Source organism: Pseudomonas koreensis (assembly GCF_036668835.1).
In the GTDB taxonomy this organism is placed as follows: domain Bacteria; phylum Pseudomonadota; class Gammaproteobacteria; order Pseudomonadales; family Pseudomonadaceae; genus Aquipseudomonas; species Aquipseudomonas koreensis_I.
Window position 1 is genome coordinate 1 of sequence record NZ_JAZEVW010000005.1, and the last position, 228,760, is coordinate 228,760.

The following is a 228,760-nucleotide window of genomic DNA, read 5'->3' on the forward strand; positions in this document are numbered from 1 at the left end:
AGGCGTTGAGCTAACCAATACTAATTGCCCGTGAGGCTTGACCATATAACACCCAAGCAATTTGAGTCGAACAGACCAGATTGCGGTGTATGAAGACGAAACGAACCGAAAGTTCGATGTTCACAAAACACCTGACTGTCACATACCCAATTTGCTGAAGCGAGGCCATCTGGTCACGACTCAGTACCCGAATTTCTTGACGACCATAGAGCGTTGGAACCACCTGATCCCATCCCGAACTCAGCAGTGAAACGATGCATCGCCGATGGTAGTGTGGGGTTTCCCCATGTGAGAGTAGGTCATCGTCAAGATTAAATTCCGAAACCCCAATTGCGAAAGCAGTTGGGGTTTTGTTTTGCCTGCGAGAAAGTTATTTACGCGCTGTACCGAACAAATTTGCACAGTTATTTTCCAATCACAGCACTAGAATAGCCCCACCTTTTTCGGAGCCAGAGCCTGTATGTCAGAGTCGGTTGACGCCTCAGGGCTGTCAGAATTACCGCTGGAAGACCTGGTAGCCTGTCATGAGTGCGACCTGCTGATGCGCAAGCCTCAACTCGCTCATGGCGAGAAGGCCGTCTGCCCGCGTTGTGGTTACGAGTTGTATGCACACCGTCATAACGTGGTGCAGCGCAGCCTTGCTTTGGTCATCGCGGCATTGTTGTTGTACGTCCCGGCAAACTTTTTACCCATCATGCAGCTCAATATCCTCGGTCAGTCTTCGCAGGACACCGTGTGGAGCGGTGTTGTGGGGCTGTTCAACACCGACATGCAGGGCGTTTCGATTGTCGTTTTCTTGTGCAGCATGGCCATACCGCTGCTGAAGCTGTTGTGCCAGTTATTCGTTTTGCTGACGATCCAATTCAATGCAGGCCGCAGTTACGGTTTGCTGCTTTACCGTATTTACCACCACCTCAGAGACTGGGGAATGCTCGAGGTCTACCTCATGGGTGTTCTGGTGGCGATCGTCAAACTGGCTGACATGGCGGCGATTACCGTCGGCCTCGGTTTGGCGTGTTTCATCGGCTTGTTGCTGGTACAGGTCTGGCTGGAAGTGGTGATGTCGCCGCACCAGATCTGGCAAGCGTTATCAGGAGAGGATGCCCATGCGGGCGATTGATGCAGGCATTCTGGTGTGCACCGAGTGCCACGAACTGAACAAGCAGGAAGCCGACACCGATGAGCAGACGTGCACCCGTTGCGGTGCGCTGGTACACGCCCGGCGTCCGAATAGCCTGACCCGCACCTGGGCGCTGCTGATCACCGCTGCGATCATTTACATCCCGGCCAATGTCTTGCCGATCATGACGGTCAGTTCGCTGGGGCAGGGTGATCCAAGCACGATCATGTCCGGGGTGATCCAGTTGGTGCAGCACGGCATGATTCCGATTGCAGCCGTGGTGTTCATCGCCAGCATTCTGGTGCCGACCTTCAAACTGGTCGGCATCGCGTTGCTGCTGTTTTCAGTGCAACGACGTCAACCGTTATCCGCGCGCCAGCGTATCTGGATGTACCGCTTTATCGAATTCATCGGTCGCTGGTCGATGCTAGATATTTTTGTGATCGCCATTCTGGTGGCGGTCGTCAACTTCGGCCGACTCGCCAGCGTCGAAGCCAATCTTGGTGCCATCGCCTTCGCCACTGTGGTGATTCTGACGATGCTCGCCGCAGTAACTTTTGATCCCCGGCTGATCTGGGATAACACGGAGTCGGACGCCGACCATGACTGATTTGCCTGTAGCGAAAACCCGACCGGCCTCGAACTGGTCTGCCATCTGGGTGTTGCCTCTGATCGCGTTGATCATCGGCGGCTGGCTTGGCTGGCGTGCCTACTCCGAAACCGGTATCGAAATCCAGGTTCGCTTTGAAAGCGGCGAGGGCATCCAGGCCAACAAGACAGAAGTGGTCTACAAAGGCATGCCGGTCGGCAAGGTCAAGACGCTCAAGCTCGACGATGAAGGCAACTCCAAAGGCGTGATCGCCACCGTCGAAATGAACAAGGACGTCGAACAGTACCTGAAGACCAGCACGCGGTTCTGGCTGGTCAAGCCGAGCGTGACCCTGGCTGGCATTACCGGCCTGGAAACTCTGGTGTCGGGTAACTACGTCGCTATCAGTCCGGGCGAAGGCGAGCCGACGCGCAAGTTCAAGGCGCTGGCCGAAGAGCCTCCGCTGTCTGACGCCAAGCCCGGTCTGCACCTGACTATCAAGGCTGACCGTCTCGGCTCGCTGAATCGTGGCAGCCCGGTGTTCTACAAACAGATTCAGGTGGGTCAGGTTAAAAGCTATCTGCTGTCGGAGGACCAGAGCACCGTTGAGCTTAAGGTGTTCATCGAGCCGACCTACGCCAAACTGGTGCGCAAACACACACGTTTCTGGAATGCCAGTGGCATCAGCATCGACGCCAACCTGTCCGGGGTAAAAGTGCGTAGCGAATCGCTGGCCAGCATCGTCGCCGGCGGTATCGCCTTCGCCACACCAGAAAACCGCAAGGACAGCCCGCCGACCGATCCAAGCCTGCCGTTCCGTCTCTACGAAGACTTTGATGCGGCCGCAGCGGGTATCCGCGTCAAGGTCAAACTCAGCGATTTCGAAGGCCTGCAGGCCGGTCGTACGCCGGTGATGTACAAAGGCATTCAGGTCGGCAACCTGAAAGCCCTCAAGGTCGATCCGGACCTGAACAGCGCCACTGCCGAGCTGACCCTCGATCCTCTGGCCGAAGATTATCTTGTCGACGGCACACAATTCTGGGTGGTCAAGCCGTCGATTTCTCTGGCGGGTATCACCGGGCTGGAAGCGTTGGTGAAAGGTAACTACATCGCTGTGCGGCCGGGCGACAAAGGCGCGGCGCCGAAGCGTGAATTCGAAGCGCGACCGAAAGCGCCGCCACTCGACCTGCGCTCCCCGGGCCTGCACCTGGTACTGTTTACGGATACCCTCGGTTCGATCGATGTCGGCAGTCCGATTCTGTACAAGCAGGTCAAGGTCGGTTCGGTGCAGAGTTACCAGTTTTCCAAGACCCGCAAGCAATTGATCATCGGTGTGCACATCGAAAAGGAATACGAAAACCTGGTCAACGCCTCGACGCGCTTCTGGAATGTCAGTGGCGTTACGCTGACCGGTGGTTTGACCGGCGGGATTCAGGTCAAGAGCGAGTCGCTGCAGACGCTGATGGCTGGCGGCATCGCCTTCGAGACGCCGCAAGCCAAGGCGCCGTTGCAGAAGCGTATTCCGCGTTTCCGCCTGTTCGCCAGTCACGACGATGCCAACCAAAAGGGCGCCGTGGTCACCATCAAGGTTGATCGCGCTGATGGATTGCGCAGCGGCACCCCAGTGCGCTTCAAAGGGCTGGACGTCGGCAAGATCGAAAGCGTCGACCTGGCCGACGATCTGCAATCGGTCATCCTCACCGCACGCATAACCGAAGTGCCGGAGAAGATTGCCCGGGTCGGCAGTCAGTTCTGGGTGGTCAAACCGGAACTGGGCCTGATCAAGACCGAGAACCTGGAAACCCTGGTCACCGGTAAGTACATCGAAGTACAGCCAGCGGCGAAGAACCTCGGCCCGCAGAAAAACTTTGTCGCCCTGGCAGAGGTTCCGGAAGTGACGAAGCAGGAAGCAGGGTTGAGTCTGGTATTGAGCGCGGCGCGACGTGGCTCGCTGAAGCCTGGTGTGCCGGTCACCTACCGCGAAATTACCGTGGGCAAAGTCACCGGTTATGAGCTCGGGCAGACCGCTGACCGGGTGCTGGTGCACATTCTGATCGAGCCGAAATACGCGCCGTTGGTGCGCAGTGGCAGCCGCTTCTGGAACACCAGTGGCGTCGGCTTCGATTACGGTTTGTTCAAAGGCGTGACGGTGCGCACTGAATCACTGGAAACGCTGATTCAGGGCGGCATTGCTTTCGCCACGCCGGACGGTGAGCGCATGGGTAACCCGGCGCGGGCCGAGCAAACGTTCCCGTTGTTCGACAAATTTGAGGATGAGTGGCTGACCTGGGCGCCGAAGATTTCGCTCGGTAAGTAATTCTGTGGTGTATGAAGTGGCGCCATCGCGAGCAGGCTCCTCCTACAGGGGGAACGCATTCCAACTGTAGGAGTGAGCCTGCTCGCGATAGGGCCCTAAAAACCAGCACAAACCCCAAGCCATAAAAAGGGCCGCGATCCAAACAGATCGCGGCCCTTTTTATTGTGTTCAGTCAAAAACGATCAAACCGCATCCAGCTCCGGCTCGTCTGCCTGAACATTCAACGTGGCCTTCACCACATCATGGCGACGGATGTATTTCCAGTCCGCCTCATCAATGTAGATCCCCGCCGGGCCGCTGCCGCCCTCAAGGTCGATGGCAACACTGGCGCAGACCTGTGGCTTCACACTCGCCAGAATCGGCACGAAGCCCAGTTGCAGACTGGTTTCAAGCAACGCCGCCTGATTCTTCTCGTCAATGTCCGCCGCCTCGTCGAGGTAGTACGGCAGACGCACGCGGCCGGCCAGGTCGCGATCCATCAAGTGCAGCAACAAGTACATGTTGGTCAGCGCCTTGATGGTCATGGTCGTGCCGTTGGACGCCGCGCCGTCGATGTCGGTGTGGATCACCGGTTGGCCGTTGACCTTGGTGATCTCGAAGGCCAGTTCGAACAAGTCCTTGAGGCCGAGCTGGTTGTGGTTCGCCGCCACCAGCCGTGCCAGGTATTCCTTGGCCTCTTCGTTCTTGTTGTCCTGCTCGGCGCTCTGGCTCAGATCGAACACCGACAGGGTTTCGCCTTCTTCGTACTGACCGGCGCTGTGGATGATCTGATCGATGTGCTTGAGCGCTTCCTTGTTCGGCGCAAGAACGATGCGGAAGCTTTGAAGGTTGGAGACCTGACGCTTGTTGATCTCGCGGTTGAACAGCGCCAGTTGATGCTCGAGGCTGTCATAGTCGCTGCGGATGTTGCGCAGGGTCCGCGCGATATCGGTGACCGCCGCGCGGCGTGCCTTGCCCAGGGTCAGTGCTTCATCGGTGCGGTGCGCATAAGCGTTGATCAGCAGCGACAGGCGGCGCTCCATGTCGTCTTCGCTGTCGAACTTGGCCACACCTTTGAGGCGCACCTGCGCATACAGCGCTTCGATCTGGCCATCGGCACGCAGCAGCCCCTGCCAGCTGTCCTGATAGTCGTTGAGCAGCGGCAGCAGGTTGTCCATCGAATCGTCGACCGGGTCCATGAACGGCGTGCCGAACGGCAGATCCGCCGGTAGCAACTGACGGCGGCGCAGGGCGTCGTCGAGCGTGCGTTGCTTGGCTTCCATGTCGGCGATCTGCCGGCCAACCAGTTGCAGCTTGGCCGACAGTTGCTGGACGCGCTCGGTAAAGGCATCGCTGGAGCGCTTGAGTTCGTCCTGTGCGGCTTCCATTTGCGCCAGTTGTTCGAGCTTGTCGCTTTCTTCGGCGCTCAGGGTTTGCGTGCGACGGAAATCCTCCAGCGCTTTCTGCGCGTCCAGCACTTGCTGGTACAGCGCTTCGGTCTGGGTCTTGCTCGCGGCGCGGTCGGCGGCCACGGCTTGCTGGGTTTTCAGCTGCTTGAGTTCTTTTTCCAGACGCTCTTTCTGATCGCGCAACGCGGCTCGGTCGGCCAGTGCTTGCAGGGCCGGTGGCTCGATGTGAGAGATGTCGATCGACAGGCCCGGCACTTCGAAGCGCTCGCCTTTGAAGCCATCGAGAATCAGCTCGACCGATTTCACCCACTCGCCATTCTCATCGAGGGTGATGCCATGTTCGCCCAGCGGCAGGCTGAACAGCGCGCTGTTGAACAGACGCATCAGGCGCTCGACGTCCTGTTGCGAGAACTCTTCGCGCAGACGGGCGTAGCTGTTGTTGTCAGCGTTATCGAGTTGCTGCTTCACCGACTTGAGGCGTTTTTCCAGATCGCGCAGACGTTCTTCGAGATCTTCGGCGCTGAACTGCCGCGACTGCGCCAGCGCACCGGCCAGTTCATCGTGCGCATCTTTGGCGGCGAGCAATTGTTGCTCAAGCACTTTGACGTCATCGACCAGCGCGAAGCGGTTCTTCAGCACCGACAGCTCGCCGAGCCAGCGCTGGATGCCGGAAATCTCCCGCTCCAGACGCATCAGTTCCTGAGTGCCGCCACGCTGATCGTTTTGCAGGTCGTCCTGCTCGCGACGGTAGTGCTCGGCCTGCAGGGTCAGCTCTTCCTTGCGCGCGGTTGCATAGTCAGACCAGGTGCCTAGCAACGAATCGAGCAGCGGCGACAGGCGATGCAGTTTGCCGCGCAGCACGTCACGCTGTTTCACGCCGTTGGCCAGCGCTTCGACCAACGGACCGGCGGCGACCAGCGAGTTGTAGTCCTGCTCCATGCGCCGCACATCGCGGAAGGCTTCTTCGCACGCGGCGATGTAATCGACACTGCCGGAACGCAGGCTGTGCTCGAAGGCATCGAGGAACAACTGCTTGAGCTTGGCTGCGGTGATTTCGCGCATGTGTAGCAGGTTGATGAACAGCGCGCGGAACGTCTTCAGGCTCTGCTCGCTGGTCGAGCGCAGCGGGATCAGCGTCAGGTCGAGCGGGATCGACGTGTGACCGCCGACCAGCAAACGACGCAGTTCGTCAGGCTTGAGTTCGTAGGCTTTCAGGCCTTCTTTCTCGAGGTTGCTGAACAGCTCTTTCTGGCGCAGGCAGGTGTCGTTTTTCTGATAGTGGGCCAGATCGAGTTTGCCGGCGTAGGCGAAGAACTGGTGGCCGAAACCACCGCCCGGGCCACGACCGACCACGCCAATTACATGCGGACCGTGCGGCAGATTGACTTCGACGAGGATGTAGCTGGTGTCGGAGGCGAAGTAGAAGCGCCGCGATTGTTCGAGGCTGTATTTGCCGAAACTCATGTCCGACATGCGCGCCAGAATCGGGAACTGCAAGGCGTTGATCGAGGCCGACTTGCCGAGGTTGTTCGCGCCGTAAACCGACAGCGGTTCTTCCAGCGGGAACAGGCCGAGGCTGTAACCGGCGGTGTTCAAAAGGGCAAAGCGGCGGATGCCGTAGCGTTCCTGGCTCATGCGTCGGACTCCTGTTCTTCGGCAATGGCGCGGGCCAGTGCGTCTTCTTCACTTTCTTCGGCAAACTCACTGAGGTCCAGCGGGTCGTCGGTTTCGAGGAATCTGGCTTCAGCCGCTTCGTCGATCAGCACCGGTGCCGGCAGCGGCAGGACGCTGTGCACGCTGGCCGCCAGGTCGCGGTCCTGCTGAACCGACAGGCACACATCGAGGAAACGGTGCATCGGCGGCAGGAAGCGGTACACGCCGTTTTCTTCGCCGGCGAAACCCAGTTGAGTCATGCGGCGCATGATCTTTTCTTCGAGCTCTTCGACGGTCTGCACTTCGGCCTGAATGAACAGGTCGCGGTACTTGTCGAGCAGCGACGGCAGTTCTTCACGGCCGAGGCTGCCGCCGTCGAGCACGGCGATCGGGTCGCGGCCCTGATCGGCCAGATGCTCAACGAGGATGAAGGTGAACAACGCCAGACGCTGGGCGGTCTTGTTCACCGCAGCGGCGGCCATGTCCGGCACGAAGTAATAGAAACCACGGGTGTCGCAGACCAGTTCAAAGCCCAGCGCCTTGAACAGCGTGCGGTACTGGTCCTGGAAGTTCGACAGCTGGGTGTACAGCTCCGGATCACGGCGGCTGACGTGATAACCCTTGAACAACTCGCGGAAGATCGGCGCCAGTTGCGACAGTTCGGAAAGATCAAGATGCATGGGGGATGCTCGCAGAATCCTCGGCGGCGGTGTCGCTGGCCGAGAGCAGGGCGAAGGAGCGCAGGCTGACCTGATGCTCGTGAGTGTGGTATTCGCGGCGTTCCAGACGCTCGCGCTTGAAGCGTTTTTCCCGCGACAGGCGCGAGAACCAGTAGAGCAATTCGTCGGTGGCGCCGTCCGGTTCCTGCTCCAGCAGCCAGGTCATCAGATCCGGCATCGGCAGCGATTCTTCGCAGCGGTCGACCATCTCGCGCACGGTGCGCGGCGCACGCGGTGCATCGCCAGCCTTCTGGGTCTTGTGCGCCTTGGGGAAGCGCGCCGGTTTCGGCTCGAAACGCGCCAGCGCATAGACGTAGGCTTCGACCTGACTGGCGCTGCCGAGGAAGGTACTTTGCGGGCGGGTGAACAATGGCATCGCCGCTTGCGGCACGGCGTCGATGCCTTTACGCCGGATCGCCGCCAGCGCCAGTGCCGCGCCACGGGTCACGGCGTTGTGCCGGCGTGCTTCTTCACGCAGCGGCAGCAGCAGTTCACGGGCGTGACGCAGGGTTAGCTGGGCGCTGGTCTGCATTTCGAGGATGCGCGCGTGGGTGCGCAGCAACATGTCGTCATCGACCAGATGGCCGAGGCGCTGCTGTTCGCTGAGCATTTTCAGCAACACCGTTTCGACCTTGCGCACGCCTTGTTCGAACGCGCCGTCGGCGTTGACCAGATCGATCATCGGCTCGACGTATTCGTCCCACGTCGCCAGTACTTCGGCGTAGCGCTGACGCAACGGAATCTGCCGGTCGCTGGTCTTGGCGCGTTCGGCCACAGCGACCAGCGCCTGTTCGTCGTTGTCGAGTTTCTTCAGTACGTCGCGCACACGCATGTCGAGCAGGCGCAACTGGCGGGCGAGGTCGTTGCCGTCGCGGACTTCAAAGGCGTCCTGAATGTAACCGGCCAGCCGTTCGAGGTGACGCAGGTAGGCTTCGATTTCCAGGCACAGGCCCAGCCGGTGTTCGCGGCGCAGGTAGGCGAGGAAGTCGTGGATTTGCGCGTTCAGCTCGAAACGGTTCGGGCTTTTCGCCACGGGCACCAGAATGTCGAGGCGAATCCACACGTCGAGCAGGCTGGTGATGTCCTGCGGCGTGCTGTCGAGTTGTTGGGCGGCCAGTTGCGTGCGCAGTTCGTTGAGGCTCAGGGTGCCTTGGTCGAAGTGCTCGCACAGTGGCTCCAGAAGTGCCCAGTGTTCAGCGAGGGCGCGCAAGACGCGCTTGGGTTCGATCATCGGAATGGCCGGCTGGTTGGCGGTTAAAAGCCGCGATTGTACTGCATCGAAGCCGATGCGATTCACTCTCGGGACGGACTGCTGCCTTTCTTTTCAATCAAGTGCATCGATCAACAGCAGGCGATCTTGAGCGAAGGGCGGTAGAATCAGCGCACTTTCAGTTATCCACAAGTGGCCGACCCTTGCTAATCGAGTCCCGCCGCCGCGCCTATTTGAACGCCATGCAGGTGGTCAACTGGCTGCCGCGCACCGAATTGCCCTTCGCCGCGCCGTCCCGTCCCGAATTGCTGGACATGCCCGAGCCCGAGCCTGAAGTGTCCGTCGCGCTTGCGCCCCAGGCCCAGGAGCCGGTGCCGCCGGCGGCCGCGCGTCCAAGCGAGCGAGCAAAAATCGAAGTGCCGCGGCCCTCGCTGACCAGCACTCGCAACGGAGCCAAACCGGTTGAAGAAGTGGATGCTACGCCGGTCGTCGCCAAACCCGCGCCGGTGCCGCCGCCACGTTTTGCCCTGCAATTGCTGCGCGCCGGGCGCTGCCTGCTGCTGGTCGAGTTACCCACAGGCGAAGCGTTCCAGAGCCGCGATCCGGCTTATCTGTTGCTCAAAGACATGCTGCGCGCCGCCGGTCTGCCGGATGCGCCGCAAATCGTCGGTGAGCCGGTGCGCTGGCCGTGGCTCAATCGCGGCACGCTGGACCAAGGCCCGGAAGCAGCGCGCGACTTCGTCCAGGGTTTTCTCTCGGTACAAATGGAGGCGGCACCCTGCGCCTGTCTGTGGCTGATCGGCCTGCCGGCCGTGCGCTTTGCCGGCGAAGCAGACGCCGAGGCGTTCAATCGTGAATTGCAGATCGAAGGTCTGGGCTCGGCCTGGGCGATCCCCGGTCTGGAATTGTTAATGGAAGAGCCGCAGCGCAAAGCCGCTGTGTGGCAAGCCATGCGTCGGCTGATGGCGCGCTGGAAAGAATCTGATGAGTGATGCGGTAACCTTTCGCCCGATGACCGAGGCGGATCTCGACGCTGTCTTGAAGATCGAATACGCCGCCTACAGCCATCCATGGACTCGGGGGATTTTTCTCGACGGCCTCGGCAAATACCAGATCTGGCTGATGTTCGAAGGACAGCAGCAGGTCGGGCATGGTGTGGTGCAGATCATTCTCGACGAGGCGCACCTGCTCAACATCACCGTCAAGCCTGAGAACCAGGGACGTGGGCTGGGGCTGACGTTGCTGGAGCACCTGATGTCGATTGCCTACAAGGCTGACGCTCGGGAATGCTTTCTGGAGGTGCGCGACAGCAATACCGCAGCGTTCAGGTTGTATGAGCGGTATGGCTTCAACGAGATTGGCCGGCGTCGGGATTATTATCCGGCGGTGGGTGGGCGTGAGGATGCCGTGGTGATGGCCTGTACCCTTGTTGACTGAAGCTTAGAAGCATCGCGAGCAGGCTCACTCCTACAGGGGAACGCATTCCAAACTGTGCGAGCGAGCCTGTCAGGCAACGAAGATCAGCGCTTGCCATCCAGCGGATCCAGATCCGCCAGTTCAGCTTCGTCCAGCCCGTCACCGCCGCCGATGTCATTTTCACCGACCTCGCTCAAATCCCAATCCGCCGGATTGCCCTCGCCAATTTCCTCGGCATCGCGGGCGCCGTCGTCGCGAATCAAGGTTTCCGGACTCAGATCGTCGTCAGTCGGCTGATGATCATCGACCGAACCGCCAGTCAGACCTGCCTCACGTACGCGTTCACCGGGCATCAGCTGTTCGCGTTCACGTTCAGGAATCTCATCACCGATCTTCGCGCTGGGCTCTTCGTCGTCGAAATCAAGCTCATGCACCGAACCCATGCGGTCTTCGTTATCATCGATGGGCTCCGGTTGCGCCGCATCGTAAGGGCGTCGTGAATCAGTCATGGCAAATCCTCATACTGTGGGCCTTACTTGGAGTGGACTCATCCGGCGCACGAGAATTCCAACGGAAACACTTTGCCCCACCGGCGTGACTCCGACGGGCGGTCGTCTATCAAACCAGCGCATCTTTCTTGAGGCCTTATCCATGCACGACTTACAAGACCTGATTGATAACAACGAGCGTTGGGCTGACGCGATCACCAAGGAAGACCCGGATTTCTTCGCCAAACTGGCGCGCCAGCAAACCCCCGAATACTTATGGATCGGCTGTTCCGACGCACGGGTGCCGGCCAACGAAATCGTTGGCATGCTGCCTGGCGATCTGTTCGTGCACCGCAACGTCGCCAACGTGGTGCTGCACACCGACCTCAACTGTCTGTCGGTGATCCAGTACGCGGTGGACGTGCTCAAGGTCAAACACATCCTCGTCACCGGCCACTACGGTTGCGGCGGTGTGCGTGCGTCGATGCAGGACCGCCAGTTCGGTCTGATCGATGGCTGGCTGCGTTCGATCCGCGATCTGTACTACGAAAAACGCGAAGAACTGGCCAGGTTGGCGACCGAAGAAGAGCAGGTCGACCGGATGTGCGAACTCAACGTGATCCAGCAAGTGGCCAACGTCGCGCATACCAGCATCGTTCAGAACGCCTGGCATCGCGGGCAGAGCCTGTCGATCCACGGTTGCATCTACGGCATCAAGGATGGCCGCTGGAAAAGTCTCAACACCACCATCAGTGGTTTCGAGCAACTGCCGCCGCAGTATCGCTTGCGCCCGATTGGCCCGGCGTAAAGCCGCTTAGCCTCGGCCCGATTGCCGCCAGCGCTGGAGAAAGTGCAGGCCTTCCAGGCTTGGCGGTTCATCGTGACCGGTGATCCAGCCACGACAACGTGAGGAGCCGCAACCGCAGGCAAACTGGCGCAACAGTTTGTCTTCGGTGGCGGCGTAATCAATACTCAGATGCTCGCCGCGCTGAATGTCCTTGAGCGACCACAGCCACAACTCGGTCATGTCGAGAAACGCGTTCGGGTCGCAGGCATGTTCGAGCAGTCCGCAAAAGCGAGGGTCGTACAGGTGAATGCCGCTGAGCAGTTGGCGGGTCTGTCGGCAGCGATAGGGCAGCAATTGCCCCGACACCCGGCACATCCGATGCGTACCGAGAAAATCCCGGCGCGCGACGATTGCCACAGGGTTGGCGTAAGGGTCACGAATGATTTCGAAGTCGGCACTGGACGGAAATCCAAGACGCACGGGCAGGCCGGAAAAGGGGTAGATGCCTTCGGTATCGTGCGGGACAGAGCCTGCCACGGCGTGGGTATTCATAATCTTCCTTTGTCGCACGGCTATGCGACGTTGCCGGGACGACGTCCTGTCGGCCCTTGTTTACAGCCATGGATCCAATCTAGTGGTTACAGGTATAACCGGTCTACTGTCAGATGTGACAGGCGTGATAGACGTATTCCCGCGTCAGCCAGGGCTGACACGGGATGAGTCGGCAGGTTTACAGGTGCGGAGCAGGAATGGCGGTCGCCGGCAGGGGCGCTTTCAACTGTTGCAGTTGCGCCTTGATAGGCGTGCTAGCGCATTTGCCTGCGGCCTGCTCCGCTGTCAAATCGCGGATCGAGGTGTAGAACAGCTCGCAGGTTTTGACTTTCTGCGTCACCTGCCAGGTTTGCGTGCAAGTGTTGAGCGTAGTCTGCGCGTTGCTGCCCGGTTTGCTGCCCATCCCGGCCTGCCAGCAGGCGGCGCTCAAATCCTGACCCATGACTTTCAGGCCCGCGGCATCGGCCTTGGCCTGCGCATCGTCGCCGGTGTAGCTTTTCGGATCGGCGGCGTACCAGATGTAACTCGGATGGTTGGACCCCAGCACCGGCACCTGCACGCCCTCGCTCGGGCTGATGGTCGCCAGGCCCAATACGCCGACGGTCGGCCCGTATTGCTGTTTGATCCAGTTACGCACCGGCGCACCGAACGCGACCATCGGCAGCGTCGTGCCGCTGGCGGTCTGGCTGAACTGCTTGACCAGCGTGGTCTGGTAGTCCTTGAAATAGTCGTACACGCCTTCCAGGTCGCTACCGGCATTGGACGGCGCGGCGATCGGAGCGATGTCGATGATGGTCTGATAAGCCGGCGTCTGCTCGGCAGGGATGCCGTTGTCAGTCAATAGCGTGGCCCAGCGATCGGTGGTGTTCGAGCGCAAGTAATCCTGCGCCTGAGTCAGCGAGTAATCCGGCGGAAAGTGCAGCAACTCGACACTTTTGCGGTTTTCCAGGGCCATGCCCAGCGGCAGGAACAGATACCAGCTGTAAGCCCATTTGCCATCGGCGTTGAGCTTGCTGGCGCCGCTGTAGGCCAGATCCCCAGCATCAAGCAGTGCGGTCAGCGGTTTGTCATAACCCTGCGGCACACCAGAGATTTCGGCGTAAAGCTGATCGTTGTCGGTTTTCACCAGCACTTTGGCGTTGGCATAGCCATCGCGCTGCACACTTTGGGTCAGGTAATGCGCAACGGTCTGCTCCAGCGTCCAGTTGCGGTAACAGATGACGTGACAATTATTGGGATAAGCGAAGAGGCGCGTGACGCGTTCGGTGCTGCCCAGTTTCAGGTCGACATCGGCGTGGGCGGCGGCGCTCAGCGTCAATGCGGTGAGGGCCAGTGCGGCGGGGGAAAGTCCTGCGAACTTGAACATGCTCAGATCCTTTTCAGCGTGGGGTTCCCCGCAAGTGTCGGGGGCGCTTCATAGTGGATCAGTGACGTTTGACAGAAAAGCGGTTGCTCGTGGATTCTTGCATGAGTGCTGTTTAGTCTGGCAGCACACACGCCCTGTTACGACTGGGACAATCAGTGCGAAGCCCGGCGCGCCTTCGCGCTGCTAGACTGCTGCAACTGTCTTTTCACGAGTGAGCCATGAAACCTTCCACTGCTCTCGATTTGCAAAGATCCGCCGTCCGCGAAGTGATCGGTCGCTTTCGTGTGGCCAACCCGCGCGTGTTTGGCTCGGCATTGTTCGGAACGGACCTGGACGGGAGCGATCTGGACCTGCTGGTGGATCCGCTACCCGGCACCACGCTGTTTGATCTGGGCGGACTTCAGGTTGAACTTGAGGATTTGCTGGGCGTTGCGGTCGAGGTGCTGACTCCCGGAGACCTGCCACCGAAATTTCGCCAGCAGGTGCTTGATCAGGCGCGACCGGTATGAACGAGAATCGGCTGGCTGATTATCTCGAACATATCCGTCAGGCCGCGAGCGATGCGCTTGTCTTCGTTGAGGGATTAAACAAGGAGGAATTCGCCGAGGACAAGCGAACCCAACAAGCCGTAATCATGAGCCTGATCATCATTGGCGAGGCAGCGACCAAAATCATGGATCGTTATCCTGAGTTCACTGTTGAAAACGCTCAGGTGCCATGGCGCAGCATGCGCGGGATGCGCAATCGAATTGCCCACGGCTATTTCGATATCAATCTGGACGTAGTGTGGGAAACCGTCCAGGCTGCTTTGCCTGCACTGCTGGACTCCCTTCCCACCAATCAGGGTTGAATGCACCTGCCCAAGAGCAGGTGCATTCACATCAGCTTACGGCATCACCGGCGGCGTATACGCCAGCGTCGTCCCCAACGCCCACAGCAACAGCAGCACCAGCGGCGTGTGCACCAGCAATTGCACAAAGGAGAAGCCGATCAGATCCCGCGCCTTCAACCCGAGCACACCGAGCAGCGGCAGCATGTAGAAGGGGTTGATCAGGTTCGGCAGCGCTTCAGCGGCGTTGTAGATCTGCACGGCCCAGCCGAGGTGGTACTGCAAGTCGTTGGCGACCTGCATCACGTACGGTGCTTCGATGATCCACTTGCCGCCGCCCGACGGAATGAAAAAGCCAAGAATCGCCGAGTAGACGCCCATCAGCAGCGCATAGGTGTCATGCGAAGCGATGCTGACGAAGAACGTCGAGATGTGATGCGCCAAGGTCTGGGCGTCGGCGCCTTTGACCGTGGTCATCAGCGCAGCGATCGAGCCGTACAGCGGGAACTGGATCAGCACGCCGGTGGTGGTCGGCACGGCGCGGGCCACCGCATCGAGGAAGCTGCGCGGGCGCCAGTGCAGCAGGGCGCCGAGCATGATGAACAGGAAGTTGTAGGTATTGAGCCCGGAAATCGCGGTGATCGCCGGTTTGCTCGAAAATTCATGGAACAGCCAGCCCGCCGCCAGCAACACCAGCACGATGATCAACAGCGGGCTGTGTTCCAGCCATTCGCCCGGTCGTGTGCGCGGTTGCAGCGGTGGCAGGTTGAACGCCGGGTCGATGCCGCAGGCCTTGGCATCGCGCGCCGAGTTCGGGCCGGGTGCGGTGGCGTAAGCGATGATGATCGAGATCACGATCAGCGCCAGCAACATCACGCCCGACTGCCAGAGGAAAATCGTTTCGGTGAACGGAATCACCCCGGTGATCGACAGAATCGATGGCGGCAGGCTGGCGGGGTTGGCCTGCAATTGAGCAGCCGAGGATGACAAACCCAGCGCCCACACCGCGCCAAGGCCCAGATACGCAGCGGCGCCGGCGGCGCGGTAATCCATCTTCAGGTCGGTACGGCGGGCGAGGGCGCGCACCAGCAAACCGCCGAACACCAGCGACAGACCCCAGTTGAGCAAGGACGCGACCATCGAGATCAATGCCACCCAGGCCACGGCGGAGCGGCCGTTTTTCGGGATCCGCGCCAGTCGGTCGATCAGTTTGACCGCAGGCGGCGAGCTGGCGACCACGTAGCCGCCGATCACCACGAAGGCCATCTGCATGGTGAACGGGATCAGGCTCCAGAAGCCGTCGCCGAAGGCCATCGCTGCAGCGGTGGGTTTGGCGCCCATGGCCAGCGTGGCGAGGGCCACGATAATGACGGCCAGCGCAGCGAATACCCAGGAATCGGGAAACCAGCGTTCGGCAAAACTTGAACAGCGCAAGGCAAAGCGCGCAGAGCGGCTATCTTCGATATCAACGGCCACGGGATGTACCTCGGATTTTTTATGGTTATGTAGATCTCTGGCCACAATCTCAACATTGTCAGCGCCCCTTGTGGGAGCGAGCTTGCTCGCGAAGGCGTCAGGTCAGTCAACAGTAATGTTGAATGTACCGGCCTCTTCGCGAGCAAGCTCGCTCCCACAGGGATTGATGGTGGTTTGTAAGCTGTGGCCCAGCAGACAGGCACTCACAGTAAATCAAGCGCCGCACATTTGTTGAGCAGGTTTTCGCAAACCATGACTATGGTCTAACGGGTTGTCCCCCCGTCCATTTGCGTAGACCATGGGCGCCTTGGTTTTTTGCCTGATCCAGAGTTCTTTGCGATGACTGCCCAAACCCCGGCCAGACCTGCGCCGTTCAGCCGCTCCGACTACAAGACCCTTGGCCTTGCGGCCCTTGGCGGGGCGCTGGAAATCTACGATTTCATCATTTTCGTATTTTTCGCCCTGACCCTCAGTCAGTTGTTCTTCCCGCCGGAAATGCCTGAGTGGCTGCGTCTGCTGCAGAGCTTTGGCATCTTCGTCACCGGTTATCTGGCGCGGCCGCTGGGCGGCATCCTGATGGCGCATTTCGCCGACCGTTTGGGCCGCAAGAAGGTTTTCAGCCTGAGCATTCTGATGATGGCGCTGCCGTGCCTGTTGATCGGGATCATGCCGACGTATGCACAAATCGGTTATTTCGCACCGCTGCTGTTGCTGGCGTTGCGCATCCTTCAGGGCGCAGCCGTGGGTGGCGAAGTGCCGAGTGCCTGGGTATTCGTCGCCGAACACGCCCCGTCCGGTCACCGCGGTTACGCCCTTGGCTTTTTGCAGGCCGGGCTGACCTTCGGCTACCTGATCGGCGCATTGACTGCGACATTCCTCGCCCAGGTCTTCACTCCAGCGGAAATTCTCGATTACGCCTGGCGTTATCCATTCTTGCTCGGCGGAGTGTTCGGGGTGGTTGGCGTTTATCTACGCCGCTGGCTGAGCGAAACACCAGTATTCATCGCGATGGAGGCGCAGCGCGAGGCGCGGGTCGAGTTGCCGCTGCGCACCGTGCTGCGCGAGCATCGGTTAGCGATGTTGCCGGCCATGCTGCTGACCTGCGTGCTGACTTCGGCGGTGGTGGTGTTCGTGGTCATCACGCCGACGATGATGCAGAAAACCTTTGGCATGACCGCCAGCCACACCTTCGGCCTCAGTGCGCTGGGCATCGTTTTTCTCAACATCGGTTGCGTGCTTGCCGGTCTGCTGGTGGATCGCATTGGCGCCTGGCGCACGGTCATGCTCTATAGCCTGTTGCTGCCGCTGGGCATCGGCGTGCTGTACGCGAGCCTGATCGCAGGCGGGCAGTGGATTGGCCTGGCCTATGCCGTGGCCGGGCTCGGCTGCGGGGTGGTGGGTGCGGTGCCTTCGGTGATGGTCGGGCTGTTTCCAGCACGCATTCGCGTGTCGGGCATTTCCTTTACCTACAACATTGCCTACGCCGCGTGGGCGAGCATTACGCCATTGTTGCTGATCGGGCTGATGCCCTGGAGCCCTTGGATCTGCGTGATGTTCTGCGCGGTGATGGGCGTGGTAGGCATGCTGACGGCAGCTTATTTCGGCGCGCGCCTGCCTCGCACAGGGCCCTGTCAGGCCGCCGGCGCTGCCTGAGCCGAAACCGCTGAACTATTTTCGACTGACGGGTCTCGCGGCCGCTTCAGAAAAGCGCCGCAAGGCCGATGGCTAGGTTGTACGCCGCGTTCAACCCTGTCATTGGTGCTTTCCCATGTTCAATAAACGCTTGAAGCAAGAGCTGGCCGCTCTCCGTGAAGAACTCTCCAGCCTTGTGCAAGTGAAGGAAAGCCTGGAAAGCGAGATGCTGGCGCTGACCCTTGAGCCCGACGGGCGGATTCGGTCGGTCAACCAGAATTTCCTTGGCGAAATGGCCTATAAAAGCCAGGACCTGATCGGTCGGGCGATCGAAGACATTGTGCCAGCGCACGTCAAAACCAACGAATTCCACCTGCGCTTCAAGAACGCGATGACCCGTGGCGAGCATTTCGCTGGCGCCGTGCGTTTGGTGCGCGGCAATGGTGAGGAAGCGTGGCTGCGCTCGATCGTCCAGCCCGTGCGTGCTTCCGATGGCCGGATCAGACACATTTCGTTCTACGCCAGCGATCTGACCCGCACCATCGAAGCCTCCCGCGAGCATGAAAACCTGATCGGTGCGCTGGTGCGTTCCACCGCCGTGATCGAATTCGATCTCAACGGTAACGTGCTCACCGCCAACGATCGGTTTCTCAACGGCATGGGTTACAGCCTGGCGCAGATCAAGGGCAAACATCACCGCACGTTCTGCGCGCCGGAGGAATACAACAGTGGCGAATATCAGAATTTCTGGCGGCGCTTGAACAATGGTGAGTTCGTCGCGGGTCGTTTCAAGCGTATCGACAGCCATGGCCGCGATGTCTGGCTGGAAGCGTCCTACAACCCGGTGGTTGATGCCAACGACAAACTGTACAAGGTAGTGAAGTTCGCCACGGTCATCACCGATCAGGTCAACCGCGAGCAAGCCGTTGCCGACGCGGCCAGCATTGCCTACAGCACCTCGCAACAAACCGACAGCACGGCGCAACGTGGCACCACCGTGGTCACCGAGGCGGTCAACGTCATGCGTGATCTGTCGCGACACATGCAAGCGGCGGGCGAGGGCATTGAGGCACTGAACGAGCAGTCGCAGGTGATCGGCACCATCGTCAAGACCATCAGCGGCATTGCCGAACAGACCAACCTGCTGGCGCTTAACGCTGCCATTGAGGCGGCGCGCGCCGGTGAGCAGGGCCGTGGTTTTGCCGTGGTGGCCGACGAGGTGCGACAACTGGCCTCGCGCACCAGCCAGGCGACCGAAGAGATCGTCACCGTGGTGCGGCAGAACCAGGAGATGGCGCGCAATGCCGTGGCGCTGATGACCGACGGCAAGCTCCAGGCCGAGCAAGGGCTGGCGCTGGCGGCGGAAGCGGGGACGGTGATTGTCGAGATTCAGGACGGTGCGCAGAAAGTCGTGGACGCGGTGGGGCAGTTCGCCAATCAGCTGTCGCACTGATCAATACTGATCTCCTGTGTGAGCGAGCCTGCTCGCGAAGCGGTGTGTCAGTCACCGGCAGCGTCGGCTGAACGAACGCTTTCGCGAGCAGGCTCGCTCCCACAGGTTTTATGTTTCTTCAGTGGCAGCGCTACAATCGGCTCCTTTTCCGCGGAGCAGACCTCATGAGCGATTCCCACCGCCGCCCGGTGCCCCTGAACAAAGCCTACCGTTTGCTCAATCACGGCCCGACCGTGCTGGTCAGCGCGGCGCACGACGGCCAGCGCAACATCATGGCCGCCGCCTGGGCCATGCCACTGGATTTCGAACCGCCAAAAGTCGCCGTGGTGCTCGATAAATCCACCTGGACCCGCCAGTTGCTCGAAGCCTCCGGCACCTTCGTACTTAACGTCCCGTGTGCCGATCAGGCCGACATCGTGCAAACCGTCGGCAACACGTCGGGCCTGGAAATCACCCAGAGCCAGGGACGAGACAAGTTTCAGGCCTACGGTCTGCAGACCTTTATCGGCGAACAGGTTGCCGCGCCGCTGCTCGATGGCTGCGTCGCCTGGCTCGAATGCCGCCTGCTGCCGGAACCACGCAACCATCAGCAATACGACCTGTTCCTCGCCGAAGTCATCGCGGCCCATGCCGATGAGCGCGTGTTCAGCGAAGGGCGCTGGCATTTCGACGGGCATGACGGCTTGCGCACGCTGCACCATGTGGCTGGCGGGCATTTTCTGAAGATTGGTGATGCGGTGGATGGCAGGACGTTGTCGGTCGATTAGCCGAGCTTGGCGGGCTTGATAAGACTCTCTGCGGGAATTCCGAATAATTCGTGGAGCTTCCATATCATGGGAAGCGTCAACGCACGCTTGCCATTAAGGACTTCATACACTCGGTTCGTCCTGCCAATGGCGGGTGCCAGATCTGCTGCCGAGAGTCCCGATTGTTCCATACGGAACTTGATGGCTTCGATTGCATTAGGTAAGTCAAGGGGAAACTGTTTGGCCTCATAAGCTTCGATAAGGGTGATCATTACGTCGAAGTAATCCCCTTCAGGCGTATCTGGTTCCGGCTCATTGTCAAAAAATGCCGACACCTCTTTGAGTGCTGCACGGTATTCCTCTTCCGTATGAATTGGATGAATGTTCACGGGTTACTCCATTACGACGGTATCAGCGTCGATTGCATCGTATTGCTTGTGGGTGCCGACAAATTTTATGTATATGGCACCGAAGCGATAGGCCACGGCGACGATCAAGCGAAAGTCATTGCCCTTGATGTTGAAGACCACTCTGCGACTTTTCAGAATGCTCGCATAAGCAAAATGTGCCTTGATGTCCGAGGGTGTTGACCATTGTGCTTTTCTCGCTTCATCAAACCACGCCAACAGCGGTTGCTCTGACTCGGGATACTGCTTCCAAAAGTTTTTCAGCTGGCTGACAGCGATGATTCTCATGAAGCGATCCTAGTCCCGTCTTGGGACTGGCGCAAGGTTGTTGGGATTCGTTGGACATACGGTTCGAATATTTGCGTCTTCATAAATGCCAGCCGATTCCGAAAGTTATTGTTCGCTGAACGGTCATTTACTGTATCCGTCTCAGTTGATCTTCGGGGTAGGAAAAAGCGACGGGGCACAGATGAACAGAACCTATCGGTAACAAAAAAGGCCTACCACCCGGTAAGCCTTTTCTCTTCGCATCGTAGCCTCAGTCCCCCAACGCTTCGCCTTCACGCCGTGGATCGGCACCACCCTCCAACGACACTTTCCCCTGCGCATCCTTGACCCGCACGATGGCCTGGGTGCCGCTGGTCATGTCGATTTCGCTCACCGTATGCCCTTTTTCTGTCAGCGCCTGTACCAGCGCCGGGCTGAACTGGCCTTGTTCCAGTTCGGTCGGGCCGTTGCGGCTGCCGAAATTGGGCAGGCTGATCGCGCTTTGTGCATCGAGGTTCCAGTCGAGCAGGCCGAGGGTGGTTTTGGCCACGTATTCGATGATTTGCGAACCGCCGGGTGAGCCGACCGTGGCGACGAATTCGCCGCTTTGGCGATCAAAGATCAGGGTTGGCGCCATCGACGAGCGCGGGCGTTTACCGGGCTCGACGCGGTTGGCGACTTTCTGGCCGTTCTCTTCGGGGATAAAAGAGAAATCGGTCATCTGATTGTTGAGCAGAAAGCCCTGAACCATCAGGTGCGAGCCGAACGCGGCCTCGATGGTGGTAGTCATCGACACCGCACCGCCGAGGTCATCCACCGCCACCACTTGCGAAGTCGAGATGCGCAATGGCGAACGGTCCGGCGCGTACGCCACTTGCACACCCGGCGGGGTGCCCGGTTTGGCAGTGCCCATACTGCGTTCGCCGATCAGGCTGGCGCGGCTGGCCAGGTAACCCGGGTCGACCAGGCCTTTGACCGGCACCGGCACGAAGTCGGTATCCGCGACATATTGCGCGCGGTCGGCGTAGGCCAGCCGTTCGGCTTCGGCGATCAGGTGCACGGCTTGCGGATCCGGTTCCATGCCGGCCGGTTTGTCGGTCTTGACCGGTTTGAGCGGTGTCAGCGACAGGCGCGGATCACGGGTTTCCAGGGCCTGCAACGTGCCGAGAATCTGCGCCACGGCGATCCCGCCCGACGACGGCGGCGGCATGCCGCACACCTGCCAGCGTTTGTAGTCCGTGCACAGCGGCGCACGCTCCTTGGCCTGATAGCGTTGCAGGTCGGTCAGCGACAGGCTGCCGGGGTTGGCGTGACGCTGGACCTTGGCGACGATTTCCTCAGCAATCGGACCTTTGTAAAACGCGTCTGCACCTTCATTGGCGATGCGCTTGAGCACTGCGGCCAGGGCGGGATTCTGCAGGCGCGTGCCGACGGCTTTGACGCTGCCATCGCTGTTCAAAAAGTAGGCGGCCATGTCGGGCGACTGGCGCAGCGCCGAATCAGCGGCAAGCAGCGAATACAGGCGTGGCGAAACCGCGAAACCCTGCTCGGCCAGTTTGATCGCCGGCTCGAACAACCTGGCCCACGGCAGGCGACCGTGTTGCTTATGCGCCAGCTCCAGCGCACGCAACACACCCGGCGTGCCGACCGACCGACCGCCAATCTGCGCCTGCGGGAAAGCCATCGGTTTGCCGTCCGCTTGCAGGAACAGCTTCTCGGTAGCGCCGGCCGGTGCCGTTTCGCGCCCGTCATAGGTGCGCACCTGTTTACCGTCCCACAAGACGATCATCGCGCCGCCGCCGATCCCGGACGACTGCGGCTCAACCAGCGTCAGCACTGCTTGCATCGCAATCGCCGCATCAATCGCCGAACCGCCCTGACGCAGCATCTCGCGACCGGCTTCAGCCGCCAGAGGGTTGGCAGCGGCGGCCATGTGTTGGCTGGCGTGACGGGTTTGCAGATCGGTGCGGTAACCGGAAGCAGCTTCCGGCGCCAGCGGCAACGTCGAGGAGGGCGGGGCGTTGCACGCGGTGAGGGTCAGGGCACTGATAAGCAGTGTAAGAACTGGCAGGCGAAAGCGGCTCAAGGGCTGGGTTGAAAACACGCGGGCTCTCCGTCCGTGGATTAAAAGTCTCAGGGACTTTATCGACCGCTCGGTCGCGACGCAAACCGGGTGAGGTTTGTTTGCTCTATTGATCGCTGTGGTCCTTTTCTACAGATGTGTGGTTGATGCGGATTTTTCGTACGAGCTATTCAGGTAGACAATCGACGCAGGTTTGCCTGAGCATATCCTCTTGGCGATTCCCCAGGATGGGCTTCACAAAAGGACAGTCTGTTGTTCACTCAGCTTGCTTCGAGTCGGCAACGAATATGAGCATCTGAATGCCGTGAGATTGAGGGGCAGAGCGATGACGAATGCCTATAGTGATTGAAATGGGCGGGTGACTATAATCAAGACATGAAAGAGTTAACGCTTTACCTCGACGACCTCACCCCTGACCAGCTTTCCATGAGGCGGCTTGCGGAGTACCTGCGAGCCCTATCTATGCTCTATGGTTGCGAGGAATCGGTTCATTTTGATCGAGTGGAGCCAGGGTCAGCCCAGCTCAGGTCCTTTGTCGAGGAGAAAGCTTACCCTCTGGTACTGAATCAGGTGCGGGAGGTTTCTGGCGGTCTCGGAAAAAAATCAGCTATGGCAGCCTACAAAACCCTTTCGTCATACATGGCCGTCGACGGGACAGGAGCATCAATCAGATCTGATGGCGATCAGATCTTCCAATTCCCACACGTTAAGTTGGAAGCGCCTCCACTCAGAATTATCAAGCCGTCCAGCATCCAGGGCCGACTATATAGCGTAGGGGGGAGGGATGAGACGGTTCCGGTCAGAATTGAAGGTGCAGACAATGAGAGCCTTTTGTGCGAAGCCGACGTAGCTGTTGCAGAGCGACTCGCTCAGCTTCTCTTCAAGCCCGTTCGACTCCATGGTGATGGTGAGTGGGTTCGCTCCGATGACGGTGCATGGAAGCTGGTGAAGCTGAAAATAAGCTCCTTCGTCAAATTGGAAGATATCGGCTTCAAGGAAGCTGTAGCCCGGCTTAAAGCTGCTGGAGGAGTCGAATGGAACGAGATGTCCGGCGCTCATTCCGATATTTTGGAAACCAGGGGTTAGGATTGAAAATCGTCGTTGATACAAACATCCTGGTCCAGATCATGCAAAACGAAGGCGCTAAAGAACTTCGTGATCCTGAGACGGATCAAGCCGTTGATAATGCTTTTATGCGGGCTCAGGCGCTTGTTGAGCGAATAGAGGCAATCAAGGGCGTTGTCGTTATTCCTGCGCCGGTATTGGCCGAGTACTTGATGGGTATCAGCCGTGACAGCTATCAAAAACATCTGGATATCATCAATGGCGTTAAATGCATTGAGGTGTCTTCATTTGATCAATTGGCCGCAATTGAGTGCGCCATGTTGGTTAGCAACAAGGAAATGAAGCAACTCGATCCTGACTCCAAGATGGCTAAGCTAAAATATGATCGGCAGATTTTAGCTATTTCGGTGGCGGCTGGCGCAAAAGAAATCTGGACTCATGATAAGCAGATTTACCGCAGAGCTGGATCAGTCGGCATTCTGGCCAGATCCCTTTTCAATATCGAAGCTAATCCTGAACAGCTCAGTTTTCACAACGATATGCAGTCCACCAGCATTTGAACCGAAGCTCGGCTTAGCGCCGGGCTTTTTGTTCTCACCCGAGCCCACCCTACAACGCCAACCTTCGGGGCCCAATATCAAATCTATTTAGCGATTCCTCGCGGGCCTTATCGAGCCGGGAGCGTAAGCGGGGCAGCTTGGCTGCTTTTTGCCAAGCGCCGATTACTAGCCATTACCGAGGCACGATCGAAACCCATGACTCTGTGAGGACAGAAGCAGGCCGGTTTATCTCGGGCATAAAAAAACGGCCTACCTTTCGGTAAGCCGTTTTTAGTACTTGGTGGCTACACAGGGACTTGAACCCCGGACCCCAGCATTATGAATGCTATGCTCTAACCAACTGAGCTATGTAGCCAAGTGGCGCGCATTATTCCCCTGAAATGGAAAAGCGTCAAGCGTAAATCCAAAATATTTCTTCTTATTTTCAACCGCTTATCCTCCGGCCCCGAAAATCGGGGGCGGGGAGGGTGTCAGCGCAGGCGGAATCTGGCGGTATTGGCGCTCAAGGCTTGGCTGCCCTGGCTCAAGGTGTCCGCCGCAACGTTCACTGCCCGTGCGCCTTCGAGCAAGCGCATTGCCGCCTGATCGACCTGCTGGATATTGCCGCTGACTTCATCGGCGGTACTCGCCTGCTCCTCAACCGCGGTGGCGATCTGCGCCAGGGTGTCGGTGACGCTCTGCACGGCGCTGGCAATTTCGCCCAGGCGTTCGCCGAGGCCGATGACGGCGGCGGCATCCGATTGAGCCTGCCCGCAGGCGGCTTCCATCAGGCTCACCGCTTCGTTGACCGTGGCGCGCAGGCTGTCGACGGTCCCGGCGATCTGTGCGGTGGACGACTGGGTGCGTTGCGACAGGCTGCGCACTTCGTCGGCAACGACGGCAAAGCCACGGCCCTGTTCACCGGCACGTGCGGCTTCGATGGCCGCGTTGAGTGCCAGCAGATTGGTTTGCTCAGCGACGCCACGAATGGTGTCGACGACCAGTTGAATCTGCTGGCCTTGTTCGCTGACCCGGCCCAATGCCGCGGCTGTTTCGTTCAAGCGCTGATTGAGCTGCTGAATGCTCGCCGTGGTGCGCTGGCTGTCGCGGCTGCTGTCGGCAGCGATGCGCCGGGTATGCTGGGCGCTGCCGGAAGCCTGTTCGCAACTCTGCGCCACGCCTTGCGAGGTTGCGGCCAGTTGTGTGGCCGCTGCGGCGATCTGGCTGATCTGCAATTGCTGCGCCTCGACTTCGCTGAGCGCACCGCTGGAATGATCGTTGAGGCTACGCACCGCGTTGCTCAGTTGCGAGGTCTCATGATCGACACCGAGCATGCTGCTGCGCAATTGCACCACGGCCACGTTGAGCGCGGTGCTGATGGCCGCCAGCTCGTCACGGCCAACCACCGGCACTTGCAGGCTCAGGTTACCGTCACGCAGGGCTTCGGCGAGCAGGGTGATGCCGCTGGCACTGTGACGGATCGAGGCTTGCAGGCAGATGAACAGGTACAGCGCGGCCAGCAGCAGGCAACCGAAGATCGCCGCGACCAGGATGAACTGATGGATCGCCGAGCTGTGATACGCGTCGAGCCGTTGATCCAGCGACACCAGCGATTGCTGGCGCAAAGACGCGAGATCGGTCAGCAGAGCGTCGAGGCTGCGCTCGAAGTCTTCCGGTTTCAGATTGATGCTGCCGCCGAACACGCCGTCGTCGAGCACTTTCAAGCCGCTGTCGAGGTGTTTGAGGCTGTCATGGTACTGGCTGGCCCAGCTCTGCTGGTCTGTCGGCAGGCGTGCTTCAAGCAGCGTGGCAGTTTTGACCAGTTGCTCGCGGGCGTCGCCGATGCGGCTGCGCAGGTCGCGCAATTGCAAGCGGCTTTGCAGAGTGAATTGGCCGGAGACGACCGAGGCTTGGCCAACGGCAGCCAGACGGCCTACCCGTTCGATCAGGTCCGGCGCGTGTTGGGTCGAGATCTGCGTCAGCAGATAGGTTTCCAGCCACGGTGCAAGGGTCAGGCGATTGTCCATGACGATCTGCTCGCGCAACGCTTGCAAGGCGCTGAGCGCGTTGGTAAAGCGGTCGTAACCGTCCGGCCACCAACCGACGCTGCTCAGGCTTTTCGAATCCAGGCTGGCGAGGGTGGTTTGCAGTGCTTGATAACGCGTCAGCGTTTCGCCTTCGGCACCTTCGTTTTGCAGCGCGGTGCCCAGATCGGTAGTGGCTTGCAGCACGGCAGGTTGTACCGCGTCGAACGCGGCCATGGCCGCCAGTGTGGCTGGCGTCGGTTGCCGGTTGGTTTCTGTGGCGCGCCACCGGGCGGCACGGTCCCGTTGCGCGGCAAGCAGGTTATCGAGCGCATCCAGCGCCAGCAACTGACGCACGCCGGCGCGTTCGCCGGAGATCAGGTTGAGCTTTTCGCGATAGTCCTGGCCGATCATCAACAGGCTACCGGCCAACGGCAGAATGAACAGCAGAAACAACAATTGGAATTTACGTGCGAAACCGAATCGCCCCAGCAATTTGATTCCCGGCGAAAGAAAAGCCTGCATGCCCCATGACTCCCCTGGACACCACGCACCATTGGCGTGCATCGCGGTCGTTCGACCTGGATGTTGTGCCCTGCTAAAAGGCCTCGAAAGTTCACTCTCGCCCGCTCTGTAGGCCGGCTCTGTAGCGAAACTTCCCATTGTCGGTCGCCTTTGTAAGGCGACCGCGTTCAAGCAGAGAAGCAAGGCAAGATTCAGACCATGGCGTTGCGCTATCACCTTGCAGTCGACGACCCGTCAGTTAGTTAGCTGGCTAAGGGGATAGCGCAGACGCACCGAAAAATGGCACATTGACGCACCTGCCTGCGGGCACCCCTCTGCTGTCCGGAAAATTCCATGGCTATCAGCAACGTTCAGACCGCCGCTGCCTCGGCGACTGCTGCTCCGCAAAGCAGCCCACTGGTGATGCGCATCATCGGCGCGGTGGCGCTGGCGCATTTGATCAACGACCTGATCCAGTCAGTGTTGCCGTCGATCTACCCGATGCTCAAGGCTAATTACGGCCTGACGTTTACCCAGGTCGGCCTGATCACCTTGACCTTCCAGTTGACCGCGTCGCTGTTGCAGCCGTGGGTGGGTTATCACACCGATCGACACCCGAAACCGTGGCTGCTGCCGGCCGGTTCGATTTGCACGCTGATCGGCATTGTGATGATGTCGATGGTCGGCAGCTTTCCGTTGATTCTGCTGGCGGCGGCACTGATCGGCATCGGTTCTTCGACGTTCCATCCAGAGGCGTCGCGGATTGCGCGCCTGGCCTCGGGCGGGCGTTACGGTCTGGCGCAATCGACCTTTCAGGTCGGCGGTAATGCCGGCTCCGCATTTGGCCCGCTGCTGGCGGCGGCGATCATCATTCCGTTCGGTCAGGGCAACGTCGCGTGGTTCGGCCTGTTCGCGGTGTTTGCGCTATTCGTGCTGTACCGCATCAGTCGCTGGTACGCCCATCACTTGAACCTGTTCAAGCTCAAGGCCGGCCAGGCTGCGACGCACGGACTGTCGAAGGGCAAGGTGACCACTGCGCTCGTGGTGCTGGGGCTGTTGGTGTTTTCCAAGTATTTCTACATGGCCAGCCTCACCAGCTATTTCACCTTTTACCTGATCGAGAAATTCGACCTGTCGGTGGCCAGCTCGCAGTTGCACCTGTTCCTGTTTCTCGGCGCGGTAGCGGCGGGGACATTCTTCGGCGGGCCGATCGGCGACAAGATCGGCCGTAAGGCAGTGATCTGGTTTTCGATCCTCGGCGTGGCGCCGTTCACCTTGCTGATGCCTCACGTCGACCTGTTCTGGACCAGCGTGCTCAGCGTGGTGATCGGCTTCATTCTGGCTTCGGCGTTTTCGGCGATCGTGGTGTACGCGCAGGAATTGGTGCCGGGCAATGTCGGGATGATAGCCGGGATTTTCTTCGGCCTGATGTTCGGTTTTGGCGGGATCGGTGCGGCGTTGCTCGGGCATCTGGCGGATATACATGGGATCGAGTACGTGTATTTCCTGTGTTCGTTTTTGCCATTGTTCGGCGTGCTGGCGATCTTCCTGCCGCGCACCAGGAAGGTCTGACTCCACACAGATTCAATTGTAGGAGTGAGCCTGCTCGCGATAGCGGTTTGTCAGTCAGAACATCTGTAGCTGATAAAACGCTTTCGCGAGCAGGCTCACTCCTACAGGGAAATGTGTTGGGCTATAAATTTCAGGCACAAAAAAGCCGCGTATCAAACGCGGCTTTTTCTTGTGCGGGTGTTGCTTAGACGTTGAAGCGGAAGTGCATCACGTCGCCGTCCTTGACGATGTAATCCTTGCCTTCCAAGCGCCATTTGCCAGCTTCTTTGGCGCCGGCTTCGCCCTTGTACTGGATGAAGTCGTTGTAGGCGATGACTTCGGCACGGATGAAGCCTTTTTCGAAGTCTGTGTGGATCACGCCAGCGGCCTGTGGGGCGGTGGCACCGACCTTGACGGTCCAGGCGCGGACTTCTTCGACACCAGCGGTGAAGTAGGTCTGCAGGTGGAGCATTTCGTAGCCGGCGCGGATCACGCGGTTCAGGCCAGGCTCTTCCAGGCCCAAGGCCTCGAGGAACATGTCCTTTTCTTCGCCGTCGTCGAGCTCGGCGATTTCCGCTTCGATCTTGTTGCACACCGGAACGACCATGGCGCCTTCTTCTTCGGCAATGGCCTTGACCACGTCCAGGTGCGGGTTGTTCTCGAAGCCGTCTTCAGCCACGTTGGCGATGTACATGACCGGTTTGGTGGTCAGCAGGTGGAAGCCCTTGATCACGGCTTTCTCATCCGCGCTCATGTTCTTCATCAGGCTGCGTGCCGGCTTGGCTTCGGTGAAGTGCGCGATCAGTTGCTCGAGCAAAGCCTTCTGAACCACGGCGTCCTTGTCACCGCCCTTGGCGTTGCGCGCGACTTTCTGCAGTTGCTTCTCGCAGCTGTCGAGGTCGGCAAAGATCAGTTCCAGGTCGATGATTTCGATGTCGCGTTTCGGGTCGACGCTGTTGGACACGTGGATCACGTTGTCGTCTTCGAAGCAGCGCACCACGTGAGCGATAGCGTCGGTTTCGCGGATGTTGGCCAGGAACTTGTTGCCCAGACCTTCACCTTTCGACGCGCCGGCCACCAGGCCTGCGATGTCGACGAATTCCATGGTGGTCGGCAGGATGCGCTTGGGATTGACGATTTCCGCCAGTGTTTGCAGGCGCGGATCCGGCATCGCCACGATGCCGCTGTTCGGCTCGATGGTGCAGAAGGGGAAGTTTTCGGCCGCGATACCGGATTTGGTCAGGGCGTTGAACAGGGTGGACTTGCCGACGTTAGGCAGGCCGACGATGCCGCAATTGAATCCCATGGTGTTTCCCCTCGGGTAAAAGTCAGGCCTTCTGGCTGTGCAGGTTTTTCATCGCGCGGTTCCATTCTCCGGCGAGGATATCCGGCAGCACGCCGAGGGCAAAGTCGATGCTGGCATCGAGTTTTTCCTGTTCGGCGCGTGGCGCACGACCCAGGACGAAATTTGAAACCATACTGGCAACGCCCGGGTGGCCAATGCCAAGCCGCAGGCGGTAGAACGTATTCTGATTACCCAGTTGCGCAATGATGTCGCGCAACCCGTTGTGACCGCCATGGCCGCCGCCCTGCTTGAGCTTGGCAACGCCCGGAGGCAGGTCGAGTTCGTCGTGCGCCACGAGGATTTCTTCAGGCTTGATGCGGAAGAAACCGGCGAGTGCCGCCACGGCCTGGCCGCTGCGGTTCATGTAGGTCGTGGGGATCAGCAGACGAACATCCTGACCCTGATGCGAATAGCGCCCGGTCAGGCCGAAATATTTGCGATCGGCCACCAGATTCACGTTCTGGGCGTGGGCGATACGCTCAACAAAAAGGGCCCCTGCGTTATGCCGGGTCTGGTCGTATTCAGCGCCTGGATTTCCCAGGCCAACGATCAGTTTGATGGCAGTCACGATAGGGGCCCTTCCTTTGAGTGGTGAATAACATCGCCGCAATCTGTGACAGCGGCGAAAGTGGACGAAAAATGCTCATTTACCATGAATGTAAACTCCGCGTTCTCGCCCGCTTTCTCGCTACGTTCCAGTCCGCGATGTTACTTGCTCACTCAGGCTAGACAGAGTGAATTACTCTGCTGCGCCTTCTTCGGTAGGTTCTGCAGCAACACGTGGAGCGTGGACGTTGGCAACAGCCTTGTCATCGCCGTGTGCCAGAGCAACGAACTCAACACCTTTAGGAGCCTTGAGGTCCGACAGGTGAATGATGGTGCCGATTTCTGCTTTCGACAGGTCGACTTCGATGAACTCAGGCAGGTCTTTCGGCAGGCAGGTCACTTCGATTTCAGCAACAACGTGCGAAACTTCGCCGCCTTTCTTCACTGGCGCTTCTTCGCCAACAAAGTGCACAGGCACGATGGCGGTCAGTTTCTGGCCGGCAACAACGCGTACGAAGTCAGCGTGCATCACGTGGCCTTTGGCCGGGTGACGCTGCAGAGCCTTGATGATGACGTTTTGCTTGGTGCCACCAACGTTCAGCTCGATGATGTGGCTGTAAGCCGCTTCGTTTTCGAGCAGTTTGGCAACTTCTTTGGCCAGCATGCTGATGGATTCAGGGGCTTTGTCGCCACCGTAAACTACAGCTGGAACCAGGCTTGCGAGACGACGCAGGCGGCGGCTCGCACCTTTCCCCAGGTCGGAACGCACTTCAGCATTCAGAGTAAAATCGTTCATTTTGTATCTCCAAAATAGCCATGACCGCGTGGCGTTTGCGACCAGCGCCGAACACGGTATGGGCAAAAAAGCCCCGCCCCGGCAGAGATGCCGGGGCGGGGCGCTTTTCGTCAACGAGACATTTCGCGAAGGGCAGGGCCCTTAACGGAACATCGCGCTGATCGATTCTTCATTGCTGATGCGGCGAACCGCCTCGGCAACAACCGGTGCGATATCCAGTTGACGGATACGCGCACAGGCTTGTGCTGCAGCGGACAGCGGGATGGTGTTGGTCACCACCAGCTCGTCCAGCACGGAATTTTCGATATTCTCGATGGCCCGACCCGACAGCACAGGGTGTGTGCAATAGGCAAAGACCTTGGCTGCGCCATGCTCTTTCAGGGCCTTGGCCGCGTGGCACAGGGTGCCAGCGGTATCGACCATGTCATCAACCAGAATACAGGTACGCCCCTGGACATCACCGATGATATGCATCACTTCAGAGTGATTGGCTTTCTCACGGCGTTTGTCGATGATCCCGAGATCGACACCCAGCGACTTGGCAACAGCCCGTGCACGCACGACGCCACCAATGTCCGGGGACACGATCATCAGGTTTTCGAAGCGCTGATCTTCAATGTCATCCACCAGAACCGGGGAGCCGTAGATATTATCTACCGGAATATCGAAGAAGCCCTGAATCTGGTCAGCATGCAAATCAACCGTGAGAACACGGTCAATGCCGACTACGGTAAGCATGTCAGCGACGACTTTCGCGCTGATAGCTACACGTGCGGAACGCGGACGGCGATCCTGACGGGCATAACCAAAATAAGGAATAACAGCAGTGATACGAGTAGCCGAGGAGCGGCGGAAGGCATCAGCCATCACTACCAGTTCCATCAGGTTATCGTTGGTCGGAGCGCAAGTCGGCTGAATAATGAAGACGTCTTTACCGCGAACGTTTTCATTGATCTCGGCTGTGATTTCGCCGTCGGAAAACTTGCCGACAGAGATGTCACCGAGAGGGATATGCAGCTGACGTACGACACGCCGAGCCAGATCGGGGTTAGCGTTCCCCGTAAAGACCATCATCTTGGACACGCGCAGTACCTAGAGGCTGAGGGTAACCTGGATGAGTAGAGAAAATGGCAGGGGCGGCTGGATTCGAACCAACGCATGGCAGGATCAAAACCTGCTGCCTTACCGCTTGGCGACGCCCCTGTATCTGTTGCATCAAGTGCCGAGCACCTGGTTCCTTTAGAGCAGACTTTGCAGCTTGCGGTGCAACATCGAAACGTTGCTGCCTTTGGCTACAAACCCTGTAAGGGTCTCTGTCAGAAGGGCCGAGACTTTATCAGCTTCAGCTTTGCTTGGGAAGCCCCCAAACACACAACTTCCAGTTCCGGTGAGTTTTGCTTCGGTAAATTTACCTAACAAATTCAATGCGTTACGTACTTCTGGATAACGCCTTGCAACCACCGGCAAGCAGTCATTTCGACTGTTTCCCTCGGGAACGGGGCGCACTTTAATGGGCGGGGTGTTACGTGTCAACAAAGGATCGGAAAAAATTTCTGCCGTACTAACAGAGACTTGCGGCACGAGCACCAGATACCACGGTTCTTCCGGGTCGACCGGGGTGAGTTTCTCGCCCACACCCTCGGCGAACGCCGCGTGGCCACGCACGAAAACCGGCACGTCGGCGCCGAGCGTCAGGCCCAGCGCGGCGAGGCGATCTTCATCCCAGCCCAGCTGCCACAGGTGATTGAGGCCGAGCAATGTTGTGGCCGCATTCGAACTGCCGCCACCTATGCCGCCACCCATGGGCAGCACCTTGTCGATCCAGATGTCGATACCGAGCGTACAGCCGGAGTGTTGCTGGAGCATTTTCGCCGCGCGCACGATCAGGTTGCTGTCGTGCGGCACGCCGGTGAACTCGGTGTGCAGTTGAATCACGCCGTCATCGCGCACGGCGTAAGTGATTTCATCGCCGTAATCGACAAATTGAAACAGCGTCTGCAATTCGTGATAACCGTCGGCGCGGCGACCGAGGATGTGCAGCATCAGGTTGAGTTTGGCCGGCGAGGGCAGGGTCAGGCGTGCAGCGGTCATTGATTACTGCCCCAGCTTGCGCGGTTGCCAGGTCTTGATCACCAGCGTCACGTCGAGGTCCGTGCCGTGCAGCTTGATGCGCTCGGGCAACCAGTAACCATTCTGTTGGGTGTAAGCGGTGTATTCGACTTTCCAGCCATCCTGTTCGAGGCTGGCCAGACGGCTGTCGGCGTCCAGATTCAGGCGGCTTTTGCTTTCGGGAGCCGGCAGGCCACGCACCCACCAAGCCAGGTTCGATACCGGGAGTTTCCAGCCCAGTTGCTCTTCGAGCAGGGCTTCCGGGGACTGCGCTTCGTAGCGGCCCTGATTGGCGACTTCCAGCGAAACCTTGCCCGGGCGCCCGGTCAGGCGTGCCGCGCCACGACCCAGCGGGCCGGACAAGCGGATGTCGTAATAGTCCTGACGCTGAAGCCAGAACAGCGTGCCGCTGCCGGAATCCTTCGGGGCGCGGATGCCGATCTTGCCGTCGATCTGCCAGCCATCGAGGGCGGTCAGTTGTTGTTTGTTGGCGGCCCATTGAGCTGGGCTGCCGTGGCCCTCGACCGATTCGCGAGTACCAAAACCCGAGCAGCCGGCGAGCAGGGCGATGAAGCTGAATACAATGACGTGGCGCAAGAACATGGGTTAAAGAGTCTCGGATCCGGTCAGGCGCTTGATGGTGCTGCGCAGAATGGTGCTGTCGGGCTGGTCCTTGAGGAACTTGCCCCACACTTGTTTGGCTTCGCGTTGATTGCCTTTGGCCCACAACACTTCACCCAGGTGCGCGGCGACTTCGTGATCGGGGAAGCGCTCCAGTGCCTGACGCAGATATTTCTCCGCGTCGTCCAGATTGCCCAGGCGGTAATTCACCCAGCCGAGGCTGTCGAGGACTGCCGGGTCTTCCGGATTGATCTGGTGGGCCTGCTCGATCAGGGTTTTCGCTTCGGTGTAGCGGGTGGTACGGTCGGACAGGGTGTAGCCCAGCGCGTTGAGCGCCATGGCGTTGTCCGGGTCACGCTTGATGATCAGTCGCAGGTCTTTTTCCATTTGCGCCAGATCATTGCGTTTCTCCGCGAGCATCGCGCGGGTATAAAGCAAATTCAGGTCGTCCGGGTATTGCACCAGCGCTTGCTGCAGAACCGTCCAGGCCTTGTCGTCCTGTTTGTTGGCCGACAGGGTTTCCGATTCGATCAGAAACAGCTGGATCGCGTAATCCGGTTGTTCGTCACGTTCAGCGCCGAGTTTTCTCTGTGCTTCAGCGGTCTTGCCGTTGCTCATCAGAATGTCGGCCTGACGCAATTGCGCCGGCAGATAGTCGTTGCCCGGGCCGACCTGGGCGTACTCGATGAGTGCACCTTGGGGGTCGTTGCGTTCTTCGGCGATACGACCGAGGTTCAGATGTGCCGAATCGACGTGGCTTTCACGGGCAATCAGGTCTTCCAGATAACCCTTGGCCTCGTCCCAGGCCTTGGCTTCCAGGCATACCAGCGCCAGCGAATAACGCAGTTCGTCGTCTTCCGGGTATTGCTGGACGAGGCTTGAGAACTCGGCCTTGGCATCGTCCATGCGGTCCTGTTCAACCAGCATGCGCGCGTAAGTCAGGCGCAGGCGCTTGTCGTCCGGGTATTTCTTGATGCTTTTCTGCAACAGCGGCAGCGCTTCGTCGCCACGGTTGAGGATTTGCAACAAGCGTGCACGCAGCAGAATCGGCGCGATCTCGCCGTCTTCCGGCGGATTGTCTTCGAGCAGGGCCAGCGCGCCTTTGTTGTCACCGTCCTGTTGCAGCAGCAAGGCCTTGCCGAAAATCAGCTGGCTGTTGTTCGGATGGCGCTGCAGCAAACGGTCGAAACTTTTCATCAGACCGTTGCGGGTTTCCTGATCGGTGTCGGCGGCCGACAGCGCGAGAAAATCGAAATGGGTGTCGCCCTTGCCCTGCAGGACTTTCTCCATATACACCATGGAGTCGTCATAACGCCCGGCGCGTGCCAGTTGCACGGCGGCGGCGCGTTGTGCTTCGAGATCGTCCGGAGCGTTTCTCGCCCAGATCAGCGCGGTATCGAGGGCCGGTTGATCGGCGCCCAGGTACTCGGCGATGCGAAACGCACGCTCGGAAATGCCCGGATCTTGCGTATTGATGGCCTGGGTCACGTAGTTGTCCAGGGCAATGTCGAAGCGATTGCGCTGGCCGGCGAGTTCGGCGCTCAACAGGCTGAAAACGGTTTCCTCGCTGAACGAGCCGTAGACCTTGGGCTTTTCGGGGGCGGGCGTGGTGTCTTCGACCGACGGCGTGCCGCTCGGCGAAACGGGAGCCAAGGCCTGGCAGCCGCTGAGGAAGACAAAAGCGAGGAGCAACGCGGAAGATCTATTCATATAGGAAGAGGACGGCTAAACCTGCGGTCGGATCATCATGACACAAGCCTTCGGCCAAACATAACCGAGTCTCGATTGTGGCCATTATAGGGGCCGACAATTGGGACAATAGTCAGCGGTAGTTGTTCTGGATCTTTCGAAGTAGGACAATTGCCGGCTTCACGTCACCACCAGCGACCTTGAATGGCCTTCCTTGCACTCGGTATCAACCACAAGACTGCTTCCGTAGACGTCCGCGAGCGCGTGGCCTTTACGCCAGAACAGCTGGTGGAGGCCTTGCAGCAGCTCTGCCGACTGACCGACAGCCGCGAAGCCGCGATCCTCTCCACCTGCAATCGCAGTGAGCTGTATATAGAACAGGATCAGCTGTCGGCGGATATCGTGCTGCGCTGGCTGGCCGATTATCACAAGCTCAGTCTCGATGAGCTGCGCGCCAGTGCTTATGTGCATGAAGACGATGCGGCCGTTCGTCACATGATGCGCGTGGCCTCCGGGCTCGATTCGCTGGTATTGGGCGAGCCGCAGATTCTCGGCCAGATGAAATCGGCTTACGCCGTAGCTCGCGAAGCCGGCACCATCGGCCCGTTGCTGGGGCGGCTGTTTCAAGCCACCTTCAATGCCGCCAAGCAGGTGCGCACCGACACCGCGATCGGCGAAAACCCGGTGTCGGTGGCGTTTGCCGCGGTCAGCCTGGCCAAGCAGATTTTCAGCGACCTGCAGCGCAGCCAGGCCTTGTTGATCGGCGCCGGCGAGACCATCACTTTGGTCGCCCGGCATTTGCATGAGCTTGGCGTCAAGCGCATCGTCGTTGCCAACCGTACGCTGGAACGTGCCAGCCTGTTGGCCGAGCAGTTTGGTGCGCATGCGGTGCTGCTGTCGGATATTCCGGCGGAGCTGGTGCGCAGCGATATCGTTATCAGCTCGACCGCCAGTCAGTTGCCGATCCTCGGCAAAGGCGCGGTCGAAAGTGCGCTGAAGCTGCGCAAGCACAAACCGATCTTCATGGTCGATATCGCCGTTCCGCGCGATATCGAGCCGGAAGTCGGCGAGCTGGACGACGTTTACCTGTACAGCGTCGATGACTTGCACGAAGTCGTCGCCGAAAACCTCAAGAGCCGCCAGGGCGCGGCTCAGGCGGCGGAAGAAATGGTATCGGTCGGCGCCGACGATTTCATGGTGCGCCTGCGTGAACTGGCGGCTGTCGACGTGCTCAAGGCCTATCGTCAACAGAGCGAACGCCTGCGCGACGAAGAACTGCAAAAGGCCCTGCGGCTGCTGGCCAACGGCGGCAACGCCGAAGATGTGCTCGGGCAACTGGCCCGAGGTCTGACCAACAAATTGCTGCATGCACCCAGCGTGCAGTTGAAAAAGCTGTCTGCCGAAGGCCGCCTCGATGCGCTGGCCATGGCCCAGGAACTCTTTGCCCTTGAGGGCTCACCGGATAGTTTTTCGGATAAAAAACCGCAATGAAAGCGTCACTGCTCAACAAGCTGGACACCCTCCAGGACCGTTTCGAGGAACTGACCGCGCTGCTCGGCGACGCCGAAGTCATTTCCGATCAGACGAAGTTTCGCGCCTATTCCAAGGAATACGCCGAACTCGAGCCGGTCGTGCAGGGGTATAAAAAGCTGCTCGGCGTACAAAGCGATCTTGAAGGCGCACAGGCGCTGCTCAAGGACAGCGACCCGGACATGCGCGAAATGGCCGTGGAAGAAGTCCGCGAAGCCAAGGAATTGCTGATTACTCTGGAATCCGACCTGCAGCGCATGTTGCTGCCCAAGGATCCCAACGATGGCCGCAACGTGTTCCTGGAAATTCGCGCCGGCACCGGTGGCGACGAGGCGGCGATCTTCTCCGGCGACCTGTTTCGCATGTACTCGCGTTACGCCGAACGCCGTGGCTGGCGTGTGGAGATCCTCTCGGAGAACGAAGGCGAACACGGCGGCTACAAAGAAGTCATCGCGCGCATTGAAGGCGACAACGTTTACGGCAAGCTGAAGTTCGAGTCCGGCGCGCACCGCGTACAGCGCGTACCCGCCACCGAATCCCAGGGCCGGATTCATACCTCGGCGTGCACCGTGGCGGTATTGCCAGAGCCGGATGAGCGCGAAGCCATCGAAATCAACCCGGCGGATTTGCGCGTCGACACGTACCGCTCCTCCGGGGCCGGTGGTCAGCACGTCAACACCACCGACTCGGCGATCCGCATCACCCACATACCGACCGGCACCGTGGTCGAGTGCCAGGAAGAACGTTCCCAGCACAAGAACCGTGCGCGGGCGATGGCCTGGCTGTCGGCCAAACTCAATGATCAGCAAAACGCCGCGGCGGCCAACGCGATTGCCAGCGAGCGCAAACTGCTGGTCGGTTCCGGCGATCGTTCCGAGCGCATCCGCACCTACAACTATGCGCAGGGCCGGGTCACCGACCATCGCGTCAACCTGACCCTGTATTCGCTGGATGAAATTCTTGCCGGTGGCGTGGAAGCGGTGATCGAGCCGTTGCTGGCCGAATACCAGGCGGACCAGCTCGCGGCGATAGGTGAATAAATGACCATCATCGCCAGCCTGTTGCGCGCCGCTGAACTGCCGGATTCGCCGACGGCGCGTCTGGACGCCGAATTGCTCCTCGCCGCAGCGCTGGGCAAATCGCGCAGCTTTCTGCACACCTGGCCCGAGCGCATCGTCCCGAGCGAGGCGGCGCTGACTTTTGCCGAGTATCTGCAACGCCGCCGTGGCGGCGAGCCGGTGGCCTACATTCTGGGTCAGCAGGGCTTCTGGAAACTCGATCTGGAAGTGGCGCCGCACACGCTGATCCCGCGCCCCGACACTGAATTGCTGGTGGAAGCGGCGCTGGAACTGCTGCCTTCGACCCCGGCAAAAGTGCTCGACCTCGGCACCGGCAGCGGTGCCATCGCCCTGGCCTTGGCCAGCGAACGCCCGGCGTGGCAAGTGACTGCCGTGGATCGCGTACTCGAAGCCGTCGCGCTGGCCGAGCGCAATCGCCAGCGCCTGCACTTGAACAACGCTACGGTGCTGAGCAGCCACTGGTTCAGCGCGCTGGCCGGTCAGCGTTTCCAGTTGATCATCAGCAACCCGCCTTACATTGCGGCGGCCGATCCGCATCTGGTCGAAGGCGATGTACGCTTCGAACCCGCCAGTGCGCTGGTGGCCGGTGAAGACGGTCTCGACGATCTACGTTTGATCGTCGCCCAGGCGCCAGATCATCTCGAGGCTGGTGGCTGGCTGATGCTCGAACATGGCTATGATCAGGCCGAAGCGGTGCGCGATCTGCTGCTGACCCGTGGGTTTACCGAGGTTCACAGCCGCACCGATCTCGGTGGTCATCAACGCATCAGTCTGGGGCGTCTGCCGTGCTGAATGATCAGGAATTGCTGCGCTACAGCCGGCAGATTCTGCTGCAACACATCGACATCGACGGGCAACTGAAGCTCAAGGACAGTCGCGTGCTGATTGTCGGCCTCGGCGGTCTCGGTGCTCCGGTGGCGTTGTATTTGGCCGCCGCCGGTGTCGGTGCATTACATCTGGCGGATTTCGACACCGTCGACCTGACCAATTTGCAACGACAGATCATTCATGACACCGACAGTGTCGGGATGAGCAAGGTCGATTCGGCGCTCAAGCGCTTGGGCGCGATCAATCCCGAGATTCAATTGATTGCCCACCGTCAGGCGCTCGATGAAGACTCTCTGGCAACCGCGGTGACGGCGGTGGATCTGGTGCTCGACTGTTCGGATAACTTTTCCACCCGCGAGTCGGTCAATGCGGCGTGTGTGGCAGCGGGCAAACCGCTGGTCAGCGGCGCGGCGATTCGCCTGGAAGGGCAGTTGTCGGTGTTCGATCCGCGGCGTGCGGAGAGCCCGTGTTATCACTGCCTGTATGGGCATGGCAGCGAAACTGAATTGACTTGCAGCGAAGCGGGCGTGGTCGGGCCTTTGGTCGGTGTGGTCGGCAGCCTGCAAGCACTTGAAGCGTTGAAGATGCTTGTCGGTTTCGGCGAGCCGCTGGTGGGGCGCCTGCTGCTGATCGATGCGCTCGGTTCGCGTTTCCGCGAATTGCGCGTCAAGCGTGATCCGGGCTGCAGCGTCTGTGGGTCGCACCATGCGTGAAGCGCCGATCGGCGTGTTCGATTCCGGTGTCGGCGGCTTGTCGGTACTGGCGGAAATCCAGCGCTTGCTGCCCAATGAATCGCTGCTCTATCTTGGTGATTGCGGGCACATTCCTTACGGTGAGAAAACCCCGGAATTCATCCGCCAGCGCTGCAGTGCGATGGCCGGGTTTTTCCGCGAGCAGGGCGCCAAGGCGTTGGTGCTGGCCTGCAACACCGCGACCGTGGCCGGCGTGGCCGACCTGCGCCGGGATTTCCCCGATTGGCCGATTGTCGGCATGGAACCGGCGGTCAAACCTGCCGCCGCCGCGACCCGCAGCGGTGTGGTCGGCGTACTCGCCACCACGGGCACCTTGCAGAGCGCCAAGTTCGCCGCGCTGCTTGATCGCTTCGCCGCCGACGTGAAAGTCATCACCCAGCCGTGCCCCGGGCTGGTCGAGCTGATTGAAAACGGTGACTTGCACAGCCCGCAATTGCGCGTGTTGCTGCAAGGTTACGTCGCGCCATTATTGGCTCAGGGCTGCGACACAATCATTCTTGGCTGTACGCACTATCCCTTCCTGAAATCGCTGCTCAAGACGATGATCGGCGACGATATCAGCCTGATCGACACCGGCGCGGCGGTGGCCCGGCAACTGCAACGGTTGCTTGGTGAGCGTGATCTGCTTGCTGCAGGCCCAAGCCAGCCTGTGAAGTTCTGGACCAGCGCCGATCCGCTGTCCTTCAGAAAAATCCTGCCGCTGCTGGGCCAACCCGCTGCTGATGTGCAAAACTTCGACTTGTAAAAAAAATGTGAAATAAGTCGAAATAAGCTGAACTTCTGTTCGAGCGCAGATTTCTATAGCGACAGCAGCAACTAAAAACCAAACGATCGTTCCGGAAAAGGAAGTTTCAAAGTGAAGCGACTATTCTGCTTGGCCGCGATTGCGGCCGCACTGATGGGGCAAAGCATTTCTGCACAAGCCGCTGGCGTTGAATTCGCCGTTGGCGGTACCAGCGATTCGACCATGACTTATCGCTTAGGCATGAATTTCGACTGGGACAAGAGCTGGCTGCAGAGCGACGTTGGTCGCCTGACCGGCTACTGGAGCGGCGCTTACACCTATTGGGAAGGTGACAAGACGTCGAGCAACAACAGCCTGTCGTTCTCGCCGGTATTCGTTTACGAATTTGCCGGCCAGTCGGTCAAACCGTACGTTGAAGCGGGTATCGGTGCGGCGTTCTTCTCCAACACCGAATATGAAAGCAACAAACTCGGCGGCTCCTTCCAGTTCGAGGACCGCATCGGTTTCGGCCTGCGTTTCAATGGCGGCCATGAAGTCGGGATTCGCGCGACGCACTATTCCAACGCCGGCCTGTCCAGCGACAACGATGGCGTAGAGAGTTACGCGCTGCATTACACGATGCCGCTGTAACCGCTAGACGCCTGAACCCTTGTGGGAGCGAGCCTGCTCGCGAAAGCGCTATTTCATTCAACATCTTCGTTGAACATGAAACAGCCTCCGCGAGCAGGCTCGCTCCCACATTGGTTTTTGGATGTACCTGAAGTCAGCGGTAGGCGGTGGCGATGCCGCGCCGTTCCTCAATGCACTCCGGTGCACCCATCTCGAATTCGCGGCAGATCAGCGGGCGTTTTTCGTAGATCGTGCACATCATGCTGTCGCGATCCAGCGCCGCGCACCAGCCGTCGTCCAGACGCAGCATCACTTCGCCGCCCCACTCATCGGTATCGATAAAACGCTCAGGCACGCCCGTGTCGGTGATCAGCATGACTTCGAGCTGGCAGCAGCAGGCTGCGCAGGTCGAGCAGGTGACCGCCGGTTCGGCGATTTGTTGGTGAGGAATGGTTTTCATGGCGCCAGTGTAAGGCAGCGGCCGCTGTGCGTGTGAAAGCGCTGACAGACGCTCACTGCGCCAGGCGCCGGCCCATGACATGCAGCAACGGAAATACAAACGCCCAGAGCACACCGATGCCAATCAACGTCGGCCAATCGCCGTAAGGAAATTGCACCCCGGCCAGGCGCCCTCCCGCGTAATACGACAGTGCACCACCGACTGCCCCCAGCGCGCTGGCCAGCCACCACGGCCGAGCGCTCCATTGCAGACAATGGCGCAACGTCGTCGCCAACAATGCCCAGAGCAACATCAGCCACAGCGGAATCAGCGGCGACGGGTCGCTGAACTCGAACACGCTCAGCGCACGCAAAACACTGTCCAGCGCCGTACCGACAATCACCACGCTAAGCACCAGACGGCCCTCGGTCGCCCAACTGCTGAGCCAGCGCAGATGAATCACCAGCACCGCCAATGCCAGCAGCAACCACAGACTGTTGCCGCCTAATACGCAGGTCAGCCAGCCGAGCTGAAACAGCACGGCGTTGGCGACATTTTTAAGCATCGAAGCGTCCAAGCAGCGGCGCGGTGATCGCCGCCGGTTTGGCCAGCAGCAGTTGCGCCGTGCCAATCGCGCGCTCGAGGAAACCGCCCTCGCAGTAGCACAAGTAGAACTCCCACAAGCGCAGGAAATAATCGTCATAGCCCAGCTCGGTCAAACGGCCGTGGGCCTGACGAAAGTTTTCATGCCACAGGCGCAGGGTCCGCGCGTAGTGCAAGCCGAAATCTTCCATGTGCAGCAGGTTCATGTCGGTGTCGCGGCTGACCACGTCGAGCATCTTCTGCACGCTGGGCAAGGCGCCGCCGGGGAAAATGTAGCGCTGGATGAAATCGACGCTACGGCAGGCCTGTTCGTAGCGCTGCTCACGAATGGTGATGGCCTGGATCAGCATCAGCCCGTTGCTCTTGAGCAACTGCGCGCACTGCTTGAAGTAGGTCGGCAGGAAGCGATGGCCGACTGCTTCGATCATCTCGATCGACACCAGTTTGTCGTACTGCCCGGTGAGGTCGCGATAGTCCTGCAACAGCAGGGTGACGCGATCCTGCAAGCCCAATTGTTCGATGCGTTGCGCGGTAAAGGCGTACTGCTCTTTCGACAGGGTCGTGGTGGTCACGCGGCAGCCGTAGTGCTGCGCCGCGTACAGCGCCATGCTGCCCCAACCGGTGCCGATCTCCAGCAAGTGATCGTCGGGTTGCAAGGCAAGCTTCTGGCAGATGCGCTGCAGTTTGTTCAGTTGCGCCTGTTCGAGGCTGTCGTCGGGGCGCAGGAATTGCCCGGCCGAGTACATCATGGTCGGGTCGAGAAACTGCTCGAACAGGTCGTTGCCCAGGTCGTAATGTGCAGCGATGTTCTTCTGCGAACCCTTGCGAGTGTTGCGGTTGAGCCAGTGCAGGCCTTGCACCAACGGCCGACTGATGCGTGCCAGGCCGCCCTCCATTGCATCGAGCACGTCGAGGTTGCTGACGAACACGCGCACCACCGCGGTCAGATCCGGCGAACTCCAATAGCCGTGGATGAACGCTTCGCCAGCGCCAATCGAACCGTTGCCGGCGACCATGCCCCACAGCGCAGGATCGTTGACGTGGATTTCCCCCAGCAGCGTGCTGCCCGGAGTGCCGAACAGCAGGCGTTCGCCATCCTCGATCACCAGCAGTTGTCCGTGTTTAAGCAGGCTCAATTGGCGCAAGACGCCACGGCGCAACAGCGAACCGGTCAAACCGTTGGTGCTGAGCCAACCGGCCGACAGACTAGAGGATTTCATGGCGGTGCTCCTTGGGAGACACAGTGGCGGTTTGAAAGCTGCCGTCGGCAGTCTGATGGGTGAAAATCGGCGCGCGCTTGAGTAACAGGCGCAGCGCCTGCCAATAAATGGCCAAAGCGGTTTTTGCGGTCATCCACGGGAAACGTCGCAGGTAACGGTGCAGGCTGTGGCGATCGAGGCGTTCGCGTTGCAGATTGAGCGTGGCGTCGAACAGTTTCTGCTCGCCCTGCCAGTCGGCCATGTGCACGCCGAGGTTTTGCGCGGCGGGGCTAAAGCTCATGCGGTATTCGACATCGCGTGGCAAAAACGGTGACACATGAAAAGCTTTGGCCACGGCGAAGTGCTGATGAAAATCGTCCAGGCTCAGCGGTGCGCGCGCCGGCAACACGTAGTGATAGCGCTCGCGCCACGGCGTATTGGTGACTTCGCAGACAATCGCCGCCAGTTGCCCGTCCGCCTCATGGCAGTAAAAGAAACTGACCGGATTGAACGACAAGCCCCAGCTGCGCACCTGGGTCAGCAGGCAGATCGAACCCTGCGGCTCATGGCCGATGGCTGCGCCGACCTGCTGGCGCACGGCATCGATCAGGCGCATGCCTTGGCCGGTGAAGGCCTTGAGGTAGTCGGTCTCGCGGAATGAAAACGCTGCAAAGCGACTGCGGCCGGCCAGCGGCGACAGGGCGAGAACCGCGTCCTGCTCGCTCAGGTCGAGGTACAGCAAGCCGATGCGGTAGCGGAATTCATGGCGACGCGGCGAAAAACGCCGGTGGCCGATCCAGCCGCTGTACAGGGCGCTGTTCATAGGGTTTCCCCGAACGCGGCGGCCACGCGCAAACCGCTGACCACTCCGTCCTCGTGAAAACCGTTGGCCCAATACGCGCCGCAATAATGCGTGTGCTGCGCGCCGTCGAGTTCGCCCCAGCGCTGCTGTGCCGCCACCGCGTTGAGGCTGAATTGCGGGTGCGCGTAGGTGTAACGGGCGAGCACTTTGTCCGGGCTGATACCGGCGCTCTGGTTGAGGCTTACGCAAAACGTCGTGTCGCTTTGAATGCCTTGAAGAATGTTCATGTCGTAGGTGACGGCCGCGTGGGTGTGGCCGGCGCCGCTGAGCCGGTAGTTCCAGCTCGCCCACGCCAGTTTGCGTGTCGGCAGCAGGCGCGTGTCGGTGTGCAGCACCACTTCGTTGTCGGCGTACGGCAGGGCGCCGAGGATCGCCCGTTCGGCATCGCTCGGTGTCGCCAGCAGTTTCAGTGCCTGATCGCTGTGGCACGCAAACACCACGCGGTCGAAGTGCTCGATGCCGGCCGGGCTGTGAGTGACCACGCCATGGGTGTCGCGATCGACGCGGGTCACCGGGCAATGGGTGCGAATCCGTTCCTTGAACGAAGCGGTCAGCGGCGCGATGTAGGCGCTCGAACCGCCCTCGATGACCTGCCATTGCGGACGGTCGCTGACCGACAGCAGTCCATGATTTTTGAAAAAGCGCACAAAGAACTGCAGCGGGAAATTGAGCATTTCCGCCATCGACATCGACCAGATCGCCGAGCCCATCGGTACGATGTAATGCAGGATGAAACGCTCACTGTAGCCGCCGGCCTTGAGGTATTCGTCCAGCGTGGTATCGGCGGCGATGCGCAGTTCGAGCAGGTCGCGCTGGGCTTCTTTGTTGAAGCGCAGAATGTCGCGCAACATGCCCCAGAACCCCGGCGACAATAGATTGCTGCGCTGGGCGAAAAGACTGTTGAGATTGTTGCCGTTGTATTCCAGACCGGTGTCGGGATCGCTGACCGAGAAACTCATCTCGGTCGGTTTGAACGCCACGCCCAGTTGCCCGAGCAAGCGGATGAAGTTTGGATACGTCCAGTCGTTAAATACGATGAAACCAGTGTCCAGCGCATAGTCACGCCCGTTCACCGTCACCGGCACGGTATGCGTGTGGCCGCCAACCCAGTCGCTGGCCTCGAACACCGTGATGTCGTGGCGGCGATTGAGCAGGTAGGCGCAGGTCAGCCCGGCGATGCCGCTGCCGATAATGGCGATTTTCATGTCGGGTCCGTCAATGGCGGAGATTTGCGCACCATGCGTTTGCCGATCGCCAGTTGCACACGCGACGGCAGCTTCGACAGAGGCCACAGCGCAGCCATGAACAGCGCCGGAAAGGCGATCTCCAGTGGTCGGTCCTTGAGTTTGGCGAAGATGTGCCGCGCGGCTTTATCCACAGGCCAGCTCAGCGGCATGGGGAAATCGTTTTTCGCGGTCAGCGGCGTATCGACAAAACCAGGGCTGACCACGGTGACTTCGATGCCTTCGTCGGCCAGGTCAATGCGCAGTGATTCGAACAGATAACGCAGGCCGGCCTTCGACGCGCCATAAGCTTCGGCGCGTGGCAGCGGCAGGTAAGTCACCGAACTGGCAACACCGACCAGATGCGGCGCGGTGCCTTTGCGCAGCAGGGGCAGGGCTGCTTCGATGCAGTAGCTGCTGGCGAGCAGATTGGTGCGCACCACGTGCTCGATGATCGATGAGTCGAACTGTTTCGCGTCGACATACTCACAGGTGCCGGCGTTGAGGATCACCGAATCCAGCGAGCCCCAGTCTTCGGCGATCTGCTCGCCGATCTCGCGCACGGTCTGGCTGTTGGTCAGGTCGCCGGGTACCACCAGCACTTGGCCCGGATAGCGTTGCGACAAGACTTTCAGCGGCGCAATCTGCCGCGAACTGACCGCCAAATGCGCGCCGGTTTTCAGAATTTCCTCAGCCAGTGCCGCGCCGATGCCACTGCTGGCACCGGTCAGCCAATAACGCCGTGGAGGTGTACGACTCATCCCATTCTCCTTTTTAGCCAGGCGATGACCCGGCCCAATACGGGTAAATGCTCATACAGCAGCGCCCCGGCATCGAAATAATCCCGATGGCGATAAACCTTGTCGTGCCACAACAGATGCGAGCAGCCGCTGACGCGAATCACTTGCCCGCTCGCCAGACGCGGGTGGCGATAACTCATGACCCAGCGCAAGTAGCCTTCGCCGTCCGCGATCTGGTCGTAACCGTGAAAATCGAAGCGCAGCTCGCTGACGTTGGCGTACAGCTCGTTGAAGTAATCGCGCAACTGTTGCAGGCCCTGCACTTCGTGCAGCGGGTCGGTGAAATGAATGTCGTGGCTGTACAGCTCGCCGAGGCGGTCCAGGTTGTCTTTGTTCAACGTGGAAAATTGCCCGGCGAAGCGGTACAGGAACTCACTCATCACGGCCTCCGGCGGGCAGGCGCGACGGCAGGTTCTTGAACGCGGCCAGAGCACGCTCGCGCGAGGTGCTGAGGTTGACGATCGGCGCTGGATAATCAGCAACGCCAAACAAACCGCCGAGTTTGGCCGGGTTGTGCACGTCTTTCTTGTTCAGGCCGCTCAGCTCCGGCAGCCAGTGCTTGATGAACAGGCCTTCGCTGTCGAATTTTTCCGACTGGCTCAGCGGATTGAAAATCCGGAAGTACGGTGCCGAGTCGGTGCCGGTCGAGGAGCTCCACTGCCAGCCACCGTTGTTCGCCGCCAGATCGCCGTCGATCAGATGCCGCATGAAAAAACGCTCGCCTTCGCGCCAGTCAATCAGCAGGTTTTTGGTCAGAAACATCGCCACGACCATGCGCAGGCGATTGTGCATCCAGCCGGTTTCGAGCAATTGGCGCATGGCTGCGTCGATGATCGGCAGACCGGTGCGCGCCTCTTGCCAGGCGGCCAGTTCGGCCGGCGCGTCACGCCAGGCCAGCGCTTCGGTTTCCGGGCGAAACGCGCGATGGCGCGAGACCCGCGGATAACCGACCAGAATGTGTTTATAGAATTCGCGCCAGAGCAGCTCGTTGATCCAGGTAACTGCGCCGACCTTGCCGCTTTCGAATTCGCCCTGATTGCTGTGCAGCGCGGCATGCAGGCACTGACGCGGCGAGATCACCCCGGCCGCCAGATAAGCAGAAAGCTGGCTGGTGCCAGGTTTCGCCGGGAAGTCGCGCTCGCTCTGGTAATAGTCGATTTGCGCGTCGGTGAAGCTGTCGAGACGGTGCCGGGCTTCGTCTTCACCGGCCGGCCACAGCGCTTGCAGGGTTTCGCTCGGCGTGGCGAACCCCTTGATCGATGCGGGAATCGGATCACTGTCGACGTGCAGCGCGGCTTGTTTGCCGGGTGCCTTGATCAGCGCTGGCAACGAGCGGTGCAGGCGTTCGTAACAGACCTTGCGAAATTGGCTGAACACCTGGAAATAGGTGTCGGTCTTGGTCAGCACGGTGCCGGGTTTGAACAGCAACTGATCGAGGTAGCTATGGAATTCGATGCCTGCGGCTTTCAGGGTTTGGCTGACGGCGGCGTCGCGGCGGCTTTCATGGACACCGTATTCCTCGTTGACGTGGACTGCCTGAATTCCTAGTTCCTTGCACAGTTTCAGCAGTTGCGCGGGCGCCTGATCCCAATGCGTCGCGGTGCGAATCAGCAACGGAATATTCAGCGCGGCGAGGCTTTGGCTCAGGACGGTGAGGTTGCGCAACCAGAAGTCGACCTTGCACGGGGCATCGTCATGTTCCAGCCATTGCTGCGGACTCAGCAGGTACACGGCCACCGTCGGCCCGCGCGCAGCGGCGGCGGCCAAAGCGGTGTTGTCATGTAGGCGCAAGTCGCAGCGCAGCCAGATCAATTGCATGTCGGAACTCACCGCGTCCATTTAAATCAATCCACGCTGAACAAGTGCCTGGTGGGCCAGAAGCACGTCTTCTGCCAGGAGTACATCAGCCATCTCAGAGGTTTTTACGGACAACTCGGCGTGGTGGATGCATACCGTTGGTCCGACGATGATTTTCGGGCAACCGACGCCGTTGAGCAGCTTTGGCAACTGGCCCAGGTTCATGGCTTTGCTGGAATACAGCAGTACGCCACGCGCCTTTAGATGTTCCACCGCCAGGGCCAGTTCGGCGGCGGGTAGCGGCCAGTCGAACACTTGCACCGGGCAATCGGTACTGCTGATCAACCAGGCGCACAGCCACAGATGTGGTTCCAGTGGCAAGTCGGAATGATTGATCAACAGCAGCGGGGCGCCGTGGAACTGGCGGTTGTTGTGGTAGATGCGCGTGCCGAACTTGCTGCGCAGCCAGGAATAGAAGAACACTCGTTCCATCTGCGCGCCGAACTGGCCCTGCCAGCGCTGCTCCAGTTCCGTCAGCAGCGGCATCAGCAACTGCTCGCAGAGGGTGCGCGGCGGATACAGCGCCATGGCCTGATTGATGCTGTCGTCGAGCAAGCGCTCATTGAGCTGGGTGACCGCGCTCATCAGCGTCTGGTGCAATTGCTGCCAATCGTTCTCTACCGTTTCACTGAAGGCCTGCGGCGTGTCGAGCAACGGCTTGACCTGACTGACCGCGACGCCGCGGTTGAGCCAGGTGAGAATCGCCAGAATGCGCTGCACATGTTCCGCCGAATACAGGCGATGGCCTTTGGGCGTACGCTGCGGCACGACCAGCCCGTAGCGGCGCTCCCAGGCGCGCAGGGTGATCGCGTTGACACCGGTCTGCCGCGCCACTTCGCGGATTGGCAGCCAACCCTCGTCGAGGGCCTTTTTAAAGTCGGCGCCGAGATCTTCCTGGGCGCTGCTGTCGGTTTTATCGTTCATTAGATAGCGTTTCGCAGACTGAGGTTTTCCGGGTGCGGTTGCAGGTAAACCTGCTGCGCAATGTACGGATCCGGATGGAGGCGAAAGTGATGCTTGAGCAGGGTCAGCGGCACCACCAGCGGCACGATGCCCTGGCGGTACTGGCCAATGACGTGCTGCATTTCTTTTTTGTCTTCAGCGCTCAGCGATTGTTTCAAATAACCGCTGATGTGCAGCAAGACGTTGCAGTGGGTGCCACGGGTCGCGCATTTCTTCAGGGCGGCCATCAGCTCGCTGAAGTAGCGCGGGCCGAGTTCGGCCGGATCGCTGTCGGCCATGTTGCCGAGCAGTTTGCCGAGGGCTTTGTATTGCAGCGGGTTGTGCGCCATCAGCAGGTATTTGTAGCGCGAGTGAAATTCGGTCAGTACGCGACGGCTCAGGCCTTGTGCGAGCACTTGCTGCCAAGCGCTGTAGGCGAGGACGCGGGTGATGAAGTTTTCGCGCAGGACCGGGTCGTTCAGGCGTCCGGCTTCTTCTACGGGCAGGTCGGGGTGTTTGGCGCAGAAGGCCTGGGCGTAAATGCCGCGACCGCCGCCGTTCACCGGGGCGCCGTTGGCGTGGTAGACCTTGACCCGCTCGAGGCCGCAGGACGGTGATTGCTGCATGAAGATGTAGCCGCAGAGGTCGTTGAGTTCGGCGGCCATCTGCTCACCGTATTCAGCCAGTGGGGCGGTGACGTTGATCGCAGGGTTTACGGTGCCGACGGCTTGCGGGTGTTCGGGATCGCCGACCAGTCGGATCGGTTCGCGGGGGATGCCCATGCCGATGGCGACTTCGGGGCACAGTGGGGTGAAATCAAAGTATTCGGTGAGGGTGCGGCTGCACAGGCGCGATTCCTTGTGTCCGCCGTTGTAGCGCACTTCGGCGCCGAGCAGGCAGGCGCTGATGGCGATTTTTGGCTTGGACGTGGGGGTAGCGGACATGGGCACCTCGCGATCTATACCTGTACAGGGGGTTTTGTCTGTACAACTTTTTGTCAGCATAGATGGGTTGGTGTACAAGTCAAATAGTTTGTACAAGATTTAAGGGTTGGAATGGTGGCTTTTTTTTTATGTGGGAGCGAGCCTGCTCGCGAAGGCTTTCTTTCAGGCGGTGAGTTTTGCGTACATATCCGTTGCTGCGGTAACGGCTGCTTAGGGTTCCGCCCTTACGGCGGGTCACCTTTTTCAAACGCCAAAAAGGTAACCCAAAACGCTTGCTCCTACGTTCGGCCCTCGCAGGCTCGGGTCCCTTCGCTCCGGGATCAATTCCTCCACTCAGCCTTCCGACGTCGCCGGTGACGCAAGATCAAGATCAAGAGCACGCGAGCTAACGCTCATTGTTGAGTGGTGAAGAGCGGGCGGTTGGCTGTTGAGCTGCGGTGTGGCTGCCCCTCACCCCCAGCCCTCTCCCGAGGTAGAGGGGGCCGATCTGCTTTGGTTTTGATATTCGCGTACGACTCGGTATTGCACGTCGGCGTACCTCTCACATCCACCACGGTCAGTCCCCTCTCCCTCCGGGAGAGGGCCAGGGTGAGGGTTGGCTTTTGCTGTGCCTTGGCTGGCAAACCTGATTTGCAGGACGAGCGGGTTATCGTCCATCGCCCGCGAGCTCGCTCTCACAGGATTTATTTCCACCCCAGAATCCACTGTTCGGCATTTTTCAGCACTTGCCAATCCAGCCGTTCGCTGCGTTTGGTCAACACAGCCTGCAGTTCTATTTCCAGCACGGTGCCTTCTTCATCGCGGAACAGTTCGGTGACGAGGAAGTGTTTTTCGCGATGTTGCGGTTGGGCTGCTGTCCATTTCGACAGCAGCAGTTTGCTCGGGTTGAGGCGGTTCATTGCAAGTGTTCGTGCAGGCGGCGGGCGGCTTCCTGGCCGCTGAGCCAGGCGCCTTCGACGCGGCCGGAGAGGCACCAGTCGCCGCAGGCGTAGAGGCCGAGGTCGGCGTCGGCGAGGGTGCCCCACTCGTGGCCGGTGGCCGGGCGGGCGTAGAGCCAGCGGTGGGCGAGGCTGAAGGTGGGGGCAGGCATGGCGCTGTGCAGGAGTTCGGCGAAGGCGCCGTGCAGGTGTTCGATCACCGCTTCCTTGGACAGGTCGATGTGTTGCCGGCTCCAGGCGCTGGTGGCGTGCAGGACCCAGGTGTCGAGCGTGGTGTCGCGTCCGGGTTTGCTGCGGTTGCGGGCCAGCCAGTCGAGTGGGCTGTCTTGCACGAAGCAGCCTTCAATCGGGGTGTCCAACGGGGTTTCGAAGGCCAGAGCGACGGCCCAGGTCGGGTCCATTTTGACCCCGGCGGCGGCCGCAGCGAGTTTCGGTGCGGCGGCGAGCAGGGCGGTGGCTTGTGGCGCTGGTGTAGCAATCACGACGTGGCTGAACGGGCCGTGAGTGAAGCCTTCGGCGTCCTGCAGATGCCAGTGTTGTTCGCCGCGGAAGACTTCGGTGATGCGGCAGGCGAACTGCACGTTCAGGCCGTCGAGCAGGCCGCGGGTGATGGCGCTCATGCGGGGGGCACCGACCCAGCGGGTCTGCTCGTCCGGGGACATGTTCAGTTGCCCGCCCTGATACGAGTAGAGCTGCGGCGCCCATTCGGCGACCCAGCCCTGGCTTTGCCAGCGCTGCACTTCGGTGACGAAGCGGCGGTCGCGGGCGGTGAAGTATTGCGCGCCGAGGTCCAGCGAACCGGCGTCACTGCGTTTGCTCGACATGCGTCCACCGCTGCCGCGGCTTTTGTCGAAGAGTTGCACGGTGTGCCCGGCCTCTGTCAGAGCCTGGGCGGCGGAGAGTCCGGCGATGCCGGTGCCGATGATTGCGATAGGTACAGTCATAGGGGCCTCGTTTACCTTTCTGTACAGACTACGCCGTCGATTAAACCTGTACAATTATGTTTTTTGGTATAACTTCTGCCATTCTCGTTTCGTTAGCTTGGCCTATGGTTAAACAATAGAGCCCGCCCGATGGAAAAGATCCCTGCTTATAAAAATAGACTAGTGATCCGGGTTAAACGCCACGCGAGGAAGATGTCATGCACATATTGCTGACCGGCGGTACTGGTTTGATCGGACGTCAGCTCTGCCGTCATTGGCTGGAGCAGGGCCATCGTCTGACAGTGTGGAGTCGCAGTCCCGATAAAGTTGCGAAGATCTGCGGCGCGTCGGTGCGTGGCATCGCCCGTCTGGAAGACCTCGGCGAGGAGCCGCTCGACGCGATTGTCAATCTGGCCGGCGCGCCGATTGCCGATCGGCCCTGGACGCACCGGCGCAAGGCGTTGCTGTGGAGCAGCCGGATCAAGCTCACCGAAAGCCTGTTGACCTGGCTCGAGACCCGAACGCAAAAACCGGCATTGTTGATTTCAGGCTCGGCCATCGGCTGGTACGGCGACGGCGGGGAGCGCGAGTTGACCGAAGAGTCGCCGCCGGTGATCGACGATTTCGCCAGTCAGTTGTGCATCGCCTGGGAAGAGACGGCCCTGCGTGCGGAAAATCTGGGCATGCGTGTGGTGCTGGTCCGAACTGGTCTGGTGCTGTCGGCCGAGGGCGGCTTTTTGTCGCGCCTGCTGTTGCCGTTCAAGCTCTGTCTGGGCGGGCCGTTGGGCACTGGGCGGCAGTGGATGCCGTGGATTCATATCAACGACCAAATCGCCCTGATTGATTTTCTTCTGCACCGCGAGCTGGCCAGTGGTCCTTATAATGCCTGCGCGCCTAAACCGGTGCGCAATCGCGAATTCGCGCAGACGCTGGGCAGCGTGCTGCACCGTCCGGCGTTCATGCCGATGCCAACGCTGGCGCTGAAAGTCGGCCTCGGTGAGATGTCATTGCTGTTGCTCGGCGGCCAGAAGGCCCTGCCGGTACGCTTGCTGGAAGCGGGCTTCACTTTCCAGTTCACGGATTTACGCGCGGCTCTGGACGATCTTTCCAGCCGCCTCTGAAATAGGACGTTGCATGACCGATCACGCCTTGCTTCTGGTCAACCTGGGTTCCCCGGCCTCGACCTCGGTGGCCGATGTGCGCCGCTACCTCAATCAATTTCTGATGGACCCGTACGTCATCGATCTGCCATGGCCGGTGCGGCGTTTGCTGGTGTCGCTGATCCTGATCAAACGCCCGGAGCAGTCTGCGCATGCCTATGCCTCGATCTGGTGGGAGGAGGGTTCGCCGCTGGTCGTGCTCAGCCAGCGTCTGCAACAGCAGATGAACCAGACCTGGAAGCATGGCCCGGTCGATCTGGCGATGCGTTATGGCGAGCCGTCGATTGAAACCTGCCTGCTACGCCTGGTGAAGGCCGGGCACCGGAAAATCACCCTGGCGCCGCTGTATCCGCAGTTCGCCGACAGCACCACCACCACGGTGATCGAAGAAGCACGACGCGTGCTGCGCGAGCACAAGCTGGATGTGCAGCTGTCGATCCTGCAGCCGTTTTACGACCAGCCGGAATACATCGATGCACTGGTGGCCAGCGCTCGCCCGCATTTGCAGCAGGATTTCGATCACCTGCTGCTGAGTTTCCACGGTTTGCCGGAGCGGCATCTGACCAAGCTCGATCCGAGCGGCAATCATTGCTTGAAAGGCGTCGATTGCTGCCAGACCGCGTCACCGGCGGTGCTGGCGACCTGTTACCGCGCGCAGTGTTTCCGCACCGCCGCCGAGTTCGCCAAGAGCATGGGCCTGGCGGACGGCAAGTGGTCGGTGTCGTTTCAGTCGCGCCTGGGACGGGCGAAGTGGATCGAACCGTACACCGAAGCGCGCCTGGATGAACTGGCGAAAAGCGGCGTGAAGAAGATTCTGGTGATGTGCCCGGCATTCGTTGCTGACTGCATCGAGACGCTGGAAGAAATCGGTGATCGCGGCAAGGAGCAATTCCGCGAAGCAGGTGGCGAGGAACTGGTGCTGGTGCCCTGCCTGAATGACGACCCGCAATGGGCCAAGGCATTGGCAGCACTCTGCGAACGAGCGCCGCTGGCCCTCTAAAGGCCAAGAGCTTCGCGAGCAGGCTCGCTCCCACAAGTTGAAATGCATTCCAAACTGTGGGAGCGAGCCTGCTCGCGAATGCGGTGAGTCAGGCGACGAACATCTATTGGCTTAGATCAGCGGCTCATCCGCTTTCTTCTGCTTCCAGCCATCATTGCCCGGCAGGATCAGGTTCAGCGCAATCGCCACCACCGCGCACAGCGCGATACCTTTGAGGCCGAAGTCGTCAGGGCCGGTGCCGGTGCCGACCAGCACACCGCCAATACCAAATACCAGCGTCACCGAGACGATCACCAGATTGCGCGCTTCGCCCAGGTCGATCTTGTGGCGGATCAGGGTGTTCATCCCCACCGCCGCGATCGAGCCGAACAACAGGCACAGAATCCCGCCCATCACCGGCACCGGAATGCTTTGCAGCAGCGCGCCGAACTTGCCGATGAACGCCAAGGTGATGGCGAAGATCGCCGCCCAGGTCATGATTTTCGGGTTGTAGTTCTTGGTCAGCATCACCGCGCCGGTCACTTCGGCATAGGTGGTGTTGGGTGGGCCGCCGAACAGCCCGGCAGCGGTGGTAGCAATGCCGTCACCGAGCAGGGTGCGATGCAGGCCCGGCTTCTTCAGGTAATCGCGACCGGTCACGCTGCCGACGGCAATCACGCCACCGATGTGCTCGATCGCCGGCGCCAGGGCCACCGGAACGATGAACAGGATCGCCTGCCAGTTGAACTCCGGCGCGGTGAAGTGCGGCAGGGCGAACCAGGGCGCCGCCGCAATCTTCGCGGTGTCGACCACGCCGAAATAGAACGACATGGCAAAACCCACCAGCACCCCGGAAATGATCGGCACCAGACGGAAGATGCCTTTGCCGAACACCGCCACGATCAACGTGGTCAGCAGCGCCGGCATCGAAATCAGCATCGCGGTCTGGTAGGGGATCAATTCAGAACCATCGCCAGCCTTGCCCATCGCCATGTTCGCGGCAATCGGCGCCATGGCCAGGCCGATCGAGATGATCACCGGACCGATCACCACCGGTGGCAGCAGACGGTCAATGAACCCGGTGCCTTTGATCTTCACGGCGAGGCCGAGGAAGGTGTAGACGAAACCGGCCGCCATCACCCCGCCCATGGTCGCGGCGAGGCCGAACTGGCCCTTGGCGAGAATGATCGGGGTAATGAAGGCGAAGCTCGACGCCAGAAACACCGGCACCTGACGCCCGGTGACGATCTGGAACAGGATTGTCCCCAGACCCGCGGTAAACAGTGCCACGTTCGGGTCCAGGCCCGTGATCAGCGGCATCAGCACCAAAGCGCCGAAAGCCACGAACAGCATCTGGGCGCCGGACAGCACCGTGCGCCAGAGCGGATCGTTGAACTCTTGCTGCATGCTTACGCGTCCTTCTGCTTGGTGCCGAAAATCTTGTCACCGGCGTCGCCAAGCCCAGGAATGATGTAGCCATGCTCGTTCAAGCGTTCATCGATGGACGCGGTGTAGATGGTCACGTCCGGGTGCGCCTGCTCTACTGCAGCAATGCCTTCTGGCGCGGCGACCAGGACCATGGCGCGGATGTCGCGGCAACCGGCTTTCTTCAGCAGGTCGATGGTCGCAACCATGGAGCTGCCGGTGGCGAGCATCGGGTCGATGATCATCGCCAGACGTTCGTCGATTTCCGGCACCAGTTTTTCCAGATAGGTGTGCGCTTGCAGGGTTTCTTCGTTGCGCGCAACACCGACAGCCGAAACCTTGGCCCCCGGAATCAGGCTGAGCACGCCTTCGAGCATGCCGATGCCGGCGCGCAGGATCGGTACGACGGTGATTTTCTTGCCGGCGATCTTTTCCACCGACACGGTGCCGCACCAGCCGGCGATGTCGTAGGATTCGAGCGGCAAGTCTTTGGTCGCTTCATAGGTCAACAGGGCGCCGACTTCCTGAGCGAGCTCACGGAAATTCTTGGTGCTGATGTCAGCGCGGCGCATCAGGCCGAGTTTATGGCGGATCAGCGGATGGCGGATCTCGAGAATGGGCATGGAAAAACTCCGGCGGCGGGCAAAAAAACCGGCCTAGATTAATCTATCCGAGGGTGATGTCCTATAGGACATACAGTACGTTAGTCCATAAAGGCTTGATTCAGCCGTTGCGGATGCGTACCTTTGCCCGCTTTTCCGAATCCGAAGCCCCCCTGGAGAGCGCCATGTCCGCTGATCTCGAGCATATCCGTCAAGTCATGCGAGAGGCTGACTGCCTGTACACCGAAGCTGAAGTCGAGGCGGCCATCGCCCGTGTCGGAGCACAAATCAACGAACAACTGGCGGACACCAACCCGGTGGTGTTCTGCGTGATGAACGGCGGCCTGATCTTCTCCGGCAAACTGCTGACGCATCTGCAGTTCCCGCTGGAAGCGTCCTACCTGCACGCCACCCGTTATCGCAATGAAACCAGCGGCGGTGACCTGTTCTGGAAGGCCAAGCCGGAAGTCTCGTTCATTGACCGCGACGTGCTGATCATCGACGACATCCTCGACGAAGGTCACACCCTGGGCGCGATCATCGACTTCTGCAAACACGCCGGCGCCCGCAAAGTGCACACCGCCGTGCTGATCGACAAGGACCACGACCGCAAGGCGCGGCCTGACCTGAAAGCCGATTTCGTCGGCCTGCCGTGCATCGACCGCTACATCTTCGGTTATGGCATGGACTACAAGGGTTACTGGCGCAACGCCAACGGGATTTACGCCGTCAAGGGCATGTAATCCCTGGCATCCCCCAATCCCTGTGGGAGCGAGCCTGCTCGCGAAGGCATAGTGTCAGTCAGCTTTATTGAAACTGACACACCGCTTTCGCGAGCAGGCTCACTCCCACAGTTGTTTTGTGTGTGCTGATCCATCCGTGATACCCATGCTAGAGTGCTCGGCCCCGCCCCCCGGAGCCTGTCATGCGCCTCTTGACCCGCAGCTTTGCCGCGCTGTTGCTGTCCCTCAGCCTGCCGTTGTCCGCCGCGCCGATGCACAGTCAATTCCTGCCGCCCGATGATCTGACCGTGCGCGATGCCGAGCCCGAGCAGCAACAACTGATGCAGGTCAGCGAGTACTCGGTGGTGGTCGGTGCGCAGCGCCAATCCAACCAGCAGCCGATTCCGGTGACCTCGTCGTTGTTGATCCGCCTCAAGGGCAAGTCGCTGAACAAGGGCGCGACCATCAGCCAGGTGCTGGTGAGTTTCGACGCTGAAAGCAAAAGCCTGAAAAAACCGGCCTACGACGACAAGAGCAAAACCCTGACGCTGTTTTATCCGCTCGCTCAGTACCGCGTGGTGATGGATCTGCTGCGCAACGACACCGTGTATGTGCAGTTCCTCGGTTACGCCAATGGCCATATCTGGGCCGATTTGCACACCGGTGCGGTGCGATCGCGTTGAGCAGGGCGGCCGGGCAGGGGTAAACTGCCTGCCCCGTGTCATGTCTGCGAGCTGGAGTCGGCAATGCGTAAAGATAAAAAACAAGTGATTGGTGACGAGATCGGCGATGAGCAGATCAAGCTGTTCCTCGATTTTGAGCCGGTCGACGCCACTTCGCCTTCGCTGCACAAACTGGTCAAGGCGTATCGCGGTCTGCGCATCGATGATTTCGAGCGCTTTCTGGGCTTCTTCGTCGCGGCCGGTTACGACGTTGATGGCAAGGATGCGCAGGGCAAGACCTTCGTTGAGCTGATCGCCGATCAGCGCAATGCCCCGGAATACATCGAGTTGATCGACAAGGCTCGCGGCTGAGGCATTCGATACATTTGCCAAGGCATAAAAAAACGCCCCGCACTCATTGAGTACGGGGCGTTTTTTATGCCGCGGGATCAAGCGTAGCTTGGCGTCTCGCTGTTTTCTTCTACCAGTTCCAGCGCGATGTTGTTCTGCGTGTTGATCTTGCGATACAGCGCAGCATCGGTTTCCAGGACTTTCTCACGGGCCGGGAAGATCTCGGCCAGTTTGCCGGCCCATTCGCCCTTGGCTTTGTCCGCGAAGCACTTCTCGATCAGTTCCAGCATGATCGAAACGGTCACCGACGCGCCTGGCGAAGCGCCGAGCAGGGCGGCGAGGGAGCCGTCCTTCGCGGCGACCAGCTCGGTACCGAATTGCAGGATGCCGCCCTTTTTCGGGTCTTTCTTGATGATCTGTACCCGCTGACCGGCCACTTCCAGGCGCCAGTCTTCAGCTTTCGCCTGCGGGTAGAAACGGCGCAGGGAATCCAGGCGCTGCTCCATCGATTGCATCACTTCGCTGACCAGGTACTTGGTCAGGTCCATGTTGTTTTTCGCCACCGCCAGCATCGGCCCGATGTTGCCGGCACGCACCGACAGCGGCAGGTCCATGAAGGAGCCGTGCTTGAGGAACTTGGTGGTGAAACCGGCGTATGGTCCGAACAGCAGGGATTTCTTGCCGTCGACGACGCGGGTGTCGAGGTGCGGCACCGACATCGGTGGCGAGCCCACGGCCGCCTGGCTGTAGACCTTGGCCTGATGCTGCTTGACCACTTCCGGGTTGTCGCAACGCAGCCACTGGCCACTGATCGGGAAGCCGCCGAAGCCTTTGCTTTCTTCGATGCCCGAAGCCTGCAGCAATGGCAATGCTGCGCCGCCAGCACCGAGGAAAACGAATTTGGCGTCGACTTCGCGTGTGTTGCCGTTGTTGACGTCCTTGATGCTGACAGTCCAGCCGTTGCCGTTACGCTTCAGGCCAGTGACGCGCTTGCAGTATTTGACCTGGGTGTCCGGGGCGCTGGTCAGGTGCTTGAGCAACTGATTGGTCAGGGCGCCGAAGTTGACGTCGGTGCCGTTCATCACGCGGGTCGCGGCGAGGACTTCGTCCGGCGAGCGACCCGGCATCATCAGCGGCATCCACTCGGCCATCTTGCCTTTGTCTTCGGTGTATTCCATGTCGGCGAAGGCGTGGTGCTTGCTCAACACATTGAAACGTTCCTTGAGGAACGACACACCGCCGTCGCCCTGAACGAAACTCAGGTGCGGCACCGGGCTGATGAAGGATTTGCACGAGCCGAAGGTGCCTTTTTTGGTCAGGTACGACCAGAACTGCTTCGACACCTCGAACTGGGTGTTGATGTGCACGGCTTTCTTGATGTCGACGCTGCCATCGGCAGCCTGCGGCGTGTAGTTCAGCTCACACAGACCCGCGTGGCCGGTACCGGCGTTGTTCCAGGGGTTGGAACTCTCGGCGGCACCGGAATCCATCAGCTCGACGACTTCCAGCTTGATTGCGGGGTCGAGCTCTTTTAGCAGTACGGCCAGGGTGGCGCTCATGATGCCGGCCCCTACCAGAACTACGTCGACTGCTTCGTTATGCGCCATTTAACGCGTCTCCAAAATCTGCAGCACCAAATTGTCGGCATGGCTGCCAGGCGTTCCGGGACAGGTCAGTGATGTCCGGGCGATCCGTGGTCAGGTTCGCCATGTCCGAATCTTCGCAATTTTTCGCAACTTTGACGGATGCGTGCGGCCTGGCTTCAAGGGTTCCATGAACTCATTTCTGCGCAAGGCTGGCAATTCGACTTATGGTCGAGACATCCGTTTTGTGCAACCAAATCCGTAGCGGACAGGCTTCAGGCTCCGGTATTCGAGGTATACCCGGTCCTGTGTCGTTGGGCTGTTCCAGACGCTAATGGTGCATGTTCAGACGCAAAACTATTCATTTGCTCGCCACACTCTTGTGAAGTTGTGAAAACCCGTTTTTTTCACGCTCTTTTGAAGACGTGAACCTCAAAAAAGGGCTGCCTTGGCCTGGCACCTGCCCGCAAAGGGCAAAAACACGCGGTGGCCGTGCGTCATGACAGCTCTGCAGATTCGCGAAAAGCGGGTTTTTGCCGAAAGAACAGGCAAGCGCGCCAACTTCACTCGATCTGTGTGGGCGGCTCTCTGTGGGCGATTTTTGATGTCGATGCATGCGCACTGACGCTGTTGCGGGGCCCGATCAGGAGACGTCCTTATAATCGGGGGGAGATTGTAGCGAAGAAACGCGCGCAGTTGCTCGTGTTTAATGACTTTTATTAGGCATCCGGTCAGATGCTCAACATCGCCTGGACCCGTGTGCGAGGCTGCGACGCTATGACGCGGGCACTGGCCGGCAGTGGCTGGTGCAACCAGTTGAGGCGGATTTCTTCGATTTCTACCCAGCCGTCGCCCATCGGTTGCAGGCTGCACTGCTTGAAGGCCTGGCAGTGGCCGTTGCGGTCGAGCAGGGCAAAGCAGCGATGCAGCGGACGCGGGGCGAACAACGAGATCAGATAACGCATGGCGGCGCTCCTTGTTTGAGAACTGATTGCAGCTTGCCGCCGGGCCGTGACGTCGCGGTGTATGCGCGGTGAAGAATCTGTGACAGGAACCGCTTTCGACCGGGTTTGTCAGACATTTCAGTATTCACTGTGCGGCGCTGGTTACCCGCAGTGGCCCACCGCTATACTGCCGGCCTGTTTGTGCCTGATTCTGGAGAGAAGAGCATGTTGCAACGCCTGTTGTTCGGTTTGATCACTGTGGCCGGTTTGACCCTGGCCGGCTGCGCCCACAGCCCGCAACAACTGAATCCGGAGCCGAAGCTGACCACGCAACTGCCAGCGGTCGGCCGTGGCCAGCCGGTGATCGTGCGTGTGGTCGACGGTCGTCCGTCGCCAACCCTCGGCACCCGTGGCGGCCTGTACCCGGAAACCAGCGCCATCACCGTGCAGCGTGAGCAGATCCTGCCCAAGTTGCAGGCTCAGGCCGAAGCCGCCGTGCGTCTGCTCGGCTTCACCCCGACCACCAACGCGCCGAACGCACCGCAGCTGACCGTGACCCTGGCCGAGCTGAAATATCAGTCGCCGAAAGAGGGTATGTACGTGACTGAAGCGACCATCGGCGCGACCTTCCGCTCCGACGTGCAGAACGCCAATCGCCGTTACAGCGGCCGCTACGGCGCTTCGCTGGACCAGCGCTTCGGCATGGCGCCGAACCAGGAAACCAACACCAAACTGGTCAGCGATGTGTTGAGCGATGCGTTGACGCGTCTGTTCAAGGATCCGACGGTGGGGCAGGTGCTCGCTGAGTAAGTTTTTGCGGATGTGAAAAAGCCCGGGGCCAGTGATGGTTTCCGGGCTTTTTTCTGGGACCTGAAATCCTACTCCCTCACCCCAGCCCTCTCCCCCAGGGGGGCGAGGGGGAAAGGGAGCGGATCGGGGGCTTTTCAAAACCGGAGTTCGGCGGGTTATTTCAGGTCGATGCATCTCGACCAAACACCTCGATCAGTCCCCTCTCCCTTCGGGAGAGGGCTAGGGTGAGGGTGCTTTTGCTTTTTCAGGCAGCCTGCGAATAAAAGTCGAGCACACTCACACCTGTCAGCAAATCAGTCTCCGGCAAATCCGCATGCTGATGCCCGCCCAGTGCGCAATACACCAGCCAATGCCGGTCCTGCACATTGAACGCAAGGCTGCCGACCAGACTTTGCTGTTCGTCGTAGGGCGTGATGAGATAAAGGCGATCCTGGTTTTCCGCGTGCAGCATGGTGCAATCCATTGAGGTTTCGAGGCGCGCAGGGTGAAGCATCCACATGACGATGCCGTGACACAGGACAGCCATCGGTCGATTGTCAGGTTATTTGTCGCAAAGGCTGGGGCAGGGCGGTCGGGTTTGGGTAGAATCCGCGCCGCGGTCGTCGGTCTGGCGTCTGCCGAACCGGTCTAGATTGAGGTCTGTGATGTCGCTGCACTTGATGACACTGTTTACCGCCCATCCCGCCAAATTGATCAATCTGCTGGCGCTGCTGCTGGCGTTTCCCGGCAGTTGGCTGTTGCACGCCACTCGTCGCCGTGAACAACGCGCGCAGGCCAGCCTCGCCGCTCAGCGTCAGGCGCAGCCGAATGCCGAGCCGATCCTCGATTGGGCGACCTTGCGCATGAACCGCTTTTTCTATCGTTTCGGTTTTGCCTGCCTGGGCCTGGCCTTGCTGGTGTCGTGGATCAGCACGCGTTTCTGACTCGTTAAGGCATGAAAAACGGCGCCCGCAGGCGCCGTTTTTGTGTCTGGCTCACACCGCTTACAACGGCAATCCAGCCTTGACCCGGTACTGATTGCGCACCGGCGTCGCATATTGCAGCACCAGATACGGACGATGCTCCGCGGGGCAGGCGTCCAGCCGGCTCTGCCATTCTTCCTCGGCCTTGGCCAGTTCGTCAGCCGGGAACACCTCAGCCGCCTGCGGCACGTTCAGTTGCGGGTCGGCATCGGCCCACTGCGCATACGCCAGGTAATGCACGGGAAACAACCGGTAACCGCCGAGAATCTGCTTGTCCATTTCCGTCGCCAATTGCTTGGTGTCTTCGTAGACCTCGGTGATCGGCGCGGCGAAGTTGATGTGCACACGGCCCTTGTAGCCGGTGATGCCCTTGGCAATGCTCACGTCATCTTCGCCCGGCGCCTTGCAGTAGGTGCCGGTGGTGGCGCGGATGTACAGCTCGCGGGCCTTGGCCTGATCGCACGGGTCGTATTCATAGCTGATAGACACTGGCGTGACATTGAGCGAGCGGATCACTTCGCCGAACGGCTCGTCCTTGCGGCTCATGTGGAACATCTTGAGGATCGCCGACTCGGTGCGGTCGTCGCCGTCCTTCGCCCGGCCTTCTGCCTGAGCAATCCAGATCGAGGCGCAATCGTTGCGGATCGAGTGGTTGATGTATGCCGATAGCAGCTGATACGCGGCCATCTTCTCGCGTCGACCGGTGATCGAGCGATGCACGATGAAACTCTTGTTCAAACGCATCAGGTCGCTGACAAAAGGCTTTTGCAGCAGGTTGTCGCCAATCGCGATGCGCGGTGTCGGCAGGCCGGCGTGGTACACGGCGTAGTTGACGAACGCCGGGTCCATCACGATGTCGCGGTGGTTGGCGATGAACAGATAGGCACTGCCGGACTTGAATTGCTCGACCCCGGTGTAGGTCACGCCGTCGGTGGCGCGCTCGATGGTGTGATCGACGTAAGACTCGATCTTGTCTTGCAAAGTCGCCACGGAAACCACGTCGGCGAACTCACGACGCAGCCGATGGGCTATAAGAGGTTTGAGCATCCAGCCGAAGGCACCGGCAAAACGCGGGAAGCGGAAGTGGGTGAGGATATCTAGAAACGCCTTGTCGCCGAGCAGTCTTGCCAGTACCACAGGTACTTCGCTGTCGTCGTAAGGTCGGATGGCATCGAATTCGCCCATCATGCTCTCTTGTTGGAAACGGCTAGGGTAAGTAAAGGGTTTGATCGAAAACCCGCGGGGCACGGTCTGAAAAAGTAGCCAGACACCAATAGCCCTGCAAATAGACCGGCGATTATACGCACAAGTCACTTGGGAGACCGCGATGCTGGAAGATGCAGTGTACGAATGTCCGTATTGCGGTGAAGAAGTCGAAACGACGCTGGATCTGTCCGCTGGCGATCAGACTTACATAGAAGACTGTCAGGTGTGCTGCCGACCGATCACCTTTGTTTTGCAGGTGCATGAAGATGAATGGCACCTGGAAGTCTTCAGCGAAAACGAATGAGGGGCGCGCATGCAGCGAATCTACGAACCGGCCAGCCTGATGGAAGGCGAAATGCTCAAGGGCATGCTCGCCAGCGAAGGCATCGAGGCGCACCTGATCGGCCGCGATCTGCTCGGTGGCACGGGCGAGTTGCCGATGTTCGGGTTGTTGGGGCTGTCGGTGGATAACGATCAGGCCGAATACGCCCGCGAGCTGATCACCGCGTACAATGCCGCGCTGCCGCTGCCCGGCGATGAACCGGAGAGCTATCCCGGTACGCTGGTCTGTTAGGCTGGCGTCGGTTTTTATTCAAGAGTCGTGTTGCCCCATGTGTGGACGTTATGCCCTGTTTCGCTGGAACCGCGACTTCGCGGCCCTGCCAGGTTTTCCCGCCGATCAGCAGGCGCAGTGGAACATTTCCCCCAATGATTCAGTGCTGATGCTGCGCGCCGGTGAAGGCGGTCAGCGCACGCTGGCCCGCGCGCGTTGGGGGCTGACGCCGCGGTGGCTGACCGACCTGTCGAAAACGCCGGCCCACGCCCGCGCGGAAACCGTGGCCGAGCAACCGATGTTCCGCGAAGCGCTGCGCTTGCGCCGCTGCCTGCTGCCGGCCAACGGTTTTTACGAATGGCGCGGGACCCAGCGTAAACGTCCGTTCTGGCTGACGCCGGGGGAGGGTTCATCGCTGTTTTTTGCGGCGGTCTGGGAGGCGTATCCGGTGCAGGAACAGGTCTGGCTGAGCACCGCTGTCATCACCCAACCGGCGGCCAGTCAGCGCCGACCGTTGATTCTCGATGAGGCGGGGCAGGCAGCATGGCTTGATCCCGAAACACCGCTGCATGTTTTGCAGGGATTGCTCGCCAGTGAGCCGGCGGCGCTGCGCGAGCGGGTGCTGGCGAATCTGGTGAATGATCCGAAATTGAATGGGCCGGAGTGTTTGACCCCGGGTTAAGTCTGTAGAGCAAAAGCCCCTCACCCTAGCCCTCTCCCGGAGGGAGAGGGGACTGAATGGGGGATTTTTGAAGATATGCGCCGATTAGCGTGTATTTCGCTGAATCCATAATCGACACGATTTTTCAGGTCGAAGTATGACGGGAGGCAACTCGGTCAGTCCCCTCTCCCTCCGGGAGAGGGCTAGGGTGAGGGGCTCTTGATCTTCAGACCTTGAACTGATTGATCAACCGCCGCTGCTGCTCCGCCAGTTTGGTCAACCCGGCACTCGCCGAACTCGATTCATCCGCACCGCCCGCCACTTCGTTGGCCACCTGACCGATATTGATCACGTTGCGATTGATGTCATCGGCCACCGCACTCTGCTCTTCCGCCGCGCTGGCGATCTGCGTGTTCATGTCGTTGATCACCGACACCGCATGAGTGATGGTCTCCAGCGCCTCGGCCGCTTTCGCCGCGTGTTGCACGCTTTCGTCAGTGCGGTTCTGGCTGTCTTCCATGACCCGCACCACATCGCGAGTGCCTTGTTGCAGTTGCTGGATCATGCTCTGGATTTCTTCGGTGGCTTGCTGGGTTTTCTGTGCCAGGTTGCGCACTTCGTCCGCCACCACCGCAAAGCCACGCCCTTGCTCGCCTGCGCGCGCCGCTTCGATTGCCGCGTTCAGCGCCAGCAGGTTGGTCTGCTCGGCAATCCCGCGAATCGCCGTGAGGATCGCGTTGATGTTCTCGCTGTCCTTGGCCAGCGTTTGCACCACGTCAACCGCTTTGCCGATCTCCTTGGCGAGCACGCCAATCGAATTCGAGGTATCGCGCACGATCTGCATGCCTTGAGTGGCGGCCTGATCGGCGTGGCTCGCGGCCTGCGCCGCCTGCGTCGCATTACGTGCGACGTCCTGCGCCGTGGCGGTCATTTCCTGCACCGCTGTCGCCACCTGATCAATTTCGGCCATTTGTTTCTGGATGCCGATGTTGGTGCGAATGGCGATGTCGGCAGTGTGTTCCGAAGAATCGCTGACGCTCTGCACCGAGGTCACCACCTGAGTGATCATCGCCTGCAACTTGGCGAGGAAGGTGTTGAAGCCCTTGGCGATCGAGCCGAGTTCGTCGCTGCGGTCACTGCTCAGGCGGCGGGTCAGATCACCTTCGCCCTGGGCGATGTCATTGAGCATGGCGACCATTTGCTTCAGCGGTCGGGCAATGCCATGACCGACCAGCCAGATCACCAGCAAACCGAGGCCGGCGATCAGCAAACCGACCATGGCCATGCCAAAGGTGTCGGATTTGCGCTGGGCATCGAGGTCGGCCTGCAGCGTTTGCAGGTCGGCCATCACCGCGTTGAGCGGCAGTTGCAGCATCAGCGTCCAGCGCGCGTCGGTCTGACCGATGCCAAACGGCAGGTACAACTCGATCCGGCCCTTGTCCTTGTTCACCGAGTAGGTCACTTCGCCGCGTTTGAGGTTGGCCATGTTGGCGGTCTGTTCGGCGTCGAGAATGTCGCTGACCTTTTCGCCGAATTTGCTCGGATCCTTGGTGTAGGCAACGATCCGGCCATTGCCGCCGACCAGGGCCATTTCCCCGGCGCCGCTGTAGAGTTTCTGGTTGGCGCCCAGCAGCATCTCTTGAATGAAGTTCACCGACAGATCGGCGCCGACGATGCCCTGGAACGCGCCGTTGAGCATGATCGGTTCGATGAACGAGGCGAGCATGACGACCTTGTCGCCAACCTTGTACGGTGCCGGGTCGATCACGCAGGACTTTTTGCTTTCCTTCGAGCACAGGTAGTACTCGCTGGCGCGCACGCCGGTGGACAGTGTTTTCTGGTCGTCGACGTCGACCAGTTTGTCGAGGCCGAGGGTGCCGTCCTCGTTGCGGAACCACCATGGCAGAAATCGCCCGTTGCTCGCGTCGATCCCGACCACGCTGGTGCCGACATAGGCTGCGTCGTTGTGATCGAGGGCGTTCTTTTCCCAGCCGATGTACGTGCCGAGAATCTTTGGATTCTTTTCGACGTTCTCTTTGATCAGGCTGATCAGTTGCTCGCGGCTGACGCTCAGGCGCGGCTGGCCATCGGCGCCCGGCGTACCCAGCAGGGCGTTGACGCGAACCAATCCGCCGGCAATCAGCAGCGGCGCTTCGAGCTCGCGCTGGATCTGGCTGACCTGGGTTTGCGCCAGCGCGGTCAGGCGCTGCTCGATGACCTGCTCGAACTGCGCCTGGGTGCGTTGTTGCACCATTGCCTGAGTGCGCGCGCCGGCAAACAGCGCATACAGCACCAGCGCCGCGACCACGCTGAGGACAATGGCGCCGGCCAGGGCGGCGACGGAAAACTGGATCGACTTGAACTTCATGGGAGCTCCGCAGGCAAGAGAATATCTGCGAAAGATTTATCGGCGGCGGCTGCTGGGCCATGAGTGGCGCTGGTCGGAATCGGCCTTACATGTCGTAAATCGGCTGCTGCGTGACGCTGCGGCTGTGTGGCTGGCGGGCGCTGGGTTTTTTCGCGACATTACGCTGCGGGAAATGTCTGAAAGTCACTTCAACCTATCCTTTGTATCTGGCATCGATGCAATTACCCGCCTAGGATACGCCACAGGTTTTCAGGGAGCTTTTCAATGAACAAGACATTGGTTGTTAGTGCACTGAGCGCAGCGCTGTTGCTGGCCGGTTGTCAGTCGGTCAACACCACCAGCGGCGGCGCCGTCGGAGTGGAGCGCAAGCAGTACATGTTCAGCATGCTGTCCTCGCAAGAGGTCGACCAGATGTATGCCCAGTCTTATCAGAAAACTGTTGGCGAGGCGTCCAGCAAAGGTGTGCTGGACAAGACCAGCCCCGAGGCCAAGCGAGTGCAGGCGATTGCCAACCGCTTGATCGCCCAGGCGCCGAATTTCCGTCCGGATGCGGCGCAGTGGCAGTGGGAGGTCAATCTGATCAAGAGCGACGAACTCAACGCCAACTGCGGTCCCGGCGGCAAGATCATTTTCTACACCGGGCTGATCGACAGCCTGAAACTCACCGACGACGAAATCGCTGCGGTCATGGGCCATGAAATCGCCCACGCCTTGCGCGAGCACGGTCGCGAAGCGATGTCCAAGGCTTATGGCATCGAGATGGCCAAGCAGGGCGCCGGTGCGTTGTTCGGTCTCGGTCAGGACAGCCTGGCGCTGGCCGACACCGTGGCCAACTACGGCATGACCCTGCCCAACAGCCGCGCCAATGAAAACGAAGCCGACCTGATCGGTCTGGAACTGGCCGCCCGCGCCGGCTACAACCCGAATGCCGCAATCACCCTTTGGGACAAGATGAGCAAGGCTTCGGAAGGTTCGCCGCCGGAATTCATGAGCACCCACCCGGCCTCGTCCAGCCGAATCGCCGCGTTGCAGGCGGCGATTCCGAAGGTCATGCCGCTGTACGAAAAAGCCCCCAAATCCTGAATAAAACAGCGGCAAGCTTCGAGCGGCAAGCTACAAGTCAAAGCAGATTCGCGTGGCTTGCAGCTTTCTCTTGAAGCTTGCAGCTTTTTCTTGAAGCTTGTAGCTAGAAGCTTGCAGCTGCTTCAAATCCAGCCACTGCTCTGCATCGCTTTGTACACCGCGACAATTGCCAGAATGAAAAACGCCGAAGCCGCCAGGCGTCGGATCAAGGTCAGTGGCAACTTGTCCGCTGCAAAATTACCCGCCAATACCACCGGCACGTTGGCAATCAGCATGCCCACGGTGGTGCCGATGATCACCAGCCACAATTCCGGATACTGCGCGGCGAGCATCACCGTGGCGATCTGGGTCTTGTCGCCGATTTCGGCAAGGAAGAATGCAATCAGCGTGGTCAGAAACGGGCCGAACTTGCGCGCGGTGCTGGCTTCGTCGTCATCGAGCTTGTCAGGGACCAGCGTCCACAATGCCGTGGCGGCGAAGCTTGCGGCGAGAATCCAGTGCAGAACGCTGTCGGAGAAGAAACTGCCGAACCAGGCGCCGACCGCACCGGCTGCCGCGTGGTTAGCCAGCGTCGCGGCGACAATCCCGGCGATGATGGGCCAGGGTTTGCGGAAGCGAGCGGCAAGAATCAGCGCGAGCAGTTGCGTCTTGTCGCCGATTTCGGCCAAGGCAACGATTGCGGTGGGAACGAGTAACGAGTCCAGCATCAGGGATTTCCTAAGGGGCGGGTCGACACGGCTATGACACGTACAGCCTTCCCGCCCCGGGTAAGGTGTGCGTGTCATAGGTCTTGTCAAACCCTGCGATCCGTCTGGTGCGGACGCTTGGGTCGCATACGCCATGATCTGAGGATCAAGTATGTTGACGTATGCCGGACGAGCTTGGCGCTCGTGGGAGACTACTCCCCTAGGACGGAGCGGATTCTGCCTAGGCAAATCCGTTTGGGCAAGCGACTTTTTGCAAAGCGCTCTCAGCCGCGCTTGGCCCGATAGATCCGGAAACCATTGCCTTCGGCCTTGATTGCAGAGACGCCCAGGTGCTCTTCGATCAATGGCTGGTATTTCAGGAAGCTGTTCGCGACAAGGCGCAGTTCGCCGCCGTTTTTCAGATGCTTCGCCGCTTTTCGTAGCAAGTTCTCAGTAGCGAAATAATCCGTGTGCACGCCGACATGGAACGGCGGGTTGCTCAGAATCGCGCTCAAACCCATCGGTGCAGCATCAATGCCGTCACCGGTCAGTACTTCGGCTTCCAGGCCATTGGCGGCGAGGGTCAGACGGCTGCTGGCGGCGGCAAATGCATCGACGTCGAGCAATGTCACCTGATTGTGCGGGTAGCGACGTTTGACCGCCGCGCCGAGCACGCCGGCACCGCAACCGAAATCGAGCAGATGGCCGCTTGGCAGCTTGTCCAGATGCTCCAGCAGCAGGGCGCTACCGCGATCGAGGCGACCGTGGCTGAACACCCCTGGCAGGCTGATGACTTTCAACGGGCCTTCGGCCAAGGGCAGTTCGTAGGTCTGCGCCAGGCTTTCCAGCGATTTGGCTTCAGGTGCATTGGCCACGGTGACTTGCCAGAGCTGGCAATGCCGCGCGCTGTCGAGCTTGCGTGGTTTGCCGAACGGGTTGAGCTGTTTCGCCGCACCTTCGATGCCGCTGCGTTTTTCCCCGACCAGAAACACATCTCGACCGGCCAGGCGCGAGGCGACGGCGTTGAGAATGTAATCGGTCAGGTCCTTGGACTTGGGCAGAAACACCACGGCGCTGTCGAATTCACGCGCCGGGATGTTCACGCCAAAATCGCTGCGACCTTCGAAACGGGCCTCCAGTGCGGCTTGATCGCCGGCGTGCCAGCACCAGCCAAAGGCATTCGGCAGGCGCCCAAGCAAGTCGTCGGCGGGCAAACCGGCGAGCAACAGCGAACCTTGAAACCATTCAGGCTGACGAAGCAGTACTTCACTGCGCGGATCCATAACTGCTCCTCGAAAAAAAAGTGCCGCAGTTTATCAACTGACGACCCGCAGCGCCTTAGCGCTGAAGAACGCCTGCGCGTTTTCACTGAGTTGGCCGACGATGCGCTGGCGTGCTTCGCGGCTGCCCCAGGCGTTGTGCGGGGTGACGATCAGGCGCGGAATGTCGTTTGCCAGCAGCGGGTTACCCTGAGCTGGCGGCTCGACGCTCAGTACATCCGTCGCCGCGCCGCCCAGATGCCCGTTGCGCAAGGCATCGGCCAGTGCCTGCTCATCGATCAGGCCACCGCGTGCAGTGTTGACCACGAACGCACCGGGTTTGAGCAAGGTCAGCTCGCGTGCACCGATGAAATGGCGGGTGTGTTCATTGAGCGGGCAGTGCAGGGTCAGGGCGTCGATCTGCGGCAGCAGTTCATCCAGTGGCACGCGGTCGGGGCGGGCAGGGCGCCCGGGAATCTGCCCGAGCAGCACGCGCATGCCGAACGCTTCGGCCAGCCGCGCCACGGCGCCGCCGAGTTCACCGTGACCGAGCAGGCCGAGGGTTTTGCCTTCGAGTTCAACAATTGGATAGTCGAGCAGGCAGAACTGCTTCGCCTGCTGCCAGCGACCTTCGCCGACCGCTTTCTGATAGTCGGCCAGACGTGTGGCGAGGTTGAGCAGCAGCATGATCGTGTGTTGCGCCACGGATGGCGTGCCGTAGCCCTGGCAGTTGCACACCGTGATGCCTTGCGCACGCGCGGCGGCGAGGTCGACGTTATTGGTGCCGGTGGCGCTGATCAGGATCAGTTTCAGCTGTGGGTTGGCCGCCATGGCGGCCGCGTCGATCACGACTTTGTTGGTGATCGCCACGCTGGCGCCGTGCAGACGTTCGGCAACCTGCTGCGGCGTGGTCTGGGCGAACAGCTGCAGATCGCTGAAACAGTCGCGCAGTGGATTGAGGTCGAGGTCGCCGAGATCCAGCGACGGGTGATCGAGGAATACCGCGCGGTGCGTGTTCGTCATCAACTGTACCTTTTGTGCGAAGAGCGTAGGGCGTACTCTGCCGAGCCTACCAGATGAAACAAATTGATACGCCTGGCCGAAAGGAGCCCCCATGTACTGGACCGAGTTCTTGACCGTTGCACTGATCCACCTGCTGGCCGTCGCCAGCCCCGGCCCGGACTTTGCCGTGGTGGTGCGCGAGAGCGTGACCCACGGTCGTCGCGCCGGTACATGGACGGCGCTGGGTGTCGGCACGGCGATTTTCCTGCATGTCGGTTATTCGCTGCTGGGCATCGGCCTGATCGTGTCGCAGTCGATCGTGCTGTTCAACGCCTTGAAATGGGCGGCCGCAGCCTATCTGCTGTACATCGGCTTCAAGGCGTTGCGCGCGCAACCGGCGAAAACCGTGACGGATGATTTGCACAAGGAAGCGGGTGTGCGCACTGCGCGTGGCGCCTTCACTTCGGGGTTCGTGACCAACGGCCTGAACCCGAAAGCCACGTTGTTTTTCCTTTCGCTGTTCACCGTGGTGATCAATCCGCACACCCCTTTGGCGGTGCAGGCCGGTTACGGCGTTTACCTGGCCGTGGCCACCGCGATCTGGTTCTGCCTGGTGGCAATGCTGTTCAGTCAGCAGCGCGTGCGTGCCGGTTTTGCCCGCATGGGCCACTGGTTCGACCGCACCATGGGCGCAGTGCTGATTGCTCTCGGCGTGAAAATCGCGTTTACCGAGATGCATTGAGTGGCGGGTGATTGATTCGAGATTCAAGGCGCTTGGCAGACTGTGGCCCCTCACCCTAGCCCTCTCCCGAGGGAGAGGGGACCGATCGGGGGAAGTTGGAGAAATACGCCGACATGAACGACTTTCTCCGAACCCACAAGCGCCTCGGTCTTTCAGTTCGGCGTTTGGCTCGGCACAACTCGGTCAGTTCCCTCTCCCTCTGGGAGAGGGCTAGAGTGAGGGGCTTTTGGAGCGGTTCAGATTTTGTCTGGCGAAGCAACCTTTCGCTGCTGCTCTCACAGGTTTGCCCGCCCCCCGGTGCGCATGGCCCCTGATTCAGTCATTGGATGCTGGCGCAAAGCTAGCATTTGTACGGCTGTGCAAATCATTCCTTTGGCTGATTTGACTGTCATGCAGGCGCACTAGAGTAAGGATCTCTCCGCCAACACCGTGCAGTCAGAAAAGGGATTCTTATGTTGCAGACTCGCGTCATTCCCCCGGCCGACGGGGCCTACCAGTATCCATTGCTGATCAAACGGCTGCTGATGTCCGGCGCCCGGTACGAGAAAACCCGCGAGATCATCTACCGTGACCAGTTGCGCTACAGCTACCCGACGCTGATCGAGCGCGTCGCACGGCTGGCCAATGTGCTGACGACGGCGGGTGTGAAGGCCGGCGATACGGTGGCGGTGATGGACTGGGACAGCCATCGTTATCTGGAATGCATGTTCGCGATCCCGATGATCGGCGCGGTGATCCACACCATCAACGTGCGCCTGTCGCCGGAGCAGATTCTCTATACGATGAACCACGCCGAGGATCGCTTCGTGCTGGTCAACAGCGAGTTCGTCGGCCTCTATCAAGCGATTGCGCCGCAGTTGACCACGGTCGAGAAAACCCTGCTGCTCACCGATCTGCCGGAGAAAACCGCCGAGTTGCCTAACCTGGTCGGCGAATACGAGCAACTGCTGGCTGCTGCGAGCCCGCAGTACGATTTCCAGGACTTCGACGAAAACTCCGTCGCAACCACGTTCTACACCACCGGCACCACTGGTAATCCCAAGGGCGTGTATTTCACCCATCGGCAACTGGTCCTGCACACCATTGGCGTGTCGACGATCATGGGCTCGATCGACAGCGTGCGTCTGCTTGGCACTAACGATGTGTACATGCCGATCACGCCGATGTTCCACGTTCACGCCTGGGGCTTGCCTTATGTGGCGACCATGCTCGGACTTAAACAGGTTTATCCGGGGCGTTACGATCCGGAGTTTCTCGTCGAGTTGTGGCGCAAGGAAAAAGTCACCTTTTCGCATTGCGTACCGACCATCCTGCAAATGCTTCTCAACGCCAAAGGCGCGCAAGGCGTCGATTTCGGCGGCTGGAAAATCGTCATCGGCGGCAGCGCGCTGAATCGCTCCCTGTACGAAAACGCCAAGGCGCGCGGCATCCAGCTCACTGCTGCGTACGGCATGTCGGAAACCGGGCCGTTGGTCTCGTGCGCACACCTCAATGACGAGCTCATGGCCGGCACGGAAGACGAACGCACCACTTACCGGATCAAGGCTGGGGTACCCGGGCCATTGGTGGAGGCTGCGATCGTCGACGGCGAGGGCAACTTCCTGCCGGCGGATGGTGAAACCCAGGGCGAACTGGTGCTACGCGCGCCGTGGCTCACCGAGGGCTATTTCAACGAGCCACAGAAGGGCGCCGAACTGTGGAGTGGCGGCTGGTTGCACACCGGCGACGTCGCTACGCTCGACAGCATGGGCGTGATCGACATCCGCGACCGGATCAAGGACGTGATCAAGACCGGCGGCGAGTGGATCTCGTCACTCGACCTCGAAGACCTGATCAGCCGTCACGTCGCGGTACGCGAAGTAGCAGTGGTGGGGATTGCCGATCCGCAGTGGGGCGAACGCCCGTTTGCCCTGCTGGTGATTCGCGAAGGCCATGAGATCGGCGCTCGGGAGCTCAAGGAACACCTCAAGCCATTCGTCGAACTGGGGCACTTGAGCAAGTGGGCGATTCCGAGTCAGATCGCCCTTGTTACCGAAATTCCCAAGACCAGTGTCGGCAAGCTCGACAAGAAGCGTATCCGCCTCGACATCAGTGAATGGCAGGCCAGCAACAGCACCTTCCTTTCGACACTTTGAGTGTCCGCTGGCGCGCTGAAACCGGCGCGCCAGACCCACCGAGCAAGCGCTTGGCTTGTGAAATCGAAAAAATCAGCCATCCTTGCCGTGCCGACTTGTGTCGGACTGGCGAAAGGACTGTTCCAGAGTGGTTGGCGACTGCAAATCACACTTTAGAGGGATCAAGCAGTACCCCCTGCTGGCTATAGTCCGCTCAAGGACTTTTTGAAAACGGAGCACACGCACTGATTGGGGCGAGCAACTTTGAAGCGGTTTCGGGCAGCCTTGGCTTCCGGCCCTTCACAGCGTTTTTGAAAGTACTCACTGCCATAACAATAATGCACATGGAGTAGCGTCGATGACCTCAGTAAACCAGTTCTGGCGCCGGGCGAAACTGCCTCTGGCAGTCAGTCTTGCCTCCTCGCTCGCCGGGCCCGCATTCGGCGTCAGTTTCAACGTCGGTGAAATCGAAGGCCAGTTCGACTCGTCCCTGTCGATCGGTGCCAGTTGGTCTACTCAGAGCCCGAACAAGAACCTCATCGGCGTCAACAACGGCGGCCACGGGCTGTCGCAGACTTCCGATGACGGCCACGCCAACTTCAAGAGCGGCGAAACCTTCTCCAAGATCTTCAAGGGCATCCATGACCTTGAATTGAAGTACGGCGACACCGGTGTGTTCGTCCGTGGCAAATACTGGTACGACTTCGAACTCAAGGATGAAAGCCGCGAGTTCAAGGACATCAGCGACAGCAACCGCAAAGAGGGCGCCAAGTCCTCGGGCGGGCAGATCCTCGACGCCTTCGTCTACCACAACTACGCGATCGCCGATCAGCCGGGCTCCGTGCGTCTGGGCAAGCAGGTGGTCAGCTGGGGTGAAAGTACCTTCATCGGCGGCGGCATCAACTCGATCAACCCGATCGACGTGTCCGCATTCCGTCGTCCCGGCGCCGAGATCAAGGAAGGCCTGATTCCGGTCAACATGTTCTACGTCTCGCAGAGCCTGACCGAAAACCTTTCGGCCGAAGCCTTCTATCAACTGGAATGGGATCAGACCGTCGTCGACAACTGCGGCACCTTCTTTTCCCAGCCAGACATCGTGGCCGACGGTTGCGACAGCAACCTGCGCGTGCTGAACAAGCGTTCGCAGATTCCGGCCATTGCCCTGGGCCCGCTTGCCAACGCCGGCGTCGACGTCAACCAGGAGGGCGTACTGGTGCGCCGTGGCCCGGACCGCGATGCCCGCGACAGCGGTCAGTGGGGTGCATCCCTCAAATACATGTTCGAGCCACTCGACACCGAGTTTGGCGCCTACTTCATGAACTACCACAGCCGTGCGCCGATCTTCAGCGCCACCGGTGCACCGCAGTCGGTCTACAACACGGCCGCTGGACTGCCAGGGCCGTTTGCCGCACTCGCACCACTGCTGGTCGCAGGCAACTCGAACTACTTCATCGAATACCCGGAGGACATCCGCCTCTACGGTCTGAGCTTCTCTACCACCCTGCCTACCGGTACGGCGTGGAGCGGTGAGATCAGCTACCGTCCGAACGCACCGGTGCAACTGAACTCCACCGATATTCTGTTCGCTGGCGTACGTCCATTGGGCGGCGCGCTGACCAACGCTTCGCTGCTCACGGGTGTGCCGGGTCAGGATCTGCACGGTTACGAGCGCAAGGAAATCACCCAGATCCAGACGACCTTCACGCACTTCTTCGATCAGGTCATGGGCGCCAGCCGTCTGACCCTCGTCGGCGAAGTCGGCGCGACCTATGTCGGCGGTCTGGAAAGCCGTTCGGAAAAACGTTACGGCCGCGATCCGGTCTACGGTCCGGGTGAATTGCCGGCCACTGGCACCACCAACACCTGCGCAAACATCCTCAACGCCAGCACCATCAACGGCGCAGGCCCGGGTTCGCCACAAAACAACCGCAGCCGCAATTGCGACAACGACGGTTTCACCACCTCGATGTCGTGGGGCTACCGCGGTCGCGCCATCTGGGAATACAACGACGTCTTCGCCGGTGTGAACCTCAAACCAAACGTGGCCTGGTCCCACGACGTCAGCGGTTACTCGCCAGGCCCAGGCGGCAACTTCGAGGAAGGTCGCAAAGCAGTCAGCCTGGGCGTCGATGCCGAGTACCAGAACACTTACACCGCGAGCCTGGCTTACACCAACTTCTTCGACGGCAAGTACACCACCGTGGATGACCGCGACTTCGTTGCGCTCAGCTTCGGCGTGAACTTCTAAGCACTGCATTTCAGGACGAACGAATTTATGAAAATAACAAAGAGTCTGTTCCACGCCGGTGTTCTGGGTCTGTCGCTGTTGGCAACCAGCGTCATGGCCGCCGTGCCTGCCGCTGAAGCCGACAAACTGGGCAAAAGCCTGACGCCGATGGGCGCGGAAATGGCCGGTAACGCCGACGGTTCGATCCCGGCCTGGAAACCACTGCCGAAGAATGCCGGCAGTGTCGACAGCAAGGGCTTCCTGTCCAACCCTTACGCCAGTGAGCAGCCGCTGTTCACCATCACTGCCAAGGATGCCGACAAGTACAAGGACAAGCTTGCGCCGGGCCAGTACGCGATGTTCAAGCGCTACCCGGAAACCTTCAAGATGCCGGTCTACCCGTCCCATCGCGGTGCCACCGTGCCGGATGACGTATTCGCCGCCATCAAGAAAAACGCCACCAGCACCAATCTGGTGTCGGGCGGCAACGGTCTGGAAAACTTCGATACCGCCGTGCCGTTCCCGATTCCGAAAACCGGCGTAGAAGTGATCTGGAACCACATCACCCGCTATCGCGGCGGCAGCGTGACCCGTCTGGTGACCCAAGCCACGCCGCAACCGAACGGCTCGTACAGCCTGGTGTACTTCCAGGACCAGTTCGTGTTTCGCGACAAGATGAAGGACTACGATCCGGCGAACCCGGGCAACATCCTGTTCTACTTCAAGCAGAAAGTGACCGCGCCGGCACGTCTGGCCGGTGGCGTACTGCTGGTGCACGAAACCCTCGATCAGGTCAAAGAGCCGCGTTCGGCGTGGGTCTACAACGCCGGTCAGCGTCGTGTGCGCCGTGCACCGCAAGTGTCCTATGACGGTCCGGGTACCGCGGCGGACGGTCTGCGTACGTCCGACAACCTCGACATGTACAACGGTGCCCCGGATCGCTACGACTGGAAGCTCGAAGGCAAGAAAGAGATGTACATCGCCTCCGACAGTTACAAGCTCGACGATCCGAAACTGAAGTACTCCGACATCATCAAGGCCGGCCACATCAACCAGGACCTGGCGCGTTACGAGTTGCGCCGCGTCTGGCATGTGACTGCGACGCTGAAGGAAGGCCAGCGCCACATTTACGCCAAGCGTGACTTCTACATTGACGAAGACACTTGGCAGGCCGCGGTGATCGACCACTATGACGGTCGTGGCCAACTGTGGCGTGTAGCCGAGGCGCATGCCGAGAACTACTACGACAAGCAAGTGCCGTGGTATGCCCTGGAAACCCTCTACGACCTGCAGTCCGGCCGCTATCTGGCGCTGGGCATGAAGAACGAAGAGAAGAGTGCGTATGACTTCGGCTTCACCGCCACCACCAGCGACTTCACCCCGGCCGCTCTGCGTCAGGATGGTGTCCGCTAAACCACGGTAAACCCGAGGCCGCATCCTCGTGAAAACGCCCCGACCGGTTCGGGGCGTTTTTGTGTCTGTAGTCTTTTTGTAGCCATTTGTAGCAGCAACCTTCATAACCGGTTCGATTAAGGCTAGGCTGCGGACATCTGCAACGCCGCCAACCGCCATTCGAACAAGAGCCGGCCATGACTGATCTGTCCCCGATTCCGGGTCCTGCAAGTGCTGCCGTCACGGCATTGGACGGGCGTTTTTTTCGCCCGCCACTGCCCGACGGCTACGTGCTGCGACCGCGTCTATGCGAGCGCTTGCAAGCGGGGCTCGGCGGGCGCCTGTTGCTGGTCAGCGCTCCAGCGGGGTTCGGCAAGAGTTCGCTGGCGGTGGAGTTCTGTCAGAGTCTGCCGGCGCGCTGGCAAAGCCTGTGGCTCGGATTGAGCGCTCGCGACAGTGATCCCGGGCGCTTTCTAGAGCGTCTGCTCGAAGGTTTGCAAGATTACTTTCCAGCGTTAGGTGCCGGCGCCCTCGGGCTGCTGAAAATGCGTCAGCGCCATCAGCCGTTCGCCTTCGAAGAATGGCTCGACGGGCTGCTCGACGAGCTGGCGCTGCATCTCGACGCAGCCGCACCGTTACTGCTGGTGCTCGACGATTATCATCTCGCCCAAGGTCCGGTGCTCGACCGTTGCCTGCAGTTTTTCCTCAATCATCTGCCCGATGGCCTGTTGGTCATGGTCACCAGTCGCCACCGCCCGGACTGGCATCTGGCGCGCCTGCGCCTGTCGCGGCAGTTGCTGGAGCTGCATGAACAGGATCTGCGCCTGACTCACGACGAGGCGTTGGCTCTGCTCGATCGCCATAGCACTTCACTGCGCGGCGAAGCGCTGGAAAACCTGATCCAGCGCAGCGAAGGCTGGGTCGCCGGTTTGCGTTTCTGGTTGCTGGCCGTGTCCGAGGCGGGCAGCAAGGCGGCATTGCCGCAAGCGCTGAATGGTGGGGAAGGACTGATCCGCGATTATCTGCTGGAAGAAGTCATCGATTGCCTGCCGGCCGAAGTGCAGACATTCCTTTATGACACCGCGCCGCAGGAGCGTTTTTGCAGCGAGTTGTGCGACGCCGTGCGTGAAGCCCATGACAGCGCCGAGATTTTGCGTTTCCTGCTGGCTCATCAGGTTTTTCTGGTGCCGCTCGATGAACACGGGCATTGGTATCGCTATCACCATCTGTTTTCTGATTTGTTGCTCAGTCGTCCTCCGGCGCAGGCGCTGGTGCCGACTGCCACGTTGCACTTGCGCGCCTGTCGCTGGTTCAACGCGCAGGGCCTGCTCGATGAGGCGGTTGAACAGGCACTGCGTGCCGGTCACCTCGATGTGGCGGCAAATCTGGTTCAGAACCTGTCCGAGGAACAACTGCTCGCCGAGCAGAATGTCGGCATGTTGCTGCGCTGGAAAATGGACTTGCCCGACAGCCTGCTGATCAGCACGCCGCGGCTGATCGTTCTGTACAGCTGGGCACTGGGGCTGGCCTGCCAGCTCGATGCCGCCGAAGATCTGTCCAGTCATCTGAGTCGCTTTCTGCCGGCGCCTTCGGCCACTGCCCAGAAATCGATGCTGGCGCAGTGGCTGGCGCTGAGCGGGATCATCGCCCGGGGGCGCGGCCATCGTGAGTTGACGATCAGATATTGCACTGAGGCCCTGGAAAGCTTGCCGGCCAAACGTTACGGGCAACGGCTGATGTGTTTGTCGACCCTGTCCAATCTGGCGATTGCCGACGGTGACCTGTGGCGCGCCCGCGGCCTCAACCGTGAGTCTCTGGAACTGGCGCAGCGCGTGGGCAATCCGCTGTTCGAAGCGCTGGCGCATTACGACCGGGCGCGGGTGCTGCAATCGCGTGGCGAAATCCTCCGTGCGCTGGACGAAGTGCATCAGGGCCTGGAACGCTTGCGCGGTCTGTCGCCGCAACGCCTGTATGCGGTGCGCGCGCGGCTGACGTTGTACGAAGGTTTTCTGCTGGCGATGCGCATGCAGTCCGACGCGGCGCGAGTGCGCCTGCTGGCGGGCCTTGGCGAAGCGCGCGCCTGTCGCGATATCAGCGTGTTGATCGGCCATTGCGTGATTGCGCGTCTGGACGGTAGCCGTGGCGAATTCGCCAAGGCATTCGCCGAACTCGCCGAAGCCGAACGCTTGATGCACATCTGGGACGTACCGCCGATCTATTACCTGGCGATGATCACTCTGGTCAAATGCGAACTGTGGCTGGCACAGGGGCGTACCGATCTCGCCGAGGCCTGGCTCACGCGCTTGAGCCAGACCTATACCGGGGAGCAGGCCGCGGCACCGCCCGAATTCCATCCACAACTGCCACTGCATGTCGAACTGCAGCAGGCGCTGCTTGATGTCATTCAGGGGCGCCCGATGCTCGCCGAGGGGCGTCTGGACGCGTTGCACCAGAACGGTCAGCAAAGCGGACGCCAGTTGCTATGCGTGATGGCGTTGACGCAGAAAGTCGCGCTGCTTCTGACCGGCGCGCGCGAGGCAGAGGCGCGCAAGGTGTTCATTCAAGCGCTGGAAGCCGCTGGCGGTGGTGTCTTGCAGCCATTTGACCGGTTAGTGAAAGACCACGCGGATTGGCTACGTGCGCATGTGCACAACTCGCCAATGCGGGCGGCTCAACAGTTGCTCGCGCAGCTTGCAGCGCCGGCAGCAGCGGGCAGGGACACCAGCGCCGCAGAGCAATTGAGTACCCGAGAGCTGGCGGTATTGCGGCTGATTGCTCAAGGTTGTTCGAATCAGCAGATCAGTGAGCAGTTGTTCATTTCCCTGCATACCGTAAAAACCCATGCCAGCCACATCAATAGCAAGCTGGGAGTAGAGCGGCGCACTCAAGCGGTGGCCAGAGCCAAGGAGCTGGGGCTGTTGGCATAGCGCCATGCAGCGGTTGCAAAAAAAAACGCCCCGAGAGGTTCGGGGCGTTTTTTTCATTAGCGCGTTGCGCGTTGCGTTCAACTCATGTCAATCAAGCCACAAGGTTCTGCTCGGAGAATGCGTTCACACCGACCAGATGAATCTCGAAGTCAGCGCCGGCATTACCGGAGACATTGCCTGACAGTACCTGATCGACAAAGCGCAATTGCCCGGCGCCGGTGAAGTCGCCCGCACCGATAAAGGTGAAGGCGTCGAGGCCGGCAGTGCCCAGATTGGCGTCGAACGCCGAGAAATCGATCTTGTCACCCTGCAGGCTGTTGAAATCATAAATGACGTCGCGCTCGGCGCCTTTGCCCACTTCGCTGATGTCGGTGAACGCAAAGGTATCGGCTCCGCTGCCACCGGTGAGCATGTCAACGCCGCGACCGCCGATCAATGTGTCGTTGCCGGCGCCGCCATTGAGCACGTTGTTGCCATCGTTGCCAGTGAGGACGTTATTGAGTTCGTTGCCATAGCCCAGCAGGTTGGTGCTGCCGGTCAGTTGCAGGTTTTCCAGGTTGGCGCCCAGGGTGTAATTGATCGAGGAGCGCACCGTATCGATTTCGTTGCCCAGCGTACTGGTCTCGACAATCACGTCACCGGCATTGTCGATCACATAGGTATCGTTGCCCAGGCCGCCGATCAAAGTGTCCGCACCCGCCCCCCCATCGAGAACGTTATTGCCGGCATTGCCGGTGATGACGTTGCTGAGGGCATTGCCGGTGCCGTTGATATTGTCGGCGAAACGCAGCGTCATGTTTTCCAGGTTGGCGCTCATGGTGTAATTGGCCAGCGAGGACAGCACGGTATCGATCTCGGTCAGTGAAGTGCCGTTCTCGATGATGACATCACCGACATTGTCGACGAAGTAGGTGTCGTTGCCGGCGCCGCCGTCCATCGTGTCCGCGCCTTCCTGGCCGTTGATGATGTTATTGCCGCTGTTGCCGATCAGGATGTTGTCCAGACCGTTGCCCACCAGGTACAGGTCGCTGCTGCCCAGTAACTGGCCGTCTTCGACGTTCGCGGTCAGGGTATAGCCGACATTGCTCAGCACGCGGTCGTGGCCTTCGCCGAGGCCTTCGATGATCAGGTCACCGGCGTTGTCGATCACGTAAGTATCATCGCCTGTACCACCGGCCAGCGTGTCCGCGCCGAGCGCGCCGTCCAGACGGTCGTTACCGGCACCACCCTGCAGCGTGTCGTTGCCCGCGCCGCCGAGCAGATAGTTGTCCTGGCCGTTGCCTTGCACGATGTAGTTACCGGTACCCATCAGCCACACGTTTTCGACGTGGCTGAGGTTGCCCGGGTTGAGGTTGATCGTGTTATTGGAAGCTGTAGCGTTGTAGTAGATACGCAGGGTATCGGTGCCTTCGCTGGCATTTTCCTGAACCAGCGACAACTCACCTGACTGGTCGAGATAATAGGTGTCGTCACCGGCGCCACCGATCATGGTGTCCAGCCCCGCGCCGCCGTTGAGCACGTTATTGCCGCTGTTGCCGGTCATGACGTTGTTCAGGGTATTGCCGTTGGCATTGAGGTTGGCCGAGCCGGTCAACACGACGTTTTCCAGATTGGCGCCAAGGCTGTAGTTGAACGAGGTACGAACGGTATCGATCTCATTGATCAGGGTGCTGCTTTCGACAATCACGTCGCCGACGTTATCGATCACATAGGTGTCGTTGCCCAGACCGCCGATCAGGGTGTCGGCACCTGCACCGCCATCCAGAATGTTATTGCCGGCGTTGCCCGTGATGACGTTATTCAGCGCGTTACCGGTGCCGTTGATATTGTCGGCGAAGCGCAGCGTCAGATTTTCCAGATTGGTACCGAGCGTGTAGTTGGACATCGAGGACAGCACGGTGTCGATCTCGGTCAGCGAGGTGCCGTTTTCGATGATCACGTCGCCGATGTTGTCGACGAAATAGGTATCGTTGCCCGCACCGCCGTCCATGGTGTCGGCGCCTTCCTGGCCGTTGATGATGTTGCTGCCGGCATTACCGGTCAGGACGTTGTCCAGTCCGTTACCCACCAGGTACAGGTCGCCGGTGCCCAGCAACAGGCCGTCTTCGACGTTGCCAGTCAGCGTATAACCGATGTTGGTAAGGACGCGATCACGGCCTTCGCCACTCAGCTCTACTACCTGGTCACCCGTGTTGTCGATGACGTAGGTATCGTCACCGCTGCCACCGATCAAGGTGTCCGCCCCGGCGGCGCCGTCCAGGCGGTCATCGCCGTTGCCGCCTTGCAAGGTATCCGCCGACGCGCTGCCGAGCAGATAGTTGTTCAGGTTGTTGCCCTGCACCGTGTAGCCCCCAGTGCCCATCAGCCAGACGTTCTCGACGTTGGCCAGATTGCTCAGGCTCAGGTTGACCACGCTGGTCAGCGGCGTGGAGTTGTAATAGATGCGCAGGGTATCGCTGCCTTCGCTGGCGTTTTCCTGAATGAGCGAGAGTTCGCCGCTCTGGTCGAGGTAGTAGGTGTCGTCGCCATTGCCGCCGATCATGGTGTCCAGGCCCGCGCCGCCGTTGAGCACGTTATTGCCGCTGTTACCGGTCATCACGTTGCTCAGGGTATTGCCGTTGGCATTGAGGTTGGCGGTGCCGGTCAGCACGATATTTTCCAGGTTGGCGCCCAGGCTGTAGTTGATCGAAGAGCGCACGGTGTCGATCTCGGTCATCGATGCACTGCTTTCGACTATCACGTCGCTGGCGTTATCGACCACGTAGGTATCGTTGCCCAGGCCACCGATCAGCGTGTCGGCACCGGCGCCGCCGTCGAGAATGTTGTCGCCCGTGTTACCGGTCATGACGTTGTTCAGCGCGTTACCGGTGCCGTTGATGTTGTCGGCAAAACGCAGGGTGAGATTTTCCAGGTTGGCGCCGAGCGTGTAATTGGCGAGGGAGGACAGCACCGTGTCGATCTCGGTCAGCGAGGCACCGGTTTCGATAATGACATCGGCCGCGTTGTCGACGAAATAAGTGTCGTTGCCGGCGCCACCGTCCATGGTGTCGGCGCCTGCCTGGCCATTGATGATGTTGCTGCCGGCATTGCCGATCAGAGTGTTGTCCTCGCTGTTGCCGACCAGATACAGATCACCGTTGCCCAGCAATTGTCCGTCTTCGACGTTGGCGGTCAGGGTGTAACCGATATTGCTCAGTACACGATCACGGCCTTCGCCGCTGCCTTCGATGACAACGTCGCCGGCGTTATCGATCACATAGATGTCGTCACCTGTGCCGCCTGCCAGGGTGTCGGCACCCGCTGCGCCATCCAGCCGGTCATCGCCGGCCCCGCCCTGCAGGTTGTCGCTGCCGGCGCCGCCGAGGAGGTAGTTGGCCAGACTGTTGCCTTGCACGGTGTAGTTGCCGGAACCCATCAACCAGACGTTTTCAACATCAGTGAGGTTGCCTTGATTGAGGTTTACCGTGTTGGTCGAGGCCGTGGCGTTGTAATAGATACGCAGGGTGTCATTACCCTCGCCGCCGTTTTCCTGAATCAGCCCGAGTTCGGCCGACTGGTCCAGATAATAAGTGTCATCGCCAGCACCACCGATCAGGGTGTCCACACCCGCGCCGCCATTGAGTACGTTGTTGCCGCTGTTGCCGGTCATCACGTTGTTGCTGATGTTGCCGTTGGCGTTCAGGTTGGCGGACCCGGTCAACACTATGTTTTCGACGTTGGCACTCAGGCTGTAGCTGACAGAAGAGTTGACAGTGTCGGTGCCGCCACCCACTTCGATGTTTTCAATAACGACGTCGCCAGCGTTGTCGACGAAGTAAGTGTCGTCGCCGCCGCCACCGATCAGCGTGTCCGCGCCGGCACCGCCATCGAGAGTGTTTTGCCCCCAGTTACCGGTGATGCGGTTGTTCAGCGCGTTACCGGTACCGCTGAGGTTACCGGTGCCCATCAACGTCAGCAGTTCGACGTTGGCCCCCAGGGTGTAATCGATGTAGCTGAGCACCGTGTCGATTTCATTCGACAGGTTGCTGGTCTCGATAACGGTGTCGCCGACATTGTCGACAAAATAGGTGTCATTGCCGGTGCCGCCGACCATTGTGTCGGCGCCACCGAGGCCGTTGAGAATATTGTCCAGCGCGTTGCCGGTGAGGCTGTCGTCGTTGCCGCTGCCGACGGCGTTTTCGATCTTCGCACCGTAGGCGATGGCCAGGCCTTCATTGAATGCAGTCAATGTATCGAGATCGAGAAACGCCTTGCCGATCTGACTGAAGGCGCCTTCATTCAAATCGATACGTACGGAATTCAGCTGATTGGAAGCATCGATGGTGTCAGTGCCACCAGCGTCCCAGATGGTTTCGAAAACCGACTGATTGTTCGCCCACGAGTAGGTGGTGTTACCGGCCTGCCAGGCGTTGTTCGCACCATACAGACTCTGGATGGCCAGGATGTCCAGCAGCATCGGCGTCGTGGGCTGGTACGAGTAGTTGTCGTTGTAGCTCATCACGGTAAAGCGCACATCGTCCAGCGAAGCATCCAGCACTGTGGTATTGGCCACACTGGTGGCGAACGGGTGCTTGAGACCGATGGCATGGCCGATTTCGTGCAGGAAGGTCAGGTAATCGTAGGACCCTTTATCCGGCACTGCCTGATTGGTCTCGGGGCCGATCCAGACGTCGCCGGACCTTGGCGCACTGCCGGGCAGATAAGCCCAGGCCACGGTGCCGCTGTCCATCAGCGAATAGCCGCCGAAGCGCAGATCGCCGACATTGAACACATCGTCGGTGGTCTGGCTGAATTTGATATTCGCCACCGAACTCCACGAGCTCAGGGCGCCGAAGACGGCGTTTTGCTGATTGGCGGTGAGGGAAAAAACCGCGTTGTATTCGTTGTTGGCACTGTAATTGGTCGCAAAATATGACGATCCCGCGTTGATGAAACTGAAGGTCAGTTCGGTCGGCGCGCTTTTATCGGTCCATCTGATGCTTTCCCACTGAGAGCCCGAGATCAAGCTGTCTACGGCTTTGTTTCCAGTCAATGCGGAGAAAGTGCTGTCAGTCGATTGAGTCGGGCGAGGCATGTGAATATTCCTGGATGGACCGCGGCCTGTCCAAGATACGGCCGCTGAAAAGTAAGATTTTGCATCAAAAACGCGTCGCGTGACATCATATTGACACTATTTTTTTGACTGGCCGACATGTGGCTGTCAGGAACTCTGTATCGACCAAAAGCGTGGATTACTGAAGAGGGCATACGTATTCTGCGAATTTGCCACGCTAATGGGAGTCATCATGCCTGCCGCCTCGCCAACGCTGATCCGCGAAACCTTCGCGGTCGGCCCGCTCCAGTGCAACTGCACGATCATCGGCGACCCGATCACAAAAAAAGCCATCGTCGTCGACCCTGGCGGCAATCCCGACCTGATCATGGCGCGCCTCGATGCGCATGGCCTGAAGGTCGTCAGCATCATCCACACCCACGCCCATCTCGATCACTTTCTCGCTTCCGGGCAGATGAAAGAAAAAACCGGCGCGACCCTGCATCTGCACAAGGAAGACCAGTTCCTCTGGGACAACCTCGAGATGCAATGCCAGATGTTCGGCGTACCGTACACCCCGGTGCCGTCGCCTGACCGTTGGTTGAGCGATGACGAAGAGCTGGCTTGCGGCTGCGGTGTGGCATTGCACACGCCGGGACATACGCCAGGTTCCATGAGCTTTTGGTTTTCCGAGGCTAAGCTGTTGATAGCCGGCGACACGCTGTTTCGTCGCGGCGTAGGGCGCACGGATTTATGGGGCGGCGATCAGGCGACCATCGTGCGTTCGATCAAGCAGCGGCTGTATACGCTGGATGAAGACGCGACCGTGGTGACCGGCCATGGGCCAGACACTCGCTTGGGTGACGAGATGCGTGAGAACCCGTTCGTGCGTGCCTGAATTTTTTGTAACGGGTGTGCGGCGGAATTTTTAGGCATTGTCATGATCCAACGCCCGCACGGGTCCATTCATCGATGGCCGCTGCACCATAGAATGCAAAAAATGTAGGAGCTCTCCATGTTCACCACGCGTCGTTTGATTATTGTCGCTACTGCCGTGGCCTTGCTGTCCGGCTGCGCCTCGCCCAATCCGTATGACAATCAGGGGCAGGCTGACGGTGGCTCGCAAGGCATGAGCAAAACCGCCAAATACGGTGGTCTCGGCGCCTTGGCCGGCGCGCTCGCCGGTGCCGCCATCGGTCACGACAACCGTGGCAAAGGCGCCTTGATCGGCGCCGCCGTCGTCGGTGCCTCGGCCGCCGGTTATGGTTACTACGCCGACCAGCAGGAGAAGAAACTGCGCGCGAGCATGGCCAACACCGGCGTTGAAGTGCAGCGTCAGGGCGACCAGATCAAGCTGATCATGCCGGGCAACATCACTTTCGCGACTGATTCGGCGAACATCGCTTCGAGCTTCTACCAGCCGTTGAACAACCTGGCCAACTCGTTGAAAGAGTTCAACCAGAACCAGATCGAAATCGTCGGCTACACCGACAGCACCGGTAGCCGCCAGCACAACATGGACCTGTCCCAACGTCGTGCGCAGAGCGTGGCGACCTACCTGACGTCGCAAGGTGTCAGCGGTGCCAACCTGTCGGCCCGTGGCGCGGGTCCGGATAATCCGATTGCCAGCAACGGTGACGTCAATGGCCGGGCGCAGAACCGCCGGGTTGAAGTCAACCTGAAGGCGATTCCAGGTCAGCAATACGGTGGTCAGCAGCAACAGCAGCCAGGTACGGTGCAGCAGTATCCGTAAGCGATTGTCTGAATGAAGAAATGCCCGGTCCTGTGATCGGGCATTTTTTTGTGTGGCCTGTGCCGGCCCCTTCGCGAGCAAGCTCGCTCCCACAGGTATTGGTGGTGTCCCCAAAATCTGTGTTCCACACATAACCCCTGTGGGAGCGGGCTTGCCCGCGAAGAGGTCAGTGTTGTCACCGCAAAATCAGCCGATACAAAAAAGCCCCCGGACCACACACTTGTCCGGGGGCTTTTTTATCAGCGAAGGCTGATTACTTCTTCAGCCCATAATGCTCATCGAGCATGCCCGGCGAGTTCGGGCTCTTTGGCGCGTAGTCGCGCGGCGGCTCTTGATCGCGCGGTGGCGTCAGGCGTTCGCGCGGCGCTTGCGCGGCGTCGGCATGCAGAGCGGCGATCAGGCGCTGGCGGGTCTGTTCGTCGAGGGCCAGACGATTGGCGCCCTCGGCAAGATGGTCCTGCACTTCCTGATAGCTCTGAGTGAGCTTCTTGACCAGCATCGCGGTGCTGTTGAAGTGGGTGACCACCTCGTTTTGATAACTGTCGAAACGCTCCTGGATATCATCCAGTTGACGCTGCGTACGGCTCGGTGCGGCGTTCGGCGCAACGCGCGCGATCAGGAATCCAATGGCGACACCCACAACCAGGGCAAGAGTCGGTAACAACCAAACTAAGAGCGAGTGTTCCACGAGTCCTTCCTCTATAAACGGCTTTGCTTTACGTTAACGGCTCGAACCTGCGCTGTATACCGCGATTCACTCGCAATAGATCGGCACAGACAATTTGCTAGACGAGTCGACCCGATTCGAGGTCACGGAGTTCCTCCCTTGCTGATGCGTGAAACCCCTGTAGTGATTGCCGGCCCGGTGGGTCAATTGGAAAGTCTTTACCTGGACAACGAGCAGCCGCGTGGCATCGCACTGATCTGCCATCCGAACCCGGTGCAGGGCGGCACCATGCTCAACAAGGTCGTCTCGACGCTGCAGCGCACCGCGCGCGACGCCGGCCTGATCACCTTGCGCTTCAACTATCGCGGCGTTGGCGCCAGCGAAGGCACCCACGACATGGGCACCGGTGAAGTCGATGATGCCCAGGCCGCCGCTGCCTGGCTGCGGGAAAAACACCCGGACTTGCCGCTGACCCTGTTCGGTTTTTCCTTTGGCGGATTTGTTGCAGCAAGTCTCGGCGGCCGCCTCGAAGCCGAAGGCGTGCAGCTCGAGCACCTGTTCATGGTTGCGCCGGCGGTGATGCGCCTGAGCGAGCAGGATCAACTGCCACAGCACGGCGAACTGACCGTGATCCAGCCGGAAACCGATGAGGTCATCGATCCGCAACTGGTCTACCAATGGTCCGAACAACTCCAGCGCCCCCATGAGCTGCTGAAAGTGGCAGAATGCGGACACTTTTTTCACGGCAAGCTGACCGATCTCAAGGATCTGATCCTGCCGCGTCTCTCGAATTGATTGCAGTCTGACAAGCGATTACCCATGACCAACCGTACCCGCATCCTCACCGGTATCACCACCACCGGCACGCCGCATCTGGGCAATTACGCCGGCGCGATCCGCCCGGCGATCCTCGCCAGCCGCGACAGCAACGCCGATTCGTTCTACTTCCTGGCTGACTACCACGCCCTGATCAAATGCGATGACCCGCTGCGCATCCAGCGCTCGCGTCTGGAAATCGCCGCGACCTGGCTGGCCGGTGGCCTGGATGTTGACCGCGTGACCTTTTACCGTCAGTCCGACATTCCGGAAATCCCCGAGCTGACCTGGCTGCTGACCTGCGTTGCCGCCAAGGGCCTGCTCAACCGTGCGCACGCCTACAAGGCCTCCGTGGACAAGAACGTCGAAACCGGCGAAGACCCGGATGCCGGTATTACCATGGGCCTCTACAGCTACCCGGTGCTGATGGCGGCGGACATTCTGATGTTCAACGCGCACAAGGTGCCCGTCGGTCGCGATCAGATCCAGCACGTGGAAATGGCCCGGGATATCGGTCAGCGCTTCAACCATCTGTTCGGCCAGGGCAAGGAGTTCTTCACCATGCCCGAAGCGCTGATCGAGGAAAGCGTGGCGACCCTGCCAGGCCTCGACGGTCGCAAGATGTCGAAGAGCTACGACAACACCATCCCGTTGTTCTCCAGCGCCAAGGAAATGAAGGACGCGATCTCGCGGATCGTCACCGATTCCAAGGCCCCTGGCGAAGCCAAGGATCCTGATAACTCGCACCTGTTCACCCTGTTCACGGCGTTCGCTACGCCGGCACAGGCGGAAGAATTCCGCAGCGAACTGCTCGGCGGTCTGGGTTGGGGCGAGGCGAAAAATCGTCTGTTCCAGTTGCTCGACAACGAATTGGGCGAAGCGCGCGACAAGTATCACCAGTTGATCGAGCGCCCGGCGGATCTGGAAGACATTTTGCAGATCGGCGCGAAAAAAGCCCGCGCCGTGGCTACGCCGTTCCTCAATGAGCTGCGTGAAGCGGTGGGACTGCGTTCGTTCGTCAATCAGGTGCAGGTTGCCGCGACCACCAAGAAGAAAGCCGCCAAAGCCGCACGTTTCGTCAGCTTCCGCGAAGACGACGGCAGCTTCCGATTCCGTCTGCTGGCGGCCGATGGTGAGCAATTGCTGTTGTCGCGCAATTTCGCCGATGGCAAAACCGCCGGGCAAGTGACCAAGCAGCTGCAGTCCGGCGAACCGCTGGACGTGCGCAACGATGACTTGAGCTTCAGCGTGTGGCTGCAAGGCGAATGCGTCGGCGACAGCCCGGCGTTCGCCGACGCGGCTGCGCGGGACGCGGCCATCGCCGCACTGCGCGTCGCGCTGACCCCGGCTCAGGACTGATCGGCGGCACGACCCGACCAAGGGCCGATTGCCATTCCTGCGGGCCGTCGCTACAGTGACGGCCCGTTTTTGTTGCCTTGCTAACGAATTATGACGCCCCTAGAACGATATCAAGCAGATCTGAAACGCCCGGACTTCTTCCATGACGCTGCGCAGGAAACGGCTGTGCGTCATTTGCAGCGTCTGTACGACGACCTGATCGCCGCTGACCAGAACAAGCCGGGGTTCCTTGGCAAGCTGTTTGGCAAAAAGGATCAAACGCCGGTCAAGGGCCTGTACTTCTGGGGCGGCGTCGGTCGCGGCAAGACTTACCTGGTCGACACCTTCTTCGAAGCGCTGCCGTTCAAGGAAAAGACCCGCACCCACTTCCACCGCTTCATGAAGCGCGTGCACGAAGAGATGAAAACTCTCGGCGGCGAGAAAAACCCGCTGACCATCATCGCCAAGCGCTTCGCGACCGAGTCGCGGGTGATCTGCTTCGATGAATTCTTCGTCTCCGACATCACCGATGCGATGATTCTCGGCACCTTGATGGAAGAATTGTTCAAGAATGGCGTGACCCTGGTCGCGACTTCGAACATCGTGCCGGACGGTCTGTACAAGGACGGCCTGCAGCGCGCGCGCTTCCTGCCAGCGATTGCGTTGATCAAGCAAAACACCGAGATCGTCAACGTCGACAGCGGCGTCGATTATCGTCTGCGCCACCTCGAACAAGCCGAGCTGTTCCACTATCCGCTCGACGAAGCCGCTCACGAAAGCCTGCGCAAGAGCTTCAAGGCGCTGACACCGGAGTGCACCGCGGCAGTCGAAAACGATGTGCTGATCATCGAAAACCGCGAAATCCGTGCGCTGCGCACGTGCGATGACGTGGCCTGGTTCGATTTCCGCGAACTGTGCGACGGCCCGCGCAGCCAGAACGATTACATCGAACTGGGCAAGATCTTCCACGCCGTGTTGCTCAGCGGTGTCGAGCAGATGAGCGTCACCACCGACGACATCGCCCGACGCTTCATCAACATGGTCGACGAGTTCTATGATCGCAACGTCAAGCTGATCATTTCTGCCGAGGTGGAGCTGAAGGATCTGTACACCGGCGGCCGCCTGACTTTCGAATTCCAGCGCACGCTGAGCCGGTTGCTGGAGATGCAATCCCACGAATTCCTGTCACGGGCGCACAAGCCTTAAACCGTTTTCGGCAAATAAAAAAGGGCCTGCGATTGCAGGCCCTTTTTTGTGCTCGGTTTTCATCAGGCCGGGTCAGGCAGCCTGCTGAAACTGCTGCCGATACTGATTCGGCGACAATTCGGTGTGCTGGCGGAACAGCCGTGCGAAGAAGCTCGCGTCGTCGTAACCGACCTCGTAGCTGATGGTCTTGATGCTTTTGCGGCTGCCCGACAGCAAGCCCTTGGCGGTTTCGATGCGCAGGCGTTGCAGGTAGTGCAGCGGCTTGTCGCCGGTGGCGGTCTGGAAGCGGCGCATGAAGTTGCGGATGCTCATGCCGTGTTCGCGGGCCACGTCTTCGAAGCGGAACTTGTCGGCGAAATGTTCTTCAAGCCAGTGCTGGATCTGCAGGATGATCACGTCCTGATGCAGCTTCTGCCCACCGAAACCAATGCGTCCCGGCGAATAACTGCGCTGCACTTCGTAAAGAATGTCGCGGGCCACGGCTTGCGCCACGTTGGCGCCGCAGAAGCGCTCGATCAGATAAATGTACAAGTCGCAGGCCGACGTTGTACCGCCGGCGCAGTACAGATTGTCGGCATCGGTCAGGTGCTTGTCCTGATTCAGATAGACCTTGGGGAAACGCTCGGCGAAGGCATTGAAAAAACGCCAGTAAGTGGTCGCTTCCTTGCCATTGAGCAAACCCGCTTCGGCCAGCCAGAACACCCCGGTCGCTTCGCCGCATAACACTGCGCCGCGGGCGTGTTGCTCACGCAGCCACGGCAGGACTTGCGGGTAACGGCTGCACAGCGTATCGAAATCATCCCAGAACGCCGGAAGGATAATCACATCGGCGTTTTCCAGGCCGCCATCGACCGGCATCACCACGTCACTGAAACTGTTCACCGGTTTGCCATCGGGGCTGACCAGGCGCGTTTCGAACGCCGGTGTCAGGCCCTGGCCCAGTTGTTTGCCATAACGCAGGCTGGCCAAGTGAAAGAAATCCTTGGCTTGCATGAGAGTGGAAGCGAAAACCCGGTCGATTGCCAGGATGCTGACGCGCCGCAAAGGCGTGGAGACGTGCTTGGACATAATTCAACTTTTGTTTTGTTTTTATAAGGGAAAGTGGTCACCAGACGGCTGGATCGTCTTATTTTTTGTCGGATGTGTCCAGTGTCCCGTGACGCTGGCGGCGCATAGTCTCTGAAGGACGTATCCCTCCAACAAGAAAGACAGGTGCCGCATGATCCCCAGAACCTTGTTCAGCGCAGAGCACGAATTGTTCCGCGACAGCGTACGAACCTTCCTCGAAAAAGAAGCCGTGCCGTTCCACGCGCAATGGGAAAAACAAGGCCACATCGACCGTCAGCTGTGGAACAAGGCGGGGGAGGCGGGGATGCTTTGCTCGCACCTGCCGGAGGAATACGGCGGGCTGGGCGCGGATTTTCTTTACAGCGCGGTAGTCATCGAGGAAGTCGGAAGGCTGGGGTTGACCGGGATCGGTTTCTCCCTGCATTCGGACATCGTCGCGCCTTACATCCTGCATTACGGCAGTGAAGCGCTGAAGCACAAATACCTGCCGAAACTGGTCTCCGGCGAGATGGTCACGGCGATCGCCATGACCGAGCCGGGTGCCGGATCTGATCTGCAGGGCGTAAAAACCACAGCCGTGCTGGACGGCGACGAGTATGTGATCAACGGCTCGAAAACCTTCATCACCAACGGCTTTCTTGCGGACCTGGTGATCGTGGTCGCCAAGACCGATCCGAAGGCCGGCGCCAAGGGCACCAGTCTGTTTCTGGTGGAGGCGAACACCCCGGGCTTCGAAAAGGGCAAGCGTCTGGAAAAGGTCGGCATGAAGGCGCAGGACACGTCGGAGTTGTTCTTCCAGGATGTGCGTGTGCCCAAGGAAAATCTGCTGGGGCAGGCCGGGGCAGGGTTCGCTTACCTGATGCAGGAATTGCCACAGGAGCGCCTGACCGTGGCGATCGGTGGGCTGGCCTCGGCCGAAGCGGCGTTACAGTGGACGCTCGACTACACCCGCGATCGCAAGGCATTCGGCAAGGCGATCGCCGATTTCCAGAATACCCGCTTCAAACTGGCCGAGATGGCCACGGAAATTCAGATCGGCCGAGTGTTCGTTGACCGCTGTCTGGAGCTGCACTTGCAGGGCAAGCTCGACGTGCCGACGGCGGCGATGGCCAAATATTGGGGCACCGACCTGCAGTGCAAGGTGCTCGATGAATGCGTGCAGTTGCACGGCGGCTACGGCTACATGTGGGAGTATCCGGTGGCCCGGGCGTGGGCCGATGCGCGAGTGCAGCGGATCTATGCCGGCACCAATGAAATCATGAAAGAGATTATTGCGCGGTCGCTCTGATGAGCATTCCCACGCGTTGCGTGGGAATGCGCCGGGGACGCTTCGCGTTCCGCTGTGGAGGTGATCTGACTGGCCCCTTCGCGAGCAGGCTCGCTCCCACAAGAGAACACAGTACCTGTGGGGGCGAGCCTGCTCGCGAAGCTTTTAGCGGCAAATCATGGGGCAGGATTCGGATGATCCTTGTGAATCGCCTCGATCCCGGCCAGCACTTCATCGGATAGCTTCAGGTCAAAACTGGCGATGTTGCTATCCAGCTGCTCAAGCGTCGTCGCGCCAATGATGTTGCTGGTGACGAACGTTTGTTGATTGACGAACGCGAGGGCCATCTGCGCTGGATCCAGACCGTGCTCGCGGGCCAGGGCGACGTAACGGCTGCACGCTGCCTCCGACTGCGGGTTGAAATAGCGGCTGAAGCGGCTGTAGAGGCTCAGGCGACCTTTCGCCGGGCGCGCGCCGCCTTCGTATTTGCCCGAGAGGAAGCCAAACGCCAGCGGCGAATAAGCGAGCAGGCCGCACTGTTCACGGATGGCGATTTCCGCCAGGCCCACTTCAAAGCTGCGGTTGAGCAGGTTGTACGGGTTCTGGATCGACACCGCGCGCGGCCAGCCACGCGCTTCAGCCAGCGCAAGAAAGCGCATGGTGCCCCATGGCGTTTCGTTGGACAGGCCGATGTGACGAATCTTGCCAGCCTTCACTTGCTCGTCGAGCGCTTCGAGCGTGTCTTCCAGCGGCGTCAGGTTGGCTTCGATCTTGTGCTGGTAGCCCAGCTGTCCGAAAAAATTGGTGCTGCGTTCCGGCCAGTGCAGTTGATACAGATCGATGTAATCCGTCTGCAGGCGCTTGAGGCTGCCGTCCAGTGCTTCGGTGATGTGCTGGCGATTGTGGCGCAGATTCTTGTCGCGGATGTAATCGATGGTGTTGCCCGGGCCGGCGATCTTGCTGGCGAGGATCCAGTCGGCGCGGTCGCCGCGACTCTTGAAGTAATTGCCGATATAGCGCTCGGTGGTGGCGTAGGTTTCGGCTTTCGGCGGCACCGGGTACATCTCGGCGGTGTCGAGGAAATTGATCCCGGCCTCTTTGGCGCGTTCGATCTGGGCGAAGGCTTCAGCTTCAGTGTTCTGCTCGCCCCAGGTCATGGTGCCGAGGCAGATTGCACTCACATTCAGGTCGGTACGGCCTAGCTGGCGATAGTCCATCGGGTGCTCCTTGGGCAAAACAATCATAAAAGCAGGTTGAAATATTTTTCGCAATCTGCATAATTGCCGACCTCTTTCTGCAGTGGAAGTGATGCGCCGCCGCCGAAGAATCTTGCCGTTGAACGGACGCGCCGACCCGAGCCCCCGAAAGCGTCTGTATCCGGCTGCCTTTGACTTGTCAAAGTACGCACTATTCAGTAAGATCCGCCGTCTTATTTACAGGCGGCCCCTGAGGCTATAAAGAATGAAAACTTTTACTGCTAAACCGGAAACAGTAAAGCGCGACTGGTTTGTCGTCGACGCTGCTGGTCAGACCCTGGGTCGTCTGGCCACCGAAATCGCGAGCCGTCTGCGTGGCAAGCACAAGCCTGAGTACACTCCTCACGTTGACACCGGCGACTACATCGTCGTCATCAACGCCGAGCAGATCCGTGTTACCGGCGCTAAAACCACTGACAAAATGTACTACTCCCACTCCGGTTTCCCGGGCGGCATCAAGTCGATCAACTTTGAAAAGCTGATCGCCAAGGCCCCTGAGCGCGTGATCGAGACCGCGGTTAAAGGCATGCTGCCTAAAAACCCACTGGGTCGCGACATGTACCGTAAGCTGAAAGTCTATGCGGGCGCTGCTCACCCACATACTGCTCAGCAGCCCCAAGAACTGAAGTTTTAACGGAATAGTACATTATGTCGGCGACTCAAAATTACGGCACTGGCCGTCGCAAGACCGCAACCGCACGCGTTTTCCTGCGTCCGGGTACTGGTAACATCTCCATCAACAACCGTTCGCTGGATAACTTCTTCGGCCGCGAAACTGCCCGCATGGTAGTTCGCCAGCCGCTGGAGCTGACCGAGACTGTCGAGAAGTTCGACATCTACGTCACTGTGATCGGCGGTGGTGTAAGTGGTCAGGCTGGCGCAATCCGCCACGGCATCACTCGCGCTCTGATGGACTACGATGAAACCCTGCGTAGCGCTCTGCGCAAAGCTGGCTTCGTTACCCGCGACGCCCGTGAAGTTGAACGTAAGAAAGTGGGTCTGCGTAAAGCGCGTAAGCGTCCGCAGTACTCGAAGCGTTAATACCGCTTCCACGTTCAAAAAAGAACGCCCGATTCCTCACGGAATCGGGCGTTTTTTTATGCCTGCATTTTTTCCAGAAAGAATTGCGCTGTGACAACTTGCCTCATTCGCAGACCCCCTATACTGCAAGGCTTAGGGGTGGACAGCTCCGGGTAATTCCCTTGTCAGAACTGGGGCTTTTCATTACCATTCGGCAAAATTTTTATAAGTAGCACGTGGTTTATTTAGTAGACGCCTGATTTAACAGGCCAAAAAAGCTGATGGGAGAGGACTGAATGAGCAATGACGGCGTGAATGCAGGCCGGCGTCGCTTCCTGGTAGCTGCCACATCCGTGGTGGGTGCTGCAGGAGCGGTGGGGGCTGCGGTCCCGTTCGTAGGGTCATGGTTTCCCAGCGCCAAGGCGAAAGCTGCTGGCGCACCGGTGAAAGTGAATGTCAGCAAAATCGAGCCAGGCCAGCAAATGATTGCTGAATGGCGCGGCCAGCCGGTGTTCATTGTCCGCCGTACCGAGGAAATCCTGGGGAATCTGAAAAAGATCGAGGGCCAGCTCTCCGATCCGACCTCGAAAAACTCTACGCAACCTACCTATGTCGATCCTGAAGTGCGCTCGATCAAGCCGGAAATTCTGCTGCTGATCGGGATCTGCACGCACCTGGGTTGCTCACCGACTTTCCGTCCCGAAGTGGCACCTGCTGATCTGGGCAAAGACTGGGTAGGCGGTTATTTCTGCCCATGCCACGGTTCCCACTACGATCTGGCTGGCCGCGTCTACAAGTCGCAACCTGCGCCTTTGAACCTGCCAGTTCCCCCGCATTCCTATGAAACCGATGACCTGATTGTCATTGGCGTCGATACGGAGAAAGCGTGATGAGCAAGTTCATGGATTGGGTTGATGCGCGCTTTCCTGCAACCAAGATGTGGGAAGACCATCTCAGCAAGTATTACGCTCCGAAAAACTTCAACTTCTTCTATTTCTTCGGCTCCCTGGCGTTGCTGGTGCTGGTCAACCAGATCGTCACCGGTGTCTGGCTGACCATGAGCTACACGCCGTCGGCAGAAGAAGCGTTTGCTTCCGTCGAATACATCATGCGCGACGTCGAGTACGGCTCGATCCTGCGTCTGCTGCACTCGACCGGCGCTTCGGCGTTCTTCATCGTGGTGTACCTGCACATGTTTCGTGGCCTGCTCTACGGTTCGTACCAGAAACCGCGCGAGCTGGTCTGGGTGTTCGGCATGCTGATCTACCTGGCGCTGATGGCCGAAGCGTTCATGGGTTATCTGCTGCCATGGGGCCAGATGTCGTACTGGGGCGCGCAGGTGATCATCTCGCTGTTCGGTGCGATTCCGCTGATCGGCGATGACCTGACCCAGTGGATTCGCGGTGACTATCTGATCTCCGGCATCACCCTGAACCGCTTCTTCGCGTTGCACGTCGTAGCACTGCCAATCGTGATTCTTGGTCTGGTGGTGTTGCACATTCTGGCGCTGCACGAAGTGGGTTCGAACAACCCTGACGGCGTCGATATCAAGAAGCACAAAGACGAAAACGGCATCCCGCTGGACGGCATCGCTTTCCACCCGTACTACACCGTGAAAGACATTGTCGGTGTCGTGGTGTTCCTGTTCATCTTCTGTTTCATTGTGTTCTTCTTCCCGGAAATGGGTGGCTACTTCCTCGAAAAGCCGAACTTCGAGCAGGCGAACCCGTTCAAGACGCCTGAGCATATCGCACCGGTCTGGTACTTCACGCCGTTCTACGCGATCTTGCGCGCGGTGCCGGATAAGCTCCTCGGCGTTATCGCCATGGGGGCGGCGATTGCGGTGTTGTTCGTGCTGCCGTGGCTGGACCGCAGTCCGGTCAAGTCGATGCGCTACAAAGGCTGGCTGAGCAAGATCTGGCTGGTGGTGTTCTGCATTTCGTTCGTGATTCTCGGCATTCTCGGTGTGCTTGCGCCGACGCCGGGCCGGACGTTGCTGTCGCAGGTCTGCACCTTCCTGTATTTCGCCTACTTCATTCTGATGCCGTTCTACACCCGGCTCGAGAAGACCAAACCGGTACCGGAAAGGGTGACTGGCTGATGAAAAAGTTATTGCTTGCTCTGATTTTTGCTGCGCTGCCTTCCCTGACTTTTGCAGCCGAGGGCCATGGTCCGGAACTGGAAAAAGTCGACATCGATGTGTCCGACAAGGCGGCTTTGCAGGATGGCGCACGGACCTTTGCCAACTATTGCATGGGCTGCCACAGCGCCAAATTCCAGCGTTACGAGCGGGTCGCTGATGACCTCGGTATTCCCCACGAATTGATGCTGGAAAAATTGGTGTTCACTGGCGCCAAGATTGGCGACCACATGAACATCGGCATGCAGCCGGCCGACGCCAAGACCTGGTTCGGCGCAGCGCCGCCGGACCTGACCCTGGTGGCCCGCGTGCGCGGCACTGACTGGCTGTACGGTTACCTGAAGTCGTTCTACGAAGATCCGGCGCGTCCATGGGGTGTGAACAACAAGGTGTTCCCGAACGTCGGCATGCCTAACGTACTGGTCGGCCTGCAAGGTCGCCAGGTCGTAGGTTGCAAACAGGTGCAGATCGTCGAAGACGGCAAGAAGCAATATGATCCGCTGACCGGCACGGCTTTGACCCATGAAGCCTGCGATCAACTGACCATCGTGCCCAAATCCGGTGCTCTGAACGAAGAGCAGTTCGATGAGAAGGTCAAGAATCTGGTAACCTTCCTGGCTTACTCGGCTAACCCGGTTAAGCTGCAACATCAGCGCATCGGTACTTATGTCTTGCTGTACCTGGCGTTCTTCTTTGTGTTCGCCTATCTGCTCAAGCGTGAATACTGGAAAGACGTGCACTGATACGCTTCAAGCATTGCTGTTAATCGCGCGCGCCCAAGGGCGCCTCCGATAAAGCAGGGTCTGCTCGGTCAGACTCTGTGGGGGCGCCCTCTGGGCGCGCGCGTTTTTCCGGTTCCGACAATTTCAACAAGCGAGGAGGATCGCCATGGGCGTGACCAATCGGTTGGCCTGTTACTCCGACCCCGCCGACCACTATTCCCACCGAGTGCGCATCGTGCTTGCAGAGAAGGGTGTCAGCGCCGAAATCATTTACGTGGAAGCTGGTCGCCAGCCGCCTAAACTGATTGAGGTGAACCCTTACGGCAGCCTGCCTACGCTGGTCGATCGCGACCTGGCGTTGTGGGAGTCGACCGTGGTCATGGAGTATCTGGACGAGCGTTACCCGCACCCGCCGTTGATGCCGGTTTATCCGGTGGCGCGTGCCAACAGCCGTCTGCTGATTCATCGCATACAGCGTGACTGGTGCGGTCTGGTGGATCTGATTCTTGATCCCAAGGCCAAGGAAGCCGCGCGGGTGGTGGCGCGCAAGGAATTGCGCGAAAGCCTGACGGGCGTGTCGCCGCTGTTTGCCGACAAGCCGTTTTTCCTCAGTGAGGAACAAAGTCTGGTTGATTGCTGCCTATTACCCATACTCTGGCGTTTGCCGATCCTGGGTATCGAACTGCCGCGGCCGGCCAAGCCGCTGCTTGATTATATGGAGCGCCAGTTTGCGCGTGAGGCTTTCCAGGCGAGTCTGTCTGGTGTCGAACGCGACATGCGCTAAGGCTTAAGGAGCCGCTATGAACTCCAGTCGACCTTATCTGGTCCGCGCGCTCTACGAGTGGATTGTGGATAACGATTGCACCCCGCACATGCTGGTCAACGCTGAATACCCAGCAGTGCAGGTGCCGCAAGGTTTCGCCAGCGACGGGCAGATCGTGCTGAACATATCGCCAAGCGCCGTGCGTCATCTGCACATGGACAACGATGTGGTGACATTCGAAGGTCGCTTCGGTGGTGTGCCGCACAGCCTGTACGTGCCGATCAGCGCGATTCTGGGCATCTATGCCCGGGAGAATGGTCAGGGCATGGTGTTCGATCTCGAGTCGCCGCTGGATGACGAAGACGATATCGAGCAGGATGACGACCAGCCGCCACCGGACAGCGAGCCACCGCGCCCCAGCGGCCGGCCAAGCCTGAAAGTGGTGAAGTAATAAAAAAGGCGATCCGGATGGATCGCCTTTTTTTTGTGTCTGCGGTTCGGCGGTCAGTCGATGTACTCGAACAGCTTCACGATCTTCTGCACACCGGAAACGCCCTGAACCAGATTGGTTGCCTGAGTGGCTTCCTGTTTGGTCAGCAGGCCCAGCAGGTAGACGATGCCGTTTTCGGTAATGACTTTGATGCGCGAGCCGGGAATGCTGGCGTCGGTGAGCATCTGCGTCTTGATCTTGGTGGTCAGCCACGCGTCATTCTGGCGGGCCAGCAGGGACGAAGGCTGCAGCACTTGCAGCTCGTTGTGGACTTTCTTGACCCGTTGCACATTGGCAGCAGCCTGTTCGGCCTTGGCCTTGAGGTCTTCGCGCGGGGTCTGGCCGGCGAGCAGTACCACGCCGTTGAAGCTGGTGACGACGATGTGCGAATCGTTGTCCAGGGCCGGGTCAGCCTTGGCGATGTTTACGCCGACCTTGGTTTCGATCAACGAGTCGTCGATTTTGCTGCCGAAGGTGCGCGTGCCGCGGTCGTCTTCGATCGGCGCTTCACGGCTGGCATTCACCACCGAGGTGCAGCCGCTGATGCCGAGGCACAGAGTCAAGGCCAGAAGGCCAAGGCGATTAGGGGTCATTCTTCACTCCCGAACAGTTGGCTGTCGATCAGATCGCAAAGGCAATGGATCGCCAGCAAGTGGACTTCTTGAATACGTGCAGTCACATTGGCCGGTACGCGAATCTCGACGTCCTCAGGCAACAGCAGCGACGCCATGCCGCCGCCATCGCGTCCGGTCAAAGCTACGACAATCATTTCGCGATCATGTGCGGCCTGGATCGCTTGAATAATGTTCGCCGAGTTACCGCTGGTCGAAATCGCCAGCAGCACGTCGCCGGGCTGGCCCAGTGCGCGGATCTGCTTGGAGAACACTTCGTTGTAGCTGTAGTCGTTGGCGATCGAGGTGATCGTCGAGGTGTCGGTGGTCAGCGCGATCGCCGGCAGGCTCGGGCGTTCGCGCTCGAAGCGGTTGAGCAGCTCCGAGGAAAAGTGCTGCGCGTCACCGGCGGAGCCGCCGTTGCCGCACGAGAGCATCTTGCCCTCGTTGAGCAGGGCGTTGACCATGATCTGGCTGGCTTGCTCGATGTGCGGTGCAAGTACGTCCATCGCCTGTTGCTTGGTGTCGATACTGGCCTGGAAAAGCTGGCGAATTCGGGATTGCATGTCCATCTGTGTGACCTTAAGTGGCGCGGCTGTCCGGCACGTGAATGTGCAGCCCGCAAAGCAAAGAGCAAAATGTGTCGGTGGAATTGTCCGGGTCGCAACGCCGGCGATCAACTGTCGAAAGCATTCTGCAACCAGTTCAGCTGATTGGGGTGGCTGTCGATCGCCACCACGTCGAAGCGGCAGGGAGAATTGGCCCAGCGCGATTCTCGCTGAAGAAAATACTGCGCGGCGAAAATCAGTTTCTGCTGCTTGCGCGCATCGATGCTGGCAAGCGCGCCACCCCATTGAGTGTTCTTTCTATAGCGAACTTCGACGAATACTACTGTATCGCCATCAAGCATGACCAGATCAAGCTCGCCGCGTTTGCATAACCAGTTCTGCGCCAGCAGGCGCAGACCCTGGTTCTGCAGATGCTCGAGCGCCTGGCGCTCGGCATCCTTGCCGCTTTGCGAGCGTGACCTGTCGGGCATCAGCGCGGGGTGTCCGGCAGGCGCTGCACCTGACCGCTGACGAACTGCGCCCAAGGCAACTGACGGACGACGCGTTGGGTCTGGGTCATGCCGAGGCTGCCCGACTCGCCGTCGATGCGGCTGTCCGGCAGGGCTTTGAGCTGGCCCAGACGCGGTGCCAGGCGATAGGCGTCCACGCCCATTGCGTACAGACGGCCGAGGCTGCCGGCGGCTTGCGGCCACTGCGCAACCACTTGCTGACGCAGCGGATCGCTGGTGTCCAGCAACCATGGGGTTTCGCAGAAGCGAATGCCGTTCATGTCGTTGTACTGGTTGATGTCACCGCTGGCGCTGTACACGTGCGAAGTCGCGTAGACCGGAACGTCACCGGCGTACTGGAAGTTCAGGGTCGGCTTGATCTGCTGCGCCTGTTGTGGCGTGGCGGCAAGGAAGATGAACTCGATGTCCTGACGACGCGAAGGCTGCGCGGCGACGTTGGTGCCGGCAGCATTCTGCAGGCTCTTGGCGCGGGCCTCACTCTGGCGCAGCTGGAACATGTCGGCGATCTGCTGGGCCAGTTGCACTGGCTGATCAACGCGCTCGGTGGCGACGATGCTGCCACCGTTGGCCTGCCAGTCCTGACTGAACGCACGCAATACGCGGTCGCCCCATTCGCCTTTCGGCACCATGATCGCGGCGCGATGCAAGCCATCGGCGCGGGCACGACGCGACACTTCGCGGGCTTCGTCTTCGGCAGCCAGACCGAACTGGAACAGCTGCGCCGGGCCTTGATCGCCTTCGCTGTAGTTCAGCGCGAGCGTAGTGATCGGCAGTTGCGGGCGGGTGCTCAGTTGCTTGACCAGCGGTTTTTCCAGCGGGCCAACCACCAGTTGCACGCCGTCAGCCTGGGCCTTGCGGTAGAACTCGTCCATCGAGGTCAGCTTCGAGCTGTCGTAGAACTCGATGGCTGGCGGTTTCTGTCCGGCCTGTTGCGCCTGGTAGTGCGCCGCCATGAAGCCTTCACGCAAGGCTTTGCCGACCGCGGCCAGTTGGCCGTCTTGTGGCAGCAGCAGGGCGATCTTGCTCAGAGGCTGGCTGGCCAGTTCCTTGAGTTTGGTCAGCGGCAGCGGCAGGTTGATTGCGGCCGGGTGCTTGGGATTCTGCGCGCGCCAGTTATCGATCGCCGCTTGCTGCTGCTCCAGCGTGCCAGCGGTTTTTACCGCCAGTGCCAGAGCCATCCAGCCGCCGAGGTCATCGGTAGTGTTGGCTTGCAGCTGGTCGGCCGGCAACGAGCCGATCAGGGTCCAGATCGCTTCGTGGTTCTTGCTCGCGGCTTCACCTTCGAGCATCGGCGCGATGAACACGCGTTCGCGCGCAGCAGCCAGAGTCTGGCCATCGGCTTCAAGGGCGCGGGCGTGCACGGTGCCGGTGCGTACTTGCTGTTCTTCCGGCATCTCGCCGAGCTTCTGCAGGCTTGGATGACTCAGGGCGGTCAGCGCCGCTTTCGGCTGATTGCGGGTCATCGCCAGTTCGGCGGAAAGCGTGTTGGCGAAAATCTGCTGGCCGGGCTTGAGTTGCTCGACCGGCACTTGTTGCAGGATTTGCGCGGACTGGCCGGCATTGCCCTGGCGATAGGCAAGGTCGGCGGCGCTCAAGCGCAACAGTGCGGCTTTTTCCGGGGTTTTAGCCTGGGTCGCCTGTTCGAGCAGTTGCTCGATGCTGGCATCCGGAGTCCGTGGAAGTTCGCCGAGGCTGGAGGAAGGGGAGCTGGCGCAAGCCGCCAACAAGGCAGCGAGGCAGAGGGCAGTGAACAGCCGCAGGCAAGCGATCATGTAAGTGTTCCTGATACTCGATCAAATTAGCGTGGAATTGTACCCAAGCACTGGCCGGGGCGCGATGTTACTGGCGTGAAACGGGCAATTTAGCTGAAGCAAATGTTGCGGCGGCGCACAACTGCGCGAAAATCCGACCTCGGCGCGAGCGCATCGCAAACCTCGTGACGCGCTACAATGGCCGCTTTTACCGATCACGAGGTGTGCGCTTTGACTGCTCCAGGTTCCCTGAATTCCGCTGCTGGCTCGCTTTATGTGGTGGCGACGCCCATCGGCAACCTGGACGACATCAGCGCCCGGGCCCTGAAAATCCTTCGCGAAGTGGCATTGATTGCCGCCGAAGACACGCGGCACTCGGCACGGCTGATGCAGCACTTCGGGATCGGTACGCCGCTGGCGGCCTGCCACGAACACAACGAACGGGAGGAAGGTAGCCGCTTTATCACCCGTCTGCTGGCCGGTGACAATGTTGCGCTGATCTCCGATGCCGGTACGCCGCTGATCTCCGATCCGGGTTATCACCTGGTACGCCAAGCCCGTGCGGCAGGCATTAATGTGGTGCCGGTGCCGGGCGCCTGCGCGTTGATCGCGGCGCTATCGGCGGCCGGTCTGCCGTCCGACCGGTTTATCTTCGAAGGCTTTCTGCCGGCCAAGTCGGTGGGGCGCAAGGCCCGTCTCGAAGCCGTCAAGGAAGAACCGCGGACGTTGATCTTCTACGAAGCCCCACATCGCATTCTTGAATGTTTGCAAGATATGGAAGCGGTTTTCGGCGGCGAGCGTCAGGCCTTGCTGGCCCGGGAAATCACCAAGACCTTCGAAACACTCAAGGGCTTGCCGCTGGCCGAGCTGCGCGCATTCGTCGAAGCAGACAGCAATCAGCAGCGCGGCGAGTGCGTGGTGCTGGTGGCGGGCTGGACCGCGCCGGAGTCCGAAGACGCGGTCAGCAGCGAGGCGATGCGCATCCTCGATCTGCTGCTTGAGGAAATGCCGCTCAAGCGCGCCGCTGCGCTTGCCGCACAGATCACCGGTGAGCGCAAAAACGTGCTTTATCAGGTCGCGCTGGATAAACAGAAAGGCGTGTAAGCCGTCGCCCATAGCGGTCTTGCGGGTTTTAGCGCTTGTTCTTCGGCCGCTCTGCCGTTAACCTTCGCGGCGGAGAGTCGATCGGACAGTCGCTGCCCTCTATGAAAATTAGGGGGGGGAGGAAAGTCCGGGCTCCATAGGGCGAAGTGCCAGGTAATGCCTGGGAGGCGTGAGCCTACGGAAAGTGCCACAGAAAATAACCGCCTAAGCGCGCAAGCGCCGGTAAGGGTGAAAAGGTGCGGTAAGAGCGCACCGCACGTCTGGCAACAGTTCGTGGCTAGGTAAACCCCACTTGGAGCAAGACCAAATAGGGTCCCAAGGCGTGGCCCGCGCTGGGACCGGGTAGGTTGCTAAAGATGTCCAGTGATGGCCATCGTAGACGAATGACTGTTCAAGACAGAACCCGGCTTACAGATCGACTCTCCACCTTTTCTTTCCCTGCTTGAATCAATGGCATCAGGGCTGTGTAATATCAGCAGGCCTGAGCTGAAAGCCCGGCAGCGGCGAACGCGGTAATAGCCATTTCCCACCTCGCTTCAATCAACAGCAGAAGCGCATTTGTAATACCGAAAAAATCTTACTCTTAACAAATTACTTTAACTTTCGAGCGCAGCTTTCAGTGCTGCATCAGGTTATTGGTCAAATACCTCCGTCAGATTCTCGTTGTGCCTCCTTTTAAGCTGCTAAATCTCCGTTCTGTAAGGGTTTTCCTTTAATCCGCGCCTTGACGGTGTGGTGGGCGCATTCCTATAGTGTGCGCAAGTGGCGGAAAGTGGCATGAAGTGGTTTTTTTGAGCTCAAAACGATAAAAATTGGAGAAACGCAGACGTGTTTCGCGGAGCTAACGCTATCAGTCTCGATGCAAAGGGCCGTCTCGCCATGCCGAGCCGGTACCGTGACGAGCTCGATTCGCGCAGTTCCGGCCAATTGATCGTGACCATTGATGCCGTAGATCCATGTTTGTGTGTCTACCCGCTCGACGAGTGGGAAATCATTGAAACCAAGTTGCGCGCACTGCCTTCGCTTCGCGAAGAGAACCGTCGCCTGCAACGTTTGCTGATTGGTAATGCCGTCGACCTCGAACTCGATGGCAGTGGTCGTTTTCTGGTTCCGCCGCGTCTGCGCGAATACGCCAGGCTGGATAAGCGCGCGATGCTGGTGGGCCAACTGAACAAGTTCCAATTGTGGGACGAGGATGCATGGAATGCGGTGTCTGCCGCTGACCTTGCTGCTATTCAACAACCGGGCGCGATGCCTGATGAACTGCGTGATTTGATCCTGTGACTATTGATAGCGGCTTTAACCACATCACCGTACTGCTTGACGAAGCCGTTGAGGCTCTCGCCGTACGTCCTGATGGCTGCTATCTGGACGGCACGTTCGGGCGCGGCGGGCACAGCCGGCTGATCTTGAGCCAGCTCGGCACGGACGGTCGGCTCATCGGATTCGACAAGGATCCTCAAGCGATTGCCACCGGGCAAACGCTAGCGGCCGAAGACGGCCGCTTTGTCGTTGTGCAGCGCAGCTTTGCCGAGCTCGGTTCGGTGGTTGCCGAGCAGGGCCTGACCGGCAAGGTCAGCGGCATTCTGCTCGACCTCGGTGTGTCGTCGCCGCAGCTCGATGATGCCGAACGCGGTTTCAGTTTTCTCAACGACGGCCCGCTGGACATGCGCATGGACCCGTCCCGTGGCATCAGCGCGGCCGAATTCGTCAACACCGCGCCGGCTGAGGAAATCGCCCGGGTCTTCAAGGAGTACGGCGAAGAGCGTTTTTCCGGGCGTATGGCCCGTGCCGTGGTCGAACGTCGCGATATCAAGCCCTTCGAGCGCACCGCCGATCTGGCTGAAGTGCTGAAAGTCGCCAACCCGGCGTGGGAAAAGGGCAAGAACCCGGCCACCCGTGCATTCCAGGGGTTGCGTATTCACGTCAACAACGAGTTGGGTGATCTGGAAGCCGGCCTTGAAGCCGCACTGGATGCGCTGGAAGTCGGCGGTCGTCTGGTGGTGATCAGCTTCCATTCGCTGGAAGACCGCATCGTCAAACTGTTCATGCGCAAACTGGTCAAGGGCGAGGCCGACAATCTGCCGCGTAACCTGCCGGTGCGCCACGTGGCCTTCGAACCGAAAATCAAAATCCACGGCAAAGCGCAGACGGCCTCCGACGCCGAACTCAAAGCCAACCCACGTTCCCGTAGCGCGGTCATGCGTGTCGCGGAGAAGTTGCGGTGAGCAAGCTTTTCGCCAAGCCATTGCCTGGCGGCAGCTTTCTGATGCTGCTGCTGTTTATCGGCGTGCTTTTTTCGGCCATCGCCGTGTCGTACAGCGCGCACTGGAACCGTCAGTTGCTCAACACCCTTTATAACGAACTCAGCGTGCGCGACAAGGCGCAGGCCGAGTGGGGCCGGTTGATTCTCGAGCAGAGCACCTGGACCGCGCACAGCCGCATCGAAGTGCTGGCCACCGAACAATTGAAAATGCACATTCCCGGCGCGGCTGACGTGAAGATGGTGGCGCCATGATGAAACTCGAAGGCGCACTGTTCCCGTGGCGCTTCCGCCTGATGGTGGCACTGCTCGGCCTGATGGTTGCGGCGATCTGCTGGCGCATCATCGATCTGCAAGTGGTCGACCGTGACTTCCTCAAAGGGCAGGGTGACGCACGCAGCCTGCGGCACATCCCGATTCCGGCGCACCGTGGCCTGATCACCGACCGTAACGGCGAGCCCCTGGCCGTCAGTACCCCGGTGACCACGCTGTGGGCCAACGCCAAGGAAATGCAGTCGGCCAAAGAGAAGTGGCCGGCACTCGCTGCCGCGCTGGGGCAGGACCCGAAAGCCCTGACCGAACGCCTCGAAGCACAGGCCAATAAAGAATTCATCTATCTGGTGCGCGGGTTGACTCCTGAGCAGGGTCAGGCTGTGCTCGACCTGAAAGTGCCGGGCGTTTACGGCATCGAAGAATTCCGCCGCTTCTACCCGGCCGGCGAAGTTACCGCGCACATGGTCGGCTTTACCGACATCGACGATCACGGTCGTGAAGGGGTCGAGCTGGCCTATGACGAATGGCTGGCCGGGGTCCCGGGCAAACGACAAGTGATCAAGGATCGCCGCGGGCGGCTGATCAAGGATGTCCAGGTCACCAAAAACGCCAAGGCCGGCAAGCCCTTGGCGTTGTCGATTGACCTGCGTCTGCAGTACCTGGCCAACCGCGAGCTGCGCAATGCGATCATCGAGAACGGCGCCAAGGCCGGCAGTCTGGTGATCATGGACGTGAAGACCGGCGAGATTCTCGCCATGGTCAACCAGCCGACCTACAACCCGAACAACCGTCGCAACCTGCAACCGGCGATGATGCGTAACCGCGCGATGATCGACGTGTTCGAGCCGGGTTCGACGATGAAAGCCATCTCGATGAGCGCGGCGATCGAAACCGGCCGCTGGAAACCGAGCGATACCGTCGAGGTGTATCCGGGCTCGTTGCAGATCGGCAAATACACCATCAAAGACGTGTCCAAGAGCGAAGGCCCGGTGCTTGACCTGACCGGCATTCTGATCAATTCCAGTAACGTCGGCATGAGCAAGGTCGCCTTCGATATCGGCGGCGAAACGATTTTCCGCCTCGCGCAGAAAGTCGGCCTCGGTCAGGACACCGGCTTGGGCTTCCCCGGCGAACGTGTCGGCAATCTGCCGAATTACCGCGAATGGCGCAAGGCTGAAACTGCAACCTTGTCTTACGGCTATGGTATTTCCGTGACCGCGATCCAGCTGGTTCACGCCTTTTCGGCGTTGGCCAACAACGGTCGTCTGGCGCCGCTGACGCTGATCAAAACCGACAAGATGCCGCAGACCACGCAAGTGTTGCCCGAAGCCGTGGCAAAAACCATGCAGGGCATGTTGCAGCAAGTGATCGAAGCGCCACGCGGCGTGTTCCGTGCGCAGGTGCCGGCTTATCACGTCGGCGGCAAGTCGGGTACCGCGCGTAAAACCTCGGTCGGGACCAAGGGTTACGCCGAGAACTCCTACCGTTCGCTGTTCGCCGGCTTCGGTCCGATGAGCGATCCGCGTTACGCCATCGTCGTCGTGATCGACGAACCGACCAAGGCCGGTTACTTCGGTGGTCTGGTGTCAGCCCCGGTGTTCAGCCGCGTGATGTCCGGCACCCTGCGCCTGATGAACGTGACCCCGGATAACCTGCCGACCACGCAACAGGCCAGCGCCACCCCGGTCATTCCGCTGAAAGCCAATGGAGGGCGCGGCTGATGTCATTGAGTCTGAACAAGATATTCCCCCACGCCGGCCACGATCTGTTGATCCGTGAATTGGCGCTGGACAGCCGCAACGTGCGCGCCGGCGATCTGTTTCTCGCCGTGCCCGGCGGTAAATTCGACGGCCGTGCCCACATCGCCGATGCCCTGCAACGCGGTGCTGCAGCCGTGGCGTATGAAGTGGAAGGCGCCACCGTGCTGCCGATCACCGACGTGCCGCTGATTCCGGTCAAAGGTCTGGCGGCACAGCTGTCGGACATCGCCGGGCGCTTTTATGGCGAGCCGAGCCATCACCTGAATCTGATCGGCGTGACCGGCACCAACGGCAAGACCAGCGTGACCCAATTGGTGGCGCAGGCGCTGGATCTGCTCGGCCAGCATTGCGGCATTGTCGGCACCCTGGGTTCCGGCTTCTATGGCGCACTGGAAAGCGGTCTGCATACCACGCCGAATCCGATCGCCGTGCAGGCAACTCTGGGCGATCTGAAAAAGTCCGGCGCCAAAGCTGTGGCCATGGAAGTGTCGTCCCACGGTCTGGATCAGGGCCGGGTGACCGCGCTGGCGTTTGACGTGGCGGTGATGACCAATCTGTCCCGCGATCATCTCGATTACCACGGCACCATGCAGGCGTATGCCGAGGCCAAGGCCAGGCTGTTCGCCTGGAATGACCTGAAATGCCGCGTGGTCAACCTCGATGATGACTTCGGTCGGCAACTGGCCGCTGACAAACGCGAATCGCGCTTGATCACTTACAGCCTGCTCGACAGCAGCGCTTACCTGTTTTGCCGCGAAGCGCAGTTCGACGACCACGGCGTGCGCGCCACGCTCGTCACGCCGCAGGGCGAACATCACCTGCGCAGCACACTGCTCGGGCGTTTCAACCTGAGCAACGTACTCGCGGCGGTCGGCGCCTTGCTCGGTCTGGATTACGCCCTCGACGAAATCCTCAAAGTGCTGCCGAAACTCGAAGGTCCGGCCGGGCGTATGCAGCGTCTGGGCGGCGGCACGCAGCCGCTGGTGGTGGTCGATTACGCCCACACTCCAGACGCGCTGGAAAAAGTCCTGAGCGCACTGCGCCCGCACGTCAAAGGTCAGTTGCTGTGCCTGTTCGGCTGCGGCGGTGATCGCGATCGTGGCAAGCGTCCGTTGATGGCCGAAGTGGTCGAGCGCTTGGCTGATCAGGTGCTGGTCACCGATGACAACCCGCGCAGCGAAGACCCGGCCGTGATCTTCGATGACATCCGCGCCGGTTTCACTGCTGTGGATAAAGTCACCTTCGTCGCCGGCCGTGGTCAGGCGATTGCGCAATTGATTGCCGGCGCAACCGCTGATGACGTGATTGTGCTCGCCGGTAAAGGCCACGAGGATTACCAGGAAATCAATGGCGTGCGCCATGCCTTCTCCGATCTGGTCGAAGCCGATCATGCCCTGACCGCGTGGGAGGTGGCCCATGCTTAAGGCCTTGCAGCTTAGCCAACTGACCAACGCGCTCGACGCCCGTTTGATTGGCGGCGATGCCAGCTTCAATGGCGTCAGCATCGACAGCCGCGCGATCCAGCCGGGACAGTTGTTCATTGCCCTGACCGGTCCGCGTTTCGATGGCCATGATTATCTGAACGACGTTGCTGGCAAAGGCGCGGTTGCGGCGCTGGTCGAGCGCGAAGTCGCCGACAGCACGCTGCCGCAATTGCTGGTCAAGGACAGCCGTCAGGCGCTGGGCCAGTTGGGCGCGTTGAACCGTGCCGCGTTCACCCAGCCGGTAGCCGCTGTGACCGGTTCCAGCGGCAAGACCACGGTCAAGGAAATGCTCGCGAGCATTCTGCGCACACGCGGCCCGGTGCTGGCCACCCGTGGCAATCTGAACAACGACCTCGGCGCGCCGCTGACCCTGCTCGAACTGGCCCCGGAACATACGTCGGCAGTGATCGAACTGGGTGCCTCGCGCCTCGGCGAAATCGCCTACACCGTTGGCCTGACCAAGCCGCACGTCGCGATCCTCAATAATGCCGGCACCGCTCATGTTGGCGAGTTCGGCGGGCCGGAAAAAATCGTCGAAGCCAAAGGCGAAATCATCGACGGGCTCGCGGCTGATGGCATCGCCGTGCTCAACCTTGATGACAAGGCCTTCGGTATCTGGCAGACCCGTGCAGGCGCTCGCAAAGTGTTGACCTTCGCCTTGAGCAACATTCAGGCAGATTTCTACGCCAGCGATTTGAACACCGATGCACGCGGTTGCCCGGCCTTCAATCTGCATACACCTGAAGGCAGCGAGCGCGTGCAGTTGAACCTGCTCGGCACCCATAACGTCGCCAATGCCATGGCCGCCGCCGCTGCCGCTCACGCTCTTGGCGTGTCGCTGTTCGGCATCGCCACCGGGCTGGGCGCGGTGCAACCGGTCAAGGGTCGCACCGTCGCGCAGCTGGCGAAAAACGGCATGCGCGTGATCGATGACACGTACAACGCAAACCCCACCTCGATGTGCGCCGCCGTTGATATACTCGCCGGCTTTTCCGGCCGCACCGTCCTGGTGCTCGGGGATATCGGCGAGTTGGGCGAGTGGGCGGAGCAGGGGCACCGTGACGTGGGCGAGTACGCCCGAGGCAAGGTTTGCGCGCTATACGCTGTCGGGCCGAACATGGTCCACGCCGTGAACGCTTTCGGTGAGCAGGCGCATCACTTCGGCACGCAAGCCGAGCTGATCCAGGCCCTCGACGCCGAGCAGGACACAAACACCACCATTTTGATCAAGGGTTCGCGCAGTGCAGCGATGGAAAACATCGTTGCGGCTCTGTGCGGGTCCAGTCTGGAGAAACATTAATGCTGCTGCTGCTAGCGGAGTATCTGCAACAGTTCTACAAAGGCTTCGCGGTCTTTCAGTACCTGACCCTGCGCGGGATTCTCGGTGTGCTGACCGCGCTGGTCTTGTCGCTGTGCTATGGCCCGTGGATGATCCGCACCCTGCAGAACCGTCAGATCGGCCAGTCCGTGCGCAACGACGGCCCGCAATCGCACCTGTCCAAATCCGGTACGCCGACCATGGGCGGTGCGCTGATCCTGTCGTCGATCGGCGTCAGCACCTTGCTTTGGGCCGACCTCAGCAACCGTTACGTCTGGGTGGTGTTGCTGGTGACCCTGCTGTTCGGCGCCATCGGCTGGGTCGACGATTACCGCAAAGTCATCGAGAAGAACTCGCGTGGCCTGCCGAGCCGCTGGAAATATTTCTGGCAATCGGTGTTCGGCCTCGGTGCGGCGATCTTCCTTTATATGACCGCGTCCACCCCGGTGGAAACCACGCTGATCCTGCCAATGCTCAAGGACTACAGCATTCCGTTGGGCGCCGGTTTCATCGTACTGACGTATTTTGTGATCGTCGGTTCGAGCAATGCGGTCAACCTGACTGACGGCCTGGACGGTCTGGCGATCATGCCGACGGTGATGGTCGGCGGCGGTCTGGGGATTTTCTGCTACCTGTCGGGTAACGTGAAATTCGCTGAATACCTGCTGATCCCTTACGTACCGGGCGCGGGCGAACTGATCGTGTTCTGCGGCGCGCTGATCGGTGCCGGCCTCGGCTTCCTGTGGTTCAACACCTATCCGGCGCAAGTGTTCATGGGCGACGTTGGCGCGCTGGCACTCGGCGCGGCGCTGGGCACCATTGCGGTGATCGTCCGTCAGGAGATCGTCCTGTTCATCATGGGCGGCGTGTTCGTGATGGAAACCCTGTCAGTGGTCATTCAGGTTGCGTCCTTTAAGCTCACCGGTCGCCGTGTGTTCCGCATGGCACCGATCCATCACCACTTTGAACTCAAGGGCTGGCCCGAGCCGCGCGTGATCGTCCGTTTCTGGATCATCACCGTGATTCTCGTGCTGATCGGCCTTGCCACCCTGAAGCTGAGGTAGAACGAGTGTCTCTGATCGCTTCTGACCACTTCCGCATCGTTGTCGGCCTCGGCAAGAGCGGCATGTCCCTGGTTCGCTTCCTGGCGAACCGGGGCGTGGCGTTTGCCGTGGCCGACACGCGGGACAATCCACCGGAACTGGCCACGCTCAAGCGTGACTATCCGCACGTGGAAGTGCGTTGTGGCGAGCTGGACGTGGAATTCCTCTGCCGTGCCGACGAGCTCTACGTGAGCCCCGGCCTGGCGCTGGCGACTCCGGCCCTGCAAGCTGCTGCGGCGCGTGGCGTGAAAATGTCCGGCGACATCGAGTTGTTCGCGCGTAACGCGCGGGCGCCGATCGTCGCGATCACCGGTTCCAACGCGAAAAGCACCGTCACCACACTGGTCGGCGAGATGGCCGCTGCGGCCGGCAAACGCGTCGCTGTTGGCGGCAACCTAGGCACGCCGGCGCTGGATCTGCTCAGCGATGACGTCGAGCTGTATGTGATGGAGCTGTCGAGTTTCCAGCTGGAAACCACCGACCAGCTCAACGCCGAAGTGGCCACCGTACTGAACATCAGCGAAGACCACATGGATCGCTACAGCGGTCTGCCGGCCTATCACCTGGCCAAGCACCGGATCTTCCGTGGCGCGAAGCAGTTTGTGGTCAACCGTCAGGACGCCCTCAGCCGTCCGTTGATCGGTGAAGGTCAGCCATGCTGGACCTTTGGTCTGAGCAAGCCGGATTTCAAGGCGTTCGGCATTCGCGAAGAAGATGGCGAGAAGTACCTGGCCTTCGAATTCCAGAACCTGCTGCCGGTGCGTGAACTGAAGGTGCGCGGCGCGCATAACCAGTCCAATGCCCTTGCGGCGCTGGCGCTGGGGCATGCGGTCGGTCTGCCGTTCGCCGCCATGCTGTCGGCCCTGCGTAATTTCACCGGCCTCGAACACCGCTGCCAGTGGGTGCGTGATCTCGATGGCGTTGCCTACTACAACGATTCCAAAGCCACCAACGTCGGCGCCGCTCTGGCCGCCATCGAAGGCCTCGGTGCGGACATCGACGGCAAGGTCATTCTGATCGCCGGCGGCGACGGGAAAGGCGCCGAGTTCAATGACCTGCGTGAGCCGGTGGCGGCCAACTGCCGCGCCGTGATCCTGATGGGCCGCGACTCGGACAAGATCGGCGGCGCCATCGGTGATGCCGTGCCCCTGATCCGCGCGACCTCGCTGGTCGACGCCGTCGCGCAATGCCGCGCCGCCGCCCAAGCGGGTGACGTGGTGCTGCTGTCGCCGGCCTGCGCCAGTTTCGACATGTTCAAGAATTATGAAGACCGTGGTCACCAGTTCGTCCGCGCTGTGGAGGAATTGGCATGAACCTGAGAAACATCATCAAACCGTACCCGTCGCCGTTGATCACAGGACGTGGCATCGACCTCGACTTCCCGATGCTCGCCGGGTGTCTGGCGCTGCTCGGTCTCGGTTTGATCATGATTGCCTCAGCGTCCACTGAAGTGGCAGCGGCGCAGTCGGGCAGTCCGCTGTATTACATGATTCGCCACCTTATTTATGTGGTGCTGGGCCTGGGCGCGTGCATCGTCACCATGATGATCCCCATCGCCACCTGGCAACGCCTCGGCTGGATGATGCTGATCGGTGCGTTCGGTTTGCTGGTGATGGTGATCATCCCGGGCATCGGCCGCGAAGTGAACGGTTCGATGCGCTGGATCGGTTTCAGCTTCTTCAACGTGCAGCCCTCGGAAATCGCCAAGGTGTTTGTGGTGATTTACCTCGCCGGGTATCTGGTGCGTCGCCAGAAAGAAGTGCGCGAGAGCTGGATGGGTTTCTTCAAGCCGTTCATCGTGCTGCTGCCAATGGCCGGTCTGCTGCTCATGGAGCCGGACTTCGGTGCCACCGTGGTAATGATGGGCGCGGCCGCAGCGATGCTGTTTTTGGGCGGGGTCGGGCTGTTCCGCTTCTCGCTGATGGTGGTGCTGGCGGTCGGCGCCGTGGTTTTGCTGATTCAGATGCAGCCGTACCGGATGGCGCGTCTGACCAACTTTGCCGACCCGTGGGCCGACCAGTTCGGCGCTGGCTATCAGTTATCGCAGGCATTGATCGCGTTCGGTCGCGGTGAATGGCTGGGTGTAGGCCTGGGCAACAGCGTGCAAAAGCAGTTCTACCTGCCGGAAGCGCACACCGACTTCGTGTTCTCGGTACTGGCCGAAGAACTCGGCGCGGTCGGTTCGTTGTGCACCGTCGCGCTGTTCGTGTTCGTGTGTATTCGCGGCATGTACATCGGCTTGTGGGCCGAGAAGGCCAAGCAGTTCTTTGCCGCTTATGTGGCTTACGGTCTGTCGTTCCTGTGGATTGGTCAGTTCCTGATCAACATCGGTGTGAACGTCGGCCTGCTGCCAACCAAGGGTCTGACCTTGCCGTTCCTCAGTTACGGCGGCAGCTCGCTGGTGATTTGCTGCGCCTGTCTGGGCCTGTTGCTGCGCATCGAGTGGGAGAGTCGAACCCATCTGGGCAGCGAAGAAATGGAGTTCCATGAAAGCGACTTCGCCGAGGAGCCGACTCATGGGCGCTAACGTACTGATCATGGCCGGCGGTACCGGCGGCCACGTGTTCCCGGCGCTGGCTTGTGCCCGCGAATTTCAGGCGCGCGGCTACACCGTGCACTGGCTCGGCACGCCACGCGGCATCGAAAACGAACTGGTCCCGGCGGCGGGTTTTGAATTGCACCGAATCAACGCCAGCGGCCTGCGCGGCAAGGGCAAGCTGTCGCTGCTCAAGGCACCGTTCATGTTGCTGAAATCGGTGTGGCAGGCACGGGCAATCATGCGTCGCCTGAAGCCGGTGTGTGTGGTCGGCTTCGGTGGTTATGTGACCGGGCCCGGCGGCCTCGCCGCAAAACTGGCCGGCGTACCGGTGATCGTTCACGAGCAGAACGCCGTCGCCGGCACCGCCAATCGGTTGCTGGTGCCGTTCGCCGCCCGAGTGTGTGAAGCGTTCCCCGACACCTTTACTCTGTCGGACAGCCGCCGTACCACCGGCAATCCGGTGCGCAGCGAGCTGTTCCTCGATACCGCGCGTCCTGCTCTGGCCGGGCGTAGAGCGCGTTTGCTGATCCTCGGCGGAAGCCTGGGCGCAGAACCGTTGAACAAATTGCTGCCTGAAGCCCTGGCCCAAGTCGCCACCGACCTGCGCCCGGAAGTGTTTCATCAGGCCGGCAAGAACCACGATGAACTGACTGCCGAGCGTTACCGCACCGCGGGTGTGGAAGCACAAGTGCAGCCGTTCATCAAAGACATGGCTCAAGCCTATGGCTGGGCTGACCTGGTGGTATGCCGCGCTGGCGCGTTGACCATCAGTGAGCTGGCTGCCGCTGGTCTGCCCTCGATGCTGGTGCCTTTGCCCCACGCGATCGACGATCACCAGACCCGCAACGCCGATTATTTGGCCCGCGAAGGCGCTGCCTTCCTGATGCCGCAAAGAACGACTGGCGCCGCGGACCTTGCCGCGCGCCTGACAGAGGTCTTGATGCAACCGCAACGACTCGAAGCAATGGCCCAAGCGGCCCGCCGTCTGGCCAAACCCGATGCCACCCGTAGCGTGGTCGATACCTGTCTGGAGGTGGCCCATGGTTGAGAATCAGAAAGCCATGCCTCAACCGGAAATGCGCCGCATCCGTCGCATCCACTTCGTCGGTATCGGCGGCGTGGGCATGTGCGGTATCGCCGAAGTGCTGCTCAACCTGGGCTATCAAGTTTCCGGTTCCGACCTGAAAGCTTCGCCGGTCACCGAACGCCTTGAATCGTTTGGCGCGCAGATCTTCATCGGCCACCGCGCCGAGAACGCTGCGGCCGCCGATGTGCTGGTGGTGTCGAGCGCGGTGAACACGTCCAACCCGGAAGTGGCGACTGCGCTTGAACGTCGTATTCCGGTGGTGCCGCGTGCGGAAATGCTCGCCGAGCTGATGCGCTATCGCCACGGCATCGCCGTCGCCGGTACCCACGGCAAAACCACGACTACCAGTCTGATCGCTTCGGTGTTCGCTGCCGGCGGCCTCGATCCGACGTTCGTTATCGGTGGCCGGCTGAATGCCGCGGGCACCAATGCCCAGCTCGGCACCAGCCGTTACCTGATCGCCGAAGCCGATGAGAGCGACGCGAGCTTCCTGCACCTGCAACCGCTGGTGGCCGTGGTCACCAACATCGACGCCGACCACATGGCGACTTACGACGGCGACTTCAACAAACTGAAGAAAACCTTCGTCGAGTTCCTGCACAACCTGCCGTTCTACGGGCTGGCGGTGATGTGCCTGGACGATCCGGTGGTGCGCGAAATCCTGCCGCTGGTCAAACGTCCGACCGTGACCTACGGCTTCAGCGAAGACGCCGACGTGCGCGCGATCAATGTGCGCCAGCAAGGCATGCAGACCTTCTTCACTGTGCTGCGCCCGGACCGCGAGCCGCTGGAAGTGTCGGTGAACATGCCCGGCAACCACAACGTGCTCAACTCGTTGGCGACCATCTGCATCGCCACCGATGAGGGCATCAGCGATGAAGCGATCGTTCAGGGGCTCTCGGGTTTCCAGGGCGTGGGTCGACGCTTTCAGGTCTACGGCGAACTGCCGGTGGACAACGGCCACGTGATGCTGGTCGACGACTACGGCCATCACCCGACCGAAGTCGCCGCGGTGATCAAAGCCGTGCGCGGTGGCTGGCCGGAGCGCCGTCTGGTGATGGTGTATCAGCCGCATCGTTACAGCCGCACCCGCGATCTGTACGACGACTTCGTCAATGTACTGGCCGATGCCAACGTGTTGCTGCTGATGGAAGTCTATCCGGCCGGCGAAGAGCCGATCCCCGGCGCCGACAGCCGCAAGCTGTGCAACAGCATCCGCCAGCGTGGTCAGCTCGACCCGATCTACATCGAACGTGGCGTCGACCTCGCGCCGCTGGTCAAGCCGCTGCTGCGTGCCGGCGACATCCTGCTGTGCCAGGGCGCCGGTGATATCGGTGGTCTCGCGCCGAAGCTGTTGAAAAGTGAATTGTTCGCTGGCGCCGTGGCGGCGCCAGTCGAGGGGAAGTTGAAATGACTGCTGCCTACGCCAAGCTGTTTTCCACCATCGCGCCGAAAGACTTCGGCCGAGTCGCCGTGCTCTTCGGCGGCCTGAGTGCCGAGCGTGAGGTTTCGTTGAAATCCGGTAACGCCGTGCTCGAAGCATTGCAGAGCGCTGGCGTGGACGCGTTCGGCATCGATGTCGGCGAAGACTTCCTGCAGCGTCTGCTCAGCGAAAAGATCGACCGTGCGTTCATCATTCTTCACGGTCGCGGCGGCGAAGACGGCAGCATGCAGGGCCTGCTGGAGTGCGCGGGCATTCCGTACACCGGCAGTGGCATTCTGGCCTCGGCACTGGCCATGGACAAACTGCGCACCAAGCAGGTCTGGCACAGCCTCGGGATTCCGACGCCGCGTCATGCCGTGCTGTGCAGCGAAGCCGATTGTATTTCGGCGGCGACGGAACTGGGCTTCCCTTTGATCGTCAAACCGGCGCATGAAGGTTCAAGTATCGGGATGGCCAAAGTGAGTTCTGCGTCCGAGTTGATCGACGCATGGAAAGCGGCCAGTACCTACGATTCACAAGTGTTGGTCGAGCAATGGATTCAAGGTCCGGAGTTCACCATCGCCACTCTGCGTGACCAGGTGTTGCCTCCTATCGCCCTGGGTACACCGCACTCGTTTTACGACTACGACGCCAAATATATCGCCAACGATACCCAGTACCGCATTCCGTGCGGGCTGGATGCCGCCAAGGAACAGGAACTCATGGATCTCACGGCCAAGGCCTGTGAGGCGCTGGGTATCGCCGGTTGGGGCCGGGCCGACGTGATGCAGGACGCCGACGGGCAGTTCTGGTTCCTCGAAGTCAATACCGCACCGGGCATGACCGATCACAGCCTGGTGCCGATGGCGGCGCGGGCTGCCGGTCTGGATTTCCAGCAACTGGTACTGGCCATTCTGGCGGCCAGCGTTGAAGACGCCGGCACCCAAGAGGCGCGAGGTTAAGACCATGCAAGGCGCTCATCTGCGACATCAGCCCCCCGCACCCGGCCGCAAGCCGGTGCCGCGTGGCGCCAGCCGAATGGTGGCGAAAGAGCCGATGTCCGCGCGCCTGCCGAAAGCCAATTTCGGTTTTCTGAAAAGCCTGTTCTGGCCAGTGCTGCTGGTGGCGCTGGGTTTTGGTACGTACGAAGGCGCGCAGCGTTTGCTGCCGTACGCCGACCGGCCGATCAGCAAGATCGCGGTGCAGGGCGACCTCAGCTACATCAGCCAGCAGGCGGTGCAGCAGCGGATCGCGCCATTCGTGGCGTCGAGCTTCTTCACCATCGACCTGGCCGGGATGCGCACCGAGCTTGAGCAGATGCCATGGATCGCCCACGCCGAAGTGCGTCGCGTGTGGCCGGATCAAGTGGTGATCCGCCTCGAAGAGCAACTGCCCGTCGCGCGTTGGGGCGACGAGTCGTTACTGAACAACCAGGGCCAGGCGTTCACGCCCAAGGAACTGGCGAACTACGAACACCTGCCGCAGCTGTTCGGCCCACAACGGGCGCAGCAGCAAGTGATGCAGCAGTACCAGGTGTTGAGCCAGATGCTGCGCCCGCTGGGTTTTTCGATTGCACGCCTTGAATTGCGTGAACGCGGCAGCTGGTTCCTGACCACCGGTGCCGGCAGTTCCGGCCCCGGCATCGAGTTGCTGCTGGGACGCGGCAATCTGGTGGAAAAGATGCGCCGCTTCATCGCCATCTATGACAAGACGCTGAAAGAGCAGATTACGAACATTGCGCGCATCGATCTGCGCTACGCCAACGGCCTCGCTGTTGGCTGGCGGGAACCCGTAGCGCCGACGACAGCCCAACCCGCTGTCGCAAAGAATTAAGAAGAGGCAGGACCCATGGCAAACGTGCAAAGCGGCAAAATGATCGTCGGTCTCGATATCGGCACCTCCAAGGTGGTGGCGCTGGTCGGCGAGGTGTCCGACGACGGCTCGCTGGAAATCGTCGGGATCGGTACCCATCCGTCCCGTGGCCTGAAGAAGGGCGTGGTGGTCAACATCGAGTCCACCGTGCAGTCGATTCAGCGCGCGATCGAAGAAGCCCAGCTGATGGCCGGCTGCCGCATTCACTCGGCATTTGTCGGTGTGGCCGGCAATCACATCCGCAGCCTGAATTCCCACGGCATCGTCGCGATCCGTGATCGCGAAGTCAGCTCGGCTGACCTTGAGCGGGTACTGGATGCCGCTCAGGCCGTGGCGATCCCGGCTGACCAGCGCGTGCTGCACACCCTGCCGCAGGATTACGTGATCGATAACCAGGAAGGCGTGCGCGAGCCACTGGGCATGTCCGGCGTGCGTCTGGAAGCCAAGGTTCACGTGGTCACCTGCGCCGTCAACGCTGCACAGAACATTGAAAAATGCGTGCGTCGCTGCGGTCTGGAAATCGACGACATCATTCTCGAGCAACTGGCCTCGGCTTACTCGGTACTGACCGACGACGAGAAAGAACTGGGCGTGTGCCTGGTCGACATCGGCGGCGGCACCACCGACATCGCGATCTTCACCGAAGGCGCGATCCGGCATACCGCGGTGATCCCGATTGCCGGTGATCAGGTGACCAACGACATCGCCATGGCGTTGCGCACCCCGACCCAGTACGCCGAAGAGATCAAGATCCGTTACGCCTGCGCGCTGGCCAAACTGGCCGGCGCCGGCGAAACCATCAAGGTACCAAGCGTTGGCGACCGTCCACCGCGCGAGCTGTCGCGTCAGGCCCTGGCCGAAGTGGTCGAGCCGCGTTACGACGAACTGTTCACGCTGATCCAGGCCGAGCTGCGTCGCAGCGGCTACGAAGACCTGATCCCGGCCGGCATCGTGCTGACTGGCGGCACGTCGAAAATGGAAGGCGCCACTGAACTGGCCGAGGAAATCTTCCACATGCCGGTACGCCTCGGTGTACCGCATGGCGTCAAAGGCCTGGATGACGTGGTGCGCAACCCGATCTATTCCACTGGCGTTGGCTTGTTGATGTACGGCCTGCAAAAGCAGTCCGACGGGGTTTCGTTCTCCGGCATCGGCAGCCGCGACAGCTACAGCAACGAAGAGCCACAGGCGCCGTTGCTGGACCGCTTGAAGAAGTGGGTTCAGGGCAACTTTTAAAAGCAGCTTGAAGCGACAAGCTTCAAGCGGCAAGCAACTGCAGTAGATACACCGCAACAAACAGCAGTAGGCGAAAAAACTAGAGAATGTAAGGAGAGGGAAAATGTTCGAACTCGTAGACAACATCCCCGCAAGCCCGGTAATCAAGGTTATCGGTGTCGGCGGTGGCGGCGGCAACGCTGTCAATCACATGGTCAAGAGCAACATCGAAGGCGTTGAGTTCATCTGCGCCAACACCGATGCTCAAGCGCTGAAAAACATCGGCGCGCGGACCATTCTGCAACTGGGCACCGGCGTGACCAAAGGTCTGGGCGCGGGCGCCAACCCTGAAGTGGGTCGTCAGGCCGCTCTGGAAGACCGTGAGCGCATTGCCGAAGTGCTGCAGGGCACCAACATGGTGTTCATCACCACTGGCATGGGCGGCGGTACCGGTACCGGTGCAGCGCCGATCATCGCCGAAGTGGCCAAGGAAATGGGCATCCTGACCGTTGCGGTCGTGACCCGTCCGTTCCCGTTCGAAGGCCGCAAGCGTATGCAGATCGCCGACGAAGGCATCCGCATGCTCTCGGAAAGCGTCGACTCGTTGATCACCATTCCTAACGAGAAGCTGCTGACCATCCTCGGTAAAGACGCCAGCCTCTTGTCGGCTTTCGCCAAGGCAGACGATGTACTGGCCGGTGCCGTTCGCGGTATCTCCGACATCATCAAGCGTCCGGGCATGATCAACGTCGACTTCGCCGACGTGCGTACCGTGATGAGCGAAATGGGCATGGCGATGATGGGCACTGGCTGCGCCAGCGGTCCGAACCGTGCACGTGAAGCCACTGAAGCGGCGATCCGCAACCCGCTGCTCGAAGACGTGAACCTGCAAGGCGCACGCGGCATCCTGGTGAACATCACTGCAGGTCCTGACCTGTCGCTGGGTGAGTACTCCGACGTCGGTTCGATCATCGAAGCCTTCGCTTCCGAGCACGCCATGGTCAAGGTCGGTACCGTTATCGATCCGGACATGCGCGACGAGCTGCACGTCACCGTCGTCGCTACCGGTCTGGGCGCGAAAATCGAGAAGCCTGTAAAGGTCATCGACAACACCGTTCACACCTCCATGGCTTCGGCGCAGGTGCAACAACCGGCTCCGGCCCGTCAGGAAGCGCCAGCGGTGAACTACCGTGATCTGGACCGTCCGACCGTCATGCGCAACCAGGCTCAGGCCGGTGCTGCGGCTGCCGCGAAGATGAATCCGCAAGATGACCTGGACTACCTGGACATCCCGGCATTCCTGCGTCGTCAGGCCGATTGATGGAATGTATCAGGCCTATGAAGGTGATTGGTGTTCAGCAAAGGCATGGTCTGCTATCATCGCCAGCCTTTGTTGATACCAGTTCGCAATTTGCGCTGAAGCGGCCCAAGCCATGATTAAACAACGCACACTGAAAAATATTATCCGTGCCACAGGTGTAGGCCTGCACTCCGGTGAGAAGGTCTACCTGACCCTCAAGCCTGCGCCTGTCGACACTGGCATTGTGTTTTGTCGCGCTGACCTCGACCCTGTGGTGCAGATTCCTGCCCGCGCGGAAAACGTCGGTGAAACCACTATGTCGACGACGCTGATCAATGGCGACGTCAAAGTGGACACGGTAGAGCACTTGCTCTCGGCCATGGCTGGCCTGGGCATCGATAACGCCTACGTCGAGCTCTCCGCGTCCGAAGTCCCGATCATGGATGGCAGCGCTGGACCCTTCGTATTCCTGATTCAATCGGCAGGCCTGGAAGAACAGGACGCCGCCAAGAAATTCATCCGCATCCTGCGTGAAGTGACAGTGGAAGACGGCGACAAGCGCGCCACTTTCGTGCCTTTCGAAGGGTTCAAGGTGAGCTTCGAGATCGATTTCGATCACCCGGTTTTCCGGGACCGCACCCAGAGTGCAAGCGTGGATTTTTCCAGCACTTCGTTCGTAAAAGAAGTCAGCCGCGCCCGTACCTTTGGTTTCATGAGTGATATCGAGTACCTGCGCAAGCACAACCTCGCACTCGGCGGCAGCGTTGAAAACGCAATCGTGGTCGACGCCGATGGCGTGTTGAACGAAGACGGTCTCCGCTATGAAGACGAATTCGTCAAACACAAGATCCTCGATGCAATTGGCGACCTGTACCTGCTGGGCAACAGCCTGATTGGTGAGTTCAAAGGCTTCAAGTCCGGTCATGCACTGAACAACCAGCTGCTGCGCAAGTTGATTGAGCAGACAGACGCTTGGGAAGTGGTGACGTTCGAAGACGCCAGCACCGCACCGATCTCTTACATGCGCCCGGTTGCGGCCGTGTAAGTAAAAAACCTCTCTAGTTTTTTGAAGGCCATCCCAGGATGGCCTTTTTTTATGCCTGTGGTTTTTGTGTTGCCTGCACTGGCCTCATCGCGAGCAGGCTCACTCCTACAGGGGAATGCATTCCAAACGCAGGAGTGAGCCTGCTCGCGATAGGGCCGGAGAGGCCCCAACAAACCTATCAGGAAGCCACCACCACCCGATTGCGGCCGCCTTCCTTGGCTTGATACAACGCCTTGTCCGCCGCAAACAGCAACTGCTCCAGCGTCATCTCGCTGGCCGTCGTCCAGGTCGCAATGCCGATACTCACCGTCATCGCCCGTTCAGCCTCGTCCACCCGCGGCAGTTGCTCGACTGCCTGGCGAATATGCTCGGCAATGCGCTGCGCGCCCTGGCTGTCGGTCTCGGCCAGAATCACCGAAAACTCCTCACCGCCATAGCGCGCCACCAGATCCGCCGGGCGTCGCACGTTTTCGCCAATCACCCGCGCCAGGGTTTTCAGTGCCTGATCCCCGGCCTGATGACCATGGCGGTCGTTGAAGGCCTTGAAGTGATCGGCATCGATCATCATCACTGACAAGGGCTGGCCTGAGCGTTGGGCGCGAAACCATTCGTGGCGCAAGGTCTGATCGAGCATGCGTCGGTTGGCCACGCCGGTCAGATCATCGGTAGCCGCCAGTTGCGCCAGCTCGCGTTCGGCACGCTGGCGCAAGCGCAGCTCGCGAGCGAGCAGCCAGGTCAGCCAGAGCAAGCCCACGCACAACACGCCGGTGGCGCCGCTGATCAGCAGCGCGGTGCGTCGCCAGGTGCCGAACACTTCGTCGCTGGACAGCGCGACCATCACGGTCAGCGGCAGGTTGCCGACTCGCGAATAGGTATAGAGGCGCTGCTGCTGATCCATGCTCGAGGTGCTGGTGAAACTGCCCTTGCCGTCCTTGTCGCTGAGAATTTTCACCACGTTGGGACGGTTGCCGAAGCTCTTGCCGACCGAATCGCTTTGCAGATAAGGCTTCTGCGCGAGCAGTACGCCGTCACTGTTGATGATATTCAGAGTGCTGTCTGTGCCGATGTCGAGGCTGTTGAACAATTGATCAAAGTAATCGAGCTTCAGCGACGCCACGGCCACGCCGGCAAACTCGCCGGTTTGCGTGGAGATGCGGCGGCTGAAACTGATCCGCCACTGATTGGCTTCATTGCAGTCGCAACGGGTCTGGAACGGTCGGCTGATGAACATGCCGATGTCGCGGTTGAAGGCGTGGGCGAGGAAATAATCGCGGTCGGCAAAATTGCCCGGCTTCGGCTCGACTCGCGAAGAGTCGGCGACGACATTGCCAAGCGTGTCGAGCAGCAGGATATCGCCCTTGTAGCGCGCCGTGGTCGAGCGGTCGAACAGTGCCAGATGACGAATCTGCGGCGAGACGTTCTGCAGGTCGTCCCGTTGCGCGGCGGCAATCAGGCCTTGCAGCGTCAGGTCATACAGCTCGACCGTGCGCAGCACATCGGCGTCGATCAGTTGCGCAATGGTCGTGGCACTGCGAGTGGCGGATTCCTGAGCGCTGGCGTGCTCGCGGATGAGCAGGAAGGTGACAATGCACACGATCGCGATCACGCTGAGCAGGCTGCCGCAGATCAGCAGCCGCTCGGGGCGTTTGGATTTGCCCGAGGTGGACGGGGTACGGCTTACGATCATGGTGGCTATCGATTGAGAGTGATGTGCTCAGCGTAGTAAACCAGGCACCAAATAACATTGTGGAAGCGAGCCTGCTCGCGAAGGCTGTTTGTCAGCCTATACAGATGTTAACTGATCGGACGCTTTCGCGAGCAGGCTCGCTCCCACAGGGGGAAAGGCAGGTGGCTGAGATAATTGCGCTAGCTGCAATGAATAACACGGTGAAATGGGCGGATAGGGTGCGCTTGCGAGGGCGCTATTTGAATCAGATGACGCCTCAAGGTCTTGGGGTGGTTGGTGTTCCAGCCGTTGCATAGCAAGCGCGTAGCGCTCAGACCACTACGAAAAAAGGCCGCTGAATATCAGCGGCCTGTAATGACGACGGTTGAACGGGAAGAGCCAAACAACCGCGTCGAGGGAAACGGTGGCGCGGTGTGCGACTCAGCTGTCGGTTTCGCCGACTGAAGTCGGGGAAGTGGCAGTCTGCGGGGCTTGCGTGGCATCTTGTGTCTTGGCCATCACTTCGGCCTGATGCTGATCAAATGCTTGCGCGCGGGCGATATTGTGCGCCACGAATGCTTGCGATTCTTCAGCCATGGCCATCGGCGACAGGAACAATGAGGACAGAACGAATGCGCTGGCAATACCCATACTGTTGGACATCTTGAAAACCTTCTCGCTTGGCGAGTGCTGTTTGGTGCGGGCAAAGATAAGGTTGCCGGGCGATGGGAAACAGCGTGATTTTCATAAATGACTGTTGCGTGGGAGGTAAAAGTCCAGGATCGCGGTGTAGCCAAGAGCAACCCCCTCACCCCAGCCCTCTCCCCCAAGGGGGGCGAGGGGAAAGGGAGCCGATCGGGGGCTTTTCAGAACCTGAGTCCGGCTCAGAAAATTCAGGTCGACGTAAATTCAACATCCACCTCGGTCAGGCCCCTCTCCCTCTGGGAGAGGGTTAGGCGGGCGGCGTTCCGATGAGGGGCTTTCAGATCGGTAAATGCATTCCAAAGGTATTCACCCCCCGATCACTGCGCACAAACACATCCCCACCATGCATCAACGCGATCGCCTTGACGATCGCCAGCCCCAAGCCATGGTTATTGCCACTGTTGCGGCGCGACGCATCGACCCGATAAAAACGCTCGAACAAGCGCGGCAGATGTTCACTGGCAATCGGCGATCCTGGATTCGCCACGCCGATGCTCACCTGATGCTCTTCGACCTGAATGCATACCTCGATCACCTCACCCGGCTCGGTGTGCTGCACGGCGTTGCTGAGCAGATTGATCAACGCTCGACGCAAATGCGCGACTTCGATCTGCACCTGCGCGTCGCCGCTGACCTGCACCTGAACTTGCGCGTCCTCGAGGATGAAATCCAGATACTCGAGGGTCGTCGCCACTTCATCGGCCAGCGAAGTGGACGTCAGTTTGGTCGCCTTGTTGCCCTGATCGGCACTGGCCAGGAACAGCATGTCATTGATGATCGAGCGCAGCCGTTCCAGCTCTTCCAGATTCGATTGCAGCACTTCGAAGTAATGCTCTGCAGAGCGCCCGCGAGTCAACGCCACTTGCGTCTGGCCGATCAGGTTGGTCAGTGGTGAACGCAATTCGTGGGCGACGTCGGCGTTGAATGATTCCAGGCGCGAATAGGCCAGTTCGACGCGCTCCAGGGTCGAGTTGAACGACTCGACAAACTGCGCAAGCTCCGGCGGCAATGGCGACAACCGCAAGCGCCCGGCCCTCAACGGCGGCGCCAGACGCTGGGCTTCCTGGGACAGTTTGATCAACGGTTGGAGGCCAATTCGCGCCACCCAATAGCCCAGCGCTGACGCCAGCAGCACGCCGACGATCGCCAGACTGACCAAGGCAATCAGCAACTGATGTTGGGTCTGGTGAAAGGTCTCGGTGTCGATGCCGATCATGAAGCGCAGCGGCGGGCGCTGGTCCTTGGCCGGGAACTGGCTGACCAGTACTTTCAGCGGCGCGGGCTGATCCGGCAATTGCAGGTCGCGCATGCCCAGCGGGCCGTTGGCGACCGCGCGGATCTGTGGCGTGAGGTTGCCGTATTCGTATTGCGGGTTACCGCTGGTAATCCAGAAGCTGATGCGTTTGTCTTCCTCGCCGAGCAGCTTGAGCTTGTTGTTGATTTTCACCCAGTGCTCCGGCGTGCCGTAACGGCCGACGGTGGATTCGAGCACGCTGTAGCGCGCGTCGAGTTCGGCTTCGGGAAGCAGACCCAGGCCCTTGTCGACTTGTTGATAGAGCGCACCGCCAATCAACACAAACACCAGCAGCGCCACCAGCGTGAACATTCCGCTGAGGCGCAGTGCGATGGAGTTACTGGACACCACGGCTCTCCAGCACATAACCCATGCCACGAATGGTGTGCAGCAGTTTCTCGTCGAACGGACCGTCGAGTTTGGCGCGCAGGCGTTTGATCGCGACTTCGACGACGTTGGCGTCACTGTCGAAATTGATGTCCCAGACCATCTCGGCAATCGCGGTTTTCGAGAGGATTTCACCCTGGCGGCGGGCGAGCACACTGAGCAGCGAGAACTCCTTGGCCGTCAGGTCCAACCGGGTGCCGGCGCGGGTGGCTTTGCGGCTGATCAGATCAATCCACAGATCGGCAATGCTCACTTGCACCGGTTCGTGGCCGCCACTGCGGCGGGTCAGCGCTTGCAGACGCGCGACCAGTTCGAGGAAGGAAAACGGTTTGCCGAGGTAATCGTCGGCGCCGTCGCGCAAGCCTTTGATGCGGTCCTCGACGCGCTCGCGGGCGGTGAGCATGATCACCGGCGTTTGCTTGCGTGCACGCAAGGCACGCAGCACGCCGAAGCCATCGAGGCCTGGCAACATCACGTCAAGGACGATCACCGCGTAATCGCTTTCCAGCGCCAGGTGCAGGCCTTCGATGCCGTCGCGGGCCAGGTCCACGGTGTAACCCTGTTCAGTGAGGCCGCGGTGCAGATAATCCGCGGTTTTTTCCTCGTCTTCGATAATCAGAACGCGCATGACCGCCTCAGTCTGTGGTCGCCAATGCCGTTGCCGGCACAGGTCGGGGCCGGTGAAACAGCCGCTCAAGCCATAAGTATATGACCGGCGTGGTGAACAGCGTCAGCATCTGGCTGACCAGCAAACCGCCGACCACGGCGATCCCCAGCGGTTGGCGCAACTCGGCGCCGGTGCCGTAACCGAGCATCAGCGGCAGGGCGCCGAGCAGGGCGGCGAGGGTGGTCATGATGATCGGCCGGAACCGCGTGATGCACGCCTCGAAAATCGCCTCCTGCGGCGACAGGCCCCGATGACGCTGCGCTTCGAGCGCGAAGTCGATCATCAGGATGCCGTTTTTCTTGACGATGCCGATCAGCAACACCAGCCCGATCAACGCCATGATCGAAAAGTCCTGGCCGCAGATCCACAACATGATCACCGCGCCAAGACCTGCCGCCGGCAATGTCGAAATGATCGTCAGCGGGTGCACGAAGCTCTCGTAAAGCACGCCGAGAATGATGTACACCGCGACCAGCGCCGCGAGGATCAGCCACGGCTGACTGGCCAGCGAGCTCTGGAACGCCTGCGCCGCACCCTGGAAATTGCCGCTGATCGCAGTCGGCATGCCGATCTCTGCCTTGGCCTGATTGAGCAGAATCACCGCATCACCCAGGGCTACACCGGGCGCGAGGTTGAACGACAGATTCGCCGCCGGGAACATGCCGTCGTGGGCAATCGACAGCGGGCCGATGGTCGGCGCATCGAAGCGGGCCAGCGCCGACAGCGGCACCATCTCGCCACTCAGCGGCGAACGCAGGTAGAAATAATTCAGGCTTTCGGCCTTGCCGCGCTGTTTGGTGTCCAGTTCGAGGATCACGTTGTACTGGTTGACCTGAGTCTGGAATTCATTGATCTGCCGTTGGCCGAAGGCGTCGTACAGCGCTTCGTCGACATCACTGGCGGTCAGGCCGAAACGCGCGGCGGCGCTGCGGTCGATGCTGATGTGGGTGATGCTGCCGCCCAGTTGCAGGTCATTGGAAATGTCGCGAAACGCCGGGTTGCTGCGCAGTTTTTCGGTCAGGCGTTGCGTCCACGTCGCGAGGGTCACCCCGTCGTTGCTTTTGAGTACGTATTGGTACTGCGCACGGCTCGGGCCGGAGCTGAGGTTGATGTCCTGACCGGCGCGCAGATACAGCACGATGCCGGGCACCTTCATCAGTTGCGGACGGATGCGGTCGATGAACTGGCTGGCGCTGACGTCGCGATCGCCGCGTTTTTTCAGGGCGATCCAGAAGCGCCCGTTGGCGATGGTCTGGTTGCTGCCGGAGACTCCAACCGAATGGGAGAACGCCTGCACCGCTGGGTCGGCGGCGACGATTTGTGCCATCGCCAGGTGTTTTTTCACCATGTCGCCGTAGGAGATATCCGCAGCCGCCTCGGTGGTGCCGAGCACGAAACCGGTGTCCTGCACCGGAAAGAAACCTTTCGGGATAAAGATGTAACCGCCGATGGCCAGCGCCAGCGACAGACCGAACACGCCGATCATCAACTTCTGATGGGCGAGGGCGCGGCGCAGCCCGCGTTCATACCAGCCGAGCAAGCGTTCGCTGAAACCCGGTTTATCGTGGGCGTGGTGCGTCGGTTTGCGCATGAACAGCGCAGCCAGCGTCGGCGCCAGCGTCAGCGACACCACCACGGAAATCATGATGGTCGAGGTCGCGGTCAGGGCGAATTCCTTGAACAACCGCCCGACCACACCACCCATGAACAGCAGCGGAATAAACGCCGCCACCAGCGAGAAGCTGATCGAGACCACGGTGAAGCCGATCTCGCCCGCGCCTTTGATCGCGGCTTCGCGCATGTCGTCGCCGGCCTCCAGATGCCGGTGGATGTTTTCCACCACCACAATCGCATCGTCGACCACGAAGCCGACCGCGACGACGATCGCCACCAGTGTCAGGTTGTTCAGGCTGAACCCGAGGACGTACATCAAGGCGAAACTGGCCACCAGCGAAACGCCGAGCACCGCCGAGACGATCAGCGTTGCGGACAATTGGCGCAGGAACAGCGCCATCACTGCCACCACCAGCAGGATCGCGATCAACAAGGTGATCTCGACTTCATGCAGCGAGGCGCGGATGGTCTGGGTGCGGTCGATCAGGGTTTTCACCTGCACCGAGGCCGGCAGCATGGCTTCGAGGCCGGGCAGGGCGGCTTGTATACGGTCGACGGTTTCAACGATGTTGGCGCCGGGCTGGCGCGAGATCACCAGGTTCACGCCCGGACGATCACCCGCCCACGCCTGCACGTAGGCATCTTCTGCACCGTTGACGACTTTGGCGACATCGCGCAGGTGCACCGGGGCGCCATCCTTGTAGGAAACGATGAGCTGGCTGTAGTCCTCGGGATAGAACAACTGGTCGTTGGTCGACAGCGTCGAAATGCTCGACTCGCCGTACAGCGCACCCTTGGCGAGGTTGAGACTGGTCTGCTGGATGGCCAAGCGAATGTCGGCGAGGGTCAGACCAATCGCCGCCAGTTTGTCCGCCGAGGCCTGCACGCGAATCGCCGGACGTTGCTGACCGGTGATGTTGATCTGGCCTACGCCGTCGATCTGACTGATCTGACGCGCCAGCAGGGTTTCCACCAAGTCGCTGAGTTCGGTGCCAGGCATCTGCGTCGAGCTGACGCTGAGGATCAGCACCGGGCTGTCAGCCGGGTTGACCTTCTTCCAGGTCGGCAGCGTCGGCATGTCCTTGGGCAACTTGCCGGCGGCGGTATTTATCGCCGCTTGCACTTCCTGGGCGGCGGTGTCGATGCTTTTGTCGAGGGTGAACTGCAGGGTCAGCAGGGTCGAGCCCAGCGCACTGCTTGAGGTCATCTGAGTCATGCCGGGGATGGCGCTGAACTGCACCTCCAGCGGTGTGGCCACCGATGACGCCATGGTGTCGGGGCTGGCGCCGGGCAACTGCGCCGACACCTGGATGGTCGGAAATTCGGCTTCCGGCAGCGGTGCAATCGGCAAGCGCGGGAAGGCAATGATCCCGACCAGCACCAGCGCGATGGTCAGCAGAATGGTCGCGACCGGGTGATCGATGCACCACGTCGAGACGCCTTTGTGCGCCTTCATCGAGTCGGCTCCGCTTGCACCACTTGCGGCGGTTCGCTCATGACTTGCACGGTCGAGCCTGGTTTGAGCCGCGACTGGCCATCGCTGATCAGTACATCGCCGGCGTTCACGCCTTTGATGATGTCCTGACCACTGCCCTGATAAACCATTTGCACCTGCACGGCTTCAACCTTGTCGCCGTTGACCCGGTAAACGAAGTGTTGATCAAGGCCGCGCTGTACGACCGTGGGCGGTACGACCAGCGCATCCTTGTCGAGGGCAGTCTGAATTTTTACTGTGACCAGCAGGCCGGGCCAGAGCTTCTGGCTGGCGTTGGCGAATTCGGCCTTGGCGCGGATGGTGCCGGTGTTGGCGTTGATCTGGTTGTCGATCAGGGTCAGATGACCTTCGCCAAGCAGGTTGGCGGTTTCGCCATCGGTGTCAGCGCCGATATAGGCCTTGACCGGCGCGCGCTGCGGATCGTTGATCAGGCTTTGCAGGGTTGGCAGCATTTGCTGGGGCAGGGAAAACTCGACGGCGATCGGGTCGATCTGGGTCACGGTAAACAGGCCGGCGGTGTCGGTCATGCGCAGGAAGTTGCCTTCATCGACGGTACGAATGCCGACCCGGCCGGTGACCGGGGAGCGAATCTGCGTGTAGGACAGTTGCACCTGCGCCGCGTCGATCGAGGCTTGGTTGCCTTGCGCTGTGGCCTTGAGTTGATTGACCAGTGCCTGCTGCTGGTCGTAGGTCTGTTTTGACACGCCGTCGTCGACGCTGAGCAGTTTGTAGCGTTTGAGGTTGACCAGAGCGACTTGCAGTTGCGCCTGGCTTTCGCCCAATTGCGCGCGGGCCTGATCGAGGCTGGCGCGGATCGAGCGGTCGTCGATGGTTGCCAGCAGGTCGCCTGTTTTGACCCGTTGGCCCTCTTTGACGAGGATTTTGGTGAGGATGCCGTCGATCTGTGGGCGTACCACCACGCTGTGCAGGGAGAGGACCGAGCCGATGCCGCTGGTGTAGCGGGGGACGTCTTTGGCGCTGACCGTTACCACTCGCACCGGGATGGCAGTGGGGGTCGCCAGTTTGGTCGGGGGTGGTTTTAGTGCAAACCAGAGGCCTGTGGCTGCCAGCAGGATGAGCAGGGTGACGAGCAGGGCTTTGTGTTTGTCGATTCGCATGCGGTGTGGCGCCGATGGGTTTGGAGTTTGGGCAGATTGGAGCTTTATATACGGGTTTGGGGGTCAGGAGGGTGACGGCTGGCTGACAGCGCTGTCAGTTTGGGCTGGTTACTTGGCGGCCTTAGGGCCGACCATGCTACTGGGGTTTTGGGTGAATATCCGTTGCTTCGGGGGGTGCGGCTGGCGGTTTCGCCCTTACGGCGAGTCACCTTTTCCAGACGCCGAAAAGGTAACCGAAAAGGCTTGCTCCTACGTACGGCCCTCGCAGGCTCGGGTCCCTTCGCTGCGGGATCGATCCGGGCGCAGCGGCTACGGTTTGCTTCGCTGCACCTACTTCCGCTGTGTCTGGCTGCGCCAGACGGTCGCTGCGCTCCCACGCCCGGATCAATCCCTCCACTCAGCCTTCCGATGTCGCTGGTTAGGCAAGATCAAGGGCACTCGAGCTAACGCTCATTGTTGAGTGGTTAGAAGCGGGTGTTTGGCTTGGGATTTGTGGTGGATTCGCCCCTCACCCCAGCCCTCTCCCCTGGAGAGGGAGCCGATTTGTGGGCTGTTCAAAACTTGTGTTCGACTCGGTATTTCACGTCGGCATAGCTCTCGTATCCCCCACGATCAGTCCCCTCTCCCTCCGGGAGAGGGCTAGGGTGAGGGTTGGTTTTTGGCCGTTATCTTGTGTCTCATCCTGCACATATTTGCCAGCCGAAGGTTCTGCCTTTTTCTCCAGCGGTGCAAAAAAACGCTGAGCATTGCCGGTCCAAAGCCAATTAACCCACTACGCTTCTCAAGATTCGCCCTCAAACGCGGATAACGCTTGTATAGCTCGGATTTTTTTCCGGGCCGATCACTGCGGAGTGACCTTGAAATGAAGCTGAAAACCGTAATGCCGTACGTGCTTCTCTTGCTTCCATTGACCGCGTTGGCCGCGCCTGGCAGTCAATCCGGGGAGATTCGGTTTACCGGGCAGATTGTCGATGCGGGCTGTGCGGTTGGGCGGGTCGGTGCGCTGGCGGGCAATGAGTCGCGGCGGGTGGAGCTTGAGCCGGGGTTGGCGTTCGATGTCGATACTTACCGCAATGCATGCAGTGGGCAGTCGCTGCCGATCTCCATGCGTTACGAAGCGCTGAAGACCTCCAGCGACAAAGGCATCGTGACCGTCACGTATCTGTAAACCGTTCGGCGTTCGGCGCAATTCTTCGAGTGCCGAGCCAGGGCGTGCGGGTATACTGCGCGCCTTCGCGGCTCACTGATCGGGCCCGACTTGCTGCTTTGTGGAGCTTTTATGACTTCCCCGACCCTGCCACCGGTTGACGACGCGGTGAGCGCTGTCCCGGTTGAATTGGCCGACGCCAACGACGCCAAAGCCGAAATCCCGGCGTTCAAATTCCCGTTCAAGCCGGGTGACCTGGCCGCTGCCAAAGGCTCTAATCAGCCTTGGTACAAGAACGGCGCGAAGAACGGCCACACCAAAACCCCGGGCATGGCGCCGCCGGGTACGCGTCGTTCGATGGGCAAGCGCTGAGGTTTATTCGCGCCCTCGGTCATCGCGGTGATTTCCAGCACAGCGCCTTGGGCCGGCCCCTTCGCGAGCAAGCACGCTCCCACAGTTTTTCGGTCGTTCATGAGATAGGTGCACGACACAAGTCCCTGTGGGAGCGAGCTTGCTCGCGAAGACGTCCAGATAAGTGCTAGAGAATCCGGATCAAGCCGCCCGCAGCGATATAAACGCATAGGTCTGCGCCGGTTCAGTCACCACCTGCGCTCCGGCCGCGGCGACTTGCCCGGCAACATCCTCCCCTGACAAATGAAACAGCCACTCACTCGACGCAGTCGTTGAGGGTTGCTCGCTCACCTGATCGATCATCGCTGCAAACGCACTCATATTCGGCAGATACGCAGTAAAGCCGTCACCCTTCAGCGCCGTGGTGCGGATCCCGAGCAATGCGCAGATCGCATCCTTGCTTTGAATGTCATCGCGATCGGCCTGACGCGAGCGCTCGATCAACTCGATCAGTTCCTGATCAACCAATTGGCCCCCGGCAATCAACAAGGGTCCCTGTTCCCACGATTCTGGCGGGCAATCCTTGGCCGCTGGGTTGAGCGGGATGTGCGGGTTGATCTCCGCCGGGTAAATCCGGCACACCAATGGCCGACGCTCGTAAATCCGGCAGAGCTTGTCGTCGTCAAGATTCCGGCAGGGGCCGACGTTGTAGGCGGCGAAGGTGATCGCCACATGGGCATCGGTGCTGCCGCTGCGAACCCGCACTGAACGGCGTTCGGCGTGCTCACGTTGCTGCATCGGCAGACCAAGGCCGTTGCCGAGAAAGGCCTCGACCAGCACGATCACCTGTCCACCGTCCGCCGCCCACATGCGCGCCTCGGCCAGGGTCAGCGGGACATGGTGGTCGGTGCAGCATTTACCGCAGCCTACGCAGGAAAACGTCGTATTCATTGAGCGATCTGTCTTCAATCAGGGTGTGAATCGGTGGCGGAAAACCACCGTACAGGCCTGCATCGAAGCAAGTTGTGCGCCACTCAGCGGGTTTTCGCGGTCGGGCGGATCGAGTCCCACTCGGTGACAAATGCGCTTTTCGTGGATTTGCTGTACAGGCACAGTTCGGTGCCTTGCTGGCCCTTCATGTGTTTTTGCGGGTACTGGCCTTGCAGGAGCACGGCGGTGTAGCCGACGCGGTCGTCGAATTGCGCCGGGGTGCCGACCGGTTTGGCGTTTTTCAGGCCGCTGGCCTTGGTGCAACTGGTGAGCACGGTTTTGTCGTAGGCGGCCCAGGCGTCGGGGCTGGAGGCGTGGGCCTGGGAGGCGAGGGCGGTGAGGCAGAGCAAGCTGGCGATGAGGGTTTTCATGGGGGGGCATCCTTGGTTGTGGGTGGCCAAGGTTGGAGTCTGCCTTAGAAGGGAAGTTGCCTGGGCTGGCCTCATCGCGAGCAGGCGCACTCCTACCGTTTGGAATGCGATCAAATGTAGGAGCGAGCCTGCTCGCGAAAGCTGTGGATCAGTCCGGCACCAATTCCCGGCGAACCACATACATCCCCGCGCTCTCATACAGCCGCTGCGCCCGCAGGTTGTTTTCCAGCACCTTCAGATCAACGAACCCTTCGCGTCGCCGCTGAAATACCTTGAACGCATTGAGCAGCAACGCGCAACCCAGTCCGCGCCTTTGCAATCGCGGATGCACCACCAGATTCTTGATGTAGGAACTGGTCCAGCACTGCGCCACACCCACCACGCCATCGGCATCGCTGGCGATAAAACACAGCGCCGGATCATATTCGGGGTTGCTTTCAAAACGCTGCTGCCAGACCTCAAACGCCGGCACCCGGCCACCGCCCTCACAGTAGCCGAGTTGCATCAGCGCGTGCACATTGGCTGCGGTTTGCGGGTGGTAAGTGCTGACCTCAACCCCGTCCGGCCAGCGGATGTCCGGCAGATCTGCGCGCAGATCGCGGCGCATCAGCAAGCAGAACGTCTCAGCCAAGACTCAATGACCTTGCGCCGCGACGTGTTTGGCCGCTTCGATCAGGCAATGGGTCAGTTCCGGCGAGGAGAATTTGGTCAGCACGCCGTTGGCCCCGGCCAGTCGCGCTTTCTCGCTGTTCATCGCGCTGTCGAGCGAGGTGTGCAGCAGCACATACAAATGCGCAAAGTCAGGCGTTTCCCGCAGGGTGCGGGTGAAGGCGTAGCCGTCCATCTCGGACATTTCGATGTCGGAGACGATCAGGTTGATCTGTTGCGCAGTGCCTTGCAGGTCGAGCAGGCAGTCGATGGCCTCTTTGGCGCTGCGTGCGGTGTGGCATTGCAGGCCGAGGTTGCGCAGGGTGTGCACCGATTGCTGCAGCGCCACCTGACTGTCGTCGACCACCAGAATCCGCGCGTTGCCGAGCACTTCGGCGTCTTCCATGGTCAGATCGGTCGGGGCCATTTCGATCTGCGCCGGCGCGATGCTGTGGATAACTTTTTCGATATCCAGCACCTGCACCAAAGTCCCGTCCACCGAGGTCACACCAGTGATGTAAGCGCGCGAACCGCCGGAGCCGAACGGCGGCGGTTTGATGTCAGTGGTCAGGCAATGAACGATCTTGCTCACCGCCTGAACGTGCAGACCCTGCTTTGAACGGCTGACATCGGTGACGATCAGGCAGCCACCGTTCGGGTCTTCCAGTGGTCGCTCGCCGATGGCCCGGCTCAGGTCGATCACCGACAGCGAGGCGCCGCGTAGCGTGGCGATGCCTTTGACGTGCGGGTGCGACTCCGGCAGCTTGGTCAGCGGCGGGCAGGGGATGATTTCGCTGACTTTCAGCAGGTTGATCGCCATCAGCTTGCCGCTGCGCAAGGTAAACAGGAGAAGCGAAAGTGAATCTGCGCGGGCTTTTGTCGAGGACATTTGGACCTTCTGTGGAAAAAGGTGATGGGCGAGCGTGGAATCGCCAGAAACCATTGATGCCGGGTTATCGGCCTGAAAGGGGTGGGCTTTAGATTTGTCGTCACAGATCAAAAGCCCCTCACCCAAGCCCTCTCCCAGAGGGTGAGGGAGCCGACCGTGGGATTAGAATAATTACGTCGACCTGACCCTGCTGCACTGCATCCATAATCGACGCGTTTTTTCAGGTCGATGTATAACGCAAGACACCTCGGTCAGTCCCCTCTCCCTCCGGGAGGGCTAGGGTGAGGGTGCTTTTAGCTCTTCATCCCCAACCTTTTGGCCATCCGCCCAAGGTTGGCTCTATCCAGCCCCAACTCCCGCGCCGCACTCGCCCAGTTATCCTGATTGCGCTCCAGCGCCGCGCTGATCAACTGGCGCTGAAACTGCTCGGTCGCGCTGCGCAGATCGCCGCTGATCGACGGCAATTCCCCTACACTGACTTCAATCTGACTGGTGTTATCCACAAAATCACGTGGCAGATCCAGATCCGCCGCACTCAGGCTGAGAATCTTCGGCCGCACCTTGCAGTTGCCCAGCGCCTTCAGCGCGCTGCGGCCGATCAGATGTTCCAGCTCGCGTACGTTACCCGGCCAAGTGTAGGCGAGCAGCGCTTCCTGAGCGTCGCTGTTCAGGCGCAGGCTGTTGAGGCCCATGCGTGAGCGGTTTTGTTCGAGGAAGAAGCCGCTGAGCAGCAGCACATCGCGTCCGCGATCGCGCAGCGCCGGGACCTTCAGCGGGTAGACGCTGAGGCGATGATAGAAGTCGGCACGATAGCGGCCGCTGCGTACTTCTTCGGCGAGGTCGCGGTTGGTCGCGGCGATCAGGCGCACGTCGACCTGATGCTCTTTGTCCGAGCCCAGGCGCTGCAACTGCCCGCTCTGCAACACCCGCAGCAATTTAGCCTGTACGGTCAGCGACAGTTCGCCGACCTCATCGAGGAACAGCGTGCCGCCATTGGCCAGTTCAAATTTGCCGCGGCGGTCGCTGGTGGCGCCGGTGAAAGCGCCGCGCACGTGGCCGAACAGCTCGCTTTCGACCAGCGTATCCGGCAACGCGGCGCAGTTGAGGCTGATGATCGGCTTGTCGGCGCGCGCCGAGGCGGCGTGAATCGCCTGCGCGACCAGCTCTTTGCCCACCCCGGTTTCGCCGGTGATCAATACGGTCAGATCGCTACCGCCGACCAGATTGATCTCGTCGACCAGGCGTTTATGCGCTTTACTCTGACCGATCATCTCGCGCTGCTGCTGACCGCTGGCCTGACGATAGACCTCGGCGCGCTGATGCTCGTCTTCGGCGCGATTGGCCAGCCGTTCGATGCGTTCGGCGGCGTTGACCGTGGCCGCGGCGAGGCTGGCGAAAGCTTGCAGGGCGTCCAGTTCGATCGGCTCGAAACGTTCGGGATCGAGCGCATCGAGGGTGATCAGGCCCCAGAGTTTTTCATCGACGAATAACGGGCAGCCGAGGCAGTCGTGAACTTGCAGATGATCGTCGAGGCCATCGACCAGTCCGTCATAAGGATCAGGCAGTTCGCTGTCGGCGGCGAAGCGCGTCGGCCCGGCACCGGCCAGCAGAATGTCGAAGCGCGGATGTTCGCTGACCTTGAAGCGGCGGCCGAGGGTGTCGGTGCTCAAGCCGTCAACGGCCAGCGGCACCAGCGATTCGCCATCCAGGCGCAACAGCGCCGCGGCGTCGCAGGGCAACAGGGCGCGCATGGCTTCGAGCAGGCGCCGATAGCGCTCACCCTCGGGCAGTTCGCGCGACAGGTCGGCAACCAGAGGGAGCAGGGCAGTAAGCAGCGATTTGGCAATCATGGTGTGTAGTCAAATGGACCTGATGTAGTCGAGAAGACTATAAGTCGGCTTGTGTCGTTATGACTACATAAAAATCAAGCGATTGATTAATAAGAGAAAATTAACTGGCACGAAAACTGATACTCCACAGATAACTTTCAATAAAGCTCAGGAGTCACCCTCATGCTCAGTGCTCAGGATCGTGCCATCGTCAAATCCACCGTGCCTCTGCTGGAAAGCGGCGGCGAAGCGTTGATCACCCACTTCTACCGCATGATGCTTTCCGAATATCCCGAGGTGCGCCCGCTGTTCAACCAGGCCCACCAGGCCAGCGGCGACCAGCCGCGCGCACTGGCTAACGGCGTATTGATGTACGCCCGCCATATCGATCAGCTCGATCAGTTGGGCGATCTGGTGGCTAAGATCATCAACAAGCACGTCGCCCTGCAAATTCTCCCGGAACACTACCCAATCGTCGGCACCTGCCTGCTGCGCGCGATCTCCGAAGTGCTCGGTGATGAGATCGCCACGCCAGAAGTGATGAGTGCCTGGGGCGCAGCGTACGGCCAGTTGGCGGACATCCTGATCGGCGCCGAAACTGCCATTTATGATGAGAAAGAACAGGCGGTGGGCGGCTGGCGCGGGGCGCGTGAGTTCATCGTTGCGGCCAGGGTTGAGGAGAGTGCGGAGATCACTTCGTTCTACTTCGAACCGGCCGACAAGGGCCCGATTCTCGCCGCAGAACCCGGTCAATACATCGGCATGAAGCTGATCCTCGACGGCGAAGAGATCCGCCGCAATTACTCGCTGTCGGCGCTCTCCAATAACGGCCAGTACCGCATCAGCGTCAAACGCGAGCCGGGCGGGCGTGCTTCCAATCACTTGCACGATCATTTGCAGGTCGGGGCGAGCATTCAGCTGTTCCCGCCATCGGGCGAGTTCACCTTGTCGGCCAGCGACAAACCGCTGGTGCTGATCAGCGGCGGCGTCGGCATCACCCCAACCCTGGCGATGCTCGAAGCGGCGCTGCAAACCGAGCGGCCGGTGCATTTCATCCACTGCGCGCGCAATGGCAGCGTGCACGCCTTCCGCGACTGGATCGACGACCTCGCCGCGCGCCATCCGCAACTCAAGCGGTTTTACTGCTATGCCGAGGATGACGGCGTAAGCCCGGCGGCGGACAAGGTCGGGATGCTGAGCCAGGAGCAGCTTGGCGAGTGGTTGCCTGCGCAACGTGACGTCGATGCGTATTTTCTTGGGCCGAAAGGTTTCATGGGCGCGATCAAGCGCCATCTGAAAGCGCTGGGTGTGCCGGAGAAGCAGAGCCGTTATGAGTTCTTCGGGCCGGCTTCTGCTTTGGAGTGATCTGAAAACCGAGTCGTCTGCATTCGCGAGCAGGCTCGCTCCCACAGGATTTGTGTTCGACGCAGATCCAGTGTGGGAGCGAGCCTGCTCGCGAAGTTTTTTGCGCGACGCAAATTTATCCGCCTGGTGATTAATGGTTCCTTAACCGCTCTATCGTTTATTGCCCCGGTGTAGACTTGCGGCGACTTTCAGCCGCAAGCCAGCTGAACCATGGACAAACAAGGGAAAGGCAATGAGCGAGGAAACGATTCGATTGGGCCGTGAGCGGCGCTTTCTGGTGCTGCTGGGGGTGATCTGCCTGGCGCTGATCGGTGGTGCCCTGTACATGCAGGTCGTGCTTGGCGAAGCGCCGTGCCCGCTGTGCATTCTGCAGCGTTATGCGTTGCTGCTGATCGCGCTGTTCGCGTTCATCGGCGCGGCCATGCGCAGCCGTCGCAGCATTACCGTGTTCGAAGCGCTGGTGGTGCTCTGTGCGCTTGCCGGCGCCGCGGTCGCCGGGCATCACGTGTACACGCAGTTCTACCCGGCTGTCAGCTGTGGCGTCGATGTGCTGCAACCGATTGTCGACGATCTGCCGCTGGCGAAGATCTTTCCGCTGGGCTTTCAGGTCGACGGCTTCTGCTCGACGCCGTACCCGCCGATCCTTGGCCTGTCGCTGGCACAGTGGGCGCTGGTGGCGTTCATGCTGGTGGTGATTCTGGTGCCGTTGCTGACCTCGCGTAATCGAAAAGCACTGCGCTGAGTCAACTTTTCGCAAGGGTGGCCGATACACAAAACGCCCCGATTGGCGGTTCAGCCAATCGGGGCGTTGCACGTTTCAGAATGAGGCTGAACTCATCCTGACGGACGGCAATCAAGGGTGTGACACGTGTGCGACATGTTGTCACACAGAGGGTGTCGCAGAGGCGCCCACAGACTCCGATTGCCGCGTTGTTACAAAAAAGGATTGGTCGGTCTGACGGGTTTTTTGCTTTAGGACGTGAGTGCCAGAGCAGGCAGTTTTAACAGCTTCCGGCAGATGGCCAGAAGCCTTGGGTTATCGGGCTTTGCGTCGTTCCGCTGTACGGAAAAAACTTTCGGAGCTGTCTGAACTGACGCGGGTGCGCTTACAGGTTTTGCGAGAATTGTTGAGAATGTTTTTCAACAACGAGCGGCACTTTTGCAAAAATGGCGAGGGATTGTTGCCGTAAAAGATAAAAATTATTTCGGGATAAGACATGGTGTATAGGGCGCTACCTATCTACAATCGCCCGCACTGAATTCCCGGCGCTGTTCAGCCTTTATTAAGGAACTGATCAGAAGGTCGGGTGTCGAGCGAGCCGCGAGGCTTTCGAGACACCCAGGTGTCGGTGCCTTTCCAACTTTCCGCACCAAATGGAATTGGTCTGTAACAAGGCCTTTGACCACGAATTCGAATAAGAACTGAACGCTGTCCCAAGGTTTTGTCGAGCGTCTGGCGCGCGACGGGCGGCCCTTATTCAATCCAAAGAAAATGCCAACCCTTGGCAGGGTGAAGTGTTGGCGATCAAAACCCAACTGCATTGCGCAAGCTGCTTTAGAGGTCGTGAGATGAGTAAAAACAGGTACCCCAGATTACTAGGCCTAGTGCCGCTGCTCGGCACGTTGTTGCTGGGAGGCTGCAACATGACCTTGCTCAATCCAACGGGCCAGGTTGGCCTGGAACAGCGAAACCTGATCATCACCGCGACCCTGCTGATGCTGTTGGTCGTGGTGCCGGTTATCGTCATGACCTTCCTGTTCGCCTGGAAATACCGCGCGTCGAACAAGAACGCCGTCTACACCCCGAAATGGTCGCACTCGACCAAGATCGAAGTGGCGGTCTGGACCATTCCGGTCCTGATCATCATCGCTCTGGGTTACATCACCTACATTTCCACCCACGAACTGGACCCGTATCGTCCGATCCAGTCCGACGTCAAGCCGGTGACCATCGAAGTGGTCGCGCTGGACTGGAAGTGGCTGTTCATCTACCCGGAACAAGGCATCGCCACGGTCAACAAGATCGTGTTCCCGGCGCACACGCCAATCAACTTCAAGATCACCTCTGACGCTGTGATGAACTCGTTCTTCATCCCGGGTCTGGGCGGCCAGATCTACGCGATGGCGGGCATGCAGACCAAGCTGCACCTGATCGCCGACCGCAACGCTGAAATGGACGGTATCTCCGCCAACTACAGCGGCGCCGGTTTCACCGGTATGAAATTCAAGGCTATCTCCACCACTCAGGAAGATTTCGACGCCTGGGTAAGTGAAGTCAAGAAGTCACCTAAACAGCTTGATCAAGCTGAGTACGCGGCCCTTGCCAAACCGAGCCAGAACAACCCAGTCGAGCTCTACTCGTCGGTCACGCCGAACCAGTTCCAGATCATCGTCGACAAGTACGAAGGTATGAAGCCGGGCAAGCCGCTGAAGCACGAGAAGAAAGAGAAAGAAGTGGCGGCCACGGATATTGACGCGGGTTCGCATTCAGCTGCCGGGGCAGAGGAGTAAACGATGTTTGGTAAATTAAGTTGGGAAGCAGTCCCATTCCACGAGCCGATCGTGATGGTGACCATCGCCATGATCGCCCTCGGTGGTCTGGCGCTGTTCGCTGCGATCACTTACTTCAAGAAGTGGACGTACCTGTGGACCGAGTGGCTGACGTCGGTCGACCACAAGAAAATCGGCGTGATGTATATCATCGTCGCCATGGTCATGCTGCTGCGCGGTTTTGCCGACGCGATCATGATGCGTACCCAGTTGGCCATGGCCACCGAGGGTTCGCCTGGCTACCTGCCACCTGAACACTATGACCAGATCTTCACCGCTCACGGTGTGATCATGATCATCTTCATGGCGATGCCATTCTTCACCGGCCTGATGAACCTTGCAGTGCCGCTGCAGATCGGCGCGCGTGACGTGGCGTTCCCGTTCCTCAACTCCCTGAGCTTCTGGCTGCTGGTGTCCGGCGTTGTGCTGATCAACCTGTCGCTGGGCGTCGGTGAATTCGCCAAGACCGGTTGGGTTGCCTATCCGCCGCTGTCGGGTCTGCAATACAGCCCTGGCGTGGGGATGGACTACTACATCTGGGCGCTGCAGCTGTCCGGATTGGGTACGACGCTAACCGGGGTCAACTTCCTCGCGACCGTACTGAAAATGCGTACCCCTGGCATGAAACTGATGGACATGCCGATCTTCACCTGGACCTGCACCTGGGCCAACGTTCTGATCGTGGCTTCGTTCCCGATCCTGACCGCGACCCTGGCACTGCTGACCCTTGACCGTTACATGGATTTCCACATTTTCACCAATGAACTTGGTGGCAATCCGATGATGTACGTCAACCTGTTCTGGGCCTGGGGCCACCCTGAGGTTTACATCCTGATCCTGCCGGCCTTCGGCATCTTCTCGGAAGTGATCTCGGCCTTCACCGGCAAGAAACTGTTCGGCCACCACTCGATGATCTACGCCTCGGGCGCGATCTCGGTACTGGGCTTCATGGTTTGGCTGCACCACTTCTTCACCATGGGTTCGGGTGCCAGCGTCAACGCCTTCTTCGGTCTGGCGACGATGCTGATTTCCATCCCGACGGGTGTGAAACTGTTCAACTGGCTGTTCACCATCTATCAGGGCCGTCTGCGTTTCACCAGCCAGGTGATGTGGACCCTGGGCTTCATGGTGACCTTCGCCATCGGCGGCATGACCGGCGTACTGCTGGCCATCCCGGGTGCTGACTTCGTGCTGCACAACAGCCTGTTCGTGATCGCGCACTTCCACAACGTGATCATCGGCGGTGCGGTATTCGGTTACATCGCTGGCTTCGCGTTCTACTTCCCGAAAGCGTTCGGCTTCAAGCTGCACGAAGGCTGGGGTAAAGCAGCGTTCTGGTTCTGGATCTCGGGCTTCTTCGTCGCGTTCATGCCGCTCTATGCACTGGGCTTCATGGGCATGACCCGTCGTCTGAACGCCACCACCAACCCTGAGTGGGTACCGTACCTGTACGTTGCCATGTTCGGTGCGGTGATGATCGCTGTCGGTATCGCCTGCCAACTGATCCAGCTGTACGTCAGTGTGCGTGACCGCAACAAGCCAGAGAACGTTTGCGATCACGGTGACCCGTGGAATGCACACACCCTGGAATGGTCGACCTCGTCGCCACCACCGTTCTACAACTTTGCTGTGCTGCCTAAGGCTGACTGCATCGACCCGTTCACTGAAGCCAAGGAAAACGGTACTGCGTACCAGCGTCCGGCCAAGTACGAGCCGATCCACATGCCGAACAACACCGCCACTGGCGTGGTGATGGGCGCACTGTTGACCGTCTTCGGTTTCGCGATGATCTGGCACATCTGGTGGTTGGCGATCGCCAGCCTGGCCGGCACCGTCATCTACTTCGTGATCCACGCTGCACGTGACGACCAGGGCTATATGGTTCCGGTTGAAACGATCGAGCGTATCGAAGCCGAGCAGCACAAGCGTCTGGTCGCGGCAGGGAAAATCCCGGCCGGTGCCACCCGTGTTGAAACCTCGTTGGAACAGGCTTAAACCATGTCGAACTTAGTGACCAATGTTGGACACGCCCATGGTGACCATGGGCACGATGACCATCACCACGACTCGGGCGAGATGACCGTATACGGTTTCTGGCTCTACCTGATGACCGACTGCATTCTGTTTGCGTCGATCTTCGCGGTGTACGCAGTACTGGTAAACAACGTTGCCGGTGGCCCGTCGGGCCACGACATCTTCGAACTGCCTTACGTGCTGGGCGAAACCGCTCTGCTGTTGTTCAGTTCGATCACCTACGGCTTCGCCATGCTGGCGTTGTACAAAGGCAAGAAGCAGGCAGTCCTGGGCTGGTTGTTCATGACCTTCCTGCTCGGCGCAGGCTTCATCGCCATGGAGATCAACGAGTTCCACCTGCTGATCTCCGAGGGCTTCGGTCCTAGCCGTTCGGGCTTCCTGTCGGCGTTCTTCACCCTGGTCGGTACTCACGGTCTGCACGTTTCGGCCGGTCTGATCTGGATGGGCGTGATGATGTACCAGGTCAACAAGCACGGCCTGACGGCGACCAACAAGACCCGTCTGAGCTGCCTGAGCCTGTTCTGGCACTTCCTGGACGTGGTGTGGATCTGCGTATTCACCGTTGTTTACCTGATGGGGACTCTGTAATGGCTAATGCACACTCCCATGACAGCCATGATGCTGGCCACGGCAGCGTAAAGTCGTACGCCATCGGCTTCATCCTGTCGGTGATCCTGACCGTCATCCCGTTCGGCCTGGTGATGTACCCGAGCCTGCCGAAGGCGACGACGCTGGCAATCGTGCTGTTGTTCGCCGTGATCCAGGTGATCGTTCACCTGTATTACTTCCTGCACCTGGACCGTTCCATTGCTCAGCGCAACAACGTGATCGCCTTCGTCTTCACGGCGATCGTGATCGTGCTGCTGGTTGGCCTGTCGCTGTGGATCATGTTCAGCATCCACACGTACATGATGGCGAAGTGAGGTAGACCCGATGTCGCTCAAGCACTTTATCCAAATCACCAAACCGGGGATCATTTTCGGTAACGTGCTTTCTGTGGCAGGCGGGTTCTTCCTGGCCTCGAAAGGGCATGTCGATCTGGCGGTGTTTCTGGCCGCCATGATCGGTACTTCCCTGGTCGTGGCCTCCGGTTGCGTGTTCAACAACTGCATCGACCGCGACATCGACCTGAAGATGGAACGCACCAAGAACCGCGTGCTGGTCCAGGGCTTGATCTCCCTGAAACTGGCACTGGTTTACGCGACCATTCTGGGTGTTCTCGGCGTTGCCTTGTTGTACAAGGTGGCCAACCCGTTGGCTGCCTTGTTCGCAGTAATCGGCTTCGTCATCTACGTCGGCTTCTACAGCCTGTACCTCAAGCGCAAGTCGGTTCACGGCACGCTGGTGGGCAGTCTGTCGGGCGCCATGCCGCCAGTGATCGGTTACGTTGCCGTCACCAACAGCTTCGACATGGCCGCGCTGACCCTGCTGGTGATGTTCAGCCTGTGGCAGATGCCGCATTCCTACGCCATCGCGATTTTCCGCTTCAACGATTACCTGGCTGCCTCGATTCCGGTGCTGCCAGTGAAGCGCGGGATTCAAGTGGCGAAGAAGCACATCCTGCTCTACATCCTGGCGTTCCTTGTGGCGACCCTGATGCTGACCTTCAGTGGCTACGCCGGCATGAGCTACCTAGCCGTCGCCGCGGCCATGGGCATGTACTGGCTGTACATGGCCTGGACCGGCTACAAGGCAGTGGATGACACGGTCTGGGCACGCAAGCTGTTCGTGTTCTCGATCTTCACCATCACCGCGCTGAGCGTCATGATGTCCCTGGACTTCAAGGTGCCAAGCGAGCTGCTGCTGACGTACGCGCCGTAAGGTTTACAGGCTTCACGAAAAACCCCGCACATTGAGAGATGTGCGGGGTTTTTTGTTGGCGGCTCTAATGCCTATTTGCATGCCGCCTGCTCCAACAGCTTGCCGCGGTGGCTTGATGGGTGTGTAACGGCATTTATGGGGGCGGAGAGACAGTCACCCGTCTCATGAATTCGTCAAACAGCGGAACGGTGAATGCGATAAGTGCATATTCCGGACTGTAGATCATGCCCTTTTTGATCAGGCTGTCGCGTACTGGGCCCAGGCTCGTAGCGTTTCTCCCTAGCGCTTTCGCAACGTCAGCAGAGCGCTGCGGTCCTTCTCCCAACTCTGCAAGGCAACGCATGTAATCTCGTTCAGCCGGGGTTGTGCGATCAAAGCGGACCCTGAAAAACGACTCGTCAAGTTTACGGATACTTTCCTCCGTTGCTGCCTGCGCATCTGCCTGGGTTATAGACTGTCCCTTGGCGATGTTCCAAGCGGTATAGCCCCACTCCTGCAGAAAATAGGGATAACCGTGGGTCTTTTCAAAAATCTCGCGTAGCGCTTCGTCAGAGATACTGGCGCCTTCCTCTTCAACAGGGTCACGCAAGGCTTTCCAGGCATCTATCTCTAACAGAGCGCCCAAGCGAGGAAATTCGAATAGCCGCTCAGCATAACTTTTTGCATCGCCCGCTTGCCCAGCAAGCTGCGGAAGACCCGCGCCAAAAAGGATCAGAGGCAGAGCTGCCTGGTTGACTGCATGGATGCCGCGGATAAGCGCGCCAAGCTCTTCTTTCGACAGGTACTGTAATTCATCAATCAATATGGCAACCGGTTGACCTGCGTCGCGAGCGGCCTCTGCTGTCGCTATCAAGACGTCTCGCAGATCGTCTTCAAGATGCCCGCTGTCGGCGTAGCCGGTTTCGGAATCTCCCCCAAGCGTAACTTCGGCGCCTCCCGCTGCTATTGTGATATTGCCGATAAAGCTACGGAGGATACGTATTCCTCGTTTGACTGTCTCGACTGTGTTCTGCATTCGATCCAATCGTAATAGCAAGCGGCGTAACACCGGAATCAGGAGCTGCTTCAGCTCGGCGCCGTCATGGGCTTCCTGCATTTCAGCCAGGTAGCCCAATGCTAAAGCACGGTCTTTGATTTGATTCAGAAGCACCGTCTTTCCGACGCCACGTAAGCCGAGAATCATCAACGATTTCGCATGTTTACGCCGCTTCGTACGAGCCAATGCGGTGTCCGCCGTTTCCAGCACCTCGGATCGTCCTGCTAATTCGGGTGGGGAAACGCCTGCTCCGGGGTTGAATGGATTGGTATTTTTGTCCACAGCTTGATCTCATACGAACTTATTTATAGTTATAGTGATAAACGCATATAACTGCAAATAAGTAGCTAAGGTCGTCCCGATAGAAGGGGCGGTTTACGTCTAAGCTAGAAGCTGTGTGACCCTAGACTCGCGCTCAAAGGGAAACAATCGTAGCGATGTGCCGCGTAGCGTCATGTCGGTGCGGTGAGCAAGCTAAAGCGCTTTGAAATCGGGTACCCAGAGGCTTCTTGCGAAGCCTTGGTAAAAGTTCTAGATTTGGATCCAAATGTGTCGTTGGTTCGTTCGCAATCGTGGTGCGGCCTTCAACTGTCGAAACAAGTGACCTAAACCAAAGGCTGGGCGCAATGACCGAACGGATGACCTGCGATGAGCGCTTTATCGCCCTGGCCGAAGAACTGAACTACGACATTTATGGCGAGAACACCGCCGGTGGCAATTACGCGCCGCTGATTCGGCATCACGATGAGCTGTACATCAGCGGGATGGTGCCGCGGGTCAATGGCAAGATTCTGTATCCGGGTCGGGTCGGGCTGGAATTGACCCTCAAGGACGCGCAAGCCGCCGCGAGCATCAGCGCCATGCGTTGCCTGGCGCTGATCGTCGATGCGGTGGGGTCGCTGGACAAGATCCGCACGTTGTTGCGGGTGACGGTGTATGTGAAGTCGACGGCTGATTTCGTCGACCTGAGCGAAGTGGCCAACGGCGCTTCGGATGTGTTCAGCCATGTGCTGGGTGATGCCGGACGGCATACGCGCACCACCATTGGTGTGTATCAGTTGCCGAAGAATGCGGCGATTGAAGTGGACATGATTGCGGCGGTGCATGCTTCGGCTTGAGATCTGTGGTGGCTGTTTCCCTCACCCTAACCCTCTCCCAGAGGGAGAGGGGACTGATCGGCTTGGTTGGGCGTGATGCGTCGAAACGAAAATACCGCGTCGAATGCAACTTTTGAACAGCCCACAAATCGGCTCCCTCTCCCTCGGGAGAGGGCTGGGGTGAGGGGCTACGATCGAACCAACACCGCGAATTACCCAGCCGAAAAAAAGCCCCGCCTGATCACTCAGCCCGGGGCTTCTTCACAAGCACTCGGCGGCTTACTGCGCCGCGATGCTGTACCCATCAAACGCCGTCTTCTGCTGCAGCGCAGTAATGATGTTTTTACGGTTCACAGCCTGTTCCGTCCCGGCATTATCCAGGAAGGTTTCGCTTTCCAGCTCGGCTTCATCGCCTTCACCGACGAAGTTAAAACCAAGGAATTCCAGCGCTTCACGGTCCACGTTCAGGCGCGAACGCGGCGTGCGCAGCGGCAGGGTCACGCTGGCGCCGTCCTTGCTGATGGTGAAGATTTCGACTTCTTTCTTCTTCGCAGCCTTGCCCTTGCCACCGCCCGGATTGCTGATCGCCTGATGGGTCTGGTTCAGCACCTTCAACGCGAGGCCGTAGACGATTTCCTGAAACGCCGGGTCGTCCTTGAAGCTGGACAGAATGCGCCCGATCGAGAACTTGCTGCTCAGGTCCTCCAGCGCGGCGAGGTCCGCAGCCTCGGCGTCTTTCAGTGCTTTGAGTTCGCCCATCAGTTCGTAGGCCTTGTCGTCATCGAAACTGTCGTGAGCCTGACGAATGGCGGCGCGCAGTTCGCGGATCTGGTCGCTCTCGCGGGTCGACTGGAACGCGTCGAGGACCATCTCACTGATGATTTTGGCTTGTGGCAGGTGTTGTGAAAGATTGATGGAGTTTTCGTATTCCGCTTTGGACGACTGGGTGGCTACGGATTCAGCGGTGTTGAAATCGGACATTGAAATTTCACTACTTTTAACTTGAATGGAGACGAACAAGCCCAGGGCTTTTTCAGGCCGACTAATTTAGGGGAGCGGGGCGACGTTGTCACGGAGCAACGGGCTGGTGGTCGGGTTTTTTCCCTGCGTGGCTATTTTCCGTCGAATGCATCCACGGGTTTACCCCATGTGCGCATCGCAAATTCGACGAACCTTCTCAGCTTCGGCAAACGATAACGATCCGGCGCATACAGCAAATGCATCGGCCGACTCGGTGGCGGGTAATCGGCGACCACCTTGACCAGTTTGCCTTCGCGCAGGTCCTGTTCGACCAGTGCATCGGGCAGCATCATGATGCCCATGCCGTTACGCGCGGCCTGGTGCAAACCGGCGGAGCTGTTGATCAGCAGCGGCCCGCTCACGTCGACGAGGACTTCGCCCTCCGGGCCGCTGAGGCGCCAGCGCTTTTCCACCGATTGCCAGTCATCACCGGCAGGGTAGGCAAACGACAGGCAGTCGTGTTGCTGCAAGTCCTGTGGCGTGTGCGGCATGCCGCGTCTGGCGATGTATTGCGGCGAGGCGCAGACCGTCAAGGTGTAGTCGATCAAGGGGCGGGCGATCAGGTTGGACGACTCATCGAAACTGCCCAGCCGGAACGCAACATCGAGGCCATTCTCCAGCAGGTCCGGGCGGCCATTGGTCAGTACCACGTCGAGTTTCACTTGCGGATACAGCAGGGCGTATTCGCTGAGCGCCGGAGTCAGCCGCTCGACGCCAAAGGTCAGCGGCGCGGCAATGCGCAGCAAGCCGCGTGGCTCGTCGAGGGCCTGCTCTGCGAGGCGTTCGGAGTCGGCGACAAGGCCCAGAACGTCCAGGCAGCGCTGGTAGTAAACGCTGCCGAACTCAGTGAGCCGCTGGCGGCGGGTGGTGCGCTGCAGCAATTGCACACCGAGCCGTTGCTCCAGCGCGCGCAGGTGATTGCCGACCATGGTGGTCGACATGTCGCACTGCAAAGCGGCCGCAGTCATGCTGCCGCCCTCGACGACTTTGACATACACGCTCATTGACTGGAACAAATCCATTATCAAGCCCGGCTTTCAAATGATTGAAGTTTTGCCGAGTTTATCCAGTTTCGCTGGCTAACCATACTGCCAGCACACCGACCCGAACTGGAGTTTCACGTCATGACCGCCGCGCTGATGAACACCTATCAACCACTGGCCCTAAGCTTCACCAAAGGCCTGGGCACGCGCCTGTGGGATCAGGCCGGTCGTGAATATCTGGATGCTGTGGCCGGGGTGGCGGTGACCAACGTCGGCCACTCGCATCCGCGCATTGTCGCGGCGATTAGCGAGCAGGCGGGATTGCTGCTGCACACCTCCAACCTGTACAGCATCGACTGGCAGCAACAACTGGCTAGACGTCTGACCCGGTTGGCCGGCATGGAGCGCGCGTTCTTCAACAACTCCGGTGCCGAAGCCAATGAAACCGCGCTGAAACTCGCGCGTTTGTATGGCTGGCGCAAGGGGATCGAACAGCCGCTGGTGGTGGTCATGGCCAACGCGTTTCATGGCCGCACCCTTGGCACCCTGTCGGCCAGCGATGGCCCGGCGGTGCGCCTGGGCTTCAACGAACTGCCGGGGGATTTCGTCAAAGTGCCGTTCGGCGATCTCGCCGCATTGGAGCAAGTGCAGCGTAAACACGGCGAGCGCATCGTGGCGATTCTGGTCGAGCCGATTCAGGGCGAAAGCGGTGTGCAGGTCGCGCCGCCCGGTTACCTCAAAGCCCTGCGCGATCAGTGCAATCGCCACGCGTGGCTGCTGATGCTCGATGAAATCCAGACTGGCATGGGCCGCACCGGGCAGTGGTTCGCCTTTCAACACGAAGGCGTCGTTCCCGACGTCATGACCCTGGCCAAAGGCCTCGGCAATGGCGTGCCGATCGGCGCTTGCCTGGCACGTGGCCGCGCAGCGGAACTGTTCACCCCGGGCAGTCACGGCAGCACCTTCGGCGGCAACCCGCTGGCCTGCCGGGTCGCCTGCACGGTGCTGGATATCATTGAAGAACAAGGTTTGCTGGACAACGCGCGGGTACAAGGTGAGCGCCTGTTGGCCCGGTTACGCGCAGAACTCGCCGACAACCACAATGTGCTGGCGATTCGCGGACAGGGACTGATGATCGGCATCGAGCTGAAACAACCGGTGCGCGATCTGACCATGATTGCGGCGCGGGATCATGGCTTGTTGATCAACGTCACCCGCGGCAAGACCATACGGCTGCTGCCACCGTTGACGATTGATGAGCGGGAGGTGGGGATGATTGTCAGAGGGGTTGGGCGAGCACTGGCCTCTAGTCAATCGTCGTAATCACGGCATCGCAACAGCTGGAGCACTTACTGCTTCAGCTGTATTCATCATTGCGCAGTAATCTGCAAAGGAAATCATTACCACAGGATCGGCACTTCGCCTGATAACGAGCAGGGGCGTGCGGTCGTTGATGACCTGATCCATGGATTTTGCAAGGCACGCTCGGACTTTGCTGTAGGCGATGGTTTGCATGAGTTAGACCTTTGGTGGGTAGAGCACAATTCGGCAGGATTCAATTGTGTTCAGTATCACCCAGGTATTCTGGAGACGTTTCCGAGAGGTTTGTAATCCTGATCGCCAGTACTTGTCAGCAACTGAGCTGCTGTCGAATGGAACCTCACCGGCCATCCCTTAATCCGGCTCATCCCCCAACTCCGGCGCCAACATCCGCGTCTTCACCGCCCCATTCGAATTGTGTTGAACAATCTCGCTCGGCTGCCCCTGCTCATTGAAAAACACCTGACCGATCCCCGCTGAATTCCACAACCGTTCCCCAGCCTCGGCATGTTCGGGCGTGTACGGCACGATGCGCATCTGCCGGCGTTTGGTGAACCAGTTCAGTGGTGAGCGCGGTGAGTAGAGCCAGCGGTTGAGGCGGTCGAACCATTCCAGCAGGGTCGGTGGGAATTCGTTCTTGATGCCGCTGCTGGTGATCTGCCAGATGCGCGGGCCGGCCTTCCGATGGCGGATCAGCACTTCATAGACGAAGGAATAATGCACGTCACCCGACAGCACCACGTAGTTACCCGGTGTGCGCGAGTGGCGGAAAATGTTCAGGATCACCTGCGCGGCGCCGCGATGGGCCATCCAGTTTTCCGCATCGACCAACAGCGGATAACCGCACCAGCTGAAAACCTTCTGCACGGTCTCGATCAGCTTCACACCAAAGATCGGTGCCGGGGAAACAATGATCGCCGACGGGTGATCGAGCAGTTCCTGCTGCAGTTCGCTGAGCGCTTCCCAATCGAGCAAACCCGAAGGCTGCTTGAGCGCCATTTCACTACGCCAGCGCCGCGTGCGCGTGTCGATCACCACCAGCGCCGGGCTGCTCGGCAGGACGAAATGCCACTGCTGAAAGCGCAGCAACTGATCGATCAGATCGTCCTGCACCGGTTGGTCCAGATAACCGTCATCACCGCTGGCGCTCAGCTGTCGGGTCTTGGTCAATACTTCTTTGAACGCATCGGGATTGTTGCCCCAGCCTTGGCACAACAGATAAGCGATCAGCGCGTTGCCGATGATGCGCTTGGAGAACGGATGGCCATAGGCGGTTTCCTCCCACTGCGCGGAGAGATTCCAGTCATCGGTAATGTCGTGATCGTCGAAAATCATCAGGCTCGGCAGATGCGCCAGCGCCCGGGCAACGTTGCCCAAGCCGGTCTTGAAGGCATCGATGCGCGTCTGTTCGAGGCGGTAGCGCTTCAGGCGCGGCGGCGTCAGTGTCGGTGCCTGCGGATTGATCAGCGACCACGGTGTCGGCGACCACACCAGCAGGTACATCGCCATGACTTCGGCGAAGGTCACCAGATGATTGTCGGCGCTGCTGCTGGTGAAAATCGGCTTGCGCGCACCGCCGAAAAATCGCTCGCGCAACGTCTCGTTGCTCTCCAGCGCCGGTAACAAATCCGCACGGTGATAGTAGCTGGCCGGGTGTTCGTAGAGCTTGGCGCTGTCGCTGACCACCGCGCCTTCGAGGTGTTCGTCGAACAGGCCGAGCCGTTCGATCAATGCATGAATCGCGCGCAGCATCGGCCCGGCGACATCGTCGGCGTAGACCTGATCACCGCTCATCATCAGCAGCGCCGGGCGTTGTTGCGGATCGGCTTCCTCAGCCAGCAACTGATCAACGCAAAGCAGGCCATCGGTGGCCGGGTGATGCGGCTTGCGGCAGGAGCCATGCAGCAACTGATCGATCCGCGAGCGCAGGACGAAGTTCGGACTCGTCGCATTGGCGTACAGCAGATGCGGCCCCCAATCGGCAACACCCGCGGCGTTATCAATCAGCAGGTCATAGTCGATACGTGTATCGCAGGGCAGGGCGCTGTCGAGAGCAACATCAATGAGGTGAACAAACGCGTGGCGGCCTACAGGAATGACCGTGCATTTCCCGGCATCGAGAGGAATGTCTCCTACACCTTGCAGGCGCAAGGTCAGCGCCAGTTCGCGGCTGCCGACCAGCCACATGACCAGCCGCGTTGGCTGCAGATGGCGCAACAGCGGGCCGGCCAGAACCGGCGGCAGCAAAGAGGGATCAGTCAGGTGTTCAGACATCGAAGGGCAAAGCTCAAGGCGCACAGGCTGGCGATGATAACGCAGCCGGCGCCTTGAGCGCTTAAGCGAGGCTTAAGAGGCGGCTTTTTGTACTTTCAGCGCCAGCAAGCGCCATTCCCCAGCGGTCGCGTCAACCCGCGGCTGCTCTTGCACAGAGCAATCGAAACGGTAGGTGACATCGTCGCCATTCATGTTGCGCGCGGTGACGCTGTTGCTGAACGTGTAGACCTGATTTTTGAAGCGATGGCTGACCAGCGCTTTGCTGTCGGCAAAACGCGCCGATGCGGGATAGCGCAGGGTGCTGGTCACGAACGGGCTGCACATCACATAGGCAATCATCGACTTGTCTGCCTGATCGTCGCTGCGCAATTTTTTGTTCAGCGCAGCCAGGGCCATGCGACCCTCATAGTCGCTTTGATTCAGCACCGTCTGTACCGCCATGGTTTTTGGCGCCCGGCTGGCGTAGTTCGGCAACAACGCCGAGTCGGCAGGGGAAGGCGCTTCGTCCGGCTCGATGGCCGCAAACGCTGGCGCATCTTTCAGCTCGGCGGTGGGCGTGACTGCCTCAGCTTCAGGCAACACAGAGGTCGGCTCGACGTTTTGCGCCACGACACTCTCGGGCTGCTCGGCTTTATACGCAGAAGGAAACAGCGACAGCGTGATCGACAACACCACCAACCCGACAATGAAACCGCCCGCCGCGCCAACGATGTTGCTGTAGAAAATATTCCAGCTACCGCGGTTCTTCACCACCCAGCGCCACATCAAACCCCAGACCGCGACAAACGCCAGAAAACGCAGAAACTCCATTTGATCCTTTCCCTTGAACCTTCATAACCTGAAAACGGCACTCATCGACGGTGTGCCAAAGATGGCCGGCAAGATAACAAAATAGACGCGCCGTCCGGTTACGGTTGCGGAAAATAATTCGCCGCCAGAAACACCAGAGTGACCATCCCCGCAGCGAAACCACAGACCCCCGCGAGCAGTTGCCGGGCAACCGGATGCGCTGGCTGTCGCCGCTTGGCCATCCACAACCACACCCCCGCCAGGACGCCGGCGCTGGTCATGAAACTCACCAGGCTGCCATGCAGTCCGGGCGTTGCCATGGTAGTGCCGAACAGCCCGTCATAAATCAACGTGAAGACGATGCCCGCCACCACAGCGCTGCCAGCCCCGGCAAGGTTGGCCAGCAGCAGATTCCAGTTCCCACGCTGGCGCACGACCCAAAACCACATGGCAGCCATGACCCCTGCACACAACAAAGCATCCATCGAATTTTCCTTCTTTCCACGAGACAGAGACGACGACTGGAAGCGTCAGTAGAGAGTGGACGGCAAGATAGCAAAATAGTAGCGTCGCGCCATGCCTTCTATTAGGTGGACTGCGCATCGCTGATCAGAAGAAATACCGGGATGTTTTCTCAAGCAATGCCCGCGCGGCATTCAAAGAATGTCTCGCAAATACCCCTTGATCGCGAGCAGCGGCTGCCCCAACTGCTCCAGCGATTGCGCCTGACTCAACTGCGCCGACAATTTGCTCAACTCCCGCCCCAACGGCTTCTCAACCCCGCCCAACGCATCCATCGCCAGGCTCAGGCATTCGTTCATCTTGAACTGAATCGCCTGCACATCGCCGCGCTTGAGCAACAGCTCGAAAATGTCCTTCTGGTAATCACCCATGACCATGTCATCATGCAGAATCGGGCTCAGGCCTTCCTCCTCGTAGGCGAGTTTGAGGGAGAAGAGGGCGATGGTTTCCAGTGAGGTTTCCATGGGGTGTCTTGTCAGTTGAATGGAGGACTTGAGTCCGGAGTGCGCACGATATGCCCGCGGCAGGTCGTTGTGCGGCGTGATTATACGAGCGGCTGGCGCAGCGTTTACATTCATTTTGATGTGGCGGTTTGATTAGAGCGGTCTGAACATCAGTGGAGTAACTACCATGGAATACGACGAAAAATTGATCGACGACGCCGTCCTTGCCTTGCTGGCGGCTTACGCCTCCGACCGTGGTCATACCTGGAAAGGCTATGACTTCGAGATCATGAACCGTTTGCACGAGCAGGATTTGATCAGTGATCCGGTTAACAGGAACAAATCGGTTTGGCTGACGGAGGAGGGGTTGGAGCGGGGGCGGGCGATGGCGGCGCGGTTGTTTGGGGGAAGTGCTCAGGCTGAGCCTGCAAACGACTCCGACACCTGAGTCCGTGCATGTCACGTGCGACCCGCGCGGTGGTGAGTCTTCAGCGTTGCGCGTCCACTTTAATGCAGACGAAAAAAAGGCCTTGCAAAGCAAGACCTTTCTTAATTTTGGTGCCCGAGGGAGACTATCGGGTTCCATATAATACGTGGCTTGCAGGCTGATTATACAATCTGGGATACAAGTAGGGATACAGGCCCCGGCTCGCTGGCTGGCCTATCGTTCTGGCGGGGCCAAGCGATAGGTGTAAAAAGCGGTACCGCCCATGACGATCGCACCCATCGTGCAGAAGAGGATCAGACCTTGGATGCTGAGTAAAAATTTCAGGGTGTCATTGAGTTTTGGTCTTTTCTTTATAGCGCGCTCCATAACGCTCGCGCGGAGCTTGGCCGCCAACTCAACCTTCATTGCGCTATGGGCAGCGCGCCGGATGTTCTCTTCAACCCTGTTATTGGGTAAGTCCGTGATGGCGTCCTTGTAAAAGGCAGTGGCGTCCTGGCAGTAGTAGTCCTTGTTCGAATCATTATTTTTCTGAGCATCTATGCAGATCTCGATGTAGTCCAGTGCTCGCTGATCAAAGGTGTCCTGTTGCTGCATCAGATATTCGGCAAAGAAGTCTTCTGTGTTCTTTCCGAACTCACCGACCAACAACGTCAGGTAGAAACAATAAGACCCCATCACAAGCACACCGACCGCGGCCATCAGCGTCGCCCTGCTCCATGGGCGCTTCGCAGCCTTCAGAGCAATCGTTTTCGCCAGCCCGACGCCTTCTATGAGGGTGTCCATTGCTTCTTTAACTTGGCCCATCACTCTGTCTCCACTTAGATAACGCCTGCTGACCCACCAGATGCTGGTGTGATTAGGTCAGGCAAATGACAGAGACGATATCGGCCGCTGCCACGGATACCTGATGTTGGCGAGTATCGAGGCGAGGTTTGCGAGGCGTAGCTGAAACTCGCTGGGGACCCTGAGGGATTCCGTAAGGTACGGGGTCGGAAACCCGCGAGACTGTGGTAGCGGGAGATGCTGCAGCTTACCGAAATTTCAAAGTTGAAATTGAAAGGATCTTGAAGAAGAAAGGACATCGTTACCGTACCGGTAATGGTGGCCTTGGATCGATTGTTTCGTAGTGCAGATGCACAGGTGAACAGGCAGTTCACCCGGTTCACCTGTTCACTAAGCTGGGGGTTCTCCCGCTAACACGGTCCGGCGGGTTTTCGACCCCGTGTCTAAAGGAAAACCTCAGGGGCCCCAGCCACTCGGAGGGACACACACCTGACGTTCGCTGGTGGGATTGATGCTTCCGGGGAGCGGGGGGATACATCCCTCCAAATGTGGTGTAACTCATGTAACTGGTGTAACGAATGTCGCTAAGTGATTGTATTTATTGAGTATTTCGTAAGTTACACTTACTTCGCACACCAGCCTAGAGACGTGTATCCCTGCTATCTGGTGTAACACTTCTGATGCGTGAGAAATCAATGAGCGAGGTCACGCGTGTGATGCTGAAGGAAAGAGTGCTCGCGCTCCCGGCCTGCTCAATAGATGCGGTTAGCGGTCTTTATTCAGGCCGCCAGCTCTGCGTGCGATTAGTCGGCTGTAGCAACAGGCCGCTTTAGGCCAAAAGCAGACATCGGCAAGCGACCGCTGTCGGCCAAAAGAAGAGCCTCAATAGGGTCGTGCCAAAGCAAGTTCGTACAGGAGGGGGCTTACCTTGGAGCCAAACTGCCGTCGATCATCGACTCTTGCGCCTCGCTAATGTCATCCGATCCCTTAGCGCAAAACTGCACGTCCCGCGTGAACGCATTTCCAAGATGGCCGATCCTGAAAACATCGCCGGTCGCTAACCCCTGTGTCAGTTTATTCTCGCTGATCTCATAAAAATCACTCAGGCAGACCCAAGTATTTTTGTGGAAGCAAGTGGAGTTAGCAGGAAAGAAGAAAGCAGCAAATCTGTTGGCGCTTTGACATCCGAAGTCATTTCGGTAGTGATGCCCTTGCGATGTGGTTTTGGCCACCAGAACAATTCCATTTTTCAAGTTACCCAGCACAACCAAGTACTTGTCTTTGGTTGTGCCATCAGCAAACAAGAAATCTTTATGGAGATATACTGTTCCTGGGGTCACATCATTTCCTTAATGTGGCGACCAACTCTGCTCGATCGGCGGCAAGCCTCATAACGGCGTCCTCCTCCTGCCTGCGTACAGCCATCCGGTACGGGATGTTCTCTTGCTTTCGCCCCTGAACCTCGTAGATTTGATGCCACGGCAGGTTTTCGAGGTGAGTTTCTTCCACCATTTGCTCCGCGTCAGAATTTCTAAATTGATCTGCCAAACTATGCATGATCCGAAGCTCACGCTTCGTAAAGTGAGACGAGTCAAATTCGCTCAAAGCCTCAACTCGAAGCATCTGACCTTTCGCCGTAGATAGGAACTCGAACGAGCAGTTTCCATCCCAGTCTTGCTCTGGGCGCCTGAGTTCCTCGAATAGTTCGGTGGGTACAGGCCCCATAGGCCACGCAAAATACTCCAGCCCGGTGACGGGCCGGCCAGTATCTCTAAAATGCGTAAAGTCTAAGAAATACAGGAGCTTAAAAAGCTTTGTCTTTCCCAGCTTTCGCGTATTTTTCGCAAAAAACTTGACCGCTTCGATCAGCTTTTCACGTTCATGGTTGATTAGCATAGGTGTCAGGATAGCTCAATGCGAGACCTCAGCTCTACAGCACTCGACCATTGGCATGGCTATGAGCTCGCACGCTTGCGACACGGTTATCGCAGGCTAAACGACTAAGGCCGAGCCAGGCTTAGAGATTCGAAGGCACTCTGGGTTGTAGCAACAAAGGCTGAGTACATCTGTGGACAGTGGATTTGCCAGATACCCACATCTGGGGTACTGTTTGGATGAACAGTGTTCTGAGAGGCGACGCTAGGACGTCACTACGCCATGCATCCTAGAAGACGAAGACATTTTGCCACCATTGGAATTAGAATCAGCGACCTTCTGGTTCTGGAGGTGCGAGGCTCTAATCAGATCGTTCAGATCGTTCAGACCGTTTAGCGCGTCTACTGATCGTGCAGAAGAGAGTTTTCAGGTAGCCCTAGTGCTATTAATCATTCATGGAAGTAGGTCGCAATGCACGAGACGCTGAAGATCAAGATCGATTTTGCCAAGGAACGTCGCAGACCTGCCGAAATATTCCAGGCCATGAGCAGCTACATAGAAGCTTACCAGGCACTCGGGCAAGTTATTGCAACGAGCGTTGGCGCAACAGACGACTTTGAACTTCGATTGGAAAATGTCGAGACGGGATCGATAGCGAGTTTGCTGAAGTCCGTTCCAGGGAGGGTAAGAACGTGGGTAGAAGATGCTGTTTTTGATGCCGGTGTGAAATTAGCGGATGAACTTTCTGAAATCGACTCAACCAGCACAGAAGAAGACGTAGACCTCTTGGCGGCTAAGCTCGAAACTCACTTGAGTCAGTTTGATTTTGGGCAAACAGTGGATCCAATGATCGATCGAAAAGCTTTGGCAATGGCTTTGAGTAAACTTTCGGAAGCCAACAAACGATTGCTTCCAGAAGAGAGTGCTACGGCTACCCTGACTGAAGCTCACTGCGTAACTCCTATCAACACGCATTGGCGCTTCAATGCTAATCCCAAAGATATGTTTTTGGGAACAAAGGAAAGCCATATTGGTGTTGATAAACTTTATGTTAGGGCTCCTGTCAATATAGGCAAGGGTGCATGGGCCATGTTAAGTGTCAGCACTGGGAGTCGATACAATGCCAATATTTCTGATCTCGGCTGGCTAGAAGGGTATCAGGATGGGCTGATAAAACCTATCGGCCCAAAAGATGTTATGGAGGCTGAAGTTGCCTATGAAATTTACACGCCGCCCGCTGGGAAAGGTAAGCCTTTCATATCCAGCGCGAAAATTAAAAGGGTGATTGACATCCATCGAGATGTGGGGCTTCAGCATGAACCCAGACCTCTCCTCTAGAGACCGGAAGGCTATTTTAGCCGAACTTATGTCCGAGTACCTTTTCATCGTGATTCCCTTCACGATGCTGGTACTCATTAAGCTGTATGCTTACACATGGCAGGAAATTGTGCTTTCAGCTGATTGGTCGCTGGGGTCTTGCATAATTTTTGGACAGGTAGCAGTAAAAATGACGAGGTCGGCCATCAAGCACCGTACTACCGATGATAGGTTTCTGGCCTGGTATGCTTCCAAACGCTTCTTCATGGTAGCGGTGTCTTTGTTGTTCTATTTTGGGATGATTGCGCAGCCAACCTTGAAGCTGGGATTTGCGCAATTTATTGTGTTTGGGCTTGCCAGTTACTTTCACTTCAAAGATGGCGTGGCGGCGAGAGTCCTTGAAGCGCAAACATAAGTCTGAAAAGTCTTAAAGAAAAGCATTGCTGACGGATTTCACTTAAGGTGGGTGTCCGAGTTTTTTGCAACGAGCAGAGTGGCAAGGAGTATGAGGTTAAGGATGTAGTCCTCATCTTAAACTCGCCGGTGGAACGCACGAAGCTTGCTATAGTTGCTTGTGGGCGATGATGTCCGAAAAATAGCATCCGACCGCGAGCGTCTGTGCTCGGCGCAAAAGCGAATGCTTCATCTGAGTATTCGGTTAAAGTATAAAAACTTATTCAATGGCATCGATAAACTTCGTTCGTTTAGGGTTGCGGCCGGGTGTATTTGACTTTGTACTCAATTCGAGCTTAGCTTGTATCAACCAGATAATGATTTTAATCAAGCATTTTGTCGCGTGTGCTTGCGGCAGTAAACCTTCTCTATTTATCGTTTTATCACCGCGTTGGGGACTGATTATGCTCAGTGATGACGGCTATGCAAAACTCTCTCACCCGCTATTGGACACATTTAGTCAAATTGAGGCATCACAGCCTGGTCTTGCTTCTTGTCTTGATGCTTTGGGTTTATATCATCCCACGCAATATGTTCTTAGATTGAGTTATTCAGTACACAAGCTGGTCGATAGCGTCACTAAAAAAAAGAACGGTGATATCACTTGGGAAGAGTTTCAAGCTTTTTCGACATATCTCCACGAAACCGTTCACTGGTGGCAATTCATTGGCTCAACCATAGGCTTTATGTTGAGCATGGGTTATCCCGCGCAAACGCATAATAATATGGAAGCGCTGCAACACCTCGCAAAATCGAAGAAAGCCAAAAAGCCACTCATGGCGTGGGCTGAGTCGGAGATGCGCAGAGGCAAAGATCATACGGATCCAGACATTGCACATGCTAACACCGTAACGAACAATACGTTGGATATAGCGTTTTACAGATCGCTGATCATGAATGCTTCGGCCATTAAACAGGTGGCAACTTTAAATTATTTTGAGTCAAAGGCTCATGCTTTCAACGTTGCATACAATGCAACATTAAATATCCTAAAAAGCATGTTTGATCCTGAGTCGGAGTTTCTTCCTAATCCTGACGCTTGGCACGATGATTTTGAGAGTAACAAGGTCGCCAAACTTAGCGGGTTTTTCTATGGGGGCCCTATAAAGCTATATCCTATTCGAGGGTTTGATATAATTGAAGGTCAGGCTAGGTTTATTCAGCTACAGTTTCTGTCATCTGTAACCAAAAATAAGATAACGTTCGAGCAAGTTGATAAAGAGGGTTACCTACAAGGAGTATATGGTGAGGCGTTCAGGTTGTTTCTGCAGTTGACAAATAGTGAGGCACCTAAGCTAATCGATAGCCCTCTTGTAGCGCTGTATCTTCTTATTTGTGATATATCACTTAATCCTTCAGAAGGTTTCCCAAAGGCTGTAACTTGCACTAAGGATTTCATTAGTGTTGCCGATTGTAATTATCGGTTTCTAGCACTTTGCAGGGCTGTGAAAGAAAACTCCTACTTAAAATTTCATATTAAGGATTACAGCAAAAAAGAATACCTCGAGGTGGCGCAAATACTGACGCAGAGCAGTGGCCTCGAGCATCCATATGAAATACCTACATTGATATCTACATGGAAAAAAGACAGAGGCTCAATCCAAGAGCTATTAAGGCAGCAAGACAGTTTTGATTACGATCCAGAAAGTATTGCCATTCGCGTCCTCTTCTCGCATTTTATAACTTTTAACTTGGACAAGCTTGAGGCTCCAGAATTTTTCTGTTGGGCAGGAAAAAATTTTACGTTTGGAGAGGAGTTTAGGAAGTATCAAGATATCTGGTTGAGAAATTTATCATTGTATAGTGATCATTCTGAAGAGCAGACGATTTTGCCACGTATGATTCCTGGAAAAGCTGAAGCCAATATAAAAAAGACGTTCAATGCGTTTTACGCTGCGAACCTTGTATATAACTTGAGTAGTCAGTGGGTGACTGGGCAGGGGGAATTTAAATATGAGTTCTCTTGGCTTACAGAGCGAGAAGATTCTGGAGTAATAAAGGATAAAACAAGTCGCATGTTTGAAAGTATTTTTAGTATCCATCCTGACGATATTAGCTGCTGAATCGTTTTAGTCGGCCCTTGATGGTAGGTTTTGATTGTATTGGCAGATATGTAGCTTTTTAGGGTGAGGGGCTTAAGTAGGATATGGCTGGTGTGCACTGGAAGGGAGTTTAGTTGGCGGACTATGTCGATAATTGCGGCCTTGGGTTATTTGTATGTGGAAGACCCGGAATTAATAATTCTATTCATTTCAACGGTATTTATTCTGAGATTTGATGCGCAAGTTGAAATGAGGACGCTAGGCACGTCAAATATCAAATGCTCAATTGAGTCAAATTCAGCCTGAAGTAGACGTCAGCTATTGGTCGAAAGTGGTCGCTCCAGAACGTCCGCTTTTGGCCGTAAGCGGACATTCACAAGCGCTTGTTTGTATACGGCCGCTGACATACGTAGGCTGCGAAATCCATCGTGCTGGCTATTGCGTAGGTCCAGTTCAGACGGACCGGGTCTATTGATTTCTGATAAGGTCGCTTCATAGATGATCATGACAAGGAGTCAATTGTGGCGAAGCCAGCAGCACGTTTAACCGATCCGACCAGTTGCCCGATGCCTGGACATGGCGCCAAAGCCATCGCCTCAGGCTCTCCTGACGTTTTCTTCGATGGGCTAGCCGCCGCTCGTAAAGGCGACACCTGCACGTGCGGTAGCGCGTTGGTTTCCGGCGTCTCAGCGACCGTTTTTATCAACGGGAAAAACGCAGCTTTGGTTGATACTGTCGGAACGCACGGTGACGTTGTAGTCGGCGGCTCCGGCACCGTGATCATCGGTGATTCGCATACGCCTGCTCCATTCGTCCCTCCCATGCCTCTTGCGATCCAGAAGACCTATGGTCAAGCGTTCAGCGTTACCGACAGCGAAACGGGTACTCCGTTGGCATTCCGTGACTTCGTGGCGACGGTCAACGGTGTAGAAACCACAGGCGTTACCGACGCCAACGGTATTGCTCACGTTAAGACGCCGTCCCCCGATGCGAAAATTTCACTGCACGTCATGTTCAGCGCTCCGGCACGGACACTCCATGAGCTGGCGGAGGGCGTGTGATGACCAATCTATTCGCGACTCAAGCGACCGCCCAGGAAATCAAGCCAGGCGAGTTCATGTGTCCGATACCTATTACTGTGAATGATCGAGCTGCGACGCGTGAAGCGATCATCAAGAAGGTCCGTTCACTGAACACGACGTTCGTAGAGCGTTCTTCTTGGGGGGCCTTGAAGGGCAAGCCAGATATGGTGATGGATTGGGACTACACCATGATCGCCCTGCACCACGCCGGCCGCAGCCACAGCTGCACACCTGGTGCCGAGCAGATGCAGGAAATCCAGAAGGGGCACCTAAGCCAGAAATATGACGATATCGGCTATCACTTCGGTATTGATTGCACCGGGCAAGTTTATGAGGGCCGCGACATACGCCTTCAAGGTTCGAGTGTCCTGAAATTCAATACAGGCCTGATTGGCATTGTTTTACTGGAAAACCTGACAACAGCGGAGGAGGGCGGGGATTGGGTCTCGAAGGGCCGTGTTGCGCTTGATAGCCTCGGATACAGCACGACCAATGTGATACCTGCTGCTCAGATCACCGCGTTGATGCATCTGATCGACGCGCTTAAAAGTGTGTTTGTGATCAAGCATTTTGGCGGTCACCGGGAATACCCAGGTCAAGCATCTGAAGGCAAGATCTGTCCCGGAAATATCGGCATGGAGTTGGTCAGGAATCTCAGAGCAAAAACTCAACTACTCCCACCTCCGGCGCCGCAACAATGAAGAAGCTGATTGCGCTGATGGTTTTGATTCTGGTGAGCGTGCTTTACCTCGGATATTACGAAGCGCTGGAAGATGGTGACATAGAAACCATCCTGTTCATCAAGAAGCATCCGACGTTTCAGATGAAGTTTTACAACATCCACGCCAATGACGGCGAAATTCGGCGAGTCGAACGACTTACGGACGAGGAGCGAAACTGGATCATTGATTACTGCAGATATCGGCTGGGCATCGACACCGATCTGAAAACACAAAACGATGTTGAAGTGTGCAGAAAAAAATAGTTGGCTGGGATTCAAAAAAGGCTTCTTCGGAGGCCTTTTTTTATCGGCGACAATTTGCTCAGCAGGTCTTTGTCTCGTGGGTGCCGTGCTTGGTTTCGAATCTTCCTGCGTCTGATCCTCGGCGCGGTTGTTGAAGGCAAGCTTCTGCGTCCCCGGCATACGAAAACCCAACAGCCCACTTTTCCACAGACGAAAAAAAAGGCCTTGCAAAGCAAGACCTTTCTTAATTTTGGTGCCCCGAGGGAGACTCGAACTCCCACTCCTTTCGAAAACGGATTTTGAATCCGCCGCGTCTACCAATTCCGCCATCAGGGCTCAATGGCGGCGAAGTATAGAGAGGTCATTACCGTTGGTCAATCACGTTTCATGGTCAATTTTTGATATTTCCGCTAGACTTTCCGGCCCTGCTAGACGAACCCCATCATGCGCGTTGCTGACTTTACTTTCGAGCTTCCTGATTCGCTGATCGCCCGCCATCCTTTGGCCGAGCGTCGCGGTAGTCGCCTGCTGACCCTCGATGGGCCGAGCGGCGCCCTGGCACACCGTCAATTCACTGATTTGCTTGAGCATTTGCGCCCGGGCGATTTGATGGTGTTCAACAATACCCGGGTGATTCCGGCGCGGCTGTTCGGGCAGAAAGCGTCCGGCGGCAAGCTGGAAATTCTTGTCGAGCGCGTGCTCGACAGCCACCGCGTGCTGGCGCATGTGCGCTCGAGCAAGTCGCCGAAGCCGGGTTCGAAGATTCTTATCGACGGCGGTGGCGAAGCCGAGATGCTGGCGCGTCACGATGCGTTGTTCGAACTGGGCTTCGCTGAAGAAGTGCTGCCGCTGCTCGATCGTGTCGGGCACATGCCGTTGCCTCCTTATATAGACCGCCCGGATGAAGGCTCGGATCGCGAGCGTTATCAGACCGTGTACGCGGAGCGCCTGGGCGCGGTGGCGGCGCCGACGGCGGGGCTGCATTTCGATCAGCCGTTGCTGGAGGCGATTGCGGCCAAAGGCGTCGAAACTGCGTTCGTCACGCTGCACGTTGGTGCGGGGACGTTCCAGCCGGTGCGCGTCGACAAGATCGAAGATCACCACATGCACACCGAATGGCTGGAAGTCGGCCAGGACGTGGTCGATGCGGTGGCAGCGTGCCGCGAGCGCGGCGGTCGAGTGGTCGCGGTCGGCACGACCAGCGTGCGTTCGCTGGAGAGTGCGGCGCGCGATGGTGTGCTCAAGCCGTTCAGTGGCGACACTGACATCTTTATCTACCCGGGCCGGCCGTTTCATGTGGTCGATGCCTTGGTGACCAATTTCCATTTGCCGGAATCGACGCTGTTGATGCTGGTTTCGGCGTTTGCCGGTTACCCCGAGACCATGGCTGCCTACAAAGCCGCGGTCGACAACGGTTACCGCTTTTTCAGCTACGGTGATGCGATGTTCATCACCCGCAATCCCGCTCCAACTGCCCCTGAACAATCAGGCCCAGAGGAAACAGAATGAGTCGCGAATGTCGAATGTCCTTTGAGCTGCTGGCCACCGATGGCAAGGCTCGCCGTGGTCGCCTGACCTTTCCGCGTGGCACCGTCGAGACCCCGGCGTTCATGCCGGTCGGCACCTACGGCACGGTCAAGGGCATGTTGCCGCGTGACATCGTCGCCACGGGCGCGGAGATCATTCTGGGCAACACCTTCCACCTGTGGCTGCGTCCCGGCACGCAGGTGATCAAGGAGCACGGCGACCTGCACGATTTCATGCAGTGGAAAGGTCCGATCCTGACCGACTCCGGCGGCTTCCAGGTGTTCAGCCTCGGTGCGATGCGCAAGATCAAGGAGGAGGGCGTGACCTTCGCCTCGCCGGTCGATGGTGCGAAAGTGTTCATGGGCCCGGAAGAATCGATGCAGGTGCAGCGCGATCTCGGCTCCGACATCGTGATGATCTTCGACGAATGCACGCCATACCCGGCTGACGAAGATGTGGCTCGCGTATCGATGGAGCTGTCGTTGCGTTGGGCCCAGCGCTCGAAGAACGCCCATGGTGACAACACCGCGGCGCTGTTCGGCATCGTCCAGGGTGGCATGCATGAAAGCCTGCGCATGCGCTCGCTCGAAGGCCTCGACAAGATCGGCTTCGACGGCCTCGCCATCGGCGGTCTGTCGGTGGGTGAACCGAAGCACGAAATGATCAAGGTGCTCGATTACCTGCCGGGGCAGATGCCCGCTGACAAACCTCGTTACCTTATGGGCGTTGGCAAACCGGAAGATCTGGTTGAGGGTGTGCGCCGCGGTGTGGACATGTTCGATTGCGTGATGCCAACCCGTAATGCCCGCAATGGGCATCTGTTCATTGATACCGGCGTGCTGAAGATCCGTAACGCGTTCCATCGCCATGATGAATCGCCGCTGGATCCGACCTGCGATTGCTATACCTGCCAGAACTTCTCGCGCGCTTATCTGCATCACCTGGACAAGTGCGGCGAAATGCTCGGCAGCATGCTCAATACCATCCATAACTTGCGCCATTATCAGGTGCTGATGGCTGGTTTGCGCGAGGCTATTCAACAGGGTACATTGGCCGCCTTTGTCGATGCCTTCTACGCCAAACGCGGACTTCCCGTTCCGCCTTTGGACTGAGTTTTCTGACCCCAAGATTCAACATTTGCAACTGGAGTGCTAAATGAGCTTTTTTATCTCTAACGCCATGGCTGACGCAGCTGCACCGGCTGCTGCAGGCCCAATGGGCGGCGGCTTCGAGTGGATTTTCCTGGTCGGCTTCCTGGTCATCTTCTACCTGATGATCTGGCGTCCACAGGCCAAGCGCGCCAAAGAGCAGAAGAACCTGCTGAGCAGCCTGCAGAAAGGCGACGAAGTCGTGACCACTGGCGGCATCGCCGGCAAGATCACCAAGGTTGCCGATGACTTCGTGGTTCTGGAAGTCTCCGACACCGTTGAAATGAAGTTCCAGAAAGGCGCCATCGCCGCCACGCTGCCAAAAGGCACGCTGAAAGCGATCTAAGAGCAACAACTTCTACTCAATCGACGGGGCGCGCAAGGCGCCCCGCGTTCATAACGGGCGGCGTGATGCTGAACAAATACCCTCTGTGGAAATACATTCTGATCCTGGCGGTGCTGGCGATCGGTCTGATTTATTCCGCTCCCAATCTTTACCCCGATGACCCGGCCATTCAGATCAGCGGCGCCAGCACGGCTCTGCAGGTCAATCAGGCCGATCTGGATCGCGTCAGCACGGCGCTGAAAGAGTCCGGCATCAACGTCAAGGCAGCCACGCTGACCGCGGGCGGCAAGGGCGGTCTGATCCGTCTGGGCAAGGCCGAAGACCAGCTGCCGGCCAAGGACGTTGTGCGCAAGGCGTTGGGTGATGACTACGTCGTCGCGCTGAACCTGGCACAGACCACTCCGCAATGGCTGCGCAATCTGGGTGCGCACCCGATGAAGCTGGGTCTGGACTTGTCCGGTGGTGTGCACTTCCTGCTGGAAGTGGACATGGACAAAGCCCTCGATGCACGCCTGAAAGTCTACGAAGGCGACGTCAAGAGCCTGCTGCGCAAAGAGAAACTGCGCTATCGCAGCCTGCCGCAACTGGGCGGTGCCATTCAGCTGGGCTTCGCTGACGAAGACGCCCGCGAACAGGCCCGCAGCCTGATCCGCAAGAACTTCAACGATTTCGACATTGTTCCGGCTGACCTCAACGGTCAAGCGGTGCTGCGTCTGGCGATGACCCCGGCCAAGCTGGCGGAAATCCGTGAATACTCCATCAAGCAGAACCTGACCACGGTGCGTAACCGTGTCAACGAGCTGGGTGTTGCCGAACCGATCGTGCAGCGTCAGGGCGCCAACCGTATCGTGGTTGAACTGCCAGGCGTGCAGGACACCGCCGAAGCCAAGCGTATTCTCGGCAAGACGGCCAACCTTGAGTTCCGTCTGGCCGCTGAGCCTGGCGCTTCGAAAGCCACTTCCGAGTCGTTCGAATTCCGTGAGGGCAATCGTCCGCCAGCGCAGATCGAACGTGGTCTGATCATCACCGGTGACCAGGTCACCGACGCCAAGGCCGGTTTCGGCGAGCACGGCACGCCGGAAGTGAACATCCGTCTGGATGGCCACGGTGGCGAGCTGATGAGCCGCGCAACCCGTTCCAATGTCGGTCGCAGCATGGCGGTGATCTTCATCGAGCAGCGCCCGGTGACGACTTACACCAAACAGGTGGTCAACGGCGTCGAGAAAGACGTGCCGGTGCAGACCTTCAAGGAAGAGAAGAAGATCATCAGCCTGGCGACCATTCAGTCGCCGCTGGGTGCGCAGTTCCGTATCACCGGCCTGAACGGCCAGGGCGAATCGTCCGAGCTGGCGCTGCTGCTGCGTGCCGGTGGTCTGGCGGCGCCGATGTACTTCGCCGAAGAGCGCACAATCGGTCCGAGCCTGGGTGCTGACAACATCACCAAAGGTATCGACGCGTCGCTGTGGGGCATGCTGTTCGTGTCGCTGTTCATCATCGCCATCTACCGCTTCTTCGGCGTTATCGCCACTGTCGCACTGGCGGTGAACATGGTGCTGTTGCTGGCGCTGATGTCGCTGCTGGGTGCCACACTGACCCTGCCGGGCATCGCCGGTATCGTGCTGACCATGGGTATGGCGGTCGACGCCAACGTGCTGATCTTCTCGCGGATCCGTGAAGAGATCGCCGCCGGCATGACCGTGCAGCGTGCAATCAACGAAGGCTTCGGCCGGGCATTCACCGCGATTCTCGACGCCAACCTGACCACCTTGCTGGTCGGCGGCATTCTCTTCGCCATGGGCACCGGCCCGGTGAAGGGCTTCGCAGTGACCATGTCCCTCGGGATCTTTACCTCGATGTTCACGGCCATCATGGTGACCCGCGCAATGGTCAACCTGATCTTTGGCGGGCGTGACTTCAAGAAGTTGTGGATTTAAGGGGCTGCCATGTTACGTACAATCAACTTCATGGGCGTTCGCAACTTCGCGTTCGGCGTCACGGTTTTTCTCACGCTGCTGGCGGTATTCAGCGTTGTCACCAAAGGCATGAACTGGGGCCTGGACTTCACCGGCGGTACGCTCATCGAGCTGACCTACGAGCGTCCGGCCGATGTCACCAAGGTCCGCGAGCAGTTGGCGACCTCGGGTTACCACGACGCCATCGTGCAGAACTTCGGCGCCACGACTGATCTGTTGGTGCGTATGCCGGGTGAAGACCCGCAGCTCGGCCACCAGGTTGCGGAAGCGCTGCAGAAAGTCGGCGGCGACAACCCGGCGACGGTCAAGCGTGTCGAGTTCGTCGGCCCGCAGGTCGGTGAAGAGCTGCGCGACCAGGGCGGCCTCGGCATGCTGCTGGCGCTGGGCGGCATCCTGATCTACCTGGCTTTCCGCTTTCAGTGGAAGTTCGCGGTCGGCGCTATCGTGTCGCTGATCCACGACGTGATCGTGACCATCGGCATCCTGTCGTTCTTCCAGATCACCTTCGACCTGACGGTGCTGGCGGCAGTGCTGGCGATCATCGGTTACTCGCTGAACGACACCATCGTCGTGTTCGACCGGGTTCGCGAGAACTTCCGTGTCCTGCGCAAGGCCTCGCTGATCGAGAACATCAATATCTCGACCACCCAGACCCTGCTGCGCACCATGGCGACGTCGATCTCGACCTTGCTGGCGATCGCGGCGCTGCTGTTCTTCGGCGGCGACAACCTGTTCGGCTTCTCCATCGCGCTGTTCATCGGCGTGCTGGCGGGTACGTACTCGTCGATCTACATCGCCAACGTAGTACTGATCTGGCTGAACCTGACCACCGAGGATCTGATTCCTCCGGCCAACACCGAGCAGGAAGTCGACGACCGTCCATAACGGCCCTCGAAATCCCGGCTGTCAGGTCACTAAAGGCGCGAGTTGAACTCGCGCCTTTTTTTGTGCTCCAAGGCTGGGAGAAGCGCGGGCGCATCCCGCATGTGATGGTCAGGAGGTTCATGTGAACAAGTCGTTGCTGGTTGGTGCGGTATTGGGTGCTGTCGGTGTTACAGCCGGGGGTGCTGTTGCCACCTACAGCCTGGTTAAAAGCGGCCCTGAGTATGCGCAAGTGCTAGCCGTTGAGCCGGTCAAGACACAGATCAAGACTCCACGTGAAGTGTGCAAGGATGTAACGGTGACCCGTCAGGCACCGGTAAAAGATCAACACCAGATCGCCGGGACCGTGGTCGGCGCGCTGGCCGGTGGTTTGCTGGGCAACCAGATCGGCGGCGGCACCGGCAAGAAGATTGCCACGGTGGCCGGTGCGGTCGGTGGCGGTTATGCGGGCAACAAGGTGCAGGAGGGCATGCAGGAGCGTGACACCTACACCACCACGCAAACCCGCTGCAACACGGTCAATGACATCAGCGACAAGGTCGTCGGCTACGACGTGCGTTACTCGCTCGATGGCAAGGAAGGCAAAGTGCGGATGGACCGCGATCCGGGCAACCAGATTCCGGTCGACAAGGAAGGCAAGCTGATCCTGTCGCAGAATGAGCCGGGTCAGTAAGGCGCCACTGTTTTGAAAAGAAGCACCCTGCGGGGTGCTTTTTTTGTGCCTGGGATTTATGGCTGCCCGCGATCCTCACCTGTGGGAGCGAGCCTGCTCGCGAATGCGGTCCAACAGTTGATATTTCCTTTGCTGACACGCCCCATTCGCGAGCAAGCTCGCTCCCACAGGGTTTTGTGGTGTTTGGGAATGCGGGCATAAAAAAAGCACCCCGAAGGGTGCTTTTCTGATTCGTCCGAAGCTTAGCGCTTCAGCGAAGCCGGCAGGTGCGGCTGGATCGCCGTCAGGACTGCCTTGAAGCATTTGGTGTTGCCGGCAACGATGTGGCCTTTTTCGAGGAAGTCGTGACCGCCGGTGAAGTCGCTCACCAGGCCGCCGGCCTCTTGAATCAGCAGGGCGCCTGCCGCCATGTCCCACTCGGACAGACCCGACTCCCAGAACGCATCGAAACGACCGGCAGCCACGTAGGCCAGGTCCAGACTCGCTGCGCCAGCGCGGCGGATGCCGGCGGTCTGGCCTACCAGGGAGCGAAACATGCCCAGATAGTTGTCGAGGTTGTCCATCTGGTCGTTACGGAACGGGAAACCGGTGCCCAGCAGGGCGCCGTCGAGGCTGGTGCGGCCGCTGACGCGCAGGCGACGACCGTTCAATTGTGCGCCGCGGCCACGGCTGGCAGTGAATTCTTCCTGGCGCACCGGGTCCAGAACCACGGCGTGTTCCAGGCGACCACGGTATTTGCAGGCGATGCTGACCGCGAAGTGCGGAATGCCACGCAGGAAGTTGGTGGTGCCGTCCAGCGGATCGATGATCCACAGGTACTCTTCGCCTTCGATGCCGGTGCCGGCGTGCAGGCCGGTCTCTTCACCCCGGATCGAGTGATTCGGATAAGCCTTGCGCAGGGCATCGATGATTTTCTGTTCAGCGGCGCGATCGACCTCGGATACGTAATCCTTGGCGTCTTTTTCGTCGACCTTGATGGTATCCAGGCGCTCGATGGAGCGGAAGATCAGTTCACTGGCGCTGCGGGCGGCGCGCAGCGCGATATTCAGCATGGGCTGCATGGATGTGTCACCTAAGGTTGTTAAAGAAAGCCGCGCATTCTATCAGAACTTTTCTTCAGGTGAAGGACGCTGTTCGCTTTCATAGCTTAACGGTAGGCTGTTCTGTAAGATTTGCCCCCCTTTCCAATGTCCGAGAGCGCCTCCCTTGCTGCAGAACATTCGTGTCGTCCTGGTCAATACCAGCCACCCCGGCAACATCGGCGGGGCCGCGCGCGCCATGAAAAACATGGGTCTGTCGCGGCTGGTGCTGGTCGAGCCACGCCAGTTTCCGCACCACGAAGCCGATGCCCGAGCATCCGGTGCCGGAGACATCCTTGAAAACGCGCAAGTCGTCGCCACGTTGGAAGACGCACTGGTCGGCTGCAATCTGGTGCTCGGCACCAGTGCGCGGGATCGCCGTATTCCATGGCCACTGCTCGATCCGCGCGAGTGCGGGACCAAAGTCGTGGAAGAGGCCGGGCAGGGCGCCGAAATCGCTTTGGTGTTCGGGCGTGAAGATTCCGGCCTGACCAACGAAGAGTTGCAGCGATGTCACTTCCACGTGCACATCCCTTCCGACCCGACGTTCAGTTCGCTGAACCTTGGAGCGGCGGTGCAGGTGTTGAGCTACGAAGTGCGCATGGCCTGGCTGGCCTCGCAGGGTCAGCCGAGCAAGGTCGAGAAAGAAGAAGTGGCTTCGGTGAAAAGCGCCGAGCTGGCGACCATGGATGAGCTGGAGCGCTTTTACGAGCATCTGGAGCAAACATTGGTCGCGATTGAGTTTCTCGATCCGGAAAAGCCGCGCCACTTGATGGCGCGCCTGCGCCGGTTGTACGGACGCAGCTCGGTCAGCCGGGCGGAAATGAATATTTTGCGGGGCATTCTCACGGAAACCCAGAAAGCGGCCCGTGGTGAGCTTCTTAAGCGGAAGGACTGAATGATGTTTGAGCGTTTGCGTGAAGATATCCAGAGCGTATTCCATCGAGACCCGGCGGCGCGTAACGCTTTTGAAGTCCTGACCTGCTACCCCGGCATGCATGCGATCTGGATTCATCGCCTGGCCGGCATGCTCTGGCGCAACGATCTGAAGTGGCTGGCGCGACTGGTGTCGAACTTTGGCCGTTGGCTGACCGGGATCGAGATTCATCCGGGTGCCAAGGTCGGGCGGCGATTCTTCATCGACCACGGCATGGGCATCGTTATCGGTGAGACCGCCGAGATCGGCGATGACGTGACCATCTATCAGGGCGTGACCCTTGGCGGCACTAGCTGGAACAAGGGCAAGCGCCACCCGACGCTGGGTGACGGTGTGGTGGTCGGTGCGGGCGCCAAGGTGCTCGGTCCGTTCACGGTCGGTGCCGGTGCCAAGGTCGGTTCCAATGCTGTGGTGACCAAAGAAGTGCCGCCGGGCGCCACCGTGGTCGGGATTCCGGGGCGCATCATCGTCAAGTCCGATGAAGAGCAGGACGCCAAGCGCAAGGCCATGGCCGAGAAAATCGGTTTCGACGCCTATGGTGTCAGCGAAGACATGCCTGACCCGGTGGCGCGCGCCATCGGCCAGTTGCTCGATCACCTGCAAGCGGTTGACGGTCGGCTGGAAGGCATGTGCGGCGCATTGAAGGATCTGGGCAGCAATTACTGTGCGAAAGATCTGCCTGAGCTGCGTGAAGAAGACTTTGCCTGTGTGAAGGGCAAAGACGAATCCAAAGCCAGCTAGACCGCAGCGCGGCCTTCGCGAGCGGGCTCGCTCCCACAGATGAACGCATTCCAATGTGGGAGCGAGCCCGCTCGCGAAGAACGATAACGCGGTACCTCTGGCTGCATGCCGCCAGCCTTTGCTATAGTGCGCGCGCTCTTTTGCGGGTAAACCCGACTAAAGCACTAGGTCTTATAGTTGACTTAAATGCTCGGGAATTGCATACTCCCGCCCATTCTGAACTCCGTGGTAACTGTCCATGCGACTGACTACAAAAGGCCGATACGCCGTGACCGCCATGCTTGACCTGGCGTTGCACGCGCAGCACGGGCCGGTGTCCCTGGCCGATATCTCCGAGCGCCAAGGCATCTCCCTGTCCTACCTCGAACAGCTGTTCGCCAAACTGCGCCGCAGCAACCTGGTTTCCAGTGTTCGCGGTCCGGGTGGTGGCTACCAGTTGTCCCGCGACATGCAGGGCATCCAGGTCGCCCAGGTGATCGATGCGGTGAACGAATCGGTCGATGCCACCAAGTGCCAGGGCCAGGGCGATTGCCATTCCGGCGACACCTGCCTGACCCACCATCTGTGGTGCGACCTGAGCCTGCAGATTCACGAATTTCTAAGTGGTATCAGCTTGGCTGATCTTGTGACTCGCCGTGAGGTGCAAGAAGTAGCCCAGCGTCAGGACCAGCGCCGTTGCAACAGCAAGGCGCCACGCCTGGACAAGATTGAAGCGTCCGCCGTCGAATGACCGCCAGAGAGCCAACGGCACGCCAGCCCTGATTTAGGAGATAGTCCATGAAATTGCCGATTTACCTTGATTACTCTGCGACCACCCCGGTTGATCCGCGTGTTGCGCAAAAAATGAGTGAATGCCTGCTGGTTGACGGAAACTTCGGCAACCCGGCGTCGCGCTCCCACGTGTTCGGCTGGAAGGCTGAAGAGTCGGTCGAAAACGCTCGTCGTCAGGTGGCCGATCTGGTCAATGCCGATCCGCGCGAAATCGTCTGGACCTCCGGTGCCACCGAGTCCGACAACCTGGCAATCAAGGGTGCGGCACATTTCTACGCCTCCAAGGGCAAGCACCTGATCACCAGCAAGATCGAACACAAGGCCGTTCTCGACACCATGCGCCAACTGGAGCGTGAAGGTTTCGAAGTAACCTACCTTGAGCCGACCGAAGACGGTCTGATCACTCCGGCGATGATCGATGCGGCCCTGCGCGAAGACACCATTCTGGTGTCGGTCATGCACGTGAACAACGAAATCGGCACCGTCAACGACATCGCTGCAATTGGCGAACTGCTGCGCGCCAAGGGCGTGCTGTTCCACGTCGACGCCGCTCAGTCCACTGGCAAGGTCGACATCGACCTGCAGAAACTGAAAGTCGACATGATGTCGTTCTCCGCCCACAAGACCTACGGCCCTAAAGGCATCGGCGCGCTGTACGTCAGCCGCAAGCCGCGTGTGCGCATCGAGGCGACCATGCACGGCGGCGGTCACGAGCGTGGCATGCGTTCCGGCACCCTGGCGACTCACCAGATCGTGGGTATGGGCGAAGCGTTCCGTGTGGCCAAGGAAGACATGGCCGCTGAAAACGTACGCATCAAAGCCTTGAGCGACCGTTTCTACAAGCAGGTCGAACATCTGGAAGAGCTGTACGTCAACGGCAGCCTGACCGCCCGCGTTCCGCACAACCTGAACCTGAGCTTCAACTACGTTGAAGGCGAGTCGCTGATCATGGCTCTCAAGGATCTGGCGGTATCGTCCGGTTCGGCGTGCACCTCGGCGTCGCTGGAGCCTTCGTACGTATTGCGCGCCCTGGGCCGCAACGACGAACTGGCACACAGCTCGATCCGCTTTACCTTCGGCCGCTTCACCACCGAAGAAGAAATCGACTACGCCGCGCAGAAAGTCTGCGAGGCCGTTACCAAGCTGCGCGCTCTGTCGCCGCTGTGGGACATGTACAAAGATGGCGTCGATATCTCGAAAATCGAGTGGGCGGCACACTAACCAAAGAAGCCGCCGGATACAGGTCCTGTAGCGACGCGGCGGTTCACGCAGCGCAGTTGCAGGGTCTCAAGAGCGGCCCTGATGAGTGAGGATTGAGAATCATGGCTTACAGCGAAAAGGTCATCGACCACTACGAAAACCCGCGCAACGTCGGCAAGATGAACGCGGAAGACCCTGATGTCGGCACCGGTATGGTCGGCGCTCCGGCGTGCGGCGACGTGATGCGTCTGCAAATCAAGGTCAACGATCAGGGCGTTATCGAAGACGCCAAGTTCAAAACCTACGGCTGCGGTTCGGCCATCGCTTCCAGCTCCCTCGCTACCGAGTGGATGAAGGGCAAGACCCTGGACGAAGCCGAAACCATCAAGAACACTCAGCTGGCCGAAGAACTGGCCCTGCCGCCAGTGAAAATCCACTGTTCGGTACTGGCTGAAGACGCTATCAAAGCGGCTGTTCGCGATTACAAGCAGAAGAAAGGCTTGATCTGACTTTCTGGATCTGGCGACGAGTAAGGAGTCAACGATGGCTATCAGCATGACAGAAGCGGCTGCTCGACACGTGCGGCGCTCCCTCGACGGGCGCGGCAAAGGTGAAGGGATTCGTCTGGGTGTTCGCACCACGGGCTGTTCCGGCCTTGCCTACGTGCTGGAGTTTGTCGACGAGGTGGTTGCGGAAGATCAGGTGTTCGAGAGTCACGGCGAAAAAGTGATCATCGACCCGAAAAGCCTGACCTACCTGGACGGCACCGAGCTCGATTTCGTCAAGGAAGGGTTGAACGAAGGCTTCAAGTTCAACAACCCCAACGTACGCGGTGAATGTGGCTGCGGCGAAAGCTTCAACATCTGAGGCTTGTCGTGGGTATTCCTTGTCATTTCGCTTTATTCGAGCTGCAACCGAGCTTCCGTCTGGATCTCGAGCAGTTAGCCACGCGCTACCGTGAGTTGGCGCGCGGTGTTCACCCTGACCGCTTTGCCGATGCTTCCGAGCGCGAGCAGCGTTCTGCGCTCGAGCAGTCGGCACGGCTCAACGACGCCTACCAGACGCTCAAGAGCCCGGCCCAGCGCGCACGCTACCTGCTGAAAATCAGCGGGCATGAAGTGCCGATGGAAGTTACCGTCCATGATCCCGAGTTTCTTCTGCAGCAGATGCAATGGCGCGAAGAGCTCGAAGATTTGCAGGACAGTGCCGATCTCGACGGTGTCGCGGTATTCAAGCGTCGCCTCAAGGCCGCTCAGGAACAGCTCAACGAAAGCTTCGCAGCCTGTTGGGATGATGCAGCGCAACGCGAGCAGGCTGAACGCCTGATGCGGCGCATGCAGTTCCTCGACAAGCTCACCTACGAAGTGCGCCAGCTAGAAGAGCGCCTCGACGATTAACCCAGTGCTGCCCTGATTGCACGCCTGATAGACAGACAAGACCTGATTACCATGGCTCTACTGCAAATCGCCGAACCCGGCCAAAGTCCTCAACCGCACCAGCGCCGTCTGGCTGTCGGCATCGACCTGGGCACTACCAATTCGCTCGTCGCTGCGTTGCGCAGCGGCGTCTCCGAACCGCTGGCTGACGCCAACGGGCAGGTTATTCTGCCGTCCGCTGTGCGTTATCACGCCGATCGCGTCGAAGTCGGCGAATCGGCCAAGCTGGCTGCCTCTTCCGATCCTTTGAACACCGTGCTGTCGGTCAAGCGCTTGATGGGTCGTGGTCTGTCCGACGTCAAGCAATTGGGCGAGCAGCTGCCGTACCGCTTTGTCGGCGGCGAATCGCACATGCCGTTCATCGACACCGTACAAGGCCCGAAAAGCCCGGTCGAAGTGTCCGCCGATATTCTCAAGGTCCTGCGTCAGCGTGCTGAAGCGACTCTGGGCGGCGAACTGGTCGGCGCGGTGATCACCGTTCCGGCGTATTTCGACGATGCTCAGCGCCAAGCCACCAAGGATGCGGCAAAACTGGCCGGTCTGAACGTGCTGCGTCTGCTCAACGAGCCGACTGCGGCCGCTGTGGCGTACGGGCTCGACCAGCACGCCGAAGGTCTGGTAGCTATTTACGACCTGGGCGGCGGCACTTTCGATATTTCGATTCTTCGATTGACCGGCGGTGTGTTCGAGGTTCTGGCCACGGGCGGCGACAGCGCGCTGGGCGGCGATGACTTCGATCACGCGATTGCCGGATGGATCATCGAGAGCGCCGGCCTGTCCGCTGATCTCGATCCGGGCGCGCAACGCAATCTGCTGCAAACCGCTTGCGCGGCCAAAGAAGCCCTGACCGATGCGGCCAGCGTTGAAGTGGCGTATGGCGACTGGAAAGCCCAACTGACTCGCGAGGCGTTCGATGCGCTGATCGAGCCAATGGTCGCACGCAGCCTGAAAGCCTGCCGTCGCGCCGTTCGCGATTCCGGTATCGAGCTGGAAGACGTGCATGCGGTGGTCATGGTCGGCGGTTCGACCCGTGTGCCACGTGTGCGCGAGGCCGTTGCCGAAGCGTTTGGTCGCCAGCCGCTGACAGAAATCGACCCGGATCAAGTGGTGGCCATCGGGGCCGCGATCCAGGCTGACACCTTGGCTGGTAACAAGCGCGACGGCGGTGAATTGCTGCTGCTTGATGTGATTCCGCTGTCTCTGGGGCTGGAAACCATGGGCGGCCTGATGGAGAAGGTAATTCCGCGTAACACCACCATTCCCGTCGCCCGCGCTCAGGATTTCACTACCTATAAAGACGGCCAGTCGGCCATGGCGATCCATGTGTTGCAGGGCGAGCGCGAGCTGATCAGCGACTGCCGTTCGCTGGCGCGCTTCGAATTGCGTGGCATTCCGGCGATGGTCGCCGGTGCAGCGAAGATTCGCGTGACTTTCCAGGTCGATGCCGACGGTCTGCTCAGCGTCTCCGCCCGCGAATTGGGTTCGGGTGTCGAGGCGAGCATTCAGGTCAAGCCGTCCTACGGTCTGACCGACGGCGAAATCGCCAAAATGCTCAAGGATTCGTTCCAGTACGCCGGTGACGACAAGGTCGCCCGCGTTCTGCGTGAGCAGCAAGTCGACGCCCAGCGCCTGCTCGAAGCGGTGCAGGGCGCTCTGGAAGCGGATGGCGAGCGCTTGCTCGACGCCGAAGAGCGCATGGTCATCGAACTGCAGATGCAGGAACTGGCCGAACTGATGAAAGGCACCGATGGTTATGCCATCGAGCAGCAGACCAAGCGTCTGTCGCAAGTGACCGATGCTTTTGCTGCCCGCCGCATGGATCAGACGGTCAAAGCCGCTCTGTCGGGGCGCAACCTGAATGAAATCGAGGATATCTGATGCCGCAGGTCATTTTTCTGCCCCACGAGAAGTTCTGCCCTGAAGGCATGGTGGTCGAGGCTGCGCCTGGCACATCGATTCTCGAACTGGCCCACGAACACCACATCGAGATGGAAAGTGCCTGCGGCGGCGTCTGCGCCTGCACCACTTGCCACTGCATCATCCGCGAGGGTTTCGACTCGCTGGAAGAGGCCGATGAGCTGGAAGAAGATTTCCTCGATCGTGCCTGGGGTCTGGAAGCGCAATCGCGTCTGGCCTGTCAGGCTATCGTTGGTGAGGAAGACCTCACCGTCGAAATTCCGAAATATTCGCTTAACCATGCGGCCGAAGCGCCGCACTGACTGGTAAGACTGTCATGAGCTACGGTTGGAATGATGTTCAACGCATTGCCGAAGAGCTGGCCGAGGCCCACGAGGGCGTCGATCCGTACTCGGTAGGTTTCGTCCGTCTGCAGCAGATGATCCTTGAGCTGCCTGACTTCGACAGCACTTCTGGCCGCGTCGGCGAGAAGGTGCTCGAAGCGGTTCAGGAGCTTTGGGCCGCAGAATTGGACTGATCGTCTCGCAGGTTAGGCAATACCCAAGAACCCGCGTATAATTCGCGGGTTTAATTTTTCGCAAATTACCGTTTCTGGAGTTACACCATGGCTGTTCAACGTACTTTCTCCATCATCAAGCCTGACGCCGTTGCTAAAAACGTGATCGGCAAGATCACCACTCGCTTCGAAGACGCTGGCCTGCGCGTTGTAGCTTCGAAACTGAAGCAACTGTCCAAAGCCGAAGCCGAAGGCTTCTACGCTGAGCACAGCGAGCGCGGTTTCTTCGGTGACCTGGTTGCTTTCATGACTTCCGGTCCGGTTGTCGTTCAGGTTCTGGAAGGCGAAAACGCCATCGCTCGCAACCGTGAGCTGATGGGCGCTACCAACCCTAAAGAAGCGGCTGCCGGCACCATCCGTGCTGACTTCGCCGAGTCGATCGACGCCAACGCCGTTCACGGTTCGGACTCCGAAGCCGCTGCTGCTCGCGAAATCGCTTACTTCTTCGCAGCTACTGAAGTAACCACTCGCTAAGCATTGGCTTAAGAGTGAAGGTGAATCCATGACGACATCGACTGTGAAAACCAACCTGCTGGGTCTGACCCAGCCGGAAATGGAAAAATTCTTCGACTCAATCGGGGAGAAGCGTTTCCGTGCCGGTCAGGTAATGAAATGGATTCACCACTTTGGCGTCGATGATTTCGACGCCATGACGAACGTCAGCAAGGCCTTGCGCGACAAGCTCAAGGCCATTGCCGAAGTGCGTGGTCCGGAAGTGGTCAGCGAGGACATCTCCAGCGACGGCACCCGTAAATGGGTGGTGCGCGTGGCGTCCGGCAGCTGCGTCGAGACCGTGTACATTCCCCAGGGCAAACGCGGCACGCTGTGCGTTTCGTCCCAGGCAGGCTGTGCCCTGGATTGCAGTTTCTGCTCCACCGGCAAGCAAGGCTTCAACAGCAACCTCACCGCCGCCGAAGTCATCGGTCAGGTGTGGATTGCCAACAAATCTTTCGGCAGCGTCCCGGCCACCGTCGACCGCGCCATCACCAACGTGGTGATGATGGGCATGGGCGAGCCGTTGCTGAATTTCGACAACGTCGTCGCCGCCATGCATCTGATGATGGATGACCTCGGCTACGGGATCTCCAAGCGCCGCGTGACCCTGTCCACTTCGGGCGTGGTGCCGATGATCGATGAGCTGGCCAAGCACATCGACGTGTCCCTGGCGTTGTCCCTGCACGCACCGAATGACGCATTGCGTAACCAATTGGTGCCGATCAACAAGAAATATCCGCTTAAGATGCTGCTCGAGTCGTGCCAGCGCTACATGTCCGCCCTCGGCGAGAAACGTGTGCTGACCATCGAGTACACCTTGCTCAAGGACGTCAATGACAAGCTTGAGCACGCGGTGGAAATGATCGAGTTGCTGAAAGACATCCCGTGCAAGATCAACCTGATTCCGTTCAACCCGTTCCCGCATTCCGGGTACGAGCGGCCAAGCAACAATGCCATTCGCCGCTTCCAGGATCAGTTGCATCAGGCCGGTTTCAACGTCACCGTACGCACCACCCGTGGTGAAGACATCGACGCTGCATGTGGTCAATTGGTAGGGCAGGTGCTGGATCGCACCCGTCGCAGTGAACGTTATATCGCTGTGCGTGAGTTGAGCGCCGACAGCGATCTGGCTCAGAACGCCACGAACACTCACTAAGAGAGGATCTCTATGTCCCTGCGCTTTGCGCTGCTGTTGCTGTTGGCCAGCCTGTGTGCTGGTTGTGTCCTGTCGGGTGACTACAACCCGATGAAGACCAGCAAGGGCCGCGATGAAGCGCGGGCTGCCTACGTGCAGTTGGGTCTGGGTTACCTGCAGCAGGGCATGACCGAACGGGCCAAGGTGCCATTGAAAAAGGCACTGGAACTCGACAACTCCGATCCTGACGCCAACGCCGCGCTCGGTCTGGTGTTTCAGTCTGAGATGGAACCTCAACTGGCCGACGAGCACTTTCGCAAAGCCTTGTCCTCGCGTCCCGCCGATGCGCGCATTCTCAACAACTACGGCAGTTTTCTCTACGAAGAGCAGCGTTATAAAGAAGCCTACGAGCGATTTGAACAGGCCGCTGCCGATACCCTGTATCCTGAACGTTCGCGGGTGTTCGAGAACCTCGGCATGACTGCGGCGAAGCTGGGGCAGCGCGATCTGGCGCAGCAGCAACTGGAAAAAGCCCTGCGTTTGAACCGTCAACAACCGCGCGCGCTGCTGGAAATGGCTGAGTTGTCCTTCGAAGACAGGCATTATGTGCCCGCGCGTGACTTTTACGACCGTTTCAGCCAGTTGACCGAACAGAATGCACGTAGTCTATTGCTCGGCGTTCGGCTGGCAAAAGTGTTTGAAGATCGCGACAAGGCCGCCAGTTACGGCCTGCAATTAAAACGACTCTATCCCGGTACGCCGGAATATCAGCAATACCTGTCGGAGCAATGATGAAAGCGGCGCATCCCGAAGTTGTAGCAGCGAATCGCGTAAACCCCGGTGAGACCCTGCGCCAGGCCCGCGAAAGCAATGGCTGGTCGCTGGCCGAAGTGGCCCTCAAGCTCAACCTCACCGTGACTTCCCTGAGCAATCTTGAAGCCGGCGCATTCGACAAACTGCCGGGGCATACCTTCGCCCGCGGTTACATCCGCGCCTATGCCAAATTGCTCGGCATGGACCAGAGCGTACTGGTCCAGCAATTCGACCAGTCCACCGGCACCGATTCCCAAGGCAGCAACGTTCACGCCCTCGGTCGTATCGAAGAGCCGGTGCGGGTTTCACACACCATTTTGCGTATCGTCAGCCTGCTGTTGCTGATCGCGGTCATCGGCGGCGGCTTCGTCTGGTGGCAGGATCAGACCTCGCTGCGCACCAAGGATCTGGCCGCTCTGACGCCGGAACACGTCGAAGTCGAAGGCGCGGACGGCACCACGCAGATTCATCCGATCGACGAGCCGGAAGACCAGGCTGTCGAAGAGAATCAGGCCGACAGCTCGACCGCACTGGCGCTGCCACAATCGGAAACCAGCGCCGAATCGACCGGTGCCGAAGCCCCTGCGCCGGCCACCGTGCCAGCAGCACCGGCGGCTCCAAGCGTCGCGCCGACCGCTCCAGCTCATACCCCGGCGCCAACCGTTGCCGCGCCCGCCGTTCCGGCGCCGAACGTCGCAACGCCGGCGCCAACCGTCGCCGCTCCAACCGCGCCTGCTGCACCCGCGGCCAGCCCTGAAGCGGTTGCCCCGGTCGCCGGCGAAGGTCAGGTCCAGTTGCAGTTCAGCGCCGATTGCTGGGCGCAGGTGACCGACGGCCGTGGCAAGGTGATTTTCAGCGGTCTGAAACATAAAGGCGACAGCGTGACCGTGGCCGGCAAGCCGCCGCTCAACGTTCGTCTGGGTGTCGCTCGCGCCGCACAGGTCAGCTACAACGGCCAGCCGGTCGACATCGCTCCGTTCACCAGTGGCGAGACTGCTCGCCTGAAGTTGGGTCAATAAGTCATGCACGGCGAATCTCCAATCAAACGTCGCGTTTCGCGCAAGATCTGGGTCGGCAACGTACCGGTGGGCGGCGACGCGCCGATCGCGGTGCAGAGCATGACCAACAGCGACACCAATGACGTCGCCGCCACCGTTGCGCAGATCAACCGTCTGGAAGCTGCCGGCGTCGATATCGTCCGCGTTTCGGTGCCGGACATGGACGCCGCTGAGGCGTTCGGCAAGATCAAGCAGCTGGTCAAGGTGCCGCTGGTTGCCGATATTCACTTCGATTACCGCATTGCCTTGCGCGTGGCCGAACTGGGTGTGGACTGCCTGCGCATCAACCCGGGCAACATCGGTCGCGAAGATCGTGTGCGTGCGGTAGTCGATGCAGCGCGTGATCGCGGCATTCCGATCCGCATCGGGGTCAACGCCGGCTCGCTGGAAAAAGACCTGCAAAAGAAATACGGCGAGCCGACGCCGGCGGCGCTGGTTGAATCTGCCTTGCGTCACGTTGAACACCTCGAGCGCCTGAATTTCCAGGACTTCAAGGTCAGCGTGAAGGCCTCCGACGTGTTCATGGCCGTCGAAGCCTACCGCCTGCTGGCGAAAGAAATCGTCCAGCCGCTGCACCTGGGTATCACCGAAGCCGGTGGATTGCGTTCGGGCACAGTGAAATCTGCCGTCGGCCTAGGTATGCTGCTCGCCGAAGGGATTGGCGATACTATCCGCATCTCGCTGGCGGCCGACCCGGTCGAGGAAGTGAAGGTCGGGTACGACATTCTCAAGTCTTTGCATCTGCGTTCCCGTGGCATCAACTTCATCGCCTGCCCGAGCTGCTCGCGGCAGAACTTCGATGTGGTGAAAACCATGAACGAGCTGGAAGGGCGCCTTGAAGACCTGCTGGTGCCGCTGGATGTCGCGGTGATCGGTTGCGTGGTCAACGGCCCCGGCGAAGCCAAGGAAGCCCATATCGGCTTGACCGGCGGCACGCCAAACCTGATTTACATCGATGGCAAGCCGTCGCAGAAATTGACGAATGACAATCTGGTGGATGAGCTGGAACGGCTGATCCGCGAGAAAGCGGCCGAGAAGGTCGAAGCTGACGCAGCGGTTATCGCGCGCGGCTGATCGAACGAATTAAGGAATTTTTGTGAGCAAGTCTCTGCAAGCCATTCGTGGCATGAACGACATCCTGCCCGAACAGACCCCGCTGTGGCGTTATTTCGAGGGCACTGTTGCGCGTCTGCTGGACAACTACGGTTACAAGCAGATCCGCATGCCGATCGTCGAGTTCACCGAGCTGTTCAAGCGCTCGATCGGTGAAGTGACCGATATCGTCGAAAAAGAGATGTACACCTTCGAAGACCGCAACGGCGATTCGCTGACCTTGCGTCCGGAAGGTACGGCGGCGTGCGTGCGTGCAGTGCTCGAGCACGGCATTACTGGCGGCGGTCAGGTGCAGAAGCTCTGGTACATCGGCCCGATGTTCCGCCACGAGCGCCCGCAAAAAGGCCGTTATCGTCAGTTCCACCAGATCGGTCTGGAGGTGTTCAACCTCGACGGTCCGGACATTGACGCCGAACTGATCATCATGACCTGGCGCCTGTGGGGCGAGCTGGGTATCCGTGATGCGGTCAAACTCGAACTCAACAGCCTCGGCACCAGCGAGTCCCGCGGGCGTTATCGTGAAGCGCTGGTCGAGTATCTCTCGGCGCACCACGACAAGCTCGACGAAGACAGCCAGCGCCGCCTGAAAACCAATCCGCTGCGCGTGCTCGACACCAAGAACGCCGACACTCAGGCGGTACTGGTCGATGCGCCGAAAATGGCCGACTACCTCGATGACGAGTCCCGTGCTCACTTCGAAGGGCTGAAGGCGCGGCTCGACGCGGTGGGCATTCCGTACGTGCTCAACCCGAAACTGGTACGCGGCCTCGATTACTACAGCAAAACCGTTTTCGAATGGGTCACCGACAAACTCGGCGCCCAGGGCACCGTGTGCGCGGGCGGCCGTTACGACGGTCTGGTCGAGCAGATGGGTGGCAAGCCGACCACCGGCGTCGGTTTTGCCATGGGCATTGAACGTCTGGTGCTGATGCTCGAGACCCTTGAGCAGATCCCGGCAGAAATCTCCCGTCAGGTCGACGTCTACCTGTGCGCCTTCGGTGAGCAGGCGGAGCTGGCCGGTCTGGCCCTGGCCGAGCGGGTTCGCGATCAGCTTCCAAACCTGCGCCTGCAAGTCAATGCCGGCGCCGGCAGCTTCAAGAGCCAGTTCAAGAAAGCCGACAAGAGCGGTGCGCTGTACGCACTGATCCTCGGTGACGACGAGATGGCCCAGCAAGTGGTAGGTTTCAAACCCCTGCGTGGCCAGGGCGAACAACAAAGCATTGCCTGGGATGCGCTCGCCGCTCACCTGGCCACCTGCGTCGTGCAGGGTTGAAGCTGTCTTAACAGCCGATTTAGCGATTAAGGAGTATTGGGGTGTCGAGTACCGAAGACGAACAGTTGGCGGATTTGAAGGACTGGTGGACACGCAACGGCAAACCTCTGGTCACCGGCGGCCTGTTGGCGCTGGTCATCGTGTTCGGCTGGCAGGCTTATCACAAGTATCAGAGCAACCAGTCGCAAGGCGCCTCGGTGCTCTATCAGCAACTGCTGGAAACTACCCTGACGCCTGACGGCAAGCCAGACGCGGCGCGCGTTGCCGATCTGGCCGGCAAGCTCAACAGCGAATTCGGCGGTTCTGCCTATGCGCAGTACGGCAGCCTGTTCGTCGCCAAGGTCGCGGTTGACAGCGGCAAGCTGGACGACGCAGCCACCGAGCTGAAAGCCATCGTCGACAAACCGGCCAACCCGGCGCTGGGCGAGATCGCCCGTCAGCGTCTGGCGCAGGTGCTGGGTGCGCAGGACAAGACCGAAGACGCCCTGAAACTGCTCGACGGCGATGCCGACAAAGCGTTCCTGGCCACTCGCGAAGAACTCAAGGGCGACCTGCTGGTGAAGCTGGGCCGTACTGACGACGCGAACAAGGCGTATCAAAAAGCCAAGGCGGCACTGTCGGATGAAGCGGCAGTCGGTGGCCTTCAAATCAAGCTCGACGACCTGGCCAAAGGGGATGCGTGACGTGATCCGTTGGAAGCATGCAGCATTGCTGGCTCTGGCCCTTCTGGCCGCGGGTTGCAGCAGCAACAGCAAGAAAGAATTGCCACCGGCTGAACTGACCGACTTCAAAGAAGAAGTGGTTCTGCAAAAGCAGTGGAGTCGTTCGATCGGTGACGGTCAGGGCGAAACCTACAACATGCTGGTGCCGGCGATCGATGGTGACACCATCTACGCCGCTGATGTCACCGGCGTGGTCATGGCCATGGATCGCAGCAATGGCGACGTGAAATGGAAACAGGACCTTGAACTGCCAGTTTCCGGCGCCGTTGGCGTTGGTTACGGTCTGGTGTTGATCGGCACCCTGCGTGGCGAAGTCGTCGCTCTGGACACCAGCAACGGTGAAGAGAAGTGGCGTGCTCGCGTCAACAGCGAAGTCCTCGCGCCGCCGGCCAACAACGGTGATGTGGTGGTGGTGCAGACCCAGGACGATCGTCTGATCGGTCTGGACGCCTCTACCGGCAACCAGCGTTGGGTATATGACAGCACGCCGGCGGTACTGACCCTGCGGGGCACCAGTGCACCGCTGGTGACCAACCGCCTCGCGCTGGCTGGCCTGTCGACCGGTAAAGTGGTCGCCCTGGACATTTCCAACGGCGTGCCGGTGTGGGAACAGCGCATCGCCATTCCACAGGGTCGTTCGGAACTGGAGCGCGTGGTCGACATCGACGGCGGTCTGCTGCTGTCCGGCGGCACGCTGTACGTGGCCAGCTATCAGGGTCGCGTCGCGGCACTGGACGTGGAAAGCGGTCGTCAACTCTGGCAGCGCGATGCCTCGAGCTACGCCGGTATCGCTCAGGGTTTCGGCAGCGTCTACGTGAGCCTGTCCTCGGGCACCGTTGAAGGCGTCGATGAGCGTTCCACCACCGCGTTGTGGAGCAACGATGCGCTGGCTCGCCGTCAGCTGTCGGCTCCGGAAGTGTTCTCCAGCTATGTTGCAGTGGGTGACCTGGAAGGTTATCTGCACCTGCTGAGTCAGGTTGACGGTCGTTTCGTCGGCCGTGAGCGCATCGACAGCGACGGCCTGCGTGCCCGTCCGCTGGTGGTGGGTGACACGATTTATGTGTATGGCAACAGCGGCAAACTGGAAGCCCTGACCATCAAGTAACAACTATGCTTGGGGTTAACCCCCCAGGCGGCCCCAGATTCATGGGGCTTGCAGCGCTATCAGGCGTTGCCCCGAGCACCAGCCGCTGCCTCGCAGCGGCTTTTGTATTTTCTGAAATAACGAAGTGGAGAGCCGCATGGTTCCCGTAATCGCCCTGGTGGGCCGACCGAACGTCGGCAAGTCCACCTTGTTCAACCGCCTGACTCGGACTCGCGACGCCATCGTCGGCGACCTGTCCGGTCTGACCCGTGATCGCCAGTACGGTGAGGCCAAGTGGCAAGGGCGTTCCTACATTCTGATCGACACCGGCGGTATCTCCGGTGACGAACATGGTATGGACGAAAAAATGGCCGAGCAGTCGCTGCTGGCCATTGAAGAAGCAGACGTTGTGCTGTTCCTGGTAGATGCCAAGGCCGGTTTCACCGCCGCCGACCAGATGATCGCCGAGCACCTGCGCAAACGTAACAAGCGTTCCCACGTGGTTGCCAACAAGGTCGACAACATCGATCCGGAAATGGCCCGCGCCGAATTCGCCCCGCTGGGCATGGGCCACGCGATCCCGATCGCCGGTGCTCACGGCCGTGGCATCACGCAGTTGCTCGAAGCCGCCCTGAGCGACTTCCCGCGTGATGATGACGAGCCGGCGGAAGGTGAAGAGGAAGAGATCGTTGCCGAAGGCGAGGAAGCCAAGCGCATTCCTGGCCCGAGCGAAAAAGACGGGATCAAGATCGCCATCATTGGCCGTCCGAACGTCGGTAAATCGACCCTGGTCAACCGCATGCTCGGTGAAGACCGAGTCATCGTGTATGACCAGCCAGGCACGACCCGCGACAGTATCTACATTCCGTTTGAACGAAATGAAGAGAAGTACACGCTGATCGACACCGCCGGTGTCCGCAAGCGCGGCAAGATCCACGAAGAAGTCGAAAAATTCTCCGTGGTCAAAACCCTGCAGGCGATCAAAGACGCCAACGTGGTGATCTTCGTCATGGACGCCCGCGAAGGTGTGGTCGATCACGACCTCAACCTGCTGGGCTTCGCCATCGAGTCGGGTCGTGCGCTGGTCATCGCGATCAACAAGTGGGACGGCATGACGCCGAGCGAGCGCGACTTCGTCAAGGTCGAGCTGCAACGTCGACTGTTCTTCGTTGACTACGCTGACATCCACTTCATCTCGGCACTGCACGGCACCGGCGTGGGCAACCTCTACGCTTCCGTACAGAACTCGTTCAAATCCGCTGTCACCCGCTGGCCGACCAACCGTCTGACCCAGATTCTCGAAGATGCGGTAGGCGAGCATGCGCCTCCGATGGTCAACAACCGCCGGATCAAGCTGCGTTATGCGCACTTGGGTGGTGCCAACCCGCCGATCATCGTGATCCACGGTAACCAGATCGAGAAAGTGCCGAAGTCGTATGTGCGCTATCTGGAGAACACTTACCGCCGTGTGCTGAAGCTGGTCGGTACGCCGATCCGCATCGAGTTCAAGGGCGGCGAGAACCCGTACGAAGGCAACAAGAACACGCTGACCGACCGCCAGGTCAACAAGAAGCGTCGCTTGATGTCGCACAACAAGAAAGCCAGCAAGAAACGCCGCGACAAGAAATAAAAAAGCAGCTTCAAGTTTCGAGCTGCAAGCTTCAAGTAAAAGCGGTAAAGCAAAAAGGGCTCTGTAGGAGCCCTTTTTTGTGGGCGCGGGTTTTTGCTTGCAGCTTGCAGCTTGAGGCTTGAAACTTGCGTTTCACCTGCAAGGGGCCTCCGATGATCACCAGCAAGCTGCCGAATGTCGGCATCACCATTTTCACGCAGATGTCTCAGCTCGCGGCGCAGACCGGGGCGATCAACCTGTCTCAGGGTTTTCCGGATTTCGACGGCCCGCAGTCGCTGCGTGATGCAGTCGGTCGGCATATCGCCAGCGGCCATAACCAGTATTCGCCGATGACTGGCCTGCCGGCGCTGCGTCAGCAGATCGCCGCGAAAATTGCGCGCAGTTACGGCGCCACGGTCGATGCCGATCACGAAGTGACCGTGACGCCCGGTGCCACTCAAGCGATCTTCTGCGCCATTCAGGCGGTTATCCACAGTGGCGACGAAGTCATCGTTTTCGACCCGGCTTACGACAGTTATGAGCCGGCGGTGGAACTGGCCGGCGGTCGCTGCGTGCATGTGCAGTTGGGCCTGAAGGATTTTTCCATCGATTTCGATCAGCTCAGCGCAGCGCTGACGCCGCGCACGCGAATGATCATTCTCAACACCCCGCACAACCCGAGCGGCGCGCTGATCAGTCGCGCCGAACTGGATCAACTGGCCGCGTTGATTCGTGATCGCGACATCTATGTGATCAGTGACGAAGTCTACGAACACCTGGTATTTGACGGTGTGCCGCATGTCAGCGTGCTGGCTCACGAGGAGCTGTACCTGCGTGCGTTCGTGGTCAGTTCGTTCGGCAAGACCTATCACGTCACTGGCTGGAAAACCGGCTACGTCATCGCACCGCCAGCGCTCACTGCCGAGCTGCGCAAGGTGCATCAATACGTGAGCTTCTGCGGTGTCACGCCGCTGCAATACGCATTGGCCGACTACATGGCTGAGCACCCTGAACATGTCGAAGAACTGCCGGGTTTCTATCAGGCCAAGCGCGACCTGTTCTGCGACCTGCTGGCGCCGTCGCGCTTGCGTTTCACTCGGGTCACCGGTACCTATTTCCAACTGGTCGATTATTCGCAGATTCGCCCCGACCTGAACGACGTCGAGATGGCCCTGTGGATGACCCGCGAGCATGGCGTGGCAAGTATTCCGGTGTCGGTGTTCTACCAGAAACCACCGCAAGGCCAGCGCCTGGTGCGTTTGTGCTTTGCCAAGCGCGAGGAGACGCTGCGTGAAGCGGCGGCAAAACTATGCGTGATCTGAGTGCGTTACCCGATCTGAATCTGGCGCTAATCCAGACCAGCCTGGCCTGGCATGACCGCCAGGCCAACCTTGAGCATTTCGAGTCGCTACTGGAACAGGCGCGTGGCGCCGATCTTATTATCTTGCCGGAGATGTTCACTACCGGTTTTTCCATGGAATCGCAAACCCTCGCCGAAGCCGAGAACGGCCCGACCAGCAAGTGGCTGCGAGTACAAGCAGCGAAACTCGACGCGGTGATCACCGGCAGCGTGATCATTCAGGCCGCCGACGGTAGCCATCGCAACCGCCTGCTGTGGGCACGCCCTGACGGCGAGGTGCTGCATTACGACAAGCGTCATCTGTTCCGCATGGCCGGCGAACATAACCACTACACCCCCGGTGATCGTCAGGTGCAGTTCGAATTGAAAGGCTGGCGCATTCGCCCGCTGATTTGCTACGACCTGCGTTTCCCGGTGTGGAGCCGCGACGCCCAGGACACCGACCTGCTGCTGTACACCGCCAATTGGCCCGGTGCACGGCGTTTGCACTGGAATCGCCTGTTGCCGGCCCGGGCCATCGAAAACCTATGCTATGTGGCGGCGGTGAATCGGGTTGGCACCGATGGCAAAGGCTTCGCTTACACCGGCGACAGTCAGGTGCTGGATTTCCAGGGCGAGACGTTGCTGGCAGCGGGGGAGGCGGACGGCGTGTTCAAGGTGGTGCTGGAGGCGGCGCCGTTGGCCGCTTACCGCGAGCGGTTTCCGGCGAATCTGGATGCCGACACATTTGAGTTCACCTGATACTCGCAGCGCGCGTCAGGACGCCTTCGCGAGCAGGCTCGCTCCCACAGGTAAATGCATTCCAAATGTGGGAGCGAGCCTGCTCGCGAAGGGGCCATAAAAGTCAGCCAGATACCTGTAGGCAAAAAAAGGCCCCGCAGCTTTCACTCCGGGGCCTTTTGCATTTCAGCGGTCAATCAAGCCGCTTTCGCCTCTGGCTGGCTCAGCGAGCGGTTCAGTGCGCTGAACAGCGCCTTGAAGCTGGCCGTGGTGATGTTTTCATCGATCCCCACGCCGTGCACCGCACGTTCGCCGTTCACGCGCAGCTCGATGTAGGCCGCCGCTTTGGCGTTGGTGCCGGCGCCGATCGCGTGCTCGTTGTAGTCCATGATTTCCACCGGAACCGGCAGGCCGGCGACCAGTGCTTCCAGCGCACCGTTGCCCTTGCCGCGCCAGTGCAGGTTGGTTTCGCCCTGACCCTTGCTCGCCACTTCCACTTCGACGGCGCTGTTGCCGTTTTCTTCCTGCAGGCGATGGCTGACCAGTGCGTACGGGGTGTTGGCTTGCAGGTATTCGCTGATCAACAGCGAGTGAATCTGCTTGGCAGTCATTTCCAGGCCGAGACGGTCGGTTTCACGCTGCACCACTTGGCTGAACTCGATCTGCATGCGGCGCGGCAGGCTGATGCCGTATTCCTGCTCCAGCAAGTAGGCGATGCCGCCCTTGCCCGACTGGCTGTTGACGCGGATCACCGCCTCGTAGCTGCGGCCGATGTCGGCCGGGTCGATCGGCAAGTACGGGACTTCCCACAGAGCGTCGGGTTTCTGCTGGGAGAAGCCTTTGCGGATCGCATCCTGGTGCGAGCCGGAGAACGCGGTGTGGACCAGGTCGCCAACGTACGGGTGACGCGGGTGAACCTGAATCTGGTTGCACTCCTCGACGACTTTGCGCACGCCATCGATGTCGGAGAAATCCAGTTGCGGATCGAGGCCCTGGGTATACATGTTCAGCGCGACGGTGACGAGGTCGACGTTACCGGTGCGCTCGCCATTGCCGAACAGGCAGCCTTCGACACGATCGGCGCCGGCCATCAGGCCCAGCTCGGTGGCTGCGACGCCGGTGCCACGGTCGTTGTGCGTGTGCAGGCTGATGATCACACTGTCACGACGGTTGATGTTGCGGCCGAACCATTCGATCTGGTCGGCGTAGACGTTTGGCGTCGCGCATTCAACGGTGGCCGGCAGGTTGAGGATCATCTTGTGCTCGGGCGTCGGGTTCCACACCTCGATCACCGCGTCACAGACTTCCTTGGCGAACTCCAGTTCGGTAGCGCTGAAGGTTTCCGGCGAGTATTCGAAGGTCCACTCGGTCTCCGGCTGCATCGCTGCGTATTTGACGAACAGTTTGGCCGCATTGACCGCGATGGCCTTGATGCCGTCCTTGTCCTGATTGAACACGATACGGCGGAACGACGGCGAGGTGGCGTTGTACAGGTGAACGATGGCTTTTTTCGCCCCGCGCAGGGATTCGAAGGTGCGCTCGATCAGATCTTCACGGCCCTGGGTCAGCACCTGAATGGTGGTGTCATCCGGGATGTGGCCCTCTTCGATCAGGGTGCGCACAAAGTCAAAGTCGGTTTGCGAAGCCGCCGGGAACGACGCTTCGATTTCTTTCACGCCCACTTGAACCAGGGTTTTCCAGAAGCGCAGCTTTTTCGCCGCGTCCATCGGTTCGATCAGCGACTGGTTACCGTCACGCAGGTCGGAGCTGCACCAGATCGGCGCGGTGTCGATGGTCTTCGACGGCCAGGTGCGATCCGGCAGGTTGATGACGGGAAACGCGCGGTATTTCGAAGACGGGTCTTTGAGCATGCTCATCGGGAAATTCCTTGTTGTCTGGGCCGAAAAGAGGCGGCCTGCCGGTTGAACGATTGTTCTTGGAAAAGCGTAGGACGAGGCGCAGCGATTCAGCCTGGCAGTCGTGCGCTGACGAGGCACAGGCTGCGGTGCTGGCGAAGCTGAATGAGGGTGTGAGAGGTTTTCATGCCCTCAACCCTAACCGCGAGGGGGGAGGATGGCAAGCAGTCGAAAAAAATTGAGAGGAATTCTCGGAAAGCCGTGTTTTGCAGGAATTTATTGCGCTTAAGGCCTAGGAAGTTTTCGATGTTTGCGTGAGGCTAGATTGAGGCGCAATTGATTTTTTGAAAATTCATTGAGTATGGTGGTGTTTTATAGGCCGCCTTCGCGAGCAGGCTCGCTCCCACAGGGGATCTTTGTTGTGAATAAGATCCAGTGTGGGAGCGAGCCTGCTCGCGAAGAGGCCGGTCGCCTCAACACATATTCAAGGTTGGAAAGCGCCAATGAAAATCGCCGGATCCACCCGCGCATCATTCAGGCTGACATTCCAGTGCATGTGCGGTCCGGTCGCCCGGCCGGTCGCGCCAACCTTGCCGACCACTGCGCCACGCGCCAATTGGTCGCCGACCTTCACATCAATCTTCGACATATGGCAGAACATGCTGATAAAGCCTTGCCCATGGTCGACAAACACCGTGTTGCCATTGAAGAAGTAGTTACCGGTAAGGATCACCTTGCCCGCCGCCGGGGTCTTGATCGGCGTACCGGCCGGCACGGCGAAATCGAGACCGGCGTGAGGGTTGCGCTCTTCACCGTTGAAAAAGCGGCGCACGCCGAACTTGCTCGACAGCGGCCCGTTCACCGGTTTGTCCAGCAGCAGGTTGCTCGGCGTGTTCGGGCTGAAGCTGCGATAGGCCTTGATCTGCTCGGCCAGCTCACCCTCGATGCGTTTGAGGTTCGACTGGTCCGGGTTGACCTGCTGCTTGTTCTTCAGGGTGATGCGCTGCTCCGGGTATTTCTTGCTGCCCACGGTGAAGGGCAGAGTCCGGCCGCCGCTGCTGATCTGCTGCGCACCGGGTTTGACCGTCAGCGGCACGCCGACGATCGCCAGCCAGTTGTTCTGCTCTTTCACCACCAGCACCGGTTTGCCCTGATACGTGGCTTTCGGCGCTTGTGCTGCCGCGCCCAGATCCACCACGGCTACGCCGCCCGGCACCGGTTTGTTCAGCAGGCGAGTGATGTAACTGTCGGCGTGGGCATTGAAGGTCAGGCACAGCAACAGCAGCGGAGCGAGAAAGCGCGGCATGGATCAGTCCAGTAGAGAGAGGGTGACGGGCGTGAGGTGGTTGTCCTCGACACGCACTTGCAGTTCGCCTTCGCCCAGCTTGGCCTTGAGGCGCTGGCCGGTGTGGGTCTGCGCGGCGTCGCGGATCGCGTGGCCGCGCTCGTCGAGCAGAATGCTGTAGCCGCGACCGAGGGTTGCCAGCGGGCTGACCACATGCAGGGTCTGCATCTGGCTGTGCAGTTGCAGATGACGGTTTTTCAGGCCTTCACGCATGGCGCGGGGCAAGCGGTCGGCGAGACTGTCGAGACGCTGGCGCAGCATCGCCAACTGACGACCCGGATGTTGCCCGGCGAGGCGGGTTTCCAGACGGATCAGGCGCTCGCGGCGAGTATTGAGATGACGCTCGAACGCGCGGCGCATGCGCATGTCCAGATCATCCAGACGCTGCGCCTGTTGGCGCAAACGCTCGCCGGGATGCCGCAAGCGCCGGGCCATGCCTTCCAGGCGCAGACGGTCACGCATCAAGCGGTCGCGCATGCGCATCACCAGACGGCGATGCAGGCTTTCGACCTGACGGATCAAATGGCTCGAATCCGGCGCAAGCAGTTCGGCCGCGGCGGACGGCGTCGGCGCGCGCACGTCGGCAACAAAGTCGCTGATCGACACATCGGTTTCATGGCCGACTGCGCTGACGATCGGTGTGACGCAGGCATCGACAGCGCGCGCCACGGCTTCTTCGTTGAAGCACCAGAGGTCTTCCAGCGAACCGCCGCCACGGGCGAGGATCAGCGCGTCGAAACCGCGCGCGTCGGCCATTTTCAGCGCACGGACGATTTGCGCGGTGGCTTCGCGGCCCTGCACGGCGGTGGGAATCAAGGTCAACTGTATCTGCGGCGCGCGACGGCGGAACACACTGATGATGTCGCGAATCACCGCGCCAGTCGGCGAACTGATGATGCCGATGCGCTGCGGATGAGCCGGCAGCGGTACTTTGCGCTCGGCGCTGAACAGACCTTCGGCGCTGAGTTTTTCCTTCAGCGCATCGAAGGCCAGGCGCAACGCGCCGTCACCGGCCGGCTCCACGGTGTCGAGAATCAACTGATAGTCGCCACGGCCTTCGAACAGCGAGACCTTGCCGCGCACCTTGACCGCCAAACCGTCCTTCAGCGCCTGACGCACCCGCGCGGCGTTCTGCCGGAACAACGCGCAACGCACCTGGGCGCCGCTGTCCTTGAGGGTGAAATACACATGCCCCGACGCAGGGCGGGCAAGGTTGGAGATTTCGCCTTCGACCCAGATGTTGCTGAACACGTCTTCGAGCAACACCCGCGCGCGGCCGTTGAGCTGGCTGACGGTCAGGACTTCTCGGTCCAGGCCAAGTCTTGCAAAGGGATCTTTAATCATGGGGTGCAGTTTAAAGGCATTTGCCCGCCAATCACCATGACACCCACACAAAACCCTGTGGGAGCGAGCTTGCTCGCGAAAGCTTTGTGTCAGCCGACAACAATGGCGCATGACAGTCCGCATTCGCGAGCAAGCTCGCTCCCACAAAGTTGACTCCGCTTCTGTGGTCGTGCCGCGTGGTTCTGGCTACAGTCAGCCCAGTCTTATAAAGGATGCGGGCCGATGGACATTATGGAGCTGTTGGGGGCGTGGTCGTGGGGCGCCGGTGGTTGGGCGGCGATCGGGCTGGGCATTGCTTTGGCCTACATCGTCTTCGGCATCGCCGGGTTCGGTACAGCGCTGGTCGCGGGGCCGATTCTGATCCTGTTCATGCCGCTGTCGAAGATCGTGCCGCTGCTGGTGCTGCTGGATTTCGTCGCAGCGTTCGGCAATTTGCTGCCATCGCGGCGCGACGTAGCCAAGCCCGAGTTGTTGCGGCTGCTGCCGTGCATGGCGGTCGGTTGCACGCTGGGGGTGATCTTTCTGCTCAACCTCAAGTCCGATGTGCTGCTGTTATTGATGGGGTTGTTCATCAGCGCCTACGCGGTCTATAGCCTTTGGGTCAAAGCGCGGCCGGCGCAGTTGTCGGCGGCATGGGCCGTGCCGATGGGTACGGTGGGCGGATTGTTCGGTGCGTTGTTTGGCAGTGGCGGGTTTCTCTACGCGATCTATCTCAACAGCCGCTTATCCAAAGAAGCCGCGCGGGCCACGCAGAGTGCGCTGATCAGTTGCAGCACCGTGGTGCGCCTGAGTCTGTTCGTTATCGCTGGGGTGTATGCCGAGCTACCCTTGTTGATATTGGCGCTGTGCCTGTTGCCGGCGATGGCGCTGGGCTTGTGGATCGGTCGACGGCTGAGCATGAAGTTGTCCCGCGAAGCGTTTGTGCGGCTGGTGACGTGGCTGGTGCTGGCCAGCGGGATTGCTCTGATCGGGCGTTATTTCAGCACTTGACCGGATTTTGTCAGGGATTAAGCTGCCGGCCCTTCAGGGACCCTTCGCGAGCAGGCTCGCTCCCACAGGTGACCGCATTCCAATGTGGGAGCGAGCCTGCTCGCGAAGGCGTCAGAAGCCACACCGCAGGAACTTTCATGAACACGCAAAGCATCATCGTCCCGAAAATCTCCACCCTGCCGGTGCACGAACCCCGGGCGCGGGCGATCGTGCGTTGGCTGGTGCGCAAGAACATCGTCGAAGAACAACTGACCACCTGCGGGCGCACCGGCAACCGTATGGCACACGCCATCGCCGACGGTGCCCGCGCGGTGGTGCTGCACCCTGAGGCGCTGCCGTTCGGTGAGCCAATCAATGGCCTGGAAATCATCACCAAGCGTTGTATCTATACCCCGGCCAAGGGCTTCCTCGAAGAAGCCGGCTGTGCCGAATGCCGCCGCGAAGTCGGCGAAGCGCTGTTCGAAAGTCTGGAAGACTGGTTTCCCGGCCGCACCGACAATTTCACCTGCCCCGAATGCGGGCACGAAGACGACATCAACGGGTTTCTGTTCTTGCAGGAATGTGCGTTTTCCAACCTGGGTTTCATCTTCAACAACTGGCTGGAGGCCGGGTTCAAGCAGAGCTTCATCGACGAGTTTGCCGACTGGCTCGATCAACCTGTCTCGTGGGTCAAGGTGGAGCTGTAGGGCCGGGCTTTTCCATCTATCAATTAGGCTGAGTTTTACATTGAACAGCAGGGGGTGTCTGACTATAATGGCGCGCTTCCATTTTCCCGCTCGGGAGCCCCCGCGATGCTGCGTATCAGCCAAGAAGCTCTGACATTCGACGACATTCTCCTAGTGCCCGGTTATTCCGAGGTACTTCCCAACGAAGTCAGTCTCAAGACCCGTCTTACCCGTGGCATCGAACTGAACATTCCTCTGGTTTCTGCCGCCATGGACACCGTTACTGAAGCCCGTCTGGCAATTGCCATGGCTCAGGAAGGTGGCATCGGCATTATCCACAAGAACATGACCATCGAGCAGCAAGCTGCCGAAGTGCGCAAGGTCAAGAAGTTCGAAGCCGGTGTGGTCAAGGATCCCATCACCATCGAGGCCGATGCCACGGTGCGTGATCTGTTCGAACTGACCCGTCTGCACAACATTTCCGGCGTTCCGGTACTGCACGATGGCGACCTGGTCGGCATCGTCACTTCCCGTGACGTACGTTTCGAAAACCGTCTGGAAGCCACTGTCCGCGAAGTGATGACGCCTAAAGAGCGTCTGGTCACGGTCAAGGAAGGCGCCAACAAGAACGACGTCCGTGAACTGCTGCACAAGCACCGCATCGAGCGCGTGCTGATCGTCGACGACAAATTCGCCCTCAAAGGCATGATGACCGTCAACGACATCGAAAAAGCCAAAGCCTACCCGCTGGCCAGCAAGGATGACCAAGGTCGTCTGCGCGTCGGCGCGGCGGTCGGCACCGGCAAAGACACCGGTGACCGCGTCACTGCACTGGTCAACGCTGGCGTGGACGTGGTGGTGGTCGACACCGCGCACGGTCACTCCAAAGGTGTGATCGACCGCGTTCGCTGGGTCAAAGAGAACTTCCCTGAAGTGCAGGTGATCGGCGGCAACATCGCCACCGGCGCCGCTGCCAAGGCCCTGGCCGAAGCGGGCGCCGACGCAGTCAAGGTCGGTATCGGCCCTGGCTCGATCTGCACCACCCGTATCGTCGCCGGTGTCGGCGTGCCGCAAATCAGCGCGATCGCCAACGTCGCCGCCGCCCTTGAAGGCACCGGCGTGCCGTTGATCGCCGACGGCGGTATCCGCTTCTCCGGTGACCTGTCCAAGGCCATCGTCGCCGGTGCGTCCTGCGTGATGATGGGTTCGATGTTCGCCGGTACTGAAGAAGCCCCGGGCGAGATCGAACTGTTCCAGGGCCGTTCGTACAAGGCTTATCGCGGTATGGGTTCGCTGGGCGCCATGTCCCAGGCCCAGGGTTCTTCCGACCGTTACTTCCAGGACTCCTCGGCAGGCGCCGAGAAACTCGTTCCGGAAGGCATCGAAGGCCGTGTGCCGTACAAAGGCACCCTGAGCGCGATCATTCACCAGTTGATGGGCGGTCTGCGTTCCTCGATGGGTTACACCGGCAGCGCCAACATCGAAGAAATGCGTACCAAGCCTGAGTTTGTGCGGATCACCGGTGCCGGCATGGCCGAATCCCACGTTCACGACGTGCAGATCACCAAGGAAGCGCCAAACTATCGGGTCGGCTGACGCCGACAGCTCTAAGCCACAAGTTACAAGCTGCAAGCGGTGCTGCATCAGTGCAGGGCCGCTCGGCTTCCGATTACTTGCAGCTTGCAGCTTGAAGCTTGCAACTGCTTTTCAGAGTTTCTTTCATGGCCCTCGACATTCACGCTCACCGCATCCTGATCCTCGACTTCGGTTCGCAATATACCCAGCTGATTGCCCGCCGCGTGCGCGAGATCGGCGTGTACTGCGAACTGCACCCGTTCGACATGGACGAAGATGCGATCCGCGAATTCGCCCCTAAAGGCGTCATCCTCGCCGGCGGCCCCGAGTCTGTGCACGAAGCCAACAGCCCGCGCTGCCCACAGGCCGTGTTCGATCTGGGCGTGCCTGTTTTCGGTATCTGCTACGGCATGCAGACCATGGCCGAGCAACTGGGCGGCAAGGTTGAAGGTTCCGAGCTGCGTGAGTTCGGTTACGCCCGCGTTGACGTGGTCGGCAAGAGCCGTCTGCTCGACGGCATCGAAGACCACATCGACGCCGATGGCCTGTTTGGCCTCGACGTGTGGATGAGCCACGGTGACAAAGTCACGAAGATGCCGGAAGACTTCCACATCCTCGCCAGCACTCCGAGCTGCCCGATCGCCGGTATGTTCAACGACGATCGCGCTTACTACGGCGTGCAGTTCCACCCGGAAGTGACCCACACCAAGCAGGGCGGTCGTATCCTTTCGCGTTTCGTGCTCGACATCTGCGGCTGCGAAGCCCTGTGGACACCGTCGAAAATCGCTGAAGACGCGATCGCCAACATCCGCGCCCAGGTCGGCACCGACAACGTCCTGCTGGGCCTGTCCGGCGGTGTCGACTCCTCGGTAGTTGCTGCGCTGCTGCACAAAGCCATCGGTGATCAACTGACCTGCGTGTTCGTCGACAACGGCCTGCTGCGTCTGCACGAAGGCGAGCAAGTGATGGCCATGTTCGCCGAGAACATGGGCGTCAAGGTGATCCGCGCCAACGCTGAAGAGCAGTTCCTCAACAACCTGGCCGGCGAAGCCGACCCGGAGAAGAAGCGCAAGATCATCGGCCGTACCTTCATCGACGTCTTCGATGCCCAGTCCAACAAACTGGAAAACATCAAGTACCTCGCTCAGGGCACCATCTACCCGGACGTGATCGAGTCGGCTGGCGCGAAAAGCGGCAAGGCCCACGTGATCAAGTCGCACCACAACGTGGGCGGTCTGCCGGAAGAGATGAACCTGAAACTGGTCGAGCCTCTGCGCGAACTGTTCAAGGACGAAGTCCGTCGTCTGGGCCTGGAACTCGGCCTGCCGTACGACATGGTCTACCGCCACCCGTTCCCGGGCCCGGGCCTGGGCGTGCGCATCCTCGGCGAAGTGAAGAAGGAATACGCCGACCTGCTGCGTCGTGCCGACCACATCTTCATCGAAGAACTGCGCAAGGCCGACTGGTACCACAAAGTCAGCCAGGCCTTCGTGGTGTTCCAGCCGGTGAAATCGGTAGGCGTGGTCGGCGACGGCCGTCGTTACGCCTGGGTCGTGGCCCTGCGTGCTGTAGAAACCATCGACTTCATGACTGCGCGTTGGGCACACCTGCCGTACGAACTGCTGGAAACCGTCTCCGGCCGCATCATCAATGAAATCGAAGGCATTTCGCGCGTCACCTACGACGTGTCGAGCAAGCCGCCAGCGACGATTGAGTGGGAGTGATCCCGCTGCACCCTGATCGACGCATCGAGTAAACAAAAAACCCTTGGCCACAAGCCAAGGGTTTTTTGTTTCCTGATTCTGACAACGGCTCAGGTAGGCAGGCGACTTTGCAGGGTCAGGCCGATTTCGATCAGCCGCTGGGATAACGCGGCGATGTCACGGAACATGATGCCGCTGATTCGAGGCAACGACTGCGCCCATATGTAAACCTGGCCATCCCTTCTGCGATTGACCGATGTTCGCACGATGTTGCTTGAGCTGTCGCGACGTACCAGTGTGTAGGCGTTTTGGCTCTTTTCGATCAGAAACATGCCATTGCGATGCAGCAGCTTTTCCTGCGCCGCGGGTGTCCATGGCGGCGTAGCTGATTCGATCTGCAAACGCAGGTCAGCGTAGAGCATGTCGACTGAGGCACGGGTCGTTGCGCCGTTGTCAAACGGGCCGCGCGCGATTTCCAGCCCGGGATCGATACCGACGCCTGCTTCCTCGGCGGATGAAACCTCCTCGATCCGTAAACCGATGCCGCCCATGTGTTCGCTGATGCCCGGCAGGTTTCTGAAATTATTGGTATTCGTTGCTTCGCTCAATACAACCCATTTGCCCGGTTTGTTGAGGATGTCGTCACCCCACATGATTCGGGTGGTCAGGCGAGCGTGCATCATCTGTTCTTCAATCGAGGTGAGCGGTACCTTCGGCTTGTAATTTTGCGCCATGTCGAGGCCGTGAACCCGGACGCCGTTGGCCTGCGCAGTCCTGACCAGCTCAAGGACGTTGAACCGTTCATCGGGGTCGGTGCCAAGGCTGGCCAGATAGGTACGCAGATCCTGTGACATCTCTCCCGACACGTGAAAGTCGTTGAGATCAGTCTGAGCAAAATCACTGAGCAATCCACGCACGTAAAGGGTATCGATGTGCCGTGCGAACATCGGCATGTTTTCGATCATGAACCCCATGCTAGTGATGCGATCCAGCGTCTCGCCAATCACTAGCCCCCTGCTGTTGGCGAAAATACCATCGATCAGTTCGTCTACTGTCATCGCGCAGGTAATTGGCGGGATGACCGGCCGGGCGGGCAGGTTGGTCCAGTTCAGCTCCGAGTAAAATTCCTTGGCCTCGTTGAGCAGAATGGCGCGCCTTTCGCCGAAGTAGGCCGCGAACACCTCAGCAATCGGCCGATTGCCGTGAGCGGCGCTGGGCAGCGTAGCGAAGGTTTCAGGCAGATTCATCGCCCATCTTCTTAGCGCTGCCATGTCCATCCCCATGACTTCGTGGAGGGGCGTCACCAGACGCAGCGGACGAGCAGACCCGGGAACCGGTTCAACCAGCGGCAACTCCGCCGAGGGCGTTGACGTGGACGGCTCGGGCGTCGTTTCAATATCCATTGTGCAAGACTTGCCCACGCATTGACCGCCGCCCCTGAGCCGCAACGCAGGGATGCGCTCCCACTTGCCGCCAGCCCCGAAGCGGACCGGCAGCGAATAAGCGAACTGATTGGGACGCTCGGGATTGACGACCGCCCAGTGGCCGCTCTCCTCGGAATCGGCAAAGTAGCGCACGTAATACGCATCGTCGCCGATTTTGATCGCGTAGCGTGGCTCCTTGTCGAGACGGTAGATACCTTCAAATTTCCCCGGGGCCGACTCAACGGCGTCCGATACAAGTACCTCATTGCATTGATAGCGGGCGGGAATCCCCGGCGCGGAGGGGCCCTGGTGTGCAGCGGCAGTCGTCGAGGCCTGGACGGATGTGGTGGAGGGCGTTTCGATGGGAATGTCGTTGGCCAATTCGGTGCTGGCTTCTTCAATCAGCGCGGCAGGGGGCGGCTCCACAGGCGGCAGGAGAGGCGTGCCCGACGAAGTGAACTCGATCAGCCCGGCCATTTCTTCGGCCTCGGCAAACTCGACTTGCGGGCCGACTTCCAGTTGCGCGCCCGTGCCGATCAGAAACGGCACGTCCAGGACGATTTCAATAGCGTTGAGCACCGCATTGGTAAGTCCTGTTTTGCGTTCGGCGGGGGTGATGCCGTTGACGGCCTGATCGATGTTCAGTCCCATGTTGGCGATGCTGGCGCCGATCAACGGCAACGCCGCCGGCCAGCCCACCGCCGCCATCGGGCCGAAGACTTTAAGGCCCGCGCTTAGATAACCTATCCAGAGCTTTTTGCGCAGGTCGCTGTTGGAAGTCAGCGTCAGATGGGCTTCAGCAACCATGGCGCTGCGTGTCGATTCGCTTAACCAAGTGAACGCGTCCCCGGCGACGGCGACGTTGCTGCGATTGATCATTCGGTGATCGCTGCGTCCCCATGTGCTCACCAGGCGGTTCATCAGATCGGTGAGGTTTTCGCTGATGCGGTGACGCTCGGCGAGCGGGAAATGCTTGAGCAATGCGCTGCGTTTGTCCTCGGCATTCATCTGCTCAAGCAGCCACCCGTGCAGATCCGTCTCGGTTTCCATCAAGCGAAAAGCCGGGGCTTCGCCTGGCAAGTAAAGGGTCTGCCGGCCGCTGTCTTCGACCAGACGCAGCACATCGGTAGCGACGTGGCCATCGAGATCCAGCGCACGTACTTCTGCGCCGACCGGGTAGGTCGCTCGCAGCATTTGCAGAGTAACGGGCCAGGTGATCGGTCCGATGACCGAGGCGATGATGCGCTGAAAATCATCGCTTTCAAGGTCGTGCTGTTGCAGCGCCTGCACCGCTTGACTGAGGAAGTTGCACTTGCTCAGAACACGAAAATCATCCGCTGAGGTTTGCCAGAAGTTACTCAATTGCTCGCTGTAGCGCGTGCTGAAGTCGACCTCCCAGAACACCTTCAGAACATCGCTGCCCAGCAAGCGCACTTCATTGCCTTGATTGAAATTTTCGCCGTCCGGACCCTCCGAATAGAAGCCACAGTAGAGACCGAGCAGGTCGGCGTTGTCTTGATCGGTCGCGCGAAAGCGATGGATAACCAGTTGCGTGAGGGTGAGGGTTTCGTAGGGCTTTTCCAGTAGATGTTCCCAACCGGTAAACGTCAGCGTGCTGCTCTGCGCGGTTTTGAAGCGGTGGAAATACACCCGGTCGGGGTCAAGGCCGGACAGACCTTTGGCCAGCAGCAGTTCGTTGGCAACTTGACGCGCGGCGTCAAACAGACCCGGGCAGGTCTTCACGAGGGTCGTGGCGAGGGCTTTCAGGGCGGTTTTGTCTGCTGCGTTGGGCAGGAGACGGCGTTCGGGAGCGGTCATGGGCTTTTCATCCTTGAGAAACAAGGATCGAGCATGGCCGGTTGGCTCAAGGCGAGTGCGTTAGCCGGCTATCGCCTGAGGTCTGGTTGATGGTTGGCGAATGCAGTCGCGTGTATCAACGCCGCGCCACATCCGAAAAATAGAACTTGTCCAGCGTATGCCGTGATTCGGTGTATTCGAACTGCCGGCCGTCCTGCAGGAAGGTCTGGTTGCTGACCACGATGACGTGGCTCTGGCCGTCGAGGTCCAGATGCAACTGATCGTCTTTGCTGCGCGGTACCGCTTCGATGGTGCGCTGGGCGTAGGCGATCTGTAATTGCAGGGTCTGTTCGATGTGGGCGTAGATCGACTGCTCGGCGATGTCCAGCGACAGGCCGGGAATCACGTCGCTGACGAAATGGTTGATGTCGAGGATCACCCGTTTACCGTCAATCCGCCGCACGCGCTTGATCCGCGTGATCAGGCTGCCGGGTTCGGCGTGGATGTGGTCGAGCAGGGCGCCTTCGAGGGCGAACTGGCTCAGTTCGACCACTTCGGTGCTGACGTCGTTGCCCAATCGCGGGTAAGTCTCTTGAAAGCTGACGATGCCGCCGAGCTGAAACTCGATCGGGTTGGTCGAAAGTACGAAGGTGCCTTTGCCGTGGATTTTCTGGGCGAAGCCGCGTTCCTGCAGCAGTTCGATTGCCTTGCGCACCGTGCCGCGGCTGGCCTGATAGCTGTCCATGAGTTCGGTTTCGGACGGCAGGCGGGCACCGCGTTCCAGGCGTTCAGTGGTGATGCTGGCCAGCAGATCGTTGTAGATCTGGTTGTATTTGCTCATGGATGGGCTCGGTGCCGAGGCTGCTCAAAGCTTCGAACCTTAAGGCCAGGGTAGGGCTTTGTCCATGTGGACGATAGAAATCGGCTTAGGGGCAAGTAGGAAAATTCGTCGCTGGTCTGGCAGGAATATGCAAAAACAAACTCGTCTGTACGAGTTGTTGCATTAACTCGTCTGTACGAGTATTTTTCGCTTCGGCGTGCTGCCAATAACAACAATCCACAGCGGAAGAACGAGCATGAGCCACGACTACCCGAACATCGCCAGGGACTTGCTGCAAAGCCTCGGTGGCGCCGACAACCTCGAACAGGCCGCTCATTGCGTCACGCGTTTGCGTCTGGCTCTGAAAGACCCGAGCCTGGTCGACACCGCCACGCTCAACCAGATCGATCTGGTCAAAGGCTCGTTCTTCACCGGCGGTCTCTATCAGGTGGTGATCGGTCCGGGGGAAGTGGAAAAGGTTTACGCGGAACTGCGCAAGCAGACCGGTCTTGCCGCGTCGACGATTGCCGACGTTAAACAGAAGAGCGCGGAAAAGATCAACGCCGTGCAACGGCTGGTGCGGGTGTTCTCCGACGTGTTCATGCCGATCCTGCCGGCGCTGATCATTGCCGGCCTGCTGATGGGCATCAACAACCTGCTCGGCGCCAAGGGCATGTTCATCGAAGGGCAGACGCTGCTTGATGCCTATCCGAAACTCGACGGGCTGTGGAGCCTGATCAACCTGATGGCCAACACCTCGTTCGTATTCCTGCCGGCGCTGGTGGGCTGGTCGGCGGCCAAGCGTTTTGGCGGCAGCGAAATTCTCGGCATCGTGCTCGGTTTAATGCTGGTGCACCCTGACCTGCTCAACGCCTGGAACTACGGCAAAGCAGTGGCCGGACTCGACGGGCAGCAACTGCCGTACTTCGACATTCTCGGCTTGTTCCAAGTGGAGAAGGTTGGCTATCAAGGGCAGATCCTGCCGATCCTGCTGGCTGCTTATGTAATGAGCGTGATTGAAAAATGGCTGCGCGCCCGCGTGCCCAACGCGATTCAATTACTGGTGGTGCCGATCACCACCATCGTCGTCACCGGCGTGCTGGCGCTGGCGATCATCGGTCCGGTGACGCGGCATATCGGCATCTACATTACCGAAGGTCTGGTGATGCTGTTTGATCTGGCGCCGTTGGTGGGCGGTCTGATTTTCGGGCTGCTGTATGCGCCGCTGGTGATCACCGGCATGCACCACATGTTTCTCGCCGTGGACCTGCAATTGATCTCGAGCCAGGGCGGCACCTTCATCTGGCCGATGATCGTCATGTCCAACCTCGCTCAGGGCAGTGCGGCGCTGGCGGTGTTCTGGATGACGCGCAATGCGCGGGACAAGAGCATGGCTTCGACCTCAGCGATTTCCGCTTATTTCGGCATCACCGAGCCGGCGATGTTCGGCGTCAACCTGCGCTACAAGTTTCCGTTCTATGCGGCGCTGGTCGGCTCTGCGCTCGGCTGCATATTCCTGTCGTTGAATCGCATCCAGGCCTCGGCGATTGGCGTCGGCGGGCTGCCGGGGTTCATTTCGATCATTCCGCAATACATCCCCATGTTCGTCATCGGCATGTTGATTGCCATGCTCGTGCCGTTCGTCCTGACCTGCGCGCTGAGCATGAAGATTGTCCGCCCCGGTTATCGGGTTGCCTGAGATATCTGAAGGAGTTGTGCCATGCAGGACTGGCAGCGTTCGGTGATCTACCAGATCTATCCGAAGAGTTTTCATAGCCACGCCGGCAACCCGACCGGGGATCTGCTGGGGATTGTCGCCAAGCTCGATTATCTGCACTGGCTGGGTGTCGACTGTCTGTGGATCACGCCGTTCCTGCGCTCGCCGCAACGGGACAACGGCTACGACATCAGCGATTACTACGCCATCGATCCGAGCTACGGCAGCATGGCCGACTGTGAATTGCTGATTGCCGAAGCGGGCAAGCGCGGGATCAAGCTGATGCTCGACATCGTGGTCAATCACACCTCGATCGAACACGTCTGGTTTCAACAGGCGCGCAGCAGTCTCGACAACCCTTACCGGGATTTCTATATCTGGCGCGACCAGCCAAACAATTGGGAATCGAAGTTCGGCGGTTCCGCCTGGGAATACGAGGCGCAAACCGGTCAGTATTACCTGCACCTGTTTGACCACACTCAGGCCGACCTGAACTGGGACAATCCGCAGGTGCGCGCCGAAGTCTTCAAAATGATGCAGTTCTGGCGCGACAAGGGCGTGGGCGGCTTTCGCCTGGACGTGATCAATCTGATCTCCAAGCCCGAAGATTTTCCAGAAGACGCGAGCGATGGCCGGCGCTTCTATACCGACGGACCCAACGTGCATGCGTACTTGCAGCAGATGCATCGCGAAGTCTTCGAAGGCTACGATCTGATCAACGTCGGTGAGATGTCATCGACCAGCCTCGAACACTGCATTCGCTATTCGAATCCGCAGTCGAAAGAGCTGTCGATGACCTTCAACTTTCATCACCTGAAAGTCGATTATCCGAACCTGCAGAAGTGGGTTCGCGCTGACTTCGATTTCCTCCAGCTCAAGCGCATCCTCTCTGACTGGCAGACCGGTATGCAGGCCGGTGGTGGCTGGAATGCGCTGTTCTGGTGTAACCACGATCAACCGCGGGTGGTCTCGCGGTTTGGCCATGACGGCGAGTTTCGCGAGCTGTCGGCGAAGATGCTCGGCACCGCGCTGCACTGTCTGCAGGGCACGCCGTTCGTGTATCAAGGCGAAGAGCTGGGCATGACCAATCCCGGGTTCGAGTCGATCGAACATTATCGCGACGTCGAGACCCTGAACATCTTCCGCCTCAAGCGCGAGGCGGGTAGCAGCGATGCCGACAACATGGCGGCGATCATGCAGAAGTCCCGCGATAACGGGCGCACGCCGATGCATTGGGACGCCACGCCGAACGCCGGCTTCAGCGCCGCTGAGCCGTGGATCGGTGTGCCGGCCAACGCCGCGCAGATCAACGTCGCGGGGCAGCTGGATGACCCGGATTCAGTGCTGCATCACTACCGCACGCTGATCGCACTGCGTCGCAGCGAGCCATTGATCACGGACGGGCTGTACCGCCAGCTATTGCCCGAGCATCCGCAAGTCTGGGCGTATCTGCGAGAGGGCGACGCCGAGCGCTTGCTGGTGGTGAACAACTTCTACGGCACGCCGTGTGAGATCGAATTGCCCGCAAGCGTCATCAACGAGTCCATGCACCAGCGAACCGTGATCAGCAATTACCCGGGCGCCGCGCCGTGCACTCGACAGCTGACGTTGCGACCTTACGAGTCGTTCGTAGTGCACCTGATCGATCCCTGATTCCTGACCCGTAAACCACGTTTGAAAAAACACGCAGAACACTGCGCGGGGGAGCTTTGCGCGCTGATTTTTTGCAACCACACAATAAAAACAATGGGGTGGCTCATGAAAACAACAATAAAACACAGCCTTGCGGTGACAGGTCTTTGCCTTGCATTGCCAGCGTCGACACATGCGCTGGAGTTCGGCGGTTACTTGCGCAGCGGTGTCGGTACGTCGGTCAACAGCAGCAGCCAGTCGTGCTTTCAATTGCCCGGTGCGCAGACCAAATATCGCTTGGGCAACGAATGCGAACAATACGGCGAGCTGGAGTTGCGTCAGGATCTATACACGCTGGAGGACGGTTCGGTGTTGAGCGTCGACGGCATGGCTTCGCTGTACAACCGCTACGACCGCAAACCTGCCTTCAAAGACCACACCGGCTCGATCCGCTTGCCCCAGGCCTACGCGCAATGGTCGGCGATGCCCGCGCTCAACGGCGGTTCGTTGTGGGCCGGGCGCCGTTACTACAAGCGTAACGACATTCACATTTCCGACTTCTATTACTGGAACCAGAGCGCCACCGGCGGCGGCATTGAAGATGTGTTGATCGGCGATCTGAAGTACAGCTACGCGTTCTCGCGCAAAGACAACCTGTACCAGAAGGACTACATCAATCGGCACGATTTCAACGTGGGTGGGTTCAAGAGTAACCCCGGCGGCGAACTGGAATTCGGTCTGAGCTACATCGACAAACCCGACAGCCGCGACGCGCATCGCGGCTGGGCGATCACCACGCAACATGTGCAGAGCGGATTTCTCGGCGGCAAGAACAAACTGGCCCTGCAATACGGCGAAGGACCCGGTACCGGATTGGGCTATACCGGTGACGTAAGACTTGGCGACAGCAATAAAAGTTATCGCGTCGTCGAGTTTTTCGACTGGCAGCTGACGCCGCGTTTCGGCGGACAAATCGCAGCGGTGTATCAAAAGGACATTCGTGCGCAGGGCCCCGATCAGAACTGGCTGTCGCTGGGCGTGCGCCCGGCCTATGCGCTGACCGAGCAGTTCAAACTGGTCACCGAACTGGGCCACGATCAGGTCGATGCCCCGGGCGGTACGCGCAAACTGAGCAAGTTCACCGTTGCCCCGACCTGGTCGCCGAAAGGCCCGGCCTTCTGGGCGCGGCCCGAGGTGCGGTTGTATTACACCTATGCGACGTGGAACGAGGCGGCAAAACGCGCGGCCAATCAACTGGCGAAAGGCTCGGCACTGTCTGACAGCGGGGCCTTCGGCAACGCTCGCCACGGTGCGAACGTCGGATTGCAGGTCGAATACTGGTGGAAATAAGCGATGCTGACGGCAGCGTCGCGCTCCGTCGGTACTTCAATACGAACATTGCAGGTGACGTCATGGCCACACCCCAACCCTTACAACTGCTGGCGCCTTTGTCCGGCGTGCTGATGGCGCTGGACCAGGTGCCCGATCCGGTGTTTTCCGGGCGCGTGATCGGTGACGGTCTGTGCATCGACCCGACCTCGTCGACCCTGCGCGCGCCCTTGGCCGGCGTGGTCAGCAACGTGCAGGCCAGCGGGCATGCCGTGAGCATCACCGATGAGCACGGCGTGCAGGTATTGCTGCACATCGGTCTGGATACGGTGAACCTCGCCGGGCAGGGTTTCACCCGTCTGGTCGAAGAAGGGCAGCAGGTCGCCGCCGGACAGGCACTGATCGAATTCGATGCCGACTACATCGCCCGCCACGCCCGCAGTTTGTTGACCTTGATGCTGGTGGTCAGCGGCGAGCCGTTCACCTGGCTGGTCGAGCCGAGCGGACTGGTCGAACGCGGCCAGCCGTTGCTCGAAATCAGCGCAGCCCCAACACTGAGCGAAACAGCCAGCGCGCCACAAGGCCAGGCGCTATTTTCGCCGACGCTGACCTTGCCCAACCGCAATGGCCTGCACGCGCGCCCGGCTGCGGTGTTCGCCCACGCAGCCAAAGCGTTTACCGCAACGATTCATCTGCATAAACAGCAAGCGCAGGCCAACGCTAAATCGCTGGTGGCGCTGATGGCGTTGCAGACTGCGTTTGGCGACTGCGTGCAGATCAGTGCGGTGGGCGATGATGCGCAAGCGGCTATCGACACGCTGGCCCGCTTGTTGGCCGAGGGCTGCGGTGAGCCGGTGACAGCGCAGGCGCCCGTCGCGGTCGCCGCCACCGAGCCACTGACCCTGCTGCGTGGGGTTTGCGCCTCTCCCGGCTCGGCGCTGGGCCATGTGGTACAGATAAGCGAACCGAGCTTCGACGTCGACGAGTTCGGTGCTGACGCCGATAGCGAACGTGAAGCGCTGGCCAATGCCCTGATCGAAGCGGATCTGGCCTTGCAGCATCTACGCGATACCGCCGCGGGTGAGGCTGAAGCGGAAATCTTCAAGGCCCATCAGGAACTGCTCGAAGACCCGGGCCTGCTCGATCAGGCCGCAGCGTTGATCGACACGGGCAAAAGCGCGGCCTTCGCCTGGCGCACAGCAACCGAAACCACCGCAGCGATGTTTCGCCAACTCGGCAATGCGCTGCTGGCAGAGCGGGCGGCGGACCTGACCGATGTCGGGCAACGTGTGCTCAAGCGCCTGCTGGGCATTGACGAGCAGACATTGAATTTGCCGGAAGGCAGTATTCTGATCGCCGACCAACTGACCCCGTCGCAAACCGCCCGCATCGATACCAGCAAAGTGCTTGGCTTTGCCACGGTCGGTGGCGGTGCGACCAGCCATGTGGCGATTCTGGCGCGAGCGTGCGGCCTGCCGTCGATCTGCGGTGTGCCGGTGCAAATGCTCGCCTTGAGCAACGGCACCAAGGTTTTGCTCGATGCCGACAAGGGCGAATTGCAGGTGCAGCCGGACGCGGCGACGATCGAGCAATGGCAGGCGCGCCACGCACAACAACGGCAACGTCATGCTCATGACCTGGAGCACGCTGCGCTGGCGGCCTGTACACGTGACGGGCATCACGTCGAGGTCTCGGCCAACGTCGCCTCACTGGCGGAAACCGAGCAGGCCGTGGCCATGGGCGGCGCCGGTGTCGGGCTGCTGCGTTCGGAGTTTTTGTATCTGGGCCGCAACCACGCACCGAGCCATGACGAGCAGGTCGCCACTTACAGCGCCATCGCTCGTTGTGTCGGGCCTGAACACAATCTGGTGGTGCGCACCCTCGACGTCGGTGGCGACAAACCGCTGGCCTACGTGCCGATGGAAAGTGAAACCAATCCGTTTCTCGGCCTGCGCGGTATTCGTCTGTGCCTGGAACGTCCGCAGTTATTGCGTGAGCAATTTCGCGCCATGCTTGGCTGCTGCGCACTGACGCGCCTGCACATCATGCTGCCGATGGTCACGCAGTTGGCGGAGCTGCGTCTGGCGCGGCAAATGCTTGAGGAAGAAGCGCTGGCGCTGGGCCTCATAGAAACGCCGAAACTGGGCATCATGATCGAAGTGCCGGCGGCCGCGCTGATGGCCGACCTGTTCGCGCCGCTGGTGGATTTCTTCTCGATCGGCACCAACGACCTGACCCAGTACACCCTGGCCATGGACCGCGATCATCCGCGTCTGGCCAGTCAGGCGGACAGTTTTCATCCGTCGGTGCTGCGCCTGATTGCCGCGACGGTCAAGGCTGCGCACGCTCACGGCAAGTGGGTCGGGGTGTGTGGTGCGATGGCTTCGGAGCGTCTGGCGGTGCCGCTGTTGTTGGGCCTGGGCGTGGACGAGTTGTCCGTGAGCGTGCCGATGATTGCCCCGATCAAGGCCACCGTGCGCGAACTGGCGCTGGCCGATTGTCAGGTCATTGCCCGGCAGGTGCTCGGCCTGGAAAGCGCCGGACAAGTGCGCGAGGCGTTGCAGCTGTTTCACGAAGCGAGCGTCGAAACCGCGCAGGTTATGGAGAACTGAACATGTTCGATCAATTGCAAAAAGCCTTCTGGAAAGCCTTGACCCCGGACCTGGTGCCGGACACACCGAGCGTGCAAGCCACGCCGGACGATGGATTGAGCGCCGCCATCGTTGCCGCGTTGGGCGGTGTGGATAATCTGCAATCGCAGCAGCCGGTGGCGTTGACGCGGGTGCGGGTGACGTTGCGCGATGTGTCGCGGCTGGATGAACAGGCCTTGAGCGATGCCGGCGTCGCTGGCGTCATGCCCCTCGAAAACGGCGTGGTGCACCTGATCACCGGGCTGCGCGCTTAGCTTTCAACTGATGTGCGGCGGCGGGTCGCTCTTACTGTTTCTCAACCGCAGGTGTATCGTATTCGCCTTTTGCGGGCCCCTGGGCCTGTCGCTGATACGTGAGGTAGTTGAGTTCATGTCGTTTACCCGTCGCCAAATCCTCGGTGGCCTGGCCGGTCTTGTTGTCGTTGGCATGGGGGCGGGGGGCGCGTCGCGTTACTGGCTCGGCAAGATGGCCGACGCCGAGGCGGGCCACGACTATGAGCTGATCGCCGCGCCGCTGGACGTCGAACTGGTGCCAGGGCACAAGACTGAAGCGTGGGCGTTCGGCCCATCGGCACCGGGCACCGAGCTGCGCGTACGTCAGGGTGAATGGCTGCGGGTGCGCTTCATCAACCACTTGCCGGTAGCGACTACCATTCACTGGCACGGCATTCGTCTGCCGTTGGAAATGGACGGCGTGCCTTATGTATCGCAATTGCCGGTGCTGCCGGGCGAATACTTCGATTACAAATTCCGCGTGCCGGATGCCGGCAGTTATTGGTATCACCCGCACGTCAGCAGCAGCGAAGAGCTCGGCCGTGGGCTGGTCGGGCCGCTGATCATCGAAGAGCGCGAGCCGACTGGTTTCCAATACGAAAAGACTTTGAGCCTGAAAAACTGGCACATCGACGATCAAGGCAACTTCGTCGACTTCAGCATCCCGCGCGAAGCGGCGCGTGGCGGTACGGCGGGGCGCTTGTCGACAATCAATGGCGTGCCGCTGCCGGTAATCGATTTGCCGGCGGGGCAGATCACCCGCGTGCGATTGCTTAACCTCGACAACACCCTGACTTATCGCATCAACATTCCCGGCGTCGAAGCGAAAATCTATGCGCTGGACGGCAACCCGGTCGAGCCGCGGCCGCTGGGCAAGGAATACTGGCTCGGCCCGGGCATGCGCATTTGTCTGGCAATCAAGGCGCCAGCGGCGGGCGAAGAATTGTCGCTGCGCAACGGCCCGGTGCGCCTGGGCACATTGCGTTCGGTGGCCAACAGCGATGTACCGACGGACTGGCCAAGAGCCCTGCCGGCCAATCCGGTGGCCGAGCCGGACCTGGCCAATGCCGAAAAACTCAACTTCAATTTCGAGTGGGTCGGTTCGGTGTCGGTCAATGTCGACAACGGCAAACCGCCGAGCCTGTGGCAGATCAACGGCAAGGCCTGGGATATCACCGACAAGACTTGCGCCGATCGACCGATTGCCAGCCTGAAACTGGGCCAGAGTTACATCTTCGAATTGAAGAACATGACCCAGTACCAGCACCCGATTCACTTGCACGGCATGAGTTTCAAGGTGATAGCGTCGAACCGGCACAAGGTCATTCCGTACTTCACCGACACCTACCTGCTGGGCAAGAACGAGCGCGCGCAAGTGGCGCTGGTGGCCGATAATCCGGGGGTGTGGATGTTCCACTGCCATGTGATCGACCATATGGAAACCGGCCTGATGGCCGCCATCGAGGTGAAGTGATGCGTCAGATTCGCCCAGCGGCGATCATCGACCGCAGCCGCGACTGCGACTTCATGCGCGAAGCCCTCGCCCTCGCCGCACAAGGCGCAGCCCTTGGCGAAGTGCCGGTGGGCGCGGTGCTGGTGCAAGGCGGCGAGATCATTGGTCGCGGCTATAACTGCCCGATCAGCGCCAGCGACCCGAGCGCCCATGCAGAAATGGTCGCGATCCGCGCCGCGGCTCAGGCTGTGGATAATTATCGCCTTCCGGGCAGCACGCTTTATGTGACGCTGGAACCGTGCAGCATGTGCGCCGGGCTGATCGTGCATTCGCGGGTGGCGCGGGTGGTGTATGGCGCGCTGGAGCCGAAAGCCGGGATCGTGCAGAGCCAGGGGCAGTTTTTTACCCAGGGCTTTTTGAATCATCGAGTGTTGTATGAGGGCGGGGTGTTGGCTGAAGAATGTGGTGCGGTGCTGACCGAGTTTTTCCGCGCCAGACGCACCAAAAGCCCCTCACCCTAACCCTCTCCCAGAGGGAGAGGGGACCGACCGAGTTGAATGGACCAAGTCAGCCGACCTGAAATACCGAGTCGGACGCAAGTTTTGGAAAGCTCAACAATCAGCTCCCTCTCCCTGGGGAGAGGGCTGGGGTGAGGGGTAGGCCCACCGCGGTCATGGGGAAATACGCTTACTTCCTGGCGACAATAACCGCCCGCATCGGCGCCGGCAGTCCTTCGATGGTTTTGCTGTGATCCTCCGGATCAAGGAAATCGCTCAGCGACTGATACTTCATCCACTCCGTCCCGCGCTGCTCCTCGACCGTCGTCGTGCTGACATCCACGCAACGAATATCGGTAAAACCCGCGCGGCGCAGCCACAATTCCAGCGCCGGCACCGACGGCAAGAACCACACGTTGCGCATCTGCGCGTAGCGGTCTTCGGGCACCAGTACCTGATGCTTGTCGCCTTCGACCACCAGCGTTTCCAGCACCAGTTCGCCGCCTTTGACCAGGCAATCCTTCAGCGCCAGCAAGTGCTCGATCGGCGAGCGACGGTGATAGAACACGCCCATGGAAAACACCGTGTCGAAACCTTCGAGGTTCGCCGGCAGGTCTTCGAACGGAAACGGAAGGTGCCAGGCGTTCGGCTCGGACAAGTAGCGCTGCACCGCCTGGAACTGGCAGAAGAACAGCCAGTTCGGGTCGACGCCGATCACGCTGTCCGCGCCGGCGCCGAGCATGCGCCACATGTAATAACCGTTGCCGCAGCCGACATCGAGGATGCGCTTGCCCTTGAGGTCCAGATGCGGGGCGACGCGCGACCATTTCCAGTCCGAGCGCCATTCGGTGTCGACGTGCACGCCGAACAGATCGAACGGGCCTTTGCGCCACGGCGACAGGCCCATCAGCGCGGTGCGCATCTGCGCGCGGGTTGCGTCGTCGCAATCGGTGTCGAGTTTCAGACCGTTGAGCAGGTCTACTTCGCTCGGCTGGATCTTCGGCAGGGCGTCCAGCGCACTTTGCCAGCGCTCCAGATCGCCGTGGCCTTTTTCCATTTTCTTGTCGAGTTGATGCTGCAGGGTATTGGCCCATTCGGCCAGCGGCGTACCAGCCAGACGGCGGGCGAGGGGGGACAGATCAATCATGGCAAGGCAATCAACGAGGCAAAGTTAAGACACTGGAACCACGGCACGACTTTCGAGAACCCGGCGGCCAGCAGGCGTTCGCGGTGTTCTTCGAGGCTGTCGGGCTTCATGACGTTTTCGATGGCGCTGCGCTTCTGCGCGATTTCCAGTTCGCTGTAGCCATTGGCGCGTTTGAAAGCGACGTGCAGATCGGTAAGCAGCGCATGCTCCTCGGCATCGTTGAAGCGCAGCTTCTCCGACAGAATCAGCGCGCCGCCCGGCAGCAACGACCGGCGAATGCGCGACAGCAAAGCGGTGCGCTGATCGGGGGCGATGAATTGCAGGGTGAAGTTCAGCGCCACCACCGAAGCGGGCTGGAAGTCGAGAGCGAGAATGTCGCCTTCGATGACTTCGACCGGCAGCAATTCCTGGAACATCGAATCCTGACCGTTGAGGTACTCGCGGCAGCGCTCGACCATCGCTGCCGAGTTATCCACAGCAATCACTCGACAGCCGTCGGTGCGCACGTGACGGCGCAGAGCCTGAGTCACCGCCCCCAGCGACGAGCCAAGATCGTAGAGCACGCTGTTGGGTTGGGCGAATTGCGCGGCGAGCACGCCGAGGTTTTCGACGATGGTCGGGTAACCCGGCACCGAGCGCTTGATCATGTCCGGGAACACCCGCACGACGTCTTCATTGAAGGCGAAGTCAGGCACCTGGGCCAAAGGCTGGGCGAATAGGCGATCGGGTTCTTTGCTCACGGCGGTTTCCGGCGGTGTCGATGGAAAAGGCCGGCATTTTAGCCAAAGTGGCGCGGGGATGCTTGGGTTGTCTGATAAAGCACCGTTCGGGCGGATAAACTTCGCCGTCAGGGATATCGCTTTCGCGAGCAGGCTCGCACGAGGGATCGCGGTGTCCTGTGGGAGCGAGCCTGCTCGCGAAAGCGTCAGTGCGGTTGCCGCGATCAATTCACCGAAATGGCGCAGTCAAAGGTGTCCACTGGCAGCACTTCCGGTGCCCACGGTTGTTGCGAAGTCAGGCGCAAACGCCCGGTGCCGGCGGCGAAGGCCTGAAAGCGCCAGGTCGAAACGCCCGCCGAGCCGACCACGCCGGCGTCTTCAGGATTGCTGTAAACCTCGGGACTGAGCGCGCGCAGAACGCCGCCAGCGGAATCCTGAATCGCCCAGCGGTAGCCGGTGGTCGGGTTGCTCGGCAGGGTGATGATCAGGTTTTGTCCGGTGCTGAGCCGCACCGGGCATTCGCTTTGTTTTTCCACGGTCACGTTGTGTTTTGGCTGCGTGGCACAAGCGGCCAGCAACGAGAGGGCGAAGGGGAGAAACAGGCGAGTGGGGGACATGGGGTCAGAGGCTCCGGCGGTTACGACGAACGGCGAGCATAACTGAAGATCGGGTTACGTGTGACAGTGCCAAGCCCTCACCCTAGCCCTCTCCCAGAGGGAGAGGGGACTGACCGGGGGATATTGGAGAGGTACGCCGACCTGAGCGTGCGCCAGCGAATCCATAATCGACCCGGTATTTCTGGTCGGTGAATAGCGCAAGACCGCTCGGTCGGCTCCCTCTCCTGGGGGAGAGGGCTGGGGTGAGGGGGTACGGGCTACGGCTCAGAACAGAACCTTCGCCACATCGGCAAACCGCTTGGCAAAGTGCACGGTTATCCCTTCCTTCAGATAATCCGGCAATTCCTCAAAGTTGCCGCGGTTAGCTTCCGGCAGGATCAATTCGAAGAGCTTCTGCCGCCGCGCCGCAATCACCTTCTCGCGCACCCCGCCAATCGGCAGTACATGCCCGGTCAGCGTCAGTTCACCGGTCATCGCCACGCCTTTCTTCGGCGGTTGGTTGCGCGCCAGAGACAGCAAGGCACTGGCCATGGTCACGCCGGCGCTCGGGCCGTCCTTCGGTGTCGCGCCTTCCGGCACATGCAAGTGGACGAAGGCTTCGTCGAAGAACTTCGCGTCACCACCAAATTGCTTCAGGTGTGAGCTGACATAGCTGTAGGCGATCTCCGCCGACTCTTTCATCACGTCACCCAGTTGCCCGGTAAGTTTGAAACCACGGTTAAGCGTGTGGATGCGTGTGGCTTCGATCGGCAATGTCGCGCCGCCCATGCTGGTCCAGGCAAGGCCGGTGATCACGCCGGTGCCGGACAGCACTTGTTCGTTGCGGAACACCGGATGGCCCAGTGACGCTTCGAGGTCTTTCGGGCCGAGTTTGATCACGGCCTTCGGATCGTCGATCAACTTCATCACCGCTTTGCGCACCAGCTTGCCCATCTGTTTTTCCAGCTGGCGCACCCCGGCTTCACGGGCGTAGCCGTCGATCAAGGCCTTGAGGGCGCTGTCGCTGATGCTCAGGCTGCCCTTGGACACGCCGGCTTTTTCCAGCAGTTTCGGCCACAGGTGACGCTTGGCGATGGCGACTTTTTCTTCGGTGATGTAGCCCGACAGGCGAATCACTTCCATCCGGTCCAGCAGCGGGCCGGGGATCGAATCCAGGGTGTTGGCGGTGCACACGAACAGGACTTTCGACAGGTCCATGCGCAGGTCGAGGTAATGGTCGAGGAATTCGACGTTCTGCTCCGGGTCGAGGGTTTCCAGCAGCGCCGAAGCCGGATCGCCCTGGTAGCTCTGGCCCATCTTGTCGATCTCGTCGAGCATGATCACCGGGTTCATCACTTCGACGTCTTTGAGCGCCTGCACCAGTTTGCCCGGCTGGGCGCCGATGTAGGTGCGGCGGTGGCCCTTGATCTCGGCTTCGTCGCGCATGCCGCCGAGGCTGAAGCGATAGAACGGCCGGCCGAGGGATTCGGCGATGGATTTGCCGACGCTGGTTTTACCCACGCCCGGCGGGCCGACCAGCAGCACGATCGAGCCGCTGATCTCGCCTTTGTACGCACCAACAGCGAGGAATTCGAGGATGCGATCCTTGATGTCGTCCAGACCGGCGTGATGCTTGTCGAGGATTTTGCGTGCGTGCTTGAGGTCGAGTTTGTCCTCGCCATACACGCCCCACGGTACCGATGTTGCCCAATCCAGATAATTACGCGTAACCGCGTACTCCGGCGAGCCGGTTTCCAGGATCGACAGTTTATGGGTTTCTTCCTCGAGGCGTTTTTGCACCTGCGCCGGCAGGGTTTTGCCTTCGAGGCGCTGCTGAAACTGTTCGAGGTCGGCGCTGCGGTCGTCTTTGGTCAGGCCGAGTTCCTGCTGGATGACCTTGAGTTGTTCCTTGAGGAAGAACTGGCGCTGATGTTCGCCGATCTTGCGGTTAACCTCAGCGGAAATCTCTTTCTGCAGCCGCGCGACTTCGACTTCCTTGCGCAGCATCGGCAGGACTTTTTCCATGCGCTTGAGCATCGGCACGCAGTCGAGCACGCCTTGCAGCTCGGCGCCGGTGGCCGAGGTCAGGGCGGCGGCGAAGTCGGTCAGTGGCGACGGGTCGTTAGGGCTGAAGCGGTTGAGGTAATTCTTCAGCTCTTCGCTGTACAGCGGATTGAGCGGCAGCAGTTCCTTGATCGCGTTGATCAGCGCCATGCCGTAGGCCTTGACCTCGTCGGTCGGCTCGGTCGGCTGGTGCGGGTATTCGACCTCCACCAGATACGGTGGGCGGTGGTGCTTGAGCCAGGTCTTGATGCGCACGCGGCTCAGGCCCTGGGCGACGAACTGCAGTTTGCCGTTCTCGCGGCTGGCGTGGTGGACTTTGACCAGGGTGCCGTATTCGGGCAGGGCGCCGGTGTCGAAATGGCGCGGGTCTTCCTGGGGCGTGTCCATGAAGAACAGGGCCAGGGAGTGGTGTTCGGATTTGCTGACCAGTTCGAGGGTTTCGGCCCACGGCTCTTCATTGACGATGACCGGCAGGACCTGGGCCGGGAAGAACGGACGGTTGTGGATCGGGATGATGTAGACCTTGTCCGGCAGGTTTTGCCCGGGCAGTGCCAGGCCGGTGCCGGAGGAGGTGTGTTCGATGTGGTCGGTTTCGTAATCGTCGTGGTTGTCCGGGCGATCTTGCTGGTCGGTCATGGGGCACCTGCGCAATGGGGTATGGGGTCTTAGATGGGGCAGGGGGTGGGTGGTTTCAATGGGGGGGCGTGTTTCTGCTTGTGTGTTCAGGTTTGCAAAGTTTTTGACCTTGTTAACCTTGGCGGCATTTGGGCGGTGGCGAGATCCTTCAGGTCGGCACGGGTGCCTATTGGAATCTAACAATGTCTGTGCATCAATAGCAAAAAACCCTAGTATTGGTTAGCTTTAACTATTAAATGGAGTTTTGATGGATCCCTATCGTAATCCGTTCGCCCCCGGGGCTGGTTTTCCACCACCGGAGCTTGCTGGCCGAGACCCTGTTCTCGAAATGGCTCGGATTTCCTGCGGTCGAGCAGTGAGGGGCAAACCTGCACGGTCGCTGATGCTCCTTGGCCTTCGTGGAGTGGGCAAGACGGTACTCCTGAATGAGATCGGCAATATCGCCAGACAAGAGGGGATGCTCGTTTCCCAGCTCGAAGCTCCGGAGAAAAATACACTGTCCACTCTTCTTTACCCTGAACTGCGACGCGTAATGCGTTCACTTTCGGGATTCGAAGGAGCAAAGCAAATTGCCAGCCGGGGTATGAGCGCCCTGCGCAATTTTGCCTCGATATTCAAAATCGCTATCGGTGGCGTTGAGGTGGGCGTTGAGGGTGCTGAACCTGGGCTTGCTGATAGCGGCGATCTGCAACATGATCTTCCAGACCTGTTCGGTGTGATTGGCGAGGGCGCTAAAGCCGCTGGCAAGGGATGGGTGCTGCTCATCGACGAGGTTCAGTACCTCTCGGAAGGCGATCTGTCGGCACTTATCGTTGCGATGCATCGAATGGCCCAGCGCGGGTTGCCTGTGGTTTTGGTTGGGGCAGGACTACCACAGGTTGCCAAATTGGCTGGTGAGGCGAAGTCCTATGCAGAGCGACTTTTCCTCTACCCGCCTGTAGGCGCGCTGGACGAAGAAGCAGCAAAACTTGCTGTTCGAAAACCCGTCGAGGAGGAGGAGCAGACGATCGAAGACGCTGCCCTCCAAGCGATTGTCGCGCGAACGAGGGGCTATCCGTTTTTTCTGCAGGAATGGGGTTCAACTTCATGGGATGTTGCTGCCGGCCCCATGATCACGCTCGCTGATGTCGAACGCGCTTATCCAGAGACTATCGCCGGACTCGATGCCGGCTTCTTCAAGGTTCGTTATGACCGGCTTACCAAAGCCGAGATCCAGTTTGTGATGGCGATGGCCACCCTTGGTGATGGGCCCTATCCTATGGCAGGTATCGCCAAGGTGATGGAGCGTGATCAATCATCGTTAGGCCCGGCCCGGGCCAATATCATTTCCAAAGGTATGATCTACAGCACCGACCATGGTTACCTTGATTTCACCGTTCCTCTTTTCGCGGAATACCTTCGTCGTCGTGGCGAATGAAATCAGCGGTAGCGCTTGATGTTGTTAGCTACCTGATTCTATCCAGACAAGTTTCACCACTTAGCCTGGTGCGGCTGCACTAAAAAAGGCGATGTTCCTCACGGAACATCGCCTTTTCATTACCGCCAACTAACGCTTATTCCGGCAATTTGTACGCAATGATGTAGTCACCCATCTTGGTACCCAGCGAACCGTGACCGCCGACAACCAGCAGCACGTATTGCTTGCCGTCCTTGCCGGTGTAGGTCATCGGGGTCGCTTGACCACCGGCCGGCAGACGCGATTTCCACAACTCTTTACCGGAGTTGACGTCGTACGCGCGCAGGTACTGGTCGAGGGTGCCGCTGAGGAAGCCGATGCCGCCTGCGGTGACGATCGAGCCGCCCATGCTTGGCACGCCGAGGGTGAAGCCGATCGGGATCGGCGAGCTGTCGCGGCTGGTGCCATTCTTGCGTTTCCACACGACTTTGCCGGTGGTCAGGTCGATACCGGCGACGTAGCCCCAGGCCGGGGCCTGGCACGGTACGCCGAGTGGCGACATGAACGGGTGCATGATCACCGCGTATGGTGCGCCAGTGTTTGGCTGCACGCCCGAGGTTTCGCTTTCGCGTTTGCTGCCGGCTTCGACTTGCTCGCGCGGCACCATTTTCGACACGAAGGCCATGTAGTTCGGGCTGGTGAACAGCATCTGGCGAACCGGGTCGACCGAAACGCCGCCCCAGTTGAACACGCCTACGTTACCCGGATAGATCAGGCTGCCCTGTTCCGATGGCGGGGTGTACTGGCCTTCGTAACGCAGTTCCTTGAACTGGATGCGGCACAGCATCTGGTCGAATGGGGTCGCACCCCACATGGCTTTTTCGTTCAGTTCCGGGGCCAGCAGGTTGAGGTCCGAACGGGCCTGGGTCGGTGCGGTGTGGTCGCCTTTGACAGCGCCTTGCGGTACCGGGATTTCCTGGATCGGGATGATCGGCGTGCCGTCACGACGGTCGAGGACGTACAGGCTGCCCTGTTTGGTCGGGGCGATCAGCGCCGGTTTCACGCCGTCGGCGGTTTTCATGTCGAGCAGGGTTGGCTGGCTGCCCACGTCCATGTCCCACAGGTCGTGGTGGGTGAACTGGTAGTTCCAGCGCACTTTACCGGTGGCCAGGTCCAGCGCAACGACGCCGGCGCTGAACTTCTCGGCGCCCGGGGTGCGGTTGCCGCCCCATTGGTCCGGGGTCTGGTTGCCCAGTGGCAGGTAAACCATGCCGAGCTTTTCGTCGACACTGGCCAACGACCACATATTGGCCGAGTTGCGGCTGTAGGTTTCGCCCGGGGCCAGAGGCTCGGTGGCGTCCGGCTTGTCGCTGTCCCAGTTCCATACAAGGTGGCCGTCGCGCACGTCGAAGGCGCGGATCACGCCGGATGGCTCGTTGGTCGACTCGTTGTCGGTGACGTGACCGCCCATGATCACCAGATCACGGGTAATCGCCGCTGGCGAGGTGGAGTAGTAGCCGCCGGCGGTGAACGGGCCGATGCCTTGGGTCAGGTCGACCACGCCGTTGGTGCCGAAACCTTCACAGATCTTGCCGGTGTCGGCGTTCAGTGCGATCAGGCGCGCATCAGCGGTTGGCAGGTACAGACGACGCGGGCAGGCCTGGGCAACGGCTTGGCCGGCCTCGGAGATCACTGCGGAGCCAGCGTTTTCCGACTTGGCATAAGCGGCTTCGTCGTAGTAGGACACGCCACGGCAGGTCATGTGCGCAAAGCCTTTGAAGCCGACCGGGCTTTTGATCTGCGGGTCGAAGCGCCACAGTTCTTTACCGGTGTCCGGATCCAGCGCCAGCACTTTGCTGTGCGCGGTGCACGCATAGACCATGCCGTTGGCTTTGAGCGGGGTATTTTCGTTGGTCAGCTCGACCGGGTCATCCTTGGTTGGCAGATCGCCGGTCTGGATGCGCCAGGCTTCTTGCAGCTTGCCGACGTTGGCCGGGGTGATCTGCTTGAGCGGCGAGTAGCGGTCACCGAATTCGGTGCGACCGTAGGCCTGCCAGTCGCCGTCCGGCATGGCCGGGGCGGTGCTGGTCGTGCCGGCGGTTTCACGGCCCAGTTCGCCAAAGGTTTCGCCTGGATGGGTGAACAGGCTGGCGACAGCGGTAACGCCGGCCAGAACCACGGCCACGGTCAGGCCCGCAGTGCCCATTTTGGCCGGGCCATTGAGCAGCAGCGGACGGCGGAACCACGGCAGCAGCATCACGAAACCGAGGACAAACCACAGCGCCAGACGCGGCACCAGTTGCCACCAGTCCAGACCGACTTCCCACAGCGCCCAGACGGTGCTGGCGAACAGTACGATGGCGTACAGGCCCAGCGCCGCACGACGACGCATCAGCAGCAGAATGCCGCTCAAGGCGATGCCGATACCGGCCAGCAGGTAGTACAGCGAGCCGCCCAGCGTGCTCAGCTTGATTCCCCCGGCCAGCATGGCCAGGCCCATCAGTAGAAGCAGGATGCCGAGCAGGGCGGGTAGCAGCCGACCCCGGCTCGAAGCACTTTCGGTGCTCATAATGTGATTCTCCGTGACGTTTATGTAGTCCCGCGCTGTAGTCACTTTAGATGACGATTTGGCGCAGGCATGGTTCAGATAAAAACTTGTTCGGCTAACGAAATGCATTTGTGTAGGAGTGAGCCTGCTCGCGATAGCGGTTTTTCAGTCACTGGAGAGGTCGCCTGGAACACCGCTATCGCGAGCAGGCTCACTCCTACAGGAGGTTGCGTATTCTTTAGAACGACGACTGGATCTTGATCCCGCCGATCAGGGCGTCGTCGACGTCGTTCACGCCACCAGGGTGGCGGATGTATTGCAGGTTCGGGCGTACGGTCAGCCAGTTCGTCACGTGCACGCCGTAGTACAGCTCGGCGCTGTATTCGGTATCTTGCGGCGGCAAAAAGGACGGATCGTCGTAGTCATACACGGCGTTGGCGCGATTGCTCGCTTCGGCGTTTTTGCGATAGGCCGGGTTGACGTGCACACGGGCCAGGGCGAAACCGATGTCGTCTTTGGCGCGCGCATCGAACGGGCCTTTGTAGGTGAGGCCGGCCTGCACGTAGTTGTCGATCGCGTTGGTTTTCTTGTCGTGCATCGTGGCGTTGGCGAACACGCTCAGGCCGCGGCTGTTATCGCTGGCCACGCTGGTGATCTGCTGCTGAACGCCCAGCCACACGCCGTGTTTGCTCGACGCACTGCGGTAGGCCGCGCCGCTGAGGGCTGCTGGCCGGTCGTTCTGGTCTTTGTAAACGTCCGACGCCTTGGCGTTGCTGTAGTAATAACCGGCGCGGTATTCGCCCGGCAGGCCGTTGAGCTTTGGCGTCCACACCAGTTCGATCGGCAGGATCGCCCCTTGGGTGCCGCTGCCGCTGAGTTTGAAGCCGTTGCCGCGATCGAGGTTTGACGGGTTCTGCTCGTAAGCGCCGACCTGTGCGTACAGCTCCGGCGTGAGGTGATATTTGACCCGCAGTGCCCACTGGCTGACCGGCCAGTTGTACCAGATGCCGCCGACCCAGTTGCCGACCTGCGAGCCGCAGAACGCCAGGTTCTGGAAATCGCAGGGGAAGCTGTTGAAGTCTTCGCCTTCGCCGAAACGGCCGGCCTTGATGTCGAGCTTCTGATCGAAGAACTTCTGCTGATACCACATCTGTGTCAGGCGGGTGGTCTGGCCACGGCCCCAGACTTCCTGAGCGGAAGTGAAACCACCGACCCGTGGATCGTTGATGCGGTCGTTGCTGATGTTGTTGCCGCTGCGCTTGGTGATGGTCAGCTGAAATTCGGCGTCGTCCCAACCGAGGATCTTCTGCAGGTCCAAGTGCGTGCCGAGGCCGAACTGGCCGCTGTAACGCGCAGTGCGATCGTGGTCGTAGCCGCCGTGCAGGTTGCTGCCCATTTCGCCGGTGTAATCGAGTTTGAAGTCGTAGCCTTTTTCCGAAAGTTCGGTGCGCCTGCCGTTCCAGTCACCGAGCATGTACGGTGATTCACTGTCGAACGCGGACGCCGCTTGCGCGCAAGCCGCAAGGCCCAGCGCGGTGCAGCCGCCAACGATGCGCAGGGCGGAGATAGCGCTGTCTCGGGAGAAGGAAAAATCAGCCATGGAAAAGTCTTTTTCTAATATTTTGGGAGTGCAATTTCGGCGCTTCAAAATGACGCAGGCAGTGAAGCGATTCAGCGGAAGGGCGGCAGGATAATGATCTGTAACAAATTGAGAAAGGGCTTTTGCAGACATGCAGCGTTTCGGATTCGGTAACAGTGCGGCAAACGGGCGCATTGTCGCTCGCTTGCCGGCCTGCGATGTTCTCGGGTTGACCTACATTTACAGCGAGGCCTTTCGCCCGATCACCCCCTCGGCTAAGGTGCGCGGCTTTACGCATTTTCACTTCGCTCAAAGGCCTGGTATGAACGAACCCACCCCTGATCCGCTGCACGGCGTGACCCTTGAACAGATCCTCAACGCGCTGGTGACCCACTATGAATGGTCGGGGCTGGCCGAGCGCATCGACATCCGTTGCTTCAAGAGCGATCCGAGCATCAAGTCGAGCCTGACCTTCCTGCGCAAAACCCCGTGGGCGCGAGAGAAAGTCGAGCGTCTGTACGTGAAGCTGATGCGCACCAAGCGACCGCTTTGAGATGGACGCAACCTGGCGTCAGCGCCTGATCACCTGCGCCGCCGTGTTGGGCTGGGCCGGATTGGCCATTCAGTTGTACCTGATCTTTTTCGCCCGTTTGAGCGTCGGCGCCGGTCTGCTCGGCGGGCTGGTGAGCTTTTTCAGTTACTTCACGGTATTGACCAATACGCTGGTGGCGACGGTGTTGACCTGTGCCGTCACACCGCGCGAGTCGGCGATACGCCGCTGGGTTCTCCAGCCGTGGGTGAGCAGCGGGGTGGCGGTGAGTATTACCGTGGTCGGCCTTGCCTACAGCATTCTGCTGCGGCATTTGTGGCATCCCGAAGGCTGGCAATTCATCGCTGACGAATTGCTCCACGACGTGATGCCGCTGCTGTTTCTCGTGTATTGGTGGTGCTGCGTTCCCAAAGGCACGTTGCGCCTGTGGCATTTGCCGCTGTGGCTGATCTTTCCGCTGGTGTACTTCATCTACGCCTTGCTGCGCGGGCATCTGCTCGGCGCGTATGCGTATCCGTTCATTGATGTGGCGGTGCTGGGTTATCCACAGGTGTTTATCAATGCCGGGGGGATATTGGTGGGGTTTGTGCTGATTGGCCTGTTCGTAGTTGGCCTGGATCGTAGAAAGACCGCACGAAGTTGATATTCAATGTGGGAGCGAGCTTGCTCGCGAAAGCGGTGTATCAGTTTGCATGAATGTCGACTGACACACCGCTTTCGCGAGCAAGCTCGCTCCCACAGGGGAAAATGCAGGGAGGCGATTATTCTTCGTCGGAGCCTTCGGCGCGCCAGTAGCCGGCAGCCTTGATGAACTGCTCATCGAGCCCGTGCTCATCGATCAGCACCCGGCGAATCTGCCGTGAGACCTTCGTTTCGGTCGCGACCCACGCATACAGATTGCCCTTGGGCACCTGCAGTTGTTTGACGGTGGTCAACAGGTTGTCCTTGCCGCCCTCGCGCAACACCCAGATCACATTGACCTGCGCGGCGCTTTCCAGCCGTTGCTGTTCGGCACCGTTTTCCACTTCCACGACCACCAGCGCCTTGCGATTGGCCGGCAGGCCTTCGAGGCGGCGGGCGATGGCGGGCAGGGCGGTCTCGTCGCCGATCAGCAGGTAGCTGTCGAAGATGTCCGGCACGATCATCGAGCCACGCGGGCCACCGATGTGCAGGAACTGCCCGGGCTGTGCTTGTTCCGCCCACGTCGAGGCAGGGCCGTCGCCGTGCAGGACGAAATCGATGTCCAGTTCCATTTTGTCCAGATCGTAGCGACGCGGGGTGTAGTCGCGCATTTCCGGTTTCGGGCCTTCCTCCTTGCCGGCGCCGAGCACCATCGTTTCCAGCGCTGCCGCCTGTTCGGCGTTCTGCGGGAACAGCAGTTTGACGTGATCGTCCGTGCCCAGGCTGATGAAACCCGCCAGCTCCGGCCCGCCGAGGGTGATGCGGCGCATGCGCGGCGTCAGGTCGACCACGCGCAACACTTGCAGTTTGCGACGTTTGATTTCATGCATGACGCGGTGAATGGTTTGAATATCGACGGCGGTCATTCGGCATTCTCCGGTGCAGGTCGAGCGGCGGGACCGTCGACGATGGCTTTGGCGGTGTTGTTGAGCAGGTCGCGCACGCGCAGGATTTCTTCCGCGCTCCAGCGACCGTGGTGCATTTGCAGAGCGTGGCGCAGGTTGTGCACCGCCTCGTGGATTTCCGGCGGCCGGTCGTGACCGCGCAGCGAGCGCTTGCTGACGTCGATGCGCATGCGCACACCGTCCAGCGCCACCGCTTGTTCCTCAAGCGAGACACGACCGGCGTCGGTGACGCTGTAGCGTTTCTTGCCGCCCTCGGCGTCGCCGCTGATCAGTTCGCTTTCTTCGAGAAAGGTCAGGGTCGGGTAGATCACCCCGGGGCTCGGGCTGTAAGCACCGTCGAACATACTTTCGATCTGGCGGATCAAGTCGTAGCCGTGGCACGGCTGTTCGGCCACCAGTGCCAGCAGCAGCAATTTCAGATCACCGGGAGCGAACACCCGCGGGCCACGGCCACCGCGTTCGCGGCCTGGGCGGCGGTCGAAGCCGTCGCGGGAGTCACCGTGCTCGCGGTGGGGGGAATGATGGTCTCTCATTTCAGTCTGCTCTCGTCGTGTTTAGATACAACTTAAGATATATCTTAAACTTGGCGCAAGACGTTTTTTCCCAACGGTCTGCGTGGCTGACGAGCGGCAGGCGCCAGCGAAACGCAAGCACAAAGATTCTGTAGGCGGAACCGCGCGCAATGACCTGAAAGTTAAAGTCATGACTCTAGTTGTTGTAGAGTATAAATACTAATAGTTGCGAAGTTGCTGTCTGGACGGAGTGAAGTTGCTGTATGGGTTTTTAACTTAAACTGTCTGTAGGGCATCGCTTACAGTTACTGTTTGAAATATCGCTATTTCGCTGTTTTTTCTTGCGTGTCATGGGGTTGTTTAACTACGAGGTTGTCGGAAGTTACCTGCTTACTTTCCAGAGCCGACAGCCGATGATGCGCCCACATTGAAAGTTCTAGTTGATCTGGCTTAACTCGGGCGTCGACTCGGGCAGTGTCTGCTTGAACTTTCAATGTTCATCCCCCTATCAAGAAAACAGGTACATAACGATGTTCAAGAAACTCGCAATCGCCGCTCCACTGGCTCTTCTGGCAATGACCACCACCGGTGCCTTCGCCGCCGGTGAAGCGTCGCACTCGATCAGCCTTGTCGCGCATGTGCCGACCAACGGTTTCTATGTCGTGCCGACTGACCCTGATCTGGTCAACAAGGACCAGGATATGAGCTACCAGCCGACCACCGGCAAGATGCGCGACGTCAACGGTTTCTTTGACGTGCGCAACAACAACGGTTCGGTTCACGCCAGCCTCGAAAGCCTGCCGAAACTGGTGTCCGGCAGCACCGCGATCGACCTGCGGGTGATGTTCAACAACAAGGAGCTGAACCTGACCCCGCAAATGGTCGTGGGTGAAGCCGAGTCCGACGTCAACTTCCGCGCGCCGCTGAACATCAGTGCCGTGGGCAGCAACTTCCAGCCGGGCGACTATACCGGTTCGGTCGCGATGATCTTCGACGCCGTGACGCCATAACAGCGCTCACTTGATCGATCGATCAGGCACCCAGGCCCAACGTTCATGTTGACGCTTGACCGTCGGGGCAGACGCTTTATCTGCCTCGGCGGACTTCCATTTGTTTGTTATCCGAGTACGCGTTCATGTTCCCGATGACTCCCATCGCGGCGGCGCTTGCGCTGTTGTTTTGTGCCAGCGCAGCCGTGGCATCCAACACCGCCGGAACCACGCCACGCAGTCTGTTGGCACAGGCGAAAGGTTTGCCGGCGGATTTCGAGGAGCATTTCTTTGATGTGCCGCTGGCGGTGCGGGTCGAAGTCGACCAGCAGCCGCTAGGCGAGGCCATGGTGGTGTTGTCGCGCGATGATCGCATCACCCTGCTCGAATTCACCGACACCAGTGAAAACCGCTTCGGCCCTGCCGAACGGGAAAAATGGGCGAGCTTTCTCAAACCCGGCGTGCCCTTGGGCGCGTGCAGCGGTTCCTGCCCGGATCAGTTTCTGGCCGTGCACTACAGCCTGGAAGATTCACTGGTTTCGATTGCCACCGAAAACGCCGAACGCGACGTCGAGGCCAAGCGCTATTACGAGCAGCCCGACGGGGGCAGCAGCGGCCTGATGGTGCGCAACCAGCTCAACCTCAACGGCGGTCAGGATCAGGACCT

Annotated in this window: 210 protein-coding genes, 3 tRNA genes, 1 rRNA gene, 1 other RNA gene, 3 pseudogenes and 1 riboswitch (1 of these 219 cut by a window edge); of the genes and pseudogenes, 130 read left to right on the plus strand and 88 right to left on the minus strand. The window is 59.6% G+C overall.

What is annotated here, in order from left to right; all coding sequences use genetic code 11:
• The first annotated feature begins 195 nt into the window (after window positions 1–195).
• The 4 genes from rrf to V6F91_RS15575 all read left to right on the plus strand — a co-directional run bounded on the left by rrf (window position 196) and on the right by V6F91_RS15575 (window position 4,026).
• Window positions 196–311 (plus strand): 5S ribosomal RNA (gene rrf / locus V6F91_RS15560).
• Between the two features lie 149 nt (window positions 312–460).
• On the plus strand, window positions 461–1,120 hold the full coding sequence (locus V6F91_RS15565) for a paraquat-inducible protein A (protein ID WP_332765896.1): 660 nt from the start codon (window positions 461–463) through the stop codon (window positions 1,118–1,120).
• Window positions 1,107–1,730 (plus strand): paraquat-inducible protein A, encoded by a 624-nt coding sequence (locus V6F91_RS15570; protein ID WP_332765898.1) that lies wholly within the window; start codon window positions 1,107–1,109, stop codon window positions 1,728–1,730. The genes V6F91_RS15565 and V6F91_RS15570 overlap by 14 nt, the downstream gene beginning before the upstream one ends.
• The gene (locus V6F91_RS15575) at window positions 1,723–4,026 is read left to right on the plus strand and encodes an intermembrane transport protein PqiB (protein WP_332765900.1); all 2,304 of its coding nucleotides are present in this window, start codon (window positions 1,723–1,725) and stop codon (window positions 4,024–4,026) included. The genes V6F91_RS15570 and V6F91_RS15575 overlap by 8 nt, the downstream gene beginning before the upstream one ends.
• 182 nt (window positions 4,027–4,208) lie before the next feature.
• Here V6F91_RS15575 and mksF read toward each other — a convergent pair whose 3' ends face one another.
• From mksF to mksB, 3 genes are read right to left on the minus strand one after another with little or no spacing between them, the layout of a single operon-like run.
• Complete coding sequence (gene mksF / locus V6F91_RS15580; RefSeq protein WP_332765902.1) at window positions 4,209–7,049, minus strand: Mks condensin complex protein MksF; 2,841 nt, start codon at window positions 7,047–7,049, stop codon at window positions 4,209–4,211.
• Window positions 7,046–7,747 carry an Mks condensin complex protein MksE gene (gene mksE, locus V6F91_RS15585; RefSeq protein ID WP_332765904.1) on the minus strand — a complete coding sequence of 234 codons (702 nt, stop codon included), beginning with the start codon at window positions 7,745–7,747 and terminating at the stop codon, window positions 7,046–7,048. Before mksE ends, mksF begins: the two co-directional genes overlap by 4 nt.
• On the minus strand, window positions 7,737–9,017 hold the full coding sequence (mksB, locus tag V6F91_RS15590; RefSeq protein WP_208939763.1) for an Mks condensin complex protein MksB: 1,281 nt from the start codon (window positions 9,015–9,017) through the stop codon (window positions 7,737–7,739). Before mksB ends, mksE begins: the two co-directional genes overlap by 11 nt.
• A 221-nt stretch (window positions 9,018–9,238) precedes the next feature.
• Between mksB and V6F91_RS15595 the strand changes: the two genes are divergently transcribed.
• Window positions 9,239–9,988, plus strand: coding sequence for an energy transducer TonB (locus V6F91_RS15595; protein ID WP_332766723.1), 750 nt, complete (start codon window positions 9,239–9,241; stop codon window positions 9,986–9,988).
• Complete coding sequence (rimI, locus tag V6F91_RS15600) at window positions 9,981–10,433, plus strand: ribosomal protein S18-alanine N-acetyltransferase (protein WP_332765908.1); 453 nt, start codon at window positions 9,981–9,983, stop codon at window positions 10,431–10,433. Before V6F91_RS15595 ends, rimI begins: the two co-directional genes overlap by 8 nt.
• Window positions 10,434–10,516: 83 nt before the next feature.
• Here rimI and V6F91_RS15605 read toward each other — a convergent pair whose 3' ends face one another.
• Window positions 10,517–10,921, minus strand: coding sequence for a serine kinase/phosphatase (locus V6F91_RS15605; protein WP_208939765.1), 405 nt, complete (start codon window positions 10,919–10,921; stop codon window positions 10,517–10,519).
• Window positions 10,922–11,063: 142 nt separating this feature from the next.
• Between V6F91_RS15605 and can the strand changes: the two genes are divergently transcribed.
• Entirely contained in the window at window positions 11,064–11,708 is a 645-nt protein-coding gene (gene can / locus V6F91_RS15610; protein ID WP_332765910.1) for a carbonate dehydratase, read from the plus strand.
• Window positions 11,709–11,714: 6 nt separating this feature from the next.
• Here the strand turns inward: can and V6F91_RS15615 are convergent, their stop codons facing one another.
• Together V6F91_RS15615 and V6F91_RS15620 are read right to left on the minus strand one after the other, a co-directional pair.
• Window positions 11,715–12,239: a lysine methyltransferase gene (locus V6F91_RS15615; RefSeq protein WP_332765912.1), complete on the minus strand. Its 525-nt coding sequence runs from the start codon at window positions 12,237–12,239 to the stop codon at window positions 11,715–11,717.
• 178 nt (window positions 12,240–12,417) lie between these two features.
• Window positions 12,418–13,605: a hypothetical protein gene (locus tag V6F91_RS15620; protein WP_332765914.1), complete on the minus strand. Its 1,188-nt coding sequence runs from the start codon at window positions 13,603–13,605 to the stop codon at window positions 12,418–12,420.
• A gap of 218 nt (window positions 13,606–13,823) precedes the next feature.
• On the opposite strand from V6F91_RS15620, the gene V6F91_RS15625 reads away from it, so the two are divergent.
• Window positions 13,824–14,114 (plus strand): nucleotidyltransferase family protein, encoded by a 291-nt coding sequence (locus tag V6F91_RS15625; RefSeq protein WP_332765916.1) that lies wholly within the window; start codon window positions 13,824–13,826, stop codon window positions 14,112–14,114.
• A complete protein-coding gene (locus tag V6F91_RS15630) occupies window positions 14,111–14,455 on the plus strand; it encodes a DUF86 domain-containing protein (protein WP_332765918.1) in 345 nt (114 codons plus the stop codon). Before V6F91_RS15625 ends, V6F91_RS15630 begins: the two co-directional genes overlap by 4 nt.
• 36 nt (window positions 14,456–14,491) lie before the next feature.
• Here V6F91_RS15630 and V6F91_RS15635 read toward each other — a convergent pair whose 3' ends face one another.
• Complete coding sequence (locus tag V6F91_RS15635; protein WP_332765920.1) at window positions 14,492–15,910, minus strand: short-chain fatty acid transporter; 1,419 nt, start codon at window positions 15,908–15,910, stop codon at window positions 14,492–14,494.
• A 339-nt stretch (window positions 15,911–16,249) separates the two neighbouring features.
• Here V6F91_RS15635 and V6F91_RS15640 point away from each other — a divergent pair, with 339 nt between their 5' ends.
• The 4 genes and pseudogenes from V6F91_RS15640 (at window position 16,250) to V6F91_RS15650 (ending at window position 19,762) form a co-directional block, all read left to right on the plus strand.
• The gene (locus V6F91_RS15640; RefSeq protein ID WP_332765922.1) at window positions 16,250–17,563 is read left to right on the plus strand and encodes an MFS transporter; all 1,314 of its coding nucleotides are present in this window, start codon (window positions 16,250–16,252) and stop codon (window positions 17,561–17,563) included.
• A gap of 205 nt (window positions 17,564–17,768) precedes the next feature.
• Window positions 17,769–18,407 (plus strand): annotated as a pseudogene (locus V6F91_RS27470) (PAS domain-containing protein); the annotation flags it as partial.
• A 150-nt stretch (window positions 18,408–18,557) separates the two neighbouring features.
• Window positions 18,558–18,995 (plus strand): annotated as a pseudogene (locus tag V6F91_RS27475) (methyl-accepting chemotaxis protein); the annotation flags it as partial.
• A gap of 164 nt (window positions 18,996–19,159) precedes the next feature.
• Window positions 19,160–19,762 carry a flavin reductase family protein gene (locus V6F91_RS15650; protein WP_332765927.1) on the plus strand — a complete coding sequence of 201 codons (603 nt, stop codon included), beginning with the start codon at window positions 19,160–19,162 and terminating at the stop codon, window positions 19,760–19,762.
• Here V6F91_RS15650 and V6F91_RS15655 read toward each other — a convergent pair.
• The 3 genes from V6F91_RS15655 to ggt all read right to left on the minus strand — a co-directional run bounded on the left by V6F91_RS15655 (window position 19,759) and on the right by ggt (window position 22,519).
• Entirely contained in the window at window positions 19,759–20,130 is a 372-nt protein-coding gene (locus V6F91_RS15655; protein ID WP_332765929.1) for a helix-turn-helix domain-containing protein, read from the minus strand. The genes V6F91_RS15650 and V6F91_RS15655 overlap by 4 nt on opposite strands.
• A 3-nt stretch (window positions 20,131–20,133) precedes the next feature.
• On the minus strand, window positions 20,134–20,436 hold the full coding sequence (locus tag V6F91_RS15660; protein ID WP_332765931.1) for a type II toxin-antitoxin system HigB family toxin: 303 nt from the start codon (window positions 20,434–20,436) through the stop codon (window positions 20,134–20,136).
• A gap of 250 nt (window positions 20,437–20,686) precedes the next feature.
• A complete protein-coding gene (ggt, locus tag V6F91_RS15665; protein WP_332765933.1) occupies window positions 20,687–22,519 on the minus strand; it encodes a gamma-glutamyltransferase in 1,833 nt (610 codons plus the stop codon).
• A gap of 354 nt (window positions 22,520–22,873) precedes the next feature.
• On the opposite strand from ggt, the gene V6F91_RS15670 reads away from it, so the two are divergent.
• The gene (locus V6F91_RS15670) at window positions 22,874–23,584 is read left to right on the plus strand and encodes a hypothetical protein (RefSeq protein WP_332765935.1); all 711 of its coding nucleotides are present in this window, start codon (window positions 22,874–22,876) and stop codon (window positions 23,582–23,584) included.
• 2 nt (window positions 23,585–23,586) lie between these two features.
• The gene (locus tag V6F91_RS15675; protein WP_332765937.1) at window positions 23,587–24,123 is read left to right on the plus strand and encodes a type II toxin-antitoxin system VapC family toxin; all 537 of its coding nucleotides are present in this window, start codon (window positions 23,587–23,589) and stop codon (window positions 24,121–24,123) included.
• Between the two features lie 278 nt (window positions 24,124–24,401).
• Here the strand turns inward: V6F91_RS15675 and V6F91_RS15680 are convergent.
• Together V6F91_RS15680 and V6F91_RS15685 are read right to left on the minus strand one after the other, a co-directional pair.
• Window positions 24,402–24,478: transfer RNA gene (locus tag V6F91_RS15680), tRNA-Met, on the minus strand.
• A gap of 115 nt (window positions 24,479–24,593) precedes the next feature.
• The gene (locus V6F91_RS15685; RefSeq protein ID WP_332765939.1) at window positions 24,594–26,651 is read right to left on the minus strand and encodes a methyl-accepting chemotaxis protein; all 2,058 of its coding nucleotides are present in this window, start codon (window positions 26,649–26,651) and stop codon (window positions 24,594–24,596) included.
• Between the two features lie 333 nt (window positions 26,652–26,984).
• On the opposite strand from V6F91_RS15685, the gene V6F91_RS15690 reads away from it, so the two are divergent.
• Window positions 26,985–28,202: an MFS transporter gene (locus V6F91_RS15690; RefSeq protein ID WP_332765941.1), complete on the plus strand. Its 1,218-nt coding sequence runs from the start codon at window positions 26,985–26,987 to the stop codon at window positions 28,200–28,202.
• A 184-nt stretch (window positions 28,203–28,386) separates the two neighbouring features.
• Here the strand turns inward: V6F91_RS15690 and ychF are convergent, their stop codons facing one another.
• From ychF to V6F91_RS15730, 8 genes are all read right to left on the minus strand, one after another.
• Window positions 28,387–29,487, minus strand: coding sequence for a redox-regulated ATPase YchF (gene ychF / locus V6F91_RS15695; protein WP_332765943.1), 1,101 nt, complete (start codon window positions 29,485–29,487; stop codon window positions 28,387–28,389).
• A gap of 22 nt (window positions 29,488–29,509) precedes the next feature.
• Window positions 29,510–30,094, minus strand: a complete 585-nt coding sequence (gene pth / locus V6F91_RS15700) for an aminoacyl-tRNA hydrolase (RefSeq protein WP_008079560.1) — start codon at window positions 30,092–30,094, stop codon at window positions 29,510–29,512.
• Between the two features lie 171 nt (window positions 30,095–30,265).
• Window positions 30,266–30,868 carry a 50S ribosomal protein L25/general stress protein Ctc gene (locus V6F91_RS15705; protein WP_110602994.1) on the minus strand — a complete coding sequence of 201 codons (603 nt, stop codon included), beginning with the start codon at window positions 30,866–30,868 and terminating at the stop codon, window positions 30,266–30,268.
• 141 nt (window positions 30,869–31,009) lie between these two features.
• On the minus strand, window positions 31,010–31,951 hold the full coding sequence (locus tag V6F91_RS15710; RefSeq protein ID WP_090286249.1) for a ribose-phosphate pyrophosphokinase: 942 nt from the start codon (window positions 31,949–31,951) through the stop codon (window positions 31,010–31,012).
• Between the two features lie 45 nt (window positions 31,952–31,996).
• Window positions 31,997–32,071: transfer RNA gene (locus tag V6F91_RS15715), tRNA-Gln, on the minus strand.
• 36 nt (window positions 32,072–32,107) lie between these two features.
• The gene (gene ispE, locus V6F91_RS15720) at window positions 32,108–32,959 is read right to left on the minus strand and encodes a 4-(cytidine 5'-diphospho)-2-C-methyl-D-erythritol kinase (RefSeq protein WP_332765952.1); all 852 of its coding nucleotides are present in this window, start codon (window positions 32,957–32,959) and stop codon (window positions 32,108–32,110) included.
• 3 nt (window positions 32,960–32,962) lie between these two features.
• Entirely contained in the window at window positions 32,963–33,580 is a 618-nt protein-coding gene (gene lolB, locus V6F91_RS15725) for a lipoprotein insertase outer membrane protein LolB (RefSeq protein ID WP_332765954.1), read from the minus strand.
• Between the two features lie 3 nt (window positions 33,581–33,583).
• Window positions 33,584–35,308 (minus strand): tetratricopeptide repeat protein, encoded by a 1,725-nt coding sequence (locus V6F91_RS15730; protein WP_332765956.1) that lies wholly within the window; start codon window positions 35,306–35,308, stop codon window positions 33,584–33,586.
• 183 nt (window positions 35,309–35,491) lie between these two features.
• Between V6F91_RS15730 and hemA the strand changes: the two genes are divergently transcribed.
• The 6 genes from hemA to V6F91_RS15760 all read left to right on the plus strand — a co-directional run bounded on the left by hemA (window position 35,492) and on the right by V6F91_RS15760 (window position 40,851).
• Window positions 35,492–36,778, plus strand: coding sequence for a glutamyl-tRNA reductase (gene hemA / locus V6F91_RS15735; RefSeq protein WP_093098369.1), 1,287 nt, complete (start codon window positions 35,492–35,494; stop codon window positions 36,776–36,778).
• Window positions 36,775–37,857 (plus strand): peptide chain release factor 1, encoded by a 1,083-nt coding sequence (prfA, locus tag V6F91_RS15740; RefSeq protein WP_332765962.1) that lies wholly within the window; start codon window positions 36,775–36,777, stop codon window positions 37,855–37,857. Before hemA ends, prfA begins: the two co-directional genes overlap by 4 nt.
• Window positions 37,858–38,688 (plus strand): peptide chain release factor N(5)-glutamine methyltransferase, encoded by an 831-nt coding sequence (gene prmC, locus V6F91_RS15745; RefSeq protein WP_332765964.1) that lies wholly within the window; start codon window positions 37,858–37,860, stop codon window positions 38,686–38,688.
• Window positions 38,682–39,437 carry a molybdopterin-synthase adenylyltransferase MoeB gene (locus V6F91_RS15750; protein ID WP_332765966.1) on the plus strand — a complete coding sequence of 252 codons (756 nt, stop codon included), beginning with the start codon at window positions 38,682–38,684 and terminating at the stop codon, window positions 39,435–39,437. The genes prmC and V6F91_RS15750 overlap by 7 nt, the downstream gene beginning before the upstream one ends.
• A complete protein-coding gene (gene murI, locus V6F91_RS15755; RefSeq protein WP_332765968.1) occupies window positions 39,430–40,221 on the plus strand; it encodes a glutamate racemase in 792 nt (263 codons plus the stop codon). The genes V6F91_RS15750 and murI overlap by 8 nt, the downstream gene beginning before the upstream one ends.
• A 111-nt stretch (window positions 40,222–40,332) precedes the next feature.
• Window positions 40,333–40,851, plus strand: a complete 519-nt coding sequence (locus V6F91_RS15760) for an acyloxyacyl hydrolase (RefSeq protein WP_024014291.1) — start codon at window positions 40,333–40,335, stop codon at window positions 40,849–40,851.
• A 133-nt stretch (window positions 40,852–40,984) separates the two neighbouring features.
• On the opposite strand, the gene V6F91_RS15765 is transcribed toward V6F91_RS15760, so the two are convergent.
• The 12 genes from V6F91_RS15765 to V6F91_RS15820 all read right to left on the minus strand — a co-directional run bounded on the left by V6F91_RS15765 (window position 40,985) and on the right by V6F91_RS15820 (window position 51,581).
• Entirely contained in the window at window positions 40,985–41,290 is a 306-nt protein-coding gene (locus V6F91_RS15765; protein WP_090286229.1) for a YkgJ family cysteine cluster protein, read from the minus strand.
• 52 nt (window positions 41,291–41,342) lie between these two features.
• Window positions 41,343–41,834, minus strand: coding sequence for a DUF2878 domain-containing protein (locus V6F91_RS15770; protein ID WP_332765972.1), 492 nt, complete (start codon window positions 41,832–41,834; stop codon window positions 41,343–41,345).
• Window positions 41,827–43,092 (minus strand): cyclopropane-fatty-acyl-phospholipid synthase family protein, encoded by a 1,266-nt coding sequence (locus tag V6F91_RS15775; protein WP_332765974.1) that lies wholly within the window; start codon window positions 43,090–43,092, stop codon window positions 41,827–41,829. The genes V6F91_RS15770 and V6F91_RS15775 overlap by 8 nt, the downstream gene beginning before the upstream one ends.
• A complete protein-coding gene (locus tag V6F91_RS15780) occupies window positions 43,079–43,894 on the minus strand; it encodes a DUF1365 domain-containing protein (protein WP_332765976.1) in 816 nt (271 codons plus the stop codon). Before V6F91_RS15780 ends, V6F91_RS15775 begins: the two co-directional genes overlap by 14 nt.
• Window positions 43,891–45,138, minus strand: coding sequence for an NAD(P)/FAD-dependent oxidoreductase (locus V6F91_RS15785; protein ID WP_332765978.1), 1,248 nt, complete (start codon window positions 45,136–45,138; stop codon window positions 43,891–43,893). Before V6F91_RS15785 ends, V6F91_RS15780 begins: the two co-directional genes overlap by 4 nt.
• The gene (locus V6F91_RS15790) at window positions 45,135–45,917 is read right to left on the minus strand and encodes an SDR family NAD(P)-dependent oxidoreductase (RefSeq protein WP_208939792.1); all 783 of its coding nucleotides are present in this window, start codon (window positions 45,915–45,917) and stop codon (window positions 45,135–45,137) included. The genes V6F91_RS15785 and V6F91_RS15790 overlap by 4 nt, the downstream gene beginning before the upstream one ends.
• Entirely contained in the window at window positions 45,914–46,336 is a 423-nt protein-coding gene (locus tag V6F91_RS15795; RefSeq protein WP_093098393.1) for a nuclear transport factor 2 family protein, read from the minus strand. Before V6F91_RS15795 ends, V6F91_RS15790 begins: the two co-directional genes overlap by 4 nt.
• Complete coding sequence (gene phrB, locus V6F91_RS15800) at window positions 46,329–47,774, minus strand: deoxyribodipyrimidine photo-lyase (protein WP_332766725.1); 1,446 nt, start codon at window positions 47,772–47,774, stop codon at window positions 46,329–46,331. The genes V6F91_RS15795 and phrB overlap by 8 nt, the downstream gene beginning before the upstream one ends.
• Window positions 47,775–47,795: 21 nt before the next feature.
• Window positions 47,796–48,737 (minus strand): MerR family transcriptional regulator, encoded by a 942-nt coding sequence (locus V6F91_RS15805; RefSeq protein WP_332765982.1) that lies wholly within the window; start codon window positions 48,735–48,737, stop codon window positions 47,796–47,798.
• Window positions 48,737–49,699 (minus strand): DUF523 and DUF1722 domain-containing protein, encoded by a 963-nt coding sequence (locus V6F91_RS15810; RefSeq protein ID WP_332765984.1) that lies wholly within the window; start codon window positions 49,697–49,699, stop codon window positions 48,737–48,739. Before V6F91_RS15810 ends, V6F91_RS15805 begins: the two co-directional genes overlap by 1 nt.
• A 683-nt stretch (window positions 49,700–50,382) precedes the next feature.
• Window positions 50,383–50,598 carry a TIGR02450 family Trp-rich protein gene (locus tag V6F91_RS15815; protein ID WP_332765986.1) on the minus strand — a complete coding sequence of 72 codons (216 nt, stop codon included), beginning with the start codon at window positions 50,596–50,598 and terminating at the stop codon, window positions 50,383–50,385.
• The gene (locus V6F91_RS15820) at window positions 50,595–51,581 is read right to left on the minus strand and encodes an NAD(P)/FAD-dependent oxidoreductase (protein WP_090286208.1); all 987 of its coding nucleotides are present in this window, start codon (window positions 51,579–51,581) and stop codon (window positions 50,595–50,597) included. Before V6F91_RS15820 ends, V6F91_RS15815 begins: the two co-directional genes overlap by 4 nt.
• Before the next feature lie 197 nt (window positions 51,582–51,778).
• On the opposite strand from V6F91_RS15820, the gene V6F91_RS15825 reads away from it, so the two are divergent.
• Both V6F91_RS15825 and hemH read left to right on the plus strand, forming a co-directional pair.
• Window positions 51,779–52,681, plus strand: a complete 903-nt coding sequence (locus V6F91_RS15825) for a TIGR01777 family oxidoreductase (RefSeq protein WP_332765988.1) — start codon at window positions 51,779–51,781, stop codon at window positions 52,679–52,681.
• Window positions 52,682–52,694: 13 nt separating this feature from the next.
• The gene (hemH, locus tag V6F91_RS15830; protein WP_332765990.1) at window positions 52,695–53,720 is read left to right on the plus strand and encodes a ferrochelatase; all 1,026 of its coding nucleotides are present in this window, start codon (window positions 52,695–52,697) and stop codon (window positions 53,718–53,720) included.
• A 111-nt stretch (window positions 53,721–53,831) separates the two neighbouring features.
• On the opposite strand, the gene V6F91_RS15835 is transcribed toward hemH, so the two are convergent.
• Window positions 53,832–55,106: a uracil-xanthine permease family protein gene (locus V6F91_RS15835; protein ID WP_090286201.1), complete on the minus strand. Its 1,275-nt coding sequence runs from the start codon at window positions 55,104–55,106 to the stop codon at window positions 53,832–53,834.
• Between the two features lie 2 nt (window positions 55,107–55,108).
• Entirely contained in the window at window positions 55,109–55,747 is a 639-nt protein-coding gene (gene upp, locus V6F91_RS15840; protein ID WP_024014279.1) for a uracil phosphoribosyltransferase, read from the minus strand.
• A gap of 164 nt (window positions 55,748–55,911) precedes the next feature.
• On the opposite strand from upp, the gene V6F91_RS15845 reads away from it, so the two are divergent.
• From V6F91_RS15845 to V6F91_RS15855, 3 genes are all read left to right on the plus strand, one after another.
• On the plus strand, window positions 55,912–56,469 hold the full coding sequence (locus V6F91_RS15845; protein WP_090286198.1) for a hypoxanthine-guanine phosphoribosyltransferase: 558 nt from the start codon (window positions 55,912–55,914) through the stop codon (window positions 56,467–56,469).
• A 182-nt stretch (window positions 56,470–56,651) separates the two neighbouring features.
• A complete protein-coding gene (locus tag V6F91_RS15850; protein WP_332765995.1) occupies window positions 56,652–57,131 on the plus strand; it encodes a hypothetical protein in 480 nt (159 codons plus the stop codon).
• A gap of 63 nt (window positions 57,132–57,194) precedes the next feature.
• Window positions 57,195–57,482, plus strand: a complete 288-nt coding sequence (locus tag V6F91_RS15855; protein WP_332765997.1) for a PA4642 family protein — start codon at window positions 57,195–57,197, stop codon at window positions 57,480–57,482.
• Window positions 57,483–57,559: 77 nt separating this feature from the next.
• Here V6F91_RS15855 and mqo read toward each other — a convergent pair whose 3' ends face one another.
• Together mqo and V6F91_RS15865 are read right to left on the minus strand one after the other, a co-directional pair.
• Window positions 57,560–59,068: a malate dehydrogenase (quinone) gene (gene mqo / locus V6F91_RS15860; RefSeq protein ID WP_332765999.1), complete on the minus strand. Its 1,509-nt coding sequence runs from the start codon at window positions 59,066–59,068 to the stop codon at window positions 57,560–57,562.
• Window positions 59,069–59,775: 707 nt separating this feature from the next.
• Window positions 59,776–60,009, minus strand: coding sequence for a hypothetical protein (locus tag V6F91_RS15865; RefSeq protein WP_090286191.1), 234 nt, complete (start codon window positions 60,007–60,009; stop codon window positions 59,776–59,778).
• A 204-nt stretch (window positions 60,010–60,213) separates the two neighbouring features.
• Here V6F91_RS15865 and V6F91_RS15870 point away from each other — a divergent pair, with 204 nt between their 5' ends.
• A complete protein-coding gene (locus V6F91_RS15870) occupies window positions 60,214–60,798 on the plus strand; it encodes a YajG family lipoprotein (RefSeq protein ID WP_024014276.1) in 585 nt (194 codons plus the stop codon).
• 244 nt (window positions 60,799–61,042) lie between these two features.
• Here the strand turns inward: V6F91_RS15870 and V6F91_RS15875 are convergent, their stop codons facing one another.
• Window positions 61,043–61,249: a hypothetical protein gene (locus V6F91_RS15875; RefSeq protein ID WP_008083982.1), complete on the minus strand. Its 207-nt coding sequence runs from the start codon at window positions 61,247–61,249 to the stop codon at window positions 61,043–61,045.
• A 193-nt stretch (window positions 61,250–61,442) separates the two neighbouring features.
• On the opposite strand from V6F91_RS15875, the gene V6F91_RS15880 reads away from it, so the two are divergent.
• Window positions 61,443–61,721: a hypothetical protein gene (locus V6F91_RS15880; protein ID WP_101161925.1), complete on the plus strand. Its 279-nt coding sequence runs from the start codon at window positions 61,443–61,445 to the stop codon at window positions 61,719–61,721.
• A gap of 60 nt (window positions 61,722–61,781) precedes the next feature.
• On the opposite strand, the gene V6F91_RS15885 is transcribed toward V6F91_RS15880, so the two are convergent.
• Window positions 61,782–62,945 (minus strand): 1-acyl-sn-glycerol-3-phosphate acyltransferase, encoded by a 1,164-nt coding sequence (locus tag V6F91_RS15885; RefSeq protein ID WP_332766005.1) that lies wholly within the window; start codon window positions 62,943–62,945, stop codon window positions 61,782–61,784.
• Between the two features lie 142 nt (window positions 62,946–63,087).
• Here V6F91_RS15885 and V6F91_RS15890 point away from each other — a divergent pair, with 142 nt between their 5' ends.
• The 3 genes from V6F91_RS15890 to V6F91_RS15900 are packed head-to-tail and all read left to right on the plus strand — an operon-like array spanning window position 63,088 to window position 64,201.
• A complete protein-coding gene (locus tag V6F91_RS15890; RefSeq protein WP_332766007.1) occupies window positions 63,088–63,270 on the plus strand; it encodes a CPXCG motif-containing cysteine-rich protein in 183 nt (60 codons plus the stop codon).
• A 9-nt stretch (window positions 63,271–63,279) separates the two neighbouring features.
• On the plus strand, window positions 63,280–63,540 hold the full coding sequence (locus V6F91_RS15895) for a putative signal transducing protein (RefSeq protein WP_332766009.1): 261 nt from the start codon (window positions 63,280–63,282) through the stop codon (window positions 63,538–63,540).
• A 37-nt stretch (window positions 63,541–63,577) separates the two neighbouring features.
• A complete protein-coding gene (locus tag V6F91_RS15900; RefSeq protein ID WP_332766011.1) occupies window positions 63,578–64,201 on the plus strand; it encodes an SOS response-associated peptidase in 624 nt (207 codons plus the stop codon).
• 205 nt (window positions 64,202–64,406) lie between these two features.
• On the opposite strand, the gene V6F91_RS27480 is transcribed toward V6F91_RS15900, so the two are convergent.
• On the minus strand, window positions 64,407–65,249 hold the full coding sequence (locus V6F91_RS27480) for a methyl-accepting chemotaxis protein (RefSeq protein WP_394599174.1): 843 nt from the start codon (window positions 65,247–65,249) through the stop codon (window positions 64,407–64,409).
• A gap of 12 nt (window positions 65,250–65,261) precedes the next feature.
• Window positions 65,262–66,548, minus strand: a pseudogene (locus V6F91_RS27485) (HAMP domain-containing protein); the annotation flags it as partial.
• A 264-nt stretch (window positions 66,549–66,812) separates the two neighbouring features.
• Between V6F91_RS27485 and V6F91_RS15910 the strand changes: the two are divergent.
• A complete protein-coding gene (locus V6F91_RS15910; protein WP_332766015.1) occupies window positions 66,813–67,631 on the plus strand; it encodes a M48 family metallopeptidase in 819 nt (272 codons plus the stop codon).
• A gap of 122 nt (window positions 67,632–67,753) precedes the next feature.
• On the opposite strand, the gene V6F91_RS15915 is transcribed toward V6F91_RS15910, so the two are convergent.
• From V6F91_RS15915 to V6F91_RS15925, 3 genes are all read right to left on the minus strand, one after another.
• Window positions 67,754–68,338, minus strand: coding sequence for a TMEM165/GDT1 family protein (locus tag V6F91_RS15915; protein WP_258448046.1), 585 nt, complete (start codon window positions 68,336–68,338; stop codon window positions 67,754–67,756).
• Window positions 68,339–68,426: 88 nt separating this feature from the next.
• A riboswitch (yybP-ykoY riboswitch) is annotated at window positions 68,427–68,551 on the minus strand.
• A gap of 50 nt (window positions 68,552–68,601) precedes the next feature.
• Window positions 68,602–69,600, minus strand: a complete 999-nt coding sequence (locus tag V6F91_RS15920) for a class I SAM-dependent methyltransferase (RefSeq protein ID WP_332766019.1) — start codon at window positions 69,598–69,600, stop codon at window positions 68,602–68,604.
• Window positions 69,601–69,633: 33 nt separating this feature from the next.
• Complete coding sequence (locus V6F91_RS15925) at window positions 69,634–70,599, minus strand: 2-hydroxyacid dehydrogenase (RefSeq protein ID WP_332766021.1); 966 nt, start codon at window positions 70,597–70,599, stop codon at window positions 69,634–69,636.
• Window positions 70,600–70,690: 91 nt separating this feature from the next.
• On the opposite strand from V6F91_RS15925, the gene V6F91_RS15930 reads away from it, so the two are divergent.
• The 5 genes from V6F91_RS15930 (at window position 70,691) to V6F91_RS15950 (ending at window position 79,980) form a co-directional block, all read left to right on the plus strand.
• A complete protein-coding gene (locus V6F91_RS15930) occupies window positions 70,691–71,320 on the plus strand; it encodes a LysE family translocator (protein ID WP_129395456.1) in 630 nt (209 codons plus the stop codon).
• 452 nt (window positions 71,321–71,772) lie between these two features.
• Window positions 71,773–73,455 carry a fatty acid--CoA ligase gene (locus V6F91_RS15935; protein ID WP_332766026.1) on the plus strand — a complete coding sequence of 561 codons (1,683 nt, stop codon included), beginning with the start codon at window positions 71,773–71,775 and terminating at the stop codon, window positions 73,453–73,455.
• 337 nt (window positions 73,456–73,792) lie between these two features.
• On the plus strand, window positions 73,793–75,682 hold the full coding sequence (locus V6F91_RS15940; protein WP_332766028.1) for a DUF1302 domain-containing protein: 1,890 nt from the start codon (window positions 73,793–73,795) through the stop codon (window positions 75,680–75,682).
• A 27-nt stretch (window positions 75,683–75,709) separates the two neighbouring features.
• Window positions 75,710–77,074, plus strand: coding sequence for a DUF1329 domain-containing protein (locus V6F91_RS15945; RefSeq protein WP_258448052.1), 1,365 nt, complete (start codon window positions 75,710–75,712; stop codon window positions 77,072–77,074).
• Window positions 77,075–77,250: 176 nt separating this feature from the next.
• Entirely contained in the window at window positions 77,251–79,980 is a 2,730-nt protein-coding gene (locus tag V6F91_RS15950) for a LuxR C-terminal-related transcriptional regulator (RefSeq protein WP_332766030.1), read from the plus strand.
• A gap of 91 nt (window positions 79,981–80,071) precedes the next feature.
• On the opposite strand, the gene V6F91_RS15955 is transcribed toward V6F91_RS15950, so the two are convergent.
• Complete coding sequence (locus V6F91_RS15955) at window positions 80,072–85,054, minus strand: M10 family metallopeptidase (RefSeq protein WP_332766032.1); 4,983 nt, start codon at window positions 85,052–85,054, stop codon at window positions 80,072–80,074.
• A gap of 211 nt (window positions 85,055–85,265) precedes the next feature.
• Between V6F91_RS15955 and V6F91_RS15960 the strand changes: the two genes are divergently transcribed.
• Both V6F91_RS15960 and V6F91_RS15965 read left to right on the plus strand, forming a co-directional pair.
• Window positions 85,266–85,910: an MBL fold metallo-hydrolase gene (locus V6F91_RS15960; protein ID WP_332766034.1), complete on the plus strand. Its 645-nt coding sequence runs from the start codon at window positions 85,266–85,268 to the stop codon at window positions 85,908–85,910.
• A gap of 117 nt (window positions 85,911–86,027) precedes the next feature.
• Entirely contained in the window at window positions 86,028–86,765 is a 738-nt protein-coding gene (locus V6F91_RS15965) for an OmpA family protein (RefSeq protein ID WP_099757148.1), read from the plus strand.
• Window positions 86,766–87,018: 253 nt separating this feature from the next.
• Here the strand turns inward: V6F91_RS15965 and V6F91_RS15970 are convergent, their stop codons facing one another.
• Entirely contained in the window at window positions 87,019–87,453 is a 435-nt protein-coding gene (locus V6F91_RS15970) for a YhcB family protein (RefSeq protein WP_016773251.1), read from the minus strand.
• Between the two features lie 144 nt (window positions 87,454–87,597).
• Between V6F91_RS15970 and V6F91_RS15975 the strand changes: the two genes are divergently transcribed.
• From V6F91_RS15975 to zapE, 3 genes are all read left to right on the plus strand, one after another.
• Window positions 87,598–88,227: an alpha/beta hydrolase gene (locus tag V6F91_RS15975; RefSeq protein WP_332766727.1), complete on the plus strand. Its 630-nt coding sequence runs from the start codon at window positions 87,598–87,600 to the stop codon at window positions 88,225–88,227.
• A 24-nt stretch (window positions 88,228–88,251) separates the two neighbouring features.
• On the plus strand, window positions 88,252–89,607 hold the full coding sequence (locus V6F91_RS15980; RefSeq protein ID WP_332766039.1) for a tryptophan--tRNA ligase: 1,356 nt from the start codon (window positions 88,252–88,254) through the stop codon (window positions 89,605–89,607).
• Between the two features lie 90 nt (window positions 89,608–89,697).
• Window positions 89,698–90,792 (plus strand): cell division protein ZapE, encoded by a 1,095-nt coding sequence (zapE, locus tag V6F91_RS15985; protein ID WP_090286153.1) that lies wholly within the window; start codon window positions 89,698–89,700, stop codon window positions 90,790–90,792.
• A 72-nt stretch (window positions 90,793–90,864) separates the two neighbouring features.
• Here the strand turns inward: zapE and V6F91_RS15990 are convergent, their stop codons facing one another.
• Window positions 90,865–91,761, minus strand: a complete 897-nt coding sequence (locus V6F91_RS15990) for a GlxA family transcriptional regulator (RefSeq protein WP_172833317.1) — start codon at window positions 91,759–91,761, stop codon at window positions 90,865–90,867.
• Between the two features lie 250 nt (window positions 91,762–92,011).
• On the opposite strand from V6F91_RS15990, the gene V6F91_RS15995 reads away from it, so the two are divergent.
• Window positions 92,012–93,148, plus strand: coding sequence for an acyl-CoA dehydrogenase family protein (locus tag V6F91_RS15995; protein ID WP_332766043.1), 1,137 nt, complete (start codon window positions 92,012–92,014; stop codon window positions 93,146–93,148).
• A gap of 155 nt (window positions 93,149–93,303) precedes the next feature.
• On the opposite strand, the gene V6F91_RS16000 is transcribed toward V6F91_RS15995, so the two are convergent.
• Entirely contained in the window at window positions 93,304–94,344 is a 1,041-nt protein-coding gene (locus V6F91_RS16000) for an NADP(H)-dependent aldo-keto reductase (RefSeq protein ID WP_090286147.1), read from the minus strand.
• A gap of 244 nt (window positions 94,345–94,588) precedes the next feature.
• Between V6F91_RS16000 and rplM the strand changes: the two genes are divergently transcribed.
• From rplM to V6F91_RS16035, 7 genes are all read left to right on the plus strand, one after another.
• Window positions 94,589–95,017: a 50S ribosomal protein L13 gene (rplM, locus tag V6F91_RS16005; protein ID WP_007917032.1), complete on the plus strand. Its 429-nt coding sequence runs from the start codon at window positions 94,589–94,591 to the stop codon at window positions 95,015–95,017.
• A 14-nt stretch (window positions 95,018–95,031) separates the two neighbouring features.
• Window positions 95,032–95,424, plus strand: coding sequence for a 30S ribosomal protein S9 (rpsI, locus tag V6F91_RS16010; protein ID WP_003228056.1), 393 nt, complete (start codon window positions 95,032–95,034; stop codon window positions 95,422–95,424).
• 275 nt (window positions 95,425–95,699) lie between these two features.
• Window positions 95,700–96,293: a ubiquinol-cytochrome c reductase iron-sulfur subunit gene (gene petA, locus V6F91_RS16015; protein WP_007917031.1), complete on the plus strand. Its 594-nt coding sequence runs from the start codon at window positions 95,700–95,702 to the stop codon at window positions 96,291–96,293.
• Window positions 96,293–97,504: a cytochrome bc complex cytochrome b subunit gene (locus V6F91_RS16020; RefSeq protein ID WP_332766047.1), complete on the plus strand. Its 1,212-nt coding sequence runs from the start codon at window positions 96,293–96,295 to the stop codon at window positions 97,502–97,504. Before petA ends, V6F91_RS16020 begins: the two co-directional genes overlap by 1 nt.
• Window positions 97,504–98,286, plus strand: a complete 783-nt coding sequence (locus V6F91_RS16025) for a cytochrome c1 (protein ID WP_093098468.1) — start codon at window positions 97,504–97,506, stop codon at window positions 98,284–98,286. Before V6F91_RS16020 ends, V6F91_RS16025 begins: the two co-directional genes overlap by 1 nt.
• Before the next feature lie 145 nt (window positions 98,287–98,431).
• A complete protein-coding gene (locus tag V6F91_RS16030; RefSeq protein ID WP_090286143.1) occupies window positions 98,432–99,049 on the plus strand; it encodes a glutathione S-transferase N-terminal domain-containing protein in 618 nt (205 codons plus the stop codon).
• 16 nt (window positions 99,050–99,065) lie between these two features.
• Window positions 99,066–99,479: a ClpXP protease specificity-enhancing factor gene (locus tag V6F91_RS16035; RefSeq protein ID WP_208939826.1), complete on the plus strand. Its 414-nt coding sequence runs from the start codon at window positions 99,066–99,068 to the stop codon at window positions 99,477–99,479.
• A 53-nt stretch (window positions 99,480–99,532) separates the two neighbouring features.
• On the opposite strand, the gene V6F91_RS16040 is transcribed toward V6F91_RS16035, so the two are convergent.
• From V6F91_RS16040 to V6F91_RS16055, 4 genes are all read right to left on the minus strand, one after another.
• Window positions 99,533–100,111 carry a BON domain-containing protein gene (locus V6F91_RS16040; protein WP_090286140.1) on the minus strand — a complete coding sequence of 193 codons (579 nt, stop codon included), beginning with the start codon at window positions 100,109–100,111 and terminating at the stop codon, window positions 99,533–99,535.
• On the minus strand, window positions 100,108–100,701 hold the full coding sequence (locus tag V6F91_RS16045; RefSeq protein WP_008082788.1) for a phosphoheptose isomerase: 594 nt from the start codon (window positions 100,699–100,701) through the stop codon (window positions 100,108–100,110). The genes V6F91_RS16040 and V6F91_RS16045 overlap by 4 nt, the downstream gene beginning before the upstream one ends.
• Before the next feature lie 104 nt (window positions 100,702–100,805).
• Window positions 100,806–101,168: a YraN family protein gene (locus V6F91_RS16050; RefSeq protein ID WP_332766053.1), complete on the minus strand. Its 363-nt coding sequence runs from the start codon at window positions 101,166–101,168 to the stop codon at window positions 100,806–100,808.
• The gene (locus tag V6F91_RS16055) at window positions 101,168–102,979 is read right to left on the minus strand and encodes a penicillin-binding protein activator (RefSeq protein ID WP_332766055.1); all 1,812 of its coding nucleotides are present in this window, start codon (window positions 102,977–102,979) and stop codon (window positions 101,168–101,170) included. Before V6F91_RS16055 ends, V6F91_RS16050 begins: the two co-directional genes overlap by 1 nt.
• Window positions 102,980–103,156: 177 nt before the next feature.
• Here V6F91_RS16055 and rsmI point away from each other — a divergent pair, with 177 nt between their 5' ends.
• The 18 genes from rsmI (at window position 103,157) to lpxC (ending at window position 122,744) form a co-directional block, all read left to right on the plus strand.
• Window positions 103,157–104,062, plus strand: a complete 906-nt coding sequence (gene rsmI, locus V6F91_RS16060; protein ID WP_332766057.1) for a 16S rRNA (cytidine(1402)-2'-O)-methyltransferase — start codon at window positions 103,157–103,159, stop codon at window positions 104,060–104,062.
• A 73-nt stretch (window positions 104,063–104,135) separates the two neighbouring features.
• Window positions 104,136–104,489, plus strand: an RNA gene (gene rnpB / locus V6F91_RS16065) — RNase P RNA component class A.
• A gap of 401 nt (window positions 104,490–104,890) precedes the next feature.
• The gene (mraZ, locus tag V6F91_RS16070; protein ID WP_090286131.1) at window positions 104,891–105,346 is read left to right on the plus strand and encodes a division/cell wall cluster transcriptional repressor MraZ; all 456 of its coding nucleotides are present in this window, start codon (window positions 104,891–104,893) and stop codon (window positions 105,344–105,346) included.
• A complete protein-coding gene (gene rsmH, locus V6F91_RS16075) occupies window positions 105,343–106,290 on the plus strand; it encodes a 16S rRNA (cytosine(1402)-N(4))-methyltransferase RsmH (protein WP_394506815.1) in 948 nt (315 codons plus the stop codon). The genes mraZ and rsmH overlap by 4 nt, the downstream gene beginning before the upstream one ends.
• Window positions 106,287–106,580 (plus strand): cell division protein FtsL, encoded by a 294-nt coding sequence (gene ftsL, locus V6F91_RS16080; RefSeq protein WP_016773269.1) that lies wholly within the window; start codon window positions 106,287–106,289, stop codon window positions 106,578–106,580. The genes rsmH and ftsL overlap by 4 nt, the downstream gene beginning before the upstream one ends.
• A complete protein-coding gene (locus V6F91_RS16085; RefSeq protein WP_332766732.1) occupies window positions 106,580–108,319 on the plus strand; it encodes a penicillin-binding protein 2 in 1,740 nt (579 codons plus the stop codon). Before ftsL ends, V6F91_RS16085 begins: the two co-directional genes overlap by 1 nt.
• On the plus strand, window positions 108,319–109,782 hold the full coding sequence (locus V6F91_RS16090) for a UDP-N-acetylmuramoyl-L-alanyl-D-glutamate--2,6-diaminopimelate ligase (RefSeq protein ID WP_332766061.1): 1,464 nt from the start codon (window positions 108,319–108,321) through the stop codon (window positions 109,780–109,782). The genes V6F91_RS16085 and V6F91_RS16090 overlap by 1 nt, the downstream gene beginning before the upstream one ends.
• Complete coding sequence (locus V6F91_RS16095; protein WP_332766063.1) at window positions 109,775–111,142, plus strand: UDP-N-acetylmuramoyl-tripeptide--D-alanyl-D-alanine ligase; 1,368 nt, start codon at window positions 109,775–109,777, stop codon at window positions 111,140–111,142. The genes V6F91_RS16090 and V6F91_RS16095 overlap by 8 nt, the downstream gene beginning before the upstream one ends.
• Window positions 111,142–112,224, plus strand: a complete 1,083-nt coding sequence (gene mraY, locus V6F91_RS16100) for a phospho-N-acetylmuramoyl-pentapeptide-transferase (RefSeq protein ID WP_007956769.1) — start codon at window positions 111,142–111,144, stop codon at window positions 112,222–112,224. The genes V6F91_RS16095 and mraY overlap by 1 nt, the downstream gene beginning before the upstream one ends.
• Before the next feature lie 5 nt (window positions 112,225–112,229).
• A complete protein-coding gene (murD, locus tag V6F91_RS16105; protein ID WP_332766066.1) occupies window positions 112,230–113,576 on the plus strand; it encodes a UDP-N-acetylmuramoyl-L-alanine--D-glutamate ligase in 1,347 nt (448 codons plus the stop codon).
• Window positions 113,573–114,790, plus strand: a complete 1,218-nt coding sequence (ftsW, locus tag V6F91_RS16110) for a putative lipid II flippase FtsW (RefSeq protein WP_423815336.1) — start codon at window positions 113,573–113,575, stop codon at window positions 114,788–114,790. The genes murD and ftsW overlap by 4 nt, the downstream gene beginning before the upstream one ends.
• The gene (gene murG, locus V6F91_RS16115) at window positions 114,780–115,850 is read left to right on the plus strand and encodes an undecaprenyldiphospho-muramoylpentapeptide beta-N-acetylglucosaminyltransferase (protein WP_332766068.1); all 1,071 of its coding nucleotides are present in this window, start codon (window positions 114,780–114,782) and stop codon (window positions 115,848–115,850) included. Before ftsW ends, murG begins: the two co-directional genes overlap by 11 nt.
• Window positions 115,843–117,303 carry a UDP-N-acetylmuramate--L-alanine ligase gene (murC, locus tag V6F91_RS16120; protein WP_332766070.1) on the plus strand — a complete coding sequence of 487 codons (1,461 nt, stop codon included), beginning with the start codon at window positions 115,843–115,845 and terminating at the stop codon, window positions 117,301–117,303. Before murG ends, murC begins: the two co-directional genes overlap by 8 nt.
• Window positions 117,300–118,274 carry a D-alanine--D-alanine ligase gene (locus V6F91_RS16125; RefSeq protein WP_332766072.1) on the plus strand — a complete coding sequence of 325 codons (975 nt, stop codon included), beginning with the start codon at window positions 117,300–117,302 and terminating at the stop codon, window positions 118,272–118,274. The genes murC and V6F91_RS16125 overlap by 4 nt, the downstream gene beginning before the upstream one ends.
• Before the next feature lie 4 nt (window positions 118,275–118,278).
• A complete protein-coding gene (locus tag V6F91_RS16130) occupies window positions 118,279–119,145 on the plus strand; it encodes a cell division protein FtsQ/DivIB (RefSeq protein WP_073473459.1) in 867 nt (288 codons plus the stop codon).
• Between the two features lie 15 nt (window positions 119,146–119,160).
• Window positions 119,161–120,420, plus strand: coding sequence for a cell division protein FtsA (ftsA, locus tag V6F91_RS16135; RefSeq protein ID WP_007916987.1), 1,260 nt, complete (start codon window positions 119,161–119,163; stop codon window positions 120,418–120,420).
• Window positions 120,421–120,523: 103 nt separating this feature from the next.
• Window positions 120,524–121,720, plus strand: coding sequence for a cell division protein FtsZ (gene ftsZ, locus V6F91_RS16140; protein ID WP_016986475.1), 1,197 nt, complete (start codon window positions 120,524–120,526; stop codon window positions 121,718–121,720).
• Between the two features lie 112 nt (window positions 121,721–121,832).
• On the plus strand, window positions 121,833–122,744 hold the full coding sequence (gene lpxC / locus V6F91_RS16145) for a UDP-3-O-acyl-N-acetylglucosamine deacetylase (protein ID WP_007916984.1): 912 nt from the start codon (window positions 121,833–121,835) through the stop codon (window positions 122,742–122,744).
• A gap of 178 nt (window positions 122,745–122,922) precedes the next feature.
• Here lpxC and V6F91_RS16150 read toward each other — a convergent pair whose 3' ends face one another.
• The 6 genes from V6F91_RS16150 to V6F91_RS16175 form a co-directional block, all read right to left on the minus strand.
• Window positions 122,923–124,431: a sensor domain-containing diguanylate cyclase gene (locus tag V6F91_RS16150; protein WP_332766080.1), complete on the minus strand. Its 1,509-nt coding sequence runs from the start codon at window positions 124,429–124,431 to the stop codon at window positions 122,923–122,925.
• Between the two features lie 420 nt (window positions 124,432–124,851).
• On the minus strand, window positions 124,852–125,073 hold the full coding sequence (locus V6F91_RS16155) for a hypothetical protein (RefSeq protein ID WP_332766082.1): 222 nt from the start codon (window positions 125,071–125,073) through the stop codon (window positions 124,852–124,854).
• Between the two features lie 319 nt (window positions 125,074–125,392).
• On the minus strand, window positions 125,393–126,757 hold the full coding sequence (locus V6F91_RS16160; RefSeq protein ID WP_332766084.1) for a heavy metal sensor histidine kinase: 1,365 nt from the start codon (window positions 126,755–126,757) through the stop codon (window positions 125,393–125,395).
• Complete coding sequence (locus tag V6F91_RS16165; RefSeq protein ID WP_090180292.1) at window positions 126,747–127,424, minus strand: heavy metal response regulator transcription factor; 678 nt, start codon at window positions 127,422–127,424, stop codon at window positions 126,747–126,749. Before V6F91_RS16165 ends, V6F91_RS16160 begins: the two co-directional genes overlap by 11 nt.
• A gap of 7 nt (window positions 127,425–127,431) precedes the next feature.
• On the minus strand, window positions 127,432–130,533 hold the full coding sequence (locus V6F91_RS16170; RefSeq protein ID WP_332766088.1) for a multidrug efflux RND transporter permease subunit: 3,102 nt from the start codon (window positions 130,531–130,533) through the stop codon (window positions 127,432–127,434).
• Window positions 130,530–131,690, minus strand: coding sequence for an efflux RND transporter periplasmic adaptor subunit (locus tag V6F91_RS16175; protein ID WP_332766090.1), 1,161 nt, complete (start codon window positions 131,688–131,690; stop codon window positions 130,530–130,532). Before V6F91_RS16175 ends, V6F91_RS16170 begins: the two co-directional genes overlap by 4 nt.
• A gap of 862 nt (window positions 131,691–132,552) precedes the next feature.
• Between V6F91_RS16175 and V6F91_RS16180 the strand changes: the two genes are divergently transcribed.
• Both V6F91_RS16180 and V6F91_RS16185 read left to right on the plus strand, forming a co-directional pair.
• Window positions 132,553–132,858, plus strand: a complete 306-nt coding sequence (locus V6F91_RS16180) for a type 1 fimbrial protein (RefSeq protein WP_332766092.1) — start codon at window positions 132,553–132,555, stop codon at window positions 132,856–132,858.
• Window positions 132,859–132,969: 111 nt separating this feature from the next.
• Window positions 132,970–133,209, plus strand: coding sequence for a hypothetical protein (locus tag V6F91_RS16185; RefSeq protein WP_332766094.1), 240 nt, complete (start codon window positions 132,970–132,972; stop codon window positions 133,207–133,209).
• A 180-nt stretch (window positions 133,210–133,389) separates the two neighbouring features.
• Here the strand turns inward: V6F91_RS16185 and V6F91_RS16190 are convergent, their stop codons facing one another.
• From V6F91_RS16190 to norR, 5 genes are all read right to left on the minus strand, one after another.
• Complete coding sequence (locus V6F91_RS16190) at window positions 133,390–134,139, minus strand: YkgJ family cysteine cluster protein (protein WP_332766097.1); 750 nt, start codon at window positions 134,137–134,139, stop codon at window positions 133,390–133,392.
• A gap of 83 nt (window positions 134,140–134,222) precedes the next feature.
• Entirely contained in the window at window positions 134,223–134,549 is a 327-nt protein-coding gene (locus V6F91_RS16195) for a hypothetical protein (protein WP_332766099.1), read from the minus strand.
• Window positions 134,550–134,697: 148 nt separating this feature from the next.
• Entirely contained in the window at window positions 134,698–135,156 is a 459-nt protein-coding gene (locus tag V6F91_RS16200; protein WP_332766736.1) for an N-acetyltransferase, read from the minus strand.
• Window positions 135,157–135,183: 27 nt separating this feature from the next.
• Window positions 135,184–136,086, minus strand: coding sequence for a chemotaxis protein CheV (locus tag V6F91_RS16205; protein ID WP_090286091.1), 903 nt, complete (start codon window positions 136,084–136,086; stop codon window positions 135,184–135,186).
• A 293-nt stretch (window positions 136,087–136,379) separates the two neighbouring features.
• Window positions 136,380–137,936, minus strand: a complete 1,557-nt coding sequence (gene norR / locus V6F91_RS16210; protein ID WP_332766102.1) for a nitric oxide reductase transcriptional regulator NorR — start codon at window positions 137,934–137,936, stop codon at window positions 136,380–136,382.
• A gap of 162 nt (window positions 137,937–138,098) precedes the next feature.
• Between norR and hmpA the strand changes: the two genes are divergently transcribed.
• The 7 genes from hmpA (at window position 138,099) to cyoE (ending at window position 145,685) form a co-directional block, all read left to right on the plus strand.
• Window positions 138,099–139,280 carry an NO-inducible flavohemoprotein gene (gene hmpA / locus V6F91_RS16215; RefSeq protein WP_332766104.1) on the plus strand — a complete coding sequence of 394 codons (1,182 nt, stop codon included), beginning with the start codon at window positions 138,099–138,101 and terminating at the stop codon, window positions 139,278–139,280.
• Between the two features lie 232 nt (window positions 139,281–139,512).
• Entirely contained in the window at window positions 139,513–140,022 is a 510-nt protein-coding gene (locus V6F91_RS16220; RefSeq protein ID WP_332766106.1) for a disulfide bond formation protein B, read from the plus strand.
• 827 nt (window positions 140,023–140,849) lie between these two features.
• Complete coding sequence (gene cyoA, locus V6F91_RS16225; protein WP_090286083.1) at window positions 140,850–141,791, plus strand: ubiquinol oxidase subunit II; 942 nt, start codon at window positions 140,850–140,852, stop codon at window positions 141,789–141,791.
• Window positions 141,792–141,794: 3 nt separating this feature from the next.
• The gene (cyoB, locus tag V6F91_RS16230; RefSeq protein WP_103304511.1) at window positions 141,795–143,825 is read left to right on the plus strand and encodes a cytochrome o ubiquinol oxidase subunit I; all 2,031 of its coding nucleotides are present in this window, start codon (window positions 141,795–141,797) and stop codon (window positions 143,823–143,825) included.
• Between the two features lie 3 nt (window positions 143,826–143,828).
• The gene (gene cyoC, locus V6F91_RS16235) at window positions 143,829–144,452 is read left to right on the plus strand and encodes a cytochrome o ubiquinol oxidase subunit III (RefSeq protein WP_090286077.1); all 624 of its coding nucleotides are present in this window, start codon (window positions 143,829–143,831) and stop codon (window positions 144,450–144,452) included.
• A complete protein-coding gene (cyoD, locus tag V6F91_RS16240) occupies window positions 144,452–144,787 on the plus strand; it encodes a cytochrome o ubiquinol oxidase subunit IV (protein WP_007916940.1) in 336 nt (111 codons plus the stop codon). Before cyoC ends, cyoD begins: the two co-directional genes overlap by 1 nt.
• Before the next feature lie 10 nt (window positions 144,788–144,797).
• A complete protein-coding gene (cyoE, locus tag V6F91_RS16245; RefSeq protein WP_332766113.1) occupies window positions 144,798–145,685 on the plus strand; it encodes a heme o synthase in 888 nt (295 codons plus the stop codon).
• A 133-nt stretch (window positions 145,686–145,818) separates the two neighbouring features.
• Here cyoE and V6F91_RS16250 read toward each other — a convergent pair whose 3' ends face one another.
• Complete coding sequence (locus V6F91_RS16250; RefSeq protein WP_332766115.1) at window positions 145,819–147,003, minus strand: ATP-binding protein; 1,185 nt, start codon at window positions 147,001–147,003, stop codon at window positions 145,819–145,821.
• 344 nt (window positions 147,004–147,347) lie between these two features.
• On the opposite strand from V6F91_RS16250, the gene V6F91_RS16255 reads away from it, so the two are divergent.
• Entirely contained in the window at window positions 147,348–147,839 is a 492-nt protein-coding gene (locus V6F91_RS16255) for a RidA family protein (RefSeq protein WP_332766117.1), read from the plus strand.
• A gap of 258 nt (window positions 147,840–148,097) precedes the next feature.
• On the opposite strand, the gene V6F91_RS16260 is transcribed toward V6F91_RS16255, so the two are convergent.
• Both V6F91_RS16260 and V6F91_RS16265 read right to left on the minus strand, forming a co-directional pair.
• On the minus strand, window positions 148,098–148,799 hold the full coding sequence (locus V6F91_RS16260; protein WP_332766119.1) for a hypothetical protein: 702 nt from the start codon (window positions 148,797–148,799) through the stop codon (window positions 148,098–148,100).
• Between the two features lie 131 nt (window positions 148,800–148,930).
• A complete protein-coding gene (locus V6F91_RS16265; protein WP_332766121.1) occupies window positions 148,931–149,860 on the minus strand; it encodes a LysR family transcriptional regulator in 930 nt (309 codons plus the stop codon).
• Between the two features lie 102 nt (window positions 149,861–149,962).
• On the opposite strand from V6F91_RS16265, the gene V6F91_RS16270 reads away from it, so the two are divergent.
• A complete protein-coding gene (locus V6F91_RS16270) occupies window positions 149,963–151,144 on the plus strand; it encodes an aspartate aminotransferase family protein (RefSeq protein ID WP_332766123.1) in 1,182 nt (393 codons plus the stop codon).
• Here V6F91_RS16270 and V6F91_RS16275 read toward each other — a convergent pair whose 3' ends face one another.
• From V6F91_RS16275 to V6F91_RS16295, 5 genes are all read right to left on the minus strand, one after another.
• The gene (locus V6F91_RS16275; protein ID WP_258448074.1) at window positions 151,145–151,336 is read right to left on the minus strand and encodes a type II toxin-antitoxin system Phd/YefM family antitoxin; all 192 of its coding nucleotides are present in this window, start codon (window positions 151,334–151,336) and stop codon (window positions 151,145–151,147) included.
• Window positions 151,337–151,495: 159 nt separating this feature from the next.
• The gene (locus V6F91_RS16280) at window positions 151,496–153,415 is read right to left on the minus strand and encodes an alkaline phosphatase D family protein (protein ID WP_332766126.1); all 1,920 of its coding nucleotides are present in this window, start codon (window positions 153,413–153,415) and stop codon (window positions 151,496–151,498) included.
• 72 nt (window positions 153,416–153,487) lie between these two features.
• On the minus strand, window positions 153,488–154,225 hold the full coding sequence (locus tag V6F91_RS16285; RefSeq protein ID WP_332766128.1) for a hypothetical protein: 738 nt from the start codon (window positions 154,223–154,225) through the stop codon (window positions 153,488–153,490).
• A gap of 98 nt (window positions 154,226–154,323) precedes the next feature.
• Window positions 154,324–154,689, minus strand: a complete 366-nt coding sequence (locus V6F91_RS16290) for a hypothetical protein (protein WP_332766130.1) — start codon at window positions 154,687–154,689, stop codon at window positions 154,324–154,326.
• Between the two features lie 171 nt (window positions 154,690–154,860).
• Window positions 154,861–155,190 carry a hypothetical protein gene (locus tag V6F91_RS16295; protein WP_332766132.1) on the minus strand — a complete coding sequence of 110 codons (330 nt, stop codon included), beginning with the start codon at window positions 155,188–155,190 and terminating at the stop codon, window positions 154,861–154,863.
• A gap of 166 nt (window positions 155,191–155,356) precedes the next feature.
• On the opposite strand from V6F91_RS16295, the gene V6F91_RS16300 reads away from it, so the two are divergent.
• A complete protein-coding gene (locus tag V6F91_RS16300) occupies window positions 155,357–155,617 on the plus strand; it encodes a DUF6429 family protein (protein WP_332766134.1) in 261 nt (86 codons plus the stop codon).
• Between the two features lie 213 nt (window positions 155,618–155,830).
• On the opposite strand, the gene V6F91_RS16305 is transcribed toward V6F91_RS16300, so the two are convergent.
• The 3 genes from V6F91_RS16305 to V6F91_RS16315 all read right to left on the minus strand — a co-directional run bounded on the left by V6F91_RS16305 (window position 155,831) and on the right by V6F91_RS16315 (window position 158,296).
• Window positions 155,831–156,421 carry a hypothetical protein gene (locus tag V6F91_RS16305; protein WP_332766136.1) on the minus strand — a complete coding sequence of 197 codons (591 nt, stop codon included), beginning with the start codon at window positions 156,419–156,421 and terminating at the stop codon, window positions 155,831–155,833.
• Between the two features lie 902 nt (window positions 156,422–157,323).
• Window positions 157,324–157,740 carry a hypothetical protein gene (locus tag V6F91_RS16310; protein ID WP_332766138.1) on the minus strand — a complete coding sequence of 139 codons (417 nt, stop codon included), beginning with the start codon at window positions 157,738–157,740 and terminating at the stop codon, window positions 157,324–157,326.
• Between the two features lies 1 nt (window position 157,741).
• Window positions 157,742–158,296: a Panacea domain-containing protein gene (locus V6F91_RS16315; protein ID WP_332766140.1), complete on the minus strand. Its 555-nt coding sequence runs from the start codon at window positions 158,294–158,296 to the stop codon at window positions 157,742–157,744.
• Window positions 158,297–158,746: 450 nt separating this feature from the next.
• Here V6F91_RS16315 and V6F91_RS16320 point away from each other — a divergent pair, with 450 nt between their 5' ends.
• The 6 genes from V6F91_RS16320 to V6F91_RS16345 all read left to right on the plus strand — a co-directional run bounded on the left by V6F91_RS16320 (window position 158,747) and on the right by V6F91_RS16345 (window position 164,154).
• Window positions 158,747–159,613, plus strand: coding sequence for a hypothetical protein (locus V6F91_RS16320; RefSeq protein WP_332766142.1), 867 nt, complete (start codon window positions 158,747–158,749; stop codon window positions 159,611–159,613).
• The gene (locus V6F91_RS16325) at window positions 159,591–160,007 is read left to right on the plus strand and encodes a hypothetical protein (RefSeq protein WP_059403154.1); all 417 of its coding nucleotides are present in this window, start codon (window positions 159,591–159,593) and stop codon (window positions 160,005–160,007) included. The genes V6F91_RS16320 and V6F91_RS16325 overlap by 23 nt, the downstream gene beginning before the upstream one ends.
• Window positions 160,008–160,272: 265 nt before the next feature.
• Window positions 160,273–162,108: a hypothetical protein gene (locus V6F91_RS16330; protein WP_332766146.1), complete on the plus strand. Its 1,836-nt coding sequence runs from the start codon at window positions 160,273–160,275 to the stop codon at window positions 162,106–162,108.
• A gap of 500 nt (window positions 162,109–162,608) precedes the next feature.
• Window positions 162,609–163,148 (plus strand): PAAR domain-containing protein, encoded by a 540-nt coding sequence (locus tag V6F91_RS16335; protein ID WP_332766148.1) that lies wholly within the window; start codon window positions 162,609–162,611, stop codon window positions 163,146–163,148.
• Complete coding sequence (locus V6F91_RS16340; protein WP_332766150.1) at window positions 163,148–163,870, plus strand: N-acetylmuramoyl-L-alanine amidase; 723 nt, start codon at window positions 163,148–163,150, stop codon at window positions 163,868–163,870. Before V6F91_RS16335 ends, V6F91_RS16340 begins: the two co-directional genes overlap by 1 nt.
• Window positions 163,867–164,154, plus strand: coding sequence for a hypothetical protein (locus tag V6F91_RS16345; RefSeq protein WP_332766152.1), 288 nt, complete (start codon window positions 163,867–163,869; stop codon window positions 164,152–164,154). Before V6F91_RS16340 ends, V6F91_RS16345 begins: the two co-directional genes overlap by 4 nt.
• Before the next feature lie 230 nt (window positions 164,155–164,384).
• Here V6F91_RS16345 and V6F91_RS16350 read toward each other — a convergent pair.
• Window positions 164,385–164,469 (minus strand) — tRNA-Leu (locus V6F91_RS16350).
• A 108-nt stretch (window positions 164,470–164,577) separates the two neighbouring features.
• Here V6F91_RS16350 and queA point away from each other — a divergent pair.
• The 6 genes from queA (at window position 164,578) to V6F91_RS16380 (ending at window position 170,682) form a co-directional block, all read left to right on the plus strand.
• Window positions 164,578–165,642, plus strand: coding sequence for a tRNA preQ1(34) S-adenosylmethionine ribosyltransferase-isomerase QueA (gene queA / locus V6F91_RS16355; protein ID WP_332766154.1), 1,065 nt, complete (start codon window positions 164,578–164,580; stop codon window positions 165,640–165,642).
• A 14-nt stretch (window positions 165,643–165,656) separates the two neighbouring features.
• Complete coding sequence (tgt, locus tag V6F91_RS16360; protein ID WP_332766156.1) at window positions 165,657–166,772, plus strand: tRNA guanosine(34) transglycosylase Tgt; 1,116 nt, start codon at window positions 165,657–165,659, stop codon at window positions 166,770–166,772.
• 43 nt (window positions 166,773–166,815) lie between these two features.
• The gene (yajC, locus tag V6F91_RS16365) at window positions 166,816–167,154 is read left to right on the plus strand and encodes a preprotein translocase subunit YajC (protein ID WP_007916913.1); all 339 of its coding nucleotides are present in this window, start codon (window positions 166,816–166,818) and stop codon (window positions 167,152–167,154) included.
• A 65-nt stretch (window positions 167,155–167,219) separates the two neighbouring features.
• Window positions 167,220–169,088, plus strand: a complete 1,869-nt coding sequence (gene secD / locus V6F91_RS16370; RefSeq protein WP_332766159.1) for a protein translocase subunit SecD — start codon at window positions 167,220–167,222, stop codon at window positions 169,086–169,088.
• Window positions 169,089–169,097: 9 nt separating this feature from the next.
• On the plus strand, window positions 169,098–170,012 hold the full coding sequence (gene secF, locus V6F91_RS16375) for a protein translocase subunit SecF (protein ID WP_332766161.1): 915 nt from the start codon (window positions 169,098–169,100) through the stop codon (window positions 170,010–170,012).
• 121 nt (window positions 170,013–170,133) lie between these two features.
• Entirely contained in the window at window positions 170,134–170,682 is a 549-nt protein-coding gene (locus tag V6F91_RS16380; RefSeq protein WP_007956693.1) for a glycine zipper 2TM domain-containing protein, read from the plus strand.
• A 242-nt stretch (window positions 170,683–170,924) separates the two neighbouring features.
• Here V6F91_RS16380 and suhB read toward each other — a convergent pair whose 3' ends face one another.
• Window positions 170,925–171,743 (minus strand): inositol-phosphate phosphatase, encoded by an 819-nt coding sequence (gene suhB / locus V6F91_RS16385; protein WP_090286039.1) that lies wholly within the window; start codon window positions 171,741–171,743, stop codon window positions 170,925–170,927.
• Between the two features lie 145 nt (window positions 171,744–171,888).
• On the opposite strand from suhB, the gene trmJ reads away from it, so the two are divergent.
• From trmJ to V6F91_RS16490, 21 genes are all read left to right on the plus strand, one after another.
• A complete protein-coding gene (trmJ, locus tag V6F91_RS16390) occupies window positions 171,889–172,659 on the plus strand; it encodes a tRNA (cytosine(32)/uridine(32)-2'-O)-methyltransferase TrmJ (protein ID WP_208939864.1) in 771 nt (256 codons plus the stop codon).
• A 3-nt stretch (window positions 172,660–172,662) separates the two neighbouring features.
• On the plus strand, window positions 172,663–173,439 hold the full coding sequence (cysE, locus tag V6F91_RS16395; RefSeq protein WP_090288629.1) for a serine O-acetyltransferase: 777 nt from the start codon (window positions 172,663–172,665) through the stop codon (window positions 173,437–173,439).
• A gap of 238 nt (window positions 173,440–173,677) precedes the next feature.
• Window positions 173,678–174,169 carry a Fe-S cluster assembly transcriptional regulator IscR gene (iscR, locus tag V6F91_RS16400; protein ID WP_003227911.1) on the plus strand — a complete coding sequence of 164 codons (492 nt, stop codon included), beginning with the start codon at window positions 173,678–173,680 and terminating at the stop codon, window positions 174,167–174,169.
• 47 nt (window positions 174,170–174,216) lie between these two features.
• Window positions 174,217–175,431 (plus strand): IscS subfamily cysteine desulfurase, encoded by a 1,215-nt coding sequence (locus V6F91_RS16405; protein ID WP_332766168.1) that lies wholly within the window; start codon window positions 174,217–174,219, stop codon window positions 175,429–175,431.
• Between the two features lie 101 nt (window positions 175,432–175,532).
• A complete protein-coding gene (gene iscU, locus V6F91_RS16410) occupies window positions 175,533–175,919 on the plus strand; it encodes a Fe-S cluster assembly scaffold IscU (RefSeq protein WP_003227907.1) in 387 nt (128 codons plus the stop codon).
• Window positions 175,920–175,953: 34 nt separating this feature from the next.
• Complete coding sequence (iscA, locus tag V6F91_RS16415; protein ID WP_010565230.1) at window positions 175,954–176,277, plus strand: iron-sulfur cluster assembly protein IscA; 324 nt, start codon at window positions 175,954–175,956, stop codon at window positions 176,275–176,277.
• A gap of 8 nt (window positions 176,278–176,285) precedes the next feature.
• The gene (hscB, locus tag V6F91_RS16420; protein WP_016773325.1) at window positions 176,286–176,807 is read left to right on the plus strand and encodes a co-chaperone HscB; all 522 of its coding nucleotides are present in this window, start codon (window positions 176,286–176,288) and stop codon (window positions 176,805–176,807) included.
• Between the two features lie 51 nt (window positions 176,808–176,858).
• Entirely contained in the window at window positions 176,859–178,724 is a 1,866-nt protein-coding gene (gene hscA / locus V6F91_RS16425) for a Fe-S protein assembly chaperone HscA (protein ID WP_332766172.1), read from the plus strand.
• Window positions 178,724–179,065, plus strand: a complete 342-nt coding sequence (fdx, locus tag V6F91_RS16430; protein ID WP_016773327.1) for an ISC system 2Fe-2S type ferredoxin — start codon at window positions 178,724–178,726, stop codon at window positions 179,063–179,065. Before hscA ends, fdx begins: the two co-directional genes overlap by 1 nt.
• Before the next feature lie 14 nt (window positions 179,066–179,079).
• Window positions 179,080–179,280, plus strand: coding sequence for a Fe-S cluster assembly protein IscX (gene iscX, locus V6F91_RS16435; protein ID WP_186619866.1), 201 nt, complete (start codon window positions 179,080–179,082; stop codon window positions 179,278–179,280).
• 87 nt (window positions 179,281–179,367) lie between these two features.
• Complete coding sequence (gene ndk / locus V6F91_RS16440) at window positions 179,368–179,793, plus strand: nucleoside-diphosphate kinase (protein ID WP_024014216.1); 426 nt, start codon at window positions 179,368–179,370, stop codon at window positions 179,791–179,793.
• A gap of 28 nt (window positions 179,794–179,821) precedes the next feature.
• Window positions 179,822–180,970, plus strand: coding sequence for a 23S rRNA (adenine(2503)-C(2))-methyltransferase RlmN (gene rlmN / locus V6F91_RS16445; protein WP_090286031.1), 1,149 nt, complete (start codon window positions 179,822–179,824; stop codon window positions 180,968–180,970).
• Between the two features lie 12 nt (window positions 180,971–180,982).
• Window positions 180,983–181,741: a type IV pilus biogenesis/stability protein PilW gene (pilW, locus tag V6F91_RS16450; RefSeq protein WP_332766179.1), complete on the plus strand. Its 759-nt coding sequence runs from the start codon at window positions 180,983–180,985 to the stop codon at window positions 181,739–181,741.
• On the plus strand, window positions 181,741–182,781 hold the full coding sequence (locus V6F91_RS16455) for a RodZ family helix-turn-helix domain-containing protein (protein WP_332766181.1): 1,041 nt from the start codon (window positions 181,741–181,743) through the stop codon (window positions 182,779–182,781). Before pilW ends, V6F91_RS16455 begins: the two co-directional genes overlap by 1 nt.
• 3 nt (window positions 182,782–182,784) lie before the next feature.
• Complete coding sequence (gene ispG, locus V6F91_RS16460; RefSeq protein ID WP_090286025.1) at window positions 182,785–183,894, plus strand: flavodoxin-dependent (E)-4-hydroxy-3-methylbut-2-enyl-diphosphate synthase; 1,110 nt, start codon at window positions 182,785–182,787, stop codon at window positions 183,892–183,894.
• A 22-nt stretch (window positions 183,895–183,916) separates the two neighbouring features.
• On the plus strand, window positions 183,917–185,206 hold the full coding sequence (gene hisS, locus V6F91_RS16465; RefSeq protein ID WP_203419386.1) for a histidine--tRNA ligase: 1,290 nt from the start codon (window positions 183,917–183,919) through the stop codon (window positions 185,204–185,206).
• Window positions 185,207–185,247: 41 nt separating this feature from the next.
• Window positions 185,248–185,889, plus strand: a complete 642-nt coding sequence (locus V6F91_RS16470; protein WP_090286019.1) for a tetratricopeptide repeat protein — start codon at window positions 185,248–185,250, stop codon at window positions 185,887–185,889.
• Window positions 185,882–187,033, plus strand: coding sequence for an outer membrane protein assembly factor BamB (gene bamB / locus V6F91_RS16475; protein WP_208939869.1), 1,152 nt, complete (start codon window positions 185,882–185,884; stop codon window positions 187,031–187,033). The genes V6F91_RS16470 and bamB overlap by 8 nt, the downstream gene beginning before the upstream one ends.
• Window positions 187,034–187,169: 136 nt before the next feature.
• Window positions 187,170–188,642, plus strand: a complete 1,473-nt coding sequence (der, locus tag V6F91_RS16480) for a ribosome biogenesis GTPase Der (RefSeq protein WP_090286015.1) — start codon at window positions 187,170–187,172, stop codon at window positions 188,640–188,642.
• A 152-nt stretch (window positions 188,643–188,794) separates the two neighbouring features.
• Window positions 188,795–189,943: a pyridoxal phosphate-dependent aminotransferase gene (locus tag V6F91_RS16485; RefSeq protein WP_332766187.1), complete on the plus strand. Its 1,149-nt coding sequence runs from the start codon at window positions 188,795–188,797 to the stop codon at window positions 189,941–189,943.
• Entirely contained in the window at window positions 189,931–190,722 is a 792-nt protein-coding gene (locus V6F91_RS16490) for an amidohydrolase (RefSeq protein ID WP_332766189.1), read from the plus strand. The genes V6F91_RS16485 and V6F91_RS16490 overlap by 13 nt, the downstream gene beginning before the upstream one ends.
• Window positions 190,723–190,898: 176 nt before the next feature.
• Here V6F91_RS16490 and leuA read toward each other — a convergent pair whose 3' ends face one another.
• From leuA to xseA, 3 genes are all read right to left on the minus strand, one after another.
• Window positions 190,899–192,578: a 2-isopropylmalate synthase gene (gene leuA, locus V6F91_RS16495; protein ID WP_332766191.1), complete on the minus strand. Its 1,680-nt coding sequence runs from the start codon at window positions 192,576–192,578 to the stop codon at window positions 190,899–190,901.
• A gap of 463 nt (window positions 192,579–193,041) precedes the next feature.
• A complete protein-coding gene (locus V6F91_RS16500; protein WP_332766193.1) occupies window positions 193,042–193,863 on the minus strand; it encodes a peptidoglycan DD-metalloendopeptidase family protein in 822 nt (273 codons plus the stop codon).
• A 3-nt stretch (window positions 193,864–193,866) separates the two neighbouring features.
• Window positions 193,867–195,246: an exodeoxyribonuclease VII large subunit gene (xseA, locus tag V6F91_RS16505; protein WP_332766195.1), complete on the minus strand. Its 1,380-nt coding sequence runs from the start codon at window positions 195,244–195,246 to the stop codon at window positions 193,867–193,869.
• A gap of 222 nt (window positions 195,247–195,468) precedes the next feature.
• On the opposite strand from xseA, the gene V6F91_RS16510 reads away from it, so the two are divergent.
• The 4 genes from V6F91_RS16510 (at window position 195,469) to guaA (ending at window position 200,200) form a co-directional block, all read left to right on the plus strand.
• Window positions 195,469–196,236, plus strand: coding sequence for a sulfite exporter TauE/SafE family protein (locus V6F91_RS16510; RefSeq protein WP_332766197.1), 768 nt, complete (start codon window positions 195,469–195,471; stop codon window positions 196,234–196,236).
• Between the two features lie 137 nt (window positions 196,237–196,373).
• The gene (locus V6F91_RS16515) at window positions 196,374–196,922 is read left to right on the plus strand and encodes a sugar ABC transporter ATPase (protein ID WP_090285997.1); all 549 of its coding nucleotides are present in this window, start codon (window positions 196,374–196,376) and stop codon (window positions 196,920–196,922) included.
• A gap of 105 nt (window positions 196,923–197,027) precedes the next feature.
• Window positions 197,028–198,497 carry an IMP dehydrogenase gene (guaB, locus tag V6F91_RS16520; RefSeq protein WP_093098602.1) on the plus strand — a complete coding sequence of 490 codons (1,470 nt, stop codon included), beginning with the start codon at window positions 197,028–197,030 and terminating at the stop codon, window positions 198,495–198,497.
• A 125-nt stretch (window positions 198,498–198,622) separates the two neighbouring features.
• On the plus strand, window positions 198,623–200,200 hold the full coding sequence (gene guaA / locus V6F91_RS16525; protein WP_042608327.1) for a glutamine-hydrolyzing GMP synthase: 1,578 nt from the start codon (window positions 198,623–198,625) through the stop codon (window positions 200,198–200,200).
• Between the two features lie 89 nt (window positions 200,201–200,289).
• Here the strand turns inward: guaA and V6F91_RS16530 are convergent, their stop codons facing one another.
• Complete coding sequence (locus V6F91_RS16530; protein WP_332766206.1) at window positions 200,290–203,445, minus strand: membrane-targeted effector domain-containing toxin; 3,156 nt, start codon at window positions 203,443–203,445, stop codon at window positions 200,290–200,292.
• Window positions 203,446–203,536: 91 nt separating this feature from the next.
• Entirely contained in the window at window positions 203,537–204,241 is a 705-nt protein-coding gene (gene treR / locus V6F91_RS16535) for a trehalose operon repressor (RefSeq protein WP_332766208.1), read from the minus strand.
• 235 nt (window positions 204,242–204,476) lie between these two features.
• Here treR and treP point away from each other — a divergent pair, with 235 nt between their 5' ends.
• The 7 genes from treP (at window position 204,477) to tadA (ending at window position 213,795) form a co-directional block, all read left to right on the plus strand.
• A complete protein-coding gene (treP, locus tag V6F91_RS16540) occupies window positions 204,477–205,919 on the plus strand; it encodes a PTS system trehalose-specific EIIBC component (RefSeq protein WP_332766210.1) in 1,443 nt (480 codons plus the stop codon).
• A gap of 21 nt (window positions 205,920–205,940) precedes the next feature.
• Complete coding sequence (gene treC / locus V6F91_RS16545) at window positions 205,941–207,590, plus strand: alpha,alpha-phosphotrehalase (RefSeq protein ID WP_332766212.1); 1,650 nt, start codon at window positions 205,941–205,943, stop codon at window positions 207,588–207,590.
• 105 nt (window positions 207,591–207,695) lie between these two features.
• On the plus strand, window positions 207,696–208,919 hold the full coding sequence (locus tag V6F91_RS16550) for a carbohydrate porin (protein ID WP_332766214.1): 1,224 nt from the start codon (window positions 207,696–207,698) through the stop codon (window positions 208,917–208,919).
• 62 nt (window positions 208,920–208,981) lie between these two features.
• Complete coding sequence (ptsP, locus tag V6F91_RS16555) at window positions 208,982–211,510, plus strand: phosphoenolpyruvate--protein phosphotransferase (protein WP_332766216.1); 2,529 nt, start codon at window positions 208,982–208,984, stop codon at window positions 211,508–211,510.
• A 2-nt stretch (window positions 211,511–211,512) separates the two neighbouring features.
• Entirely contained in the window at window positions 211,513–211,803 is a 291-nt protein-coding gene (locus tag V6F91_RS16560) for a PTS transporter subunit EIIB (RefSeq protein ID WP_332766218.1), read from the plus strand.
• A 115-nt stretch (window positions 211,804–211,918) separates the two neighbouring features.
• Window positions 211,919–213,295, plus strand: coding sequence for a multicopper oxidase family protein (locus V6F91_RS16565; RefSeq protein WP_332766220.1), 1,377 nt, complete (start codon window positions 211,919–211,921; stop codon window positions 213,293–213,295).
• Window positions 213,295–213,795, plus strand: a complete 501-nt coding sequence (gene tadA / locus V6F91_RS16570) for a tRNA adenosine(34) deaminase TadA (protein WP_332766222.1) — start codon at window positions 213,295–213,297, stop codon at window positions 213,793–213,795. The genes V6F91_RS16565 and tadA overlap by 1 nt, the downstream gene beginning before the upstream one ends.
• A gap of 166 nt (window positions 213,796–213,961) precedes the next feature.
• Here tadA and cmoB read toward each other — a convergent pair whose 3' ends face one another.
• From cmoB to lon, 4 genes are all read right to left on the minus strand, one after another.
• The gene (gene cmoB / locus V6F91_RS16575; protein ID WP_332766224.1) at window positions 213,962–214,918 is read right to left on the minus strand and encodes a tRNA 5-methoxyuridine(34)/uridine 5-oxyacetic acid(34) synthase CmoB; all 957 of its coding nucleotides are present in this window, start codon (window positions 214,916–214,918) and stop codon (window positions 213,962–213,964) included.
• Window positions 214,915–215,658: a carboxy-S-adenosyl-L-methionine synthase CmoA gene (gene cmoA, locus V6F91_RS16580; RefSeq protein WP_332766226.1), complete on the minus strand. Its 744-nt coding sequence runs from the start codon at window positions 215,656–215,658 to the stop codon at window positions 214,915–214,917. Before cmoA ends, cmoB begins: the two co-directional genes overlap by 4 nt.
• Before the next feature lie 203 nt (window positions 215,659–215,861).
• The gene (locus tag V6F91_RS16585) at window positions 215,862–216,254 is read right to left on the minus strand and encodes a protease inhibitor I42 family protein (protein WP_332766228.1); all 393 of its coding nucleotides are present in this window, start codon (window positions 216,252–216,254) and stop codon (window positions 215,862–215,864) included.
• A gap of 264 nt (window positions 216,255–216,518) precedes the next feature.
• Window positions 216,519–218,933: an endopeptidase La gene (lon, locus tag V6F91_RS16590; protein WP_332766230.1), complete on the minus strand. Its 2,415-nt coding sequence runs from the start codon at window positions 218,931–218,933 to the stop codon at window positions 216,519–216,521.
• A 247-nt stretch (window positions 218,934–219,180) separates the two neighbouring features.
• On the opposite strand from lon, the gene V6F91_RS16595 reads away from it, so the two are divergent.
• On the plus strand, window positions 219,181–220,350 hold the full coding sequence (locus V6F91_RS16595) for an ATP-binding protein (RefSeq protein ID WP_332766232.1): 1,170 nt from the start codon (window positions 219,181–219,183) through the stop codon (window positions 220,348–220,350).
• Window positions 220,351–220,486: 136 nt separating this feature from the next.
• Here the strand turns inward: V6F91_RS16595 and V6F91_RS16600 are convergent, their stop codons facing one another.
• Window positions 220,487–222,898, minus strand: coding sequence for a glucose/quinate/shikimate family membrane-bound PQQ-dependent dehydrogenase (locus tag V6F91_RS16600; RefSeq protein ID WP_332766234.1), 2,412 nt, complete (start codon window positions 222,896–222,898; stop codon window positions 220,487–220,489).
• A gap of 217 nt (window positions 222,899–223,115) precedes the next feature.
• Complete coding sequence (locus V6F91_RS16605; protein WP_332766236.1) at window positions 223,116–224,477, minus strand: carbohydrate porin; 1,362 nt, start codon at window positions 224,475–224,477, stop codon at window positions 223,116–223,118.
• Between the two features lie 301 nt (window positions 224,478–224,778).
• Between V6F91_RS16605 and V6F91_RS16610 the strand changes: the two genes are divergently transcribed.
• Together V6F91_RS16610 and V6F91_RS16615 are read left to right on the plus strand one after the other, a co-directional pair.
• Window positions 224,779–225,009: a VF530 family DNA-binding protein gene (locus V6F91_RS16610; protein ID WP_090285959.1), complete on the plus strand. Its 231-nt coding sequence runs from the start codon at window positions 224,779–224,781 to the stop codon at window positions 225,007–225,009.
• Window position 225,010: 1 nt separating this feature from the next.
• Window positions 225,011–225,649, plus strand: a complete 639-nt coding sequence (locus V6F91_RS16615; RefSeq protein ID WP_332766237.1) for a Pr6Pr family membrane protein — start codon at window positions 225,011–225,013, stop codon at window positions 225,647–225,649.
• A 118-nt stretch (window positions 225,650–225,767) separates the two neighbouring features.
• On the opposite strand, the gene V6F91_RS16625 is transcribed toward V6F91_RS16615, so the two are convergent.
• Both V6F91_RS16625 and V6F91_RS16630 read right to left on the minus strand, forming a co-directional pair.
• Complete coding sequence (locus V6F91_RS16625; protein WP_332766239.1) at window positions 225,768–226,553, minus strand: siderophore-interacting protein; 786 nt, start codon at window positions 226,551–226,553, stop codon at window positions 225,768–225,770.
• Window positions 226,550–227,125, minus strand: a complete 576-nt coding sequence (locus V6F91_RS16630; protein WP_332766240.1) for a PadR family transcriptional regulator — start codon at window positions 227,123–227,125, stop codon at window positions 226,550–226,552. The genes V6F91_RS16625 and V6F91_RS16630 overlap by 4 nt, the downstream gene beginning before the upstream one ends.
• A 509-nt stretch (window positions 227,126–227,634) precedes the next feature.
• On the opposite strand from V6F91_RS16630, the gene V6F91_RS16635 reads away from it, so the two are divergent.
• A complete protein-coding gene (locus V6F91_RS16635; protein WP_332766241.1) occupies window positions 227,635–228,114 on the plus strand; it encodes a CS1 type fimbrial major subunit in 480 nt (159 codons plus the stop codon).
• Between the two features lie 125 nt (window positions 228,115–228,239).
• Window positions 228,240–228,760, plus strand: partial view of a CS1-pili formation C-terminal domain-containing protein gene (locus tag V6F91_RS16640; protein WP_332766242.1) — the beginning only. It continues 2,002 nt past the right edge of the window; the window shows 521 of its 2,523 coding nt (coding positions 1–521); it begins with the start codon at window positions 228,240–228,242; the stop codon falls past the right edge of the window.

Coding starts and splice junctions, on each gene's coding strand:
- V6F91_RS15565 (WP_332765896.1), top strand. CDS start 461: ATGTCAGAGTCGGTTGACGCCTCAGGGCTGTCAGAATTACCGCTGGAA.
- V6F91_RS15570 (WP_332765898.1), top strand. CDS start 1,107: ATGCGGGCGATTGATGCAGGCATTCTGGTGTGCACCGAGTGCCACGAA.
- V6F91_RS15575 (WP_332765900.1), top strand. CDS start 1,723: ATGACTGATTTGCCTGTAGCGAAAACCCGACCGGCCTCGAACTGGTCT.
- mksF (WP_332765902.1), bottom strand. CDS start 7,049: ATGAGCCAGGAACGCTACGGCATCCGCCGCTTTGCCCTTTTGAACACC.
- mksE (WP_332765904.1), bottom strand. CDS start 7,747: ATGCATCTTGATCTTTCCGAACTGTCGCAACTGGCGCCGATCTTCCGC.
- mksB (WP_208939763.1), bottom strand. CDS start 9,017: ATGATCGAACCCAAGCGCGTCTTGCGCGCCCTCGCTGAACACTGGGCA.
- V6F91_RS15595 (WP_332766723.1), top strand. CDS start 9,239: ATGCAGGTGGTCAACTGGCTGCCGCGCACCGAATTGCCCTTCGCCGCG.
- rimI (WP_332765908.1), top strand. CDS start 9,981: ATGAGTGATGCGGTAACCTTTCGCCCGATGACCGAGGCGGATCTCGAC.
- V6F91_RS15605 (WP_208939765.1), bottom strand. CDS start 10,921: ATGACTGATTCACGACGCCCTTACGATGCGGCGCAACCGGAGCCCATC.
- can (WP_332765910.1), top strand. CDS start 11,064: ATGCACGACTTACAAGACCTGATTGATAACAACGAGCGTTGGGCTGAC.
- V6F91_RS15615 (WP_332765912.1), bottom strand. CDS start 12,239: ATGAATACCCACGCCGTGGCAGGCTCTGTCCCGCACGATACCGAAGGC.
- V6F91_RS15620 (WP_332765914.1), bottom strand. CDS start 13,605: ATGTTCAAGTTCGCAGGACTTTCCCCCGCCGCACTGGCCCTCACCGCA.
- V6F91_RS15625 (WP_332765916.1), top strand. CDS start 13,824: ATGAAACCTTCCACTGCTCTCGATTTGCAAAGATCCGCCGTCCGCGAA.
- V6F91_RS15630 (WP_332765918.1), top strand. CDS start 14,111: ATGAACGAGAATCGGCTGGCTGATTATCTCGAACATATCCGTCAGGCC.
- V6F91_RS15640 (WP_332765922.1), top strand. CDS start 16,250: ATGACTGCCCAAACCCCGGCCAGACCTGCGCCGTTCAGCCGCTCCGAC.
- V6F91_RS15650 (WP_332765927.1), top strand. CDS start 19,160: ATGAGCGATTCCCACCGCCGCCCGGTGCCCCTGAACAAAGCCTACCGT.
- V6F91_RS15660 (WP_332765931.1), bottom strand. CDS start 20,436: ATGAGAATCATCGCTGTCAGCCAGCTGAAAAACTTTTGGAAGCAGTAT.
- V6F91_RS15670 (WP_332765935.1), top strand. CDS start 22,874: ATGAAAGAGTTAACGCTTTACCTCGACGACCTCACCCCTGACCAGCTT.
- V6F91_RS15685 (WP_332765939.1), bottom strand. CDS start 26,651: ATGCAGGCTTTTCTTTCGCCGGGAATCAAATTGCTGGGGCGATTCGGT.
- V6F91_RS15690 (WP_332765941.1), top strand. CDS start 26,985: ATGGCTATCAGCAACGTTCAGACCGCCGCTGCCTCGGCGACTGCTGCT.
- ychF (WP_332765943.1), bottom strand. CDS start 29,487: ATGGGATTCAATTGCGGCATCGTCGGCCTGCCTAACGTCGGCAAGTCC.
- V6F91_RS15705 (WP_110602994.1), bottom strand. CDS start 30,868: ATGAACGATTTTACTCTGAATGCTGAAGTGCGTTCCGACCTGGGGAAA.
- ispE (WP_332765952.1), bottom strand. CDS start 32,959: ATGACCGCTGCACGCCTGACCCTGCCCTCGCCGGCCAAACTCAACCTG.
- lolB (WP_332765954.1), bottom strand. CDS start 33,580: ATGTTCTTGCGCCACGTCATTGTATTCAGCTTCATCGCCCTGCTCGCC.
- V6F91_RS15730 (WP_332765956.1), bottom strand. CDS start 35,308: ATGAATAGATCTTCCGCGTTGCTCCTCGCTTTTGTCTTCCTCAGCGGC.
- hemA (WP_093098369.1), top strand. CDS start 35,492: ATGGCCTTCCTTGCACTCGGTATCAACCACAAGACTGCTTCCGTAGAC.
- prfA (WP_332765962.1), top strand. CDS start 36,775: ATGAAAGCGTCACTGCTCAACAAGCTGGACACCCTCCAGGACCGTTTC.
- prmC (WP_332765964.1), top strand. CDS start 37,858: ATGACCATCATCGCCAGCCTGTTGCGCGCCGCTGAACTGCCGGATTCG.
- murI (WP_332765968.1), top strand. CDS start 39,430: ATGCGTGAAGCGCCGATCGGCGTGTTCGATTCCGGTGTCGGCGGCTTG.
- V6F91_RS15765 (WP_090286229.1), bottom strand. CDS start 41,290: ATGAAAACCATTCCTCACCAACAAATCGCCGAACCGGCGGTCACCTGC.
- V6F91_RS15770 (WP_332765972.1), bottom strand. CDS start 41,834: ATGCTTAAAAATGTCGCCAACGCCGTGCTGTTTCAGCTCGGCTGGCTG.
- V6F91_RS15775 (WP_332765974.1), bottom strand. CDS start 43,092: ATGAAATCCTCTAGTCTGTCGGCCGGTTGGCTCAGCACCAACGGTTTG.
- V6F91_RS15780 (WP_332765976.1), bottom strand. CDS start 43,894: ATGAACAGCGCCCTGTACAGCGGCTGGATCGGCCACCGGCGTTTTTCG.
- V6F91_RS15785 (WP_332765978.1), bottom strand. CDS start 45,138: ATGAAAATCGCCATTATCGGCAGCGGCATCGCCGGGCTGACCTGCGCC.
- V6F91_RS15790 (WP_208939792.1), bottom strand. CDS start 45,917: ATGAGTCGTACACCTCCACGGCGTTATTGGCTGACCGGTGCCAGCAGT.
- V6F91_RS15795 (WP_093098393.1), bottom strand. CDS start 46,336: ATGAGTGAGTTCCTGTACCGCTTCGCCGGGCAATTTTCCACGTTGAAC.
- phrB (WP_332766725.1), bottom strand. CDS start 47,774: ATGCAATTGATCTGGCTGCGCTGCGACTTGCGCCTACATGACAACACC.
- V6F91_RS15805 (WP_332765982.1), bottom strand. CDS start 48,737: ATGAACGATAAAACCGACAGCAGCGCCCAGGAAGATCTCGGCGCCGAC.
- V6F91_RS15810 (WP_332765984.1), bottom strand. CDS start 49,699: ATGTCCGCTACCCCCACGTCCAAGCCAAAAATCGCCATCAGCGCCTGC.
- V6F91_RS15815 (WP_332765986.1), bottom strand. CDS start 50,598: ATGAACCGCCTCAACCCGAGCAAACTGCTGCTGTCGAAATGGACAGCA.
- V6F91_RS15820 (WP_090286208.1), bottom strand. CDS start 51,581: ATGACTGTACCTATCGCAATCATCGGCACCGGCATCGCCGGACTCTCC.
- V6F91_RS15825 (WP_332765988.1), top strand. CDS start 51,779: ATGCACATATTGCTGACCGGCGGTACTGGTTTGATCGGACGTCAGCTC.
- hemH (WP_332765990.1), top strand. CDS start 52,695: ATGACCGATCACGCCTTGCTTCTGGTCAACCTGGGTTCCCCGGCCTCG.
- V6F91_RS15835 (WP_090286201.1), bottom strand. CDS start 55,106: ATGCAGCAAGAGTTCAACGATCCGCTCTGGCGCACGGTGCTGTCCGGC.
- upp (WP_024014279.1), bottom strand. CDS start 55,747: ATGCCCATTCTCGAGATCCGCCATCCGCTGATCCGCCATAAACTCGGC.
- V6F91_RS15845 (WP_090286198.1), top strand. CDS start 55,912: ATGTCCGCTGATCTCGAGCATATCCGTCAAGTCATGCGAGAGGCTGAC.
- V6F91_RS15850 (WP_332765995.1), top strand. CDS start 56,652: ATGCGCCTCTTGACCCGCAGCTTTGCCGCGCTGTTGCTGTCCCTCAGC.
- V6F91_RS15855 (WP_332765997.1), top strand. CDS start 57,195: ATGCGTAAAGATAAAAAACAAGTGATTGGTGACGAGATCGGCGATGAG.
- mqo (WP_332765999.1), bottom strand. CDS start 59,068: ATGGCGCATAACGAAGCAGTCGACGTAGTTCTGGTAGGGGCCGGCATC.
- V6F91_RS15865 (WP_090286191.1), bottom strand. CDS start 60,009: ATGCGTTATCTGATCTCGTTGTTCGCCCCGCGTCCGCTGCATCGCTGC.
- V6F91_RS15870 (WP_024014276.1), top strand. CDS start 60,214: ATGTTGCAACGCCTGTTGTTCGGTTTGATCACTGTGGCCGGTTTGACC.
- V6F91_RS15875 (WP_008083982.1), bottom strand. CDS start 61,249: ATGCTGCACGCGGAAAACCAGGATCGCCTTTATCTCATCACGCCCTAC.
- V6F91_RS15880 (WP_101161925.1), top strand. CDS start 61,443: ATGTCGCTGCACTTGATGACACTGTTTACCGCCCATCCCGCCAAATTG.
- V6F91_RS15885 (WP_332766005.1), bottom strand. CDS start 62,945: ATGGGCGAATTCGATGCCATCCGACCTTACGACGACAGCGAAGTACCT.
- V6F91_RS15890 (WP_332766007.1), top strand. CDS start 63,088: ATGCTGGAAGATGCAGTGTACGAATGTCCGTATTGCGGTGAAGAAGTC.
- V6F91_RS15895 (WP_332766009.1), top strand. CDS start 63,280: ATGCAGCGAATCTACGAACCGGCCAGCCTGATGGAAGGCGAAATGCTC.
- V6F91_RS15900 (WP_332766011.1), top strand. CDS start 63,578: ATGTGTGGACGTTATGCCCTGTTTCGCTGGAACCGCGACTTCGCGGCC.
- V6F91_RS27480 (WP_394599174.1), bottom strand. CDS start 65,249: ATGATCACTCAGGTGGTGACCTCGGTGCAGAGCGTCAGCGATTCTTCG.
- V6F91_RS15910 (WP_332766015.1), top strand. CDS start 66,813: ATGAACAAGACATTGGTTGTTAGTGCACTGAGCGCAGCGCTGTTGCTG.
- V6F91_RS15915 (WP_258448046.1), bottom strand. CDS start 68,338: ATGCTGGACTCGTTACTCGTTCCCACCGCAATCGTTGCCTTGGCCGAA.
- V6F91_RS15920 (WP_332766019.1), bottom strand. CDS start 69,600: ATGGATCCGCGCAGTGAAGTACTGCTTCGTCAGCCTGAATGGTTTCAA.
- V6F91_RS15925 (WP_332766021.1), bottom strand. CDS start 70,599: ATGACGAACACGCACCGCGCGGTATTCCTCGATCACCCGTCGCTGGAT.
- V6F91_RS15930 (WP_129395456.1), top strand. CDS start 70,691: ATGTACTGGACCGAGTTCTTGACCGTTGCACTGATCCACCTGCTGGCC.
- V6F91_RS15935 (WP_332766026.1), top strand. CDS start 71,773: ATGTTGCAGACTCGCGTCATTCCCCCGGCCGACGGGGCCTACCAGTAT.
- V6F91_RS15940 (WP_332766028.1), top strand. CDS start 73,793: ATGACCTCAGTAAACCAGTTCTGGCGCCGGGCGAAACTGCCTCTGGCA.
- V6F91_RS15945 (WP_258448052.1), top strand. CDS start 75,710: ATGAAAATAACAAAGAGTCTGTTCCACGCCGGTGTTCTGGGTCTGTCG.
- V6F91_RS15950 (WP_332766030.1), top strand. CDS start 77,251: ATGACTGATCTGTCCCCGATTCCGGGTCCTGCAAGTGCTGCCGTCACG.
- V6F91_RS15955 (WP_332766032.1), bottom strand. CDS start 85,054: ATGCCTCGCCCGACTCAATCGACTGACAGCACTTTCTCCGCATTGACT.
- V6F91_RS15960 (WP_332766034.1), top strand. CDS start 85,266: ATGCCTGCCGCCTCGCCAACGCTGATCCGCGAAACCTTCGCGGTCGGC.
- V6F91_RS15965 (WP_099757148.1), top strand. CDS start 86,028: ATGTTCACCACGCGTCGTTTGATTATTGTCGCTACTGCCGTGGCCTTG.
- V6F91_RS15975 (WP_332766727.1), top strand. CDS start 87,598: ATGCGTGAAACCCCTGTAGTGATTGCCGGCCCGGTGGGTCAATTGGAA.
- V6F91_RS15980 (WP_332766039.1), top strand. CDS start 88,252: ATGACCAACCGTACCCGCATCCTCACCGGTATCACCACCACCGGCACG.
- zapE (WP_090286153.1), top strand. CDS start 89,698: ATGACGCCCCTAGAACGATATCAAGCAGATCTGAAACGCCCGGACTTC.
- V6F91_RS15995 (WP_332766043.1), top strand. CDS start 92,012: ATGATCCCCAGAACCTTGTTCAGCGCAGAGCACGAATTGTTCCGCGAC.
- V6F91_RS16000 (WP_090286147.1), bottom strand. CDS start 94,344: ATGGACTATCGCCAGCTAGGCCGTACCGACCTGAATGTGAGTGCAATC.
- rplM (WP_007917032.1), top strand. CDS start 94,589: ATGAAAACTTTTACTGCTAAACCGGAAACAGTAAAGCGCGACTGGTTT.
- rpsI (WP_003228056.1), top strand. CDS start 95,032: ATGTCGGCGACTCAAAATTACGGCACTGGCCGTCGCAAGACCGCAACC.
- petA (WP_007917031.1), top strand. CDS start 95,700: ATGAGCAATGACGGCGTGAATGCAGGCCGGCGTCGCTTCCTGGTAGCT.
- V6F91_RS16020 (WP_332766047.1), top strand. CDS start 96,293: ATGAGCAAGTTCATGGATTGGGTTGATGCGCGCTTTCCTGCAACCAAG.
- V6F91_RS16025 (WP_093098468.1), top strand. CDS start 97,504: ATGAAAAAGTTATTGCTTGCTCTGATTTTTGCTGCGCTGCCTTCCCTG.
- V6F91_RS16030 (WP_090286143.1), top strand. CDS start 98,432: ATGGGCGTGACCAATCGGTTGGCCTGTTACTCCGACCCCGCCGACCAC.
- V6F91_RS16035 (WP_208939826.1), top strand. CDS start 99,066: ATGAACTCCAGTCGACCTTATCTGGTCCGCGCGCTCTACGAGTGGATT.
- V6F91_RS16040 (WP_090286140.1), bottom strand. CDS start 100,111: ATGACCCCTAATCGCCTTGGCCTTCTGGCCTTGACTCTGTGCCTCGGC.
- V6F91_RS16045 (WP_008082788.1), bottom strand. CDS start 100,701: ATGGACATGCAATCCCGAATTCGCCAGCTTTTCCAGGCCAGTATCGAC.
- V6F91_RS16050 (WP_332766053.1), bottom strand. CDS start 101,168: ATGCCCGACAGGTCACGCTCGCAAAGCGGCAAGGATGCCGAGCGCCAG.
- V6F91_RS16055 (WP_332766055.1), bottom strand. CDS start 102,979: ATGATCGCTTGCCTGCGGCTGTTCACTGCCCTCTGCCTCGCTGCCTTG.
- rsmI (WP_332766057.1), top strand. CDS start 103,157: ATGGCCGCTTTTACCGATCACGAGGTGTGCGCTTTGACTGCTCCAGGT.
- V6F91_RS16085 (WP_332766732.1), top strand. CDS start 106,580: ATGAAACTCGAAGGCGCACTGTTCCCGTGGCGCTTCCGCCTGATGGTG.
- V6F91_RS16090 (WP_332766061.1), top strand. CDS start 108,319: ATGTCATTGAGTCTGAACAAGATATTCCCCCACGCCGGCCACGATCTG.
- V6F91_RS16095 (WP_332766063.1), top strand. CDS start 109,775: ATGCTTAAGGCCTTGCAGCTTAGCCAACTGACCAACGCGCTCGACGCC.
- mraY (WP_007956769.1), top strand. CDS start 111,142: ATGCTGCTGCTGCTAGCGGAGTATCTGCAACAGTTCTACAAAGGCTTC.
- ftsW (WP_423815336.1), top strand. CDS start 113,573: ATGAACCTGAGAAACATCATCAAACCGTACCCGTCGCCGTTGATCACA.
- murG (WP_332766068.1), top strand. CDS start 114,780: ATGGGCGCTAACGTACTGATCATGGCCGGCGGTACCGGCGGCCACGTG.
- murC (WP_332766070.1), top strand. CDS start 115,843: ATGGTTGAGAATCAGAAAGCCATGCCTCAACCGGAAATGCGCCGCATC.
- V6F91_RS16125 (WP_332766072.1), top strand. CDS start 117,300: ATGACTGCTGCCTACGCCAAGCTGTTTTCCACCATCGCGCCGAAAGAC.
- V6F91_RS16130 (WP_073473459.1), top strand. CDS start 118,279: ATGCAAGGCGCTCATCTGCGACATCAGCCCCCCGCACCCGGCCGCAAG.
- ftsA (WP_007916987.1), top strand. CDS start 119,161: ATGGCAAACGTGCAAAGCGGCAAAATGATCGTCGGTCTCGATATCGGC.
- ftsZ (WP_016986475.1), top strand. CDS start 120,524: ATGTTCGAACTCGTAGACAACATCCCCGCAAGCCCGGTAATCAAGGTT.
- lpxC (WP_007916984.1), top strand. CDS start 121,833: ATGATTAAACAACGCACACTGAAAAATATTATCCGTGCCACAGGTGTA.
- V6F91_RS16150 (WP_332766080.1), bottom strand. CDS start 124,431: ATGATCGTAAGCCGTACCCCGTCCACCTCGGGCAAATCCAAACGCCCC.
- V6F91_RS16155 (WP_332766082.1), bottom strand. CDS start 125,073: ATGTCCAACAGTATGGGTATTGCCAGCGCATTCGTTCTGTCCTCATTG.
- V6F91_RS16165 (WP_090180292.1), bottom strand. CDS start 127,424: ATGCGCGTTCTGATTATCGAAGACGAGGAAAAAACCGCGGATTATCTG.
- V6F91_RS16170 (WP_332766088.1), bottom strand. CDS start 130,533: ATGAAGGCGCACAAAGGCGTCTCGACGTGGTGCATCGATCACCCGGTC.
- V6F91_RS16175 (WP_332766090.1), bottom strand. CDS start 131,690: ATGCGAATCGACAAACACAAAGCCCTGCTCGTCACCCTGCTCATCCTG.
- V6F91_RS16180 (WP_332766092.1), top strand. CDS start 132,553: ATGAAGCTGAAAACCGTAATGCCGTACGTGCTTCTCTTGCTTCCATTG.
- V6F91_RS16185 (WP_332766094.1), top strand. CDS start 132,970: ATGACTTCCCCGACCCTGCCACCGGTTGACGACGCGGTGAGCGCTGTC.
- V6F91_RS16190 (WP_332766097.1), bottom strand. CDS start 134,139: ATGAATACGACGTTTTCCTGCGTAGGCTGCGGTAAATGCTGCACCGAC.
- V6F91_RS16195 (WP_332766099.1), bottom strand. CDS start 134,549: ATGAAAACCCTCATCGCCAGCTTGCTCTGCCTCACCGCCCTCGCCTCC.
- V6F91_RS16200 (WP_332766736.1), bottom strand. CDS start 135,156: ATGCGCCGCGATCTGCGCGCAGATCTGCCGGACATCCGCTGGCCGGAC.
- V6F91_RS16205 (WP_090286091.1), bottom strand. CDS start 136,086: ATGTCCTCGACAAAAGCCCGCGCAGATTCACTTTCGCTTCTCCTGTTT.
- norR (WP_332766102.1), bottom strand. CDS start 137,936: ATGATTGCCAAATCGCTGCTTACTGCCCTGCTCCCTCTGGTTGCCGAC.
- hmpA (WP_332766104.1), top strand. CDS start 138,099: ATGCTCAGTGCTCAGGATCGTGCCATCGTCAAATCCACCGTGCCTCTG.
- V6F91_RS16220 (WP_332766106.1), top strand. CDS start 139,513: ATGAGCGAGGAAACGATTCGATTGGGCCGTGAGCGGCGCTTTCTGGTG.
- cyoA (WP_090286083.1), top strand. CDS start 140,850: ATGAGTAAAAACAGGTACCCCAGATTACTAGGCCTAGTGCCGCTGCTC.
- cyoB (WP_103304511.1), top strand. CDS start 141,795: ATGTTTGGTAAATTAAGTTGGGAAGCAGTCCCATTCCACGAGCCGATC.
- cyoC (WP_090286077.1), top strand. CDS start 143,829: ATGTCGAACTTAGTGACCAATGTTGGACACGCCCATGGTGACCATGGG.
- cyoD (WP_007916940.1), top strand. CDS start 144,452: ATGGCTAATGCACACTCCCATGACAGCCATGATGCTGGCCACGGCAGC.
- cyoE (WP_332766113.1), top strand. CDS start 144,798: ATGTCGCTCAAGCACTTTATCCAAATCACCAAACCGGGGATCATTTTC.
- V6F91_RS16255 (WP_332766117.1), top strand. CDS start 147,348: ATGACCGAACGGATGACCTGCGATGAGCGCTTTATCGCCCTGGCCGAA.
- V6F91_RS16260 (WP_332766119.1), bottom strand. CDS start 148,799: ATGTCCGATTTCAACACCGCTGAATCCGTAGCCACCCAGTCGTCCAAA.
- V6F91_RS16265 (WP_332766121.1), bottom strand. CDS start 149,860: ATGGATTTGTTCCAGTCAATGAGCGTGTATGTCAAAGTCGTCGAGGGC.
- V6F91_RS16270 (WP_332766123.1), top strand. CDS start 149,963: ATGACCGCCGCGCTGATGAACACCTATCAACCACTGGCCCTAAGCTTC.
- V6F91_RS16275 (WP_258448074.1), bottom strand. CDS start 151,336: ATGCAAACCATCGCCTACAGCAAAGTCCGAGCGTGCCTTGCAAAATCC.
- V6F91_RS16280 (WP_332766126.1), bottom strand. CDS start 153,415: ATGTCTGAACACCTGACTGATCCCTCTTTGCTGCCGCCGGTTCTGGCC.
- V6F91_RS16285 (WP_332766128.1), bottom strand. CDS start 154,225: ATGGAGTTTCTGCGTTTTCTGGCGTTTGTCGCGGTCTGGGGTTTGATG.
- V6F91_RS16290 (WP_332766130.1), bottom strand. CDS start 154,689: ATGGATGCTTTGTTGTGTGCAGGGGTCATGGCTGCCATGTGGTTTTGG.
- V6F91_RS16295 (WP_332766132.1), bottom strand. CDS start 155,190: ATGGAAACCTCACTGGAAACCATCGCCCTCTTCTCCCTCAAACTCGCC.
- V6F91_RS16300 (WP_332766134.1), top strand. CDS start 155,357: ATGGAATACGACGAAAAATTGATCGACGACGCCGTCCTTGCCTTGCTG.
- V6F91_RS16305 (WP_332766136.1), bottom strand. CDS start 156,421: ATGGGCCAAGTTAAAGAAGCAATGGACACCCTCATAGAAGGCGTCGGG.
- V6F91_RS16315 (WP_332766140.1), bottom strand. CDS start 158,296: ATGCTAATCAACCATGAACGTGAAAAGCTGATCGAAGCGGTCAAGTTT.
- V6F91_RS16320 (WP_332766142.1), top strand. CDS start 158,747: ATGCACGAGACGCTGAAGATCAAGATCGATTTTGCCAAGGAACGTCGC.
- V6F91_RS16325 (WP_059403154.1), top strand. CDS start 159,591: ATGAACCCAGACCTCTCCTCTAGAGACCGGAAGGCTATTTTAGCCGAA.
- V6F91_RS16330 (WP_332766146.1), top strand. CDS start 160,273: ATGGCATCGATAAACTTCGTTCGTTTAGGGTTGCGGCCGGGTGTATTT.
- V6F91_RS16340 (WP_332766150.1), top strand. CDS start 163,148: ATGACCAATCTATTCGCGACTCAAGCGACCGCCCAGGAAATCAAGCCA.
- V6F91_RS16345 (WP_332766152.1), top strand. CDS start 163,867: ATGAAGAAGCTGATTGCGCTGATGGTTTTGATTCTGGTGAGCGTGCTT.
- queA (WP_332766154.1), top strand. CDS start 164,578: ATGCGCGTTGCTGACTTTACTTTCGAGCTTCCTGATTCGCTGATCGCC.
- tgt (WP_332766156.1), top strand. CDS start 165,657: ATGTCCTTTGAGCTGCTGGCCACCGATGGCAAGGCTCGCCGTGGTCGC.
- yajC (WP_007916913.1), top strand. CDS start 166,816: ATGAGCTTTTTTATCTCTAACGCCATGGCTGACGCAGCTGCACCGGCT.
- secD (WP_332766159.1), top strand. CDS start 167,220: ATGCTGAACAAATACCCTCTGTGGAAATACATTCTGATCCTGGCGGTG.
- secF (WP_332766161.1), top strand. CDS start 169,098: ATGTTACGTACAATCAACTTCATGGGCGTTCGCAACTTCGCGTTCGGC.
- suhB (WP_090286039.1), bottom strand. CDS start 171,743: ATGCAGCCCATGCTGAATATCGCGCTGCGCGCCGCCCGCAGCGCCAGT.
- cysE (WP_090288629.1), top strand. CDS start 172,663: ATGTTTGAGCGTTTGCGTGAAGATATCCAGAGCGTATTCCATCGAGAC.
- iscR (WP_003227911.1), top strand. CDS start 173,678: ATGCGACTGACTACAAAAGGCCGATACGCCGTGACCGCCATGCTTGAC.
- V6F91_RS16405 (WP_332766168.1), top strand. CDS start 174,217: ATGAAATTGCCGATTTACCTTGATTACTCTGCGACCACCCCGGTTGAT.
- iscU (WP_003227907.1), top strand. CDS start 175,533: ATGGCTTACAGCGAAAAGGTCATCGACCACTACGAAAACCCGCGCAAC.
- iscA (WP_010565230.1), top strand. CDS start 175,954: ATGGCTATCAGCATGACAGAAGCGGCTGCTCGACACGTGCGGCGCTCC.
- hscA (WP_332766172.1), top strand. CDS start 176,859: ATGGCTCTACTGCAAATCGCCGAACCCGGCCAAAGTCCTCAACCGCAC.
- fdx (WP_016773327.1), top strand. CDS start 178,724: ATGCCGCAGGTCATTTTTCTGCCCCACGAGAAGTTCTGCCCTGAAGGC.
- iscX (WP_186619866.1), top strand. CDS start 179,080: ATGAGCTACGGTTGGAATGATGTTCAACGCATTGCCGAAGAGCTGGCC.
- ndk (WP_024014216.1), top strand. CDS start 179,368: ATGGCTGTTCAACGTACTTTCTCCATCATCAAGCCTGACGCCGTTGCT.
- rlmN (WP_090286031.1), top strand. CDS start 179,822: ATGACGACATCGACTGTGAAAACCAACCTGCTGGGTCTGACCCAGCCG.
- pilW (WP_332766179.1), top strand. CDS start 180,983: ATGTCCCTGCGCTTTGCGCTGCTGTTGCTGTTGGCCAGCCTGTGTGCT.
- V6F91_RS16455 (WP_332766181.1), top strand. CDS start 181,741: ATGAAAGCGGCGCATCCCGAAGTTGTAGCAGCGAATCGCGTAAACCCC.
- ispG (WP_090286025.1), top strand. CDS start 182,785: ATGCACGGCGAATCTCCAATCAAACGTCGCGTTTCGCGCAAGATCTGG.
- bamB (WP_208939869.1), top strand. CDS start 185,882: ATGCGTGACGTGATCCGTTGGAAGCATGCAGCATTGCTGGCTCTGGCC.
- der (WP_090286015.1), top strand. CDS start 187,170: ATGGTTCCCGTAATCGCCCTGGTGGGCCGACCGAACGTCGGCAAGTCC.
- V6F91_RS16485 (WP_332766187.1), top strand. CDS start 188,795: ATGATCACCAGCAAGCTGCCGAATGTCGGCATCACCATTTTCACGCAG.
- V6F91_RS16490 (WP_332766189.1), top strand. CDS start 189,931: ATGCGTGATCTGAGTGCGTTACCCGATCTGAATCTGGCGCTAATCCAG.
- leuA (WP_332766191.1), bottom strand. CDS start 192,578: ATGAGCATGCTCAAAGACCCGTCTTCGAAATACCGCGCGTTTCCCGTC.
- V6F91_RS16500 (WP_332766193.1), bottom strand. CDS start 193,863: ATGCCGCGCTTTCTCGCTCCGCTGCTGTTGCTGTGCCTGACCTTCAAT.
- xseA (WP_332766195.1), bottom strand. CDS start 195,246: ATGATTAAAGATCCCTTTGCAAGACTTGGCCTGGACCGAGAAGTCCTG.
- V6F91_RS16510 (WP_332766197.1), top strand. CDS start 195,469: ATGGACATTATGGAGCTGTTGGGGGCGTGGTCGTGGGGCGCCGGTGGT.
- V6F91_RS16515 (WP_090285997.1), top strand. CDS start 196,374: ATGAACACGCAAAGCATCATCGTCCCGAAAATCTCCACCCTGCCGGTG.
- guaB (WP_093098602.1), top strand. CDS start 197,028: ATGCTGCGTATCAGCCAAGAAGCTCTGACATTCGACGACATTCTCCTA.
- guaA (WP_042608327.1), top strand. CDS start 198,623: ATGGCCCTCGACATTCACGCTCACCGCATCCTGATCCTCGACTTCGGT.
- treR (WP_332766208.1), bottom strand. CDS start 204,241: ATGAGCAAATACAACCAGATCTACAACGATCTGCTGGCCAGCATCACC.
- treP (WP_332766210.1), top strand. CDS start 204,477: ATGAGCCACGACTACCCGAACATCGCCAGGGACTTGCTGCAAAGCCTC.
- treC (WP_332766212.1), top strand. CDS start 205,941: ATGCAGGACTGGCAGCGTTCGGTGATCTACCAGATCTATCCGAAGAGT.
- V6F91_RS16550 (WP_332766214.1), top strand. CDS start 207,696: ATGAAAACAACAATAAAACACAGCCTTGCGGTGACAGGTCTTTGCCTT.
- ptsP (WP_332766216.1), top strand. CDS start 208,982: ATGGCCACACCCCAACCCTTACAACTGCTGGCGCCTTTGTCCGGCGTG.
- V6F91_RS16560 (WP_332766218.1), top strand. CDS start 211,513: ATGTTCGATCAATTGCAAAAAGCCTTCTGGAAAGCCTTGACCCCGGAC.
- V6F91_RS16565 (WP_332766220.1), top strand. CDS start 211,919: ATGTCGTTTACCCGTCGCCAAATCCTCGGTGGCCTGGCCGGTCTTGTT.
- tadA (WP_332766222.1), top strand. CDS start 213,295: ATGCGTCAGATTCGCCCAGCGGCGATCATCGACCGCAGCCGCGACTGC.
- cmoB (WP_332766224.1), bottom strand. CDS start 214,918: ATGATTGATCTGTCCCCCCTCGCCCGCCGTCTGGCTGGTACGCCGCTG.
- V6F91_RS16585 (WP_332766228.1), bottom strand. CDS start 216,254: ATGTCCCCCACTCGCCTGTTTCTCCCCTTCGCCCTCTCGTTGCTGGCC.
- lon (WP_332766230.1), bottom strand. CDS start 218,933: ATGACCGACCAGCAAGATCGCCCGGACAACCACGACGATTACGAAACC.
- V6F91_RS16595 (WP_332766232.1), top strand. CDS start 219,181: ATGGATCCCTATCGTAATCCGTTCGCCCCCGGGGCTGGTTTTCCACCA.
- V6F91_RS16600 (WP_332766234.1), bottom strand. CDS start 222,898: ATGAGCACCGAAAGTGCTTCGAGCCGGGGTCGGCTGCTACCCGCCCTG.
- V6F91_RS16605 (WP_332766236.1), bottom strand. CDS start 224,477: ATGGCTGATTTTTCCTTCTCCCGAGACAGCGCTATCTCCGCCCTGCGC.
- V6F91_RS16610 (WP_090285959.1), top strand. CDS start 224,779: ATGAACGAACCCACCCCTGATCCGCTGCACGGCGTGACCCTTGAACAG.
- V6F91_RS16615 (WP_332766237.1), top strand. CDS start 225,011: ATGGACGCAACCTGGCGTCAGCGCCTGATCACCTGCGCCGCCGTGTTG.
- V6F91_RS16625 (WP_332766239.1), bottom strand. CDS start 226,553: ATGACCGCCGTCGATATTCAAACCATTCACCGCGTCATGCATGAAATC.
- V6F91_RS16630 (WP_332766240.1), bottom strand. CDS start 227,125: ATGAGAGACCATCATTCCCCCCACCGCGAGCACGGTGACTCCCGCGAC.
- V6F91_RS16635 (WP_332766241.1), top strand. CDS start 227,635: ATGTTCAAGAAACTCGCAATCGCCGCTCCACTGGCTCTTCTGGCAATG.